Genomic DNA, 230,686 nt, shown 5'->3' with positions numbered 1-230,686 from the left:
TAAAAAAGGCTAAAGCAAAGCTTGAAAAAAGAGTAGCTGCCCAAAGAAAAAGGAAATTCGTATTTTTTAATAACGGTTTTCCGCTTCCTTCTAAAGCAGTTTTATTTTGTTGTAGTTCCTCCATATTACTTCCTTTCTATGTGACAAATTTAAACTAAAAAACCAGTAAACGCCCGATTGGTGAGGGCTAATACTCAATGGGAGATGCCCTCCGCTGAGTATAGTTTCACTTTATACAGTTTCTAATATTTCTATACTGCACTTTCTCATTGTAGACAATAATAATGGATTTGCCCAGTAGCTATTTAACGACAAAAAAAGATGCCGAATGGGCATCTTTTTTTAGGCTAACGCAATATAAATATCCAATTGTGCATGATTTGGGTCTAATGCTCTTTCGTCATAAAGCTCAAAGTCTGTTGTGAAGGCACGTTTATTTTCTTTCGACCATTGCCAAATATATTCCCAAGCTTCGCAAACGACTTCAGCAACTGGTCCCTTTCTCGTTGTAAATACAGCATATGTAGCAGCAGGTATTGTTAAAGTTGTCATATTTTCAGGAACGTCTTCTAATGAAGAAACGGGCATACCGATTGTAAATGTATATGTACCAGTTTCATCTGATTCGTAGTTGGAGTAGAAAGCGAATGTTTCTTTCGTTTGTTGATTTGGGATGTGATGCATCATTTGTTCTTGAAAGTATTTGTTCCAAAGCCCGGGGATTTTTCCTTCAGGAGATGCCTCTATTTCATTAGTTGTCGTAACCGAAACGCCGATTGCTTGGAAAGCTTCTTTTTTTACGATAATGGGTTCGTTTATCATTACAAATTCCTCCTTTAAAATAAGAACATACGTTCTTTAATAATGTAACATATTTTTACATGTAACGGTTATTGTTTTTTGAAAATTTTAATCATAAACAACAAACTGAAATAACTAAAAAATGGTAAAAATTCTATTGTATGTATGAATAGGTTAGGGAGTATGTTAAGATTTTTATGTATCCTTTAACTGTTATATAAGCCTATACAGTAGAACGTTTTTACTATATTAAAAATGGTAAAGGTTTGTATAAGTGTCCGATATATCTTCTATTTTTGATAAATTAAAATAGTAATATTCTATGAGATTTATATTGTTGATATTGGGATTTCAACGATATATTTTCATAGGTCGGATTGTTGCGAGTGGATATATATTGCTATGTAAGGCTACGAAATTAAGTAGACGGATAGCAAGTATATAGAAAGGAGAAAGGTAGAAAATATGAAACAAGTATTGAAGTGTTTTAATGTCGTAACGATGATCACACTTCTCCTATCCATCATATTGCCTTCACCCAGTGCTTTTGCTACAGAGATAAATAAAAAAAGCTGGGATGAGTTACAAGGAAATGATGTGAAAATTAAGGCAGAGCAAGTAAATGCTGAAATATATAAGGGAGAAGTAGCGGAGAGGGAGCACGTATTTCAATATACGATTGAAAATACGGGAGCTACACCAATTCAAGAATTGGTGCTTAAACAAAATAATGAAAATGAAATTACGTTCCCTTCGCAATCTGTGAAAGTAAACGGAGAGAAGTTACCCGAAAATAAGGTAGCGGATTTCTATGTAGAGGAAAAAGATAAGGGAGGAAAGGTTCTTTCTTCTAATCTTAAAATTAAAGATTTAAAATCACATGAAAAAATGACTGTGTTAATAAAAGCTCGTCGTGCACAACATTTTAATAAAGAGTATAAGCAAAAAATTAGTGTGCAAAAGGATCAACTACAAATAGGAAACATGTCTGTAGATGTTGAAGGGATTCCTTCTGAAGACAAGGTTGAAGCTAATACCGATGATGAGGCTGACAGTAGTAAGAAAGAAATCGGATCACCAGCTGATGCTAAATCAAAAGAAGTGGATGGAAAATTAAAAGTATCTGCAGGAGATAAAAATAAACCTACAGCGAACACGGAACTAGTGAAGCAGCCAGTAGATAAAGATGAGAAGAAACTAGAAAAAGAAGCGGAAAAGCAGAGCGATGCAAAAGTACAAGCTGCATCAGAGAATGCTTCGAAGGTTCAAATCCAAACAGGAGATAAACAAGGGTTTGGAGATCCACTGTATTCTACAATTGCTCCTGGTAATTTAGTACAGACTGGTAATGTGACGCTTGGTTTGACAACTGATCATTATGACAGACAAAGTATGGGTTATAAAACGAATAAAATGACTGTGGACGTTGATAACGATGATAGTACTTTTAATTCGTCAACAGGTGCATTTCCTAATATTCCTGCCGGAAGTAAAGTGAAAAAGGCATACTTATTCTGGACAGCAGCAATGGGGTTACCAGGAAATATTGCTGATAGAAAGGTTACCGAGGATCAAGTAAGGCAACCAGTCAAAATGAAAATGGGAAATAAAGAATATGCAGATGTAACTGCTGATAGCATACGAAAAGCGGATAGCTTACCTTTTATTTCTAATTACTCAGGTGCTGGTGCTGGTTATGTTGCATATGCGGATGTAACAAATGTAATTGCGCAGCAAGGGATTTCTCAAACGTTGACAGTTGCAAATGTGCCACAAATTAAAGATGTAACAGGTGGCGGCTATTACTGGGGCAACTGGAATCTTATATTAGTTTATGAAAACTATAAAGAAACAGTAAAAGACATGAAGATTTGGGAAGGGCTAGTCTCTCAAAAAAGTACAGCCTGGACAGATATTAGTGTTAATAAAATAAATACACCAAAAGAAGGTGCTTTTAAGGCGAAATTTAGTTATTTTTCATCGCAAGGTGATCCAGCTGAGAAAGATGGATATGCATATGATTATGGAGAATATGATTTTGGTGCTGGATATATAAAGATAAAAAATATTAACGGTAAAGATAATGATGCGAATGATTCGTCTATGACAGAAGTACAAGTAGACGGTACTAACGAGTTTGTTACGAAAAAATATCCAGGATATAATCCGGATTGGACGAATTCATTCAGTACTGACATTCATACGTATCATCTTGAAGGACCGAATCAAGTAAAAAATGATTTAAAAGAAGCAAAAATGCGTTTTAGAGCAAATAGTGGCTATGGTGATATTTACGTATTAAATAACGCTACATTTATTACAGAACATAATGCGCCAAATTTACAAGTTGATAAAAAGGCGTTAGATAGTGCTGGGAAAGAAATTAAGGACGTTAAAGCTGGTGAAGAGTTTACGTATCAAATTGAAGTGAAAAATGATACGAAAAATAACCAAGCCCCTGTATCTAATGTAAAAGGTTTTGATAAATTAGATGATCGTTTAGAGTATGTTCCGGGATCTATTCAATATGTGTCTGGAAGTAATAAAGGAAATAAAACAGATAATGCAAGCGATGATGAAGCAGAGTTTGTAAATAATCAAATTGATTTCCGTATTGGTGAAGGTGCAAATGCTAAAGACGGCGGTGTTTTAAAGCCTGGTGAAAGTGCTGTTATTACATTCAAAGTAAAAGTGAAAGCTTCTGTACAATCAGATACAACAGTAAAAAATATCGTTGTTGTAAAGGGACAAGATAGTAGCGAGGTAAATTATGAAACTGCAGATGATGCAGATATTACGGTTACGACTCCAAAAGAGATCCCTGGAGAAATAGAAGCTAAAAAAATAGCATCTAATAAAACACCGAAGCTAGGTGACGAGGTAGAGTATCGTATTACATTTAAAAATAAGACAAAAGATGGACGTCTAGATGTATTGACGATTGAAGATGAATTACCAAGCAATCTTGAATACGTGAAAGATAGTTTGAAAGCAGAAGGTGCAAAACCAGAGCCAGTAGAGCTGAAGTTTGAAAATGGAAAAGTAATTGCAAAGTATCCAGAAATTATGGATATGGAAGAAAGAAGTATCGTCTTTAAAACAAAAGTAAAAGAAACTGCAAAAATTGGTGAAGAAATTGTTAATAAAGCAACCGTTAGTGATAAAACAAATCCACCAAAGAATCTAGAAGAGAAGATTACACCACAGCATAAGGCCGGTAAAATTGCTGCAAAGAAAAAAGCAACAAATAAGAAGCCAAAGCTAGGAGAAGAATTTGAATATCAAATTAGCTTCCAAAATACGGTGGAAAACGGAAAACTAGATGCAGTTACAATAGAAGATGAAATTCCAGCTAACTTAGAATTTGTTCAAGGCAGTGAGAGAGCTGAAGGTGCTGAACCAAATCCAGTAGAGTTAAAAGTAGAAAATGGTAAGGTAATCGCAAAATATCCAGAGATTACGGATACAAAAGAGCGAAGCATTGCCTTTAAAGTGAAAGTAAAAGAAGAGGCAAAAGCCGGAGAAACGATTGTTAATAAAGCGGTTGTGAGTGAGCCGAATGGACAAACTGAGCATCCAGAAGAAAAGATTACGCCGGATTATAAATACGGTAAAGTGGATGTTGAAAAAAGCGTAACGAATCAAACACCAAAACTAGGAGAAGAAGTGGAATACCGAATTACATTTTATAATACGGTAGAAAACGGAAAACTAGAAAAGGTGCTAGTAGAAGATACACTACCTAAAGGTGTTGAATACGTGAAAGATAGTTTGAAAGCTGAAGGTATAAAACCAGAGCCAGTAGAACTAAAAGTGGAAGACGGCAAAGTAATGGCAAAGTATCCAGAAATTACGGATACAGAAAAAAGAAGTATTGTTTTTAAAGTGAAAGTAAAAGATTCGGCAAAAGTAGGGGAGGCAATCGTAAATAAAGCAATTGCAAAAGATCCGAAAAATGAGCCTGTTGAATCAAAGGTTGTTATTACACCGCAAAGTAAAAAAGGTGAAATTGCTGCTACAAAGGTAGTTAATAATAAGAAGCCAAAGTTAGGCGAAGAAATCGAGTACCGCATTAGTTTTCATAATACGGTTGAGAACGGAAAACTTGAAGAGGTGCGAGTGGAAGATACAATTCCAAAAGGTCTTGAATATGTAGAAAATAGTATCAAGGCCGAAGGAGAAGCACCTGGACCAGTAGAATTAGCTGTTGAAAATGGAATAGTCAAAGCTAAGTATATCGATATTATGGATATGAAAGAAAGAAGTATCGTCTTTAAAGTAAAGGTGAAGGAAGAAGCAAAAGTAGATAAAGAGATTGTCAATAAAGCAATTGTTGATGATACGAAAAATCCACCGATTGAGCCGGAAGAAAGAATTACTCCGCAATATAAGGATGGAATAATTGATTCGAAGAAGACAGTAGATAATCCATCACCAAAACTAGGAGAAGAAGTAGAATACCGAATTAGCTTTAAAAATACGGTAGAAAACGGAAAACTAGAAAAGGTAACGATAGAGGATACAATTCCTAACGGTTTAGAGTATGTAAAAGGCAGTGAAAAGGCTGAAGGTGATAAACCAGCTCCATTAAAGTTAAGTGTGAAAGATGGAAAAGTCATTGCTGAATACGAAAATATTACGGATATGAAAGAAAGAAGTATTGTCTTTAAGGTAAAGGTGAAGGAAGAAGCGGAAGTAGGTAAGGAAATCATTAATAAGGCAATTGTTGATGATATGAAGCATCCGAAAGAACCAGAAGCAAAAATCACACCATTACACAAAGATGGGAAAATTAAAGCGAAGAAAATCGTAAATAATGAAACACCGAAGTTAGGAGAAGAAGTAGAATACCGAATTAGTATGAAAAATACGGTTAAGTACGGAAAGCTAACAGACGTGATAATAGAGGATACTCTACCAGAAGGTTTAGAGTATGTAGAAAATAGTTTGAAAGCAGAAGGTGCCGGAACAGATTCAGTAGAGCTGAAATTTGAAAACGGTAAGGTAATGGCAAAATATCCAGAAATTATGGATACAGAAGAAAGAAGTATCGTTTTTAAAGTGAAAGTAAAAGAAGAAGTAACAGTTGGTAAAAAAATCATTAATAAAGCAACTATTGATGATTCACAAAACAAGCCAGTTAATCCGACAGCGGAAATTATTCCTCAGTATAAAGATGGAAAAATTGAAGCGAAAAAGATGGTAAATAATGAAACGCCGAAGTTAGGAGAAGAAGTGGAATACCGAATCAGCTTTAAAAATACGGTAGAACATGGAAAGCTAACAGAGGTAAAAATAGAAGATGATTTACCAAATGGATTAGAGTATGTGAAAGATAGTGTAAAAGCAGAAGGTTCTAAGCCAGATCCAGTGGAATTGAAATTTGAAAACGGTAAGGTAATGGCAAAGTATCCTGAGATTACAGATACAAAAGAGAGAAGTATTACCTTTAAAGTGAAAGTAAAAGGTAAAGTGAGCGATTCAATTGTTAATGAAGCGATTGTGAGCGATACGAAACATCCGCCAGAAACACCGACAGCAGAAATTATTTCGCAACATAAAGACGGAAAAGTGAAAGCGAAGAAGACGGTAAATAATGAAACGCCGAAGTTAGGAGAAGAAGTAGAATACCGAATTAGTTTTAAAAACACGGTAGAAGACGGAAAACTAGCAGAGGTGAAAATAGAAGATACTTTACCCGAAGGTTTAGAGTACGTAGAAAACAGTGTGAAAGCAGAAGGTGATAAGCCGGATCCAGTAGAATTGAAAGTGGAAAATGGTAAGGTAATGGCGAAGTATCCAGAGATTACGGATACAGAAGAAAGAAGTATCACTTTTAAAGTGAAAGTAAAAGATGAAGTGAAAGTCGGTAAAAAAATCGTCAATAAAGCAATTATTGATGATACGAAAAATGAGCCAGAAACACCGACGGCAGAAATTACTCCACAGCATAAAGACGGAAAAGTGGAAGCGAAGAAGACGGTAAATAATGAAACGCCGAAGTTAGGAGAAGAAGTGGAATACCGAATTAGCTTTAAAAATACGGTAGAAAACGGAAAGCTAGCAGAGTTAAAAATAGAAGACGATTTACCAAATGGATTAGAGTATGTGAAAGATAGTTTACGAGCAGAAGGTTCTAAGCCAAATCCGGTAGAACTGAAAGTGAAAGATGGAAAAGTAATCGCAAAATATCCAGAAATTACGGATCTAGAAGAAAGAAGTATCGTCTTTAAAGCGAAAGTAAAAGAAGAATTTAAGGTTGGTGAAGGCATTGTCAATAAAGTAGTTGTTGATGATACAAAAGATCCAACAACTTCAGAAGTAACAATTACGCCAGAATATAAAGACGGTAAGCTTAAAGCGGAGAAATTTGTAAACAATAAAAAACCGAAATTAGGAGAAGAAGTAGAATACCGAATTAGTTTTAAAAACACGGTAGAAAACGGAAAACTAGTAGAGGTTACAGTAGAAGATGAAATTCCAGCTGGATTAGAGTATGTAGAGAACAGTTTACAAGCAGAAGGATCTAAGCCTAGTCCAGTAGAATTGAAATTTGAAAACGGTAAGGTAATGGCAAAGTATCTAGAAATTACCGATACAAAAGAAAGAAGTATTATCTTTAAAGTGAAAGTAAAAGAAGAGGTAGAAATAGGTAAGGAGATTGTTAATAAAGCAATCGTAGTAGATACAAAAAATAAGCCAGAAGAGCCTCATGTGGAAATTACTCCGCAATATAAAGATGGTAAAATTGCTGCGCAGAAAGTGGCAAATAATCATAAACCGAAACTAGGAGAAGAAGTAGAATATCGAATTAGTTTTAAAAATACGATAGAAAACGGGAAACTAGCAGAGGTAAATATAAAGGATGCCTTACCAAATGGTTTAGAGTATGTAGAAGGCAGCATCACAGCAGAAGGTTCTAAACCGAAACCAGTAGAGCTACAGGTGAAAAATAATAAAGTAATGGCAAAGTATCCAGAAATTACAGATACAGAGGAAAGAAGTATTGTCTTTAAAGCGAAGGTAAAAGAAAGCGCAAAAGTGGGAGAAGAAATCGTAAATGAGGCAATTGTAGATGATACAAAGAATCTACCAGAAGAGCCTTATGTACCGATTACACCACAATATAAAGATGGAAAAATTGAGGCAAGAAAAGAAGTAAGTAATCGTGAACCGAAGTTAGGTGAGGAAATCGAATATCGAATTATTTTTAATAATACGGTGAAAGATGGAAAACTAGTAGAGGTAAAGATAGAAGATAAAATTCCAGCTGGATTAGAGTTTGTAGAAGGAAGCGAAAAGGCTGAAGGTGAAGAGCCAAAACCAGTGGAGTTGAAAGTAGAAAATGGTAAGGTAATGGCAAAGTATTCAGAGATTATGGATACGAAAGAAAGAAGTATCGTCTTTAAAGTGAAGGTGAAAGATTCGGTTACAATAGGTAAGGACATTACAAATAAAGCGATTATCCACGTTGATGATCCGAACCACCCTATAACTGAACCGACAGCGAAAATTACACCGCAATATAAAGACGGTAAAATTGCTGCTCATAAAAAGGTGAATAATCATAAACCGAAGCTAGGTGAGGAAATCGAATACCGAATTTCATTTAATAATACGGTGAAAGATGGACAGCTGGCAGAAGTGAAAATTGAGGATGAAATTCCGTCTGGTTTAGAGTATGTGAAAAATAGTCTAAAAGCAGAAGGTGATAAGCCAGCCCCAGTAGAGTTGAAAGAAGAAGCTGGTAAGGTTAGTGCGAAGTATGAAAATATCACTGACATGAAAGAAAGAAGTATTATCTTTAAAGTGAAGGTGAAAGATTCTGTTGAAGTGGACAAAGCAATTGTAAATAAAGCAATTGTTGATGATACAAAAAATCCACCAGAGCGACCGGAAGTAGATATTACACCGCAGCATAAAGCTGGTAAATTTAAAGCTGATAAAAAGGTAAGCAAAAAAGATCCAAAGCTAGGAGAAGAAGTAGAGTACCGAATTAGTTTTAAAAATACGGTAGAAAACGGAAAACTAGCAGAAGTGAAAATTGAGGATCAATTACCAACTGGCTTAGAGTATGTGAAGGATAGTTTAAAATCAGAAGGTAATGAGCCAGCGCCAGTAGAGTTAAAAGAAGAAGCTGGTAAGGTTAGTGCGAAGTATGAAAATATTACTGATACAGCTGAGCGTAGTATTCGCTTTAAGGTAAAAGTAACGGAAGCAGTAAAAGTCGGTAAGAAAATCGTGAATACGGCAATTGTGGATGATGATAATCCGAAGAATCCGCCGCAAAAACCAGAAGCGATTATTACGCCGGAGTATAAGGACGGAAAACTAAAAGCTGAGAAAACAGTAAATAATCCAGCTCCAAAATTAGGAGAAGAAGTAGAGTATCGAATTACTTTCCGTAACGTAGTAGAGCATGGAAAAGTAGCGAAGGTGAAGATTAAGGATGAATTACCAACTGGCTTAGAGTTTGTAGAAGGTAGTGAAAGAGCCGAGGGAGAGAATCCGAAACCGTTGTATGTGAAAGTGAAAAACGGCACAGTACTCGCAGAATATCCAGAAATTACGGACATGAAAGAAAGAAGCATCGTCTTTAAAGTAAAAGTGAAAGATAAAGCTAAAATTGGCGAAGCGATTGTGAATACGGCGGTTGTGGAAGATACAATAAACCCACCAGAGAAACCGAATGTCGCTATACAGCTTCAACATAAAGATGGTGCATTACAAGCAGAAAAAACAGTAAGTAATCATGAACCGAAGTTAGGAGAAGAAGTAGAATATCGAATTAGCTTTGAAAATACGGTAGAGAACGGAAAACTAACTGAGGTAAAGGTAGAAGATGAAATTCCAGCCGGTTTAGAATACGTACAGGATAGTATAAAGTCTGATGGGCCGGAACCAAATCCAGTAGAACTTAAAGTTGAGAATGGAAAAGTAACAGCAAAGTATCCAGAAATTACGGATACGAAAAAAAGAAGTATCATCTTTAAAGCGAAAGTACAAGAAACGGTACAAGTAGGAAAAGAAATTATAAACAAGGCGGCTGTGGATGATAATAATCCGACAAATCCACCGGTTGAGTCACTTGTACCAATTACACCGCAATATAAAGATGGGAAACTAGAGGCAAGGAAAGAAGTAAGTAATCATGAACCAAAGCTAGGGGAAGAAATCGAATATCGAATTACTTTTAACGGCATAGTAGATGGCGGGAAGTTAGTTGATGTAAAGATTGAAGATGAAATTCCGTCTGGTTTAGAGTATGTGAAAGATAGTCTGAAGGCTGTAGGTGATAAGCCTGTACCAACAGAACTTAAAGTTGAGAATGGAAAAGTAACAGTAAAGTATCCAGAAATTACGGATACGAAAGAAAGAAGTATCATCTTTAAAGTAAAGGTAAAAGAATCAGTAAAAGTTGGAGAGGAAATAACAAATAAAGCGATTATTCACGTAGATGATCCAAATCATCCAGTTATGGAACCGACAGCGACAATAAAGCCAGAATATAAAGATGGTAAGGTAAAAGCAACGAAGACAGTAAGTAATAAAGAACCGAAGCTAGGAGAAGAAATCGAATACCGAATTAGCTTTGAAAATACGGTAGAAAACGGAAAATTAGCTGAGGTAAAGATAGAAGATGAAATTCCAGCCGGTTTAGAGTACGTGCAAGATAGTATTCGATTTGAAGGGGCTGAACCAAATCCAGTAGAGTTAAAAATGGAGTTTGGAAAAGTAATAGCGAAGTATCTAGAAATTACAGATACGAAAGAACGTAGTATTATTTTTAAAGCGAAGGTAAAAGCAGCACCAAGTAAAGGGATAACAAATAGAGCGATAGTGGACGATAGAATAAATACACCACTTGAGCCTACAGTTACAATTTTACCGAAAACAAAAGAAGATTTTAAGATACCGGAAGATCCGAAAGAACCAGAAGTGAAACCGGAAGAGCCGAAAGAGCCGAAGGAGCCAGAAGTGAAACCGGAAGACCCGAAAGATCCGAAAGAACCAGAAGTGAAACCGGAAGAGCCGAAAGAGCCGAAGGAGCCAGAAGTGAAACCGGAAGACCCGAAAGAGCCGAAGGAGCCAGAAGTGAAACCGGAAGATCCGAAAGAACCGAAGGAGCCAGAAGTGAAACCGGAAGAGCCGAAAGAGCCGAAGGAGCCAGAAGTGAAACCGGAGGATCCGAAAGAACCGAAGGAGCCAGAAGTGAAACCGGAGGATCCGAAAGAACCAGAAGTGAAACCGGAAGATCCGAAAGAACCGAAGGAGCCAGAAGTGAAACCGGAAGACCCGAAAGAGCCGAAGGAGCCAGAAGTGAAACCGGAGGATCCGAAAGAACCGAAGGAGCCAGAAGTGAAACCGGAGGATCCGAAAGAACCGAAGGAGCCAGAAGTGAAACCGGAAGAGCCGAAAGAGCCGAAGGAGCCAGAAGTGAAACCGGAAGATCCGAAAGAACCGAAGGAGCCAGAAGTGAAACCGGAAGACCCGAAAGATCTGAAGAAACCGGAAGTAAGACTGGAAAAGTTAAATAAAGACTCGCAAGTAAAAGTAGAAAAAGAATTACCGAAAACAGGGGCAGCACATCCATGGATGATGTCAGTTGGTGCGGGAATTTCATTCTTAGTTGGCGGAGTATTATTCGTATTAGGTAGAAGAAGAAAACAATAATTTTTGTAGACGAAAAGCACACTGAGTTCGATAGTTTATAGAATTCAGTGTGCTTTCGTGGTATATAAAATAAAAGCTCCTTCCGCGTATGGAAGGAGCTTTTATTTTTACATATTAAAACATGCTTGAGCTATGCATTGGTTGAAGTTTTGCATTTGGATCGAAGTAAGCTTTTGCATTGTTTACTGCTGTCGGTGCTTCGCCAAATCCACAAGCGATAAGTTTTACTTTTCCTTCATATGTACAAATGTCACCAGCAGCGTAAATGCCAGGAATATTTGTTTCCATTTTTGAATTCACAAGGATGCTATTTTTTTGTATATCTAAGCCCCAGTTTTTAATTGGGCCAAGAGAGGAAACGAAGCCGTAGTTTACAATTACATCATCAACATCGATGATAACTTTTTCTTCAGTTTTTACGTGCTGAAGAACGACTTGTTCAATTTTGTCATCACCAATGAGTTCAACTGGAACATACGGTGTACTTACTTCTGCACGAGAATTCATTAAGTTTTCGACGCTATGTTCATGTGCGCGGAATTTATCACGGCGATGAACGATTGTAACTTTGTCAGCAATCGGTTCTAACATCATCGTCCAGTCTACTGCTGAGTCGCCACCGCCAAATACTACGACGCGCTTGCCAGCAAATTTATTCATATCATCAACGAAATAATGTAAGTTTTTCTTTTCGTATTTTGCTGTACCTTCTAATTCTAAGCGGCGTGGTTGGAAAGCACCATTGCCGGCAGTAATAATGACTGATTTAGAATAGTGAGTTTGTTTATTCGTAACAAGTTTAAATATACCATCAGCTTGTTTTTCAAGCGTATCAACAGCTTCTTCTAAGCAAATGGTTGGATCAAATTTCTTCATTTGCTCTCTTAAGTTATCAACTAATTCTTGTGCGCGCACTTTTGGAAATCCAGCTACATCATAAATGTATTTTTCAGGGTAGAGTGCGGATAATTGTCCTCCAAGTTGAGGTAAGCTTTCAATGATTTTTACACTTGCTTGTCTCATCCCGCCATAAAATGCTGTGAATAGTCCTGTTGGACCACCACCAATAATTGTTATGTCGTAAACTTTTTGATTTTCTGCCACTTTCATTCCCCCTATAGATGGAATTTTGATATTGATTTCATATATTGTTCATATGTACACGAAAATCCTGCAAATGATGACACTTTCAAATAAATGATAGCATATTTGAGTTCATAATACTTCTGAAAACGACTGAATTGTGTGTAAGTTTTCGCATAGATGCTTTTTGTATTGTATAAAATATACAGAAAGGAAAATACATGAAAAAAAGGCTGAAAAACCCTTGAAAACGCTATGTTATTTTAAAATATTGATAATTCTCCAGAAGCTTGAATTCTGGAATAAAACCGACTAATATAGGGAAGTATTATGTTAAATTTCTATGACAAAATTCGTACGATTTTTTGACTGCGTTTTGTTATGATATAGAATGTGATAAATTCCACATTCTTGACAAATAGAGTTTTTAGTACTTGGTATTATTTCTCATTACTATTATATAAAGAAAAGGGTTGTGATTTGGTGAAGACTCCAAAAATCGTAGTTTTAGGTGCAGGTTATGGCGGGATGATTACGACTGTTCGTCTGCAAAAAGCATTATCTGTAAATGAAGCTGAAATTACGTTAGTAAACAACAACAGCTATCACTACCAAGCGACTTGGTTACACGAGAGCGCAGCTGGTACATTACAAGATGAAAAAATCTGTCTAGATATTCAAGACGTTATTGATACAAATAAAGTGAACTTTGTACAAGACACAGTAGTAGAAATTAAAGCTGCTGAAAAACGTATTATCTTAAAAGACGGCGAGTTAGAGTATGACTACTTAGTAATCGGTCTTGGTTTCGAATCAGAAACATTCGGAATTACAGGATTAAAAGAGCATGCATTCTCAATCGCTAACATTAATGCAACTCGTGAAATTCGTGAGCATATGGAAGCTAGTTTCGCTAAATATGCAGCTGAAAAGCGCGATGAGTTAGTAACAATCGTTGTTGGTGGTGCTGGATTTACTGGTATCGAGTACGTAGGTGAGCTTGCAAACCGTGTTCCTGAACTTTGCAAACAGTACAATGTACCACGTGAAAAAGCACGTATCATCTGTGTAGAAGCTGCTCCAACAGCACTTCCAGGTTTCGATCCAGCATTAGTAGAATATGCTGTAAAACAACTTGAGAAAAAAGGCGTAGAATTCCGCATCGGTACAGCAATTAAAGAAGCAACTGAAGAAGGTATTATTGTTGCAAATGGTGATGATACTGAATTAATTAAGTCTGAAACAGTAGTTTGGGCTGCAGGTGTTCGTGGTAATGGTATTGTGGAAGAGTCTGGCTTTGAAGCAATGCGCGGACGTGTAAAAGTTGATGAGTACATGCACGCTCCAGGATACGAAGAGGTATTCATGGTTGGTGATGCAGCGTTAATCATTAACGAAGAAATTAACCGTCCTTACCCACCAACAGCACAAATTGCAATTCAACAAGGTTACAATATTGCACACAACTTAACTGTATTAGTTCGTGGCAAGGGCGAAATGAAAAAATTCGCATTCGATAATAAAGGATCTGTATGTTCTTTAGGTCATGACGATGCAATGGGCGTTGTTATGGGTAAAAAGTTAACAGGTTGGAAAGCTTCCTTCATGAAGAAAGTAATCGATAACCGCTACTTATTCTTATTAGGTGGACCTTTATTAGTTCTTAAAAAAGGTAAATTAAAGTTCTTTTAATATATAGTAGAAAAAGCAGAAACGGCTAAGCGCCGTTTCTGCTTTTTTTTTCATATAATACATGTTTTCGATATAACAATAGAAAGATGGGAGAAATGTTTTATTTGAACATTGCCTTATCATGAAATGGATGAATCCAATGTTTTATTTTCTTCATAATTACATTTCTGCATCTTGATATTTTTTTGTTAACAGTATATCGACAAAATGGGTTTTTTCACTTTTTGAAAAAAGGAAATTTCACAGCGAATTAAAAAGTATAGTATAATATATAGAAAAGAAAGAATATTCTGTCCGTTCGGATGGAGGAGGATGCATCATGGGGAAGCGCGGGAAAGTATGGTTAGCTGTTAGTGGCTTAGTAGCTACAAAAGATGGCAGGTGGCTATTCGTTAAGAAGAAATACAGTGGATTAAAAGGGAAATGGTCTTTACCGGCTGGTTTTGTAAATGAAGGTGAGACAGTTGATGAAGCTGTGAAACGCGAAGTGTTAGAAGAGACAGGCATTGTCGCTCATGTGAAGGGGATCATTGGTGTTCGATCGGGTGTTATTCGTGATGAAATTAGTGATAATATGATTATTTTCCTTTTGGAGCCTGAAGGAGAAAATATTATTGTACAGGAGAAAGAATTGTCTGAAGTGGCGTTCTTACATCCAGATAAGATTGCGGACGATCCGAATACGTCTGTACTTATTAAATATTTGTTAGAAGGAAGATCAGAACTACATCTTGAAGTGGACAAAACATTAAATCCAGGAGAACCATTTGGTTATACAGCCTATCACGTATTTACGGCACGTGCGAAGGAGAGGGAGAAAGAGTGAGTATACCGGTACTACTTATTTCAATGATGTTATTTTTTATTTTGTTCTTTGGAATTGGATTTTTACTCAACATGATTTTGCGAGCTACTTGGGTAATGGTTATTGTGTATCCGATTGTTTGTATGCTTATTATTAATAAAGCGAGTATGTGGGATTATTTTTCAAAACCGAAAGAAACATTTTCTTCATTTGGGACAAGTGTATCGCACTTAGGACAAGCAGACGTGTTTATTCTATCTACTGGATTAGTAGGGGCTGCTTTAGCAGGAGTCGTGATCAAGAAACTTCGGAAAAGCGGATATCAAATGTTTTAATCTCCAACTAAGTTGGAGATTATTTTTTGCATATTCCTTCATCGTATAGGGAATGATTAACGATGAAGGAGTGTGGAATATAAAAATGTTAAAACGATATTGTATTCGCATTATGATGACTTGTTTACTTGCATTTGCATTATGCGTAACATGGAAGGCTTTCACTGGAGTTTCTTTATTAGAGATTGTAAAGACATATGAAGGAATGAGTGCAAAAGAAGTACATGCAGCAGAAGTTAAGAGAAATGTTGCTCCGAGTAAAGAAGTGATAAATGCTTTAGAGCAGGCAAACGACTGGTCTAAATATCGTTCAATTGAAATGACTGCAACAGGTTATACATCGGGGATTGAGTCAACAGGTAAGAGGCCAGGGCATCCAGAGTATGGTATTACATATTCAGGTGTTAAAGTGAAAAGGGATTTATATTCCACAATTGCTGCGGACTTACGCGTATTCCCGATTGGAACGATTCTCTTCGTGCCAGGTTACGGGTATGGTGTAGTAGCTGATAAGGGCGGAGCAATAAAAGGAAACCGTCTTGATTTATATTATGATACGGTGAAAGATGTTTATAGCCAATGGGGTAAGAAAAAAGTAAATGTGTATGTAGTAAAAGTAGGAAAAGGTAAGTTTACAGAAGAAGAGTTAACGATGTTAAATCAAGACGAAACGATGCAAGTGTTTCGTGGTCAATATTTAAAGCAAAGATAGTCTAGTCGTAATTACGCTAGACTTTTTTTCTTGGCTTATTTCATAATAGAGGAGATTTTACACGTCATATAACTGTAGTTAGAATTGTCGCATTTTATCGAAAATAAAGTTATAATGGTGGTAGAGAAATTTAGGGGGTCTGAACATGTTTCAAGTACAAAAAGAATTAGCAGGTCACGAAGCAGTAATTGTCGCTTTATTTGAAGAAGAGAAAATGAGTAGTTTTGTACAAGAACTGGACAAAGCGTTTGAAGGACAATTACAAGTTTTACTAGAAGAGAAAGAATTATCTACGAAGAAAAAGGCCATTTCGAAAGTACATAGCTTAGGAAAAACAAATGTGAAACGTTATTACTTTGTTGGTTTAGGCAAGAAAGAGTCTTATACGACAGAAACGTTACGTGTGGCTCTTGGAAAAACGTTTAAAACACTACAAGCAGCAAAAGTACAAGATGCAGCAATCTTACTTGATTCTTTCGTAACAGAGAAATTAGACGCGATTGATGTCGCTCATATTGCAGCAGAGGTACAAGGCCTTGGTACATATGAATTACAAACGTATAAATCAGATAAAAAGGATCGTGTAGAGTTAGAGAAGTTCACGGCTATTACAGCGGAAGATGCACAAGAAATTGAAGCCGCATTAACAGTTGGCTACGTACATGGACGTGCAACAAATTCAGCTCGTACACTTGTAAATATGCCGCCAAACGTATTAACAGCGACAAAGCTTGCTGAGTATGCTGTTGAGTTAGCGGAGAAGTATGATATGGACTATAAAGTTCTTGAAAAAGAAGAGATGGAAGATCTTGGTATGGGTGCGTTACTTGCAGTAAACCAAGGTAGTACAGAGCCACCCAAAATGATTGCTCTTATTTATAAAGGAAAAGAAGAGTGGACAGATGTCATTGGATTCGTTGGAAAAGGTATTACATACGATACAGGTGGTTATTCTTTAAAACCACGTGAAGGCATGGTTGGTATGAAAGGTGATATGGGCGGTGCAGCTGCTGTATTAGGTGCGATGGAAATTATCGGAGAACTGCGCCCAGAACAAAATGTGATCGCTGTTATTCCTTCAACAGATAACGTTGTAAGTGGTACGGCATTTAAGCCAGACGATGTAATCACATCTATGAGTGGAAAAACAATTGAAGTATTAAATACGGATGCAGAAGGTCGTCTAGCTTTAGCTGATGGTATTACGTATGCGAAAAAACTTGGCGCAAACTACCTTGTTGATGTTGCAACATTAACAGGCGGTGTAATTGTTGCACTTGGAAACCATACGACAGGCGCAATGACAAATAATGAAGAGTTGTTTGAGCAAGTACTAGAGGCTTCTATGGAAACAGATGAACCAATTTGGCAACTACCGATTTTTGATCGTGATAAAGAACGTGTGAGAAACAGTAAGTTTGCTGATTTAAATAACTCACCAGGCCGTGAAGGACATGCGGTTATGGCAGGTACATTCCTAGGCGAATTCGCTGAAGATACACCGTGGGTACACTTAGATATCGCTGGAACATCAGAAACAAAAGGCGCGCACGACTTAGGTCCAGCTGGAGCAACTGGTGCAATGGTACGTACACTTGCAACACTTGTGGAGCGTTTCGGAGAAGAATAAGAGTATAAGTGAAGACTGTTCCAATATTTTGGAACAGTCTTCTTTTTTATAGGTTTGTTTATCCCGCTATTTGCCGGACAGTAAGAACCTAACCTCAAAATTCAGTGGAAGCAAAGAAGTGAGGTGGGGTTGCCCGTAAACGCTCAATTGGTGAGGGCTGATTAAAGTTTCACTTTATAAAGAAATTGTATACAAAATCCCATTTAAAGCAAAAGAAGTACGGCCCGTTTCTTCAGAGACAACTAATATAAGTGCATCACTCTTTTCTGATAAGCCTATTGCAGCTCTGTGACGCGTTCCTAGCTCAGAATCAACTTCTGTACTTTTCGTTAAAGGAAGAATATTAGCAGCTGAGACTATATGATTATTTTTTACGAGAACGGCACCGTCATGAAGAGGGTTACCTGGGTAAAATATTGATTCGAGTAATGGCGCAGTTAAATGAGCGTTTAATGTCGTTCCAGTTTGAATGAAAGCTTCAAGCGTTTCATTTCGTTCCACAACGATAAGAGCACCATGTTTTCTAGCGCTTAAATGTTGGATAGCTGTCGTAATAAAAGATGAACTTTCCGTATAAGGTGATAAATATGCCTGAATATAGTATGTAGCTGCCAATGTTTGTACATTTGCCAACATATGATGAATATCTTCCATCTTGCATAAAATACATTCATCTTCTTTATCGATTGCGTTTCTCATAATCGATAGTTCTCTTTCAGCAATTTCAATCATTTGCTTTGTTTGTATTTTGAGCTCTTCTGACAAGCCCCATTCTTGCATAATCCTCATTCCCTTTAGTGGAGTATTTAACAATAGTGTATACAAATATTCCTAGTAAAATCCTGCTAGATTTTATAAAATATTGAGATACAGCATATTTTTTTCATATAATAAAGATATGACAAGCGGGAGGAGAGAGAAGAATGAATTGGAAACAAGAATTTAGTCGCTGGCTTTCTTACGCACAATTAGATGCAGAATTAAAAGAACAGCTAGAAAATATGAAGCAAGATGAGAAGAAAATCGAGGATAGCTTTTATAAAAATCTAGAGTTTGGCACAGGTGGTATGCGTGGTGAACTTGGTGCTGGTACGAACCGTTTAAACGTATATACAGTTCGTAAAGCAACAAAAGGATTAGCAAGCTTTATTGAAAAGTTAGGTGAGGAAGCGAAAAAACGAGGTGTTGTTGTAGCCTATGATTCTCGACATAAATCACCTGAATTCGCAATGGAGGTCGCTGCAACACTTGGCGCACGCGGTATCACAACATATGTGTTTGAAAGCTTACGTCCAACGCCAGTGCTTTCTTTCGCAGTTCGTCATTTACATACAGTAAGTGGAATCGTCCTTACGGCAAGCCATAATCCGCCTGAATATAACGGATATAAAGTATACGGTGAAGATGGTGGACAGTTGCCTCCAAAAGAGGCAGATGAGTTAATTAGCTACGTAAACGCAGTAGAAGATGAATTAACAGTTGAAGTCGCTGATGTAGAGCAATTAAAAGCTGACGGTTTATTACATATTATTGGACAAGAAGTAGATGATGCATATGCTGCAGAATTGAACAATGTCATCATTAATAAAGAAATGGTACAAAAGGTTGGTAAAGACTTAAAAATCGTCTTTACACCATTACACGGAACATCAAATATTTCTGTACGCCGTGGTTTAAAAGAAGTTGGATTTACAGATGTAACAGTTGTAAAAGAGCAAGAGTTACCAGATCCAAACTTCTCTACAGTAAAATCACCGAACCCAGAAGAGCACGCAGCGTTTGAGTATGCAATTCGTGACGGTGAAAAGGTAGGCGCAGATGTATTAATCGCAACTGATCCTGACGCAGATCGCCTTGGTGTAGCAGTTCGTAATCATAATGGTGAGTTCCAAGTATTAACAGGTAACCAAACAGGTGCATTAATGCTTGATTACTTACTATCTCAAAAGAAAGAAAACGGAACGCTTCCAGAGAACGGTGTCGTATTAAAAACAATCGTAACGTCTGAAATTGGTCGTACAATTGCAAAAGCATACGGTTTAGATACAATTGATACGTTAACTGGATTTAAATTTATCGGTGAGAAAATTAGACAGTATGAAGAAAGCGGACAATACGAATTCCAATTCGGTTATGAGGAAAGCTATGGTTATTTAATCCGTCCATTCTGCCGTGATAAAGATGCAGTACAATCTGTCCTATTTGCATGTGAAGTAGCTGCATATTACAAATCACAAGGGAAAACGTTATATGATGGTCTATTAGAAGTATTTGAGAAATACGGATTCTTCCGTGAAGACCTTGTATCGTTAACGTTAAAAGGAAAAGATGGAGCGGAACAAATCCAAGAGATGATGGCGACGTTCCGTGAGAATCCTCCGAAAGAAGTAGCGGGCTTAACAGTCGTAGCAGTTGAAGACTATAAAGCAAGCATTGTTACATCTTTACAAGATGGACATAAAGAAGAGATTCACTTACCGAAATCAAATGTGTTAAAATATCAATTAGAGGATGGTTCATGGTTCTGCCTACGTCCATCTGGAACTGAACCGAAGATTAAGTTCTACTTTGGTGTAAAAGATAGTTCTTTACAAAATAGTGAACAAAAGTTACTTACTATTAAAGAAGATATTATGAATCGTTTATAATATAAAGTAATTTTAAGTAGTAGGGAACAAAAGGGAGCGAAATCTCCCTTTTGTTTTATGTAAGGAAATGATCGTTATTGATTCTGACAGAAGAGAGGGTATTTTGTGATGAAAAAAGTAAGAAAAGCCATAATCCCAGCAGCTGGATTGGGAACACGTTTTTTACCAGCAACAAAAGCAATGCCGAAAGAAATGTTGCCGATAGTAGATAAACCAACTATCCAATACATCGTAGAAGAAGCAATACAATCAGGAATCGAAGACATTATTATCGTTACTGGTAAAACAAAGCGCTCTATTGAAGATCATTTTGATAATGCATTTGAGTTAGAGCAAAACTTATTAGAAAAGAAAAAGTATGAGTTACTTGAAAAAGTACAGGCTTCTTCAAAAATGGTAGATATTCATTATATTCGTCAAAAAGAACCAAGAGGATTAGGACACGCTGTTTGGTGTGCACGTAAATTCATCGGTGATGAGCCATTTGCTGTTTTATTAGGCGATGATATCGTTCAAGCTGAAAAACCATGCTTACGTCAATTAATCGAAGAATATGATAAAACGCTTTCTTCTGTTATTGGTGTACAAACGGTTCCAGAAAATGAAACACACCGCTACGGAATTATTGATCCATTAGAACAAGAAGGTCGTCGTTACCAAGTTCGCAATTTCGTTGAGAAACCAGCACAAGGTACAGCACCTTCAAACTTAGCGATTATGGGCCGTTACATTTTAACGCCTGAAATCTTTATGTTCTTAGAGCAGCAACATGTCGGTGCTGGTGGTGAAATTCAGTTAACAGATGCAATCCAAAGCTTAAATGAAATCCAACGTGTATTTGCTTACGATTTCGAAGGAAAGCGCTACGACGTAGGTGAAAAGCTAGGATTTGTTCAAACGACAATCGAAATGGCCCTGCAACACCCAGAATTACGTGATGACATGGTTGTAATGATGAAGAAAATTTTAGAAGAACAAGTGAATCAAGAGTCTTAATATAAAAAAAGAGTTATTGCAGCAAGCTGCAATAACTCTTTTTTATTATGAAATCGTCGAATGAGAATGCTGATAAGCAGAACGACGCACAGCATAGTATATGCGAGGGGCGATAATAGCACCGATAATTGTAAATACAATATCTTTTACTGCAAACCACATCATAATCATCCAAGCAGCTTTATAGCTCATATTACCGCCCATAAAGAGATTGACTGCCCCGTACATGTAAGTAGTACCGATTATATAAGTTAAAATAATTCCTGTGAAAGAGGCAATCGCGAATGTAATGAATGTTGGTCTTTCTTTTTGTTCTACTAGTTTCCCCGATACGTAAGCAACGATAATAAATGCGATAATAAAACCACCAGTAGGATCTAAAAGTGCTCCAAATCCAGCCTTGAAGTTAGCGAAAATTGGTGCGCCGGCTACGCCAACGAGCATATAAACAGTCATGGATAAAGCACCAAGTCTACTTCCAAGAAGAAGACCTGCTAAAATTGCGAAAAATGGTTGCATAGATAATGGGATACCTGCTACTTGAAGGAATGGTGCCCAAGATACAATATTTGCACCGATGGCCATAAGAGCAACGAACATGGCAGCTAATGCTAAATCTAAAACATGTAATCTTCTCATAATGTTAACCTCCTTTTGTTTTTAGGTTAACATTATCGTAGCTAAAATATTTACTTGTTGTCAATCAAAATATTTTGATAAGAAGGCTTTAAATAGTCTCTTAGCAACGTATATGGAATACGAAATTGCGGAATTCCACTTGAATACGGAGCAATCTCATATAAAGGGAAATAAATGACGAGATTGTCTGGCTCTAAAAAGAAGTGAAACTTTTTCATACTCATTACCTTTTCAGTTGCATCAGGAAAATAAATACTTTCATTTTGTTTAATTTGTCTTACAATCTCTGCACGGATTACATCTTTATATTTATCTTTTTGTTGAAATAAATCGTCTAAGTGCAGTAGCTTTTTTTCTTTTAAATCAAATGTATTTGCCTTCCACGTATAAAGACCGTGTGCTCCGCCAGTATATTGATAGTAATTCACATATAGGCTAAGAAAAGGTGGTTTGTTTAAAGAGACTTTATAATCAACATTTGCTACGTACGGATGAAATGGTGTACTAGATCCTTCTGTCTCTTTATAGTATTTTTTTGCTTCTTTTTCTAATTTGTTTTTAAATTTGTCAGTGGACTTTTTGTAGTATAAATTGAGCTTATTTTGAAATGTAGAGTCAGAAAAGTTGTGAAAAGAAGGCCTATTTATTTGATATTCTATATAAGGTTTCTTACCTTTTTGCGTTACAGTATTAACATCGATTGTCAGGTTAGATGCTTTGGCTGTTATTGCACAATTTGGTACAATAGTCAGCAAGGAGAACATAAGCAGTAATATACAAAATTTCTGTTTCATTTAGGTGAAGCCTCCTTATATAAGTGTTATAAGTAGTTTGAAAATAAATAGGTAAAATTATACATTTAATTAAAGCAAGAGAAGGAGGAAGCGATATGGCAAAAACTTTAATGGATTCACTTGGAATTGAGTTGTTAGAGATGACAGAAGATAAGGTGGTTGCTACGATGCCTGTTGATGAGCGTACGCATCAGCCATTTGGATTTTTACATGGCGGTGCATCGGTTGCATTGGCAGAAACAGTGGCAAGTGTTGGTTCATACAATTTAATTGATCAAGAAAAATGTATTTGTTTCGGATTAGAAATTAATGCAAACCACATTCGCTCAAAGAAAGATGGAATTGTAACAGCGATCGGAACACCGATACATAGAGGACAATCGACAATGGTTTGGGATGTTCGTATTATTGATGAAAATGATGATTTACTATGTATATCAAGATGTACAGTAGCAATTAAAGAAAAACGTGAAAAGTAAAAAAGAGGCGCTCTTATGAGCAGCCTCTTTTTCTTATAATTAGAACTGGATTTTCTTCTCTAAGAAACCTTTTAGTTCGCTAATTGGCATACGAACTTGTTCCATTGTATCACGGTCACGTACTGTAACAGCTTTGTCTTCAACTGAGTCGAAGTCGTATGTGATACAGAATGGTGTACCGATTTCGTCTTGACGACGGTAACGTTTACCGATAGAACCAGTTTCATCAAAGTCTACCATGAAGTCTTTAGCTAATTCTGCGAATACTTCAGTAGCACCTTCAGATAGCTTTTTAGATAATGGTAAGATAGCTGCTTTGTATGGTGCTAAAGCAGGGTGGAAACGAAGAACTGTACGAGAATCGTTTTCTAATTGCTCTTCTTCATATGCATCACATAAGAATGCTAATGTTACACGGTCTGCGCCTAAAGATGGCTCGATGCAGTATGGTACGTAACGCTCATTCGTTTGTGGATCGATATAATTAAAGTCTTCGTTTGAGTGTTCCATGTGACGTTTTAAGTCGAAGTCTGTACGAGATGCAACGCCCCAAAGTTCGCCCCAACCGAATGGGAATTTGAATTCAATGTCAGTTGTTGCATTACTATAGTGAGATAACTCTTCTTCACCGTGGTCACGAAGACGCATGCTCTCTTCAGTCATACCAAGTGAAAGTAACCAGTTTTTACAAGTTTCACGCCAGAATGCGAACCACTCTAAATCTTCACCAGGCTTACAGAAGAATTCAAGTTCCATTTGTTCGAATTCACGTGTACGGAATGTGAAGTTACCAGGCGTGATTTCGTTACGGAAACTCTTACCGATTTGGCCAATACCAAATGGAAGCTTTTTACGCATAGAGCGTTGAACGTTTTTGAAGTTTACGAAAATACCTTGTGCTGTTTCAGGACGAAGGAAGATTTCGTTTGTGCTAGACTCTGTAACACCTTGGAATGTTTTGAACATTAAGTTGAACTGACGGATTTCAGTGAATTCTTCACTACCGCAATCAGGACATTTTACTTCATGTTCTTTCATTAAGTCAGCCATTTGGTCGAAAGTAAGACCATCAACAACCATTTCGATGCCTTTTGCATCTAAAGCATCCTCAATTAATTTGTCAGCACGGTGACGAGCTTTACATTTTTTACAGTCGATCATTGGATCGTTGAAGTTACCAACGTGACCAGAAGCGATCCAAGTTTTAGGGTTCATTAAAATAGCTGCGTCTAAACCAACGTTGTATGGAGATTCTTGAATGAATTTTTTCCACCAAGCTTTTTTAACGTTATTTTTTAATTCGATTCCAAGTGGACCGTAATCCCAAGTGTTTGCAAGACCACCGTAAATTTCAGAACCAGGGAAAACAAAACCGCGATGTTTCGCTAAGTTTACAACTTGTTCCATTGAATACATAAGAAAATCCTCCTTTTGAAAGTTAACGTATTGGCGATGACATACTCTGATACTTTGGAAACGAGCAGTATAGCTAAAAAGAACATAAAAAAACGCTCATCCCAAGGCTTATTTGCCTAGGGACGAGCGTTTGCCCGCGGTTCCACCCTAGTTGATACACAAAGGTGCATCCACTTTATCATGTATTGCTCGGGACTGCCGTTTCCTTGCGGCTTCAGGCTTTCACTATCCCTGAATCGCTTTTTATGCAAGTACTTATAAGTCCGTCATCGCTACTTATATTAGTAATAATGAACATATTCTAACACGTTCTTTTTTAAATCTCAATAGAGGAACGCGTCTATCTATGATAGAGTCTCGCCTATTTTTTCATTATTTATTCCGTAATTTTCTTTAATATGCTTAATTGCTTCACGCTTACTTAATGGAGCGAGCTCGTTGTTTTGCACGTATTCCCAAACTACATCCGGATTTGTTTTTGCATATTCACGAAGGACCCAGCCAATCGCTTTTTGAATGAAAAATTCTTTTGAAGAATGTAGTTGTCCAATAATCCAGAAAAGAAGTTCCTCATCCATCTTTTGTTTATATTTCAGTTGGAATAAAATAGCGGCGCGTTGTAACCATATGTTATCTGATGCAATCCATTTTGGAATATAAGCAGAAATCAATTCTGGGTGTTTTAAAAAGATAGTACCTAAGAATGTAGGGACGATGCTATCGACAGAGTCCCACCAAGATTTTGTGACAATAAGTTCTTCTAAGAAGGGGATATGAGTTTCGTTTATATGCTTTTTATATTTTTGCATAATATCAAGTGCGGCCGCTTGGAATTCACGTTCTGGTAAGTCCCAAAGCTCACGTACGATAATTTGGAAGTCTTTTTTATCTGGGAGAGTATGTATTTGAATGACGTCTTTTAATAATTGGCGTCTTTCCGGTGTTTGAATACCTAGAAATGGGAAGTGATTTTTCATATAACGAGCCATAGGTTCTGCTTTTTCAGGATTTTTATGAGCTGTGAAATGCTCTTGTAATGCTTTTACAAATGGATGCATAAGTGTTTCTCCTCTCTTATTCTCTATCTTCTCTTATTATACAAAGAGTTTGGATAAATTTTAAAACATAACTTGCAATGTAATGAAATATGTTGAAAGTAGAGAGGAGAGGATAAGATGGAGGATCAAGGCGTACTAGCAGGTTTCTTTGCTCTTAGTTTTGCGTTTATTCTTGTTATATTGATTTGGGCAATTATTTCATATTTGTTAACGGCTTTTGCACTTTATTCGATGGCGAAAAATGATGGTGCAACGGACGGGGTGCTTGCGTTTATTCCGTTTTTGAATAGTAAGACGTGGGGTGACTTAGCGAAAGATAAATTACCAGATTTTTTGAAAGAAGAAGCAGGGTGGAAAGTATTCGGTATATATGTTGCATGTTTCATTTTTAATTTCGTACCAATTATAAGTTTACTAGCAACAGCTGTATCGATTGTATTGTCTATTTATCTTATCTACGCTATTTTAGACAGATATGGAACGAACTCTATATTATTTACGATTATTCATGTAATCACATTTTCGGTGTTCTTACCGATTCATTTATTTATTATTCGAAATGAACCGGTGAGATATAAAGAGTAGATTTTTCGTTTTTGTTGATAAGTCGATATATTTTAGATATAAGTAAAAAAGCGCCCTGATTATCAGAGCGCTCTTTTTACTACATAAGGTAGCGTAAATAAATATAAATGTGAGAAATGATTAATGAAACGATCATAATTGGGAAACCGACTTTTAGGAATTCCATGTAACTAAATTTATGTCCTTCGCGGCTCGCAATACCTGCAACGATTACGTTAGCAGAAGCTCCGATTAATGTTCCGTTTCCACCGAGACAAGCACCTAGTGCTAATGCCCACCATAATACATCGATTTGTGCGTCAGATGGTGATAAGCCTAGCCCAACTGCCATATCGTTAATAAGTGGAATCATTGTTGCGACGAATGGGATGTTATCAATTGTTGCAGAGGCGATACCAGATACCCATAAAATAAGGATGGATGCGTAAGAAATATCTCCGCCTGTTATACCAATTACTTTTTGAGCTAACATTTTGATAAGACCGATATCGATAAGTCCTCCAACAAGTACGAATAGCCCTGCGAAGAAGAAGATTGTTACCCACTCTACGCTTGCAAATACTTCTTCAATTTCATGCTCTTTCACACCAATTAACATAAGTACAGTAGCACCAGTTAAGGCAATGATAGCCGCATCAATATGGAAAATAGAATGAGTCATGAAACCTACAATCGTAAGTCCAAGCACCGTTAAAGATTTTTTCATTAATACTGGATCTTTAATGTATTGTTTTTCATCTAAGCTCATTAATTTTTTAACCTGTACAGGATCGGCAATTAATTGTTTACGGTACATGAAGTAAAGTATTGTTGCTGTAACTCCAATAATAATAATTACGATTGGTGCTAGATTCAATAGGAAAGCATTGAAGTCTAAATGCTTATTGGCAGAACCAATCATAATGTTAGGTGGATCACCAATTAATGTTGCCGTTCCCCCAATGTTTGAAAAAATAATTTCAGAAAGTAAATATGGAACAGGATTTACTTGCAGTATGCGCGTAATAGATAAAGTAACTGGAACAACAAGAAGTACAGTTGTAACGTTATCTAAAAATGCGGAGCCAAGCGCGGTAAGTAGGGAAAGGGAAACTAAAATTTTAATTGGATTTCCTTGTGCCCCTTTTGCTGCTTTAATGGCAACGTATTGGAAAACACCTGATTTACTCGTAATGTTCACCAAAATCATCATACCGATGAGTAGCGTAATCGTTCCCCATTCAATATGTTTCGTAAAGGCGTTATGTAAATCGACGACCCCCACAATTACCATGAATGCTGCACCAAGAAGTGCGATGACAGCGCGATTAATTTTTTCAGAAATAATAATGGCATATGTAATTAAAAAGACTGCGATAGCAAAATAATACTGCCAGTTAGCGAGTTCTTGCGTTGTTTCGTGCAAAAATCTCAACTCCTTTCATTCATTTTTCTTAGTGTGTCAAATATTAACTAGATGAAACACACATAACGTCATTATAAAGTAGAAAAACTGCGGATGTAAATGCAAGGAGGGATTTTGTCATATTTTCTGCATAGGTCATTTTTTCTTATTTTTTAAAATATTTGTGGGCATTTGACATATATATAAGATACATCCAATCTGAATATTTAAAATGGAATTAGCATTCGAGCTTGTTCGTGTAGGAGTGTCAAATAGAAAGGAATGATAAAAATGATAAGGAAGGGATCGTATGGATGAACAACGATTTTTATTTTTAGACTTTGAGTTTACGATGCCCCAGCATAGAAAGAAACCGAAAGGGTTTTTTCCGGAAATTATTGAGGTAGGACTCGTTTCAGTTGCTGGCTGTAAGGTGGAAGATACGTATTCATCACATGTCAGGCCGAAAACATTTCCCTCTTTAACGGATCGATGTAAGAAGTTTTTAGGAATAAAACAAGAAGTCGTGGATAAAGGGATTTCATTTCCTGAACTCGTTAAGAAGCTTGCGGAATACGAAACGAAATGTAAACCGACAATTGTAACGTGGGGAAATATGGATATGAAAGTGCTGAAGCATAATTGTGAAATGGCAGGGATAGCTTTTCCATTCTTCGGACAGTGTCGTGATTTATCGCTTGAGTATAAGAAGTTTTTTGGAGAAAGAAATCAAACAGGATTATGGAAAGCAATTGAGGCGTACGGAAAAGTAGGGACAGGGAAGCATCATTGTGCGCTTGATGATGCGATGACGACGTACAATATTTTTAAACTAGTAGAAAAAGATAAAGAGTATTTAGTAAAACCAGCACCTCCAACATTAGGAGAACTCGTTGATTTTTCAAAAGTGTTAAAGAAAGTGAGCACACAGTAACGACCAAATTGCACATTATGTAATTTGGTCGTTTTGTTTTTTAAAGTTTGTAGTCTTTCTTTAACTGTTCTAATGTTTCTAGACTACGCTCTGCAAAAGGTGAATCATCTTCAGAAAATGAATTCATTTGGGTTTCTAATGCTAATTTTAGTGACTCGGTATAATCCGGAATTTCTCCTTCATATTTTTTCACCATTTGCTCTGGAATGTTCGTCTGTTCACGGAAAGCTAAAGCGCGTCTTTCATGGAAAAATGGTACGTCAGCTTGTTTTACGTTATGTAAGTCACCTTGCACCGGATGTTTTAAAACAGCTAATACTTTTACGACGTAACTGCCAGGGCGGCTATTTGTAACTTCGCCGATGTATTTGCCAGTTTTATAAATCCCAGTAACGATTTCACCAATTTCAAATGTTTCTCTCATATTTTTCACCTCAAGTTTATAGTAAGGAAAGTAGGAGAAGGAGTCAAAGAAATCATTCGCTTTCGGAACGCCCCCTTGAGAATATGGATAGGTTCCACTATAATTTAAAGTTATATAACAGAAAATTCTGGTGTTTTACAAATCCTATAATAAGGAGTGTTCTATATGATGCCTTTATATTTTCCGGAAGATAAAACAGAATATATTATTCCAGGGATTGTTTGCGTGCTATTTATCATTGGTGCCGTTGCTACGTGGCGTATGTTCATTCGTGTATCAAAACGCGAAGCAGAGCGATTACAGAAAGTTGAAGAAAAACTATTAGCTGAAAAGAAACAGTAACGCATTTTTGTATGTTTCCCTCTATGCTCGGACAATCTAAGGGCAGAATATATTTTGGAGGGAATGGAATGAAGAAACGGCTTTTTTTCAGTTGTTGTTTATTATTTCTGATGGCAGGTTGTGACCAAGGAAAGCCGAAAGAAATTGAAGTGAAATTACATAATGCTTCAGGAGATGAAGTAGGGACTGCGAAAGTAGTGCAGCAAACAAGTGGCGTGAAAATTACGATTAAAGGAGAAGGTTTTACGCCAGGACCACACGGACTACATGTACATGAAATAGGAGAGTGTAAGGCACCTCGTTTTGAATCATCCGGGAATCATTTTAATCCTGATGATAAAAAACATGGTCTTCTTAATCCGAAGGGTGCAGAAAACGGTGATTTACCGAACGTAGTTGCAGATGGTTCTGGGAAGATTAAAGCGGAAATCGATGCACCTCACATCACACTTGAAGAAGGAAAAACGACGATTCATAGAAAAGATGGAGCGTCTATTATTATTACAGAAAACCCTGATGATGGTATGACACAACCGACAGGTAAATCAGGCGATCGAATTGCTTGTGGTGTAATTGTAAAAAAAGCAGCGGATATGAAGAAAAAGTAAAAGCTACCGTGCTGGTAGCTTTTTTTTGTGTAGTATAAGTGAAAATATATCAGCGATTATTGGAATATATTGACCGTAACTTGAAATATATCAACTTACCGACAAAATATGACAAAGGAGTCTGTCCAAGAATGATTAGGGGACAGACTCCTCTATTATTATGAAAACGTATGACGCAGTCTGTTCAAAATTTCTTCTAAAACAGATCGTGGACAGCCGATGTTAATTCGAATATGTTCTTCGCCACCTAACCCGTATTTCTCACCAGGTTCAACGATGATTTTTCCTTTTTCCTCAAGTAATGCAGTACGCTCGTTTTGAGAAAGCTTTAGACGAGAACAATCAATCCATAATAAAAAGCTACCTTCTGGCTTCGTTACGGAAAGAGCAGGTATGTGAGTTTTAATATATTCACAAGCAAATTGAGCATTATCTTCTATATATAATCGAATTTCGTTTAACCAATCATTACATTCTGTATAGGCACTTTGCATCGCTGTGTAGGCAAAGATATTTAACCCGTGGAAGCCTTGTCTATATTGGATAGCTGTAAAGGCGTGACGGAGTTTTTCGTTTGGAATGATAATAATCGAAGCTTGTAATCCAGCGATATTAAATGTTTTACTTGGAGCCATACAAGTGATAGTGCGCTCTGCTAATTCTTCAGATAAGGAAGCGAACGGCGTATGTGTATGGTCTGCATAAATGATATCGGAATGAATTTCATCCGCGACAACGATAACGTCATATTTAGTACATAACAATCCGAGCTGCACAAGTTCCTCTTTCGTCCAAACGCGTCCGATTGGGTTATGAGGGCTACAAAGAAGCATGAGTTTGACACCTTGCTGAAACTGCTTTTCTAAATGCTCGAAGTCTATCACATATGTATCATTTTGTTTCTGTAATGGACTCACGCATAACTGCCTGTTGTTTGTTGTGACCATTTCGAAAAATGGAGGATAAATAGGTGGTTGTACGAGAACGGATTCGTTTTCTTTTGTGAAAGCCTGTATGCTCGTACTAAGAGCTGGAACGATCCCCGCGCTAAAAACAATCCATTCTTTTTGAATATCCCAGTTATATTGTTTTTTTGTCCAGTTACAAATAATATCTCCAATATTTTCGGGAGGAAGTGTATAGCCGAAAATAGGATGCTCAATACGTTTCTTTAAAGCAGTTTGAATTTGTGTTGGTACTTCAAAATCCATATCAGCAATCCAAGCATGGATAAGTTCTTCGTTTTTATATGTATCCCATTTTATACTATGCGTTCCACGTCGATTGATTGCTTTATGAAATAGTTGCATACGTTTGCCCCCTTCTTCTGTAAAACCAATAAGTTATGAAAGTTCTCTCTCTTCTTATAGAATAGCTGATGTGATAGGATAAAGAAAAGTATTAAAAAGTGAAAAGGCGGGAAGCGAATGGGTACATATGAAAAGATGATAGAGGTTGTGAAGAATTGGGATCCGTTTCAAATGGGACCGGAGTTTTATGAAACAGAAGCGAGCGATGTTGTGAACGTCATAAGTGTGTTTGATGATCCAAAATACATCGCAAAGAAGATTCAACATATATACTTTATGTCTTTTGAGGAAGTACCTGCGCTTGAAAAATGTGAGAAATTAGCTGTGGAATTACTTGTAATAAAAGAAGGCGGAAGCTGTTCATTATAGGCTGTCGGAATTTCCGACGGCCTTTTTTATATTATCCCGCTATTTGCCGGGCAGTAAGACCCCCACCTCAAAATTCAGCAGAAGCAAAGAAGTTAGGTGGGGGCTAATTAAAGTTTCACTTTATTGCGCAGAAAAAGCGATAATTTCTTCATAAACATGTTCAGGCTTTTCTTCAGGTAGTAAATGTCCTGTATTTTCGTAAGAAATAAATTTTGAATTCGGTAAATCTTTGTGTAGACGATGACCTACATGTACAGGGACGACGCGGTCTTTTTCACCCCAAATGAGTAGTGTAGGTGTTTCGATTTTTTGTAATTCAGTTGAAGATAAGTCACCTTCACGGTCTCGTATCATGCGAGTTAAAGCGGGAAATATACGGTCGTCATAAAAAGGAGCGGAGTAACCTTTTTTCATTTCATCGTCAATTAATGAGTGATCATGAACGACATTCATTAAGTTATGAACAATACCGCGTCTAATAATCCAGTTCTTTACGTATAAATGAAAGAACGGTAAATAAGAAGAGTATAGTAAAGGTAAGGTTGCGCGTGCTAAATAGCTAGAGCTGCATAGTAAAATCGTTTTTGAAATGAGTTCAGGACGTATACGGTTTACATAGAGAGAAATTTGCCCACCCATAGAGTGCCCAACTAATACAATGTTTGAGAGAGATAAATGTTCAATTAAATCAATAATAATCGTTGCTAAATTGTGATAAGAATACTTAAACAGATGAGACTTATCACTTTTTCCGAACGGTGGTAAATCAAGAGCAATCACTGTTCCTGCTTTCGATAGTAAGGGAATGAGACGACGGTAACTGAATGAGGAAGATAAAAAGCCGTGAACGAGTACGAAAGTAGGACGTTCTGTTTTGTTATCGTGTTCATACAATTCGTAATGAATAGTAGTGCCGCGAGTGGAAAAAGTGAAATAAGGACAAGTATATTCGTGATTCATTTTTTGTCACTCCATTGATTTTTGTTCATATCATCTCCAAGGAAGAAGAAAATATGTTAACAAAAAAAGGCAAGATGACGACGTCATCTTGCCTTTCGTTTATTCAGTATTACCCGCGAACAATATTAGGCGGTGTTTTTCCTTGTAATCCTGCAACTAAATTTTCAGCGGCGGTCATAGCCATTTGCTGCCTAGTTTTTAATGTTGCAGATCCGATGTGTGGTAAAGTCACAACATTTTGTAATGATAAGAGTGGATTATCTTTTTGAATCGGCTCTTGTGTAAATGTATCAATACCTGCTGCAAAGATTTTCTTTTCTGTTAAAGCATGGATTAACGCTTCTTCATCTACTGTTTTCCCGCGAGAAGCATTAATGAAGATTGCTGTTTCTTTCATTAATGAAAATTCCTTTTCTCCGATAAGGTGATATGTTTCATCTGTTAATGGAGTAAGAAGAACAATAAAGTCAGACTGCTTCAGTAGCGTCTGTAAATCACAATATGTAGCATCGAATTTTTGTTCAGCTTCTTCTTTACGACGGCGGTTATAGTAAAGAACATTCATATCAAATCCGAATTTTGCTCGTTTTGCAACGGCTTCTCCAATTCGGCCCATACCGATAATACCAATTGTGCTATGGTGTACATCTAGTCCGAAGTGTTCTTTTCCGATTTCAGCGTTCCATTCACCATTTTTCACGTAAGAATCGAGTTCGCAAACGCGGCGCCCAGCTGATAGCATAAGGGCGAAAACGAGATCAGCTACTGTATCATCTAATACGTATGGTGTATTCGTTCCGATAACATTTCGGCTTTTCATCGCTTGTAAATCAAAATTATCGTAACCGACAGAAATGTTGCTCACTACTTTTAAGTTAGGAGCCACTGTCAGTAATTCTTCATTAATAGCAGATCCGAAATTTAATAACCCATCTTTATCTTGTATTTTCTCTAATAGAACATCACGAGGTACTTTCTCATTTTGATCCCATTTTTCATAATCACAGTGTTCTGATAAATAGTTTTCTACAAATGTTGGAACTGGTTCAGCAATATAAACTTTTGGTTTCACGGTTCCATCCCCTTTCACTTTATTTTGACATAATTCAATAGAAAAATCTTCTTTTCAAACTGGAAAGGGTATTTGTATAATTTAAACACAAACGAAAAGGAAGGATGATTTATATGGTGACAGAAAAAGAATTAGAATTATTAGCTTGTCTTGAAAAGAGTAGTCGATTATCTGTAGATACATTAGCGAAGCTGTTAAATATAGAGGTAGAAGAAGTAAAGAAGATGGTTGCGAGGTTAGAAAATGAAAAGATTATTGTGGATTATGTAACACATATTGATTGGACGAAGGTGAAAGAACATACAGGTTTAACGGCAATGATCGATGTGAAAGTTACGCCAAAGCATGGCGTTGGGTTTGATGCGGTTGCTGAACAAATTTATCGTTATTCAGAAGTGAAATCCGTTTATTTAATGTCAGGGACATATGATCTTTCTATTACATTAGAAGGGAAAACGATGGGAGAAGTAGCGATGTTTGTTTCTGAGAAATTAGCAACAATTGAATCTGTTGTTTCTACAACTACTCATTTCATTTTGAAGAAGTATAAACATGAGGGCGTTATTTATGAAAAAGACGATGATGATAAGCGAATTGTGGTGACACCATGAAGCAATTTGAACTATCTAGATCAGCAGAATCTTTAAAACCATCTGGTATTCGAAAATTTTTTGATTTAGCAGCAAATATGAAAGGTGTTATTTCCCTCGGGGTAGGAGAGCCGGATTTTGTTACACCTTGGAATGTAAGGCAAGCATGTATTCGTTCTTTGGAACAAGGGTATACGTCATATACAGCAAATGCAGGATTATTGGAGCTCCGTCAAGAAATAGCAAAGTATCTAAAAAAACAATTTGCAGTATCTTATGATCCAAGTGATGAAATCATTGTTACAGTTGGAGCGAGCCAGGCGTTAGATGTAGCGATGCGCGCCATTATAAATCCTGATGATGAAGTGCTCATTATTGAACCGAGCTTCGTTTCTTATGCACCACTTGTGACATTAGCTGGAGGAGTTCCGGTTCCTGTGGCGACTACGTTAGAAAACGAGTTTAAAGTACAACCAGAACAAATTGAAGCAGCTATTACAGCGAAAACAAAGGCAATTTTGCTTTGTTCACCAAATAACCCGACAGGTGCAATGCTAAATAAATCCGAGCTTGATGAAATAGCAGTGATTGTTGAGAAGTACAATTTAATCGTATTATCTGATGAAATTTATGCAGAACTTGTATACGACGAAGTATATACAAGTTTCGCCAGTATTAAAAATATGCGTGAGCATACGATTTTAATTTCAGGATTTTCAAAAGGATTTGCGATGACAGGATGGCGCCTCGGTATGATTGCAGCTCCTGTTCAATTTTCAGAATTAATGCTCAAAATCCATCAGTATTCAATGATGTGTGCACCGACGATGTCTCAGTTTGCAGCACTTGAGGCGTTACGCGCAGGGAACGATGAAGTAATTCGAATGAGAGATAGCTATAAGAAGCGTCGTAACTTCATGACGACATCTTTCAATGAAATGGGCTTAACGTGTCATGTGCCGGGCGGAGCATTTTATGTTTTTCCTTCTATATCTTCAACCGGATTATCTTCAGCGGAATTTGCAGAACAGTTATTGTTGGAAGAAAAAGTGGCCGTTGTCCCTGGTAGCGTATTTGGCGAAAGTGGTGAAGGATTTATTCGTTGTTCATATGCGACGTCGCTTGAACAACTTATGGAAGCGATGAAGAGAATGGAACGATTTGTAGAAAATAAAAAAAGGACAAAACGTAATACGTTTTGTCCATAAAAGGGGGGGAATACTAGAAAGCCATGTGTTAGTAGTCTATCCCAATATTGGAGAATTATACTTCTTTAAGGGAAATTTTTCATGAATTTTGAATGAGTTCTGTCATAGTGGTATAATTTACTAATATAAGGTATACGCATTCTAGATATCATTATCTAGAATGCGTACTAACCAATCGGATATTTAAAATAAATATATCTGCTTTGCTCTCTATAATTGTAGAGAGAATGGTAAACGTATGGGAGTGTTTCATATGTCAGAACAATATACAACAGGAGTGGTTGTAACAGGGAAAGTGACTGGAATTCAAGATTACGGTGCATTTGTAGCGTTAGATGCAGAAACACAAGGACTTGTGCATATATCTGAAATTACAAATGGATATGTAAAGGATATTCATGACTTTTTAAAAGTCGGCGATACAGTAGAAGTAAAGGTACTTTCAATTGATGAAGAGCACAGAAAAATGAGTTTATCGTTAAAAGCGGCGAAAAGAAAACAAGGAAGGATTCTTATACCGAACCCATCTGAAAACGGATTTAATACGCTGCGAGAAAAGTTGGCAGAATGGATTGAAGAGTCCGAGTTAACAAAGTAAAAGAGGAACGCATATGAGCGTTCCTCTTTTACTTTATCTTATGATATATATTTGCAAATATGATTGCATGCAATCATATTCGTATGTCGGAGGTGAAAGGACATACTGATTATCGAATTTCGTTTGTTTCTGGGTGCGTACCAAGATTTTCAGATGGTTTAAACAGTAAACCAAGGTTGATAAGCCCAGATATACCAACGATGCCGTAAATAATACGTGCAAGAGCTGAATTTTGTCCGCCGAAAATGGCTGCTACTAAGTCAAACTGGAAAAATCCGATTAGTCCCCAGTTCACAGCGCCAATTACAGTAAAGACTAATGCGATACGTTGCAAAGTACTCATGAAAAAGCCCCCCTTAATTGTGAAGCATGAGCAAGCGATGAGTTAATTAACTCTTTTATAGAATGGGGTAGTTATGTTGTTTTTATACATAAAAAATGTTCGAAAGATGATGTATATACATCTATACCGAAAAATGCGAATTTTTATGCAAAAAATGAACTTTTTCTAAAAAATATATATTGGTTACGTTTACAATGGTTGAATCGCTTGATTTACAACTTCAGTTTCGCTAAAGTGAATACAGAAATACATATCCATAATTGGAGGGAAAAAGATGAGTACACATGTAACGTTCGACTATTCTAAAGCGTTATCCTTCATCGGTGAACATGAAATCACTTATTTACGTGATGCAGTGAAAGTAACACATCATGCAATCCACGAAAAAACTGGAGCTGGGAACGATTTCCTTGGGTGGGTAGACCTTCCGCTTCAATATGACAAAGAAGAATTCGCTCGCATTCAAAAATGCGCAGAAAAAATTAAAAACGACTCTGACATTTTACTTGTTGTAGGTATTGGTGGTTCTTACCTAGGAGCACGCGCAGCAATCGAAATGTTAAGCCATTCTTTCTACAACACGCTATCTAAAGAACAACGTAAAACTCCACAAGTGCTATTTGTTGGACAAAACATTAGCTCCACTTACATGAAAGATTTAATGGACGTATTAGAAGGTAAAGACTTCTCTATTAACGTTATTTCCAAATCAGGTACAACAACAGAGCCAGCACTAGCATTCCGTATTTTCCGTAAGTTATTAGAAGAGAAGTATGGAAAAGAAGAAGCTCGCAAACGTATTTATGCAACTACAGATAAAGCACGTGGTGCATTAAAAACATTAGCTGATAACGAAGGTTACGAAACATTCGTTATTCCAGATGATGTTGGAGGACGTTTCTCTGTATTAACGCCAGTTGGTTTATTACCAATCGCAGTAAGTGGCTTAAATATTGAAGAGATGATGAAAGGTGCAGCTGCTGGTCATGATGACTTCGGAACATCAGAACTAGAAGAAAACCCAGCTTACCAATACGCAGTAGTTCGTAACGCTTTATACAATAAAGGAAAAACAATTGAAATGCTTGTTAACTATGAGCCAGCACTTCAATACTTCGCTGAGTGGTGGAAACAGTTATTTGGTGAAAGTGAAGGAAAAGATCAAAAAGGTATTTTCCCATCTTCAGCAAACTTCTCAACTGACTTACACTCATTAGGTCAATACGTTCAAGAAGGTCGTCGTGACTTATTTGAAACAGTTCTTAAAGTAGGTAAATCTACACATGAACTAACAATCGAATTAGAAGACAACGATTTAGACGGATTAAACTACCTTGCTGGTGAAACTGTAGACTTCGTAAACACAAAAGCATACGAAGGTACATTACTTGCACATAGCGACGGGGGAGTACCAAATTTAATCGTAAATATTCCTGAATTAAATGAGTACACATTCGGTTACCTTGTATACTTCTTCGAAAAAGCATGTGCGATGAGCGGCTACTTATTAGGCGTAAATCCATTTGACCAACCTGGCGTAGAAGCATACAAGAAAAACATGTTTGCTTTACTTGGTAAACCAGGATTTGAAGAATTAAAAGCAGAATTAGAAGAGCGTTTAAAATAATAAAAAGCGACCGGATTCCGGTCGCTTTTTATTATTTTATCGAAAAGTCCATCAGTATATTCAAACTAGAGTGGGTATGCTAAAGGAAAAGTCTTGGAGGGATGGGCTTGATTCCGATTCAATCAAATTTAGAAGGACGTACATATGCGTTATATAAATTAGAAGAGGTTATGAAACCACTTGGATATAGTATTGGTGGTAATTGGGATTATGATAAAGGATGCTTCGATTACAAAATCGATGAAGAAGATGGGTATCAATTTTTACGAGTGCCGTTTACAGCAGTAGATGGTGAACTAGATGTACCTGGTGTAGTAGTCCGTCTTGAAACGCCGTATATTCTTTCGCACGTATATCAAGACGAACTAGATGATAATGTGAATACTTTAACCGCGGGAACGAGTGGGATGGATCAATTTGCTGAACCGAAAGATCCAGATGCAGAAGTGAAAAGAAAATATATCAATATTGGAAAAGTGCTCATGCGGGAACTAGAAAAACATTTTCTTAATGGTGAATAACAATGAGTACGTCGCTTTCGATAAGAATGAAGGTATGGACTGGGTTAATCATATATTGATCGTCGCGCTTTATACCTAGTAAGAGAATGTTTTGTTTTAAAAGGGTATAGCTACAATTTGCAAAGGTTTGTCCGGTGCAGGACGGAGAAAGCTCCATCAGTTGTAATTTATTATCAGAGATTTCATCGTAAAGTGAGAATAGTACACCTGAAATAGAAGGGAATAAAAGAGAAGCGGTAAATACATAACTCGTTAATTTATTTCCTTCTATAATTTCTGACGCGCCAGCTCTCGTTGCATTTTGAATTTGTTCAGTAGTAAGTAGTTCTGCGATGCAGTGAATGTTTGGATTGAGTCCTTTTGCAGTTAAAATATTTAAAATGGATTGTGTATCTGCTAAGCTTTCGTTCTTTTCTTTATCCGCTGTTATTAATATGGTGTGTGCCGTTTTAATATTAGCTTTTAATAAAGTTTGATCGTGGTGCGGACAACCTTTTATAAATTCTAAATGATGAAATGGTTTTGGGAGTAAAGAAAGTGTTTCATCAATTAAAACGATATCAAGGTTTGGTTGTAATACATGCATTTGCTTTACAACATGTTTTGCACGCTCATTCCAGCCAACGATAATCATATGACCGTTAGAGGTAGCGGCTTCTTCACCTTTAATTTTCATATATTGTTTACTGATCATCTCAGTAGCGAATAGAACCATATAATAAGAACAAAAGCCAGTTCCTAATAAAATAATACTTATACCTATTAGTTTTCCTATCGTTGTATGGGGAGCAAAGTCGCCATATCCAACTGTAAAAATGGTAACGATTGACCACCAAATTCCGTCAAACCATGTAGTGAAATGAGAGGGTTCTAATCTATGTATAAGAAAACCAGAAAAAGCAGTGAATACAATAATAAAACAAATTAAACGAAAAATAATGGAATCACGAAATGTATCTACTAAATTCGGACGGGATTTCAATAGTAAATTCCTCCTTGTTTTGCAGGACTACATTCATTGTTACCATTATAGAAAAAAGAAAAACTCTCTAATTAAAGAGAGTTTGTTTTATGCTACATACTTTCCACTTCAGTTTGTTGGACACTTTCAAGATGTTGAAGAGCATAGTAAACATCAGCAGTAGGTCTTTTTTGATCAATGGACAGTTTAAGATGTAAATAGTGAGAACCGTTTTCTAATGTTTTAAGCTTCATATTCTTAACTTTTATATCCATTTCCTTTATTTCTTCAATTACGATTGGGATATTGTCCATATTTCGTACAACAAGTTTCACAGCGATATCACGTTGACGAAATGACCTAGGGCCTACATATTTCATCGCGAGTGGTATAAGTTCGACACTAATCATAAGGAAACACATTCCGAAAATCGCCTCGATATAGAAACCAGCTCCAACGGCAATACCAATACCAGAAGCACCCCAGATCATAGCGGCGGTCGTGAGCCCTGCAATGCTATCGTTGCCTCTTCTTAAAATTACGCCAGCACCTAAAAAACCAATTCCTGATACAATTTGAGCGGCAAGTCGAAGTGGATCCATATTCATATGATCGGTATGTGGTAAGTTATAAGCTGCTTTAATAGAAACAATCGTTAGGAGGCAACTAATAATAGAAATAACTAAACACGTTTTTAAACCAAGTGGTTTCCGTTTTAATTCGCGTTCTAAACCAATGGCAAACCCTAAAATCGCCGAGAGACCTAGTTTGATTAATAAATCGGTATAGTCCATATATATTCCTCCTTGTATGATATGGTATATGAATAAAACGCTTAGTATAGAAAGAAACGTTTTTTGATAGAGTAACTTTATATAAAATATATGTAGGAATTACTCATACATGAAAGAGATATTTCGTTTAAGTATATGATATTAAAAAAGAAATGTGGGCAGTTTTAAAAAAAGTTTATAAAAGGTGTTGCATTTCATTTTTCACCATGATATATTAATAACCGTCGCTGATGCAGAAACGCAGAAAACGACAAAAAAGAAATTGAAAAACTTAGTTGACATCGAAAAACGAAGATGTTAACATAAGGAAGTCGCAAATGAGCGACCAAGTAGTTCTTTGAAAACTGAACGAAACAAACAACGTGAAACGTCAATTTTTATTTTTAGATGCTAGACAAACTAACTTTATTGGAGAGTTTGATCCTGGCTCAGGATGAACGCTGGCGGCGTGCCTAATACATGCAAGTCGAGCGAATGGATTGAGAGCTTGCTCTCAAGAAGTTAGCGGCGGACGGGTGAGTAACACGTGGGTAACCTGCCCATAAGACTGGGATAACTCCGGGAAACCGGGGCTAATACCGGATAACATTTTGAACTGCATGGTTCGAAATTGAAAGGCGGCTTCGGCTGTCACTTATGGATGGACCCGCGTCGCATTAGCTAGTTGGTGAGGTAACGGCTCACCAAGGCAACGATGCGTAGCCGACCTGAGAGGGTGATCGGCCACACTGGGACTGAGACACGGCCCAGACTCCTACGGGAGGCAGCAGTAGGGAATCTTCCGCAATGGACGAAAGTCTGACGGAGCAACGCCGCGTGAGTGATGAAGGCTTTCGGGTCGTAAAACTCTGTTGTTAGGGAAGAACAAGTGCTAGTTGAATAAGCTGGCACCTTGACGGTACCTAACCAGAAAGCCACGGCTAACTACGTGCCAGCAGCCGCGGTAATACGTAGGTGGCAAGCGTTATCCGGAATTATTGGGCGTAAAGCGCGCGCAGGTGGTTTCTTAAGTCTGATGTGAAAGCCCACGGCTCAACCGTGGAGGGTCATTGGAAACTGGGAGACTTGAGTGCAGAAGAGGAAAGTGGAATTCCATGTGTAGCGGTGAAATGCGTAGAGATATGGAGGAACACCAGTGGCGAAGGCGACTTTCTGGTCTGTAACTGACACTGAGGCGCGAAAGCGTGGGGAGCAAACAGGATTAGATACCCTGGTAGTCCACGCCGTAAACGATGAGTGCTAAGTGTTAGAGGGTTTCCGCCCTTTAGTGCTGAAGTTAACGCATTAAGCACTCCGCCTGGGGAGTACGGCCGCAAGGCTGAAACTCAAAGGAATTGACGGGGGCCCGCACAAGCGGTGGAGCATGTGGTTTAATTCGAAGCAACGCGAAGAACCTTACCAGGTCTTGACATCCTCTGAAAACCCTAGAGATAGGGCTTCTCCTTCGGGAGCAGAGTGACAGGTGGTGCATGGTTGTCGTCAGCTCGTGTCGTGAGATGTTGGGTTAAGTCCCGCAACGAGCGCAACCCTTGATCTTAGTTGCCATCATTAAGTTGGGCACTCTAAGGTGACTGCCGGTGACAAACCGGAGGAAGGTGGGGATGACGTCAAATCATCATGCCCCTTATGACCTGGGCTACACACGTGCTACAATGGACGGTACAAAGAGCTGCAAGACCGCGAGGTGGAGCTAATCTCATAAAACCGTTCTCAGTTCGGATTGTAGGCTGCAACTCGCCTACATGAAGCTGGAATCGCTAGTAATCGCGGATCAGCATGCCGCGGTGAATACGTTCCCGGGCCTTGTACACACCGCCCGTCACACCACGAGAGTTTGTAACACCCGAAGTCGGTGGGGTAACCTTTTTGGAGCCAGCCGCCTAAGGTGGGACAGATGATTGGGGTGAAGTCGTAACAAGGTAGCCGTATCGGAAGGTGCGGCTGGATCACCTCCTTTCTATGGAGAATTGATGAACGCTGTTCATCAATATAAGTTTCCGTGTTTCGTTTTGTTCAGTTTTGAGAGAACTATCTCTCATATATAAATGTATGTTCTTTGAAAACTAGATAACAGTGTAGCTCATATTTTTTAATTTTTAGTTTGGTTAAGTTAGAAAGGGCGCACGGTGGATGCCTTGACACTAGGAGTCGATGAAGGACGGGACTAACGCCGATATGCTTCGGGGAGCTGTAAGTAAGCTTTGATCCGAAGATTTCCGAATGGGGAAACCCACTATACGTAATGGTATGGTATCCTTACCTGAATACATAGGGTATGGAAGACAGACCCAGGGAACTGAAACATCTAAGTACCTGGAGGAAGAGAAAGCAAATGCGATTTCCTGAGTAGCGGCGAGCGAAACGGAACATAGCCCAAACCAAGAGGCTTGCCTCTTGGGGTTGTAGGACATTCTATACGGAGTTACAAAGGAACGAGGTAGACGAAGCGACCTGGAAAGGTCCGTCGTAGAGGGTAACAACCCCGTAGTCGAAACTTCGTTCTCTCTTGAATGTATCCTGAGTACGGCGGAACACGTGAAATTCCGTCGGAATCTGGGAGGACCATCTCCCAAGGCTAAATACTCCCTAGTGATCGATAGTGAACCAGTACCGTGAGGGAAAGGTGAAAAGCACCCCGGAAGGGGAGTGAAAGAGATCCTGAAACCGTGTGCCTACAAATAGTCAGAGCCCGTTAATGGGTGATGGCGTGCCTTTTGTAGAATGAACCGGCGAGTTACGATCCCGTGCAAGGTTAAGCTGAAGAGGCGGAGCCGCAGCGAAAGCGAGTCTGAATAGGGCGTTTAGTACGTGGTCGTAGACCCGAAACCAGGTGATCTACCCATGTCCAGGGTGAAGTTCAGGTAACACTGAATGGAGGCCCGAACCCACGCACGTTGAAAAGTGCGGGGATGAGGTGTGGGTAGCGGAGAAATTCCAATCGAACCTGGAGATAGCTGGTTCTCCCCGAAATAGCTTTAGGGCTAGCCTTAAGTGTAAGAGTCTTGGAGGTAGAGCACTGATTGAACTAGGGGTCCTCATCGGATTACCGAATTCAGTCAAACTCCGAATGCCAATGACTTATCCTTAGGAGTCAGACTGCGAGTGATAAGATCCGTAGTCAAGAGGGAAACAGCCCAGATCGCCAGCTAAGGTCCCAAAGTGTGTATTAAGTGGAAAAGGATGTGGAGTTGCTTAGACAACTAGGATGTTGGCTTAGAAGCAGCCACCATTTAAAGAGTGCGTAATAGCTCACTAGTCGAGTGACTCTGCGCCGAAAATGTACCGGGGCTAAATACACCACCGAAGCTGCGAATTGATACCAATGGTATCAGTGGTAGGGGAGCGTTCTAAGTGCAGTGAAGTCAGACCGGAAGGACTGGTGGAGCGCTTAGAAGTGAGAATGCCGGTATGAGTAGCGAAAGACGGGTGAGAATCCCGTCCACCGAATGCCTAAGGTTTCCTGAGGAAGGCTCGTCCGCTCAGGGTTAGTCAGGACCTAAGCCGAGGCCGACAGGCGTAGGCGATGGACAACAGGTTGATATTCCTGTACCACCTCTTTATCGTTTGAGCAATGGAGGGACGCAGAAGGATAGAAGAAGCGTGCGATTGGTTGTGCACGTCCAAGCAGTTAGGCTGATAAGTAGGCAAATCCGCTTATCGTGAAGGCTGAGCTGTGATGGGGAAGCTCCTTATGGAGCGAAGTCTTTGATTCCCCGCTGCCAAGAAAAGCTTCTAGCGAGATAAAAGGTGCCTGTACCGCAAACCGACACAGGTAGGCGAGGAGAGAATCCTAAGGTGTGCGAGAGAACTCTGGTTAAGGAACTCGGCAAAATGACCCCGTAACTTCGGGAGAAGGGGTGCTTTCTTAACGGAAAGCCGCAGTGAATAGGCCCAAGCGACTGTTTAGCAAAAACACAGCTCTCTGCGAAGCCGTAAGGCGAAGTATAGGGGGTGACACCTGCCCGGTGCTGGAAGGTTAAGGAGAGGGGTTAGCGTAAGCGAAGCTCTGAACTGAAGCCCCAGTAAACGGCGGCCGTAACTATAACGGTCCTAAGGTAGCGAAATTCCTTGTCGGGTAAGTTCCGACCCGCACGAAAGGTGTAACGATTTGGGCACTGTCTCAACCAGAGACTCGGTGAAATTATAGTACCTGTGAAGATGCAGGTTACCCGCGACAGGACGGAAAGACCCCGTGGAGCTTTACTGTAGCCTGATATTGAATTTTGGTACAGTTTGTACAGGATAGGCGGGAGCCATTGAAACCGGAGCGCTAGCTTCGGTGGAGGCGCTGGTGGGATACCGCCCTGACTGTATTGAAATTCTAACCTACGGGTCTTATCGACCCGGGAGACAGTGTCAGGTGGGCAGTTTGACTGGGGCGGTCGCCTCCTAAAGTGTAACGGAGGCGCCCAAAGGTTCCCTCAGAATGGTTGGAAATCATTCGTAGAGTGCAAAGGCATAAGGGAGCTTGACTGCGAGACCTACAAGTCGAGCAGGGACGAAAGTCGGGCTTAGTGATCCGGTGGTTCCGCATGGAAGGGCCATCGCTCAACGGATAAAAGCTACCCCGGGGATAACAGGCTTATCTCCCCCAAGAGTCCACATCGACGGGGAGGTTTGGCACCTCGATGTCGGCTCATCGCATCCTGGGGCTGTAGTCGGTCCCAAGGGTTGGGCTGTTCGCCCATTAAAGCGGTACGCGAGCTGGGTTCAGAACGTCGTGAGACAGTTCGGTCCCTATCCGTCGTGGGCGTAGGAAATTTGAGAGGAGCTGTCCTTAGTACGAGAGGACCGGGATGGACGCACCGCTGGTGTACCAGTTGTTCTGCCAAGGGCATAGCTGGGTAGCTATGTGCGGAAGGGATAAGTGCTGAAAGCATCTAAGCATGAAGCCCCCCTCAAGATGAGATTTCCCATAGCGTAAGCTAGTAAGATCCCTGAAAGATGATCAGGTTGATAGGTTCGAGGTGGAAGCATGGTGACATGTGGAGCTGACGAATACTAATAGATCGAGGACTTAACCATATAATATGAAGCAATGTTATCTAGTTTTGAAAGAATATAAAAAACTTGTTGACTTTAGAAGTTAAATGAGTTACAATAATTCTTGTCTTAAATGAATACAGTCTGGTAATGATGGCAGAGAGGTCACACCCGTTCCCATACCGAACACGGAAGTTAAGCTCTCTAGCGCCGATGGTATTTGGGACCTTGTCCCTGTGAGAGTAGGACGTTGCCAGGCAAATGGAGGATTAGCTCAGCTGGGAGAGCACCTGCCTTACAAGCAGGGGGTCGGCGGTTCGATCCCGTCATCCTCCACCATTTAGCCGACTTAGCTCAATTGGTAGAGCAACTGACTTGTAATCAGTAGGTTGGGGGTTCAAGTCCTCTAGTCGGCACCAGAAAATCATGGCGGTTGTGGCGAAGTGGTTAACGCACCGGATTGTGGCTCCGGCATTCGTGGGTTCGATTCCCATCAGTCGCCCCATTTTTTCTTAAAATATTAATATGCGGGTGTGGCGGAATTGGCAGACGCACTAGACTTAGGATCTAGCGCCTTTGGCGTGGGGGTTCGACTCCCTTCACCCGCACTTTTAATAAAATATCTCAAACATGTCTTGCGGAAGTAGTTCAGTGGTAGAATACAACCTTGCCAAGGTTGGGGTCGCGGGTTCGAATCCCGTCTTCCGCTCCAATTTTCAATATGACATGCCGGGGTGGCGGAACAGGCAGACGCACAGGACTTAAAATCCTGCGGTGGGTGACCACCGTGCGGGTTCGACCCCCGCCCTCGGCACCATATGCGCCCGTAGCTCAATTGGATAGAGCGTTTGACTACGGATCAAGAGGTTAGGGGTTCGACTCCTCTCGGGCGCGCTTTTATTAACGGGAAGTGGCTCAGCTTGGTAGAGCACCTGGTTTGGGACCAGGGGGTCGCAGGTTCAAATCCTGTCTTCCCGATATTCCCAAAAACATGGGGCCTTAGCTCAGCTGGGAGAGCGCCTGCCTTGCACGCAGGAGGTCAGCGGTTCGATCCCGCTAGGCTCCACTTATTTTAATATCATTTATGGCGGTGTAGCTCAGCTGGCTAGAGCGTACGGTTCATACCCGTGAGGTCGGGGGTTCGATCCCCTCCGCCGCTACCATAAAGGACCTTTAGCTCAGCTGGTTAGAGCAGACGGCTCATAACCGTCCGGTCGTAGGTTCGAGTCCTACAAGGTCCACCACTAAAGGTTTATATCTCGGAGGTATACCCAAGTTCGGCTGAAGGGATCGGTCTTGAAAACCGACAGGCGGCGAGAGTCGCGCGGGGGTTCGAATCCCTCTACCTCCTCCATTTTTTCTTAAATTACATATTATATCATCGCGGGGTGGAGCAGTACGGTAGCTCGTCGGGCTCATAACCCGAAGGTCGCAGGTTCAAATCCTGTCCCCGCAACCAAATGGTCCCGTGGTGTAGTGGTTAACATGCCTGCCTGTCACGCAGGAGATCGCCGGTTCGACCCCGGTCGGGACCGCCATTTTAATAAGGCTCGGTAGCTCAGTCGGTAGAGCAGAGGACTGAAAATCCTCGTGTCGGCGGTTCGATTCCGTCCCGAGCCACCATTTTGAAGTCGCAAGCCGGCTTAGCTCAATTGGTAGAGCAACTGACTTGTAATCAGTAGGTTGGGGGTTCAAGTCCTCTAGCCGGCACCACTTTCAAAATGAGCCATTAGCTCAGTTGGTAGAGCATCTGACTTTTAATCAGAGGGTCGAAGGTTCGAATCCTTCATGGCTCACCATTTTCAATTTAATGCGGGTGTAGTTTAGTGGTAAAACAAGAGCCTTCCAAGCTCTGGTCGAGAGTTCGATTCTCTTCACCCGCTTTTCAATTATGGGCCTATAGCTCAGCTGGTTAGAGCGCACGCCTGATAAGCGTGAGGTCGATGGTTCGAGTCCATTTAGGCCCACCATAATTGTTCCGCAGTAGCTCAGTGGTAGAGCTATCGGCTGTTAACCGATCGGTCGTAGGTTCGAGTCCTACCTGCGGAGCCATATTTATAGAGAAGTACCCAAGTGGCTCAAGGGGCTCCCCTGCTAAGGGAGTAGATCGCGAACGCGGTGCGAGGGTTCGAATCCCTTCTTCTCTGCCAGTAATTGGCCCGTTGGTCAAGTGGTTAAGACACCGCCCTTTCACGGCGGTAACACGGGTTCGAATCCCGTACGGGTCATACTAAAAGAGATAGCATAAACTGCTATCTCTTTTTTGTTGTGTATAGATATAGAAGAAGCTATGACAGATTATAAATAATAAGTTTAAAATAGGATTACCTTTTCTCATGCATAAGAAGAGATAATCCTATTTTTTGAACATGTTTTAACTCTCTATTGAATGTCCATCTTGTTTAATAACAGCATGATTATATGCGAAGTGAAGAGTTTTGTATCCTAAAAGTGCAATAGTGAAGGCAAGGCCTCCTGCTATAATAGCCACACTAAATCCTGCTCGAGCTCCAAAATTATCAATAACTAAACCAGCTATCGCTGATCCTAGGGAGACTCCAATTCCAAGTCCTGTAATTGCCCAAGTCATTCCTTCTGTTATTTTTGATTCAGGTACGATTCTTTCCACAAGCCCCATAGTAATAATCATAGTAGGAGCGACAGATAGTCCTGCAAAGAAGACAATAACTATTAGCCAAGCAATAGTATTTACGAAAAATAGTGGCAGCATTGTTATCATGGAAAGTGTGACTGCTATTAAAAATTGATTATAGGGTGGAGCATTGAGTTTAAGAGTACCGAAAATAAGGCCTGCCAGGCATGAACCGATTGCATAGACAGAAAGTACAAAGCTAGCAGTTACTGCGTTTCCTTGATGTTCAGCAAAAGCTACACTAACGACATCTATTGTGCCAAAGATAGTACCTATAGCAATGAGTGTGAATACTAGTACTCGCAAAGAACCAATTTTAAATACTGTTCCTTTGTTTGTAATGTCGCCAGGGTGTACAGGTGGTTCTGTGCTTTTTTGTAGGATGAATAGGCATACCCCAATTGTAAGAAAAACAGATGATAAAAGTGGCCCTGCTTCTGGGAAGAACATAACACTTAAACTGACAGATAATACAGGACCAATTATGAAGCAAATTTCGTCGACGACCGATTCAAAGGAAAATGCTGTATGCAATTTATGGGATCCACGGTATAGTTTAGTCCAACGTGCACGTACCATAGCTGACATATTTGGCATACAACCTGCACATAAGGCGGATAGAAATAGCGTCCAATAAGGAGCTTCATATTTCGTACATAGAAGTAAGAGGATCGTAAAGAAAACACTGATACCTGTAGTCGGAAGAAGTATGCGAGATTGCCCTAATTGATCGGCCATCCGAGAAATATGAGGAGCTAGTAAAGCAGATGATAATGTAAAGGTGGCTGCAACAGCTCCAGCAAGCCAATAGTCACCACGTAACTGAGATAACATTGTAACAATACCAATGCCCATCATTGATATGGGCATCCGAGCTATAAACCCTGCTAAAGAGAATCCTTTTGTACCAGGAGCACTGAAAATCTCACGGTAGGAATTAAACATAATAATCACCAAAGTATTTGACGTTTGCATATACATTCTTCATTCTTTTAAATCCTCCTTTGTTTCATTAATACCTTCTATAAAAAGGGACAGTGAGTCAATGTAGGATATAGGTAAGAAGTTATATTATCTTGTAAGCTAGAAATAATTTACATACGCACCGTATGTAAATATCATATTGACATACGGTGCGTATGTCAATTGAAATGTTTTATCTCTGGATAGAGAGCCGATGTTTAAAGGAGTTATTCTTTTATATAGAGAACGATACTATAGTGCAATTCATTTTGAATAAAGAGAATGAATAGAAGTAGGAGGAAAAGATGATTAAAAAAACGAGAGCAGAAATGATTACTGAAACACGTGCTAAATTGCTGAGTGCAGCAAGAGAGGCCTTTGGTACAGTTGGATATGTAAATACGTCTATGGATGATTTTACAGCATCTGTCGGTTTAACACGTGGTGCAATTTATCATCATTTTGGTGATAAAAAAGGATTGTTAGAAGCAGTTGTAAAAGAAATTGATATCGAAATGGATAATAAATTAGGGAAAGTATCAGATGAAGCGGAAGGAAAATGGGAAGGGTTTGTTGGACGTTGTCGTGCGTATTTAACGATGGCACTTAATCCAGAAATTCAGCGAATTGTACTTCGTGATGCACCAGCAGTATTAGGAAATAGTTATTATCAATCATCGCATTCGCAATGTTTAACGACGATGGCGGAGATGCTTCAGCAATTAATGAAAGACTGTATTATTGAAAAGACGGACTGCGAAGCTTTAGCAAGATTCATAAATGGTGGACTAGTGGACCTTGCTTGTTGGATTGCGAATTCTGAAGATGCAGAAGCACATTTGTCTAAAGCTTTGCATAGCCTATCACTTATATTGAATGGTTTATTATTAGAAAAGAATGCATGATTTTGAATAATATCTTTTTATTAATATACGGTAATAGTTAAAAGGGAGGTGGTAAAGTATATGCTAATTCATTTATGTCACCGTAGTCTATATAGGCCAACTGATGTCCAGCGTATAAGGAGATAATGTGTTAGTTTGATTATAGAAATTGAATTTAGCTATAGGGAATAATCAAATCACATTCTTTTTATTCACAATCTAAAGAAAACGCCTCCATTGAAATTGATTCCACACCTATTCTAATAACTTTACACTCTATGTGAAAAAGTTCACAAATAGGTCATAATTTGTGAAGTAATTCACAATAATACGTGCTACAATATGAATGTAAAGAAGTTAAACAACATTAAATTAGTATTTTAATTAATTACTTAAACAATCATAAAAAATAGATGTGAACAATAGAGAGGGGAAATTACCATGAAAAAAGGTATCAATCGTGTAGTATTAGTAGGAACAGGAGCTGTAGGTTGTAGTTACGCTTACTCAATGATCAACCAAGGTGTAGCTGAAGAGTTCGTATTAGTAGATGTTAATGAAGCAAAAGCAGAAGGGGAAGCAATGGACTTAAGCCATGCGGTACCATTCTCTCCATCACCAACAAAAGTTTGGAGCGGTAGCTATGCAGATTGTAAAGATGCAGATTTAGTAGTTATCACTGCTGGATTACCACAAAAGCCAGGTGAAACTCGTTTAGACTTAGTTGAGAAAAATACAAAGATCTTTAAACAAATCGTTCGCGGTATTATGGATAGTGGATTCGATGGAATCTTCTTAATCGCAACTAACCCAGTTGACATTTTAACTTACGTAACTTGGAAAGAATCTGGTTTACCAAAAGAGCGCGTAATCGGTTCTGGTACTACTTTAGACTCTGCTCGTTTCCGTTACATGTTAGGTGACTACTTAGATGTAGATCCACGTAACGTTCATGCTTACATCGTTGGTGAACACGGTGACACTGAACTTCCAGTATGGAGCCACGCTACTATCGGTGTACAAAAACTAGAAACAATCTTAGCTAACAACGAACAGTACAATCAAGAAGACTTAGATAAAATCTTCGAAAACGTACGTGATGCAGCTTACCATATTATCGAGCGTAAAGGTGCAACTTACTACGGAATCGGTATGTCACTACTTCGTGTAACTAAAGCAATCTTAAACAACGAGAACAGCGTATTAACTGTATCTGCATACCTTGAAGGTCAATACGGAGAGAAAGATGCTTACGTAGGTGTTCCAGCTGTAATTAACCGCGAAGGTGTACGTGAAATCGTAGAACTTGAGCTAAATGAAGATGAAAAAGCGAAATTCGCTCATTCTGTAAAAGTATTAAAAGAAACAATGGAACCAGTACTATAATAATTGCTAAATAATTCAGAGGTGGGAAACTGCTTCTTACCTCTGAACTTATATAATTTAATATAAATTCCTTTTCCGGTTTCCCTTGTATATCCCCAATATACCCCTTTTGCTGGATAAGGGTCGTTTATAGAAAAGAGCACTCTACTTTACGTAGAGTGCTCTTTATTATCCCGCATTAACGGGCAGTAAGATCCCCACCTCAAAATGCAGCGAAAGCAAAGAAGTTAGTTTGGTGATCAACTGCCCGTAAAAGCCCGATTGGTGAGGGCTGATAATCAGTGAGGGATGAACACCCCCCACTGATTAAAGTTTCACTTTATCATTTTTTAGGCGTTAATCCCAATTTCTTTAAAATATCTGTCAGTGTACCGCTTTTTGATTTTTCTACAGGTGTTTGTGATTTAGATGCATCTGGCCCTTTTTTCAAGAAGTTCTTTTCAACGAAGCGAATATCTTTTTCGTCGACAATCCCATCTTTATTAAGGTCTCCGTCTTTTACAGTTAGTCCTTTTTTACCATAGTTGCTAGCGATAATTTCAGCATCTTTAATATCGATTACTTTATCAGCATTTACATCGCCGGCAAGGTTTTCGTCAGGTCTTGCATAATAATATTGGCCAAGCAGCTTACCGTCTTTTTCAGTACCAAGTTTCGTTGTTAGGCGGCTTGTTAAATGTCCTGGCACTTCTACATATAGGTTATAGTCGCGTTTATTAACTGGAAGTCCATTTAGTTTGAAGTACCCATATTTATCTAGTGAACCTTCAAACTTATGACGGTAAGAATCAGTTGCGTATACTTTTACGCCAAGCTTTGCATAATCAAACTTTTCATCTAAATATCCACGTTCATTTAAGAATGCACCAGGTTTAATATTTCCTTCTACTAGTGAATTTAAGGACATAACTGAGAATGTTTGATCTTGAAGTACACGCATTCTATTTGGTTCTGATTCACCTTGTTTCCAGTAAACAAAAATTGGTGACTCTAATTGAGCGTTTGCTTCATAAAATTCATCATTTTCTACTTTGAAAGTTACATCAATGAACGGGAAATCACCATCTAATCCAGCAAAGTTTTTGTCATCGATAGTGCCGCCAACTGTAACCGAACCTGCCTCTAGTTTCGGTTCATTTACTTTTGCGGTTACTCCTTTTTCGGAAAGTAGCTTTTCAAAAGCAGGATTAAATTTTGCATTTGCAAATTTGAAGTTCTTCTCTAGGAAGTTTACATTAAATTGCCCAGCAACAAATTGTTTTACGTGTTTTGCGTTTAGTGTTACTGTGAACTCGTCATTTTTATATAATTCTTTTTTATCGTAACTAGCTTTCGCATATTGAGCACCTTGTGGGATAAACCAGTAGTTATTTACACCGCTTGGATAGTCAGCTCCTGCAGTTGCATAATCGAAAATATATACGCCTGTGTTCATTGGACCTTCCGTTCTGAAGGAGTCAGGTGTAATGCCAACTTTAAAGTCGCCATTTGCATTAATCGGTAAAAACTTATGCAAGTATGGAGAATAGTCATAGTACATAACGCCATTCGCTTCTTGCGTAATGTTTAATCCTTTTCCTTTTAAGTAGTCAACGTTTGAATCGTATACATTTCCTTTAATCCATAGTGCTTTTTTGCCATCTTCTACTGTATAATTTTCTTCATTTAACTCGTAAATACCAGGTTTTAATCCAGTTAGTTTCACTTCTGGTGGGGTATTATCAATTACAACATAATCACCTTTTACACGTGCTTTCCCAGCCTTATCATAACCGACAAACTCAATTGTGTAGTCTCCTTCTGGTAAGTTGATTTTCTCATCACCAATTGGTTTTGCAGGATCATTTGTAAAAGGATACACTTTTCCATTAAAGAATGAGTCTAAGTAGTAATACACATCAGTTTTTAGTCCACTTGTGTTTAATGTCCCAATGAAGCCCAGAGCTTTATCTGTTTTGGAATCTTTTACGATAAGATCTAACGTTTCAAGTTCGCTGTTTAATTGGAATGCCCCGTGAACATACGATTCACCGTATGGATTAAATTTAGATGTATCAGTTGAAATTGCTTTTCTTGATAGTATTGCATTTTCAATACCAGGCTCTGATACACGAATAGAGAATGGGATTTGATATGTTTCTTCTTTATTTTTCGTGTTCGTAATATGAATATATCCTTCATATCGGCCTTGTTTTACACCGGCTGGAACATTAATTTTTGCTTCAATTTCACCTGCTTTGCCAGCATCAAGAGTAATTGTTTCTGGAGCAGAGATTTTTACACCGTTTGCGACAGCATCGTTAATAGTAGACGAAGCTGGTGTATAAGAAATTTCTGTTTTAAATTCTTTTTTCTCTTGTTTATTATGATTAGTTACTTTTATATTTCGTTTTTGTTCAAGAGCTTCACCGTCTTTTTGATAAAACTTACCGAATGCAATAGATCCAGTTTCTTCGGGCACTTCAATTACTTCATCATTTACAACAGTTTGTGTCGTATCTAATACTTTAAAGCTTGTTTCTGTACGAACGGCGTTGTAAGCATCTACTCGCCCAGCTCCAACTTCATACACCGAATATTTTTCTTTTAAATCATCAGCTGTGTTCATAAGAGACGCTTTTACATCGAACGGAGAGTAGTCTGGGTGTTCTTGTAAAATTAGAGCAGCAACGCCAGCAATATGAGGGGAAGCCATAGATGTTCCTTGCATACGCTCATAGGAAACAGCGTAGTTTTCACCCTCTTGCGGGTCGTTAATATATTCAGGAACTGTTGAAAGGACAGCGACACCAGGCGCTGTAATATCAGGCTTAATATCATCATTTGCTGTAACAGGACCGCGTGAGCTAAAGTCTGCAAGATGATCGCCTTCTGTTTGAATGTAATTAATTTCATCGAAAGTTAAGGATGTGCTACCTTGTTCAATTTGAGTTTTTAGTTTTTCACCGTCTTCTTTCGTTAGGCGGAATGTTGGAATGTATTTTGTGCTTTCACCAACGTAGAAAGGAATTTCTCCATCCACGTTGTTATAAATAATAACGGCCTTTGCACCTGCTTGTTTTGCGTTAGCAATTTTTTCATCAAATGAGGTTGTACCACGTGCAACGAGAGCGATTTTTCCTTTCACATCTTTTTTACTAAACTCGTCAGGCGTACCGATTCCTACAGATTCAATAGGTAAAGTTTGTCCCTTGAAATCTTCTATTTTATCAGTGAAGTTTTTGCCGAACAAAATTAGGTTAGGGAATTGTAATTGTCCAGCATGACCTGATAGTTTCGGTAAGGAAATAGAGCTATCACTGGCTCCAACCGTAATAGCAAATGGCGAAGCACCTGGTGATCCGAGTGTTGATGGATTCGGTCCAGAGTTACCAGCAGCAACGACTGTAACAACGCCTGAAAGCATCGCGTTATTAACAGCGATAGATGTTGGATCAAGAGGATTGTTGCTATCATCACCTAACGATAAGTTAATAACGTTCATACCGTCAGAAATAGATTTATCAATTGCAGCGATAATACCTGAACTATCTCCACTTCCGTATGGACCGAGTACACGATAGTTATACAGTTCAATGTCAGGTGCAACACCTTTTACTGCTGAATCAGATTGGTTCTTCTTTTGAGCAGAAACGATACCTGCTACGTGAGTGCCGTGGGCTGTGTAGAAGGCAGAACCACGGTTATCAAATTCAGGAGCACCAGATTGTTGCCATTCTGAATAAGTAGTTTCCATTGGATCTGCATCATTATTAATAAAGTCCCAACCCTTTACTGAATTTGGATCTACTTTGCTAGAGTCCTCGCCAGGTTTTGCGCGATAGCCTTTATATACGTCTTTTAAGTCAGGATGATTGTAATCAATACCTGTATCTAATACGCCAACTTTAATTCCTTTTCCAGTAATGCCCTCACTATGTAACTTATCTACTCCAATTTGCGGGATGCTATCTGTTAGTTTTTGAGGTGCTTTTTGCTCAGCTTGTTTTGGTAAATTTAATTTCACTTCGTAATCTTTCCAAATGCGTTTTACAACACCAATTCGTAACAACTCTTCAACTGTATTTGCTGGTAATGTCATCGCAACACCATTTATCGCATGCTTATAAGAACGTTTAATTTGTACAGACTGGAAGTTTCCTGATTTTACTGATGGGCTGAATTGATAAAGACGTTTTAGTCCTTTTTCGAATTCTTCATGTTCTTGATCAATACGTGCTTTTATATTTTCTGGAGCAGCTTGTAATCCTTTTTCTTTTTGTTTTAATTCATTAATCTTTACTGGAGCAGTTTGAAATTCTACAATGATATTTACAGGCTCAGAACTACTCGTATTAATATCTGGTGAAATTGTAAAACCAGGGTTGGCATCTACCGTTTGTAATGCTAGGCGTTGTTCTTTAGAAAGCTTCGATAATATAGAATGAGCATTTGAAGATTCAATTTGGTTAATAGGACTTTCAGCAAGTACATTGAACGGAATGGCAGTTGAAAACAGAACGCCAGCCGTTACAATTCCAGTAACAAAACGGTTTTTCTTTTTCATTTATAGGCCTCCGGTAATATATATTTTTAAAAATTATTTCTCCACACCTGCTGTTTGCTCAGCATGGAATGTCCAGTTTAGCTGCAGGGAATCACCTTGAAATTTATTTTGATCTTGGTCGTTATCTTCAAATGAGAAGAGGACATGTAAGTAATCTGTTTCACCAGATTTAATACCATCTATTAAGTTATGACGTTCTAAAGACGTAGCGACATCTTCAGGTTTCATAGTTTTTAATTGTGATAGTTTTGTTTCCCACAAAATCTCATGATCATCGTTTGGATTAGATGGCTGTCCATCATTCACTAGAAACTTGACGATAATGTGATCACCTAAATCTTCACCGACATTATTTTGCGTTGCATCTGTAACTTCATATGATGTTTCAAGTGCTACTTTTGCGATATCCAATGTACCTTTATTTTCAAGCTTGAAGTTCCTTTCAATAAAATCACCTGGTTTTAAATCTTTCACATTAACGATTACACTTGGATTAATAGACAGATCTAGTGTTCCAGCTTGAAATGAATTACTCGATGTTTCTGAATCACTGAAATAGGCGAATACACCTCCGAATGTAAGGGATAAACCAAGTGAAGCGGTGACAACTCCCATTCCTACTTTTCGTTTTAAAGACATAAGAAAGCCCCCTAGTTAAATTTTTATAGCAATCGTTCGCAACAAGGATAAATAAGTAAACATAGTAGTCCGCTATGAATTATAGTTACGAAAGATCGTAGTTCTTTATTGAGAACAAGTATATGCTTATGAATTTCGCGTTTCAATAAAAATATGACAAAAAATGTTGAGAAACATTTTTTATGACAGATTATTTTATGGTTATTTTTAGTGGAAAATAGCATGAAAAATAGAATAAACCTAATAAAATAAAGGTTGAGAAAAAAATAATAGGCGTAAATATAGAAGTAGAATGAAGCGTTTACAATGAATATTCGTCAAAATTCGATATTTTACACAGAAATGTGAAGAAAAACTAACATTTTTAAGAAAAAAACGAATGTTTTTTATAAATTAACAAGGATATTGCAGTTTTTCGCAGAAATAGTTAAAGTATAAAAAATTCTGTCATCTAAGTGAGGTGAGCATATTGAGTGTAATAAATTGTGAAGAAGTGAAACGAGATGAGTTTCATACAGAAAAGTACTATGAAAGTTATAACATCTTTGGCGCGCATGTTGTGACGGAAGATGAGATTCAAGGGGTACGATTTACAGTGTGGGCTCCTCATGCGAAAGCAATGAGTGTTGTTGGGGATTTTAATGAGTGGGATTATGAGCAACATAAGATGCTACAAGTGACAGAAGAAGGCATTTGGTCCTTATTTATACCGCATATTGAAGAAGGAGAAATATATAAATATGCGATCGAAACGTTGGCTGGTGACGTCATTTTAAAGGCAGATCCGTATGCTGTATATGCAGAAGTAAGACCGAATACGGCATCTGTAGTTTTTGATATAAAAGGATATGAATGGAATGATAAAAACTGGAATCGTAAGAAAAAGAAAAAATCGATTTATAAAGAAGCGATGACAGTTTATGAATTACATTTTGGTTCTTGGAAAAAGAAAGAAGATGGAACGCTGTACTCTTACAGGGAAATGGTTGAAGAGCTCATCCCGTATGTGGTGGAACATCAATTTACACATATTGAAATTATGCCGCTTGTTGAGCATCCATATGATCGTTCTTGGGGATACCAAGGAACGGGATATTATGCAGCGACGAGTAGATTTGGTACGCCGCATGATTTAATGCATTTTGTCGACGAATGTCATAAATATGGAATCGGTGTCATTTTAGATTGGGTGCCGGGGCATTTTTGTAAAGATGCTCACGGTTTATATTTGTTTGATGGTACACCGACCTATGAATATAAAGATAAAGATGTACAAGAAAATCCAGTATGGGGAACTGTCAATTTTGATTTAGGAAAGAGAGAGGTACGTAATTTCTTAATTTCAAATGCGTTATTTTGGATGAGATATTTCCATATTGATGGTTTCAGAGTTGATGCAGTTGCGAACATGTTGTACTGGAATAAAGAAGGACAAGAGCAAAGTAATGAGCATGCTGTTTCATTTTTAAGAGAGTTAAATGAAGCAGTGTTTGCAGAGGATGAAGATTTTCTTATGACGGCAGAAGATTCAACAGCTTGGCCACTTGTAACAACTCCAACGTATGAAGGTGGGCTTGGATTCAATTACAAATGGAACATGGGCTGGATGAATGACGTGCTGAAATATATGGAGTGTGCGCCTGAATATAGGAAACACATTCATGAGAAAATGACGTTTTCTTTACTATATGCGTACTCTGAAAACTTCATATTACCGCTTTCTCATGATGAAGTCGTTCATGGGAAAAAGTCGTTATTAAATAAAATGCCAGGTGATTACTGGGATAAGTTTGCTCAACTTCGTTTATTATATGGATATTTCTTTACTCACCCAGGAAAGAAGTTACTTTTCATGGGAGGAGAATTCGGACAGTTTGATGAGTGGAAAGACCTTGAAGATTTAGATTGGAATTTACATGATTTTGAAATGCATCGTTATATGCATGATTACTTTAATGAGCTCATAGCATTGTATAAGCGCTCAAAACCACTTTGGCAGCTTGACCATTCACCTGAAGGTTTTCAGTGGATTGATGCTAATAATAATGAGCAAAGTATTTTCTCTTTTATCCGCCAAGGGGATAAACAAGAAGATGCGTTAGTTGTCGTATGTAATTTTACGAAAGCTACATATGAAAACTATAAAGTAGGTGTACCAGATTTCGAGTATTATAACGAGATTTTAAACAGTGATGCACAGCAATATGGCGGTTCGGGGCAAGTGAATAAGAAACGTCTTAAGACAATTCTAGAACCGTACCATAATCAAGCGGCACATGTAGAGATTACAATTCCACCATTCGGCGTATCCATATTACGACCAGTGAAGACGAGAAAGGGGAGCAAAAAACAAGATGGCTCAAAAACAAAAGTGCGTAGCAATGTTACTAGCAGGGGGAAAAGGTAGTCGTTTAAGTGCATTAACAAAAAATTTAGCCAAGCCAGCTGTTCCATTTGGTGGTAAATATCGCATTATTGATTTTACGCTAAGTAACTGTGCGAATTCTGGTATTGAAACGGTTGGGATTTTAACACAATATCAACCACTTGAACTTCATAATTATATCGGAATCGGAAATGCGTGGGATTTAGACCGAGTAAACGGTGGGGTCACAGTATTACCTCCTTATGCGGAGTCTTCAGGGGTTAAGTGGTATACAGGTACGGCAAGTGCCATTTATCAAAATTTAAACTATTTAAGTCAGTATGAACCGGAGTATGTTCTTATTTTATCAGGTGACCATATTTATAAAATGGATTACAGTAAGATGCTAGATTACCATATTGAGAAAGAATCGGACGTATCCATTTCTGTTATTGAAGTACCTTGGGATGAAGCGAGTCGCTTTGGCATTATGAATACAAATGAAGAGATGGAGATTGTTGAGTTTGAGGAGAAACCACAATTTCCAAGAAGTAATCTTGCATCGATGGGAATCTATATTTTTAATTGGTCAATTTTGAAAGAGTATTTAGAGATGGATGCGAGAAACCCTGAATCTAGTAACGATTTTGGAAAAGATGTACTTCCGCTTTTGTTGGATGAAGGGAAGAAGTTAATGGCGTATCCGTTTGAAGGATATTGGAAAGATGTTGGAACGGTGAAGAGCTTATGGGAAGCGAATATGGATTTGCTTCGCGATGAAACATCACTGAATTTAAACGATCGTAATTGGCGTATTTACTCTGTCAATCCAAACGAACCGCCTCAATATATTGCTGAAAAGGCGAAAGTAGAAGAATCGCTTATTAACGAAGGGTGCGTCATTGAAGGGGACGTGAAGCATTCTGTGTTATTCCAAGGAGTGACGGTGGAAGAAGGAAGTATGGTGATTGATTCTGTCGTTATGCCAGGGGCTAAGATTGGTAAAAATGTTGTGATTGAAAGAGCGATTGTTGGATCAGAAATGGTTATCGAAGATGGAACAATCATTCGTCCAGAAAAGAATGTTGACGATGTAGTATTAATTGCTGAAGGGAAATAGAAAAGGGGGATGAAATGAATGGGAGAAAAAATGTTAGGAATTATTAATGCAACGGGAAGTTTTCCTTCCTTAAAGAAAGTAACAGGGCATCGTTCACTAGCGGCGTTACCGTTTGGGGGCCGTTATCGACTCATTGATTTCATGCTTTCAAATATGGTGAATTCTAGTATTCATAGTGTAGCAGTTTTTACAAGCCATAAAAATCGTTCGTTAATGGACCATGTTGGTTCAGGAAAACAGTGGGATTTAGATAGAAAACGAGACGGACTATTTTTATTCCCGCCAAACTGCCAATGTGACCAAGATGAATTTGGGTCTTTTGCACACTTTAGAAGACATATTGATTATTTTCTAAGAAGCAGAGAAGAGTACGTTGTTATTACGAATAGCCATCTCGTAACAGCATTAAATTTTCAAGCGGTGTTAGAGCGACATATACATACGGCAGCTGATATTACAGAAGTTTGCCATGAAGGGGTTTCGCTTCAAACATACGTGTTAAAGAAACAATTATTGTTAGACTTATTTGAGTCATATAAAGATGTGGAGCAATACAGTTTATTTGATGTAGTGAGAGAAAAACGCGGGAAATCATTACACATTGCTACATATGAGCATACTGGATATGTAGCAATTATTGACTCGATCGAAAGTTACTATAAGCATAGCCTAGAAATTTTGCAACCTGCTATTTGGAAGCAATTATTTAAGAAAGAAGCGCCGATCTTTACGAAAGTAAAAGATGAGCCACCAACTCGTTATCTAAAGGGTGCAGTCGTGAAAAATACAATGATTGCAAATGGCAGTATTATTGAGGGGGAGGTAGAAAACAGTGTTATTTCCCGTTCAGTTAAAATTGGAAAAGGATCAATTATTCGTAACAGTATTATTATGCAAAAGAGCCAAATTGGAGATAACTGTATAATAGACGGTGTTATTATTGATAAAGACGTGAAAATTGGCGACGGTGTCGTATTAAAAGGAAACATCGATGAGCCGTATGTTGTAGAAAAAGGAAGCGTACAAAACAGTACGATTAATAGTTATTCCTAAAGAATCAGTGGGGGCTTTTTCCCCCACTGATTAAAGTTTTAATTTAAATGAAAACTCGAAGGGAGGAAGCTGCAAGAGGAGTAATAAAAACTTTTCGCGCAGTGGGACAACAAGTGAATATTTTATTTGCAGTATCAGAATGTGTACCGTTTGTGAAATCGGGAGGATTAGCTGATGTAGCGGGTGCGCTCCCAAAAGAGCTGAAAAAATTAGGAGTGGACGTTCGTATTATACTTCCAAATTATAGCCTCATTCCGAAAAAGTTAAGAGATGGGTGTACGTTACATAAAGTAATTAACGTCCCGCTCGGGTGGAGAAATCAATATTGTGGAATTTTAAAAGGTGAGCAAGACGGAATTACGTATTACTTAATAGATAATGAATATTATTTTAAGAGAGATTCTCTGTATGGTCATTATGATGACGGGGAGCGTTTTTCTTATTTCTCAAAAGCAGTGTTAGAGTGTATTCCGCACCTTGATTTTGAAGTGGATGTTCTTCATAGCCACGATTGGCATACGGCTATGGTTAATTTCTTACTTCGTGAAAAGTATCAAGATAACCCGTTATATGAGCGTATTAAAACGGTATATACGATTCATAACTTGCAGTTCCAAGGAGTATTTCCTCCTGAAGTGATGTACGACTTGTTAGAGCTTGGTGATGAATATTTTCATAGTGAGCAGCTAGAGTTTTATGGAAACATAAACTTTATGAAAGGCGGTATTATCGCTTCGGATCAAATTACAGCGGTGAGCCCGACGTATAAAGAAGAAATTCAATATGAATTTTTTGGTGAGAAGTTAGATGGATTACTGCGAAAATATAATGATAAGCTTAGCGGCATTGTAAATGGTATTGATACGAGCGTATATAATCCAGAAACGGATTCGTATATTAAGGCTCAGTATGATGCAGAGTCATTATATGAAAAGAGTGAAAATAAACGCGCTTTGCAGCGTTATTTTGGTTTGCCAGAAAAAGAGGATACACCAATTATTTCAATGGTAACGAGATTAACGAAGCAAAAAGGTCTTGATTTAGTACGCACTGTATTCCGCGAAATAATGGAAGAAGATGTACAATGTATTATTTTAGGTTCAGGAGATTCGGAATATGAGCAATTCTTTGAGTGGATGGCATATGAGTATCCGGAGAAGGTAAAAGTTTATATCGGATTTAATGAAGAATTAGCGCACCAAGTGTATGCGGGAAGCGATTTGTTTTTAATGCCATCGCTGTTTGAACCGTGTGGACTTGGACAACTTATCGCATTAGCGTACGGTACGATTCCAATTGTAAGAGAAACAGGTGGATTAAACGATACGGTACATTCTTATGATGAAGAAACAGGCGAAGGAAATGGTTTCAGTTTCACGAACTTTAATGCACATGACATGCTGCATACGGTTCACCGTGCAATTGAATTTTATCACGATAAACCAGTGTGGGAGCAGCTTGTAAAACAAGCGATGACTGAAGATTATAGCTGGGAGCAATCGGCTCTTGCTTATAAGGAATTGTATAAAAGTCTCATGGAATAACATGTAGGTGGTGAAAAAATGTTTACTCATGTTGAAAGTTTTAAATCAACTTTTCTAGAAAAGTTAGAGACGATGTATGGGAAAAGTTTCAAAGATTCTACAACTCGTGATCAATATAATACGCTCGGTCATATGGTACGTGAGTATATGAATAGTCAATGGATTGCAACGAATGAGAGTTATCGATCCGGAGAGCAAAAGCAAATGTATTACTTGTCTATTGAATTTTTGCTTGGACGTTTGCTTGGAAGTAACATCTTGAATTTAGGTATTAGAGATGTATGCGAGCAGGGGTTATCTGAACTAGGGATTTCTTTGCAAGAGTTAGAAGAGGTGGAAGCAGATGCAGGTCTTGGAAATGGTGGACTTGGACGTCTAGCAGCCTGTTTTCTCGATTCACTCGCATCTTTAAACTTACCAGGACACGGCTGTGGGATTCGTTACAAACATGGCTTGTTTGATCAGAAAATTGTTGATGGTTATCAAGTTGAGTTTCCAGAACAATGGCTTCTTCATGAAAATGTATGGGAAGTAAGAAGGCATGATCAAGCTGTAGAAGTAAGTTATTTCGGCAGTGTTGAACCGCTAGAAATTGACGGGCGTTTAGAGTTTAGGCATACAAATGCAGAAGTCATTATGGCAGTCCCATATGATGTGCCGGTAGTAGGCTATGAGACGAGTACTGTAAACACACTTAGACTTTGGAATGCTGAACCAGTTCCTTTCCCGCAAAACTGCAAAGATATTTTGAAATATAAGCGCGAAACAGAGGCTGTATCGGAGTTTTTATATCCAGATGATACGCATGATGAGGGGAAAATACTTCGTTTAAAACAACAGTATTTCCTCGTATCAGCAAGTTTACAAAATATCGTTCGAATGCATAGAGAAAGATATGGTGACCTTCGTCAACTACATGAAAAAATTGCGATTCACATTAACGATACACATCCGGTTTTAGCAATTCCAGAACTGATGCGTATTTTACTAGATGAAGAAAAGTTAACATGGGAAGAAGCTTGGCACATAACGACGCAGACGATTTCTTATACGAATCATACGACGTTATCAGAAGCACTCGAAAAGTGGCCAATTCACATTTTTAAACCATTATTACCGAGAATTTATATGATTATTGAAGAGATTAATGAACGTTTCTGTCATGAACTTTGGGAACGTTATCCTTATGAATGGCATCGCATTGAAGACATGGCAATTATTGCGCATGATCTTGTGAAAATGGCTCATTTAGCAATTGTCGGTAGCCATAGCGTAAACGGTGTAGCAAAAATTCATACGGAAATATTAAAGCAGCGGGAAATGCGATTGTTTTATGAATTTTATCCAGATAAGTTTAATAATAAGACGAATGGAATTGCTCATAGGCGCTGGCTTATGAAAGCAAATCCACAGTTAACAAATCTCATTTCAGAGGCGATTGGAACAGAGTGGAAGAAAGAACCGATTAAGCTTCAATCGTTGCAAACAGTTCAATACGATGCGAGTTTCCAAGAGAAATTTGCAGAAGTAAAACAAGAACGTAAAGAGATTTTAGCGGAGCGCATTCATAATACAATGGGGATTACGATTGATCCAAATTCTATTTTTGATGTGCAAGTGAAAAGATTACATGCTTACAAACGACAATTATTAAATGTTCTTCATATTTTATATTTGTATAATCGTTTGAAAGAGGATGCTAGTTTTACATTTTATCCGCGTACTTTTATTTTTGGAGCGAAAGCATCACCTGGATATTATTACGCGAAAAAAATTATTAAATTAATAAATGAACTCGCAAGAAAAGTAAATAATGACCCGTATGTCAGTCAATATATGAAAGTTATCTTTCTAGAAAACTATCGAGTTTCTTTAGCGGAAGATATATTCCCGGCAGCGGATGTAAGTGAACAAATTTCAACGGCGAGTAAAGAAGCATCGGGAACAGGTAATATGAAATTTATGATGAATGGTGCGATTACACTCGGAACGCTAGACGGAGCTAACATTGAAATAAAAGACCGGGTTGGTGATGATAACTGTTTCATTTTCGGCTTAACAGCGGAAGAGGTTCTTCATTACTATCAAAATGGTGGATATCGTGCAAGTGATTATTATCACCACAATAGGCACATTAAAAAAGTAGTTGATCAATTAACAAATGGTTTCTTTGCACAATCGGGAGCAGAATTTGAAGCGATTTATGATTCTCTCGTTATTCAAAATGATGAATATTTCGTTCTGCGAGATTTTGGCCCATATGCTGAAAAACAAGAAGCTGTCGGTAGAGCTTATGAGAACCGAACAAAGTGGCTAGAAATGTCGATTTTAAATATTGCACAGTCTGGTCATTTTGCGAGTGATCGAACGATTTTGCAGTACAGCAATGAAATTTGGGGTATTGGTAATGCAGTTAAACAGTTTTAAAGAAGTTGCTATATTGGGAGATATATTATCGATTTACCAATAAAAATGGATATTAATAAATAAAACGGGCTTAATAAAATTAAGCTCGTTTTATTTATTTTGCTTAAGAAAGAAATGGAACAGTGGTATATATGATACCTACCCCATCATACTCTCCTGTCGCAAAGTATGAAAATGTAAAGAAACCTGTGACCGTAAAAATTACAATAAGAAAAAGTGTGAAGATAAATTTTAACATGTAAGGTCCCCTCATCCAAAAATAACTTCATAGAGTATTATAGTATACGAATATTTTATTTCCAATTGTTTACTGGTTAAAAATGAGAAGTCAGACATGTTTTGTATGTTGTAATGGAATGATTATTTGTAATGGATTTTGTATTTTTTGTAAATGTCATATTGTGATGGACGTGTGCATACTCCCAATCATAATCATTAAAATTTATGTTTCGGGGAGGGAGAAGTGGAACGACATCGAACAAGTTGACGAAACGAAAGCTACTAGCTACTTGTAGTTTATAATAATTTCGAAAAGCGATATCTCCTACTTTTGGAGAAGCGAATGTATAAAGTCCATACTGTGCGAAGGCAGTATTTATACGTGCATCTAATATGTGTAATGTGGCAAGCGCACCACCTAGACTATGCCCAGTAGCTAGCAGTTTTTTATGTGCTGGCAATGATACGAGCATATCCATAATAGAATCACGACAAGACTCATAAATAGAGAGAAAGCCGTTATGGACATTTCCGCTATTTAAAGCATAAGGATAAGGTTTTTGATTGACGAGAGAGTCAATAATCCAATCAGGGTCTGTTTGAGTGCCCCTGAAGGCAACGATAATTGTATCCTCAGATTCTAATATAAACCCGAACCATTCTGTTGTTTGAATGGCTTTTCCTTGAAACCCTTGTACATATTGAAAACCATCTGGTATTTCGAAAATACCATTTTGTTTATATTGTTCATACGTTAACTCACAACAAGAAGCTAACAGTATGGCAGTGTCTTTATCAAAGGATAAAGGAGTACGCATTAAGGAAGCCCTCCTTAAGAAAAGGTATAGTTTAATATATGCGGTGAGGAACTTGATTCATGCTTTTGGAAAAAAGACTTGAACCTACAGTTACGTGAGGGAGTATGATTTTTGTAAACATATTGTTAGGAGGAGTGTAAGATGAGCAAAAGGGAAGGCTGTTCAATTGGTGAGTTTGCAAAGAGGACAGGCACATCAATACGGACACTACAATATTACGATGAAATTGGACTACTTAAACCTGGAAAGAATGTTAGCTCTGGTCACCGTGTGTACAAAGGAAAAGATATATTAGAACTACAGAAAATAGTGAGTCTTAAAGTATTAGGATATAGTTTAGAAGAAATACGCGTTATGCTGAAAATGCCAAGTTTGAATGTAAATTTAAAAGAAACGTTGGAACAACAAAGAAAAGCCTTTGAAGAAAAGAGAAGACACATTGAAGTTTCGATAAAGGCGCTTGAACGAACAATGGTATGTCTTGAGGAAGATGAAGAGTTGGATAGTGACATATTAATGAGTCTAATTAACAGCATTCAAAAAGAAAACGAACAACGTTTATGGCTTGAAGGATATGTATCAAAAGACTTGGCTGATGGATTATATAATAAGTCGGAAGAAGAGGACATAGCACTTGATAAAGAGTTTGTGCGTTTAGCAAAAGAAGTGAAAAGGTTATTTGGAAGACAAATTGAGGATTCAGAAGTGCAAAAATTGGTTGATGAACATATGAAGGCGACTCTTAAGTATGTTGGTGAAGAGACAATGTATTCTTTAGGTAAATTAGAGAATGTAGAAGAACAATATAATAATATGATGCCATCTCCTTACAAAGAAGAAGAAGAGGCATGGCTTAATGAAGCGATGGAGTATTATATGATTCGAAATGGTATGTATAGCCCTCCGCAGTAAAAATAAAGTGCCATAGTCATAAACTTTAGAGAAATGCCTCCGATGTTTTTTTACATTGGAGGCATTTTTTACTCTTTTCCATCTAAAAGGTGAACAAGGCCACCTAATATACTACTTTCACCAGTACTTTATAATGCTGGTCTTGTAAGAGGTTTGAAAAAATAGCCTGTATATATTTGAACGATGATTACCTATTTACTTGTGTTTGTTCGCACTATATACCGAAAATTTCGGGAAACGAAACATATTATTTATCTGTTTGTTTTTGCTTTTTTTTCAAATACTCCGCACGTAATTGTTCAAGTTTCTGCTTTTTATCAAATTTGGCAGGCTTCTGTTTTTCATGAAACTTTGCCACAGCTACCTGACTTTTGGAATCCAATTGATATTTTCCCACTTTGTTCACCTACTTTTCTTGTCTTGAAAGAGAATCTATTCAACAAATATAATATACCTTATTTTACTGAAGTAAACCTTATTACTTTATTTCATCTGCTTTTTCTCGTTTGTAGACGTAAATTAAAACACCCTTTCACTGCATTACTGCAAGCAAGGGTGTTTAATTTTAGTATTATATTAGTCGATGGACAAGCCTGCATAAGGGCCCTTTTTACTCTTTCCCATCCAATAAACGACCAAGGCCACCTAATACACTACCTTCGCCAGTACTTTGCGCTGCTGGGCTTGTAAGGCGTGCTGCTAATCGGCTAAGTGTTAAGGACTGAATCCAAACTGTTCCAGGACCTTCTAATGTTGCGAAGAATAAACCCTCGCCGCCAAATAGAGCTGTTTTTACTTTACCAACGAATTCGATATCATAGTTAATATCTTTTGTCATGGCAACGAGACAACCTGTATCAATGCGAAGTTTCTCACCAGGTTTTAATTCACGTTTATATACAGTTCCACCTGCGTGCATGAAAGCAAGGCCGTCACCTTCAAGTTTCTGCATGATAAACCCTTCACCACCGAAGAAACCAGTTCCTATTTTTTTCGTAAATTCAATTCCGATAGAAACACCTTTTGCGGCACAAAGAAAGGCATCTTTTTGACAAACTACTTTTCCTTGATATTCTGTTAAATCTACAGGAATAATTTTACCAGGATAAGGAGCAGCAAATGAGACGTGGCGTTTGCCGTGACCTGTATTTGTAAATACAGTCATAAACATACTTTCGCCTGTAACGAGACGTTTACCAGCGCCCATTAATTTGCCGAATAAACCGTTAGATGGGCCAGAACCGTCACCAAAGATTGTTTCCATTTCAATGTAATCTTCCATCATCATCATTGCGCCAGCTTCTGCGATAACGCTTTCTTTTGGATCTAATTCAATTTCAACAAACTGCATATCATCGCCATATAACTTATACTCGATTTCATGTGCTTGCATTTTTTCACCTCATAAATATGTAGTAATTATATTGTACAGAAGTTAAAAGAATTAGAGTACTGTATTTTTGTTAATTTTTGAATAAAAATAGAATAAAAATTTAAGGTTATACTAGGATTATAAAAAATGATGGAATGAAAGTGTTCTCATTTGACGTTTTCGATATAGCATGATATAGTGAAAGCACTATTGAGCTACATAATGTGGTACGGAAATAAAGCACGTTGTATTAAAGGCTGTAAGCTTGTTATACATTCATGTCCTTTATATCCACCTTTTCATGTGGATTCATAGTTTCATTTTTATTTAGGAGGTACATGACATGCAAACAGGTAAAGTTAAATGGTTTAACGGCGAAAAAGGTTTTGGCTTCATCGAAGTTGAAGGCGGAGAAGACGTATTCGTACATTTCTCAGCTATCCAAGGCGACGGCTTCAAAACTTTAGAAGAAGGTCAAGAAGTTTCTTTCGAAATCGTTGAAGGAAACCGCGGACCACAAGCAGCTAACGTTACAAAAAACTAATTAGCTAGCGATAAAAAGCATTCCGATTTTCGGAATGCTTTTTTTTATTCTTTGGAACTAGATTCATTTGAAGATAATTCGCCCTTAAAGGTACGCTCTTCAAAGTCATCAAGCATTTGTTCATATTCTTCATGCTCTTCTGTAGCGAAAACTTGTGGGTTTTTCCCGTACATATCCGTACCGATAAAGTTTTCAAAATCCTCCACGTAGCCTACGTTTTCTTCACTATTTACATACATGCCATTATAGTTTTTTGAATCTTGTCTTTCTAAATCAGACGGCGTTTCAGATGTTCCGTAATTTGCGACATCTTGCCACGCATCTTCCGCATCGTACTCAACAGAATGGTCCTCATCATGCTTGTGGAAAGAAGGAGACAGCACTTCTTCTTCAACTGGTCGTGTATTCATATTTAACTTATTTGTCGCGTGCTGTATGCATGTTGTAGCAGTCGGCATTGCTTCCAATCTTTCAAATGGAATTTCTTCGCCAGACACTTCGCAAATGCCGTACGTACCTGCTTCTATTTTTTGTAGGGCATGTTTCGTCTCCTCAAGCTGTTTATGCCAAAGTTCAATAAGCCCGAAGTCTTTTTCCCGTTCATATAGCTCTGTAGCCATATCACCTGGATGGTTGTCATAGCTAGACAGTTCTCCTACTGAATCGCGTTCAGAAGCACGATCTGTATTTTCATGAGTTTGTATCGTTTGTTCCAGTTCTTGTTTTTGTTTTTCTAAAATGGATTTAAATTGACCTACTTGTTGTGGAGTTAACATAGTCGTCCACCTTCCTACAATTCAGTTTCTTTACATAGTATGAGCGTTGAGAGTAGGAATTATGAGATGAATTTCAGATATGAAAAAGGAGCCGCATAAGCAGCTCCTTTTATAGAAAGTATCCAAGTAATAATCCGATTCCCATTAGGAAACCGAAGATTGTATTTGTTTTTGCTGTTGCAATCATCGCAGGTACCATTTCCATTGGAATGCTTTTGCCGATAAAGCCTTTCGTCGCTTTAAATGCTTTCGGTGCACTTAAAAATACGATAAGCATCCATGGTGATACGATGCCCACGATAATTAAAGCAATTGTCCAAATGTAGGAAACGATGAACATCGAAGCAAGTACACCAACAGCTCTTTCACGTCCAACGAGAATTGCTAACGTTTTACGACCGTTTTCTTTATCGCCATCCAAGTCACGAATATTATTAGCTAGTAAAATGGCACCAATTAAAATGGAACTTGGAATAGATAGTAAAATGACTTCTGATGTTACAGTGCCAGTTTGAATAAAGAATGAAATCCCAATAATAATGACACCCATAAATAATCCGGCTGTCAACTCTCCAAATGGTGTATATGCAATTGGAAGTGGGCCACCTGTATAAAGGTAAGCAACGGCCATACAAACAAGACCGATTGCAGCAAGCCACCAGCTAGAATTCATACAAATATAAACACCTAATAGTATTGCGATGCCGAAAAATCCAAATGCTAAGTTAAGCACTGTTTTTGGCTGAATGCCATCGCGAACGATAGCGCCGCCGATACCAACTGAACCTTCGTGATCAAGTCCTCTTTTATAATCAAAGTATTCATTAAACATGTTTGTTGCTGCTTGAATGAGAAGACAAGCAAGAAGCATCATAAGGAAAAGAGGAAGATGTATTTGATTTATACCTCCGACCTGCATCGAATATGCTGTTCCGATGAAAACAGGTACGAAAGCGGCTGTTAATGTATGGGGACGTAGTAAACTCCACCAGATGCGCCAGCCTGTTTGCTTACTTGGCTTTGGCGCCGTAGGAGAGGAATTCGTTTTGACGTTCATTTCCATGTTGAATCCTCCTTTGGTCACATATTGTACACAACTAAGTGTAGAAAAAGCATCATTTAGTGTCAACGTTTATTTTCTAGGAAGAGAAGGTGAATTTCTCAGAAATGCTAAACGTTGACAGGCCTTTCGTTTGAGGTGTATCTTAAAATCAAGCGTAATTATGACTATTTTTCGCCCATAGGGGGGAGACAATTGTGATTCAAACGAAACAAAAAGGCTTGCAAGAAGTTCTTATTGCAGCTATCAAGCGTGCAACTAACGAAAAAACATTGGTTAGTTTTGTAAAACAAATAGACTGGGTGGATCCGCTTCTGTTCTATGCAGCAGGAAAAAGGATTTCATTCGAAAATAGATGTTATTTTGCAGACCCGGCTCAGCATGTAATATTTGCAGGAATTGGCTCTGTTTTCACTATAGCAAATTCTTCTCATAAGCGCTTTCAAACCGCTCGTGACGAGTGGGAGAAAGTAAAAGAGAATGCATTTGTCCAAAGAGATGAATATGAATTTGGAACGGGTCCGCTTTTATTTGGTGGTTTTTCATTTGATCCAGAAAAAGAGAAAACGGACCTATGGAAAGAATTTAAAGATACGACATTTTCACTACCAGCATTTTTATTAACTGTAAAAAATGAAAAAGCATGGTTAACGATGAATACATTTGTTGCAGCAACAGATTGTGCAGAAACTCTTTATAATGAAATGATTTCTTTAGAAGAGAAAATTTTTGAGGAGAGTAAATGTGCGCTAAACGGATCGAAATTAACTGTTATTTCTAAAGTAGAAGTGGATCCGAAAGGCTGGATGAAAGCAATTGAAAAAGTACAAGATGAGATGAAGCAGGGTAACGTGCAGAAGGTTGTATTGGCGAGGGAACTAAAAGTAGAGATGAACCATTCGATTGATTCTGCTCTTGTTTTAGAAGCACTTCGCATTGGTCAACCGGATTGTTACGTATTTTCTTTTGATTATAAAGGAGCATGCTTCTTAGGAGCGACGCCTGAGAGATTAATTCGCAAAGAAGATGAGAAATTTACATCGATGTGTCTTGCTGGTTCAATCGGTCATGGTCATTCTATAGAAGAAAGTGAACGAAATAGTAATGCGCTTCTTCATGATGAAAAGAATTTAGCTGAACATGGTTATGTCGTTAACATGATCCGCTCGGTACTAAATGAACATTGCGAATACGTTAATATTCCGGAAAGCCCAGGTTTATTAACAACGAAAAACTTAATTCACTTATATACGCCTGTAGAAGCAAAAGGCGATGCGAGTCTTTTAACAATGGCAGAAGAATTACATCCAACACCAGCTCTTGGCGGGACACCTCGTTTGGAAGCGATGAAACTGATCCGTGATGTTGAATTGTTAGACAGAGGGTTGTATGGTGCACCGATTGGCTGGATAGATGATGAAGGAAATGGTGAATTTGCGGTTGCGCTGCGCTGCGGATTATTAAACGGCGAGAAAGCATCCTTATTTGCCGGTTGTGGTATTGTAATTGATTCAATCCCACAGCTTGAATATGAAGAAACAAGTTTGAAGTTTAGACCGATGCTTGGTGCTTTGGAGGAATTAATGAAATGAACAATCATATAGAAGCATTATCATATTATTTAGGCGCGTTCGTGGATGAACTGACGCGTCTAGATGTATGTGATGTTGTCATTAGTCCAGGCTCACGGTCAACGCCGATTGCTTTACTAATGGAACAACACGAAGGAATGAACACATATTTACATGTAGATGAAAGATCAGCTGGATTTTTCGCGCTCGGTATTGCGAAAGCGAAAAAACGCCCAGTAGCATTATTATGTACGTCAGGAACAGCAGCAGCTAATTACTATCCAGCTGTATGTGAAGCTTTTCATTCAAGGGTCCCGCTTATCGTCTTAACAGCGGATAGACCGCATGAATTAAGAGATGTGGGTGCACCACAAGCAATGAATCAATTTAATTTATACGGTACTTTTGTGAAACAATTTACAGAGATGGCACTGCCAGAAGCGAGTGAAGCGATGTATCATTACGCTCGTATGACGACGCAGCGCATAGTAGCAAATGCTTGTTTAGCGCCGCAGGGTCCTGTTCATCTTAATTTTCCAGTTCGCGAGCCACTTATCCCTGATTTCTCACTAGAAAGCTTATGGGATAAAGGACGTAGTGAATATACAAGAGTAGTTCAGCAAGGAAACGTGACGATGCCGAGTGAATATGTAGATTCTCTTGTAGGGCGCCTTTCACATATGGAAAAGGGGCTTATTATTTGTGGAGATGATAGTCATTCAGAAATTGCAATGTTTGCAACGCAACTAGCTGAAAAAACTGGCTATCCTATATTAGCAGACCCACTTTCTAATATTCGTAGCGGACACCACGATAAAACGATGGTAATTGACTGTTATGATACATTTTTACGAAATGAGCAGTTAAAAGAAAAATGGAAACCGGACGTGTTAATTCGCTTTGGTGGTATGCCTGTTTCTAAATCATTAACGCAGTTCATAAAAAAACAAACGAAAGCAGTTCATATCGTTGTCGATGAATCAGGACAATGGAGAGATCCAGCTCTTGTTGCGACAGAAGTTGTGCAAGCAAGTGACATTGAATTCTGCAAGGCAGTAATAGAAAAAATGCCAGTTATGAAGAAGAATGATTGGTTCGTAATGTGGCAACATATAAACGAAAAAACGAAGGAAACGCTTCGTGAAATGGAAACATATGAAACTGCATTTGAAGGAAAGGTTATTACAGATATTGTGCGCGTATTACCAGAAGACGCAACGTTATTTGCGAGCAATAGTATGCCAATTCGTGATACAGACTCATTCTTCTTCACATCGGATAAAAACATCCATGTGATGGCAAACCGTGGCGTAAATGGTATTGATGGAATCATTTCGACAGCTTTAGGAGCGAGCATTATTTGCGATCCACTTGTATTAGTGATTGGTGATTTATCATTTTATCACGATTTAAATGGGCTATTAGCAGCGAAATTACATGAATTAAACATAACAATTGTCGTTGTAAATAATGATGGCGGGGGTATTTTCTCATTCTTACCACAATATGAGAAAAAGGAACATTTTGAATCATTATTTGGAACACCAATTGGACTTGATTATGAGCACGTTGTCAAAATGTACGGTGGTTCATTTAGCCGTGTAAATGGTTGGGAGCAATTCCGTGAAGAAGTACAAAAGGGAGCAACGACAAAAGGTTTACACGTTGTGGAAATTTGTACGAACCGTGATGAAAACTTAACATTGCACCGTACGTTATGGGCAAAAACACAAGACGTAATTACTACATCGTTGCAAGGTGAATCAAAATGAACGTAACACTGCAAGGTGTATCGTATGAATATGAAGTAGTTGGAAGCGGGGAACCACTTCTACTTCTTCATGGTTTTACGGGAAGCATGGAAACGTGGCGTTCCTTCGTTCCTTCTTGGAGCGAGCAGTTTCAAGTCATTTTAGTAGATATTGTTGGGCACGGAAAAACGGAAAACCCTGAAGATGTGACGCATTATGACATCCGAAATGTGGCATTGCAAATGAAAGAACTATTAGATTACCTTCATATTGAAAAAGTACATATACTTGGCTATTCAATGGGCGGTAGATTAGCGATTACGATGGCATGTCTATATCCAGATTATGTACACTCTCTTTTATTAGAAAACTGTACAGCTGGGCTCGAAAAAGAAGAGGATAGAAAAGAACGTCGTGAAAAAGATGATCGACTTGCCGATAAAATTGAGCGAGAAGGCATAGAAAGTTTTGTATCCATATGGGAAGATATTCCACTTTTTGAAACGCAAAAACGTTTAGCAAAAAACGTACAAGAAGCGGTACAAAAAGAGAGGCTTGCTAACAACCCAAAAGGGCTCGCAAATAGCTTGCGCGGCATGGGAACTGGGGCTCAGCCTTCATGGTGGGATGAGCTGAAAAACTTAAAAATACCTGTTCTTTTAATGAACGGAGAATATGATGAAAAGTTCTTCCGCATATTAAAAAACATCGAAAAATGCGTGTCTGATGCGAAATTTGTCAAAATTCATGGCGCTGGCCATGCAATTCATGTGGAACAACCGGAAAAGTTTGATACAATAGTAAAGGGATTTCTAAAAACTATGCAGTGATACTTTTTTCAGCAAGAAGGAAGCCACACTTATAGGTGAAATCAGAAATATACAAGGAGGTAGTTGTAATGGCTATTGAATGGGTAAAAGAAGGCAATTATGAAGATATTATTTATTCAACATACAATGGTATCGCAAAGATTTCGATTAACCGTCCTGAAGTACATAACGCATTCCGTCCAAAAACGGTAATGGAGTTAATCGATGCTTTTGCACAAGCTCGTGATGATGCAAATGTTGGCGTTATCATTTTAACAGGTGAAGGTGGACGTGCATTCTGTTCTGGCGGCGACCAAAAAGTTCGCGGTCATGGTGGATATGTAGGTGACGACCAAATCCCTCGTTTAAACGTATTAGACTTACAACGTCTAATTCGCGCAATTCCTAAACCAGTTATCGCAATGGTAGCAGGTTATGCAATCGGTGGTGGACACGTACTTCATATCGTATGTGACTTAACAATCGCTGCAGACAACGCTGTATTCGGACAAACAGGTCCTAAAGTAGGAAGCTTTGACGGTGGATACGGAGCTGGTTACTTAGCTCGTATGGTAGGCCACAAGAAAGCTCGTGAAATTTGGTACCTATGCCGTCAATACAATGCACAAGAAGCGCTTGATATGGGCTTAGTAAACACAGTAGTACCATTAGAAGAGCTTGAAGCAGAAACAGTACAATGGGCACAAGAAATTTTAGCAAACAGCCCAATGGCACTTCGTTTCCTAAAAGCTGCATTCAACGCAGACACGGACGGTCTAGCTGGTATTCAACAACTAGCTGGAGATGCAACGTTATTGTACTACACAACTGACGAAGCAAAAGAAGGTCGCGACGCATTCAAAGAAAAACGCAGTCCGGACTTCGGTCAATTCCCTCGTTTCCCTTGATCAAAAGCGGAAGCGGCTCGCTTAGAACAAGAGGGCGTTGGAACTCCTGACGTAGAGGCGCTTTTTGCCTCGTAGGAAGGCGTGAAACGACCGACTGTTCTAGCCGCTGTAGCTGGATGAAACCAAAAGCGGAGCCGACTGTTTAGCCCCGTTGGCTAAGGTTCTTTCGCACAGAAAGTGTTTTTTACGTTCTCGTGCGGAAGGTTCTTAGACGGAAGGGGCTAGGAGGCGTAGCTAGATGAGATTAAACCGGAAACAAAACAACTAAGAGACTTGATATCATATCAAGTCTCTTTCTTTCATGAAAGGAGAATGAATGATGGAGACGATGCCAAATTGGTTAATGCAACGTGCATTTTTAACACCAGATCGCACTGCAATTGAAATAGAGGAAGAGAAAGTTACTTTTATGGAGCTGCATGAAAAAGTAGTATCTGTTTGTGAACACTTTACGCATGTTGGAGTGGAGCGAGGGCAAAAGGTGGCTGTTCTGATGAAAAATGGTATGGAGATGATTACAGTTATTCACGCCCTATCTTATGTAGGTGCAGTAGCTGTGCTTTTAAATACGCGTCTTTCAAGAGAAGAGCTACTTTGGCAAATGGATGATGCTGAAGTTATTTGTTTAGTGACGGATCAACAGTTTGATGCGAATAATGTTCCTGTCTATTCATTTGCTGAAGTGATGAATGGACCGAGGGCGGAAGCATTTATACAAGAGGAATTTTCTTTAGAAGAAGCGATGACAATTATTTATACGTCTGGGACGACAGGCAAACCGAAAGGCGTTATTTTAACGTACGGCAATCATTGGGCAAGCGCAGTCGGTTCGTCGCTTAATTTAGGACTTCGTGATGATGATTGTTGGTTAGCCTGCATGCCGATGTTCCATGTTGGCGGGCTATCTCTTTTAATGAAAAACATTATGTACGGCATGCGTATTTTACTTGTTCCGAAATATGATGCTGATTTTATTCATAAAGCACTTCAAAAAAGAGGAGTAACAATTATTTCTGTCGTTTCTAAAATGTTAACTGATTTATTAGAGCGACTTGGGGCAGAGACATATCCATCTTCTTTACGATGCATGTTACTTGGCGGAGGACCAGCGCCGAAACCGTTATTAGAAACATGTGTGGAAAAAGGAATCCCAGTGTATCAAACGTACGGTATGACAGAAACATCTTCGCAAATTTGTACGTTATCCGCAGATTACATGTTAACGAAAGTAGGATCAGCTGGAAAACCACTATTTCAGTGCCAACTTCGTATTGAAAAAGAGGGCGTAGTAGTGCCACCATTTGCGGAAGGTGAGATTGTAGTAAAAGGACCGAACGTAACAGGTGGTTACTTTAACCGTGAAGATGCGACGCGAGAGACTATTCAAAACGGATGGCTTCATACTGGCGACCTCGGTTATTTAGACGAAGAAGGGTTTTTATACGTATTAGATCGCCGCAGTGATTTAATTATTTCTGGCGGAGAGAATATATATCCAGCTCAAATTGAAGAAGTGTTGCTTTCTCATCCGGCAGTAGCGGAAGCTGGTGTTGTCGGCATGGCTGACGATAAATGGGGACAAGTACCAGCTGCTTTTGTTGTGAAAAGTGGGGCGGTAACAGAAGAAGAAATTCTTCATTTTTGCGAGGAGAAATTAGCGAAATATAAAGTGCCGAAGAAAGCATGTTTCTTAGAGGAATTACCACGTAACGCTTCGAAAAAATTGTTAAGACGAGAGTTAAGACAATTAGTGGAGGAGATGTAGGTGGAGATAAAAAAAGCGACACTTCATATAACGGAAATGCCACTCGTCATCCCGTTTGCTGCAAGCTACGGGACTTACGAAAAGCGTGAGAGTATCGTTATTGAATTAGAGGATACGGACGGGTACATCGGATTTGGGGAAGTCGTTGCATTCTCTGAACCGTGGTATACGGAAGAAACGGTGAAGACAGCGCTGCATGTACTGCAAGACTTTTTAATACCTGATTTATTAAAGGCTGAAATTTCTCATCCGAATGAGGTACCGGGTCTATTTCAACATATAAAAAGAAACCGAATGGCAAAAGCCGGAATAGAGGGGGCTGTTTGGGATTTATATGCGAAGCGTCAAAAAAAATCGCTAGCGACAGTACTTGGCGGAACTAGTCATGAAATTGAAGTCGGCGTTGTAATTGGGATCAATACAATTCCAGTTATGTTAAAACAAATCGAGAAGTACGCCGAAGAAGGATACGAGCGTTTTAAAGTGAAAATAAAGCCAGAACATGATTATGAGTTATTAAAAGAAATTCGAAAAGAGTTTCCGCATATCCCGTTAATGGCTGATGCAAATTCAGCATATACATTAGCGGATACGGAGAGGCTGAAACGACTAGATGAATTCCAATTAATGATGATTGAACAACCGTTAGCGGATTACGATTTTCTTGATCACGCGGAGTTGCAAAAGAAAATTGAAACGCCGATTTGTTTAGATGAAAGTATTCATGGTTTAGAAGACGCACGCATTGCGATTACGCTTGGTAGTTGCCGCATCGTTAACATTAAGCCAGGGCGAGTGGGCGGATTAACAGAGTCGGTTCAAATTCATAATTATTGTATGGAACATAACATACCCGTTTGGTGCGGTGGTATGGTGGAGATGGGGATTTCACGAGCGCAAAATGTTGCTCTTGCTTCATTGCCGAACTTTACGATTCCAGGCGATATATCCGCTTCTAGCAGACATTGGGAGAAGGATATTATTTCGCCGGAAGTGATGCTTGAGAGCGGGAAAGTGATTGTACCACAAAGCGTTGATACTGAGTATGAAGTAGACCGCGGAAGGCTGGCGGAAATCACGAAGCAGCGGATTGTTTTTGAACGGTAAATGGAAGTTGCATTAGGATGCCCGCAAATAGCGAGAGGATTTTATCGTTCATTGTCGGTAAGTCGATATATTTCAATAATCGCTGATATAATTTGAGTTACGGTCGATATAATTGGAAAATCGCTGATATAATTTTATTTACCAAGGTTACTTTAACGAGTAGCCTTTTCGTATTGTACAAATTGGATAGACTAGTTTACAATCTAGCGTATAAAAATGGAATGAAAAAGGGGGAGTAAAATGAAGCGCATTTCAATTTTAATAGCTGATGATGAGGCGGAAATTGCTGACTTAATTGAGATACATTTAGAAAAAGAAGGGTACCATGTTGTGAAAGCAGCGGATGGGGAAGAGGCGGTTCATGTTATTGAAACGCAGCCAATCGACTTGGTAGTTTTAGATATTATGATGCCGAAAATGGATGGTTATGAGGTGACGCGTCAAATTCGCGCGAAACATCATATGCCGATTATTTTTTTAAGCGCGAAAACTTCGGACTTTGATAAGGTGACAGGTCTTGTACTAGGTGCGGATGATTATATGACGAAGCCTTTCACACCAATAGAATTAGTTGCACGTGTAAATGCACAACTGCGTAGGTTTTTTACGTTAAATCACCCGAAAGTAGCGGAGAGTAAATCTGCTTTAGAAATAGGCGGAGTCGTAATTAATCCTGAGCGCAGGACGGTTGATGTGTATGGTGAGCAAATTGAATTAACGCCGAAAGAGTTCGATATTCTATATTTATTAGCAAGTCATCCGAAGAAAGTATACAATGTGGAAAATATTTTTCAGCACGTATGGGCAGATGATTATTATGAAGGTGGAAATACAGTAATGGTACATATTCGTACTTTGCGGAAGAAACTTGGAGAAGATAAAAGAAAGGATAAATTAATAAAAACAGTGTGGGGAGTAGGTTATACTTTCAATGGCTAATATGATGAAAAGCTTTCGATTTAAAATGATTGCCTTATTTGCGTTAAGTATGGTGCTTGCAGCAACTGTAACTTATATAATTTATAAAGGATTGCAGCTGTATTATAAAACAATGGTTCGCTACGAAGAGCCTTTAGCACAATTTAGGTCAATCGTAAGGGAATTTGGAGACATTAACTTCTTTTTAATTTTCTTTATTCCGTTATCTATAATCTTTTTCTTCTTTTTGACAAAACCGTATTTAAAATACTTTGATGAAATTTCTAATGGGATTCATCATCTTGCGAACGGTAACTTTACGAATAAAGTTCAAGTTTCATCAAATGATGAGTTTGGAAATATCGCGCGTGAAATAAATGTTGCAAGTGAAAAGTTAAAAGAAGCTGTTGAAAGAGGAGATTTTGCTGAAAGTAGTAAAGATCAGCTTGTTGTGAATTTAGCTCATGATTTAAGAACACCGTTAACATCCGTGTTAGGATATTTAGATTTAATTCTTAAAGATGAAAATTTAACAAAAGAACAAATTAAACATTTCTCCACAATTGCATATACAAAATCGCAAAGACTGGAAAGTTTAATTGATGAGCTATTTGAAATTACACGTATGAATTATGGCATGCTAAAGCTGGATAAAAAGCCGATTGATATAAGTGAGTTGCTTATACAGTTAGAGGAGGAATTGTATCCGTTATTAGAAAAACATCATTTAGAAGCTAGATTGAATGTCGATCCTCATTTACCGATGTACGGTGATGGAAAATTGTTAGCTAGAGTATTTGAAAACTTGTTAACAAATACCGTTCGTTACGGGTATGATGGGCAATTTGTTGATATGAATGGGTATGTTGATAATGGAGAAGTTGTCGTACAAATTATGAATTACGGAGATAGCATTCCAGAAGAAGATTTACCTTATCTTTTTGATATGTTTTATACAGGTGATAAAGCGAGAACAGAGAACCGTGGCGGGACAGGCCTTGGACTATTTATTGCGAAAAATATTGTCGAGCAACATAACGGTACGATTTCTGCTGAGAGTAATGTAGTTAGAACAATGTTTGAAGTGCGATTGCCAAAAGCCGAGAACGTAATAATTTAATAAAAATTTAAACTTTACCCCACTTTTTATTTTAATAGTTTTTTCTATTCTATACGTAAGTTACGTTAAGGAGGAACTAGAAATGAAAAAGTGGGTATTTATTTCTTTTTTTATAGCATGCACAGTATGTGTAGGCGTTTATATATCACCGTTATTTCAAAAGGAAATCGATGTTAAAATTGTCGGGAAAGATGAGCTAGTAAAGGCGGCAAACACCGAGAGGAAAGAGATTACGAAGGAACAAATTTATAAGGGTGATTTATTATTAGTTAATAGGGATTATCCAGTAAAAAAAGATAGTATTAGGTCTGATATTATAAATGTAAATCATAATAGTGAATTAGTGAGAGGCTATGTAATATTTGATAGAAATCTTCGTTTATCAAAGGATGTTGTGAAAAAGTTTTTGAACGTTGTCGATGCGGCTGGCAAAGAAAGTGTTAACCATTTTTTGATTAGTAGTGGTTATAGAGATTTCCAAGAGCAAAAACAGCTATATGAAAAAATGGGATCTGATTATGCACTTCCAGCAGGATACAGTGAACATAATTTAGGATTATCACTGGACATTGGGTCTACTCAAAAGAAAATGGAGAAAGCGCCTGAAGGAAAATGGATTGAAGAGAACGTATGGAAGCATGGCTTTGTATTACGTTATCCGAAAAATAAAAGTAACATTACTGGAATTCAATATGAGCCATGGCATATCCGTTATGTCGGCCTACCTCATAGCGCAATTATGCAAAAAAAGAATTTTACACTAGAGGAATATTTAGAGTTTTTAAAAGAGGAAAAAGAGGTTTCAACTGAAGTAGAAGGTAAGAAATATACTGTTTCTTATTATAAAGTTTCTGAGAATACGAAAGTGAACGTTCCAGCAAACAAGCAGTATGAAATTTCCGGGAACAATATGGATGGGGTTATTGTGACGGTTCAGGAATAGAGAAAAAGGCTGTGCCATTTGGGACAGCCTTTTCTTATATAAGAAAGGAAGTGACGTTTTTTGTCGGTAAATCGATATTCTTTGTCGAATCGTTAATATATTATAAGTTATGATAGATATAATTGAAAAATCGTTGATATATTGTAAGTTATGATAGATATATTCAAAAAATCGTTGATATAATTTCCTATACTATTAGCATTTTGGAGGAACATCTTTTTATGTATTTTTAAACATTATAACGTTATATTTACTTCTCCCTTTTTTTGTGTTACGCTAAACGTGTGAAAGAGATATAAAATGAAACTTTAATGTAAGCGTATTCTTATGGCTTCTTATAGAAAAGGGTGGAAATACAATGACAGAACGATTCGTACTACGTAATGTGAAACGTGTGAACGGGGAAGAGATTGACATTGTAATTGAAAATAACAAAATCGCACAGGTGACGAAAGCTGGTGCTGGCGAGGGTGGAAAGGTTCTTGATTACTCTGGTACTTACGTATCGAGTGGTTGGATTGATTTACACGTTCATGCTTTTCCAGAGTTTGATCCGTATGGCGATGAGGTGGATGAAATTGGCGTTAAGCAAGGGGTAACGACAATTGTTGATGCGGGTAGTTGCGGTGCTGATCGCATTGCAGATTTAGTAAAAAGTAGAGAGCAGGCAAAGACAAATTTATTTGCCTTTTTAAATATTTCTCGCATCGGTTTGAAACGAATTGATGAATTATCCAATATGGAATGGATAGATAAAGAGGAAGCGATAGAAGCAGTAGAAAAGTATAAAGATGTAATCGTTGGGTTAAAGGCGAGAATGAGTAAAAGTGTCGTTTGTGATAGTGGAATTGAACCGCTGCATGTAGCGCGCGCTTTATCCCATGAAACATCATTACCGATTATGGTACATATCGGTTCAGCGCCTCCTCGTATAGAGGAAGTTGTACCTCTTTTAGAAAAAGATGATGTCATTACACATTATTTAAACGGGAAAGAAAATAATTTATTTGATGAAGAAGGGAAACCGCTACCTGTGTTGTTAGATGCGGTGAATCGCGGCGTGCATTTAGATGTTGGTCACGGTAATGCTAGCTTTTCTTTTAAAGTAGCAGAAGCGGCGAAGCGTCACGATATTGCCTTTAATACAATTAGTACGGATATTTACCGGAAGAATCGTATACATGGTCCAGTGTATAGTATGGCTCACGTTCTTTCGAAATTCCTTTACTTAGGTTATCCGCTAGAAGAAGTGATTGATGCGGTTACGAAAAATGCGGCAGAGTGGCTTAAGAAACCAGAGCTTGGCCGTATTCAAGAAGGAGATATTGCAAACTTAACTTTATTTACGGTTAAAGATGAGAAGGTTACGTTAATTGATTCAGAAGGGGATCAGCGCATTGCTGAAAAAAGAATTGATACGAAAGGGGTTGTAATTAATGGGTCATTCATTGAATGCTAAGTACGGATTAAAAAGAGTAATTAATGCGAGCGGTAGAATGAGTATTTTAGGTGTATCTGCTCCTACAGATACGGTAATGGATGCGATGAAACATGGTGGACAAAATTATGTAGAAATTGCTGATTTAGTAGATAAAGCAGGAGACCATATTGCGAGAATTCTAGATTCAGAGGCAGCGGTCGTTGTGAATTCAGCATCGAGCGGAATTGCGCTTTCTATCGCTGGTATCGTTACAGAAGGAAATCGCCGTAAAAGTGAAAGACTTCATCAAGAAGTAATCGCGAAAAACGAAGTGATTATGTTAAAAGGCCATAACGTTCAATACGGTGCTCCTGTTGAAACGATGATTTACTTAGGTGGAGGAAAACTCGTTGAAGTTGGCTACGCAAATGAAGGGAAAGCAGAACATATTGAAGATGCGATTGGCGAAAATACAGCAGCAATTCTTTATGTGAAATCACATCATGCAGTGCAAAAAAATATGATTTCTGTTGAAGAAGCATGGGAAGTAGCGCAGCGAAATAACGTACCACTTATCGTTGATGCGGCAGCTGAAGAAGACATTCAAAAATATGTGAAGTATTCAGACCTTGCCATTTATAGCGGTTCAAAGGCAATTGAAGGACCTACTTCTGGTATTGTTGGCGGGAAACGAAAATATATCGAATGGCTGAAAGTGCAATTACATTGCATCGGAAGAAGTATGAAAGTCGGGAAAGAGACGACTTTTGGCTTACTTCAAGCGCTTGATGAGTATGGAGTAAAAGAAGATAAGAGCGAGCAAGAAAAAGAATTGCTACAAGTACTTATGCCGCTAAAAGAATTAAATGGTGTAAATATAACGATCGTTCAAGATGAAGCTGGAAGAGCAATCTTTAGAGCTCGTATTCATATTAACGAGAAAGAGTTAAACAAATCAGCAAAAGACGTTGTGACTGCATTACGCGAAGGGGAAATCGCAATTTATACACGTGATTATGGAGTAAGACAAGGATTCTTTGATATCGATCCACGTCCACTTCAAGGTGATGATATACATGTGATTGAAGAAAAAATGAGAGAAATTGTAGGGGGAAACTAAAATGACAAACATTCAAAAACGTTTTTATAAAGGACGCGTAGCATTAAATGTATTAGCGAACAATATCCAAAATGCGAAAGATATTTTTGAAGTAGCAGAAGGTTATGTAGTAGTGGGAGTGTTATCAAAAGACTACCCAACAGTAGAAGAAGCTGTTACAGCGATGAAAGCATGCGGAAAAGAAATTGATGACGCTGTATCAATCGGGCTAGGAGCAGGAGATAATCGTCAAGCAGCAGTTGTAGCTGAAATTGCGAAGCATTATCCTGGTAGCCATATTAACCAAGTGTTCACTTCAGTTGGAGCAACGCGTGCAAATCTCGGCGAAAAAGATAGCTGGATTAATAGTTTAGTATCACCAACAGGAAAAGTAGGTTACGTAAATATTTCTACTGGCCCAATTAGTGCGGCTGGAGAAGAAAAAGCAATCGTTCCAATTAAAACAGCGATCGCACTTGTACGTGATATGGGCGGAAATTCATTGAAATACTTCCCAATGAAAGGGCTAGCTCACGAAGAAGAATATCGCGCAGTTGCGAAAGCTTGTGCAGAAGAAGGATTCGCATTAGAGCCAACAGGTGGAATTGATAAAGAAAACTTTGAAACAATTGTACGTATTGCGCTTGAGGCAAATGTAGAGCAAGTTATCCCGCACGTATACTCTTCTATTATTGATAAAGAAACTGGTAATACGAAAGTAGAAGATGTTCGTGAATTATTAGCAGTCGTGAAAAAGCTAGTTGATCAATATGCGTAAGAAAATTGCAGCGTTCGGCGAAGTAATGATGCGCCTGCAAGTACCTGGATATGAATTGTTGTCGCAAGCTAACACGTTAAATTACTCATTTTCAGGTACAGGTGTGAATGTTGTAGCGGCACTTTCTCACTTAGGGCATGAAGGGCTTCTTATTTCAACTTTACCGGAAAATTCGGTTGGAGATGCAGCTGTATCTTACATTCAAAAGTTAGGGATTCAAACTTCTCTTGTTTCAAGAGGCGGTAAATATGTAGGTATGTATTTTTTAGAAAATGGATTCGGTGCACGTGCAAGCCGCGTTACATATTCGAATCGATTAGAAAGTAGCTTCAATACGGCATGTGAAGAAATGTATCAATTTGAAGAAATCGCAAAGGAAATTGATATCTTTCATTTTTGCGGTATTACACTTGCGATGAATGATACTGTACGTCATCATATGAAATCTTTAGCGAGAGCAGTTAAAGAAAACGGAGGAACCGTCGTTTTTGATTGTAATTATCGTCCCTCACTTTGGGGAGAAGACGGATATGAACAGGCAAAACCGCATTATGAAGAAATGCTAGGACTTGCTAATATCGTTATGATGAATGAAAAAGATGCGATGTTCGTTCTTGGGATGAAAACAGAAGAGACGGAGCGTGAGGCGCAGCTGCTGGATCTTATTCCAAAGGTAGCTGAAACGTATCATATCGCTACAATCGCTGGTACTCATCGCTCCATCAACAGTGATAATACACATTCGCTTCGCGGGTTTATATGTAAAGATGGATCGTTCACTTTTGCAAAAACACTTACGTTTTCTGTATATGATAGAATAGGTGCTGGAGATGCTTATACGAGCGGAATTATTCATGGCGAGATAAAAGAGTTTGCACCAGAGAAAGCTGTTTCATTTGCGTCAGCAGCTGGAATGCTAGCACATACAATCGTCGGTGATACGCCAATGTCATCAGAGAAAGATATACTTCGGGCGATGACGGCATCAGTAGGTGATGTAGAAAGGTAGTGGGTGTAACAGTGAACGTAACGAGGAAAAAAGGACCATTATATTTACAAATAAAAAATATTATTCGTGATCGAATATTGCATGGCGTATATGCGATTCATACGAATATTCCTTCAGAACCGCAATTAGAAGAAGAGTTCAAAGTTAGTAAGATTACAGTGCGTAATGCGATTAAAGAACTCGCTCAAGAAGGATATTTGGAAAAGAAGAGCGGCAAAGGAACGAAAGTGATTCGTAATACTTCTGCGACAAAACTGTCAAAGGGTAAGAAATTTACAGAAGTGTTAGTGGAAGAAGGATATAAAGTACAAAAGAAATTATTAAAAGCAGAAATCGTTCATAATGAGGAAGGAACAGTGCCGTTTCGATTATTCGGTAAAGAGAGTTTTCGTATCGAGCGCCTATATATGTTAAATGATACGCCGTACATTCATTATACGCACTATTTCTCAGCTCGAATGGCAAGTACAGATTTATCGGACTTTGATTTACAATCGCTTTATGATTTAGTTGAAGACCGAGGTATACATTTAGAAAACTTCAGAGATGAATTCGCGGTTGGGCTTGCACCTAATTTCGTTGCAGAAGCGCTAGGTGAAAAAGAGGAAACAGCGTTATTAAAACGTATGCGCTATTCTTATGATGAAGTTGGCGAAGTAATTGAATATAGCGAAGGCTACTACAATACAGAAATGCAGCATTATGTAGTGAATTATGACGTATAAAAAAGAGGGGATGTTCCCTCTTTTTTTATAAAGTAAAACTTTAATTAGTGGAGGAGGGCATCACCCACTAATTATTAGCCCACACCAATCGGGATAAAAGTAAGGAGAATGAGAGATGGATATATACTTATTAATCGTCACGTTACTTGCGATCACAATTGTTATTTTAGGGGTATCATGGTGGAAATGGCATGCATTTATTAGTTTAACAGTTGCGAGTTTGTTTTTAGCTATTATGTCTGGACTGAACTTAACGAAAATAGTGGCAGCCTATGAAACTGGTGTTGGTAGTGTACTAGGTCATTTAGTTGGTATTTTAGCTCTCGGAACAATTTTAGGGAAAATGATGTCCGATTCAGGGGCCGGCATGCAAGTGGCAGATTTCTTTATTCGATTTTTCGGTGTAAAGAAACTACCTTGGGCTATGTTATTTGCAGGATTTGTTATAGGGATTCCAGTGTTTTTTGAAGTGGGGATCGTCATTTTATTACCACTTGTTATTTCCATTCGAAAAACGACGAAGCAAAATATATTATTAATTGCGTTACCTGTCATTGCAGGATTATCTATTGTTCACGGGCTCGTGCCTCCGCATCCAGGGGCGATGACAGCAATCGGTATTTATAACGCGAACTTAGGAAAGGTACTTTTATATTCATTAATTATCGCGTTACCAACAGCCATTATCGCAGGACCGATATTTGCAAAGTGGGTACATAAAAGGGTGATACCTGAAAATGAACCGGAGCTTGTTCGAGTTACGACAGTATCAACTGATTTGCCAAGTCGTAAAGTTTCATTCTTTATTATTTTATTACCAGTTGTATTGATGATTTTATCAGTAGTTGCACCATATATTTCATTACCGAAAGAATTAACTGAATTTTTCGTGTTTATAGGAAGTCCAGTAATCGCCTTACTTATTTCATGTTTCGCAGCATTTTATTTACTTGGTATCAAACAAGGTATTAATAAAAAGATGATTAAAAAATTAACAGATGAAAGTTTATTGCCTGTCGGTTCTATTATTTTAATAATTGGTGCAGGCGGTGGATTTAAACAAATATTAATTGAAAGCGGCGTTGGAACAGCTATTGCACAAATGGCAGAACATATTTCGTTATCACCAATCGTATTAGCTTTCATGGTAGCTGGTTTAATTCGAATTGCAACAGGTTCAGCTACAGTAGCATTAACGACAGCAGCAGGGATTGTTTCACCAGTTATTCAGCACATGTCTGGTGTGAATTTAGAGCTTCTCGTTATTGCAACCGGTGCAGGTTCATTAATGTTTTCTCACGTAAATGATGCAGGGTTCTGGCTTGTAAAAGAGTATTTAGGTTTGACGGTGAAGGAAACGTTTAAAACGTGGACGGTGCTGGAGACATTGTTATCATTTATTGCATTTGGTTTTGCGCTTTTGTTGAATATGTTTCTTTAGGAGAGGAGATCAGATTTAAACGAATAAAACCTACAGAGGAAATGTAATTTCTCTGTAGGTTTTATTCGTTTTTTGTGCTTTCTATTACTTAATGGAACGGATATATTGATCTTCTCCATCGTCTTTGACAAAGACTCCTAGCTCATTCAAATCTTTGCGTAAATGCTTCTTTTTTTTCGAGTTTCCTTCTCGAAGGGCATTTCGTCTTTCATACAAAATAGTATTTATGCTTTTATTAAATCGCTCATCCTCTAATTTCCATAAGCTATACTCATGTTTATAAGGATCTTGTTCCACCCAGGGGAAGCCTTGCATTAAGAAAGTATCTTTAATTTTGCTTGGGTTAATGTCAGATGTTTCACGTAACCATTCTCGGTCTTCTTGATCAATGATAACCACTTGACGCTTATCTACAAAAACGGCTTTTACATTTGATCTGGTGATTTGTTTCTTTTGATCGTCCTTATTCACGTGAATGCTTTCCGAAGTAATGTTCATCTTTAAAGCGTCACTATAAATAATTAAAGAAAATAAAATTCCTGCAAAAACACCAATTAGCATGAGGATAATAGGAAGCCAGAAGGGGTTAATAAAATTTAAAAGTTCTATAATTTTTGAATCAGAAAAGAGAGGAATCCTTTTTATAATCTCTATTAATTTAGGTGAAAAATATCCAATAATGCCTAAAAGGATTGGGCTTACTATAGCAAGTAATTTTTCTAAAAAACCTAATCCAATGACAGATGCCTTTTTCATGTGTAGTTCATCCTTTCATATATATTTTTTTAATCAAGGCATATTTAAACAGTGAGTTTCTTCACCATTTTTATGAGCTCATCTGAGTAATTTTCTATGGATATAGATGAATTTGCCTTCAGCATTCTTTCTTCGATTGCTCCTAAAATAAATGAAGCTAATGTGTCGGTTTGGAAAGAATCGGAAAACAAGCCATTTTGTTGACCAGTCTTCAAAATATCTAATAACATCGTTCTAAGAGCATCCTCCTCTTCGTCGTCTTCGATTCTGTAATAAGGAACGTTCTCTTCATTTCTTGCATTAAAGATAATCTCAATTAAGGCAATATTATTTTTGTAATGAGTTTCTTGATAAGCCAAGTGTGCTTCAATAAAAGCCTCTAGTTTATTTATTTCAGATTGAGCTAATAGTACTCGATTACTAATAAATTCATGTTGTTTGGTAACTAAAAATTGTAATGTGCGATTCATAAGGTAAAGCTTATCGTTAAAATGATAAGAAATAAGTCCGGTGCTAATCTTAGCTTTTTTTGCTACCTTCGTTAAGCTTAAGTTGTTATATCCAACCTCTTCTAATGTATCAATACATGCAAGAATAATTTGTTCACGCCTAGCCTCTGCAATAAAAGAATCAGTCACGCTATTCAACTCCTAATTTATATGATTTAAATGTATAATCAAAAAATTGATTGGTCGTTCAATTAAATATTAGTAAGAAATTAAGAGCATGTCAAATGTTTTATGCTTACATCTGGATAAGGCTCATTCGCTTTTTAATAAAGCCCAATTCCTAAAACAAGCCCGTTTTTAGGTAAGCCAAGCTTCCTATTCGCCCTGAAAACATAATATAAATGGAATCCCCTCATTTAGAACAAGAGGAACTTGTTATGAATGATACTAAAGGAGGAATAGGGTAATGAGCGAAAAGTGTGAACACAGACATGATGATTGCGATCGTAGACGTGGATGCGGAGGCGGTTTTGCGCTTCTAATCGTATTGTTTATTTTATTAATTATCATCGGTGCTAGCTGCTTCGGCGGAGGCGGCGGTTGTGGCTATGGTGGTTACGGCGGTTACGCAGGCGGCTATGGTGGATATTGCTGCTAATTATTAAAAACTATTGAAAATGGCCTTGTGCGTATTGCACAAGGCCATTTTATTCATATTTTTATATGCTGTGATAATTTATTAATGTACAGAGAACGGATTAAGAAGAAGAAAATAATCTCGATAATCCCGAAAAAGGTGAGTACGATACATGTCTCTTTTAGTAAGGAGAAAGAAAACATACTTTGTAAAAACTTAACCGCAAATAATGTGTGAACACCAGCAACGATGTAAGGAACGAAAAATAAAATTCCTAATTGAATCGTTGCAGAGCGAAACATTTCTGATTCAGTTAAGCCAAGCTTTGTAATCGTAATATACTTTTGTCTTTCAGTTGTTAAGTCATTATACATACGGAAATATAAAACACTAGCTGCTCCGATAAAGAAAATAAAGCCGAGAAATGCCCAAATAAAGAATTGAGCGACTGCATTTCCTTTACTATGAACGAGTTCATCCGTAGCTGTATAAATATAAAATGGTTTAATGAAATCTTCTTCATTTTTATGTGCTTCATACAAGGTTTCTGCATCGTGATCTAAGCTTTTTAATATATTTTTTGTTGGGACAATTGCATTTTCCCAATTTTCCACGAAGTAGTTATAGACTGTAATTGTTTCAATATGAGGAATCATATTTTCAATTACTTCATCTTGCATCACAATTAAGTGAGGTAATGCAAAGGGAGGCTCAATTCCTCTATTAATAAAACCTTTAATTTGAAATTCCTTTTTATTAGAGCCAAGTGTAATTGTGTTCTGCTTCGCAAATGGGTTAGACACGAGATTTAATAACGCTGGTGAATAGCGAGAAATATTATAAACTTGTGAAGAATCGAGAGTGATTTTTGGTCTGTTTAATTGCTGTGCTATTGCGTTATAATCACTCATTTTCATAATGGCAATTGATTCTTTTAAAGCTGTATCTTTTAAAACGGTAAACTTATATTTGTCATATTGAAAATTGGCATTTGTAAGTTCAGTTTCAATCGTAGTAATATGCTTTTGTTCAAATGCATTAACACCTTCTGATGTATAGGTGAATGGTATTGGATATCGTTCTAGTATGGGTGCTTTCGTATTATTGTTTGCAGCAAATAACCCGATAATAATTGTAAATGCAAGTGCAGATAGCATAGAAACAATAAAGAGTACATTAATATTACTGCGTGTACGAGAAACTAAATCTGAAATCCATAACATATTTATTTGTTTTAAGTAAAACTTTCTTCGTTTCTTTAAAATATAGATAAAGAGAAGAAATGTTTGTGAAAAAAATAAATACGTCCCAATCACTACAAGCGGTAAAATAGATAGCATAATTAAGAATACAGATCCATTTTGTGCATTTTTTTCCGTTATGTAGCCTTGCGGATAACCGGCAATATAATAACATAGTCCTAAACAAGTTAAAGCAAATAGTGAAATGAGTATAGATGTTTTTTTTTCGCTCTTCTCTTTGTTAACGCCCTTAATAAGCTTCGTTGTTTTTCGAGTACGAATAAACATTGGTGTAAATGTAGAAACGATTAAAAATAAAATGATAAACGTTACGGTTGTAACGATAATCGCTTCTGTTGGCCAATATAAATAGAGACCTTTCGCACTTGTTAATTTCGAAGTGACTAATAAGAAAAAGTTAGAAAATACAAGTCCACCTTGAATGCCGATAAAGATAGATAATATCCCAATTATCATGTTTTCGGTAAATAACAATCTTTTTAATTGTCTCTGTGAGATACCAAGAATAGTGAGTATCCCGAATTGCTGCTTCCGAACATTTAAAAATGTTCCAATTGAATATAAGAGAAAGAAGAACGAGAACATAACGATCACAAGCTGTGCTGTACTAGCTAAGTTCATTAGAGGATCACGTTCTTGAAAGCTTTGTACACTCTGTAAGCGTGGATGATACGCGTATACAGTAAATGAAAAGAAAACCATGATAGAAAACGCACTACTTACAAAGTAGGCGAAATATGCTTTTGAATTACGTGAGACATTTTTAAATGCGAATTGCCAAAACGTCATCCACGTCTGCCTCCTAATAAGGCTAGAACATCTAATATTTCTTGATAAAACTTCTCGCGATATAATCCGCGGTGCAGTTCATTGTAAAGCTCTCCATCTTTAATGAAAATAACACGGTTACAATAACTTGCCGCAAACGGATCGTGCGTAACCATTAAAATCGTTGCATCTTCTTCTTTGTTTAATTTCGTAAATAACTCCATTACATCAATAGCGGCTTTTGAATCCAGGTTCCCTGTCGGTTCATCGGCTAGTAAGAGAGAAGGGTGATGAATAACAGCGCGTGCTACTGCAGTACGCTGTGCTTGTCCTCCAGAAACTTCAAAAATACGTTTGTCCAAAATATGATCAATTCCAAGCTTTTTTGAAATGTTATCAAGCTTTTCATCCATTTCTTTTAATGGAACATTATCTAATGTTAAAGGTAGTACGATATTTTCACCGATTGTTAGTGTATCTAGTAGGTTAAAGTTTTGGAAAACAAATCCTAACTCTTGGCGGCGGAAAATAGCTAACTTCTCTCTACGAAATGTGTGTGGTTTTTTTCCGTTAATAACGACGTCACCAGAAGTAGGAGAATCAATTGTAGAAATAACGTTTAAAAATGTAGATTTCCCGCTACCAGATGGACCCATAATGGCAACGAATTCCCCTTTATCTACGTGTAAATTTATATTTTTTAAAGCAGTATGAGGGACTTTTCCCTCATATACTTTTGAGACGTTTTTTATGTGTAATACTTCTTCCATAATAATCACCTTTCTACTTTTAAAACTTAATATGTTGTGATAATTTTTGCATATAAAAGGAACGAATTAAAAGGAAAAATAAAATTTCAACTGTTCCAAAAATCAACAGTACGACTGTAATCTCAGCGAAGAACGAGAGATGTAAAACTTCTTGTAGCATCTTTGTCGCAAACATCGTATGGATTGATGCCATAATGTAAGGCACGAAGAAAAGAATCGCAAGCTGAATTGTCGCTGAACGTTTCATTTCAGTTTCAGTTAAGCCAATTTTCGTAATCGTTATATATTTTTCTTGCTCATTTGTTAAATCTGTATACATTCGGAAGTAAAGAACACTACCAGCACCGATAAAGAAAATAACACCTAAGAAAGTACCAATTAAGAAGAATGAAGCGACATTTAGTTTTGTTGTGTATAGAGAATCGCTTGCTTCACTTGCATGGAAAGGTGGGTGTTCTGCTTGAATTGCTGCATTGTCGTTATTGATTTTTGTGATAAACGATGAACCGATATTATGTGCTTTTTCCCAATCTGTAACTTTGAAGTTATATACACTCATTTGTTTGGAAACGGTGGATAAGGCTTCTACATTTTCATCAGATAGTATGAGTAATTGGTATATTAAGCTGTTTGGGAATGGGCTATAACTTTTATATTCTTTCACTTGTAGTTGTAAATTGTTTTGAGTAAGTGTAAGAGTATTTTTCTTGTCTTCATTGTGAAGTGTTCCAATAACTTGATCATCTAAGTCTTTCATAAGAATATAAGATTCATTCTTATTCACCGTGAGTTTTTCCCAATTTAACGCCCTAGCAAGTACATTATAGTCACTTTGTTTAATTGCGTAATAGAGCTGCGTGTTATCTTCAGCCGAAGATACTTCATATATATCCGTTTTAAATTTCGTATAAGTAAAATGCTCTTCATTAAATTTCTGCTCTAACCAGTTTAAATGTTCATCAGCTAATGTATTTTCAGTATGTGATAAATACGTAAACGGGAAAGGGTTTTGTCTAATTGCATCAAACTTTGTAAATTTTCCAAAACCATATAAGAATGTAATCATTGTAAAAGCGAGTGTCGATAGCATCGCTACAATAAAAAGCATGTTAATGTTTGTCCGAATGCGCGCTGCTAAATCAGAAATCCAAAGCATATTAATTCGTTTCATATAAAACGTTCTTCGCATTTTTAAAATACGAATAAGTAAAAAACTAATTTGTGAAAAGAAAAAGTATGTTCCAGCTGCAATAAGCGATGGAATAACAAATATACTAGAGACGGCATATAAAAGCCCAATGATATCGCCTAACGACATAAAATATAATGGATTGGATTCTAATACATATCCAGTTATTAAACATGCCGCACCAAATAGAGAGATGAGCACGGATGCTTTTCTTTCTTTTTGTTGTGTTCCTTCTTTTAAAAGACGTACGGCTTTTCTCGTACGAATGAGCATCGGTGTAAAAGATGATACGAGAATGAAGAGCCCGAGAAAGATGATGATAGTTAAAACGATAGCACTTGTAGGCGGATATAAATATAAACCAGGTACGTGTGTAATTTTGGCGGTAACTAATAAAAAGAACTGTGAAAAGACAACTCCAAGTTGAATGCCAAAAAATATAGAAAGAGCACCAATTAACATATTTTCTATAAATATGAGTCGCTTTAATTGTTTTTGAGATATGCCAAGTACTGTTAAAATCCCGAACTGTTTTTTTCGTACTTTTAAAAACGTCCCGATTGAATACAGTAAAAAGAAAAATGAAAAGAACACAATGACAACTTCTGAAATTGTCATTAATATGTTCAGAGAATAATTCACGTCTGTCATATGCAATTTAGGATGAAATAAATAAACTGCAAATGAGAAAAAGATTGCAATGGAGAACGCACTGCTTACAAAATAGGCGAAATAAGCTCTGGCGTTCCGCGTCACGTTTTTAAATGCAAACTGCCAAAATGTCATTCACCTGAACCTCCTGATAGGGTGAAGATGAGAAGAGCATAGCATAGGAAATACTCTTTTCATCAAGTTTGTTTTAAATATTTTGTCCACTCGTGTATTGTGATAATTTTTGCATATAAAGTGAACGAATGAATACGAAAAATACGATTTCAACGAATCCAAAAATAATAAGAACGGCTGAAACCTCTTTGAACAGAGATAAACCAATTACATCTTGTAGCATTTTTGTTGCGAACATTGTATGAATGGATGCCATAATGTACGGAATGAAAAATAAAATACTAAGTTGAATGGTTGCAGATCGTTTCATCTCTGTATCTGTTACACCGATTTTAGAAATCGTTATATATTTCTCTTGTTCGTTCGTCAAATCCGTATACATTCTAAAGTAAAGAACGCTACCAGCTCCAATGAAGAAAATAACTCCTAAAAATGTCCCAATTAGGAAAAATGCAGCACTGCCTGATGTTATTTTGTATAACGATCCTGCTGATTCAAAGGAACGAATAAGAGGTCCTTCATACTGGAATTTATTTCGATCTTTTTGCACTTTTTCTATAAAATTATCAGCAATTTCATATGTCTGTTCCCAGTTTTGAATTTTGTAATTGTATGCTGATATATGCTTTACGGTGTTAGGTAAGTTATTTACGATAATATCAGGCAACACTATCGTTTGATATGAAAAGTCAGATGGGATTGCGTTTACATGCTCATAGCCTTTTACTCGTAATTTCGTATTTGTACTAGAGAGTGTAATGTAATCTCTTTTGTAGCTTTGCTCAAATTCGTTGAATATGGTGATATAAGATGTCCCTGTTAGCACATATGCTTCGTTATCATCCATAAATAGTTGTTTCATTCGTAAAGAATCTGCAAGTTTGTTATAGTCACTTTGCTTAATTGCGTATACGTCATTATAAATAGCTATATCTTTATCTTCTTTTAGTGGTGTTTCATATATATCAGCTTTTATTTTTTGATAAGGGAAATGCTCTTTTTGTAATTGTTGCTCAAGCCAATTTAAATGCTCTGTAACAAAAGGGTTCGCATCATAAGAAAAATAAGAAATTGGAAAAGGAGAAGCTCTATTCACCTCTAGCTTAATAAATTTCCCGAATCCATATAGAAACGTAATCATTGTGAAAGCAATTGTAGATAGCATCGCTACAATAAACAGCATATTAATATTCGTTCGAATACGGCTTACTAAATCCGAAATCCAAAGCATATTAATCCGTTTCATATAAAACTTCCTTCTTTTCTTTAAAATATAAATAAGTAAGAAACTAATTTGTGAAAAGAAGAAATATGTTCCAATTGTAACAAGCGTTGGGATAACGAAAATACTTGAAACCATATATATAACACCGATTTGCGGGCTTACTGATACGAAATATTTAGGATTTCCAGCTAACGCATAACCACCAAATAAACAAATCGCACCAAATAATGAAACAAGTATGGATGGTTTTCTTTCTTTTTGTTTTCCACCATTTGTTTTTAAAAGGTGTACTGCTTTTTTTGTACGAATAAGCATTGGTGTGAATGCAGATACAATGATAAAAAGACTAAGGAAAACAATGGTTGTTAAAATAAACGCGTTAGTAGGCCCGTATAAATATATTCCTGGAACATGGGTAAGTTTGGCTGTTACTAATAAGAAAAATTGAGAAAAAACAACCCCAAACTGCATGCCGAAAAAGATAGATAAAATCCCGATTAACATATTCTCCATAAAAATAAGACGATGTAATTGTTTTCTCGATATTCCTAAAATGGTCAAAATACCAAATTGTTTTTTTCTAACTTTTAAAAAAGTACCAATGGAATATAGTAAAAAGAAGAAAGAGAAAAATACAATTACTACTTCTGAAAATATCATTAATGCTGAAATTTCAGAGGTCATGTCAAAGTTTTGTAATTTTGGATGGAATAAGTAAACAGCAAACGAAAAGAACACAGCAATGGAAAAGGAACTACTTACAAAGTAAGCAAAATAAGCTCTCGAGTTGCGCGTGACGTTTTTAAATGCAAATTGCCAAAATGTCATAGATTATACCTCCGGCTAGAAGATATAGAAGTAGTTGTATTGCAAAAAATGTATGAGAGTGAGTTCTCATACATTTTGCTTGCATATGTTACGATCATACTTCGGTCACCTTCTCCGTATGTTCTGCTTGATTATTTGCAGCATTGTGGAAGATGATTTTAATGGTCGTTCCTTTACCAACTTCAGAATCTAGTTTGACAGAGTGACCTAAATAATCACAAATTTTACTTACAATATAAAGTCCCATACCAGTAGATTCTCCGAAGGCGCGACCGTTTTTCCCAGTGTAAAACGGTTCAAATACTCTTCGAATATCTTCTTGTGGAATACCAACACCTTCATCACGAACTTCTAAAATAATATCTTTTCCGTTTCGGTAAGCAGATAAGAAAACTTTCTTTCCGCGCTCACCGGAGTAACGAACAGCGTTTGTCATTAATTGATAGATGATAAATTTTAGCCATTTCGCATCAGAAGCAACTTTTAAATCAGAATGGACTTCTAAAACAGGGAAGACACCATTACGAATGAATAGTTCTTTTAATCCATTAATATTTTTTGTTACCGTATCTTTTAATGAAATCGTCTCGACATGGAAATCTTCATGGAAGTTATTTAACCTAGCCATGTATAAAGCCATATCAAGCCCTTGGTTTAGACGCTCTAATTCTTTTTTAAACTTTGGAATTAAATGCTCGTCTTCCATTTCTAGCACCATAAGCTGCATAACAGAAACAGGTGTCTTCATTTGATGTACCCAATGGTTAATGAATAGTTGATGTTCTTGTTGTTTTACTTCATACGATTGTAGTTCTTTTTGGAAGAGGCGGTACTGCGTACGCACGAGTTCATTGACACCGTGAGGCATCGGAGCAGTCGCTCTTTCAATAAACGCATCTTCCATTTTTTCTGGTTGCTCACTTAATCTATGGTACATTCTACGATTGCGAACGTAACGGTAAGCGAGGAAACAAATAAATAAATATAAACTTAAAACGACGAAGTAAAATTTATTGTTTTGAAATCCATCTACTGCATCATAAAGAACGAAAATGATACCGAAGTTTAAAACGTACAGTAGGAAAAATGCAAAATGATCACGTAAAAATAGCTTCATGCTTATTCACTCCAAGTTGCGTTAAAGCGATATCCAAGTCCACGTACTGTTTCAATAGAGTTCTCAATGCCAAGCTCATTAAACTTTTTACGAAGACGCGTAATGTTTACGTTTAATGTATTTTCTTCAACGAAGCTCTCGTCATCCCAAAGCGCAGCTAATAAATCTTCACGGCTCGCTGTACGAGGGAATTTAGATAATAACATTTCAGCTAAAATAGCTTCTTTCTTCGTTAAAAGAACTTGTTCAGATCCGAAGTGAATTTCAGGACGTTCTGGGAATAGTTTTAAACCTTCTACTTCAACGATACGTTCAGAAATATTTGGTGCATAATCACCGTAAATACGACGTAATTGTCCTTTAATTTTCGCCATTACAACATCGTAGTGGAACGGTTTTGTAATGTAATCATCCGCACCGCTTTCAATTGCCATAATTTGTTCCATCTCACCAGCACGAGCTGAAATGAAAATAATTGGACAAGTAGATTCATGACGAATTTGACGGCACCAGTAGAAACCATCGAATTTCGGTAAGTTTACATCAAGTAAAACAAGATGTGGTTTCACAGCGTTAAACGATTCCATAATATCATCGAAATTCTCCGCTACCACAGCCTCATAACCGTACTTCTGAATGTGAGATTGCAGTAATGATGAAATATTTGGATCGTCTTCAACGATTAAAATTTTATACATATGTATATTCCTCCTCAAAAAAAACAATTGTAGCTATAGTGTATCATGTGTTTCAAGTCTTTTCATTATGTTGAAAGATAAGCTAGTAAACAGTATAGGTTAAAAGTGAGAAAAGTAAAAAGGGCGCTGGATGAAATTGACAAATAATAGTAATAGGTTTAACATTTAGATAAATATCTAAATGTCTAATTATCGAAAGGAAGAAAGACATTGAATCAAGCATTCAAAGCATTAGCAGATCCAACAAGGCGAAAAATTTTAGACTTATTAAAAGAAGGTGATCTAACCGCTGGTGAGATTGCTGAACATTTCAATATGACAAAACCAAGTATTTCACACCACTTAAGCGCACTTAAAAATGCTGAACTTATTCAAGATGAAAAGAAAGGGCAATTCGTTGTGTACTCTTTAAACACAACGGTCTTTCAAGATTTGTTGACTTGGGTGTTTACATTTACGAATAAGGGGGAAGAGGGGAAATGAAAAAGCATCTTTTTGCAATCTTATTAATTGTTATAACTTGTTTAGCTTGGGCGTTTGCTTGGCCACATTTACCGGATACAATTGCAACGCATTGGAGCGGCGGTAAAGTAGATGGATATTCTTCTAAATTGTATGGAATGCTTTCTATGGTTGGAATTATGATTGTTTTATATATTTTTCTAAACGTGTTACCAAAGATTGATCCAAAGAAAGCGAACTACGAGAAGTTTTCTAAAGCTTTTATGATGATGAATAACGGGATATTACTGCTACTATTTGTAGGGAATATAGATATTATTACAAGTGGATTAGGATACAATTTATTCATTAATCGCGTGCCGGAATTATTAGTGGGTATTTTATTTATAGTCATCGGAAACTATTTACCACAATGTAAACCAAATTATTTTGTAGGTATAAAAACGCCGTGGACGTTAAGTAGCGAAGAAGTATGGAGAAAGACACACCGTTTTAGCGGAAAGGTGTTTGTTGCATTGGGGATCATTATGATTTTAAGTGTTTTTGCACCAGTAACGTGGAAATCTTTCGTAATGGTTGGAATTATTATTGGTGCAGTAGGATTAACGATGGGATATTCATATATTGCTTATAAAAAAGAAATAGGGGCCTAATAAAAAATTATGGGGGAGAGAGGATGAAAAGACGCGTATTACCATGGAGTTTAATTATTGGCATTGCAATTGGATGGTATATTGTATGGCCATATTTACCAGAACAAATTCCACGCCATTATAATGCAGCAGGAGTAGTAGATGGATATTTTTCTAAAATAGAAGCAAGTTCATTCTCGATAGGTAGTATGGTAGTGCTCTATATGATATGGCTAGTTTTTGGATTCATAAAAGATAAGTCTACACAGCAATCCAAAGTTCTTTCAGCGATTAATTATGCCATTCTCTTTATCGGATTTGGATGTAACATATTTGCACTATTAGCAGCGTCTAATTATATTGCATCGGGCTCAATTGCATTTAATTTTGGACTTGGAACATTGTTTCTTGTACTAGGTAATTACATGCAACAAACGAAGCCGAACGGGTTAGTAGGCATTCGAATGGACTGGACATTAGAAAATCCTGTAGTTTGGAGAAAAACACATAGATTTGCTTCGAGGGTATTTGTAATAGGTTCACTTTGTATATATGCCGGGGCTTTGCTTCCAGATCCATTTAATATTTTTATGGGGATTGGAATCATATTAATATGTATTATCGTATCAACAATAAAGTCATATAGTATTTATAAAGAAGAGTTGAAAATGTAAATAAAGCTGCTTTTCCTTTTAGGGAAGAGCAGCTTTGTTTTTTTTATCACTTCTTCAAAACCGGTATCCAAATTTCACTTTTAAAGTTTGGAGAAGATATGTCTTTCTGTTCATTCCACAATACTTCCGGTCCTTCCGCTAGTTCATAGTTCGAAGAAGGGAACCATTCAGAATAAATACGCCCCCATACATTTTGTAGTGCATCAGGAAATGGACCGACAGCTTCGAATATAGCCCATGTTGAAGCTGCGACTTCGAGTTGTTTAAACTGCTCTGGACAATCCTTTGTTGTGGCTACTCCAATATAGTGATCAAGTTCTCCTTTTTCTTCCATTCTTCCTTCAGAAAAATTAGTAGAGGCACTAATAATTCCAGTAGGTGCAATGTTTGAAAGGGACTTTAATGTTTGAATAGACTCTGGGTTTAAACTTTTCCACATAGAAGCAATTTCTTCATTTACACCGTTAAAAACGATTGGGACTCGTTTTGTAATACCTATAATTCGAAAGGGCTCTTTTTCTTCAATTCGATAGTTCATTTCATTTCCTCCTTGAATGGATAATTGGAAGGTCATTGGTGAATAAGCCTTCAAAGAATGGCTACTATTTCGGGCCTCTGAAGGTGTTATACCGTGCAAGTTTTGAAATGCACGAGCGAATGAATCTGGTGAGTTGTATCCATATTTTATAGCGATATCAATGACTTTTACATTGTTGTTTTTTAGTTCAAAGGCAGCGAGAGTAAGACGTCTACAGCGAATATATTCTGATAGTGATATGCCAGCTAAAAAAGAAAACATTCTCTTGAAATGATATTCGGAGCAGTAAGCTATTTTTGCGACTTCTTTAAAATCAATTTCATGTGTAAGGTTGTTTTCGATATACTGCATTGCAGCATTCATATTTTTAAGTGAATCCATATTATGACCTCCTCTGTACATAGAATAGCAGGAACGAAATAGCTCCATCCGACATTTCGTGCACAACTTTGTAGGTGCATTTTTTACCTTACAAAATTGTAATGTTCCTGTAAGGAGAATGAATGGATGGTATGATATCCCAATGTTATAGTAACAAAGTACTTTAATTCATTACGTTAACTTTTTGATTTCTTTACTTATGTGCCTTACATAACTGTCATGTTTGTGTAAGAAACATCGATAGTGGCAAGAGTAGAGAGTGTATATAGTTGAAAATAGAGAATAGAAGAAATGAGGGATGTCGAGATGAAAACAGTATTAGAAGCAAAAAATATTGAAAAAGTATATGACACGGGTGGTAATAAATTTGCAGCGTTAAAAGGTATTAACTTACAAGTAAAAGAAGGTGAGTTCGTTGGAATTATGGGACCTTCTGGTTCTGGTAAGACGACTTTACTAAATGTTCTTTCTACAATTGATAATGCGACGAACGGTGAAATTTTAATTGATGGAAAAGATATTGTGAAAATGAATGATGATAAGTTAGCATTATTCCGCCGCGATCATTTAGGCTTCATTTTCCAAGATTATAACTTATTAGATACGTTAACAGTGAAAGAGAATATCGCTTTACCACTTGCGTTATCAAAGGTGAAAGCGAGTGAGATTGATCGCCGCGTTCTTGAAATCTCAAAGAAATTTGGCATTGATCATATTTTAAGTCAGTTCCCATATCAAGTATCTGGTGGACAGAAGCAGCGCTGCGCAGCATCACGTGCAATCGTTACGAATCCAAGTATGATTTTCGGGGACGAGCCAACTGGAGCGCTTGATTCTAAATCTGCAACAGATTTACTTGAAAGTATGAAGTCATTAAATGAATATGATAACTCAACAATTTTAATGGTAACGCATGATGCATTTGCAGCAAGTTATTGTAAACGAGTTATTTTCATTAAAGATGGTGAACTATATAAAGAATTGCACCGTGGTGAATCAACGCGTAAACAGTTCTTCCAAAAAATTGTTGACGTAATGTCTTCTATTTCTGGAGGTATGGCTGATGACCTTATCTAGCATTGCCCTCCGCAACATACAGCGGAACTTTAAAGACTACTTTGTATATTTCGCATCTATGATTTTTAGTATTGTTATTTATTTTACATTTAAAGCACTGCAATATAATTCACAAATGGAAAAAGCAGCAGAAGCTTCAAAAAAAATTAGCGGAGCGTTCCAAGTTTCCAGTGTGATGCTTATCATTTTCGTAGCAGTGTTTATTATATATTCGAACGGATTCTTTACACGTAAACGTAAAAAAGAAGTTGGCTTATATTCGTTATTAGGTATCCGTAAAAGACAAATTGGTAAAATGCTCTTTTATGAAAATATGTTAATGGGATTAATGTCATTAGTAATTGGGATTGCGATCGGTAGTGTCCTTTCGAAATTATTCCTTGAGTTATTAGTAAATATGATGGGATTAAATTTAAACGTTCATTTTGAAGTACCGATGGCTGCCATTATTGATACAGCAATTATTTTCTTTGTGATTATTTTATATACATCACTTCAAGGATATCGTTTAATTTATCGCTTTAAGTTAATTGAACTTTTCCGTGCAGAACGTGAAGGAGAAGCAATGCCAAAAGGATCTGTCATCATGGCATTAATTTCAGTTTTCTTAATCGGTTCAGGTTATTTTTTAGCGCTAATGTACATGAAAGCAGTTATGTATGCAGACTTTATGGTCGTTGCATTATATATTTTATTAGCGACAGTAGCAGGGACTTATTTACTGTTCATGTTCTTCACAGTATTTGTATTGAAACGTGCAAGAAATAATAAGTCAGCATTTTATAATGGTATGAATATGGTAACGACATCGCAGTTACTATATCGTATTAAAGGAAATGCGAAATCATTGGCGACAATCGCTATTTTAAGTGCAGTTACATTAACAGCGGTTGGTACGTCAGTTACGATGTATTACAACACATTTACGCAATCAAAAGTTGCTGCGCCGTATAGTTATTCCTATGAGAAAAAAGATGCAGCATTAGATAAAAAAGTAAATGAAATACTTGCTGGAGAGAAGAATAATCACCCAGTCACATATGAATCAGAAGTTGAAATGATTCCTGTGAAAGGAACATTTAAAAGTGAAAGAGCTGATCAAGTTCTGAACACACACTATAATGTTACGAATCAGTACCAGCTTATTTCTCAATCAAGCTTTAATAAACATGTGAAACATTTAGATGTAGAACCTGTAAATTTAAGTGCGAATGAAGCTTTCGTATATGATAGCTTATATATTGAGAAACTTGATTTTGGTCCTCTTTATACAGGAAATACAGCTGTATTCCCTGTTGGAAATGAGTCAAAAGAATTAAAAATTAAAGGTGTAAATAATAGAAGCCTTACAAATTTAAATGAACTATTTGTAATCGTTCCTGATAAAACATATGAGCAAGTGAAACAAGTAAACGAAACGCGTACTGTAAAAAATATTGATGTAAAAGGTGAGCGAAATAGTAAAGAGTTAACAGCAAAATTAGCAAGCATTATGCCAGCTGGAGAATCAGAAGTTTTAAAACCATTTAACGATTTCTATACAGGATTCCAAATGGGGCTTGAAACGACAGGCTTAATGATGTTTATTGGGTTATTCTTAGGATTAGTATTCCTATTAGCAACAGGCTCAATCATTTACTTTAAACAATTAACAGAAGCAAGTGCTGACCGTGATCGTTACATTGTCCTTCATAAAGTTGGTGTAACGAAGCAGGAAATGAAGAAAGCTATCGCAAAACAAGTAAGCTTTATCTTCGCTATTCCGTTAGTAATCGGTATTTTACACAGCTTATTTGCACTAAAAGGTTTATCAAATATATTACCATTTGAAATTATGATTCCGCTTCTCATTAGTATTGGAGTATACGGTGTCATCTATATTGGATATTACTTCTTAACGGTTCGTTCTTATTATAAGATCGTGAGTGCGAAGTAATAAGGGGCAGCTATCGCTACACGCGATAGCTGTTTTTTTATTCTTCATAAAATCTTAAGAAACTTCCTCAATTTTTATTAAGAAACGATAGTTATACTTAGACACAAGTTAAAAACTATCGAACGAATGAGGAGAGGTTTACATGCAGCTCATTACATTTTTACATGAATTTATAAAGCATCCAAAACATACTGGTGCAATTGCGCCAAGTTCAAAAATATTAGCAAAGAAAATGGTCGATGTAATTGATTTTAATAAAGCGAAATGTATTGTAGAGTTAGGGCCTGGCACAGGGGTTTTTACGAAAGAGATTATGAAGAGAAAAAAGAAGGAAACAATATTTCTTCTTATTGAAATTAATGAAGTATTTTTCAAAGAATTAAAAAGAAAGTTTAAAGATGAGCAGAATGTCATTGTTGTACACGGTTCAGCTGAAAATATAAAGAAGTATATGGAGGAGCTCAATATAGAATGCATTGATTACGTTTTATCAGGGTTGCCTTTCACTTCTTTACCAGAAGAAGTTTCAAAGCGCATTTTAAATAATGCGATGGAAGCGATACATGAGAATGGTGAGTTCATTACATTTCAATATTCACTTGTGAAAAAAGGGTTTATACAGCATTTCTTCCCTGAAATTACACTAGAAAAAGTATGGCTCAATTTCCCGCCAGCCTACGTCTTTAGTTGCAAAAAAGAACTAAGGAGAGCGTATGCATAATGGAATTACATGAATTATTATCCTATATCGAGCAATACGGTTATTGGGCATTATTTTTCTGTTTATGGTTAGGTATTATCGGTATGCCAATTCCAGATGAAATGATTGTTATGAGTGGTGGTTTCGTATCTTCAGTAGGTATATTAAGTGTTGTTCCTTCATTTGTATTAACATATTTAGGTGTTGTATCAGGGCTTTCTTTAGGATATATATTAGGGAAGGTATTTGGCACGAAGGTACTCCATAAATTGATGAAAAAGAAAAAAGCAAAGTATTTAATAAAATCACAAGAAATGGTTGATAAATACGGACAGTACGCGTTAGTTACAAGCTATTTCATACCAGTTGTAAGACATATCGTGCCGTATTTAGTTGGAATGAATAACATGTCATTTAAGACGTATGGATTTTATTCTTATACGACAGGATTTGTTTGGACACTCGTTTACTTTGTGCTCGGTGCTTTATTTGGACAACATATTGAAAGTATTGTAGCGATCGCGATAGAATATGGCGTGTATTTTGGTGTGATTGTTTTTATAGTTACAGGTATTCTTTATTTATATAGACAAAAAAGAATCACACTGATGAGTAAATAGAAGTAAAGAAAGTTTCTTCCAGTATGAAGGACAAGATAGGATTATAAGTATAAAATTATCTTTATTTAATGGTAAAATATAGGTAAGTAGTTAAGGAAGAGCGTTGTGCTACTTATTTTTAGCCTTATCTTAATTGGAATTATGTGCAGTATGAAAATAGTATCCTTACACATGATAGAACGACAAAAGGTAGAGGAACGATATGTATATTGCCCAAAATGTGATGCGAAAATTAGAAAAGGGAATTCGACTCCTTTTTGTTCGAAATGTAATTTAATATTTTAAAAAGAAAAAGTCCGAAATCACTTTATATGGTTTCGGACTTTTTCTTTTTAAGTAAACATTAATCCACCTAGTTCTTTTTCGTTTGTTTATTAGCTAAAATGGAATATGAATAACAATAGTATGTAAACGAAAATAAATATAGATGTACATATGGAGTGTTATATTTGGAGATTTTAATCATAGTAGGATGCCTATTAATAGGAATTATTTTGATTAGTATAAGTAATTATCGATTTATAAAAGAATTAAAAGAAAAAAATTCAAAGAAAGAGAAATGGAAAGTAGTAGCTGGAAATTTGATAGAGTTATTTAGTGATCCATTGCATGGAGTGCCGTTCTATTTTTTAACTGGGGGTCTCTTTTTTGTAATCGGACTGTTGTTATTTCTTTCTATGGGAATGGGTTGGCTTGAAATTGATTAAGGCGTATTAACAAAGATATTTCATAGTTGTATTGCGAAGAGGAGAGAGCAAATGCCGGTTATAAGAGATATACAATTGAGTTTTCTAAAAGTAAAAGAGCATACCAGAAACATAGAGGCATTACAGTTAACATCTACAAGCAACTACGATGAAGACATCTCTTTTGGTAAAGAGACGAGCAGTATTACTTCTTTATATTGTCGACATATGCCAAAGTTAAGAATGGATTATGAGAAAGGGATTTTGATTCATTGTGTGGATGATATTTCATTACTCGATGAGTGGGAGAAGAAATATAGAATTTTCCCTGAATATATGAATGTTTTTGTGGAGTATGAGAGTGTGAAGGATTTTCCATATTTATCAGATAGAAGAAATAAAGAGCGGAAAAAAGTTTGAACAAGGGATTGAGTATACGAATATTATTGAAGGATATCCCATTATTATGAAGTCTTTCGTAGAGATGGATCGAGAAGTTTTGAGGGTTTTATTACCTGATGAAAGAGGGATTCTTCCTACGAGGCCAGAGTGTGATGAATGTTATAAGACTCAATTGGATGATATTGAGGAGAGTTGATAAAAAAGAGCTTGAAACTATTCAAGCTCTTTTTTTATCACTATTTATGTCCTAAAATATGCTCAATCTCATGCAAACTTAATTTACTTGCCTTAGCAATCGTTTCAAGTGGTATACCAAGATCATACATATTTTTAATCATTTGAATTTTTCCCTGCTGAACTCCTTCTTTTCGACCTTGTTCAATGCCTTTTTCAATGCCTTTTTTAATTCCTTGTTTCATCCCTTGTTCCATTCCTCTTTTTATTCCTTCTGTCTCTGCATGGGCGAATTTTGCTGCTTCATCCATTAAAACTTTCTCCCTTGCGTCATAGGCTTGCCGGAAAGAAGAATCTTGACTCATACGTTCCCATTTATTTATCGCTTTTTGTAAAATAGGATCTTCGTTCATAGCAATATCCTCCAATAGTTTAGTTAAGTGCTCATCCTCATTTGCTGAAAGCAATAAAAGCCAACGAACAAATGGATCTTTCCACGGATTTACTTTTGCTTCATGCCATTGTTCAGTTAACTTTGGAATTTCTATAATGTGGATTTCTATGTCTTCACTCAGGAGTTTTTGTTGTTGTGTATTCCATAATATGCTCGTTGTATGGAAGGTTGGGTGTTCCGAAAACATTACGAAGTTTAGTAAGTTTATGGTGATGGTTTTGTGAAGTGCACTGTAGGGCATCCCTTTTTGTAGTTGAGATGTGTATAGTCTTCCCCAATAATATAAACTGCGTTTAACCATATCGTGATTATTATTGAGTTGTATTTCTACATTAACTTTTGTTCCTGTGTCTAATGTCGCTGAAATGTCTAAAATAGATAACTTATCCTCTTCATATTCCCTGTGTAAATGTGGATCTTCTAGTTGTAGAGAAGCAATGGGCGACTCTAAAGACTCTTGTAACATAGCATTTAAAAATGCAATTAGAATATCTTCGCTACCATTCGTACCAAACAATTGTTTAAATGCAAAATCAATGCGTAAATTAACTAACTGTTGGTTGAACAAAGTTTGTCCTCTCCCTTATATGAAGGTGCTTCTTTCCTTCATTGTACATAAAAAGAACTAGAGTATGCAAACAAGCCATTCTTCTATTTTTTAGTAGTGTTATTAGAATGTCACAGTTAAGTATGGTTATGTTATACTCTAGTGAAATTAAAAAAATATTTTTGTTTATATCGAGGTGAAAATGCTACATATGCAAAAAGATATTTTAAAACTATTAGATAAAAAGCAAAGTAACTATGAATTTCCTGCATTTGATAATGAATATATGGATATTTCGCAAGTGAAATTCTCTCTTTTCTTTAACGATACTAAGGATTGGTTAATGGTGTTTCAACTTGTTGGTGTAGGTTCATTAGGTGTATGTAATGATATTCAAGTATATGGAGATAGAATTACTCATTCAATGGGTGATGATTGCATTTTACAATTAAATGATGGCAATTATGAGTTGTTTGATGATGAAGGTGAATTTATGCCGAATATTTATAACGGCAGTCTAAAAATTCGTGAGCATCATTTTGAATATGAATTTACAGAAGAGGATTATATAAATAATGGAATAGAAGTACAAACGACAGAGCATTATCCAACATACTTTATGCGTATGCTTGCTACTAATGAGGAAGCTCAAAAATTATTGTGGTGGGATAAAGGAGAAATTTTAGAAGAGTTCGGTTTAGAAGGCGACTGGGAAGTAGCGTATGAAACGGAAGAATGGAAACATGTTGAAGACGAAAAAGTAAGTGAAAATGAATTCTTCCAATCAGTAGCCTCTGCAATAGAGAAGAAAGATCCAAGTGTTATTGTGAATGAAAATGCTAATACGCATTGGAGAAATTGGGTAGAGTTTGATTGTGACTGAAAAGGATAGGAGAAAGAATAACAAATGAAAAGAAGAAGAAAATCCGGAGAAAAAGTACAAATGCATCGTTTTGCACTACCTCTATGCTACGGAAGTGAAGCACCATATTATTATTACGAGGTAGCGCCCCATGAAAGAGAGGGACGCTTCCATTTAACATCAGAACTTTGCGTAATGGACGATGAACATTACTTTATTAGAGGATGTTTAGAGATTCCTATCATTGACTACCACGAAAACTTCATATGGACTGTTTGGGTATCACTTAGTAAAGAAAGTTATGATGAAGTATTAGAAAAGTGGGATGAGAGAGGCCGAGAAAATAGTGATCCTTATTTTGGGTGGTTATCTGTAGAAATACCAGTTTATCCAGAAACATTAAATTTAAAAACAAATGTACATATAAGAGAAGTTGGAACGGCACCGTATGTTGAATTAGAGCCAACCGAGCATCCTTTAGCAATCGAACAAAGAAATGGAATTACTTTAGAGAGAGTTAAAGAAATACAAGAAATGATTCAACGACATAGCTAGATTAGAAGAGAAAAAACGAGTGCTAGCACTCGTTTTTTTCTTTACACAACCGCAGGATTATAAATCATCGTAAAGTGTCCTGGTAATAATTCAATGTGACAAGGTGTATGAAGCGAACTTTCTCCATCTGTATCTACTTCTTTTTCTTCTTTCGTTTCAATATGAATGGATTTTGCTTTTACGTGGAAGATGTCATTTTCATTTGAATCCTCGAATAGTTTCTTTCCGATGTAATCTTTAAATGCTTGAATACCTGTTGATTTGACTACGAAAATATCAAGTGTTCCGTCATCACATTTTACGTTCGGAATAAAGGATGGAATACCACCAAGATATTCACCATTTCCAACCATGACAAGGACAGCTTCGTCTTCATATACTTGTCCGTCATAAGTAATTTTTACTGGGAATGTTTCAGCATTTTTTACAGTTCGAATTGTGCTTAAATAGTAACCGATTTTACCAAGCTTTGCTTTTTCTTCTGCATCGATATTGTTTGATACTTCAGATACGAGACCAATCCCCCAGAAGTTTAAGAAATGTTGTCCATTTGCTTTTGCAACGTCAACTGGTTTTATATGTTCTTTTGTAATAAGTTTTGCCGCTTCTGCAATGTTTTGCGGAACACCAAGTGTGCGAGAGAAGTCGTTGCAAGTTCCACCTGGAATAATTGCAAGTGTAGGTCTAGTTTCGAGAGGTGCTAAGCCATTTGTGCATTCAAATACTGTTCCATCACCACCAAAGACGATAATTAAATCTACTTTACTAGCAAACTCTTGGCAATATTTTGTTGCATCACCTTGTTTTTTCGTATGAAGGATATGTAGATCAGGAAAAGCTGCGGCAAGAGGTGGTACGATTTTTGTTAAATTTGTATGTAAGTCACCTTGACCAGCTTTCGGATTTACGATGAGGAGTACTTTTTCAAATTTTGTCTTTGTCATTTTTATTCTCTCCCTTTGTCTTTTACGAATCGTGATAGAAAATAAACTTCCATCAGTAATTAATGGAAGCTTATTTTATTATATTACTCCGTTACAACTGAAGCGATAAATGGTAAGTTACGATATTTCTCAGCACAGTCGATACCGTATCCAACGATGAATTCGTCTGGAATTTGGAAGCCAACATATTCAGCTGTTAAGTCCACTTTACGGCGTTCTGGTTTATCAAGTAGCGTACAGAACTTAAGTGCCTTTGGTTTATGCATAAAGAAGTGGTCTTTTAAGAAATGAAGTGTTAAACCAGAATCGATAATATCTTCTACAACAATTACGTTTTTTCCAGTAATGTTTACGTCGATATCTTTTAGTAGTTTCACTTTTCCTGTCGTTTCTGTTTGATTTCCGTAACTAGATGCAGAAATGAAGTCAATTGTTACATCGTTTTTGATGTGACGAATTAAATCAGCAGCAAATACGAATGAACCTTTTAATACTGCGATAACTACGATTTCTTCTCCTTCAAAGTCACGTTCGATTTGAAGTGCTAATTCTTTAACTTTTGCTTGTAATTGTTCTTCAGAAATTAAAGTGTCTTTTATTTCAATATTCATTGTAATCCTCCTACAGTGTAAAACTTACGAACATTTCGACTGTAAAGGATAGAATAGAAAAAGTCAAAGGAGATAGTAATTTTTTACAAAGATAACGACAAAATCATCTGATGATATGATATACTAAGTATATTAAGAAAACGCTTCCATAAAGGGTGAATATGATGAAGAAGAAACAGTACACAAGTGTAACATTTATAAAAGCATTACTTTTAACAATTGTTCTTGGCCTGTTGGCTTACGTAATTGATGTACCTGCGATTCGTATTTCATTAATTGGAATGACTTTAGTGTTAGGAGCAATTTCGCACGGTATGATGTCGCAGCTAAAAGAAGCTGGACTTGATGATATGAGAGATCATATAGATAACAAGTAAGAAACCTTCATTATATAGAGTGAAGGTTTTTTTGTTTCTTACAAAAATGTAAGGTAGTTGTAAGGCAAATCGATAGTTGCATAATAGCATTTTGGATAAACTATGGGTGTAAGGTAAAAGGCAAGCATATTTTAGGTAAATTAAGTTTTAGGCACTCTATATGTGAAAAAGGAGTAGGAGGGCATGGAGAAACGTTGGACGACCTTTTCTTTTTTAGCGACTAGTAACACCGTAATGCTAGATGGAAAAATGGATTTTTTGCACTTGTTTGATCGTGAAGATGATCATTCTTCTTCTAAATTTACAATGAAATGGAATAAATGGAGCGAAAGTTGTAGGTTTGAAGAAGAGGCCCCTAACGAAGAGCAAAAGATTATTTTAACAAACCCTATTAAAGCGTGGGTTGTTCAACGTCGTAAGTGTAACGTCAAAAATCACTTCAAGAAAACTGAGCCGAGACAATTAGTTATCGCTCCGGCCCGTTCTACTTCCAAATCACGCGAAAGTAACATGTAAATATTGAGACACACACCCGAAAAAACATCGTACATATTACGATGTTTTTTTCTTTTTCTACAATGAAATCTTTAAATGAAATATATTTCATCTGCATCTTATATTTATATCTCTTGCTTATTCTAGTAATACATCCGGTGCGAGTTGATGTGAATAAAATATAAGGAGAGAATGAAGATGAAAAAGAGACTATTACCAATTTGTGCAATGGCACTTTTAACAGTAGGATATTCTTCAGTAGCGAGTGCGGATACTGGAACAGTAACAAAGGAAGAAGAAGCGCAAGTGCAACAAGATAAAGCTAAAAAAGAAGAAGCAATTAAGGAACAGCAAAAAAATGAAGTAGAGAAAAAACAAGCGGCCCAAGTACAAGAAAAAAATGATATGGCTAAAAAAGAGGAAGCAATAAAAGCTGAGAAAAAGAGTGAAGAAGAGAAAAAGAGAATAGCGCAAGAACAGTTAAAAAATGATATGGCAAAAAAAGAAGCAGCGATAAAAGTCGAGCAAAAGAATGAAGTAGCTAAAAAAGAAGTAGTAAAGCCAGTTGTACAAGGTGAAAAATTACCAAATACAGCATCAAATAATGTAGCAATGATGGGATTAAGTGCATGTCTTGTAGCGATAGGTACATTATTTGGTTTGAATCGTCGCAATAAGATTAAAGTGTAAATAAAATATTTTCCTATAAAGAATGGAATAATTTCATATATTAAAAATGGTAGGTTACTCCTACCATTTTTTGCATGGAGGGATGAAGAATGAAGTTACTCAATTATATCGGTATCATATTGATGGCTATTGGGCTATTCATGGGATCCTATTACGCTGTGGAATGGTATAAAGGAAAAAGCTCTGCTCAAGAATTAACGAAAGAAGAAATAAAGAGCCTTAAAAATATACAAGATACTCAACTTTCTCATGAAACACCTGTAACTTCTCAAGTGCCTTCTTCTCAAACAGAACATAAAGAAGGTGAAAAGGTAGCGATGTTAAACATACCGAAAATAAAGAAGAAGTTTTCTATATATTGGGGAGCGGATGATACGACTTTGAAAAAAGGAGTTGGTATGTTTGTTAGTGATTTAACGACAACCCCATCTGGAGGAGGACATACTGTACTGAGTGGACACCGAGATACTGTATTTACAGATTTAGGAGAGTTGAAAGAAAAGGATACTCTTGTTTTAGAGTATGATAATAAAACGTACACATATGAAATTCAAAAGACATGGATTACTCATGCGGATGATCGTACTGTTATTATAAAAAAAGAAGAACCGATATTAACACTGACAACTTGTTACCCATTTGATTATATAGGGGATGCACCAGATAGATATATTATCGAGGCGACGTTAACTGGCAGTTATTCAAAGTGAAATTATAGTTTCTGAAAACGGGAGGGGGATATATCAGTTATGTCAAAAAACATTTTAATTGTTGAAGATGAAGACATATTACGTGAAATATTAAAAGATTATTTTTTAAGTGAGCAATATGTAGTGTTTGAAGCGAGGGACGGGAAAGAGGCTTTAGTTGTATTTGAAGAAGAAGAGGTTGATTTAGTTATTTTAGATATTATGTTGCCAGAACTCGATGGATGGTCTGTTTGCCGAAGGATTCGAAAGACGTCCGAGGTGCCTATTATTATGCTAACGGCGCGCGTAGATGAAGACGATACGCTACTTGGTTTTGAACTTGGGGCAAATGACTATGTGACGAAGCCGTATAGTCCGCCAATTTTATTAGCAAGAGCGAAAAGGTTGTTAGAAAGCAGAAAAGTGACAAAGCAACTTTTAGAGAATGAAGATGATACATTATCAATCCACGATATTCACGTTCATTTTCCGTCACGCACTGTTACGGTAAATCGAACTGATATTAATTTAACGCATACAGAATTTGAAATATTAGCGTATTTCATGAAAAATCAAGGAATCGTTTTAACGCGAGAGCAACTCATTTCAAGAATTTGGGGATATGAATTTGCTGGTGATGATCGAACGGTTAATAGTCATATTCGTAATTTAAGAAATAAATTAGGAGAGAAAGCAAAGTACATTACAACTGTAGTACGCACAGGTTATAAATTTGAGGGCAATGTATGAGGAATGGAATTGTACTAAAATTATTTACTCTTACAACAGCATTGTGCATGTTGATTTTAGCGACGATATTTATTGGACAAACGATATTTTTCAAACAATATTATGCGAATCGAAAAGTGGAAGATATTAAAGTGAATTTAAATTCCTTTGGGAAGAACTATTTAAATCATGCAGGAAATGCAGAAGAAATTCAGAAACTAGAGCAAGACTTTTTAAGAGAAAATAATACGTGGATTACGACATTAGATAAGAACGGGAATTTAAAACATGCAGATGATTTTTATTTTGAAGTAACGATAGATCGTAGGCAACAAAAGAGCTTTGGACAACAAATATTCAAAATTCCCTTAGGTAATCTCGTCAATATAGAGGAGATTGATAATAAATTATCAGAGCATTTTTTAGGGCAAGAAATTTATTTTTCTGGAGTGAGAAAAGAAGATAGTTTTATTCCATTCTCTTTTTCTTTATCTAAACAGAATTTAAGCGGATCTAATAAACCGCTAGAAAAAGCATTTAATGAGAAAATGAGAAAATTATATGAGGAGAAAAAGAAAGCAACCGGGGAACAAGTTGTTAAGGAGAAGAGGCCAGCCGTTCAGGAGCAAGCTGCCCCAGAACCAGATGTTTACATAGGAGGGCGTGTTACGAAAGTACAGTTTCCAGATGTAAAAGGCCCCGTAAATCCAATTTATAAAAATACTTTATTTTTGGATAGTATAAAAGAATTTCAAACGGATGTATTACTAAAAGAGAGTAATCAAATAGAGTATTCAACAAAGACAATGGACTATGAAAAGAATGATATAAAATATAAATTATTAATGAAACCAATAAAAGAAAAAGATGGATCAGTAACATATATTTATGCGATGGCTTCTTTACAGCCCGTAGATGAAGCTGTACAAATGGTGCAAGATTATTACATCTATATCATTGCATTTGTAGTCGTTCTTATTTTTTTAGCTTCGTTTTATTATTCAAAACAAATTGCAAAACCATTATTAAAAATAAATGATACGACGAAGAAAATAGCACAATTAGATTTTACAGAAAAAATACCGATTACTTCAAAAGATGAAATTGGAGATTTATCGAAAAATATTAATGTGTTATCAAATAAACTCCATTCGCATATTGGGCAGTTAGAAGAAGATATTGAAAAGGAAAGAAAGTTAGAAAAGACGCGAAAAGAATTCATTTCTGGTGTTTCACATGAATTAAAAACACCGCTAAGTATTATGAAAAGCTGTATTTCTATTTTAAAAGACGGGGTAGCTGAGCATAAAAAGGATTATTATTTTCAGGCGATGGAGAGAGAAGTAGACAAAATGGATACGTTAATTTTGGATATGCTTGAGTTAGCTAAATTTGAATCTGGTACATATAAAATGAAAAAGGATTCGTTTTATATTGATACAGTAATTGAAGAAATATGTGAACATCTATCTGTGGAAATAGAGAAAAAAGAGCTTCGTGTTCATAAAAATATATGTTCATTTGAAGTGATTGCAAATCAAGGCCGGATTGAACAAGTCATCGTGAATTTCATTACGAATGCCATACGTTATACACCAAATAAAGAAGATATTATTATTTCTACAATAGATGAGAAGGATCGTATAAAAGTGTGCATTGAAAATAAAGGTACTCATATTGAAGAAGAACAATTAGATAAAATTTGGGATCGTTTTTATCGAGTGGATACAGCTCGTCAGCGTTCACAAGGTGGGACGGGGCTTGGGCTTGCCATTTCAAAGAATATTTTAGAACTACATGATACTGAATATGGGGCAGGAAATACAGAAGATGGTGTGTTATTTTATTTCTATTTACCGAAAAAAGCGTAGAAAATATGATCTGCGTTTTTTTAAATTATTTTCATATTATCTTTACCTAATCTTTATTTTTAATCAGTATAATTTGTTTAGAATATGAGGTTATGTAAGGAGTCGATGAACCGTGCATAGCAATTGGCTAAGTATAATGGTATTTATTTTCTTTTGCGCATTTATTGTATTTTTAATTAATATTACGATATGAAAAAAGAGCGCTCATTAAGCGCCCTTTTTTTGTGTATTCATTTGATAAGCACTGATGCTTTTGAATAAGCGTGGTGAAGTGATAAATAAAAATATAAGTAAAACGGTACATAGAATATAGGAACCAATCATTGTACTACCGTTAAATATTAAAGAATATAGGAAAGCCGATTGGCCTTTTGGTGCATATTGTCCCCAGAAAATGATACCAGCGATAAAGTGACAGAAGTAACGAGCTAGACTACCGATAAAAGTAGCGACGATAATGTATCCAATTACTTTCTTTCCTTGGTTTGGTTTTGATGAAGGTTTGTCTTTACGGCTACCTAAATTTGATTGTTCTTCGCTATTTTCATTTGACGCTAAAAGCGCCTTTTGAATTGGACGATAGAATAAACCAGCAAATCCAATGAATGCGAAAGCAACAAAGTATTCAATTAATACTTGAATTGGTGTGACGATAATGGCATCGCCTACGACAATTTGTAATAATCCCCAAATTAAGCCTCCTAAGAAAGCCATTTTGAAGCCCCAGCGGTATGCGATAATAAAAATAGGAATCATAGCAAATGAAATGGAACCGCCTGTTGCTGATATTTTGATTGAAAGTGGTAAAATGTCGATGACCAAGGCGAAGGCTGCAAGAATAGCAGATTCGATCATCGCTTGTAAATTGGTGTTACGCATGTTGTCTCCCCCTAAATCCAAGTTGTACAAAAAAGAATAGATATCATAGGAGGATACGAAATACGTAAATAAAAATGAGGTATGTATTTCGGACGTTTGCACAATCCCTGCGTTAGCATTAACTAACAGGTTCGAAGGGTCGGAACGAAGTGTTCCCTCTCAGCGGCATGGCTCCCCCAGTGATAACGAGATTCTTTATTTGCTATTGTTTATTGTAAGCGAAATGGATGAGAATGGCAAACAAATGCTGTATGACAATAATTGAAATAGAATTGTAGCGAAATGTTAATAAATATGAAGCAAAAGGGTATAGTACAAGAGAAATTGGGTGTGGTATAATTTTTTTGAAAATAATTATCATTCTCTTCTGAGGGGGAAGGTTATGAGCTTAGTAGATATTAAAATTGGAGAGAAAGTGTTAGTAAAAAGTATTCAGTCTTTAGATCAGCTATTAAAGCGTAGACTAGCTGCTTTCGGTCTTGCGGAAGGAAGCGAACTTCGCTTGAAACAGAAAGCGATGTTCAAAGGTCCTTGTACATTGGAGTGTCGTGGACAGTTAATTAGTATTCGTCATTGTGACGCGAAAATGATAAAGGTGGAATTAGCGTGAATAAGGTAGCTTTGCTAGGGAATCCGAATACAGGGAAGACATCATTATTTAATGCACTTACTGGTTCTTATGAATACGTAGGAAACTGGAGCGGTGTAACAGTAGAAAAAAAGGTTGGTAAATTAAAAGATAGACAAGGAACATTAATTGATTTACCAGGTGTGTATGATTTAAATCCAGTTTCACGTGATGAAGGTGTTGTAACAAACTTTCTATTAACAGAAGAATTTAATCATATGTTAAATATCGTAGATTCTTCGCAATTTGAGAGAAATATGCATTTAACGTTGCAATTACTTGAATTTGGTAAGCCGGTCTCAATTGGTTTAAATATGGTTGATGTGGCGAAGCAAAGAGGAATTGTCATTGATGTAAAACGATTATCAGAACTATTAGGTGTAACAGTCGTTCCTGTCGTTGCAAGAAGTGGAAAAGGTTGTGAAGAACTACTTGCGACTCTTAAAGAAAATGACAAAAAGGAGAAAAAGCCATTCCTTATTTCATATGGTGTACAAATGGATGAAGGAATTGGAGAAGTAATTGCTCTTTTAGAGACAGCGAATTATGAGCATCCGAGATGGTTAGCACTTCAATTTTTAAGCAATAACGAAGTAGTAGAAAAAGAAATGAAAGCATTACCAATTTATAAGGAACTCATAGCCATTCGATCTCGCTTAGAAGGAAAACTTGATTGTACGTTAGAAGAGCACATTTACAAAACTCGTGAAGCGTATATTGAAAAGTTAAAAACAAATGTTATGAAGCATGAGAAAGAAGGAAAAATTCCTTTTTCAGAAAAAATTGATAGATTAATTACACATAAAATTTTAGGACTTCCAATCTTTTTAGCAGTTATGTTTTTTATTTTTCAGGTTACGTTTACGTGGATTGGTACACCTTTATCGGATATGTTAGATGAGTTTTTTGGTGGTCAGCTTACGGATTGGGTGACGGCTGGACTTACAAGTATTGGAGCTTCTGATTTTATTCAAGCACTCGTTACAGAAGGTATTATTGCCGGTGTTGGTGCTGTATTAGTATTCGTACCACAAATCTTTGCACTATTCTTTTTCATTTCATTATTAGAAGACTCAGGATATATGGCGCGAATTGCAGTTGTTATGGATAGAATTATGGAGTTTTTCGGCTTAAACGGAAAAGCTTTTATTCCGATGATTATCGGTTTTGGATGTAACGTTCCAGGTATTATGGCTGCGAGAACGATTGAACAGGAAAAAGAACGTTTACTTACCATTTTAGTAACACCATTTATGTCTTGTTCAGCACGATTACCTGTATATGCATTATTTGCGGGCGTATTTTTCCCGAATAGTCAGGCGACTGTTGTATTTTCTTTATATGTTGCAGGGATTGTTCTTGCGTTATTAGTTACAAAAATTATGTCTCTTACGATTTTGAAAGCAGAAAAATCTATTTTCGTAATTGAATTACCGCCTTATCGTGTGCCACAAGCGAAAACGTTATGGCTGAGCACGTGGGAGAAAGGAAAGGGATTTGTTCGTAAAGCTGGTACATTCATCTTTGGTGGTTCGGTTGTTATTTGGTTATTAAACTATGCAGGTCCATCAGGATTTGGCGTTGATATGGGAGATAGCTACTTAGCGATGATTGGTGGATTTATCGCACCATTATTTGCACCGCTCGGCTTCGGAACGTGGCAAGCTGCGGCATCCCTTTTAACAGGATTTTTAGCGAAAGAAGTTGTCGTTTCTACAATGGCAATTATTTATGCGGTTAAAGAAGATGTGCTTGGAAATGTAATGGGAGCACATTATACAGCATTATCAGCTTATGCATTTATGTTCTTTATTTTATTATATGTTCCGTGTTTAGCGACCGTAGCTGTTATTAAACGTGAAACAGGATCAGCGAAATGGACGATTTTTTCAGTCGTTTATCCACTCGTAGTTGCTTATGTATTAACGCTCATTATATACCAAGTTGGATCCTTACTCGGATTCTAGAAGGAGATGTATTGTGATGATGGTCAATATTATAATTGGAGCTATCATTTTTGGTTATGCAGCATATACGTTAGTTAATTTTGTAAAGAGAAGTAAAAAAGGAAAATGCGCGGCATGTTCTTTAAATAAGTCATGTCAGTCGCAAACTTGTAGCCCGGATATGGAGCAAATTGCTCATAAATAGAAAAAAGCTTTTCGAATTTGAATTGAATCCAAAAAGTTAGACAAATATATTAAGCAGCTAATAAGGATTGAACTCTGTATTGCACAGGGGGCAATCCTTTTAGTTTTGTTTTAATTCTTTTGTGATTGTAGTAATCAATATAAATTTCTAGTTCTTCCTTAAATTGTTCCATTTACGGCTTGTATTTTATCTTTTGAAGAAAATTTAGCCCTAAAAAATGCACCTCCAATTGTTAATTATGTGTCTAACAATTGGAGTGCACTTCATTACAGGCAGTCTTTTTAATCTACTTCAATATCTCGGCCTTCTGTCATCACTTTATTTCTCCAAAGCAAAAGTAATCTCCTAAATTCTGAAGTTTCTAATTTACATTGATTATTTGGTGGGCTAATGTAATAATTAATCGCGCTTGTATATTTAGGTTCAATAAATACAGCAGCAGCATTGTATTCTAGTTCATAACTAGGGTACTTTCCCTCTACGACATGGTCTAAAACTTCTATGTATTCATCCGCTTCATCTTCATCTAGGTTTTCTATAAAGTCAGATACAATAGCAATTTCTTTTGGTAAACGAATTCTTAGTCCACCAAAGGGGTCACGCCAAAATTCATGTGAATAATTCATTAATACAACCTCACTATCTTCTCGTATATTTTGGATAAGCAGTGGTAATTTCTCCATTTTCAATAATCATCTCAACCTTAAATCCAGAAGAAGTTTGCCCTACGTATTTATTTGGAGCGATTTGAACACGATTGATATATGCTTCTTTAATAGAATCAACTACCTGGACTCTATTCCAATCCTTAGGGAAAAATGAAGATTTAGCTTGTTTTACAATACCATCAATCTTTACCTCTGCAACATATACTCCTGCAGGATTTGGTGGCCTAGTAACGCGAATTATCTCTCCCCCCATCATATTCTCGTGATGATAACCAACAGCTTTTAATCCCCACCATTTTTGTCTTACTTCACCATGAAAAACATGCTCCATAAGTGATGAGTCAAATTTATATGGCGTGTTCCCACTGGAAGCTCCTTCCCCCCTAGTAAACTGATGGGTCGATAGCTTTTCCTCAGTTGCTCTAAAATCAGGTGTATCAAATACAGAGCGTATATTATTTCCACCAGCTAAAGCAAACTCATTGCGATTACGATTGAATAAGGATGCAGCGTCTTGCAAGTTTTGATTAGCAGTTCGTGAAATCTCAGCTAATTTTGTGCCAGGATTCAACATTGCAATTTTATCCACGCCTTTTGTTCCTACGAATAGTTGTCCAACAGCCAATATAGTATGACCAGCCGCGCTTCCATACCATTCTGCACCACTATACGAGTCACCATTGGTAACATCACGATTCCAAGAATCAGAAATTGTTTGTTTTATCGTATTGAACGTCTCGACTGGATGAGAAACGGCTTCAATCGTGTTATTAAATGTGTCAATTGGATGGATAACTGCATCTGCAATTCCTAATAATTCATCACCTATAGCGTCGCTCATTCCTTTTTTAAGTGATAGGGACACCTAATCCAGATTTTTCAAAAGCAGATGCGATTTCATCATCTATAGTGTCTTTTATTTTATTCACATCTTTATACGCTGCATCGATACCATGTTTAAATTTATCATATAAAGACTCATCGGAATTTTTTACTTTACTAAAATCCTCATAAGTTTCCTTGAGACCATGCAAAACCTTGTCACGTAAAGATCCATCATTTTTCTCACTATTTAACTTACCACACATTGCTCCTTCTTCAAGATTTCCATCATATGAAGCATCTGCGGTACGGAATTTTTCGGCAATTCGTTTCAAATCCTCTTCCACTTTTATAATCGAATTGATAGATGTAAAAGCTTTTGGTCTTGCATCATTGAACATTTGAATGAACTGTTGGTTAGAGGCACCAATCCATTGAAAACATAAATGATCTATTTCATTACATAGATTATTATGTATAGATTCTAATACGATTCTGGTATTATTTGCACGATTAGCAACTTCTTCTAGCATTTCAGGTGTTACTTTGATTTGAACCATTTCTTTCCTCCCTTTCCCCAATTAAAATTATGAGATAAAAAGAAAAAAATGCAAATACAGAAACTTTAGATTAGTATAATAATATTGATGTGAAATGAAACCTGCTTAATTGTAAATAAAGCTTATGTGTATGTAAAGTAACAATTAGAGCCACGATTGTGAGCGTTTTTTTATTTTGCATCAATAATATCAATAAACTTCAAAGTCATATTATTATAAAATGCATCCGTACAAATTATAGATTTATTCAGCGGATCAATGTCAACGACAGTCATATAGTTAGTAAGTAAAAAACCACCTTCAGTACCTTCTAGATATCGTTTTACTGCTTGTATTTTATCTTTTGAAGAAAATTTAGCCATAAAAAATGCACCTCCAATTGTTAATTATGTGTCTAACAATTGGGGTGCACTTCAATTTCGCAAAGCTTTTTTGTTTTACTTTTTAATTTTTACAAGTTGAGAAGCTTCTACGCCTTTGTAACCAGGGAATTCTTTACTCGGGTCTTTATCAAATTTTAATACACCTACAGATTTTTCATCACCTTTTACATTGCTGTAAGTTGCGTCATCAACAATCGCATACATATCTGTATATGCACGGCCACTTCCGATAATTGTGTTGCCTTCATATTTTAATTTCGCTCCATCAAGTGTAGCATTTTCTACTTTCTCTTTTGCGAATAATACACCTTGTTCTGTTGTTACAGCTGGTAATTTATCAAGTGGTTTCGTGTTGTCTTTTTCATCAACTTTGCTAAGTAACTCTTTTTTCACTAGTTCTTCACCAGTTTTCTTATCCATTACAAGAACTTTTTTACCATCTAATGTTGTCATTTTCATTTTATAGAAGTCTTTTTCTTTCACTTCTTTTTTGTTTTTATCTGTAATTTGTTGAACTTGTTCTTCTGAGCCGTACAGTACAAAACCGTTCGCTTTCTCTCCTAATAAAGAACAACCTGATAATGCTCCAAATGAAATTGCTGCTGCTAATCCGATTCCTACTAATTTTTTCATGATGATTTCTCCTTTTATATGTTTTATAGTAAATACAATTTTTGTATTAGTGCTTACATGTGAAGAAGCTTGTTTGTTGCTTCTGGTATTAGTGTATAAGAAATATCGGAATGCAACTATCGAGTTAGCTTACAGTAACATTACACTTATGTAATTTAGTGAAATTGCACAAAAGTAAGTTAATTTCAAAGAGGGATAATGAGAATATATTAGAAATGCAATATTGTATATAGAATGTCATATTATAATGGATGTATTTTGGAAATAACATGTAAGGACATATTAGTTTTGTTATAATAAACACATAGGCTGTAAAAATGAATATTCTTTACTGTAAAGGGAGATTTTTCAGTTTTCCAAGTAGTGAATTTGAAATATGAGGTATATCATAGGAGGAATTTAGATGTCTGTATTTAAACGATTAAGAGATTTAACAATGTCGAATGTGTACTCGTTAATTGAAAAAGCGGAAGATCCAGTTAAGATGACGGATCAATATTTACGCGATATGCAAGCGGATGTACAAGAAGCTGAGAAAAGTGTAGCAGCTCAAATCGCACTTGAGAAGAAATTCAAAATATTATTTGAAGAGCAAGAAGCACTTGTGAAAAAACGTGAAGAGCAAGCTCATATGGCTGTTCAAGCTAATAACTTAGATCTTGCGCGTCGTGCATTAGAAGAAAAACAAAATGCAGAGCAAAAGATGAATGAGTATAAAGCAAGCTACGAGCAAAATAAAGCTGCTGCTGATAATCTTCGTCTTAAGTTAGAAGAAATGCGCAAGCAATTAACAGAGCTGAAAAATAAACGTGAAACACTTGTAGCACGTGTAAATGCAGCGAAAGCACAGAAGAATATTAATCAGGCGATGTCTGGATTTGATTCAAATTCAGCAAAGGCTGGTTTAAGCCGTATGGAGGAGAAAGCTCTTCAATTAGAGGCTGAAGCGGAAGCAAGCGGTGAAGTTTATAAGAAAGAAAAGTCATTAGATGATGAATTCGCAAGCTTAAACAAAAATTCTGCTGTTGACGATGAATTAGCTCGTATTATGAAGCAGTATGAGAAATAATATAGAATAGAGACAAATGAACCGACATGTCTAAACAAATTCATGTCGGTTTTCTATTATATTTTTGAGGAGGTTTTGCAATGACATGGATGAATGTAGTTGCCATGCTTGTATGGACTGGAGCGAGTGCAGTACTTTTATTTGCAATTATGTGGGTTGATTCGATTTTTACAAAATACAATGATTTAAAAGAAATCAAAAATGGAAATACAGCTGTAACAACTCGTTTTATTATGAAATTATTTGCACAAGGGTACATTTTATCTCAATCGATAACGAAAGCAAATGATTTATGGCAAGCACTTCTTGCATCAGCAGTTTCTTTCGTTATTTTATTAGTGGTAGAAATGTTTATCGAATTCGTATTAAAGAAAATGTCTGGTCTTGATTTAGAAGAAGGTACGAAAGAAGGTAGCGTTGCACATGCGATGTTAGCCGGATCATTACATATTGTTGGTGCACTTATTTTAGGTGCTTGTTTATAAAGAGAAAAGGAGGGGTAGATCATGAGTTTATTTAAACGAATTAAAAATATAATGAAAAGCCCAGAGCCACCGAAGCCGGAAAAGAGTCTTTTAACGTTAGCTCCTGGTGATATGATTGAAGTTTCATTAGTCATGTACGAATTAACTGGGAAAACGAGTATGCATTCTCGCAAGGAAATTGTTTTAACACTGCAAGACGGGAAAGACATTCGTTATTTAAAAATTGAAGATCGTGAAAATACGTATTACAAATTATATACACCAATTGATGGTCGCTTAGATTCAATTGAGGAAATTCCGACGACAATTGAAATGGATGATACAGAGTACCATATGGAAGAACAATATAACGGACGTGTTGTTGTGATGGGGAAAACACCATTCTCAGCTTCAGAGGAACAGTACGTCTGGGAATTCCAATCAGATAATCGAAAATTATTGCGTATTGAATGGCAAAATGGTCGTACAATGATGTATGAGGGAGAAGCAATCATTCCTGCTGATGTACAAATTATAAGAGCAACGTAAGGGGGCGTAATCATGTCAAACCGATTGTTTACCATGATTAAATCGTTTGTGATCCCTATACTTGCTATCGTTACATTACTTGTTGTTGCTGGTTATGCCTTATCAGGTTGTCAAGGCGGGCAGACAAAGTCGATTCAAGACCGTTATCCGCTTGAGTCTGTCGCAAAGGAAGGTAAACAAGAATCTTACGTGTATAGGGCCGCCAATCGGTCAGTTCCTGAAGTCGCGAAGGAACTTATAGCCGAAAGGAAACCGAAACAAGCATCTAAAGAAGACGAAAATCAAATGTTTCTCGTTTATTCGGATAAAATGTATAACCTTCAAAAGGATAAAGAGAAACCATCTGATACGTTAATTGAAGTAAGTAATGAAGAATTTGTCCGTCAAAACTACCAACCGTCCTTCTTGCAAGGATATATTATGGGGAGCATATTAAACGATATATTCGGTTCACGAAAATCATCATATGGTGATTATCGAGGATATAATGACAGACAAAATCATAAACCAGTTATTCCAGAGAGACCACCTACGAAAGAAGAAAAGAAAACCCCACCTCCAATTACGAAGGAAGGGAAAGGGTCTATCATTAAGCGAGGCGATAATGTAGATTCGAAACCATCAGTAGGTGATAAGGGAAGTATTACTGAAAAAGGAAGTAATACGACGCCCCCACCTTCTACTGGAAGCAAGGGTAAAATTACAAAAACACCAGGTGGTTCAAGTGGATCAGATGTGAAGCCGAAATCATCTATTAAAACGCCGCCAAGAAATACATCTCCTCCGAAAACGAGGGTCGGTGGTTCAGGGAAAATTACGAAGAGAAGATAGTAGAGAGACCGAAAAGTGTAAGTTGCTTTTTGGTCTTTTTTCTTGTTATAGGAACTAATTCCTTTCGGGTGGTGCAATTTAGGCGTAAGAGGGGAGAGTAAAAATATATCAGCGATTATTAGAATATATCGACCACAACTCAAAATATATCAGCGATTATTGAAATATATCGACTTACCGACAAAAACTGACAACGATAGCAACTTAATAATAAGAAGAGGGTGTGCCAAAATGTTAGCACACCCTCTTTTTTCATAATGATTAATGAATATCACGTTTCTTGAAATTACCGCCTTTTACTTCTGCTACATCATAAACGGTAATAAAGGCATTAGGATCGATTTCATTAATAAGTTCTTTCATTTTACTTTCTTCTAAACGGTTAATTACGCAAGAAATTTCTTTGAATTTCTCTCTTGAATAACCACCGTATACTTCGTTATATGTTGCACTTCGGCCTAAACGATCACGAATTGTTTCTACCATCAATTCAGGCTCTTTTGTAATGATTTTAAATGCTTTCGAACCACTTAAACCAACTTCAACGATATGAATCACTTTCGAAGCAATAAAGTAAGCAATTGCCGAAAGGATAGCTCCTTGAAGACCGAATACGGTTGATACGAAAATAAATACGAACATGTTTAAGAATAAAATAAGGTCACTCGTTCCAAATGGTAACTTACGAGAAAGCAATACAGCAAGCATATCGATTCCATCTAATGCTCCACCGTTACGCAATGCTAGTCCCATACCAAAACCGATGATAATACCACCAACAACTGTAACTAATAATGTATCGCCTTCAATAATAGCTGGTATTCCGTGCATGACAACGGTACCTACTGCTAATGAAGCAATTCCGATAATAGAATAAATCGCAAAGCTTTTACCGATTTGCTTATACCCTAACCAAACGAAAGGAATGTTAATAACTGCGATTAGAGCTCCTAATGGCAATCCAAATAATCTTGAACTAACGATACTTAAACCAGTTACACCACCGTCTGATACGTTATTTGGAATTAATACTGCTTCTAATCCGTACGCTGTGATAAATGCCCCAATAATAATCATCAAAGCTTTTGAAGCAATTCTTAGCTTATTGGGCTTGTTTTTGATAATTTTCTCCATGTAATTTCCTCGTTTCAAACTAGTTTCTTATTTGTTACGTAATTCACACCTAAATTTTATTTTAACATTTAATTTGAAAAAATTCTCCTTTAATGGATGTATGCAGGAAATATTATCACCATATTATCTTTAAAATATTTTTGAAATCAGTATAAGAAATCCCATCCTTTCAAAGGATGGGATGCTATTAAGAAAATATAAAACTAAGTACTGATACGAATAAAGCGAAACCTAAAATAGTTCCACATATTTTCATATGGCGCTTACGTCCCATTACGACAATCGCAACATATTCACGGATCATTGCGTTAGGCCAGTAATAAAATGCAGTTTTTGATCCAATACCTTGGCTATTAAGACCGGCTTGTCTTGCATATATACCAGCACGGAAAAGGTGGAAATTATTCGTTGTAAAAATACTTTTATATTTACCTTCTGGTTTTAAAGAATCCATAATTTCTTTAGAGAACAGCATATTTTGATATGTGTTTACAGAGCGATTTTCCTGGACTGTATGTTCAAGAGGAATTCCTTTTTCAACAGCGTAACTTTGCATCGCTTCCGCTTCTGGAAGACCTTCATCTGGACCTTGTCCACCAGAAAAAATAATTGTTGGTGGTGTATTAACAGCGGCTTGTTTCCAATAGAAGTCAATCGCTTTATTAATGCGGCTTGCAAGTAAAGGTGGTACTTTATCATTAATTAAGCCGCTACCAAGAACGATGATGAAATCTTGATTACGTCTTGGTCTGTTGAATTGGTATAAAAAATATGCACTTAAGAAGTTAGATAAGTGTATAAAGAAATATATGCTTATAAGAGAAATAGCTGCAAAAATAGGCTCTAAATGCGATGAAATCAAACTTGCTGGATTTATAATAGGGAGTAACATAAAGAATAACATCCCTAAAGCAGCAAGGAGTGTTAAACAGTTAGTGAACCGTCGTCCTTCTCGCTTCATTAAAATTCTAGCATTAAGAAATAGCCCAAACATTAAAGCAACGATACCGAAAGGAAGCATAATGAGAAGTGCTAAAAAAGGTAAAAATATAATGTAGCGTAGGACATCACTATCTGAGTTCAATGATACAATCACACAAAAAAGAAGGAAAAAACAGATAAAGGCATTAAATAAAAAGCCGTTTATTATTTTTCGCGGATCTTTTAAATAGGAAATAAGAAAAATAATAAATAGTATAAGAGGAATAATTCCGAAATACATCATAAATATAGTACACCTCAATTTGTATAAGAATTTGACATACCTTTTATATTACATGATTTTATAAGTAAAAATGAAAGAAAAAATGATTTTGAATTTTCTCAATAAAATATATAGATACGTATGTTACAATATATTCAAAGCGATATATTAAAAGTAAAATGGTTGAAAAGGCATTCAGTAGAGTGCTTTTTCTTTTTGTATGCAATTGTGCATATTATATTTTTTTTCAAATGAAGAGGATTACAATATAAGTTGTAGACAGACTTTATAAAGCAGAATTTAATACAAACATTTCCCTCTACTTTTTGTATCTAACAATCGTATAACAATAAATAATTCTGTTTTATAGTGTCTGTTTTTGAAAAGTGGCTTCTTTGAAGGCACCTTTTTTTTATTAGTATAGATAGTTTTCACTGTTAGCATAGTGTAAACTATCTATACTAAACATTAGCAATCTTCCGTATAAATATTATCAATTTACTATATATTCCAGTGGTGTTAACCTACATATGAAAGGCTTTCTTTTTCAAAATATTACCCCTAATAAAATTTTGAAGAAGTCAACTGTCTCCAAACTTGTCTTTATGCTTAAAGAAAAAGCACTCAATTTGAGTGCTTTTTCTTATTGAAACATGCTATTTTTCTAGGCGATTTTCATAAAATAAAAGTAAAGAAATGAAAGTGGGTGACAAAATGCCGGCAGTTGTGGAAGGTGTTATTATTGAAAACTGCAATGGAACAATTAATGTAGGTGACAAATATAACGTACAGCCGATTGAAAAGACGAAGGCTTATAATGGATCGGGATCATCAAATACAGGAATGAAAGTACAAACGTTTAGCGGGATTAGTACAGCTGATGTATGGGATAATGATGCGAATGATCAGGGGATACAGTTTACTTTATAGTACAGTATGTAAAATTGCATAAAATGATGAAGTTGCCATATGATACAATCTAGCTGTGAGCTGTTAATGATTCTTCTATAGTGTAGTTGTTAGATTAGAAATATAACATCTTATCGAAAATCATACGTACAAAAAAAGACACTTCAAACGAAGTGTCTTTTTTATTTTAGTGATATCCTTTAGCAGAGTCTTTATGAATTTTATTTTTAAAAATACTGTAGCTCCAAAGCTGATATCCAATAACGATTGGTACCATGACCATTGCTACGAAGAACATAATTTTTAAGTTTAATTGACTACCAGCTGCGTTGTATAACGTTGTACTGTATGCATCGTTAATACGGGATGGTAACATTCTTGGGAACATACCTGCAAAGCCAGTTGTCATAAACATTGCGATTGTTAGGCAAACGAATGTGAATGCAAGGCCAATTTTATGTTTGTACACCATAATAAGTGCGAGTACACTCATTAGCATTGCAAGTACTGGAAGAATGAATAGTACCGGATATTCCGTAAAGTTTTGGAATAAGTTTGTCCGATTAGCAGTTGCTACATAGAAGATAGCTAAAATAATAGCTGCTGCCATTGAAAATGGTCTTGCGATTTTATAAGCACGGTCGGATACTTCACCAGTCGTTTTAATCATGACCCAAAGGGCACCGGATACGACAAATATAGCAGTGAAGAACAACCCTCCTAAAATACCGTAATGGTTTAGTAAGCTAAGTAAATTTCCTTCATAACCATTTTTTCCGATTTGTAGTCCGTAATAAAGATTAGCGAACGTAACACCGAATAGGAAAGCAATTAAAAAACTGCCAATTGCAAATGCCCATTTACAAGTTTTTTGCCAAATCGGTGAATCATCTTTATGCATGAATTCCAGTCCAGCGGCACGCGCAAACAGTGCAAGTAATACTAAGAATAACGGTGTATATAGATAACTAAACATATTTGCATATGTGACTGGGAAGGCAGCAAATGTTGCGCCACCAGCTGTAATTAACCACACTTCATTACCGCCCCAGAATGGGCCAATTGCTTCTTGTAATTGATTTCGTTCTTGTCGATCTTTCGTAACGAAAGGAAAGATCATTCCGTTACCAAGTGCATACCCGTCAAGGATGAAGTAAACTGTCCAAATCACGCCCCATAAACCGAACCAGATGATTGCAAGCATATCATGAGACATGGGCCACACCTCCCTCAGTAGCAGGTTCTTCTAATGCTGCAGGTCCTTTTTTCGCGAACTTCAGCATTAAGTATACGTCTGCGATTAAAAGTAAAGTGTAGAACAAAATTAAACTAATTAATGAGAACCAAATTTGCGGGACAGATATAGGTGATACAGATTCTGCTGTACGCATTAGTTTATATACTGTCCAAGGTTGGCGACCTACTTCAGCGACAATCCATCCTGCGTTAATCGCGATATAAGGAAGTAAGACAGACCATATTGTAATTTTTAAATAACGTTTTGAGTTTTCTAGTTTTCCTTTTCGGTTTAAATAGAAGCCATACCAAGTTAATGCCATAAAGAACATACCAAGTGCAACCATTAAGCGGAAGCTATAATACACGAGGTTAACATTTGGACGTTCATCTTTTGGAATGTCTTTTAAGCCAACGATTTCGCCATCAAATGAGTTTGTATAGAAGAAGCTTCCTAGTTTTGGAATCGTAAGGAATTCAAAGTTTTTCTCATTTTTTACATCAGGAATTTGAACAATTGAGAAGCCTTGTCCTTTTCCAGTTTCCCAAACTGCTTCCATCGCAGCTCCTTTTGCTGGTTGATATTTAGCTGCTGATACACCAGATTGATGTCCCATAAACGGTGTAATTGTTGCGGAGAATAAGCCTAACATTAAACCAAACTTAAATGATTTTTTGAAGAATTCCACTTCATTTTTACGTAATAAGTGATAGGCACTAATTGCCATAACGAAGAAAGCACCTACGATATAACAACCAATGACAGTATGGAAGAACATATTCCAAGCGTATGGATTCGTAACGAGTGCCCAGAAATCATTTAATTCAGCGCGGCCATTACGTACTACGTAGCCAACAGGGTTTTGCATAAACCCGTTTGCTGTAATAATCCAAAGTGCGGAAATGTTTGTTCCAAGTGCAACCATCCACATACAGAAGGCACGGAACTTTGGTGAAATTTTGTCTTTACCGAATAACCATATTCCCATGAAAGTAGATTCTAAGAAGAAGGCAACGAGTGCTTCGATTGCGAGAGGGGATCCGAAAATGTCTCCCATATATTTGGAGTACTCAGACCAGTTCGTTCCAAATTGGAATTCCATCGTAATCCCAGTTATAATCCCCATTACGAAGTTAATTGTAAATAATTTACCCCAGAAATTTGCCATTTTACGGTATGTTGGATTCAATGTGCGGGCGTATTGAGTTTCCATACATGCTACTAAAATGACAAGTCCGATTGTCAAAGGTACAAATAAAAAGTGATAAAAAATAGTAATTGCAAATTGAAAACGACTCAGTAACAGAACGTCGGACATAATAAATATTCACTCCTTTTTTACATTATCTACAATCAGTTTATAGTGAAAATACGTTTAAAGTATGTGAGACTTGTTACAAAGCTGTGTGTATATTTTGAAAGAATTATGTCGATTATCTGAAAATATCTTATTTTTACTATAAAGCGATATCCTTTTTGAGTTTTTCATATTTTGGTACACTATATAAGTAATGTAAATGAGAGAAAAGAGGGTTTTTTACTATGAAGTCATTAGAAGAGATTTTACAATACAATGAAAAATTTGTTGAAGAGAAAAGATACGAAGAGTATGAAACGGGAAAATTCCCGAATAAAAAAATGGTAATTATCTCTTGTATGGATACTCGTCTTGTTGAATTATTACCAAAAGCAATGAATATGCGTAACGGTGATGTGAAAATTATTAAAGTAGCAGGAGCTGTTATCTCACATCCATTCGGAAGTATTATGCGTAGTATTTTAGTTGCTGTATATGAACTTGGTGCTGATGAAGTTTGTGTAGTTGGTCACCACGATTGCGGTATGGCAAAAATTCAAGCAAGCAGTACAATTGAGAAGATGAAAGAGCGGGGTATAACAAATGAGAAATTAGATACACTCCGTTATTCTGGAATCGATTTAGAAAGATTCCTACAAGGGTTCTCTAGTGTAGAAGAAAGTGTAGAACATAGCGTATCGATACTTCGCAACCATCCATTACTTCCAGAAGAAGTGCCTGTTCACGGTCTTGTTATAGATCCTGATACAGGAAAATTAGATTTAGTTGTGAATGGTTACGACAATTAAGAATTTACTTTGTCATCCTTTTTATCTGGGACAGGATCAAATCCTCCCGGGTGGAAAGGGTGACATTTTAATATACGCTTACAAGTAAGCCAAAAACCTTTGAGTGCACCATGTTTTTGAAACGCCTCTAATCCGTAATGAGAACAAGTCGGATAAAAGCGGCAAGTTGGTGGTGTCATCGGAGAAATGAACTTTTGATAAAAGCGTATAATCCCAATAAAAATCTGTTTCATAATGGTCTCCTTTTCAGCATAGTCTTAAAGTATTATAGCACGACGGTACATAATACTTTACTAATGCGCATTTCCGTTATATCATATTGGATATAACGGAATTAAATTGAAAGCGGGAGAGATGTTGTATGCCATCAGTAGAAAGCTTTGAATTAGATCATACGATTGTAAAGGCACCTTATGTAAGACATTGCGGAGTTCACAATGTAGGTAGTGACGGTATTGTAAATAAATTTGATATTCGTTTTTGCCAACCGAATAAACAAGCAATGAAACCAGATGTTATTCATACGTTAGAACATTTATTAGCATTTAATTTACGTAAATATATTGATCGTTATCCGCATTTTGATATTATCGATATTTCACCGATGGGCTGCCAAACAGGATATTATCTTGTAGTAAGCGGAACACCGACAGTACGAGAAATCATTGATTTATTAGAATTAACATTAAAAGATGCGGTTCAAATTACAGAAATTCCAGCTGCAAATGAAACACAATGTGGTCAAGCGAAGCTTCACGACTTAGAAGGAGCACAACGCTTAATGAACTTCTGGTTAAGCCAAGATAAAGATGAACTTGAGAAAGTGTTTGGATAAGAAGAAAAACTGCCTGTGAAAGGGCAGTTTTTTATTTTATTAAGAGCGAACATGTTCTTTTTTTATGAAAGTATACTAGACACTCCAACATATAAAACAAAGGCAGAACAGAGAAAATAAACAAATGCTTTCGTTTTTTGCTGCTTCTTTATTTCATCGATTCCAAAAAGGATACACATAATACTTAAAAGGATAAACACGTAAGGTAAAAGAATAGTGAAGTTTGCAAAGAAGCTAAATAGGGCGAGAGAAAGAGCGATAGTGGCGATTATAATTTGAATGTTTTTTAACATGGAATCCCCCTTAAGTAGAAAGAAATAGTTACTGAGAGAAAATAATTATAAATGCTAAATTGGTCAAAATTTCATTCTACATATAACGAAAGTAGTTTGATATTAAAAAGAAGAATATGAGACTGGAAACGAAAAAATACGGGATACTCATTGATTTTCGTCCGGATTTCAATTCATTAATTCCTAGAAGAATAAAGAAACAAATGAGAATAAATTGTACGTATGGGAGAAGTGAAAAATTATCGGTAACATGGATATAAGTGCTTAGAATGAGTAAGAGAAGCATGAGAAATGCTAAAAAACTCCGTAATATAGTTAGAGTTAGCATTGTATAGCCTCCTTTAGACCATTTATCGGAATATTTCTGTGAAACCAATAAATAAAGCAGCGGCTCCTGCTAGTAGAGCGAGCACACTACCTCCTGTTTGCTGTTTTAATATTTCCTCTAAACTTATGGTGAGGGCCATAACTCCTAAAGAGATAAACATATACGGTATTATTTCTCTATTACTAGTAAAAAATCCATAGATTGCTATAGATAAAGCAATAAGTGATAAAGTAATCCGTACTCCTTTTAGCATGCATGTACCTCCTTTTATTTGATATAACTAATGATGAGAACAATCCAAATGAAAGCACCGGCAATAATACAAATAAATCCAGTTGCTGATTCCTTTTTCTTTATTTGTTCAAATGCGATGAGAAACATTAAAGCCCCTAATAGAAATTGTGAAAGAGGTAAAAAATTATTTTGACCTGTATATAATCCAATTGCCGACATAACGATCACAGTGAGTGCTACTATGATGCGAAGTATACGAAGCATATTAGGAATTCTCCTTATTCTTTTTTGTATAAGGATTGTCTTCTAGTTTATCGACGGAATGTTTATAAGCATAGCCTTTATTAATTGTCATGATGGAGAGTACGAGGATGATTAGGACGATGATAATACCGATAATTAATATTTTGAACATAAAATCCCTCCTGTTCTTTATTTTACATAATTTTGTAATTGATGAAAACAATAGAAAATAAAAGGATGAAAGAAGGGTGTTACATGGAGACGAAAAAAACATATTATATATCAATAGGAAATGGTCAAATTTCACAAGTGAAGACGGCGGATACGTATAATTTTGAGATTTCCGCAAATGATGAGGAAATTACGGAATTAAGAGAGCACTTTGATCAAGCATATGTAGAAGATTTAGGGTCATTTGTACGCTCCCACGTTCCATTTGTTGAGTATCATCACGATTCAAATAATGACCGATATGATGAACAACTACAAAAAGCATATAAAATGATTTACGATTTAGGAAATCATGAGACGAAAGAATTAGTCGCGCAAATGGGAATAATCAATGGATTGTAATTGGATAATATTATGCAGAAAAGCGAGAATATGCTACAATTTGTGGTAGGAAAAACTTGTAACCATCAATAGGGGAGTAATGGCATGTACAAATTTAAAGATTATTACCACAACACTGTACAATTATCGTTTGAACGTTATCCATTTTCTCCTGAGCCAAAGCATGTTTGGGTTGTATGCCGGTACGGGGATCAATGGTTATTAACACATCATTTACGTCGCGGTCTTGAATTTCCAGGTGGTAAAGTAGAAATAGGGGAAACACCGGAAGAAGCGGCAGTTCGAGAGGTTCATGAAGAAACCGGCGGCATAGTTTCTGATTTAACTTACTTAGGACAATACAAAGTATCTGGAAAAGACAAAATAATCATTAAAAACATTTATTTTGCAACAATTAGTGCGGTAGAAGAACATACGCATTACGAAGAAACGAAAGGGTCTGTTTTATTAAAAGACATTCCTGACAACATTAAAACGAATAGAAAATTTAGCTTTATAATGCGCGATGACGTATTAGCGCGTACGATGAAACATATAGAAGAAATCGGCTGTTTTACGAAGTAAAGTGGCCGGTTTCTTTTTTTTGTATGTAAGAATAAATGTAAATATATCTTTACATTATTTTGGGTATATTATACAATTTTGTAAAGATATATTTACGTTTTAGGAGGGGGAAGATGGATAAAAGAAAAGGAACGACTGTTGCTGTGTCTATGGTTAAATTAAATGTCTATGCATTTCTTATAATATTTGTTTTGGCATTTGGAATTAGTTTTTTACATGCACTTCTTTCAGGCGGGGTTCAAGTTGAAATTACGTTACCAACTGTGTTTCTTTTTATTATCGCAATGATTGTTCTCGTTTGTATTCATGAAGCGATACATTTAATTGGCTTTCACTATATCGGAGGTGTTCCGTGGAGTGAACTAAAATGGGGCGTTAATTGGAAATTAGGTGTTGCATATGCTCATTCTAAACAGGCGGTTACAGTAAAGCAAATGAAGAAAGTGTTAATGCTTCCGTTTTTACCAACTGGAATTTTGCCAATTGTATTGGGATTAGCTATGAATCTGGAGCCACTCTCATTTTTAGGAATTCTACTAACAGCAGGTTGTATCGGCGACATTGCCTTATATCAAAAAGTTTCAAAATTTCCAGATGATGCGCAAGTGATAGATCATCCGAGTAAACCGCAGTTTACAGTATATGAATAATAAAGGAAGAGGAGGCGTTTTTGAACAACTGCCTCCTCTTATTATTTTTTGTCGGTGAATCAAGATATCGTGAAAATTGTTGATATAATTTAATTACTATTATTGTGTTTTTATCTCCACCTCTAAAAACAAAAGCACCTCCAACAAATCATCTACGATACGTGAATGCTTAAAATCACCCCAAAACGAATCTTTTTTCCAAACACCAAGAATTCCTACTTGTTCAGAACCAAGCACATCGTTTTCTGGATGATCTCCAACATAAAGACATTCTTCTGCCTTAACATCTAGTCTTTGCAAAGCACGTTCGAAAATTTCAGGGTGAGGTTTTTTAATTCCTTCAGCTTCTGAAACGAGAATGGTGTTTGTATACGTATGTATATGTAGTGCTCGAAGGTTGCTCATCTGAAATTCAGTAAAACCATTTGTGATAATACCAATTTTAATGTTTCGCTGTTTTAACTGTTGAAGTAGTTCATGCGTGTTTTTGAAAGGAATACAATGATGTTGGAAGTTTGTAATATAGTCGTGTAGCAGTTGCTCTTGCGTTAAAGTAGTAATGTTGTATTCGGAAAGGAGAGTAGCATATACTTTATCCTTCCACGTATAACCATTATTATCGAGTTCAAGAAATCGAGAACAATACTCTGATTTCTCTATACTCATCAAATGTGAGGAGAAGCGATTATATTGCTCACAAATAAATTGTTCTAAAGATTGGCGCCGATCTAATAGTGTTCCATCTAAGTCGAATAAGATTGCACGAATCATGAGAAGCCTCCTTGCAGTTTTTATAATTAATTATCGCATATTCGTTAAAAAATGATTATTATATTTTTGTAGAATGTATTGATGGAGGACTGTATGAAGAGACTGTATGGCAAGTTAGTAGGGGTTATCGTTGCAATCGGCTTACTAGCAGGATGCGAAAGTTCTATGAAGAGTGTGAAAGAAAAAGAAGTGTGTAAAACAGACGAAGAATGTGTGGAAATAGGAGATAAGAAACTTCAAAAAGTATATGAAAAAATAGATGGATTATCTGAGCTTGAAGCAGTAGAAGATTATGAAATAGAAGAGCATGAAAGTGCGGATATGAAAGAGGCAGAGCAGAAAAAAGATGATGAGGATGATGATGAAAGTTATTTCTTTTTAGCTTCTTATTATATCGATGGTGATGAAATTGTAGATCCTTATTTTGAAAAAATAGAACGGAAACGTTTAAATAAAGTATTCGCTGAAGATAAAGAAGCGAAAGAAGAGGTGCTACAACAACGTCAAGATAGAGGGTATCATGAAGACTTATGGGATATGTATCGTACACTCATTCCAGCTAAATATCGTGGGAATATAACAGAATTTGATTTAATAACAGATGGTTATGACGGTGTTGTTGCCCATGTTATGCCGAGTATGGAGAATCCGAAAGACTGGACTCTTAGCCTAGATACGCTTGATTCTGCGGTAAATATCGATGAAGTGATGAAAACATTAATTCATGAGACGGCTCACGTGTTGACGCTCGGGCATAAGCAAATACCAGTAGATGAAAACTATGTAAAGGCTTTTGAAGAAGATAAAGATATTTCAACGTACCGAAATAAATGTGGAAATCTTTTCTTACAAGAGGGATGTGCGAAGGGAAAATCTTATATTAATCAATTTTATAACTCTTTCTGGAAGCCTATTGAGCAAGAGTGGACAGAAAAGAAAGTAGAAGAAAGTGAAGAAACTCAAATTGAGTTTTTTAAAGAAAAGCAAGATGAGTTTGTCTCACAGTATGGAACGACAAATGTAGCAGAAGATATCGCAGATACATTTACAGCGTTCATTTTACAAGATTCAAAAAAAGTGAAAGAAGGAACAGAGTTAAAATATAAGAAAATTGCTTTCTTCTATCAGTTCCCTGAGCTTGTAAAAATGAGAGCGGAAGTGCTGTCAGGATTATATGATGTTTCGAAAACGATAGAACAACAAAGTGGAGACTAATGTAAGTTATGTGTTCGATATAGTTTCGTTAAAGTAAAGCGTGAAGAATTTTTAATTCTTTGCGTTTTTTTATGTTGATAAAATTGAAAATTCTGTATTTTTCTTTAAAAGAAGAAGGAACTGGAGGTATAAAATAGAATTAGTATAAAAATGTCACAATTTAGACACAATTATAATGCGCGTGTTGTAGGGACTATAAGTTTACTCTCGAGGAGGTAATGAAACGTATGAAAACGATTCTTGCTGTTGCTGGTCTCATTTGGGTAATGTCTCACGGTTTTCCGATTTTTGAAGGGGAGCAAATTCGTAGTGCTTTGAATGAAAAGTTTAATGATTATCATGTGATAGATCGAAAAGATAATGTCGTTACAGTACGTGTGAAAGACTGTTTCCATACAGTTACGGTTGCGGATGGAAACATTACAAATGAAACGAAAATGTGTGATAAAAGGTAAAAGAAAGAAGCTGACTATAGCGTACTGTTTTGAGTCAGCTTCTTTTTCTTTTTCCAATTAGAATTTTTTCAAATGCCTCAACAAATACATACATAAGAGTTGCAAGAACACATGTGAGTAGTACGCTAAGTAAGACGAGTGTGAAGTTAAAGACTTGGAATCCGTAGCTAATTAAGTAGCCAAGTCCTTGTTTGGAAACGAGAAGTTCTCCGAAAATAACACCGACCCATGATAAACCAACGTTTACTTTTAACGTTGAGATAATTGCTGGAAAGGATGCAGGGAGAACGACTTGCTTATAACATTGCCATTTATTTGCACCAAATGTGTCCATCACTTTTATATAGTTAGAATCGACTTCTTGAAATGCACTGTAAATAACGAGAATGGTAATGATGATGGAAATGATTACTCCCATTGCGATAGAAGATGAAATGTTTGGACCGAAAATAACGATGATGATTGGACCGAGTGCAACTTTTGGCATTGCATTTAGGACGACGAGATAAGGATCAAGTACGCGGGCTAGAAGTGGCATCCACCAAAGGAACGTGGCAATAATAGCACCAAGTACTGTTCCGAGAATGAAGCCTACTCCTGTTTCCAGTAATGTCGTCCATATGTGGACCCAAAGTGAACCGTCGATCCATTTCGTTAAGAAGAGATCCCAAATACTCGAAGGAGAGCTAAAGAGTAAAGGATCAATCCATTCTTTTTTACTAGCTATTTCCCATAGTGCAAAGAAAAGAATAAGTAGTAAAACTTGTAGCGAGCGAGCAATCCAAGCGCGTCTGCGTTCGTTCTTTCGAAATTGTTCATGTAGTTGTTTTATATTATCCAAGTCGTTCCAGCTCCTTCCATATATCTTGAAAGAGGGCTGGGAAATCGTAGTGATGGCGTGCTTCTAACGGTGATAAAGAACGGATACTTTCCGGGACGATAAAGGTTTTTGCGATTTTTCCGGGATTCGCTTGCAGTAAATAAATACGATCACTCATCGCGATCGCTTCTTCAATATCATGAGTAACAAGTAGTGATGTTTTCTTATATTTATTTAGTAAGTTGAAAACGAGTTCTTCTAGTTTTAATTTCGTTTGATAATCGAGTGCGGAGAATGGTTCATCTAGTAATAAAATTTTCGGATCAGTCGCTAATGTTCGAACGAGAGCGGCACGTTGACGCATACCGCCGGATAGTTCACGAGGATATTGTTCTTCTACACCATGAAGACCGACTTGTTTTAAAAGATTTAAAGTATGTTCTTTCATCTGCTCATCATAAATCTTTCGAATATGAAGTCCAAGCATAATATTTTCTTCAATCGTTTTCCAAGGGAATAAGTAATCTTGTTGCAACATATATCCCATAGATGATGTTTTCGTTGTAATCGGTTCACCATCTAAAAAGACGATACCGTCAATTGGATCAAGTAATCCAGCAATGATTGAGAGGAGCGTTGTTTTACCGCAACCACTTGGACCGAGTATAGAAATAAATTCGCCTTCTTCCACTTGTAAGCTCATATCTTCGAGAATAAGTTTGGCATTCTCTTTTGCAAAAAAACAGTGAGAAACGTTACGTATTTGCAAAAAACTCATACACTTCGCCTCTATTTCTTAATAACGCTTTCGGCAATTTTTGTATTGACGAGCGCTTCATGTGGGACTTCTTTTTGTAATTCGCCAGCGTCTTTCATAATAGTTTGGAGCTGTTTCCATTCTTCCGCATCTAATAGTGGATTTGTCGCATAAGAATGTTGCTTTTTGTACCGTTCAATTACTTTTACTGTTATGTCTTTTGAAGTGTCTTTAAATAGCGGGGAAACAGTATCAGCAATCTCTTCTGGACTATGTGTATCAACCCATTGCTGTGCTTTATAGAGAGCACGTGTGAACTTTTCAGCTGCAGCTTTATCTTTCTTTAAGAAACTTTCTTTTGCCATGAACGTTGTATAAGGAACAGTACCAGATTCATTTCCGAATGAAGCGACGATATAACCTTTACCTTCTTTCTCAAGTATACTTGCAGTCGGTTCAAAGAGCTGTACAAACTCTCCAGTACCAGATGCGAAGGCATTTGCAATATTAGCAAACTCGATATTTTGAATTAAGTTTGTATCTTTATGAGGGTCAATGCCATTTTTCTTTAAAACGTATTCTCCAACCATTTGCGGCATGCCGCCTTTACGCTGTCCTAAAAATGTAACACCTTTTACGTCATTCCAATTAAAAGAGTCTAGTTTTTTACGTGAAACTAAAAATGTCCCATCTGTTTGTGTAAGCTGTGCAAAGTTAATGACAGGGTCTTTCGCTCCTTGTTGATGAACGTAAATAGACGTTTCAGAACCGACGAGAGCAATATCAATTCCGCCAGATAATAGGGCGGTCATCGTTTTATCGCCACCAGCTGTTGTTTGTAGGTCAATATTTAGTCCTTCATCTTTAAAAAATCCTTTTTCAATCCCAACATATAATGGGGCATAGAAGAGAGAATGGGTAACTTCGCCGACGCGAATGTTTTGAGTTTGTTCTTTCGTACCTTCTTTTTTACTACTACAAGCAGCAAAAGTAAAAACAGCTAGTAACATGATGCAAAAAATCGCGATTAATTTTTTCACTATATAACACCTCCTAGAAGTCACTCTACAAGCATGGTATGTAGGTAATCGCCCATATGTGAGTGTAGATAGCAGGAATTTTTTTGGTGGTAAAGAAGTACAAATATAAGGGGTGATAAAATGGAGTACGAATACGATGATAGCGTACATTTACATCTTGATTATTTCGGGACAGAATGTGATATGGAATCGATTGCTTATAAGAGAAAGAATGAAGACGTATGGGATGTGTATTTTAATTTTGGAGTATACGGTATTCAGAAAGACGATGTAGAGTTAGGGAGATTTATGGACGAATATGCTGGTCATTACGTTTTTTCTGTACATGCTCGCGATCTTAGCTGGGAATTTGGAAGTGCCCAGTTTGAAGAGTGGGTGTTGAAAAATCGGATAGTAGAAAAAACGCTACAAAAATAGGAGGAATTTTGTGATTGGATTTCTCATCTTATTATTTATTTTTGTGGCCGGATTTTTAATCATGCAAATGCTTATTTACCGATTTGCAAAGAAAAACATCCATAAATATACAAAAATAAAGTGGTTTCATATGTGGCTACATATGAATATGAAAAAAGGTCCGAGATTAGATTTTTTTGATTTTGTAATTATAGTACTCGTATGTATCGTATGGAAAATATGGCTGCTTCCCTTTATATAATACACATACTAATCATTTTCTCTTTTATCATAAAATAACGAAAAGAACCTGTCTTGTGGCAGGTTCTTTTCGTTATAGTAATAGTTGTTAAAAACGTGCAACGCCTTTTTATTAATTCTTTCGTATTTTCATGTTAAATCTTTAATAGCAGGACTTCTAAAAAATAGTTATTGTATCATAAAGTGGAATACTGAAATTAAGTTTTTCAAGAATGAGTAATTTGTATGCCACAATTTAACTGTTGATTAAGGGAATATTAAGACAATACATTTATGATAGAAACAAGTATGCAGACGAAATATGTAATATATGTTATTTTAATAGAAATAGTTCTTTCGATGCGAGGGAAATTAAGACATAGAAACGAGGGAATGAATTGAAGTATGGTTCTACACTTTTTCATCTTCCAAAAAGAAATATATTAATTTCTAGCATTATAAGTAGTATGGTGACTTTATTAGTAATAACTATGCTGTTTATGATTTTAAAGGTTTTTAATTTAGATATGATGAAAGATCATTTAAATCAAAAGCTTGTTTTAAGTGTTATGATGATTTTCATATGGGGCATAACGTTTTATATTACGCATTTCAATAAAAAAGAGATGTCTATACTTAGAGCATCCCTGCGAGTGCATTTTATATTACTTTTACTAGCTCATACAGTAGCGTTATTTTATATTGTCATGCAAGTTAATATGATTTTCATAGAGGCAATGAATTGGATTTACTTTTATAATATGCAGTTTATATTAAGTTTTGTAGTAATTTATGCAATATATATTCTTGTATATAATTTAATAGGTAAGGTTTTTCTAAGTATGGTTTTAACGAGCTGTACGTTAGTCATTTTAGGTATTGTGAATTATTTAAAGCTTATTTTCAGAGGCGATCCGTTATATCCTTCTGATTTCACACAAATTACGCATATGCAATCTGTTATACCGATGGTGATGGACTATTTTAGCTGGAGCTATATTTTTGTCATTATCTTAAGTATCGTAGCTTGTATTGTAGCAGGGATATATATGAGAAGATATATTCAAAATGTAAAGATTCATCTAGGAATAAGAACCTTATTAGTAGTAGGATCTATTTTTGTTCTATATGCGTACGGTAATTTTGCGAATACATTTATGAATAAAGTATTTCAAAAATCAGGTGTAGATTTTGTTTTGTGGAATCAAAATGAGAACTATGCTTCAAATGGTTTTGTACTAGGGTTTATTAGCAATTTAGATACAACAGTTATGGAAAAACCAAAAAATTATTCTAAAGAAAATATGCTTCAAATAGCAAACGATATAAAAAAACAATATAGTGGAAATATAGGGAATGAAAAGAAAAAAGAGAAACCGAATATTATTTTTGTAATGAGTGAATCGTTTTGGGATCCGACGAAAGTAACTAACCTTTCTTTTAGTGAAGATCCTGTACCAAATTTACATCATTATATAGAAAACTTTCCTGGTGGACAAACTATTTCTCCTACATTTGGGGGAAATACGGCGAACGTTGAATTTGAGGCATTAACGAGTTATTCGATGAGTTTGTTAAAGCCAGGTTCTATACCATATCAGCAGGTCATTACAAATAAGAAAGAAATTCCATCAATCCCTACGGCGTTGAAGAAAGAAGGTTATTACACAAGTGCAATTCATTCATTTGGTCGCACATTCTTTAAACGTGACGATGTATATAAGGTGTTAGGGTTTGATAAGTTTAATGCAGATGACACGATGAAAAATGTGGATATTGATGGAGATTATATTAGTGATTTAGCGATGAGTAAAGAGATAATTGCTGAGTTAGAGGAACAAAAACAGCCAACATTTATTCATGCAGTTACGATGCAAAATCATTTTCCATTTACAGAGGGCCGATTTGGTGAAAACCTAATAGAAATTACCGGTCTAGAAAATGAAGAATCAAAGGGAGAATTAGAGACGTATACAGAGGGATTAAGACGTTCAGATGAGGCTCTTCAATATTTAATAGAGCAACTAGATAATTTAGATAGACCTACATTATTAGTATTCTTTGGAGATCATCTTCCATCATTAGGAACAAATAAATCTTTTTATAAAGAAAATGGGTATATAACGAATGAAAAAACACCGAGCGAACGTTTAGCGATGGCGCAAACTCCGTTATTAATGTATGCAAACTTTGATATGCCAAATGATAATTTAGGTTTAGTAAGCCCAATTCATTTTTCTAATCTTATTTTTGATTATGCAGGATTAAATAAATCCTTATTTTATCAATTTTTATCGGAACTTTACAAGGAAATACCAGTGCTTAGAGATGAATTAAAAGTTGATAAAAATGGAGAAGTAATCAATGATTTAACAAAGAAACAAAAAGAAATGTTAGAGCAATATAAAATGCTTCAATATGATTTACTCGTTGGAAATCAATATAGTAAAGATATTCTCTTTAAATAAAAGAAACAAAAAGAACTTGTATAACGATACAAGTTCTTTTTTCATAGTATTTAACGGGGTAACCAGACAAGCTGGGTTTAGGGAGTATTACTTGTACATTTAGTATATATGAAAATATAATCGTTTTATTTGTGTATTTGTGAGAAATGTGTGAATTTTATGTTTTATAAAAACGATTATATTAACTTTCGTTCTTGTATTGCAGTTGTTATGTCTGTAAAAATTTTATCAGTTCTTTATTTAATTCATCCGCTTGATCGATTGGTGAACCATGACCACTATTTGTAAGAGCATGTAACTGAGAATTTTTAATTCGTTGTTGCGTAAGTTCAGCACTTTTGTAAGGAATTAGTTGGTCGTGAACGCCGTGGAAGATTTTTGTTGGGACGTTAATTTTATTTAAATCTTTCGTTACATCTTCATTTGCAGCTGCTTGTAAAATTTTGATAAGGGCATAAGAAGCGGACTGCATACCGAGATAAGAAAACCATTCAAGGGTTGCAGCTCCTAAGTTTCTATTGAAAAAGGATAAAGATACATCATTTAAAAATTTTGGTAAATTAGCATACATTTGATTAATGAGAGCATCTGCTTGTTCTTTCGGTACACCGTAAGGGGACTCTTGATTTTTAACGAAAGAGGGAGAGACAGCGTCAATTAATGCGAGCTTAGAAATGCGGCGCCCATTATAGCGAGACATATATCGAATAGAAAGAGCACCACCAACTGAGAAACCGACTAATGTAGCGTTCTCTACTTGGAGTGCTTCTAGAACAATTGCGATATCATCGGCTAATCGATCATACGTGTAACCAGTCCATGGCTTATCAGATTGTCCATTCCCTCGTATATCCATGGCGATACAGCGAAAGCCATGCTCTGGTAAAACATTGAGTTGATATTGATACATTTGATGATTTAAAGGCCATCCGTGAACGAAGAAAACAGTCTTACTACCTGGACCAGGATTAACGTCTTGCACAAAAATATGCACATCTTTCTCGACAGTAACAAACATAAATTTCCCCCTATTTTATGAATATGCTCTATCCCAAAAGCGTTGTTTTGTCATAGCTTTAATAAATTCATTTGCTAGTCGCGTAGGGTCTTGTTCTATTAAAACACCAGGCTTTCCTTCGATATTTAAAGATTGAATAATAGAAGAGCTGTTTTGGAAGGAGCCAATCGGCTTAAAGTGATTATATGATTCTACGACAAATGAACTTGCTTTGTTAAGAAAATGATCATCCATCTTTCCGCCAATAAGAAGTAATCCATCATAAAGGAGTGGTGAGCCTGTTAAGAAAGTATCATTTACTTCCCACTGTCCATTTGGCGTTCCCTGCACTATGCCTAATCGTTCGGAAACGATCACTGGTTGAAGACCTACTTGTTTGAACTGATTTATTATATATTGTGCGCTTGGTCCATCATATCCATTTGCAACAATGACACCTACTCGTAATGTATTAGGACTAAAGGTTGTATTTGCCATACTTAGTGCTGGAGATGATTTTGTAACGTTGGATTCTTGCACATTTGGGACTTTTGCTCCGAGAGCTTCTGCAACTAAAGTAGCCAATTCTGTACTAATATGTCCAATCATATCCACGACTTGTTGGCGGACAGATTTACTTTTGACTTTTCCTAATTCAAAGGAGAAAGCCTGCATAATATGGATTTTTTCGACGTGACTCATACTATTCCAAAATAAACGAGCTTGAGAGAAGTGGTCTTTGAAGCTAGCAGCAGTTTCCCTTGTTTTATGACCAGATACAGTAGAAGGATATGTAACGAATCCCCCCTTTGTTCCAGGTACAGTATAAGGAGAATTATTTGCTAAGGAATTGTTATGGTAGGCAACTTTTCCTTTGTCGATTATATATTTAGACGCACCATCTCTTTGGTTGTTATGAAATGGGCATATTGGACGGTTAATCGGTAGTTCTTGATAATTTGTACCAACGCGTGCTAATTGTGTGTCTGTATAAGAAAAGAGTCTACCTTGTAAGAGAGGGTCATTGGTAAAGTCAATACCACGGACGATACTTCCAGGGTGTAGTGCCACTTGTTCAGTTTCAGCAAATACATTATCTACATTGCGATTTAAGGTCATTTTCCCAATGATTTTAACGGGAAAATCTTCTTCAGGCCAAATTTTCGTTGCATCTAATATATCGAAGTCGTATTTAAATTCGTCCTCTTCTTCTAAAATTTGAATGCCAAGTTCGTACTCAGGATAGTTTCCAGCATTAATATTTTCCCACAAATCACGGCGATGGTAATCTGGGTCAGCACCACCTAGTTTTTGTGCTTCATCCCAAATTAACGAATGAACGCCAAGCTTTGGCTTCCAGTGGAATTTCACGAATCGTGACTTTCCATTTTTATTAACTAGACGAAATGTATGAACGCCAAATCCTTGCATCATTCGAAAGCTTCTTGGAATTGCACGATCGGACATAATCCACATCATCATTGCAGCTGATTCTTGATTGTTGGCGATGAAGTCCCAAAAAGTATCATGTGCTGTTTGACCCTGTGGAATTTCATTATGTGGCTCTGGTTTAAGGGCGTGAATAAGATCAGGAAATTTAATGCCATCTTGAATAAAGAAAATGGGAATATTATTTCCTACTAAATCAAAATTTCCTTCTTCTGTATAAAATTTAACGGCGAATCCTCTTACATCTCGATTCGTTTCATTTGCTCCTTTTGATCCAGCTACTTCAGAGAAACGAATAAAAAGCGGTGTTTTTTTTGAAGGGTCTTGTAGAAAGTGGGCCATTGTTAGCTCTTCTAAAGATTCATATAACTCAAAAATGCCATGTGCTCCGTATCCTCGTGCGTGAACGACTCGTTCTGGAATTCGTTCACGGTCAAAGTGAGAAAGTTTTTCTCGCATAAGGAAATCTTCTAGAAGGGTAGGGCCACGATCACTGGCAGTTAAAGAGTTTTCATCATTTGAAATTTTAACACCTGTATTTGTTGTCATCTCCTTTCCTTCATTTTCACGCGCGAAAGATTGGAGTTGTTCTGTCTTTTTATTTTTTTTGCCGTCCATAAAAAACACCTCCCATAATATACGTATTATTGTTTATGTTTTTTATGCTTGTATATAGCATGAAGATGTTGCGTCGTTGGGATGATTTTCCTCAAATGTTCGATTTATCTTTGTTTGTCTGTGAAAATCATTTATTATAATAAATGGTATTCTTCGAGATATTATTTTGAAGGGGTGTTGAAGTGAAAGAAAGTTTTCTATCATATAAAGAAGAAGAAAAGAATGCAAAAATCCTTTTATGGGTGTTATATGTCATTGTTATTGTATATCAAATTTTCTATGCAATCGTATTAGACGATAAATCAATAATGGATAAGGGATACAACATAGTATGGCAAGTTATTTGCGGAGTAGCAATACTGTGCGTGAATATATATTTAATGAAAAAAGAGAAGGCAAACCTTGTTAAATATGCATGGATATTTGCATACATAGGGATAGAAATCGCTAATATACTTTCATATATTTTTTATAATAAGGCGGCGTTTGATGCGACAAATATAATAGAAATTATTCTCATTTTCTTTGTACCCATATTTTTAAATAAAAAATTTTATGTGATTTTACTTTCTTCTATTGTAGGAAAATATTTAATTTATTTATTTGTATTAGAGGAAGTAAAAGCATTTATGTATCTTATTATGTATACACTTATGCTAATTGCGGCGTATATCATTTTAAACCGATTTTTACAATATCTTTCAGCTGTAAAGGAAAGTATTGCGATTGCTAGCGAATCACAGAAATTAGCAGTAATCGGAAAAATGGCAGCGACGGTTGGACATGAAATTAAAAATCCACTCGCTTCATTAAAAGGATTTACGCAATTACAACGAGAGAAGCATGAAGAGGATCCTATTTATAAACGTATGATTTTTGAAATAGAAAATATGAATAATATGATAAGTGAGTTAATGGAAGTTGCTACATGCAAACCTTCTATTTATAAGAAACATGATGTAGGAAAAATTGTATTACAAGTAATAACAAGTCTTCGCGAAAAAATGAATGAATTAAACGTACAGTTTATTTCTAATGTGGAAGAAAAAATAATAGAAGTTGAATGTGATGAACGAAAAATAAGAGGAGTCTTTTTATATACGATAAAAAATGCTTTAGAGGCAATGGAACAAGATGGCATATTACATGTAAGATTAGAAAATAAAGGGAAAGAGTATGTAATGATCAGCGTGATTGATAATGGTCATGGTATTAAGCAAGAAAACTTAATTCGTGTTACAGAGGCCTTTTATACAACGAAACAAGATAAAATTGGTCTGGGACTTACGGTAGCGAATCGAATTGTCGCCGAGCACCTTGGTGAGCTGCATATTTCAAGTGAAAGAGATACTGGAACGAGAATAGACATCATTCTCCCAAAGAAGTGTGGAAATACTGAAATCCAAGTGGAAGAAAAGCTAGGAGTTACCATATGAATAAAGGCTATATATTTAAAAACGAAGAAATAAAGGCGCTGAAAGCATTTTTAAGTTTATTTTTCATTATATTTTTTGTATATGATCTTGCTTATGAATTTATCGTACCGTTAATCGGTGGAGAGCAAGAAGGTGTAGGTGAGTTTGAAGATGGTTTAGGTTTATGGCTTTACTTTTTGATGGTGGTATTGTTTTGCGTTGGGATATACTTTATGAAATGGAAGAATGCTTTTGCGGTAAAGTATATTATTCTAATTGGCTATAATGTATTAGATTTTATCCATAACATTATGATTTATTATGGTAGCGATGCAGAATTTGACGGTGGAAATATAGTAGAAGGATTTTTTATTTTGTTTGCACCAATCTTTGTGAATAAAAGATATTTCTGGTTAATTCCAGCGATACTTGTCGGAAAGTATGCTCTTACAGGAATCATTATTCAATCTTCTCTCGTTTTAATCCCAATGGCATTATATAGCGTATTTACTATCATATGTTGGATTATATTTTTGAGGGTTCAGTCTTATGTTCGTACGCTTGAGATGATGGACAAAGAAATAAAACAGACAGAAAAACTAGCAGCTGTTGGAAAGATGGCAACGGTTATTGGTTATAAGATTAGAAGACCTTTAGCAAACTTAAAAAAACTTGTGAATAAACAAGCAGACAAGCATCCAGAGGATAAAATTTATAGTGATATTATGAAACAAGAAGTAGATCGGATTCATATAATTGCTACAGAACTTAGTGGATTTGAGAAATCTAAATCACTAGAATCAGAAACTCATAACATACAAGAAATTATCTCTTATGTTATTCGAGTTATGGAAAAGCCTGCTTTAAAACAAGGAGTCTACATACAAGGTATTTACAGTAAAGACTTACCATCAATTACATGTGATGAAAAACGATTAAAACAGGTCTTTTTTAATTTAATTAAAAATGCAATTGAAGCAATGTCAGTTGGCGGAACAATTACGATTAAAGTTACTGTAAAAGATGGAATCATCATTCAAGTGAAAGATGAGGGATGCGGCATTCCGAAAGATAAAATTCCAAAGTTAAATGAAGCCTTTTATACAACGAAAGAAACAGGAACTGGTCTAGGTTTAGTAGTTACAGAAAAAATTATTAAAGACCACAACGGTAAAATGAGTTTTGAAAGTGAAGTTGGGGTTGGAACGACGGTTGAGGTTATGTTACCACTGCATTAAATAGAAAAAACATCACTTCCAAATAAGTGATGTTTTTCTATTTTATCTTGCTATTTGTGGATAGTAAAAATCTCATTTTATCGATAAAGAATGTATGATGTATTTCTAAGATCAAAATGTTTTTTTTAGTTTTTATTATGGATTTTCCAGCAAAAAATTTAGACTATAAAAATTAATTGTTTTTTTCTAAAAAAACTATTTTCTTTTTTGGGTTTTAATGGTATATTCAAAACACGATAAATAAATACCTATTTTTGGCACACTATTCGAAAGGATAGGTCGCAAAGCTAAGAGTCTAAAGTAATGAAAATTACTATGATAGTCTGGTTGCAGTTTGGATTTTCACACATAGTTGTATGTATGAAAATCGAAGAGGCAACCGGATTTTTTATTGTCCTAAAAAGAAAAAAAATGGGCACACTATTCGAAAGGATAGGTCGCAAAGCTAAGAGTCTAAGGTAATGAAAATTACTATGATAGTCTGGTTGCAGTTTGGATTTTTACACATAGTTGTATGTATGAAAATCGAAGAGGCAACCAGATTTTTTATTGTCTCAAAAAGAAAAAATAAATGGGCACACTGTTCGAAAGGATAGGTCGCAAAGCTAAGAGTCTAAGGTAATGAAAATTACTATGATAGTCTGGTTGCAGTTTGGATTTTCACACATGTTGTGATGTATGAAAATCGAAAAGGCAACCAGGCTTTTTATTTTCTAGGAATACACATTATGATTGTAAATTTAGCTGAATAATAAATTTAATGTTCGAAATATTCAGTTCATAAGAAGTGAGGGAGGGAAGTACATTGCAAAATCAAATAGGTAAATTTGGGCGTATACTTCTCGCTGGAGGAATATTATTTACGCAAGTTGGTGTGCTAGATTACTCTGCAACGAAAGTTTATGCGGTTACAAACGACGAGCAAGGACGTTTTATCGTTCATATGGATAAAGAAGAAATAAAAGTTGATGAAAATGTAGTATTAAAGATTACAAATACAAATAAACAAGATGCTAATATCGAGCTGAAATTATCTAATGAACAGCTGTTCAATGAAGCAGAAACGAAAAAAATGAACGAAAACAATAAAGCGATTCAAAACATTTCAGTAACAGAAGATCACATTGTAAAAATTGAAAAGAATGAACAAAGTAATTTTATCGGTGACGTATATGTAGTCATTCAAATGAAAAAAGCTGGAGAGTACAAATTTGAACCGATAGTGAAGTTTGAAGGGAATGAAAAGAAAATTGAATCTCCTTCTCTACATGTTGTAGAGAAAAAAGAGGCTTTAAATGTAGCCATTTCTGATGAAAATCCAAAGGCTTCAGAGGAAGTTATGAGAAAAGAAATAAGTGAAAAAGTGAAAGTATCGGAAGAAAATAAAAAACAAGAAATAAATTCTACTAATGCTGAAGTTCCAAAAGAAACGAAGACTTTAGCGAAAGAAAAGGTTAATGAAGAACTCGTACCAAAGGAAAATGAATTAAAAGAGAGCAATAGGATAAACGAAAATAATCAGGAATTACCTGCTATTCAAGCTGAGAAGGTATTAAAGAGCCAATCTCTACTAGCTGCTAGTCCTGTTACAAGTATTCTTAAATATCCAAATGTAAAGGTAATAAATAATAGAACAGGTGAAGGGCCTTCGATCTCGGGTAAATATGCTTTTAGATTTGTTTGGAGCCCACAAGTAACATATGAGGTAAAGGGTAGTAGCAATGACAGAACTGGTCAAAGTCAATATACATTTAGAAATTCAAATAGAGAACAGTACGTATTAGTAAAAAAAGCTGGTGAATATCAAGGGAAATGGATTGATGTCCGTATTAATATTCACTCTATGACAGCTTCATCTGTAGATGTTAAAACACCAATAACTAAAGGTGATGCAAAAAACTTTTTACAATTATATGGGAACGGAAGGTCAGGACAAACTTATAATGCTTCCTTTGAATTTTATGAACACGGAACAAGTAAAAAAGTACCATTAACGGCAATGTGGAATTTCAAAAGGATAAATAGTTATAAAAATGTAACGTTACGTAATGATGGTAGTCATTTAACGAATTTATACGTGTATGATACGAGTTCAATTAGGTATCAAGACAAAGGGAATAATAAAATCGAGTTTTCTGGCACAGCAGGTCCAGTAGCTACTCCAGAAGCAGATATGACAATTACATTTGATAATTTAACAGAATTACCGCTAGAAGTTAGATTAAATGCTTCAGGTGTTAATGTATCATACGACCAATTAGCGATTGCACAAATTGAAATTCCAGCTCCAAGTGTAATAGGAGATATTGTGGAAGATAATTCCCGTCAACTTTCTTATAAGGTATATCAAAATATGCCTGCTCAATCGAAAGAGATTCACTATGCGAAATCTTTTGTATTAGAAAGTGAAGTGAATAAGGATTTTACTGTGAATGATGTTTCCATTCAAGATGTGGAGAGTGGAGATGATGTAAGTAGCTTCTTTGATATTAGCAGGACAAACAATAAAGTCACTGCGGTTGCGAAAGTAAATGCGCTAAAAACAGAAGAATTCAACGGGAAAATTTATGAAATGACAATTACAGGTTCTCCTGTAAAAGGTGCTAATGTAATGAAATATTACAAAGATGGTTATCTTGAAATACCGGTGTCAGCTAAAAATTATTTAGATGGCGATAAGAATGGACAAGATAGTAATCGAGATGGAATCGCAAAAATAAGGTATAAAGGTATTCCAACTGGGAAACCAGTCCCACAAAAAGTAGTGCAAGGAACAGATTTAACAAAAATGGATATTTCTAAATTTGTGACAGATTTATCTGTAGATACAAATTTGGATGTAGATAAACCAATATCAGTAGTGAAGTTAATCAATATTCCAGATACCAAAACAATAGGGAATCATACTGTAACGGTTGTAATTGAAACGAAGCAAGGTGTACAAGCGGAGATTCAAGTGCCGGTTACTGTCGTTGATGGGACTTTAAAGTTAGTAGACGTACCAAAAGAAATTACATTTGGAGATTTAACAATTCCATCGAAAACAACGACATACGCACCGAAGACGATTTCAAATCCTTTAAAGGTAACCGATGATCGTGTTAAAAAGCAAAAATGGAGTGTATATGTAAAGGAAATCACACCATTAACTTCAGCACAAAATGACACATTGACAGGAGCATTGATTTACAAACGAAATGGAAAGGATACACCTTTAAGTACTTCTAGTATAGAAGCATTCTCGTATACTTCTAAAAACGACGAGGAGGTTTCACTAAATTGGAAGGAAAACGAAGGAATTCATTTACAAGTAAAACCAGGGCCGAATGTCAAAGCAAATACTAAATATGCTGGACAGCTAGAATGGACATTAACCGATGCTCCTCTCTAAAAATATATGAAATATATAAATTTTAGAAAGGAGAGAGTAATGAAAAAAATAGTTGGTATTATCGTTTCCACAGTTATATGTGTGCCGTTTCTTATGGCAAATGTAGTAACGGCTACAAGTACGAATTCAAAAGCGGGTATTACATTTTCGAATAGCTATACACCAAATACATCAACTGATCCGACAAAGATAAATATAAAAAAAGAGACAGTTGATAAAAATAAAAATGGAGATAAATATTTACCGAAAACAGGAGGCCAGACACGGGACTTCAAACAATATATAGGATTGTTTTCGATTGTTTTATCTCTATATGTATTCAAAAGAATTAGGGGGAAGCAAGTGTATTCAAAATAAAAAATAGATGAAAACAGAGAAAAGGGGAAGGTACATATGAAACTAGCAAAATTAGCATTAATCGGTGCAGTATCATTAACATCAGTTGCAGCAGTAGGAACTTCAGCATTTGCGGAAGAGAAAGCAAATATGAAATCAAAAACAGATGTAACGTTTATTGAAGATACAAGCACAACAGATCCAAACAATCCAGAAAATCCAAATGAAAAAGTTACACCAGAGAACCCTGGTGACCATGAAATAGGAACAAAAGGTCCATTAAGTATTAACTACGTTTCTAACTTACACTTCGGCGAGCAAGTTATCTCTGGTAATGATCAAACGTACTTTGCAAAATTGGATAAAGTGAAACAAGGGAGCAAAACAGTTGAAGTACCTAACTTCGTATCTGTAACAGATAACCGTGGTACAAATGCAGGATGGAAATTGAAAGTAAAGCAAAATGCACAATTTAAAAGTGGTAATAGTGAGTTAACAAATGCAGCTTTAAGCTTAAGTAACCCAGCTGTAAATTCTGTAACTGATGCACAATATGCACCTACAACATTTAAAAATAAAGTAACGCTAGCTCCAGGTGGAGATGCGGTGGAAATTACTACTGCCGCAAAGAATAAAGGTATGGGTGATTGGACGACTGCATTCGGTAAAGGAACAGAACAAGGTAAAAAGAGTGTGAGCTTATTCGTACCAGGTACGACAGCGAAAGAAAAAGGTGCGAAATATTCAGCTGAGTTAACTTGGACTTTAGAAGATACACCAAACTAAGCTTATACAAGATTGAAAATTAAGAATGACTGAATTTTAAAAATGATCATAAAGGGGTATAAAACTATGAAATTAGCAAAAATAGCATTAATTGGAGCGGTAACATTATCATCAGTATCAGTAGGAACGTCTGCATTTGCAGCTGAGAAAGATGGCGGGAAATTAGACTCAAAAGCATTCATTAAATTCGAGAAAAATACAGATAAAATTGATGTTGTTAATCCAGAGAATCCAGATGAAACTGTAGATCCAGTTGATCCGGATAAAAAAGGTACAGATGGTCCACTAAGTATTGATTATGTATCTAACTTCAACTTTAAAACACAAAAAGCATCAGGGAATAACGAAATCTACTTTGCAGAATTAGATAAAGTAAAGAAAAAAGTAGACGGTTCTGTAATTGACGTGCCGAACTACGTTCAAGTAACAGATAATCGTGGTACAAATGCTGGATGGCATTTAACAGTAAAACAAAATGGTCAATTCAAAACTGCAGATGATAAAGCGTTGGATGGCGCGGCATTAACATTAAAAAATTCAGCTTTGAAATCAAATGCAGGTAGCGACGCACCAACAGCAGAACAATCTATCACATTAAATCCAAGTGGTGCAGCATCTGATTTAATCGATGCAAAAGAAAACCAAGGTATGGGTACATGGGTAAATACGTTTGGTAAAGATGCAACAGAAGCGAAACAAAGCGTAGAGTTATCTGTACCAGGTAAAACGAAAAAAGAACAAACACAATACACAACTTCACTAACTTGGGAACTAACAGACGCTCCTATGTAAGTAAGAGGAATTTTAAGATAAAAGAGGAAAATGAGAAGAGATAAGGGAATGGCTTTAACCTTGTCTCTTTCTTGTCTATAAAATGGATATGAAGGGGATTACATAAGAGATGGTAAAAAAACTATTTACTAGCTTACTATTAATTACATTCTTCATGGTAAACGCTTTTTCAGTATATGCAGCTGAAATGAAATTCGCTGTGACAGCAGTTATACCAGAAAATCAAATTGATAAAAATCAAACGTATTTTGATTTGAAAATGCAACCTGGACAAAAGCAAACAATTCAAGTCCAAATGAAAAATGATACGAATAAAGAAGTTGTGGTAGAATCGTTTGCTAATACAGCAATTACGAATAGCAATGGTATTACAGATTATAGTACAGTAGAACCAAAAACGGATTCTACTTTGAAATATCCGTTTTCTAAAATTGCTAAAATGCCAAAAGAAACGAAAGTCCCAGCTAACAGCATAGTGACAGTTGATATAAACCTAGAAATGCCAAATGAGTCGTTTGATGGTGTTATTTTAGGTGGTTTATACTTTAAAGAAAAAGAAGATGAGAATGCAAAGAAAAAAGATGAAGGTGTGCAAATTGAAAATAAATATGCATACGCAATTGGTGTTGTTTTAAAAGAAACAGATGCTGAAGTAAAACCAGACATGAAATTAAACGAAGTAAAGCCAACACAAATTAACGGGCGTAACGTTGTTACTACAAATTTACAAAACGTAAAGCCAGCAATGTTAAAAAATTTAAGTGTTGATGCAAAGGTATATAAAGAAAAAGGTACAGACATTTTATTTGAAGCGAAAAAAGAAAAGTTAAGAATGGCGCCAAACTCAAACTTTGATTACGCTATTAGCTGGGAAAACAAAGCATTTGATCCAGGAACGTACCGAGTAGAAGTGAAAGCCACTGATGGCGATCAAAAATGGGAATGGACGAAGAAATTTACAATTGAAGGAAAGACAGCTGATAAGTTAAATGATACAGCAGTAGAAGCGAAAAAAGACTACACACTATATTACATTATCGGCGGAGTACTACTGTTAATTATATTATTAGTTCTTGTATTCTTCTTAGGTAGACGTTCTAAAAAAGAGGACGATAACGAAAAATAATATATTGATAGTGTAAAAAGAAATTAATGGATGTTTTACTACGAAAAATATATAATGGCTTTGTCTGTTATTTGTTGTAGTTCATTTATATTTCTATTTGTTGACCCGAATCTCGGGTCTTTTTTTATGAAATGAATTGCTATATGTTAGTAATTAGAAAAACAGAATATACAGCACTTGCAGTATGAATATAAAGAGCGGTTGTATCCTCTCACAAAAATAGGTTTCCAGCTGTAATACTGGTAGCACCAGTAAAGTCGGTGCTACCAGTAGGTTCATTTTTCGGCACAACGAAAGCATTTACGTAGGTACATGTGCTTTCTCATTTATCTATTTTTTTGTGGTCGGTTGTATTGTGTATATAAATTAAAAAAATGATAGTGTTAGAGCCACCATTTCTCCTGCGGAAGCAAAATAACATCCACATCAAAATTCTCTTTAAACCAATCATACATCAATGTCTCTTTCACTAAATATTCAGAGGCAGAGTGTGATACCCCAATTAGAGACATATTCGTTTCTTTTACATAATCCATAATGAGAGAGTATTTATGTCGGCCGTAATCATTGTCGATATGGCAATGGATTTCTCCTGTAATATATGCTTCAGCACCTTTTTCTTCTGCTTCCTTCATTAAAGATACAACATCGCCACATCCAGCGATAATTGCGATTTTTTTGATGGAATCATGTCGTTTACCTTCGAAGTCTGTGTAAGGAATCTGGAAGAGTTGTTTTAGATGTTTTTGGAGTGCTTCTGTTGATGTTTCATCTATTTCACAAATAAGGCCAATTGGTTCTTGTTCTGGACCTCCATATGCAAAGTCGTCCACTACAGTAGCGTTTAATGCTTTTGCAATTGAAATACTCGTTCCATGTGTTTGATGAAAATCCATTGGTACGTGACATGTATATATAGAAAGTTGTTTTTCTTTTATTCCTTGCAAATATTTTTCAGGAATTGGTATGAAACCGCGGCCTGATCTTCCAATTGGATCACCGCACTCCATTACAAGGGGATGGTGCATAAAGAGTAAATCACCGGGTGTGGATTGTGAAATGAATGTTTCAAGAACGTCATCTGTAGGGAATACAGCTAAAAATACTTTGTTTACATTTTCAGATCCGTGCATCATAAGGCCGTTAAATAAATCTACAAAATTTGCTTCGAAAAATTGTTGCCAAGGAAATTTGATAGGATCATATACGGCTGGGATAAATCGACTAAAGGCGCTATCTTTTCCGTATTTTTCAATTTGAAATAAGTGATCGAGTGATTGCTCTATTTTTTTTAAGGCTGGCATGTTTAAAAATCCTCCTTAAGATGATTCTTGCTTTATGAGTTGTTTATATTCTTCGTAGCAAAATAAGAAGCGGATAGGAAACAAATAAAACCTAGAATCCAGCTAATAGAAGGAGAATAGGGAAGTACATGCTGTAATAGCATTCCGCTAGAAATGAAGAAAATACTAAATAGACCTAATAACATAGGATAGCGTTGTAGTTTGAACACAGATAGTAAACATCCTTTCTCCTGCATGAACTACTCATAAAAGCTCGATTGCTGAAACTTTATCACATATATTGTATATTAGTCTTAATTTTCTGTATATAACTTTTAAGAAAAATGGTGATACAATATATGAATGATAAGAGAAGAGAGGATGAAGATTAACATATGTACGTTACTGTAACAGAAGCAGCATATAAAAAGATTATGGATACGATTCCAAGTGAAGCGAAATATATAAAGTTATTTTACGATAATGAGGGTTGCGGTTGTGTTATGAGCGGAATCATCGATTTAGTAGCTGTAGCAGAGAAAGATGAGCGCGATGTGGATATTGAATCAAGCACAATGAATTTTATCGCTGATCGTACAAAGCTTGTATTTATGGACGATAAGTTAACGGTTGATTGGCATGAAGGTGGAGGAACTTTTCAGTTGAAGAGCCCAAGCCAGTTTTATAATCCAAATATGAAATTACACGTTCGAGTATAGTAAAGGAAATGTGAGTCCAAAATGTATTTTGGACTCACATTTTTTTATTTTATAAGTCGCTATTATTGTCGATATATTGAAAAAATCGCTGATATAAATGGAGTTGCGCCGATATATTCAGAAAATCGCCGATATAATTTCATTTACCAAAACGTCCCAATAGTAAAAAGGTTTTTTCACATAATGAAATGTACATGTGATTGAATTTTCTGTATAATCTTATTTGCGGAGGGGATACGCATGAGAAGATGGGGAATTGAGTTATTAATTTTAAGTGTTGTTATTATTTGGGGGATTAACTATACGATTGCAAAGTATGGATTTTTAGAATTTACAGCAATTGAATTTACTGCACTTCGTATGATGGCGGCGGCACCGCTCCTGTTACTTCTTACCTTTTTTATTGAAAAGTCGGTTTATATGAAGCGAAAGGATATACCTAGATTAATCATTGTTAGCGTTGTAGGTATTGTACTGTATCAAACGTTATTTATGGAAACTGTCAAATATACATCCGCTACAAATGCCTCTTTACTCATTTCTATTTCACCTATTTTTACAACTGTATTTGCGATTTTTCTGAAACAAGAAAATTTTTCTTCTCGAAAGTTAATCGGTTCTATGATTGCTTTTGTTGGTGCAGCATTAGTTTTAGTAGCAGGACATTCACTTACTAGTTCTTTTTATGGCAATGGAATTGGACTTATTACATCAATATGCTGGGGGCTTTATCCTGTTTTAGCAGGACCATTAATTAAAAAATATTCAGCATTACGTGTTACAGCATGGTCTGCATTAGTGGGTGCGATTCCGCTATTATTGTTAAGTGGTCCGCATGTGTTTGTCATGCCATTTCACATTACTCACGGAATGACACAATTTGCTTTACTATATTCTATTTTCTTTGTCACAGTATTTGGTCTAGTAATGTGGTATGTTGGTGTTCAAAAAATTGGGGCGTCACATACGATGGTATATATGTATATAACGCCGCTTGTAGCTGTTTTATTTGCAGCTGTCTGGGCAAATGAATATGTATCGTTTCAACAGATCATCGGTGGAATTATCATTTTTGTCGGTCTATGGTTTGTGAAATCGGAGAAAGTAAAAGTTCATTCTATTGCAGGGGAACCTATATCAAAATAGGAAAACAGATCACCTATGATCTGCTTTCCTATTTTTTTATTTTTGGTAAGAAGATGAGAAATAAGATAGCAGTAATAAGTGGGATTAAGTTTAAAAATGGAATACGGAAGAGTGTAATAAGAATAATACCTGGAAGAAGAACACCGAGGACAGCGTAAAAAATGCTATGGTTTTTCGTGTACCAATACAATGAAAGTCCGATAAGTGCAGGGATAATGAGGTGAATGAGAGCCATTAAAAAATAAATCATTAGACGCCCCCTTTATTTGTGTGCTTATTACATCATATCCGTATGTTCATAGATTGATATCATTTTTTTCATAAATGGACGAAAAAAGTTTGAAAAACCGTCACAAAATATGAGAATATAATGTTTGAAATCTTGTATAATATTATTTTCTAAAAACATTTAAACAACATAAACATACTGTTTATGTTGTTTTTAATTTGAGTGAAATGGATGTAAAGAATATGAATTTGAAAGAAATTTTTTGTCGGATAGATAAGAACGAATGAAGAGAGGTACAGCATGATTAGTATGTCACTAAGATCATTTAAAATCCAATCGTATTATATACTAGGTATTTTGTTACTAGGTTGGATGTTAACACCGTTTTCAGCACACTTTTTAGGCGCTGGAATTGGGCTTATTGTAAGTATGTATTGCGTTTGGCTTTTAGGGAGAAGAATTGAGAAGCTTGGAGATAGTATTGTAAAGAAGACGAAAGCACCGACACTCGGTATGTTTAACCGTTTTGCAGCTGCCATTTTGGGTGCTATTATTATGTACGAAATTGAGCACCACATGGTTATGTGGGCATTTGCAGTAGGGATTATGGGTGGTTATTTCTTAATCGTTGTGAATTTAGGATACTATAGCATGAAAGATGAGAAAGAACTAACAAAGAGCTAAAAGAGATAAAAAGATAAAAGACTTCTTTTTAGATGGAATAGATGATCCAGCCACGAATAGAAGCGGTCAGGGCCTTTTTTAACCCCATACGATGTGAAACCCGAGAGATGTAGCGAGTAGGGATATAATGTATATATTCGAAGCTGTAATTTTATAATCTAGGTCACAGATGAAGAGATTAGCATTTCACTTTATATAAGATATAGAAAGAAGCTTACGTTTTCACGTAAGCTTCTTTTTTATGTAAGTGTGTGTAACCGTTAAGCCGCATTGGGTTTTGTCGGTGAGTACGCGAAACTTTACGGTTACACGACACTTATTCATATGAGTAAAGGGTTATTCCAACAGAAAGTTTTAATTTAAGCGATTGGACCGCCTAAGTTAATAATATCTTCAGAAACGCTTTCGAACTTTTTGAAGTTCTCTTTGAATTCATTTGCAAGCTCGATTGCTTTTGCTTTGTAAGCAGCTTTATCAGCCCAAGTTTGTTCAGGCATTAACACTTCGTCAGGTACACCTGGTACGTGAAGTGGAACTTCAAGACCGAAGATGTCATGTTTAGCTGTTTCAGTTTTTGCAAGTTCGCCGCTTAATGCTGCTTGAATCATTGCACGAGTATAACCCAAGTTCATACGTTTACCAACTCCGTACTCGCCGCCAGTCCAGCCAGTGTTTACTAGGAATACTTTCGCATCGTGTTTCTCGATTTTTTCACCAAGCATTTCAGCGTAGCGAGATGCATCAAGTGGTAAGAATGGTGAACCGAAGCAAGTTGAGAATGTAGCTTGCGGAGATGTAACGCCGCGCTCTGTTCCTGCTAGTTTACTAGTGTAACCACTTAAGAAATGATACATAGCTTGCTCTTTTGATAACTTACTGATTGGAGGCAATACGCCAGATGCATCAGCAGTTAAGAAAATAATTGTATTTGGGTGTCCAGCAACACTTGGCAGTACGATATTGTCGATCGCATGCATAGGGTATGCAGCACGAGTATTTTCTGTTAAAGTAGTATCGTTGTAGTCGGCGATACGCGTTTGGTCATTAATGATAACGTTTTCTAAAACAGATCCAAATTTGATTGCATCGAAAATTTGTGGTTCTTTCTCGTGAGAAAGGTTTACACATTTTGCATAGCAACCGCCTTCAATATTGAATACACCGTTATCAGACCAACCGTGCTCATCATCACCGATTAATTTACGGTTTGGATCAGCAGATAATGTTGTTTTACCTGTTCCAGATAAACCGAAGAATAGTGCTACGTCGCCTTCTTCACCTACGTTTGCAGAGCAATGCATAGAAAGGATATCTTGTTCAGGTAATAAGAAGTTCATAATAGAGAAGATTGATTTTTTCATTTCTCCAGCGTATTCTGTACCACCAATTAGTACGATACGTTTTTCGAATGAAACCATAATGAATGCCTCAGAGTTTGTACCGTCAACAGCTGGATCAGCTTTGAAATTCGGTGCAGAAACAATTGTGAACTCTGATTCATGAGTTGTTAATTCTTCTTCAGTTGGACGAATGAATAATTGATGTACAAATAAATTGTGCCATGCATATTCGTTAATAACTTGAATTGGTAGGCGGTAATTGCGGTCAGCGCCTGCAAATCCTTTGAAGACGAATAACTCTTCTTTTTCTTTTAAGTATTCTAAAACTTTAGTATATAATTTATTAAAATGTTCTTCAGAAATCGGTTGGTTCACAGCTCCCCAAGCAATTTTGTCAGCAACCGATGCTTCTTTCACAATAAATTTATCTTTAGGAGAACGTCCTGTATATTTTCCAGTTGAAGCAGAAACGGCACCAGTCGAAGTTAATTTCCCTTCATTTCGCATTAATACTTTTTCCACTAATTGCGGAACACTTAGTTGAATCTGTGCATTGCTTCCGTTCAATAATTCGTGTAAACCAATTTGGACATTCACAGTACTCATATTTATATACCATCCTTTTCATTTAATGAAATATTTCTCGTAATCCCCAACAAGAGTATAACACAATTATATAAATAATGTATACTATTTATTTCTTTTTGTTTGTGTGAATGCATTATTTCCCTATTAATATTTCATTTCAGGCGTATTGAGAAAAACTTTCAGGAAAATGTGAATATTAATTGACAAATGAATATCATTTCTTTAGTATAGGTTGGGACGGATACTCTCTTATCCCGAGCTGGCGGAGGGACAGGCCCGATGAAGCCCAGCAACCTCACTTGTATTGATAAATGCAGGTGAATAGGTGCTAAAACCTGTGCGAGGCTACAGGTCTCGAACGATAAGAGCGAAGGGCAAAAAGCAGTATGCAAGTAGCAAATTAAACCTTTCCTCTATGTAAAGTAGGAAAGGTTTTTCTGTATGCTTGTGTGGGAGAATAAATGTATGTCGCAGTTTGTGGCAAATTAAGGATGAGTTCCGTACAATATATACAATTACTGTAGGGAGGTTTACCACATGACAAAAAAACGTCATCTGTTCACATCTGAGTCTGTAACTGAAGGACATCCAGATAAAATTTGTGACCAAATTTCTGATTCAATTTTAGATGCGATCTTATCAAAAGACGCAAATGCACGTGTAGCTTGTGAAACAACTGTAACAACTGGTTTAGTATTGGTAGCGGGGGAAATTACGACTTCTACTTACGTAGATATTCCAAAAATCGTTCGTGAAACAATTCAAGGCATTGGTTACACACGCGCAAAATACGGATTCGATGCAGAAACTTGTGCTGTTTTAACATCTATCGATGAGCAGTCTGCTGACATCGCTATGGGTGTTGACCAAGCGCTAGAAGCACGCGAAGGTCAAATGACTGACGCTGAGATTGAGGCAATTGGTGCAGGAGACCAAGGTTTAATGTTTGGTTTCGCATGTAATGAAACACAAGAGTTAATGCCACTTCCAATCTCGCTTGCTCACAAATTAGCTCGCCGTTTAACTGAAGTACGTAAAGATGATACATTATCATACTTACGTCCAGATGGAAAAACGCAAGTTACAGTTGAGTATGATGAAAATGGTAAACCAGTACGTGTTGATACTATCGTAATTTCTACACAACATCACCCAGATGTTACATGGGAAGAAATCGATCGCGACTTAAAAGAGCACGTAATTAAAGCTGTAGTACCAGCAGAATTAATGGATGGAGAAACGAAATTCTTCATTAATCCAACTGGCCGCTTCGTAATTGGTGGACCACAAGGTGATGCTGGTTTAACAGGACGTAAAATCATCGTTGATACTTACGGTGGATACGCTCGCCACGGTGGCGGTGCATTCTCTGGTAAAGATGCAACAAAAGTTGACCGTTCTGCAGCATATGCAGCTCGTTATGTTGCGAAAAACATCGTAGCAGCTGGTCTTGCTGACAAAGCAGAAGTACAACTTGCATACGCAATCGGTGTAGCACAACCAGTATCAATTTCAGTTGATACATTCGGCACAGGTAAAGTATCTGAAGACGTACTAGTAGAACTAGTTCGTAACAACTTCGATCTTCGCCCAGCTGGTATTATTAAAATGCTAGACTTACGTCGCCCAATTTACAAACAAACAGCAGCTTACGGCCACTTCGGACGTACTGATGTAGATCTTTCATGGGAACGTACAGACAAAGCTGCAGCTTTAAAAGAGCAAGCTGGTCTATAATATATGAAAAAAAGCTTTGCGCGGTGAGCGCAAAGCTTTTTTTATTTCGTTTTACTTACAATTTGAATGCATGATTTGCAATATACTTCGCCTTCTAGCTCAATATACTTTTTCGTATTAGTCATGCCTTTTCATACGTTTGTATTTCCTTTTTACATGATTTACAAAGGGTGGGTTTCTTCTGGAACATATGCAATCAACCTTTCATTTGACGTGCTTTACCTGCGCAAAAGGCACTGCTTAGTAAAAATAGTGTCGCGAATATAATGCTTACTAATGTAGCGTATGGAATTGCACCTTTTAAGGAAAAGCCGACAGTGATTGAAGCGATGAATAAGAGGATGAATGTTGTTGTTAATTTTTTATAAAGTTCCATACTATGTAGACCTCCAATTTATTTTTTAGTACAAGTTTTAAAATTGAATTCTATTATGTAGAAAATATAAAGAGTAGCTAAAGATGTGTAGTCTAGGAGTATAAGAAAGTGCACTTTCCTTTTTGTGGGTTAGTATACTTATATTGTATCATGGCGCATGATTGGCTTCATACATAATTGTGTAAAGATATGTATGATAAAATGAAGAAAAGTCTTTAAGAAAGGAAAGATAAAAAATGAGTGTAACTGAACATAAAAAACAAGCTCCAAAAGAAGTGCGTTGCAAGATTGTTACGATTTCCGATACACGTACGGAAGAAACGGATAAGAGCGGACAACTATTACATGAATTGTTAAAAGAAGCGGGCCATACAGTAACCTCTTATGAAATTGTAAAAGATGATAAAGAAAGTATTCAGCAAGCAGTGTTAGCTGGTTATCATAGGGAAGATGTAGATGTTGTATTAACAAATGGTGGTACTGGTATTACGAAGCGTGATGTAACAATCGAAGCAGTGTCAGCTCTATTAGATAAAGAGATTGTCGGGTTTGGTGAGCTGTTCCGCATGATTAGTTATTTAGAAGATATCGGAAGCAGCGCAATGTTAAGTAGAGCAATTGGCGGTACAATTGGACGCAAAGTAGTTTTCTCGATGCCAGGGTCGAGCGGAGCGGTTCGTCTTGCGATGAATAAATTAATTTTACCGGAATTAGGCCATATTACATTTGAGCTGCATCGCCAATGAGTAAGTGGGCTGGAATTGTATTAGCGGGCGGTATGTCGAGTAGATTTGGTGAGCCAAAAGCGTTAGCGAGCTGGCAAGATAGTACTTTTATTGAGCATATTTTGAAAGAGATGACGAGTGTGCTCCAAGAAGTTGTAGTCATCAGTCATTCTGATATAAAAGAGCGAGTAGAGCAATTCGTACAAGTTCCTGTTATAGAAGATATTCCGCACTATAAAGGAAATGGGCCGCTTGCCGGCATTGTATCAGGAATGGAATACATAGAAGCAGATTGGTATGCTATTATGCCTTGCGATGCGCCAAATGTTTCGCATGAATGGTTTACCATTTTACTGGAGCAAACGAGCAATGAATATGATGCGGTTGTACCTATTATTAATGGAAGAAAACAGCCGCTACTTGCAGCGTATCATAACCGCGTGAAAGAAAAGATTTATGCTTTACTTCAGGAAGCAAAAAGAAGTATGGGGCAGCTTTTATCACAATGTAATGTGAAGTATGTTTCTGGAGAAGATGTACAAGTGAATGCGGGTTGGTTTATAAATGTAAATACGAAAGAAGAATATGTGCAGGCTCAAAAAGACCTTTCAAATGAATGAAAGGTTTTTTTGATATACAGAATTGGGGAACAATTGCTGTATAAAGGTATGTGAGTAAGTTGATTTTAAGGGGAATTCTTAAAATCATTATACAGCAAAAACACTGTATAACCATATATTAATTTTTATGGGTTTTTATTACAAGTCTGTTTAGTTATGTTTATTTTTGCTATAATGAATATGGAAATAAATGATATTTCACCTTATGTATCATTCATTCAACTAAAATTTACAAGTGTGTAATAAACTCCCTTCGTTTTTTGAAGGGAGTTTTTCTGTTCAAGCAAGTAACTCTGATGCGGTATGCTGAATGACTTCTTCATACTGGTTAAGTAAGCCGCGAAAGATCTCATCCCAGCTTTTTGATTTCGCAAAAGATGAAGCTGCTATTCCCATTTGCTCAAGTTTTTCTTCATTTTGCAATAAAGAATAAATGGATGATAGAAATGCATCCACATTTTTAGGGGGACAAAGAATTCCCGTTTTTCCATCTGTAATAATATTTTTAACCCCGCCACTATTTGCACCAATAACAGGTGTACCGCATGCGAGTGATTCAAGTACGACATTTCCGAATGTTTCAGTAGCTGATGGAAATACCATTATGTTAGAACAAGCATATGCTTCAGCTAAATCCCCGCCTTGTAAATAGCCAGTAAAAGTGACATTTGTTTGCGGAACAGCTTCACGCAAATTTGTTGCTAGAGGGCCGTCTCCTGCGATGAGCCAATGAATGTCGTTTCGAGTATGCGATGTTTTAACGATAAGGTTTTGCAACGTATCAATATCTTTTTCAGGAGCAATTCGTCCTACATAGGAAAGAACATACTTCGCTGTAATATTATATTTTTTTCGGAATAGGTCTGTATTGTAAGCTGGATGAAAGAGTGTGCAATCTACACCACGTCCCCAAATGGAGAGGGCCTGAAAGCCTTTATTTTTTAATTGATGTAATGTTTCAGGGGAGGGAACGAAATTTTTTTGCATATGACTATGAAACCATTTTAAATAGTTCCAAAGCATATTGGAGAGAAATTCAATTTTGTAATAGCGTAAATACGCATCGAAATCAGTATGATAAGAACCGACAACTGGGATGTTTAATTTTTTTGCGTAATACAGTCCACAAAGTCCCATGTTGAAAGGTGTGGCAATGTGAATAATGTCAGGTTTAAAGGAATGAAGTTCCCGTTTAATACGCGGAGTAGGAAAAGAAAAGCGACATTCTGGATATAATATTGTTAACGGGATACTTCTCATCTTGTTCACATTAGCCACGAAATTATCTTCAGCTGTATGTTGAGGGGCGAAAACAGAATAGGCGATCTGTTCTTTCTGAAAGTAACTTGTTAATCGTTCTAACGTTTTCGTAACCCCGTTAACTTGTGGCGTAAAAGTATCGGTAAAAATGGCGACTCTCATCATATCACTCCTTTATGTGAAAAGTGGGATGAATTGATAAAAAGAGATGATGCCAGAGCAAGTGCCAAGGCACATGCCGACGAATACATCTGACGGATAGTGAAGCCCTAAATAAATACGAGAAATACCGACGCATAATGCTAACGGTAATAGGAAAGCAAGTAAGCTTGGATTATAGCAAATAAATGGAATGAAGACAGAGAAAACGGCTGTTGTATGACCAGACGGGAAAGAGTGGTCTTTTAATGGATGGACTGGATATTTCGCATCCTGAATTGTTAAATACGGACGTTTTCGTGGATACCACCTTTTTAATATTTGTACAGGAATATGGCTAATTGCTAAAGAAATAGCAGCAGCGATTGCCGCTTGGTGTAAAGTCCCTTTTGCAAAAATTAAAAAGAAAAGTGTAAGTGCAATGGAGAAAGTAGCACCACCGATATGGGTAATATTGCTGAAAAAGATATTTAATGTTTTTTGATCAAAGTAGCGATTAATTCCTTTAAAAATGTAACATTCTATTTTATATAATCCACTGACCTTCATGAAAATTCTCCTCCCTCGTTTACATATATATGGAGATATTAGCTTTTATTTTAATAAGATTTTGTTGAGGGAGTAATAATGTTTTGTAAAGAAAAAGTTAGTTTTTATATAAAAAAAGCTGCCAGTATTATGGCAGCAGTAAAATCATTTTTGTAGTGATTTATAATATTGACCTTTTTCAACATACTGCGTACGAATACGCTCCATATCTTTACGGTCTTCTTCTGTTAATTCACGAATGACTTTTGCGGGGCGACCGAAAGCTAACGTGTTTGGTGGAATTTTCTTTCCTTGTGAAACGAGGCTTCCAGCGCCGATAAAAGCTCCTTCGCCAATTTCAGCACCATCTAATATAATGGATCCCATTCCAATTAAAGCATCCTTTTTAATATGACAGCTATGTAAAATAACTTGATGTCCAACTGTAACATCATCTTCTAAAATAAGAGGATACTGAGGGCTTTGGTGGAGGGTACATTGGTCTTGTACATTTACTCGGTCTCCAATGATTGTTGGTGACACATCACCACGGATTACCGTATTAAACCAAATACTTGATTCCTCTCCAACGGAAACATCGCCTGTAATCGTAACATAGTCAGCGATAAAAGCACTACTCGCAATTTTCGGATTTTTTTCTTTGTAAGGATATATCATGTAAAGTCTTCCTTTCCTAGAGACTAGTTTTAGTGTATCAAATTATGAGAAAGAGTGAAATGGAGGAGGTCCGTATGTGGAATTATGAAGCAGAGGAAGCGAAAGCTGTCATTGTTATTGTGCACGGCGCAATGGAATATCACGGACGTTACGAAGCCGTTGCGGAAATGTGGAATCATATCGGCTACCACGTCGTGATGGGGGACCTTCCGTCACATGGAACGACTTCAAGAAATAGAGGACATATTGATTCATTTGATGAATACATAGAGGAAGTTAAATTATGGGTGAAAGAAGCAAGAAAGTATAGATTACCTATTTTTCTATTCGGTCATAGTATGGGTGGTCTTATTGTCATTCGTATGATGCAAGAAACGAAGAGAGAAGATGTCGAGGGTATTATTTTGAGTTCGCCTTGTTTAGGGGTAGTGACTGGACCCTCTGCTCCGCTTCAATTTGCTTCAAAAATATTAAATGTTGTGGCTCCAAAATTGCAATTTGCAACGAATCTTACGGTGGAAATGTCAACACGTAACCATGAAGTGAGAGATGCAATGGAGAATGATTCTTTGTTCTTGCGCAAAGTATCAGTACGTTGGTATAGTGAATTGATTAAGTCTATCGAAATTGCTCATAAAAAAATAGATGATTTTCCAGATGTTCCGCTCTTGCTAATGCAAGCTTGTGAGGATAAACTTGTAGATAAAACACGTGTCCGCACTTGGTTTGATAATGTTAAAATAAGTGATAAGGCTTTTAAAGAATGGCCGAATTGTTATCACGAGTTATTAAATGAGTATGAGCGTGATGAAATTTTGAGTTATATTCAGTCATTTACTGAAATGCATGTCAATAATATAGTAAAAACAAACAAATAAATCATTATTTGTACATTTAATAGAGGAGATGAAGGAAGAAGTGAACGTACCGAGTAATCCCATAACGCTCATGGCGAAAGTATACCGTGATGTGTTTCCGGTTGTACACCATGAGCTAGCGATGTGGAAAGAGCGTGCCTACCATATTCCGAATGATGAGCTTCATAGTCAGGCAATCGCAAGTATTGAGCATAAAACGTTTCATTGTGAGGGTGGTGGCATTTTATCGCTGCTAGCAAATGAACACCGAGAGGAATGTATTCGTTTTATCGTAGCGTATCAAACAATCAGTGACTATTTAGATAATTTATGTGATCGCAGTACATCACTTGATCCGAATGATTTTGCCGCGCTACATGAATCAATGTTAATGGCACTATCACCTGAAGTGGAAGGTGGCGGTAATTATTATCGTTACCGTGATGATCAAGATGATGGTGGTTATTTAGATGAACTTGTTGAAACGTGCCAAGATGTTTTAAAGAAAACGAAGCACTATGACAAAATTGCTCCTGTTCTTCATGAACTTGCTTGTTATTATTGTGATTTACAAATTCATAAACACGTGAAGTTAGAAGAAAGAGAACCGCGCCTGAAAAATTGGTTTGAAGCACATAAAGAAAACTTACCTGAGATGAGCTGGTTTGAATTTTCAGCATGTGCCGGTTCTACACTTGGAATCTTCTGCCTTGTAGCATATGCATTTCATGATGAGTTACATGATGAAGATATTGCGAAAATTAGACAAGGATACTTTCCTTACGTACAAGGACTTCATATCTTACTTGATTATTTCATTGATCAAGAAGAAGACCGTATAGGCGGGGATTTGAATTTCTGTAGTTATTATGAAAACGAGCAAGCTATATTAGATCGTATGAAACACTTTGTAGAAGAAGCAGAGAAGAGCATTGGTGATTTGCCTCATGCGAAGTTTCATCGCCTTATAAGCCGAGGGTTACTTGGTATTTATTTATCAGATCAAAAAGTATCAGCACAAAAGAATATGCACAAAATGGCACGGCGCATTGTAAAGTACGGAGGCCTCACTTCACGATTCTTCTATTGGAACGGGAAGATGTACCGAAAGAAAATGGCGCAGTGATGAAGAAAACCACTCATGTAGAGTGGTTTTCTTTGTTATAATATGGTAAAGGTGGTGGTGGAAATGAAGCCATTGTTTCAAAAGCTATATGACAATATTGAAGTAACATTACTTGTGCTACTTTCCATTTCATTTGTAACTGGAATGTATATGATGATGAATAGACCAAGTGGTCCTACTGTGATGGATTACGTGCCACAAGTAATAATTGGCGCAATTATTATAGTAGATATTGTCTTTTTAATAAGTGGTAGAAAAAAAAGAAAATAGTAAATAAAAAAGCATTTGTACACGAGAGTACAAATGCTTTTTATTATGATCGTATTTTTGAAAATACATATATAAGAAGTTCAATTGCAAAAATAACTAAAACAGATAGTCCGAATAAAGGCATGACAGCGCCTAATATAACCATCATGATAAAGAAAACGAATATACTTTTCTTATCTCTTTGCTTTGGAGGTGCTGCTAATTTTCCTTTTGGCTTTCTTGCTAACCACATTTTTACTCCGTAATAAATAAGAAGTAATAGAGATAATGTCGTTAGTAAGCATAATATTTTATTTGGCCATCCGAATAAATGTCCTTCATGAAGCGGGATACCGTAAGTGAACCATTGTGCAAGTAATCCATAATCACGATAGTCCGTTTTTGAAATGAGTTCCCCGCTATATTGATCAAAGTAAGCTGTTATCTCTTCACTTGGTGCAACATGCATCCCTGTAATACCAGAACCGCTCGATTTCGAAATAGTAAATACACCTTTCGGATCAGCTGGTAGTGAAATAACATATGGCTTCTTTATTTCAATTCCTTTTTGTAATTCATCGACAGAAATTGCTTTCGGTTCATTTGAATTCGATTCGGGAGGAGCTTCTTTTCTTGTTGCCCACGGCAATTCTTTTACCTTTGATTCAGGCGGTGCCATGTACAATTTTGGATATCCGAGTGATTCATTAGAAGATGCAATTTTATAAATTTGGTTCCCCATAAATCCTGACCATGGCAATCCAGATGCGATTAGCAGAAAGAGAGGAATTGTAAATATAATACCGATAATAGAATGACGTCTTTTTGCTTTTTCTCGCTTATTGGATGATGGTGTGTTTTTGAATTGGCGTATACTCATGTACAATCCGGTTACGATTAAAAAGATTGTCCAGCATGCTGCAAGTTCTACAGTATAGTTGACGACAGTGCCACCAACTAAAAGAGAACTATGTAATTCTCTCATTATATTGGCAAACGTTTCACTTGCGTTTTGATCCCCAACAATTTGATTATTACTATCTAAATACACATATTTTTGTTGCCCAGTATACTCATTTGCAATTGTAAGTCTCGTATTATAATCCCCATTAAACTCACTAATTTTCGCCACGCTATAATGTGGATATTTTTTCTCTGTTAAGGAAATAGAATCAGACATCGAAATAGATTCTGTTTGAGCACTCTTCCCAAAATATAAATCTTTATAGATGAAATCTTCAACTTCCTCCCGAAATAAATACCCAATTCCGCTCAGTGACAATGTAATAAGAAGCGGCGTAATAAAAAGTCCAGCATAAAAATGCCAACGCCAAAAAATGTAATGAAGCGAACGATTTTGTTTCATACTTTCAGTTCCCCTAACCTTCCCTATATGAATAACTACTTATTTAATATAGCGAGATTAAGTGTGATTACTTTGAAAGAATTGTGAAGAAAGTTAAAAGTTTTTAGGGTTTTCAACGTTTATAAATGTTTCTACTTATTTGATAAATACATTTCAACAACCGCTTCAGCAAGACATTGAGAGGAATCAACAAAATCCTCATTTGCCACTACATTCAAATCGGTACATGCGATAATTGCAGTATCTACTTCATCTTCCAACTGTAAAACGAGCGCATTCCACAATTCGCGAGCTTCTTCACTCTCTCCAGATTTAATCCAAGTAATAATTTGATTAATCATTTCCTGCCATTTTTCATGATGAATGTACTCTATATTACGTTTTGCAATCCCATCTTGGTAAATCCCAGCTTGAACAGTTGCTTCTGTTGCGAGAAGAGCAACTCTTTTTGTATTTTCAGGAATTGTTTTTAACGTCTCATCAACTATATTCAAAATAGGAATAGAAAGAGATCGCTGTAATTCTTCAAAATAAAGATGCGCCGTATTGCACGGCATAGCGATAAAGCTTGCGCCAGTACTTTCAAGTTTTTGTGCTCCTTCAATAATCGCTTTTTTCATCGCTTCGTGATCAATAGGGCGATCCATGTAAAACGGTGTTGGGCACGAGTAAATCATCATATGAGGAAAGTCCATATCATGCTTTGCTCCATATATTGTTTGGCACTTTGCTACAACTATATCGACGAATGGTCCAGTTGATTTTGGTCCCATTCCTGCTAGTATTCCGATCATTGTTTCGTCTCCTTTAAGAATGTTTACATCCATTATATAGGAGAATAACAAAAAGACGTGCAATGAGTGCACGTCTTTTTTTGTTATGTTTTGTCGAACAATCGATATATCCGAGAAATCGTTGATATATTGTAAGTTATGATAGATATATCGAAAAAATCGTTGATATATCCCGAGTTACGATAGAAATAATTGAAAAATCGTTGATATATTACCCCGCATTAACGGGCAGTAAAACTCCCACCTTAAAATTCGCCTGGAGCAAAGAGGTTAGGTGGGAGATAAACTGCCCATAAATGCCCGATTGGTTCAACTAATAATCAGTGGGGATGCCCCACTGATTAAAGTTTCACTTTATCGCTTCTCAATCGCCACAATAAATGGCGGGTTATTTTGCTGGTTAATGAAGCCGTATCGCAGTACGTGTGCTTGTTTTTGGTCTAGTTCTTCAGCAAATGTAAGCACAGCGTCGCGTTCTACTTGTCCTTCTGGATGTCCGTGGTAAATAACAAGGACGATGATACCTTCAGGTGCCATTACTTCTAATAATTGTTCGATTGCTGAGATTGTTGAGTTCGGTTTTGTAACGATATGCTTGTCTCCGCCTGGAAGGTAACCTAAGTTGAAAATTGCGCCTGTTACTTTTCCTTTTGCATCTTCTGGTAATACGGATAGAAGTGTATCGTGACTATCGTGAACTAAAACAGTACGTTCGAAAAGTTCTTTTTCTTTTAGACGAGTTGTTGAGCTTTCAATTGCCTCTTTTTGAATATCAAATCCAAATACTTTTCCGTTATCTCCAACGATTTCAGCTAGGAAGCAAGTGTCATGGCCGTTTCCTAAAGTTGCATCTACAGCGTAATCGCCTTCTTTTACTGCTGTTTGCAAGAGAGTGCGAGCAAACGGTAATACACGTTCTAATTTCATTTTTGTTTCTCCTCATTTGCATATTTTCCTTGCCAGCTTCCGCGGCGTACAAATTCTGCATCGATGGAATTTAATACTTCCCATTTATTTAAGCTCCACATTGGGCCAATCATTAAATCAGGTGGACCGTCACCTGTGATGCGGTGCACAATTACGTCTTCTGGAATAATTTCAAGTTGGTCAACAACGAGACTTACGTAATCCTCAAGAGAAAGGAACTCGAGTTGTCCTTTTTCATATTGCTTCACCATTGGCGTTCCTTTTAATAAGTGAAGTAAGTGGATTTTAATTCCTTGTACGTCAAGCTTCGCTACTTCACGAGCTGTTTCCATCATCATGTCGTAATCTTCAAGTGGAAGGCCGTTAATAATATGAGAACAAACTCGAATGCCGTGCTTACGTAATTTATTTACACCTTCCACATAAGACGGATAATCGTGAGCGCGATTAATAAGATTTGCAGTACGTTCATGAACAGTCTGTAGTCCGAGTTCAACCCAAAGGTAAGTGCGTTTATTTAAGTCCGCTAAATATTCAACAACATCGTCTGGTAAACAATCTGGACGAGTTGCGATAGAAAGACCGACAACGTCTTTTTCTGCTAGAAGCGGTTCGAATTTTTCTTTTAACACTTCAAGTGGTGCATGTGTATTTGTGTAAGCCTGGAAATAAGCGATACATTTTCCATCTTTCCACTTTGAGCGCATTTTTTCTTTCATTTCATGATATTGCGTTATAACATCATCGCGGCGATCGCCAGCGAAGTCACCAGATCCAGCAGCACTGCAAAATGTACAACCGCCATAAGCAACTGTACCGTCACGGTTCGGGCAATCGAAGCCAGCATCTAATGAAACTTTAAAGATTTTTTCACCAAATTCATTTCGTAAATGATAATTCCATGTATGATAACGTTTATTGTCGTTTGTATATGGAAAAGGGTTTTGAACCTTCATTACTTTCCCTCCTAAGCCGAGTCAAAATAACACAAAATCCATTATAACATACTCATAAGGTTCATAAGGAAGGGACACACTAAAGGGGAATTGAAGCAAGGAGGGACAATTATGGCAGAGCGTCAATCACTTGAATCGTATATTACACAAGCGGAACAAGCGGTGGAATATGCGAAAGAACAATTAGACCAAGGTATGAGACAAGAGCATTATAATACGATGGAGTATTCGGATGCGCAGTTGCAATTAGAACAAGCATATAACGATTTACAAACGATGCAACAACATGCGAATGATGAGCAACGTGAGCAATTAAATAGAGCACGTATGGCAATTCGCCAATTGCAACATCAAATGATTATTACACCGCACTAATAAGGAGTGAATGTAATGGCGAAACGTTCAGATCAAAATAACCCAGAGCAAAAAACGCAAAATGGACATAACGCTGAGTTTTCGAATGAGCTTGATCCGATTGTTCAAGTGAAACAGCGTAATAGTAAAAAAGGACAACCTCAAAAATCGAAACAATCAGAGTAAACCAGGTCGAAATATGACCTGGTTTTATTTTGTTATATGACAATAATGTAAGATTTATGTAAGGTTTGTCGATAGTTGTGAACAGCTTTCTCCAGTAGAGTAAGGAAGGATTAAATTTTATACAAGGAGTTGCTTTATGGGGAACAATATTACAAACAAGCGAATTGATGAGTTAGATTACATTCGTGGCTTTGCATTACTGGGGATTATTTTAGTAAATATTCTTGCACTACTTCATATTAAAATCCCAGATCCTAATACAGTGGATGCGAGCTATCAAAGGTTTCTATACTTATTTGTAGAAGGTCGTTTCTTCTCAATCTTCTCATTCTTATTTGGAGTAGGATTTTATATCTTTATTTCAAGAGCGATTGCGAAAGGGAAAAATGGCTATGTTTTATTTTTACGTCGCTTAGTTGCATTATTTATTTTTGGTTTAATTCATCAAATGTTTCAGCCTGGAGAAGCACTAGCGTTATACGCAATTTGCGGGTTAATCGTTTTACCGTTTTATAAAGCGAAAAAAGAAGTGAACCTAGTACTAGGACTTATTTTGACAATTGCCTTCAGTGTAATGGGAGTTAAAGAACTATTACCACTTGGCTTAATTTTATTAGGGCTTGCTGTAGGACAATATCGTGTATTTGAAAATCTCGCGCAAAATATAAAGAAAATCGCTATTTTTACAGGTATTATGTTTGTTTTAAGTGTCATAGCTGTATGGTATCAATATGGGCACGTTCCTGCTGAACCATTTATAAATATGATACTTGAGAATGAGGATGGAACAATGAATGCTGCAAGCCAATTTTTAAAAATTGGTGTTACAGTTGGACCGATTATTTCAGCTTTCTATGTTGGAGCATTAATTTTATTACTTCAATTAAAACCAGTTCAAACATTGTTAGCACCACTGAAATATTATGGCCGCATGGCTTTAACGAATTATATTGGACAAACTGCAATGATTTTAATCGCAGGAAGTGTATTTAACTTTGCAGAAAACTTAACGTACATGCAGACTTTATATGTGTGTATTGCAATTTATGCAATTCAAATTGTGTTTAGTGTGATTTGGATGAAAATCTTTAAAATGGGTCCATTAGAATGGATTTGGCGAGTTGTTACGTATTGGACGGTAACACCTTTAAAGAAATAAAGAGAGAAGTGGGCTGTCCCTTTTGTGGAACAGCCCATTTTTATTGTCATCTTTTTCGGTAAGTCGATATTCGTTCGCGAATCGCCGATATATTTGAGAAATCGCTAATAAAATTTCATTTATCAACGAACCTTACACACTCATCTTTTTATATTACAAAAGTGTAAGGTAAATGTAATGTTAACAAATAGCAGTTCTCCTTTAAAAAGCGCAAAATAGGTAATGGAAAAACAAGCGTAGGAGGATATATATGACGAAACCAGTTGTAGACGTGAAAAACGTTCAAAAAGTGTACGGTAAAAAAGGTGAGAACCAATCACATGCATTAAAAGGTGTTTCATTCTCAATTCAAGAGGGTGAGTTTGTAGGGATTATGGGACCATCTGGTTCTGGTAAAACGACATTATTAAATGTAATTTCAACGCTTGATAAAGCAACGGGCGGCGTTGTTGAAATTGCGGGTACGGATATTACGAAAATGAAGCAAGGTGAGCTTTCTGATTTCCGTTCACAAAAATTAGGATTCATCTTCCAAGACTTTAACTTATTAGAGAACTTATCTATTTATGAAAACATCGCACTTCCATTATCTCTTCAAGGTGTCGCGTCACGTAATATTGGACCGAAAGTAGAAAAAGTAGCGGATATGTTAGGGATTACAGAAATACTTCAAAAGTATCCATCTGAAGTATCTGGTGGACAGAAACAACGTTCAGCAGCAGCACGTGCGTTAGTGCATGAACCTGCAATTATTTTAGGGGACGAGCCAACAGGAGCGCTTGATTCTAAAAATGCAACGAGTTTACTTGATGCGATGACAAACTTAAATAAAGATCAAGGCGTATCTATTATGATGGTTACACATGATCCGTATAGTGCAAGTTACTGTCAGCGTATTTTATTCATTCAAGATGGTGAGCTATATAAAGAAATTCATCGGGACGGTACACGTGAAGAGTTTTATAAAGAAATTTTAGATGTGCTTGCGGACTTAGGTACACAAAAAGCGTAAGAAAGGAGGTTCTAGAGCATGTTATTCAAACTTTCCATGTCAGGGCTAAAAAGTAAGCTGAAAGATTATATCGTCTTACTTGTCGGTCTTGTCATGTCTATCTCAATTTTTTATATGTTTCAAACGTTAGCGCTGAATAAAGCGTTTATTGAATCCAACTCAGTTATTCAATCAATTGGATTCGTATTCCAAGCAGGTTCATTTTTATTAGCAATCATAACGTTCTTCTATATTTTATATGCGAACTCTTTCTTATTATCTCTTCGTCAAAAAGAGTTTGGTATGTATATGATGTTAGGAGCGAAAAAACATAAAGTTACATTACTTATGTTTATTGAGACGATTGTATTAGGGGCTGCTTCTCTTGCAATTGGACTTGTGGTTGGGATAGGACTTGCAGAAGGTATCGGACAGTTATTAATGAAACAATTAGAATTTGCTGGTGAAGGCTATAAAGCATTCTACCTGCCATCTATGACTGTTACTTGCATCTTCTTCTTTGCGCTATTTATATTATCAGCAGTTATGAACAGTATTAAATTATCACGTATTTCTGTACTGCAACTTGTACATGCAGATGCGCAAACAGAGCGTGTTGCAGTAAAAGGAAAAATGACAGGTTTAGTTGCATTCCTAGCGGTTATTTTATTAGGAATTGGCTATGCATCAATGATTTACATGGAAAAACTAAGAGAAATGGGAATCCTTATTGCATTAATTACAACAACAGCAGGTACTTACATGCTATTTGGATCACTCCTTCCAGTCATTATTAAAAAGTTAAAGAGTAATAAAAAGCGTAGTGAAAAAGGACTTAATGCTTTTACATTTGCACAATTAAATTTCCGTATTAATAGCTTAACGAAAGTGCTTGCTACGGTAGCGATGTTAGTTGCTCTTGGAGCTGGTGCAATTTCAGGTGGTATGGCGTTTAAAAATAACGTTATAAAAACGGTTGATGGATTTGAAATTTATGATTCAGTTATTCATAATCCTACAGCTGAAGAGAAGAAAATTTTAGAGGGCATATCATTTAAAAGTAAAGCTGAGTATCGTTATAAGGTAGACGACAAATATATTTATTATGTAAAAGAAGATTTAGAGAAACATAAGCCATTTATTCGAAATGGTGTAGGTAAAGAGAATTTCGGTAAATATAAAGAAATTTCAGGAGAGGCTCCAGTAGGTACAGTAGCAGGAGTGAGCTCAGAACAAACTCAAAATGAAAAAGCAATGCCTGAAGAATGGGATGAGGCATTTAGAACAATCCAACCATATTATATATACCAAGATCGTGCCATTAAAATTGTAGATCAAAAAATGTACGATACTGTAAATGGTAAAGAAGGAATCGTATTTACTGGAAAAACAGGCGATTTCGTAGCACACACAAAAGAATGGAAAAAACTTGACGAGTTGCAGCTAGCTAAATATAAAAATATAAAAGCTGAGCAAATGAGTAGTAAATATCAAGTATATGACATGTTCTACGGTCTTGCGAGCGGAACAGTGTTTATGGGCTTCTTCCTTGGAATTGCTTTCTTAGCAATGATGGCAAGCTGTCTTATGTTCAAAATTCTTTCTGGTGCATCAAAAGATATTACGCGTTATCAAATGCTTCGTAAAATCGGTGTACGCCGTGAATTATTAACGAAATCAATTTATAAAGAGTTATTCTTAGTATTCTTATTCCCAGCAATTGTGGGTATCGCTCACGTATTAGTTGGTATGAATATTTTCGGATTTATTTTAGTCGATCCGTACTTCCGTATTTGGGTACCAATCGTAATTTTCGTAGTTATTTACACGATTTATTACCTTATTACAGTTCAATTGTATAAAGGAATTGTTCTTCCGAAAGAAGATTAATAAAAAACCGAGCGAAATCGCTCGGTTTTTATTATTTTCAGAAAAAACACTTTAATGTTACTGAAATGTATAATATAATATAAATAAGTAACGTAATATGAAAGTAGAAGCAGCTGGATAAGGAAAGGAGGAATCCAATCTATAGAAAGAAGCTGAACTTTTATCCCCTATTTCTTTTCTAACCACAACGTATTTGTACAATTGTAAATTTCCAAATTGAAAATTGCTTGAATCACAAAAGTATATTGTGAAAATAATGGATAATACATGGAAATCTCATAGCATGATAAGGTAAAATGGACAACATGATGAGAAAATTACCGTTCATAAGATGAGGAGAATACATGTATGGAAGTTGTAGAGGCATTAAAAGATATAAGCCAAATTGAGGCTATGAAAAAATATTTAAAAGAGCACTCCCAGCGAGATTATCTTTTATTTGTTATTGGAATTAACACAGGATTAAAAATTACAGAACTACTTAGTATGAAATTTGAAGATGTATTAAATGAAGACGGGACTGTTAAAGAGTTTTATACTCTTCCTGTGAAAGATGAAAAATTTAAACAAGATATTTATTTAAATACAAAAGTAAAAGAAGCGCTTTTAGATTACGTACAATCTATTGGCGTTAAAAGAGAAAATTACGTATTTCAATCTAATAAAACGCCAAATTCAATTACGCGCCAACAAGCGTATCGTGTAATTCATAATGCTGCAGAAGCAGTTGGAGTTGTTGGTAAGATCGGAACAAATTCAATGCGAAAAACGTTTGGATTTCATGCGTACAAAAGAGGGATAGCGATTGCGTTATTGCAAAAACATTTCCATCACGCGACTCCATCAGAGACGCTAAAGTATTTAGGCATCTCAAAGGATGAGACCTTTAAAACGGAGATTGATGTCGATTTATAAAAGCCGTAACTAAAAAAATTAGGAGGCGGAAAATATGAATATTAGAGAGAGTGAACTGCCGGGTATTGGATGTAAGTTTGAAGTGATTACAAAAGGTAATGAAAAGATGGTTATCGTTATTCATGATGATGGCCGAAGAGAAATGTACCATTTTGATGCTGATCATGAGGAGAGTATTTCAAGCGTCTCTCTTCGTGATTCCGAAGCGAGACAAATTGCAGCTATATTGGGCGGAATGGTATATAGGCCACAAGCTTTAGATACGATTGAAATGGCCTTTGAAGGATTATCAATTGAGTGGTTTAAGGTGGAAAATAATGCACCAGTCGTACAAAAAACAATTGGTAGTTTACATGTCCGAAACACATATAATGTAACGATCATTGCCATTTTGAAAAAGAATATGAAGAAGTTCTTTAATCCAGGTCCAGATTCTATCATTGAAGCTGGCGATATGCTTGTATTATCAGGCGAAAGACATGAAGTAAAAAGAATTATTAATGAGTTGCTTTCAGTAGGAGGGGATTCATAATCGATGGATACTTTAATCTTTGAAGTTGGGACTGCGTTAGTATTAGTCGCTTTTGCAGCTATTCTCGCTGCAAAGTTAAAGTTCTCGATTATTCCGTTTCTCATTATACTCGGTATGCTAGTGGGGCCACATGCGCCAGATTTAGGGCTTATCGATTTAAGATTTATTGAAAGCGGAGAAGTTATTTCCTTCCTCGGCCGTGTTGGCGTTATATTCCTCTTATTCTATTTAGGCTTAGAATTCTCAATTAAAAAATTAATTAAATCAGGAAAATCAATTGCTTTTGGGGGAACTGTTCATATATCGCTTAATTTTATATTAGGTTTACTTTACGGATATATAATGGGTTTCCCCTTATTAGAAACATTAATTATTGCTGGGATCATAACAATTTCATCGAGTGCAATTGTTGCGAAAGTAATTGTTGATTTAAGAAGATCTGGTAATAAAGAGACGGAGCTAATTTTAGGAATCATTATGTTTGATGATATCTTTTTAGCAGTATATTTATCAGTCGTTTCAGGATTAGTACTCGGAGGGGCAACGTCATTTGTAGGTGCTCTTACATCTATTTTAATCGCAGTAGGGTATATGCTACTATTCTTTGTAGTTGCTAGAAAAGCTACACGATTCTTAAATAAAATGTTAGATATTTCGTCCAATGAAATTTTCATTATCGTAATATTCGCTATTTTATTCTTTGTAGCAGGATTTTCAGAAACGATTCATGTCGCGGAGGCAATTGGAGCATTATTATTGGGGCTCGTCTTTTCTGAAACAGAGCATAGTGATCGAATTGAACAGCTCGTTGTTCCATTTCGTGATTTCTTTGGAGCTATATTCTTTTTCAGCTTCGGTTTAAGTATAGACCCATTTTCGCTTGGGGGAGCAGTGTGGTTGGCATTAGGAGCAGTTTTCATTACTCTTATCGGTAATTTTACTGCTGGAATGGTAGCGGGGCGTAAAGCTGGGTTATCGCATAAGGCTTCTACGAATATCGGTTTAACACTTGTATCACGCGGAGAATTTTCCATTATCGTCGCGAATATTGGAATTGCGGGCGGCTTAATGGCAACGATTAAACCATTCTCAGCTTTGTATGTTTTAATATTAGCATCGTTAGGACCTTTGTTAACGAAAGAATCTGGGAGAATATATTCCTTATTAGATAAAATATTTAAATGGAGCGCTAAAGAAAGTGCGAAGCGAGAAAAAGAAGTTGGATAGTATAAATAAGGGTAGACTGCATGAAAATTTCATGCAGTCTACCCTTTTATATATTGTTACTGTTGTCGTTTTTTGTCGGTAAGTTGATATATTTTAATAATCGCTGATATATTTCAAGTTGTGGTCGATATAATTGAAAAATCGCTGATCTATTTTGAGTTGCGGTCGATATATTTCCAAAATCGCTGATATATTTTCAAGCAGGGATAAATATAATTTCATTTACCGTCGAACCATTATCTGAATTTCATCAACTATTAATCAGTTGCCTTCCTATTTAAAAACGACTACAATTTTACTGTTATATATATGAACGAAAAAAATAGAATAGGAGGGGAAACTATGCCAAGGAAAGTATGGCTATTAGTAGCTGGGATGATTATTAATGTCACGGGTGCTTCTTTTTTATGGCCTTTTAATACAATTTATTTGCATGATCACCTAGGCAAATCTTTATCTGTGGCCGGAATGGTATTAATGATCAACTCGCTTACTGGTGTAATCGGAAACTTGCTCGGCGGTGTTTTATTTGATAAATGGGGCGGTTATAAATCAATTTTAGTAGGGATTGTCATTACACTTGTATCGATTTTAGGTCTTGTGTTCTTCCACGGTTGGCCGTTATATGTTGTGTGGCTAGCGTTAATCGGCTTCGGTTCTGGGATGGTCTTCCCATCGATGTACGCGATGGTTGGTACGGTTTGGCCAGAGGGCGGAAGACGAGCGTTTAATGCGATGTATGTTGGACAAAACGTCGGTATTGCGATTGGAACAGCGTGCGGTGGTTTAGTTGCTTCATATCGTTTTGATTATATTTTCTTAGCGAACTTTATTTTATACTTTGTTTTCTTCTTAATTGCTTTTATCGGATTCCGTGGTATGGAAGACAAGAAAGAGCCAGGAGTGCAAAAAGAAGTCGAAACGAAAAAAGGGTGGTCACTTACACCTGGATTTAAAGCACTTCTTATCGTGTGTGTAGCATATGCTTTATGCTGGGTTACATACGTACAGTGGCAAGGAGCGATTGCAACACATATGCAAGAATTGAATATTAGCCTTCGTCACTATAGTTTATTATGGACGATAAACGGAGCGATGATTGTTTGTGCGCAGCCACTTGTTAGTATGCTAATTCGTTGGATGAAGCGTTCTTTAAAACAGCAAATTATGATTGGAATCTTCATTTTTGCGGCGTCATTCATTGTGTTAAGTCAAGCGCAGCAATTTACGATGTTCCTCGTTGCGATGGTAACATTAACAATTGGTGAGTTATTTGTATGGCCTGCGGTTCCAACGATTGCAAATATACTTGCACCAAAAGATAAATTAGGGTTTTATCAAGGGGTCGTAAATAGTGCGGCGACTGTAGGGAAAATGTTCGGGCCGGTCGTTGGCGGAGCAATTGTGGATTTATACAATATGGAAGTATTGTTTATAGCAATCATGGTAATGCTTGTAGTAGCGCTTATAGCAACGAGTATTTATGATAAACGAGTAAAAGTAGAAGAAACAGTTGAAGAAAAAATTGCAGTTTAGTTTGACGGAACATGTTCACATGTTTTAGAATATATTTAAATAAAACAACCTTTAGAACAAGGGAGATAGCTCGGCTGTCTTAAGATGAATTCGTTAGTTATTAAGAGTAACGATTAACCGAGAAGTCCTCGCTTTAAGTAAGCCCTTAAGAGATACTAGGTGAAGGATAGTTCACTTAACTTATATGTGTAATAACAGTGAGAAGGAGTAGTAGTAATAGAAGCTGGTTTAGAGAGTTGACGGTCGGTGCAAGTCAATCCACGTTTCGTTATGAACTCGCCTTTGAGTTGCAGTTGTGAAACTAATAGTAGCAATTGCCGTTAATCCACGTTACGGATCTAAGCGAATGTATATTTTTACATTAATTTAGGGTGGTACCGCGGGAATCTATAACCTCTCGTCCCTTTCTAGGGATGAGAGGTTTTTTGTATTTTGGGCGGTGAAAATAAATAGAATTTCAAGGAGGGTATCTCATGAGCTTTAATCATCAAGACATTGAGAAGAAGTGGCAAGGGTACTGGGAAGAGAATAAAACATTCCGTACGCCAGATGAGACAGAAAAACCAAAATTTTATGCACTAGATATGTTCCCATATCCATCAGGTGCAGGCTTACACGTAGGACATCCAGAAGGTTATACAGCGACAGATATTTTATCTCGTATGAAGCGTATGCAAGGGTATAACGTTCTTCATCCAATGGGATGGGATGCATTTGGTCTTCCAGCAGAGCAATATGCACTTGATACTGGAAACAGCCCAGCAGAATTTACAGAGCATAATATTAATACGTTCCGTAACCAAATTAAATCATTAGGTTTCTCTTACGATTGGGACCGTGAAGTAAATACAACAGATCCAAACTACTATAAGTGGACACAATGGATCTTCCTGAAATTATTTGAAAAAGGTTTAGCTTACGTTGATGAAGTACCTGTAAACTGGTGCCCAGCACTTGGTACAGTACTTGCAAACGAAGAAATCATTGACGGTAAGAGTGAGCGTGGTGGACATCCAGTTGAGCGTCGTCCGATGAGACAGTGGATGTTAAAAATTACAGCTTACGGAGATCGTCTATTAGAAGATCTAGATGAGCTTGATTGGCCTGAAAGCTTAAAAGATATGCAACGTAACTGGATCGGTCGTTCTGAAGGAGCAGAAGTACACTTCAACATCGACGGTACAGACGAGAAGTTCACGGTGTTCACAACGCGCCCTGATACACTATTTGGTGCAACATACTGTGTACTTGCTCCGGAACATGCACTTGTTGCAGAAATTACAACAGCAGAACAAAAAGAAGCGGTAGAAGCTTACATTAACGCTGTAAAAATGAAGAGTGACCTAGAGCGTACAGAACTTGCGAAAGAGAAAACTGGTGTATTCACTGGTGCTTACGCAGTTAACCCAGTAAACGGTGAGAAATTACCAATCTGGATTGCTGACTATGTTCTTGCAACTTACGGAACAGGTGCTGTAATGGCAGTTCCAGCTCACGATGAGCGTGACTATGAATTCGCATCAGTATTTAATCTTCCAATGAAGGAAGTTGTAAAAGGCGGAGATATTACGAAAGAAGTGTACACAGGTGATGGTGCACACGTAAACTCAGCATTCCTTGATGGATTAAATAAAGAAGAAGCAATCGCAAAAATGATTGAATGGCTTGAAGCAACGAGCGCAGGAAATCAAAAAGTCACGTACCGTCTACGTGACTGGTTATTCAGCCGTCAACGTTACTGGGGTGAACCAATTCCAGTAATTCACTGGGAAGATGGTACAATGACAGCTGTGAAAGAAGAGGAATTACCATTAGTTCTTCCGAAAACAGAAAACATCCGTCCTTCAGGTACAGGTGAATCACCACTTGCTAACATTGACGAGTGGGTAAATGTTGTTGATCCTGAGACTGGTAAAAAAGGTCGTCGTGAAACGAACACAATGCCGCAATGGGCTGGTAGCTGCTGGTACTACCTACGTTACATCGATCCAAACAATAGCGAAGCACTTGTAGATCCTGAAAAAGTAAAACAATGGCTTCCAGTTGATATTTATATCGGTGGTGCAGAACATGCTGTACTTCACTTACTATATGCTCGTTTCTGGCATAAAGTATTATACGATATCGGTGTAGTTCCAACAAAAGAGCCATTCCAACAATTATTCAACCAAGGTATGATTCTAGGTGAAAACAACGAGAAAATGAGTAAATCAAAAGGTAACGTTGTAAACCCTGATGATATCGTAGCAAGCCACGGTGCAGATACACTTCGTCTATACGAAATGTTCATGGGCCCATTAGATGCTTCAATCGCTTGGTCTGAAAATGGTCTTGACGGAGCTCGTCGTTTCTTAGACCGCGTATGGCGTCTATTCGTTCAAGATAACGGTGAATTAAGTGAGAAAATTACTGACGCACCAAATAAAGAGCTTGAAAAAGCTTACCACCAAACAGTGAAGAAAGTAACAGAAGACTATGCAGAGCTTCGCTTCAACACAGCGATTTCTCAAATGATGGTATTCATCAACGATGCATACAAAGCTGAAACACTTCCAAAAGAATATGTAGAAGGTTTCGTAAAAATGATTGCACCAGTTGCACCTCATATCGGGGAAGAACTGTGGAGCAAACTTGGATACAATGAAACAATCACATATGCAAGCTGGCCAACATTTGATGAGTCTAAACTTGTAGAAGATGAAGTTGAAATCGTTGTTCAAGTTATGGGCAAAGTTCGCGCAAAACTAACAATGAGTAAAGACGCATCAAAAGAAGAAATGGAACAACTTGCACTTGAAGCAATTCAAGACCAAATTGAAGGGAAAACAGTTCGTAAAGTAATTGTTGTTCCTGGAAAACTTGTTAACGTTGTTGCAAACTAAATCATTTAAAAAAGCTCAGAGCGTTTATGCTCTGAGCTTTTTTGTGTAGAAAATAATCTCAGGGTCACCTTCATCTAAATTTTCAATTATTCCACTACGTACAAATAAAAGAGCGGAATTCCAATACAGACAAACACCTATTTTTCTATAGGAAATATGATAAAAAAGGTAGGCTAAATTGAGTAGAAGAGGTGAAAGGAATGAAAGGGATGGACAATAATGCACCACATGGTTTCTTCGGGAGTGGGTCGGATAGTTATGAACAAATGATGTTAATGGGAGGAGGACAACAAGGATACGGTGGAATTCCGAGCTGGATGGGCGGAACACCTGGAGGGTTTTCTACATCAGTAGCGGGTGTACAAACTGGAATTCCAACATTAACAGGAGGATTTCCATCATCGGTAGCCGGAGTGCAAACTGGAATCCCGACATTTGTTGGCGGAGCAGCGGGAGGAGTACCAGTAGGCGTACCAACTGCATTTCCATCTTTCGTTGGAGGAGTACAGACAGGATTTCCTGTACCAGGAGTAGGTGTTATAGCAGGAGGAGTAGGTGGATATCCGCAAGTAGTTCACGGTTACCATGGTCATCATCACCATCATCAAGGTCAACATGGCCATCATGGTCATCACCATCATCAAGGTCAACACGGCCATCATGGTCATCACCACCATCAAGGTCAACACGGCCATCATGGTCATCACCACCATCAAGGTCAACACGGCCACCAAGGTCATCACCACCATCAAGGTCAACACGGCCACCAAGGTCATCACCATCATCAAGGTCAACATGGTCATCAGGGGCAACAAGTACATCACCAAGGCCACCACCACATTCATCCGCAAGCTGTTCTTTATCAAACTCATCAAGTCCAACACGGTCACCATGGACAGCACCACCAAGGCCAACATCATGGACACCATCACCAAGGCCATCAAGTCCAACACGGTCACCAAGGTCATCAAGGTCACCAAGGCCACCACGGTCAACAGCACCAACAGCACCAACAGCACCAACAGCACCAACAGCACCAACAATATCAGCAATATCAACAACAGCAACAATCTTCTCCTTGGACAGGTGGAATTGGAGCAGGGGCAGCAGGGGCAGCGGCAGGAGCAGCTAGTATTAGTGGAGCAGCAGGACACGCGGGGCACGCGGGTCATTAATGAGTTGCAGAAAAAAAGACATAGTAAAAAACTGCTAGGAAATCCTAGCAGTTTTTTTCAGCTTCTTGGCGCTGACGTTCGATTTCAGCACGAAGTTGTGGCTCTGGTGCTTGCCAGCCTTCTGGCTTTAGAATCTTACCGTCGCCTTCACGGAATCGAGGCTTCCCATCAGGGAATAGTTTTGCCATGTTGGCATTGTTTACAATTTCGAATCCTTTATCTGGACGTACACCCATTTCTGTAAACGTTCCGAATGCAAAGTAAATAAGGTCAATCAGTGCATCGTATTGATCTTCAACAGTTGTTGCTTCTAGAAATTCTTCTAGCTCTTCTTGCATAAAACTCGCACGAATTTTTGCGCGCTCTTCTGTTAATTTTGTTGGAGTATTTGTCACAGGATGTCCGAATACTTCATGCATTTTCGCAACAAGTTCGTATCCTTTATCTAAACCTTTTTCGTTTGTCATGTTGTTTCAATCCTTTCTCGTTTTCTGCCGAATTTCATTGTAACATAAGGTGATTATGAAATGAAAAGAACATCTTATCGAAATAAGATGTTCGCTCGTTATTCTTCTTTTTTTATTAAAAGGGATGAAATAAGATCGATGCCAAAAATACCGACCAGTAACATTGGTATAACGACAAGCAAGTAACGTGTGAAGGAAACATTTTTTAAGTATGTATGAGCAAATAAAAAGACGCCGAGAAATAAAATACCATTTAAAATAGGCTTTACTAATTTTTTAGACATAAGCTCCCCCATAAATATCTTCTCTCTCTATTTAATAATAAAAAACTCCTCTCTCCGTTGTATCATGCTGGAGAGAGGAGTTCAATCATTTCTCATTCAATGACACCAGAATTTGTAATATTTACGGTGTATTTTATATGAACTGGAACATCTTTATACATTTGTCTCCATTCTTCTAATTTGAATGGGCGATAATGTTGCTTATACTTTGCACCTAGCCCGAGAGGATCGACGTTTAAAGATTTAAACTGCTTAATTAATTTGGCAGCCTGTATGTCCAATTGTTTTTGGACATTTTTTTCAATCTTTTTTGTGTTCTTGTTATTTTCTAAGTTAATTTGTTTCGATAGTTCTTGAATACGTGCATCAAGATGAACGTGAATGAAAAAGGAAGGCTTCCCGTTTTTAATTTTTATATCGTAAGTTGGAACAGAACGAATATTATTAATCATTACGTACGCAGAATCTGTTTTAAATTCATGTGAATCTAATTTATGTTTCTCTAATAGTCCTTTAAATATGAACATATCTTTTTCCGCAATTTTACCGATATATTTATCCTTTTTAAAAAGGCCAATTCCGGTAATTTTTATTTTATCACCATGCTTCTTTAGAATGGGAATATAGTAGTCTTTTCCTTCTTGGTAATAGCGAAATGCTCCTATATGTAGATTATCCGCTGGTAAAGGTCCGGTCTCCATGTTATGTTCTAGCAATTTTTTTATATAAATTGCAACGTTGTATGAAGTCGAATATTTGCCTTTTAAAAGTTCAGTACCATTCCCATCTAATAAAGCAGCATATAAAGCGTTCCCTATATTCACATCTCGAAGTAATGTATCGAATGAAGTAGACATTCCTGTTTTGGCAAGTCTTATTGTATATAGAGCGACACGCATTTGTCCGCTAGCAAATGGTTGAGAAGACTCTAAAGATGTGTCTGCTTTTACTTGTTTTACCGCATTTGCACTGCCTTCAAAAACTTGAACTTTATTTCCTTTTTTCTGAATGGGACAAACGAATGTCACTTTTACTTTATTATCTTTTGCGACATCAAAAACGCTTCCTTGAATAAGTTGTACATCATCGATAATATTTTTTTGTAAACATCCAGTTAGACTGAAGAATGTTATACAAGAAATAAGTATTAATTTACTTGTGCTTTTGATTTTTTCCATTTTCTTTTCACCCACACAATAATAAATAGGATTGGGATGTATACGTAAATGAGCCAAAAACTAACTTTTGATACATTACTAATAAAGTTATTAATATCGTGTCTGTTTGTTAAAAGTTGCGAAACAATGAGAGTGATAAAGATAAAAGCAATTAAAACACCCCTTTGTTTTACACGGAATATTTCATGAGTTCCTCTCATTGACGCCCATAAAGGGAGGATAAAACTTGAAATAATAACGAGTGCATAGCCTGAAATTGCAATATATTCGAGTCTTTCTATAAATGGTAATTGAATGACTTGGGTCATAGAAAGTTGTGCCCATATTGTTTTTAACAATTGCTTCTCACTAAAAAATGCAAAGGCTAAAAGGGTACTAAATAGATATAGAAGATTTGAAAATAGTGCTCCAAGCTGAGCGTATTTATGAGATTGCATAGGCTTTTTCACAAATGGATACACCATGAGGTAAATCTCAAAACCGGTCATACTGTAGATTGACAGTTGAGCGGATTTTAAAATGTCTGAAAAAGAATGTGTGAATATAGGTAGTAAATTATCCCAATGTGAATATTTCAAAACGAATAAGCTTAGAAATAAATATCCTAATGTACCACCAACAGAGATGACGCAAATACCGGTAATGACACGAAATCCAGAAGAGATAATGTAATAGCTAACTAAGCATAAAAAGAGTGTTAACATAAAGGTGGAAGCGGTAGGAAACATCCATACTTGAATAATTTCAACATATGTTCGGATGACTGAAATACTAACGATTAAAAAATAAGCCATAAAGATGATGCTAATGCCATTTCCTAGCCATTTTCCAAATGTTTGCCGATGTAAATCAACTAAATTCCCATTTGTTTCTTTTAATAAGACATACATCATCCATATAATAATATGGATGAAAATTCCTGTGATTATAACTCCCATCCAGCCGTCGTATCCAGCGGCTTTTGCGATAATTCGAGCGAATCCGAGAACTCCAGCTCCGAACTGTGCACCGTGAATTAAGAAGAAAACAAAGACAGGAGATATTTGATATTTTTCTTGAACTTTACTCATCGAATGCACCTCATTTCTTAATCATCAAAGTCTGATCTATGTTTTGTTGAAATTCCTTTCGCTGCTTTTTTTACATGTTGTGGCCTTGCTTGTACATCTCTTGTATCAATCATTGTTAAAGGAAAACGAATCCAAGAATCTTTAACAGATTGTTGTCTTGTTGGATAAAACAAAGCGTACGGCTTGCGTAAAGAAGTAAGCCTGAATAGATGAGTAAATAAGAAGATAAATCCAAGAGAAATCCCGAACAATCCGCCTATTTCTGCAAACATAAGAAAAGGAAAGCGTAGTAATCGAACAGCGTTACCCATTTTATAAATAGGTGTAATAAAGGAAGCAAGTGCTGATAAGGCAACGATAATTAATAAAATATTGCTCGTTAAACCAGCTTGTACAGATGCTTGCCCGATTACGATACCGCCTACAATACCGAGCGTTTGACCAACTTTCATTGGTAACCTTGCGCCGGCTTCTCTTAATAAATCAATTGCAAGTTCTAAAAAGAGCGCTTCAATTAAAGGTGGGAATGGTACTTGTGCCCTTGATAAAATCAAAGTTTCAAGTAAATCACTTGGAATAAGTTCATAATGATAATTTAAAACTGCAACGTATAACGGTGTAGCGCAAATTGAAAATAGAACGGCAATTAATCTTAAAATCCTTGAAAATGTAGCGTACATCCAGGAGACGTTATAGTCTTCTGGTGAAATGAAAAAATCGAAATAGGATACAGGTGTTAGTAAAACACTTGGAGAACCATCAACGAAAATAGCGATTTTTCCATCAATTAGTGCTTTTGTAACTCTATCAGTGCGTTCTGTATTGATATAGAGAGGGAAGATTGATTTTTCACCCATCAATTCTTGTATATAAGCACTATCATTAATTTGATCATACTCAAGAGCGCGTAATGATTCTTCTAGAAAATCTACATTATCTTTTTCAGCGAGGTTGTCTAAATACATCATGACAACTTTTGTTTTGGAAAACTCGCCGATAATCATTTCTTTTGTTTGTAAATCCAAAACAGGAAGACGTTTTCGAACTAAATTAATGTTTGTATCAATATCCTCTACGAAACCTTCTTGCGGACCAATAACAGTTGATTCGTTTAAAGGAGGGGTTGGCGCACGATAATTATCAATTGCAATGTTTGCAAGCATACATTTTTGATCTTGCTGATTTAATTGAATGATCGCATGCCCCTTTAAAACCATATCCTCAATTTTTTGTAAATCGTTCGTAATTGTAATGCCGCTCATCGGAATATGTTCTTTTAGTTGTTCTAGAGAAGCACAAGGTTTCTCTAAAAGAGTAGGCATTAAATATTTCTGTAATTTCTCTCCATCAAGTGAAGGGCGATAGTAAGAAATCCAATAAGGCATCGTTTCATCGTCAGATGTATGGTAATTAATAAAATCACTAGACTTTTTAAGTTTCTCTATTAAATCTTGTAGGGAATGAATACGGTCTTTTTCTGGTTTTGTAAAGTCATAAATACTATTACCTCCAGAGCTTTGTTGCTTACTTTGAGAAGGTTCATCTTGCTTAGTATTTTGTTTTTTATCTTGAGAAGAATCACCTTGCTTAGCGCTTTGCTGCTTATCCTGAGAGGAATCACCTTGCTTAGCGCTTTGTTGCTTATCCTGAGAGGAATTCTCTTGCTTAGCGCTTTGTTGCTTATCCTGAGAGGGATCCTCTTGTTTAGCACTTTGTTGCTTATCTTGAGAAGAATCACCTTGCTTAGCGCTTTGTTGCTTATCCTGAGAGGAATCCTCTTGTTTAGCACTTTGTTGCTTATCCTGAGAAGAATCCTCTTGTTTATCGTTTTGTTGCTTATCTTGAGAGGAATCCTCTTGTTTAGCGCTTTGTTGCTTATCCTGAGAGGAATCCTCTTGTTTAGAGCTTTGTTGTTTATTCTGAGAGGGATCCTCTTGTTTATCGTTTTGTTGCTTACCTTGAGAGGAATCCTCTTGTTTAGCGCTTTGTTGTTTATCTTGAGACGAGTCCTCCTGTTTAGCACTTTGTTGCGTATCCTGAGAAGAATCTTTTTGCTCGTTATTTTTACCTTTATTATGTTTCATACTTCTAGTCTGTTCTTCGTTATCATCTTCTTGATTGTTAGAATGCTGCTCCCAGTTATCTGTTTCGTTTGCTTCTGGTGTATTTGATTTTTTTTTCTTACGTAACCAATTCCAAATCATATGTACGCCCTCTTTAATCTTGTAATATAGTGCTATTTTGTGGCTAATTTTGTATATTATTCATTTATTTATGAAAAGAAGAAGGAGATTAGTTTACATAGAAAAAAATCTTTAGTAAGCAGTTCATACTATAACAGGGAGAGGGAGAGTCTGTGCAAATTGTAAAAAAGGAGAAGTTCGTTTTAAAAGAGTTTATGTTTGAAAATGGCAGAGAAATTCCTGTTCAAATGGGATACGAGACATATGGTACGTTGAATAGAGAAAGGTCAAATGTGATTTTGGTTTGTCATTATTTTAGTGCAACAAGTCATGCGGCAGGAAAATATACAGTGCATGATGAGGAGTCTGGTTGGTGGGATGGGCTCATTGGACCTGGGAAAGCAATTGATACAAATAAGTATTTTGTTATATGTACGGATAATCTTTGTAATGTGCAGGCGAGGAATCCATATGTGATTACAACAGGACCGAAATCGATTAATCCAGAAACTGGAGAAGAATATGCTATGGATTTTCCGGTTTTTACATTTCTTGATGTAGCTCGTATGCAATATGAGTTAATAAAAGGTATGGGAATTTCAAGGTTACACGCTGTAATCGGACCGTCGGCGGGGGGAATGATTGCACAACAATGGGCGGTTCACTATCCACATATGGTAGAGCGGATGATTGGCGTTATTACGAACCCACAAAATCCAATTATTACGTCAGTAAACGTAGCACAAAATGCGATTGAGGCAATTCAACTGGATCCAAGTTGGAAAGATGGAAAATATGGAGAAGAGCAGCCTATAAAGGGGCTTCATTTAGCGAGTAGAATGATGTTTATGAATGCGTTTGATGAGCATTTTTATGAAATGGCATTTCCTCGTAATAGTATCGAGATAGAACCTTATGAAAAGTTTTCTACATTAACATCATTTGAAAAAGAGATAAATACAGCGACATATAGAAGTATAGAGTTAGTAGATGCAAATTCATGGATGTATACTGCGAAGGCAGTTTTATTGCATGATATTGCACATGGGTTTTCTTCACTAGAAGAATCTCTTTCTAACATAGAAGCGAATGTACTTATGATTCCGTGTAAACAAGATTTACTTCAGCCGTCTCGTTATAATTATAAAATGGTAGATATTTTGCAAAAACAAGGAAAATATGCGGAAGTGTATGAGATTGAAAGTATAAATGGGCATATGGCAGGAGCATTTGATATTCATTTATTTGAAAAAAAGGTTTATGAATTTTTGAATCGGAAAGTATCTAGTTTTGTGTAAAAGACAAATGATGGGGAAAAGGTGCAATGTTTGTAGTAGGCACCTTTTTTTACATAATTTGTAGACGGAAAATATATGTAGCGATTGCTATACCGAAAAACGCTATGCTGAGCAATAGAAATAAGAATGACATTTCTTGTGGGGAGTTTATTTTTCTATTATTTTTCATACTAAGAGCAATAATTGCAGCGAGTAAGAACACAATGCCCATAATGAAAAGAAAAAGCGTCATTTTAATCGACTCCTTTCATAAAACAAGTATATTGAGGATACAATGTGCTAGTTATGTTTGTAAAGAATAAATTTTTAGAGAAAATTGAGAAATAGTTTTTCGATTCTTTGCGTTCTTTCTTTTGCGTGCTAAAATTGGTAGAGAATGTTTGTGAAAAAGAAACTAAAGGTTTTATTGTATATAAGGAGGAACTACATATGACAGAAGTTAATACAATTACTACAGAAGAGGTACAAGAGCGTTTAGAAAATGGAGAAACGTTATTTCTAGTAGACGTAAGAGAAGATGAAGAAGTAGCGGCAGGAAAGATTCCAGAAGCTGTACATATTAAAATGGGCGATATCCCACATAAAGTAGATTTCTTTAATAAAGAGAATGAATATATCTTTATTTGTCGTTCGGGAATGCGCAGTGAAAATGTATGTCATTATTTAAATGAGCAAGGGTTTAAAACAGTGAACATGGTTGGCGGTATGCTTCAATATGAAGGTGAAACGAAATAGTTAATAGTTAAAAACTTGAAGCGAGTCTGTTTCAAGTTTTTTTCTTTTGCATACAGTATAAAAAAGGAGGAGGGGGAAATGGGAATTAATTTGCGTAAAGTGAAAATTATTAATAATACAGGCGCTGTTAATGTCGGTGACTGTTATGATATCTCGCCTTTAGCTGTGGCGAAAGTATATGCAGGTGCTGGAGGATCGAGTGCGGCTATTTTTTTAAATGGAAAAAGGCAGCCAGAAGCGGTGATTAGAACATCGGTATTTCTTCCGCCTTTGGCAACAAGTACACGTACGTTAGGTTCATAAAGGAAAGGTAGAGTGTAATTATGCCTGCGCATATAAAAGAATTTGTTATTGTTAATAATACTGGGAATATATTTACAGGTGATAATTTGAGTGATACTTCATTTACTGCTTCGAAATCATATAGTGGTTCAATGGGGTGCACTTGGATTGATGTTGTTACAGTAATAGGGACGGAGACGAAGCTTTGTTTACAGCCGGGTGATTCGGTGACGACAACATATACAAGAGGCACTCCTGCTGGTACTGTAACAGGAACAAATATGGGGCAAAGTGTAAATGCATCGGGTATAGCGCAAGCTGTCCCTAATACAGATAATATGGATTCAATTGCAGGACTCCCTTAAGGAATTAAGGGAGTTTTTATTTATTTGAAATAAAAATAGTCTTGGAGATTATTTTTGTAAATAGATTAAGAAGAGGTTTATTTATTATGAAAAAGACGGTTTGTAGGTGGTGAAAGTGTGAAGAATCGTGATAATAATCGGAAGCAAAATTCGTTAAGCTCTAATTTTAGAATTCCACCCGAACTTATTGGACCTACTTTCCCCCCTGTTCCAACTGGATTTACAGGTATAGGGATTACTGGTCCAACAGGTCCACAAGGTCCGACTGGACCGCAAGGACCGAGAGGATTTCAAGGTCCAATGGGGGAGATGGGTCCGACTGGACCTCAAGGTGTGCAAGGGATTCAAGGGCCAGTTGGACCAATAGGCGCAACGGGACCAGAAGGGCAGCAGGGGCCACAAGGATTGAGAGGACCACAAGGAGAAACTGGAGCGACAGGACCTCAAGGGGTGCAAGGGTTACAAGGTCCGATTGGTCCAACGGGAGCGACTGGGGCACAAGGTATACAAGGAATACAGGGATTACAGGGGCCAATTGGAGCGACGGGACCTGAGGGACCTCAAGGAATTCAAGGCGTCCAAGGGTTACCGGGTGCAACTGGTCCACAAGGAATACAAGGAGCACAAGGGATACAAGGAACACAAGGACCGAGTGGAAATACAGGTGCAACCGGAGCAACGGGTCAGGGGCTAACAGGTCCGACTGGAATAACAGGCCCAACAGGGATAACTGGACCATCTGGAGGACCTCCTGGTCCAACGGGGCCAACTGGTGCGACAGGTCCGGGTGGTGGACCGAGTGGAAGTACAGGTGCGACTGGAGCAACGGGAAGTACTGGGGCTACAGGAAGTACAGGGGTAACAGGAGCAATGGGAACTATAGGTCCGACTGGAAGTACGGGAGCACAGGGCTTGCAAGGAATACAAGGAATTCAAGGGCCAATTGGCCCAACAGGTCCAGAAGGACCGCAGGGGATTCAAGGTATTCCTGGTCCGACAGGAATAACTGGTGAACAAGGAATCCAAGGAGTTCAGGGTATTCAAGGGGGAACGGGAGCAACAGGAGATCAAGGTCCACAAGGTATACAGGGGGCTATAGGTCCTCAAGGGGCCACAGGAGCAACAGGAGATCAAGGTCCACAAGGAATACAAGGAGTACCAGGGCCATCAGGAGCAACAGGACCACAAGGAGTTCAAGGGATACAAGGTCCAATGGGCGATATAGGACCAACAGGTCCAGAAGGTCCAGAGGGACTTCAGGGCCCGCAAGGAATACAAGGAGTACCGGGGCCAGCTGGAGCAACGGGTCCAGAGGGGCCACAGGGGATACAAGGCATTCAAGGACCGGTAGGAGCAACAGGCTCACAAGGTCCCCAAGGAATTCAGGGAATTCAAGGTGCGCAAGGGATAACGGGAGCAACAGGAGTACAAGGAGCAACTGGAATTCAAGGTATACAAGGAGAAATAGGAGCAACGGGCCCAGAGGGTCCCCAAGGAGTGCAAGGTGCTCAAGGGGCGATTGGTCCAACAGGTCCAATGGGCGCACAAGGAGTGCAAGGAATACAAGGGATTCAAGGCCCAACAGGTGCACAAGGAGTGCAAGGTGCTCAAGGAATACAAGGAATTCAAGGTCCGACGGGTGCAACAGGAGATACGGGAGCAACTGGGGCGACAGGGGAAGGCACTACAGGCCCAACAGGAGTAACTGGTCCGACAGGGGTAACAGGCCCATCTGGAGGACCAGCAGGACCGACCGGCCCAACGGGGCCATCAGGTCCGGCGGGAGTGACTGGTCCATCGGGTGGACCACCTGGCCCGACAGGAGCAACAGGTGCGACAGGAGTAACAGGGGATACCGGGGCGACGGGCTCAACTGGAGTGACAGGAGCGACAGGAGAAACGGGAGCAACCGGAGTGACGGGTTTACAAGGTCCGCAAGGAATCCAAGGTGTTCAGGGAGAGATAGGTCCGACGGGTCCCCAAGGTGTTCAAGGTCCCCAAGGAATTCAAGGAGTAACGGGGGCCACTGGAGATCAAGGTCCGCAAGGGATTCAAGGCCCACAAGGCGACATAGGTCCAACAGGCCCACAAGGAATTCAAGGCCCACAAGGTTCTCAAGGAATCCAAGGAGCGACAGGGGGAACAGGAGCACAAGGCCCACAGGGAATCCAAGGTCCGCAAGGTGACATAGGTCCGACTGGGCCACAAGGTCCAACTGGAATCCAAGGGATACAAGGAGAGATAGGTCCAACAGGTCCAGAAGGCCCAGAGGGACTTCAGGGCCCGCAAGGAATCCAAGGTGTGCCAGGGCCAGTTGGAGCAACGGGTCCAGAGGGTCCTCAAGGGATACAAGGCATTCAAGGACCGGTAGGAGCAACAGGCCCACAAGGTCCACAAGGAATACAGGGAATTCAAGGTGTGCAAGGGATAACGGGAGTAACTGGAGCACAAGGAGCAACTGGAATTCAAGGTATACAAGGGGAAATAGGAGCAACAGGTCCAGAGGGGCCCCAAGGAGTGCAAGGTATACAAGGGGCGATTGGTCCAACAGGTCCGATGGGCGCACAAGGAGTGCAAGGTATACAAGGGATTCAAGGAGCAACAGGAGCACAAGGAGTGCAAGGACCACAAGGAATTCAAGGAGTGCAAGGTCCGACGGGAGCAACAGGAGAAACGGGAGCAACCGGAGCGACGGGAGAAGGAACTACCGGTCCAACAGGAGTAACCGGTCCAACAGGGGTGACTGGCCCGTCAGGAGGGCCTGCAGGACCGACCGGCCCAACGGGGCCATCAGGTCCGGCGGGAGTGACAGGTCCATCAGGTGGACCACCTGGCCCGACAGGAGCAACAGGTGCGACAGGAGTAACAGGAGATACCGGGGCGACAGGCTCAACTGGAGTGACAGGAGCGACAGGGGCAACGGGAGCAACCGGAGTGACGGGTTTACAGGGGCCGCAAGGAATCCAAGGTGTTCAAGGAGAGATAGGTCCAACCGGTCCACAGGGTATTCAAGGTCCGCAAGGAATCCAAGGAGTAACGGGGGCAACCGGAGCACAAGGTCCCCAAGGAATTCAAGGCCCACAAGGCGATATAGGTCCAACCGGCCCACAAGGAATTCAAGGTCCACAAGGTCCACAAGGAATCCAAGGAGCGACGGGGGCAACCGGAGCACAAGGCCCGCAGGGAATCCAAGGTCCGCAAGGTGACATAGGTCCGACCGGCCCACAAGGCCCACAAGGAATTCAAGGCCCACAAGGAATTCAAGGCCCGCAAGGAATTCAAGGTCCAACGGGAGCAACAGGAGCGACCGGTGCGACCGGTCCCCAAGGAATTCAAGGCCCGCAAGGAATTCAAGGTCCAATGGGAGCAACAGGAGCAACAGGAGCGACCGGTCCCCAAGGAATTCAAGGCCCGCAAGGAATCCAAGGTCCAACGGGGGCTACAGGAGCAACCGGTTCACAAGGTCCAACTGGAGATACAGGTCCAACCGGAGCTGGAGCAACAGGAGCGACCGGGGCGACTGGAGTTAGTACAACTGCAACGTATGCGTTTGCGAATAATACATCAGGAACCGCTATTTCCGTTTTATTAGGTGGTACTAACGTACCATTACCGAACAATCAAAATATTGGCCCAGGAATAACCGTTAGTGGTGGAAATACTGTATTTACAGTTGCGAATGCAGGAAACTATTATATAGCCTATACAATTAATTTAACGGCAGGTTTACTTGTAAGTTCTCGTATAACTGTAAATGGCAGTCCGCTTGCGGGAACGATAAATGCCCCGACAGTCGCTACTGGTTCATTTAGTGCAACAATAATCGCTAACTTGCCTGCTGGAGCTGCTGTTAGCTTACAGTTATTTGGAGTAGTTGCAGTAGCTACATTATCTACGGCAACGCCAGGGGCTACTCTAACTATTATTAGATTAAGTTAATAAGCAGAAAACCTTGAAACTTTTATGTTTCAAGGTTTTTTATCCTTGTATTTGTAAGTAAACTCGTTAACCAGGGGGAGTGGATACCCTCTAATTATTTAAAGTTTCACTTTATTCACTTGAGCAAAAACATCGCAGTTCGAAAATATATTATAATAGAATGAAAAGAAAGAAATTTGGCAGAAAGGGAGGGTGGCGATGCAGGAGATGGTTAAAGATTTTTTTGGACGCCCACTTCAAGATTTACGTATATCTGTCATTGATCGTTGCAATTTTAGATGTACATATTGTATGCCGGCGGAAATATTTGGGCCAGATTATGCTTTTTTGAAAGATGAGTTTTTACTAACTTTTGATGAAATTGAGCGTTTGGCAAAATTATTTGTTAACATCGGTGTACGAAAAATTAGAATTACTGGCGGTGAGCCACTACTTCGTAAAGATTTAGCAAAACTTATTGCACGTCTTGTGAAAATTGATGGGCTAATAGATATAGGGTTAACTACAAATGCTATCCATTTAACGAAACAAGCGAAGGCATTAAAAGAAGCTGGATTACATAGAGTGAATGTTAGTTTAGATGCGATAGATGACGACATATTTAAGAATATTAATGGTCGAAATATTAATACGAAACCGGTGATTAAGGGAATTATAGCAGCTAAAGAGGCGGGGCTGGAAGTAAAGGTAAATATGGTTGTGAAAAAAGGGATGAACGATCATCAAGTACTTCCGATGGCTGCGTATTTTAAAGAGCAAGGAATCACGCTTAGGTTTATTGAGTTTATGGATGTTGGTAGTACAAATGGGTGGAATTTTGATCAAGTGGTTACAAAGCGAGAATTGATTGAGATGATTCATAAGGTGTATCCGCTTGAGCCAGCTGAAGCCCACTACTTTGGTGAAGTTGCGAAGCGATATCGGTATGTTGGAACAAATGTTGAAGTTGGTTTTATTACATCTGTTTCTGAGTCATTTTGTGCCTCTTGTACGAGGGCGAGAATTTCGGCAGATGGAAAGTTTTATACGTGCTTATTTGCGACAGAGGGTTTGAATGTAAGAGAACTTCTTAGAGGGAATCTGTCGGATGAGGAGTTATTAAGTGTTATACAAGATGTATGGATGAATAGAAAAGATAGGTATTCGGATGAACGGACAGAAGAAAGTGCAAAAAATCGTCCGAAAATCGAAATGTCTTATATAGGAGGATAAGAAAGGGGGCTATCGCATGCAGGAGCGATATTCAAGACAAATATTATTTTCTGGTGTTGGAGAAGAAGGACAGAGAAAAATAAGAGAGAAGCATGTGCTTATTATAGGTGCTGGTGCTCTCGGTGCGGCCAATGCAGAAGCGATTGTTAGAGCAGGGGTTGGAAAAGTAACGATTGCTGATCGGGATTATGTAGAATGGAGTAATTTACAAAGACAACAACTATATACGGAAGAAGATGCAAAGCAGTATAAACCGAAGGCGATAGCGGCTGCAGAACATTTACAAGCAATTAATTCTGAGGTGGAAATAAATCCGGTTGTGACGGATGTAACGGTGCAAGAAATGGAAGAGTTAGTGCGTGATGTAGATTTAATATTAGATGCGACAGATAATTTTGAAACGCGTCTTCTCATTAATGATATTTCACAAAAGTATAATATTCCATGGATATATGGTGGTTGCGTCGGGAGTTACGGAGTAACGTATACAATTTTACCAGGGAAAACACCGTGTTTTCGCTGTTTAATGGAGCATCCGGCGAGCGGAGCAACATGTGACACAGCTGGTATTATACAACCGGCAGTACAATTAGTAGTTGCGCATCAAATTACGGAAGCGCTGAAAATATTAGTAGAAGACTTTGGGGCGCTTCGTGAAACGATGTTATCGTTTGATCTTTGGAATAATCAACAGATGGCATTTAAAGTGAATAGGCAGAAAAAAGATACTTGTTTATCTTGCGGAAGGTTACGTACATATCCGAGCTTAACATTTGAAGCACAAACAAAAACAGAAGTGTTATGTGGGCGAAATACAGTACAAATTCGCCCGGGTGTGCGGAAGAATTTTAATTTAGAAGAAATTAAAAAGCGCTTACAAAGAAGCGTAGAGATAAAGGCGACACCTTATTTATTATCATTTCCGGTAGAAGAATATCGTTTTGTTTTATTTACAGATGGCAGGGCGTTTATTCATGGGACGAATGATATGAATGTAGCGAAAAGTTTATATGCAAGGTATATAGGTTGAACCTAAAGGAAACCCTTTAGGTTCAACGGAGAGAGGATTATGAATTTCTCGTATAATCTCCACTTTTTCCACCTGTTTTTTCAAGTAAGTACGTTTCGCCGATAATCATACCTTTATCGACAGCTTTACACATATCATACACAGTAAGAGCGGTAGCGGAAGCAGCTGTTAAAGCTTCCATTTCAACACCGGTGCTACCTTCTGTTTTAACTTTTACTTCAATGAGTAAACGATATTGTTCTTCTGATTGTTTCCAATCGAAAGAAACGTCAACACCTTTTAATAATAAAGGATGGCACATTGGGATAATATCAGAAGTTCGTTTCGCAGCCATAATGCCTGCGATTTGCGCAACTGCTAATACGTCACCTTTCCCAATTTCATTGTGAGAGATTTTATCGTAAATTTCTTTCGTAACGACAATGCTAGAGCACGCAATTGCTGTTCGAACGGTTGTTTTTTTATCGCTTATATCAACCATTTTTGCGCGTCCTTGGTCATTAAAATGTGTAAATGAAGACATGGAATTCCTCCTTGAAGTAATTTCTATTGAATACATAAAGTTTAATCGAGATAAAAAAAATTGCAAATATGAGGTGAGAAACGATGGTAGAAAAACGAATTCCAATTCAAGTTGCTGAGGCAATAGAACGGGTAATGAAATATGCGAAGTATGGTGAAGTAGAAGAAATTTCTATTACGGAAAGTTACGGGAGAATTCTCGGGGAAGATGTTGTCTCTGATCATGACGTTCCTCATTTTGATCGTTCCCCTTACGACGGTTTCGCCATTCGAGCAGAAGATACGAAAGGAGCAACCCAAGAAAATCCAATTGAATTTGAAGTAATAGGAGAAATCGGGGCGGGGTCTGTTTTTTTAGAAGAAGTAGGAGCTTTTAAAGCGATTCGCATTATGACAGGAGCAGCTATTCCAGAAGAATGTAATGCAGTCGTAATGCTCGAGCTGACAGAAGGGTTTGAGAAGAACGGGAAAACATATATGAAGTTAAAACGCCCTTTTAATAACGGTGACAATGTGTCGTTTAAAGGAGAAGATATAAAACAAAATCAAGTTCTCGTTAAGAAAGGTGTTGCAATTAATCCAGGTGTTGCGGCCTTACTAGCAACGTTTGGATATAGCACTGTGAAAGTTGTAAAACAGCCTGTTGTCGGTATTGTAACAACAGGAAGTGAATTACTAGAAGTACATGAGCCGTTACAGCCGGGGAAAATTAGAAATAGTAACTCGTATATGATCGCAGCTCAAATTATGAAAGCTGGCGGGAAAGTTCGTTATTATGGTCAACTCGCCGATGAGCTAGATGCATGTTTTACAGCTGTTCAATTAGCGATGGATGAGGTCGATATTTTAATTACAACAGGCGGTGTATCAGTAGGAGATTATGACTACTTACCAGCTATTTATGAAAGGTTACAGGCGAATGTACTCTTTAATAAAATAGCGATGAGACCGGGAAGTGTAACGACAGTAGCTGAAGTTGATGGGAAGTTACTTTTCGGTTTATCAGGAAATCCGTCTGCTTGTTATGTAGGCTTTGAATTATTTGTGCATCCAATTATAAAAACGTATTTGTATGCGAAGGAACCTCACGTATATAGAGCGGATGCTATTTTACAAAAAGATTTTTCAAAGCCAAATCCATTTACTCGTTTCGTAAGAGCAAACGTAACGATTGTGGACGGGGCGTTACAAGCGATGCCGGTTGGTTTAGATAAATCGAGTGCGGTATCTTCACTTGCAGATGCGAATGCTTTTATCGTGTTACCTGGAGGAACGAGAGGATTTGAGACTGGGATGAAAGTATCCGTATTATTGTTAGAGCACTCTGAGGGATGTGATTGGCCATGGGCAAAGCCCCTTCAATCTTACAAATAGTAGGATATCAAAATAGCGGAAAAACGACACTTGTAGAGAAAATTGTGCATGTGTTAGCTGAAAGTGAAATAAAAGTTGCTACAATTAAACATCACGGGCACGGAGGTTTTCCAGAAGTAGCGCAAAAAGATAGCGAAAGACACCGTAAAGCTGGTGCTGTCGTAAGTAGTGTAGAAGGTGCTGGATTGCTTTCACTTTCTTCACTAAGAAAGAAATGGTCCTTGCAAGAAATTATTCGCTTATATGAGTTTTTTGAAGTGGATACAATTTTAATAGAGGGCTATAAAAAAGAGAACTACCCGAAAGTAGTGTTACTTCGTTCTGCGGAAGACGTTGAACTTTTACATAAAGTAGAAAATATAGTGGCGATTATTACGTGGTATGATGTCCCGGCAAATATACGAGAAGAATATAAAGTATTTCATATAACAGAAGAAGAGTTGTACATAGACTGGTTTTTACAAACGGTTAGGAGTGCGAAATGACAAATACATATTATGAAGTAATTGATACAGAAATCTCGATTGAAGAGGTAACGAAGAAAGTGATTCGACGTGAATGCGGTGCTGTTACAACATTTATTGGAACGGTTAGAGAGTTTACGAAAGGGCGTCGTACATTATACTTAGAGTATGTTGCTTATAAGACGATGGCAGAAAAGATGCTAGAGAAAATTGGTCTGGAAGTGAAAGAGAAATGGCCGGGTACATATGTTGCGATTACACATCGCATCGGTACGTTGCAAATTTCTGATATAGCGGTTGTTGTTGCTGTTTCAACACCACACCGTAAAGCGGCTTATGAAGCAAACGAATATATTATGGAACGCATAAAACAAATTGTTCCGATTTGGAAAAAGGAGTTTTGGGAAGATGGTGACTCATGGATTGGTGATCAATTAGAAAAAACACCATATCCGGCGGGAGAGCCTGGGAAGGAGCTATAAGTATGATTCGAGTATTGTTATTTGCGCACTTGCAAGAAGAGGCAGGAACAAGTGAATTACAAATAGAGAAAGAAAATATTACGGTTGCAGAGTTAAAAGATGTTGTTGCGAAAGAATATAATGTACCAGTTTCAGAGCCAATTATGGTTGCGATTAATGAAGAATACGCAAATGAAGATGACAGGGTCCAAGATGGTGATGTGGTTGCACTTATACCACCAGTGAGTGGTGGTTAATATTGGATTCATTAAAACGACTTTCCTAAGTAGGGGAAGTCGTTTTTTTATGGCGTTTTTGAGAACACTAACTTATAGGATAAGGAGGACGTTATGAAAAAAATATGTGTAATTATTACAGCGATATGTTCTATCTTTTTCTCTTCTCCAAGCGATTCTTTCGCGAAAGAATCAAGAGAACAGCTTTTAGAGAGTGCGTTATTGAATAGGTATTATTCGGTTATTAGACAAGTGACAGAAGATCAATATGAATGTGATGCAGTTATAAATATAAAGCGTCTCGGCAGGAAAGATGAATTTGTTCCTAGATTTGAAGTGACGCTACAATTTCTTACATTTCAAGGGGCGCATAATCCGCCAAATGACAAAGTTACACTTACTTTGGAGGATTATTTAGATCATATAAAGGTAAAAAATGTGGAGCGAGAAAAAAATGTTTCTAATGATGTTGTAGAAAAGATTTGTGCTCGCAAAAAAGAAAAAATGAAAGCTCATTCTAATGATTGAGAGCGGTAACTTATTCCGCTATTTGCGGGATGATTAAAGTTTCAATTTATGACATTTTACAGAGAAAGGTAATGGGCGATGGATATATTTTTAGCAATTTTACCAGCTATATTTTGGGGGAGTATTGTGTTATTTAACGTAAAACTGGGCGGGGGACCGTATAGTCAAACGCTTGGAACAACGTTTGGAGCACTTATTTTCTCAATTGTTGTTTATATTTTTATGAAGCCAGTATTAACACCTACTGTGATTGGGGTTGGAGTTGTGTCAGGTTTATTTTGGGCGCTTGGTCAGGCGAATCAATTGAAAAGTATTGATTTAATGGGCGTTTCGAGGACGATGCCAATTTCAACAGGACTTCAATTAGTTGCGACGACTTTATTTGGCGTTATCGTATTTCATGAATGGTCCACGACAATATCGGTCGTCCTTGGGATTTTAGCGCTCGTTTGTATTATTGTCGGTGTTATTTTAACATCACTTCAAAGTGAAGAAGAAAAGAATGCAGAGCAAGCAGCAAATTTTAAAAGAGGTATCATAATTTTATTAATTTCAACAGTCGGTTATTTAGTTTACGTAGTAGTGATTAGACTATTTAACGTAGATGGTTGGTCAGCTTTATTACCACAAGCAGTTGGTATGGTATTAGGAGGGATTTTGCTTACCTTTAAACATCATCCATTCAATAAATATGCAATCCGAAATATTATTCCAGGATTAATTTGGGCAGCTGGAAATATGTTTTTATTCATTTCGCAGCCGCGTGTTGGAGTCGCAACAAGTTTCTCGCTATCGCAAATGGGGATTATTATTTCCACGCTTGGTGGGATCCTTATATTAGGTGAAAAGAAAACGAAACGCCAATTAACGGGTATCGTTGTCGGTATCGTTTTTATTATTGCAGCCGGAATTATGTTAGGTATAGCAAAAAGTTAAAGGAGGTATTGAAATGTATAGTGATTTAGAAGGAAAAGTGGTCGTTATTACAGGATCAGCAACTGGTCTTGGTAGGGCGATGGGAGTAAGGTTTGCTAAGGAAAAAGCGAAAGTGGTTATTAATTATCGCTCACGAGAATCAGAAGCAAATGATGTGTTAGAAGAAATTAAAAAGGTAGGCGGAGAAGCGATTGCTGTAAAAGGTGATGTCACGGTCGAATCAGATGTTGTGAATCTCATTCAATCTGCTGTGAAAGAATTTGGTACGCTTGACGTTATGATTAATAATGCAGGGATAGAAAACGCGGTACCGTCGCATGAAATGCCACTTGAAGATTGGAATAAGGTAATTAATACAAATTTAACAGGTGCTTTTTTAGGAAGTCGTGAAGCGATTAAATATTTTGTAGAACATGATATTAAAGGGTCTGTCATTAATATGTCTAGTGTTCATGAGAAAATTCCGTGGCCACTATTCGTGCACTATGCAGCGAGTAAGGGTGGTATTAAACTGATGACAGAAACGTTAGCGCTAGAATATGCGCCAAAAGGTATTCGAGTAAATAATATTGGACCAGGTGCAATTAATACGCCGATTAATGCAGAAAAGTTTGCTGATCCTAAAAAACGTGCTGACGTAGAAAGTATGATACCGATGGGCTATATTGGAAACCCTGAAGAAATTGCAGCAGTAGCAACTTGGCTCGCTTCTTCAGAGGCGAGTTATGTAACGGGCATTACGCTATTTGCAGATGGTGGAATGACGTTATATCCATCGTTTCAAGCTGGGCGTGGGTAATATAAAAGGACGAAGAGATAAAACTCTTCGTCCTTTTTTTACAAAAAAAATAGCGGCCAGCTATTTTAAATTTAGTGATTAATTGTATCTTGAAGAAATTCTGTTGCTTGATGTTCAGTAACATTTTGTACGAGCGCGACTTCGCTAATCATCATTTTTCGTGCATTATCTAGCATTTGTTTTTCGCTCGCATTTAATGCTCTCTCTTTATTGCGGCGAAGTAAATCCCGAACAACTTCTGCGCTATCTTGTAAATTGCCATTTTTCATTTTTTCCATATTCATTGTATATCTTTGTTTCCATGAGAGTGATGGGTCTGACTCCCCGTTTTGAAATTCAAGAAGTATATCATCTAACGTACCTCGATCAACGATATAACGAATACCCGATTTTTTTAATTGATCCATCGGAAGCATTACTTGCATATCTTTACTAATGATGCGTATCACACAATATTGACGTGAAGTACCTAATATTTCTTTCTCTTCAATTGCTTCAATGATTCCTGCACCGTGCATTGGATAAACGATTTTATCACCAATTTGAAACAAATCATCCACCTCCATATGTGGTAACCACTTTTAATGATAGCATACGTATGTAAAAATGTCAAATTTTATATAATAACATAATATTTATATTCGAGTCAATAAGATAAAGTGCTTTTTTATGTTTTTTTTGGGGACCTTATTTATCGTGATTTTTTTAGAAAAATAGTACAGGTGAAGAAAGAAGGCATATCCACTTATTTTTAAGCATAAAATGTAAAAGCGCTAATACAATATACCTAAATCCGTTCTTTGCAAAGGAGGGAGAGAAGGTGGGGCGCACAATAAAAATTGATATTACAAATAAAGTTGTAGCTAAATTTAGACAAAATTATTTGGAATTATATACGAGTAAATTTATGATAGGTAAGTTTTATGTCTATACTGAAGATAAAGAATATGTGTTAGAAGACGGATATATATATGAGAATGGAAAGTTTTATCGCATCATAGATACGCACCGTGGCAATAATCAAGCGGCGGAGGGCTGCGATCTAGGACGGTGTTAACATGATTCGTGTGAAAGTATTTGATGAAAGTCACGAAAAAGACTTAGAAGATGCTGTAAATGTTTTTTTGAAAAAGATTGATGATAGCAACTTTGTAGATATTAAGTATCAAGTTGGTGTTTCCATTAACGACGATGAAAACCAAATTTATTGTTTTTCAGCAATGATCGTTTATAAAGCATAAAAAAGAGCTGGCTCACCCAGCTCTTTTTTATGCTTTATGTTGGGACAACATGTGTCGGTAATACATTCATAATAGATTGGGGTGCGCCTAATTTCTTTGTCGTTAAAAGAGGCTCCCCTGTTTCATGATTTTGGGCATCTTTACACATACCAAGGTGATAACGATCACCTAAAAATGGATCAATATAAAAACCGTTTTTAAATACTTTATCATTCGGATGTTTTTCATGGTGAATATCAGAGCAGTTAATGCAATAGAACATAGCGTTCAACCCCTTTTTATTTTGTTTGAAAAGAGTGAGTCGGTAGTCATTTCGCTCCTAAGGAAATGTTGAGGAGAAGAGAAATAACTACCTACTCAAATGGTGGGCATATTCCTTCTGATTTGTCATATCTCGCGTATTGTCCCTGAGGGAAGGAGGAGAGACGAAGTACGCATGATATAAGTAAGGCGTTTCTTTCAATATGAATGATGGAGTTTCATGTTGAGAGAAGTTTTTATTTTGTATTGCCTTTGTGAGTATATTATGAGGAAATGCTAAGAGGGTGTTTGTCCTGTTGAAAAAATGTTGAGAATTTCTCAACAGTAAAAGAATTAGCGTTGACATGAAACTAAAAGGTGTTATATTATCGAAGTGAAACCAAAAGGTGTTATGTTATAACGCCGAGTAAAGGAGAATGAACATGGAACAACAAAATACATTAAATGATATTAAACAAACAATTATTTTTAACGCGTCTATTCAAAAGGTATGGAGTGTAGTATCAACTGCAGAAGGGATTGCGTCATGGTTTATGCCAAATGATTTTGTATTAGAGGTAGGGCATGAATTTCATGTGCAATCGCCATTTGGGCCATCACCATGTAAAGTGTTAGAAATTGATGAGCCAAACCATTTATCTTTCTCATGGGATACAGATGGCTGGGTTGTTTCATTTAATTTGAAAGACTTAGGAGATAACAAAACAGAATTTACGTTAATTCACGGCGGCTGGAAACATCCTGATGAAATTCTTCCGAAAGCGAAAGCGAAGAGCTCTATTATTCGCGATAGAATGAGCGGTGGTTGGGTAGCGATTGTAAATGAAAAACTGAAAAAGGTTGTCGAAGGCTAAGTGTCCTCGTCAGCAGCGAAATATGATGTATTTCAAGCAATTGCTGATCCAACCCGCCGAGAAGTAATACGGTTATTAAGTGACAAAGAGTTACCGATTTCCAAAATAACGGATCATTTTCCGATGAGTCGTACTGCGGTTGTAAAGCACCTTCATATTCTTTCGGAAGCGAATTTAGTAAGTGGAAGAAAAAGCGGAAGAGAGAAGATATATCGTTTGCATCCAGAACCATTAGAAGAATTACAACAGTGGCTCTCGTATTATGAACGTTTTTGGGATAATAAATTATCCATGCTGAAACATATTGTGGAGAATGAAGAATAAAAAAAGGGTGACCAAAATGGTCATCCTTTTTATTGTTGCTCACTTGTTTGTGTAGCTGGCTTTAATAAAAGCCAAGCAATAATTAATGTAAATACTGCTAATACGAAAGTGCTCATATAAATGACATGTACGCTTGATGCTAATGCGGATTGTGATTCGGTTACTACGTTTGCTGTAGTACCGCCATGTCCACCAGATACAAGATCAAGATTTTTAATACCACGTGCGTGAATCATCGTATTAAAGATTGTACCGAATATTGCAGCACCTAACGTTTGACTAAATGTATTAATAAATGTATTTAAACCAACAGCTGTCCCGCGTGTATGAGCTGGCACGGCTGCTTGAATTGTTACCATGTAAATCGGTGTCACAAGCCCCATTCCTAAGCCGAATAATCCGACTGCTACATAAATAAGGAACGATGGTGAATTTGTTGATAGTGTAAATAATAAGAACGTAGCAACTGATAAGATGCTAGCTCCAAGTAAAATAATTTGTTTCGTTTTTAACTTGCCAACTAAGTTACCCGAGAACATAGCCCCAAATGTCCACATAACAGGAATTGGCATTAAAATGAGTCCAGCTTCTGTTGCATTTTTTCCTAAAACACCCTGGCTCCAAATTGGAAGATACACAGTAATACTAATAATCATTGCGCCAGCAATAAGAGTTAATATATTTATCGTAGATAATGTACGGTTAGAGAAAAGTGCTAGCGGAATTAATGGTTCCGGAGATTTTTTCTCGATGAATAAGAAAATAATAAATGAAACGACGGCGAAGATTAATAGGCCGATAATTGTTATGTCTCCCCAGTTTTGCTTACTGCTACCTGTTAATAATGCATATAGTAGGGCGATTGTACTTAATGAAAAAACTGTTGCACCAAGATAATCGATATGATGTTTAGCAGGTTTAATAGATTCTTTGTAGTAAATTACAATCATTAAGCAAGCGATAATTCCGAATGGGACGTTTAAGAAGAAAATATAACGCCAAGAAAGAGAATCAACTAAAAATCCACCTACTAACGGTCCGATAACACCGGATACACCCCAAACGGCACTCATCCAACCTTGTGCTTTCGCGCGGTCTTTCGCTTCGCTATATAAGTCTCCAATAATCGTCATTGTGATTGGCATAACAGCACCAGCACCGATACCTTGAAGCGCGCGGAAGAAAATTAATTGTTCCATCGATGTAACGACTCCGCAAAGTGCAGAACCGACTAAAAAGATTGTAGCCCCGATCAGTAAAACCTTTTTACGACCGAATAAATCAGCGAGCTTTCCGTATATTGGAGTCGAAACAGCTGTTGCAAGCATATAAATTGCATATACCCAACTAACAAGTTCGACGCCTGACAAATCACTCGTTATACGAGGGATTGCTGTACTAACAATCGTTCCTTCTACCGCAGAAAGAAACGTCATTAACATTAAAGACATCATGACTTTTTTTCTCATTTGTTTTCCCCTTACCCTTTTTAAATATTCAACAATATAAAATATAAAGGTACTAAGGTATATAAAGCAACAAAAAAGCAATGGAAAGTTACATGGAGCAGATGTTTGTCGCTTCTTGTCGGTAAGTCGATATATTTGAGAAATCGCCGATATAAGTTGTAGAATCGCTGATAAATTTGGAAAATCGCCGATATAATTACAGAATCGCTGATATATCTGTGGAATCACCGATAATAATTTCATGTACCTATAAAAAAAGAAACAGGAATCCCTGTTTCTTTTTTTAATATTGCATTTTCGCGTTTTCTCCAGCTGTCGTTCCAGCAATTCTACCAGTAACAAGGGCTGATGTAATATTATAGCCACCAGTATAACCGTGGATATCAAGAACTTCTCCGCAGAAATATAAGCCGTTCGTAAATTTAGAAGACATTTCTTTTGGATTAATTTCTTTCACGGATACACCTCCGCCAGTAACGAATGCTTTTTCAATTGACTGCGTACCATTTACATTCACAGTAAATTCTTTAAAGTCTTTCACAAGTGCACGAATCTTTTCGTGAGAAACTTGTCCAGCTTGTTCACTACCGTCAATTTCGTTTTTTTCTAATAAGAATAGGAAGTAACGTTCAGGGACATAACCTTTTAAAACGTTTTTAATTCCTTTTTTCGGATCTTCTTTCATTTGTTTCAGCATGCGCTGAAATAATTGCTCACTATTTTCCTCTGGCAATGCATCAATACTCATTTGTATTGTGTTCGTTTTAAACTTTTTCAGTGCTTTCACGACGAATTGACTACAGCGAAGAGCAGCAGGACCAGATAGGCCAAAATGAGTGAAGAGCATGTCCATTTTGTGAGAAATGATAGCTTTTCCTTTCGGGTTTAATACGCTTAAGTTTATATCACGTAAAGCAAGACCTTGTAATGAGCGATCACGTATAAACGGCTCGTTTGACAGGATAGGTACTTCTGTTGGGAATAATTCTGTAATTGTATGACCTGCTTTTTCAGCCCAAGCGTATCCGTCTCCAGTAGATCCAGTTTGAGGAACTGATTTTCCACCAACAGCGATAACGACGTGATTTGTTTCTAACACTTCGCCTGTTTGCAGTATAACTGCTTTTGTTTGACCATTTTCATATTCAATCGTTTCAACAGGTGTATTTGTACGAATTTTTACACCTAAGTCTTTTAATCGTGTTAAAAGTGCGTCTACAACAGATTGTGCTTTGTTTGACACAGGGAACATGCGACCGTGGTCTTCTTCTTTCAATTTAACACCGAGATTTTCGAAGAATGTAATAATATCTTCATTATTAAAAATAGAAAAAGCGCTGTATAAGAAGCGACCGTTTCCTGGTATATGTTTAACAATTTCATCAAGTGGTAGACGGTTCGTTACGTTACAGCGTCCGCCACCAGAAATTGCAAGTTTACGCCCAAGTTTATTTCCTTTATCAAGAAGTAAGACATTTGCGCCTTCTTCTGCAGCACCAATTGCAGCCATTAGCCCAGAAGGACCGCCGCCGATGACAATAACATCATAATGCATAATATATCGACCTCATTTTCTACATTTCCTGCCTAAAAGAATAGCATGTTTTCCCTTAAAAGAAAAATAGAGTGAAGTACTGCTTAATGAGAGAATTGTGGTACAATACAAAAGTTAGAGTTCAGCACTATCCTGCTATTTGTAGGCGATAAGACTAAAACCTCAAGATTTAGGAGAAGTAAATAGGGAGTCTGTTAGCCTGTAAATGCTCGAATGGTTCAACTAATAAGGAGTAGGAGAGAAGTCTCCAACTAATTATAGTTTCACTTTATGTAGATGTAGGAGGATTTTTGTATGTCCGATTCGAAATTTCTGCGCGGAACGCTTATTGTTACGCTAGGGACATTTTTAGTAAAGTTCTTAGGCATGATTTACGTCTTTCCGTTTCATGCATTAGTAGGCACAGAAGGCGGAACGCTCTATACATATGGATACATTCCATATACGATCTTTTTAAGTATCGCAACGGCAGGTGTGCCGCTTGCTGTTTCAAAATTTGTTTCCAAATATAATGCGCTTGGCGATTATAAAACGAGCCGGAGAATGTTCCGCTCGGGAATGGTTATGATGATAGTAACAGGAGTTCTTTCGTTCCTAGTACTGTACATGACGGCGCCATTGTTTGCAGAAGCGATGCTTGGTAAACAAAGTATACACAATAATGTAGGAGAAGTTACGACGATCATTCGTCTTGTAAGTTTCGCACTTATTGTTGTACCAGCAGCGAGTTTAATTCGTGGTTATTTCCAAGGTCACCAGTCTATGGGACCAACTACCGTTTCACAAATTATTGAACAAATTATTCGTATCGTCTTTTTATTAGCTGGTAGTTTTATCGTTATTAAAGTACTTGGCGGTACAGTTGCAACAGCAGTTGGAGTAGCGACGTTTGCTGCGTTCGTTTCAGCGGTTGGAGCACTCGGTGTGTTAATTTGGTACTGGTTAAAACGTAAAAAATATTTGGATCAATATTTAATTGAACAAACTGTACCAGAATCAACAGTAAGTACCGTTCAATTGTTTAAAGAGTTATTCGCATATGCGATTCCTTACGTTGTAATTGGGTTAACAATTCCTTTATATCAACAAATTGATACATTGACATTTAACTCAATTATGCAGGCGATTGGTCAAGGTGATATCGCAGAGCGAGCGCTTGGTATTTTCACAATGTGGACGCATAAGTTAATTATGATTCCTGTATCACTTGCAACAGCGTTTAGTTTAACGCTTGTACCAGCAATTACAAAATCATTTACTGAAAAACAATACCGCTATTTGAAATTACAAATTACACAAACATTCCAAGCAAATATGTTTTTAACATTGCCAGCAGTTATCGGTATTTCAACACTTGCATATCCAATTTACACTGCTTTCTATGACTCAGATCCATTAGGTGGACAAGTATTAATGTGGTATGCACCAGTTGCATTGTTATTTGCTTTATTTACAGTAACAGCGGCAATTCTTCAAGGGATTAATCAGCAAAAGCATGCGATTGTCGCGCTTATTATGGGTGTTATTTTGAAATTTGTATGTAACGTAATCTTTATTCGTTATTTCGGTACAGTAGGAGCAATTCTAGCGACCGCAGTTGGTTTCTTAGCTTCTGTTTGGTATACAAATCGACAAATTAAAAAATACGCACACTATTCATTCGGTGTTGTATATAAAAGAACATTCCAAATTGCAGTACTGACACTTATAATGGTCGTTGCTGTAAAACTATCACAATGGCTTCTATCCTTCATGATTTCGCCTGATGGCCGTATTGGTGCTCTTATAACAGTTGCGATTTGTGCAGGTATTGGTGGTCTTGTTTACGGATTGTTAGCAATTCGCACAGGAGTACTTGAAAGAGTATTTGGCGGAGAAGCATTAGATAAAATTCAACGTAAACTTGGTAGTAGATTTAAAATAAAGTTGAAATCAAGAGGGGCGTAATTACGTCCCCTTTTCTATGATAAATAAAGAAGGTGAAAAACGTGAGATTAGATAAATTATTAGCGAATATGGGATATGGAAGTAGAAAAGAAGTAAAGAAATTATTGAAAGATGGCGTTGTGAAAATTGATGGAACGCCAGTAAAAGATGCGAAAGTTCATGTAAATGTAGAAGAGCAAGAAGTTATGATTCACGGTGAAGTTGTGGAATACAAAGAGTTTGTTTACTTAATGATGCATAAACCACAAGGTGTTATTTCAGCGACGGAAGATGATAATCATGAAACAGTAATAGATTTATTAGAATTAGAAGATGCAATCTTTGATCCGTTCCCAGTTGGACGACTTGATATCGATACGGAAGGTTTCTTATTGATAACAAATGATGGGAAGTTATCACATCAATTATTATCTCCTAAAAAGCATGTGCCGAAAAAATATTATGCACACGTTGCAGGAGTAGTAACAGAAGAGGATGTAAAAGAGTTTGCTAAAGGTGTTATTTTAGACGATGGCTATGAAACAAAGCCCGGTGCGCTTACAATATTGAAAAGCGATGATATTTCTGAAATTGAGCTTGTGATTACGGAAGGGAAATTCCATCAAGTGAAGCGTATGTTTGAAGCGGTAGGGAAAAAAGTAGTCTACCTAAAAAGAACAGAGATGGGTCCGTTAGTATTAGATGAAGAACTAGAACTTGGACAATACCGAGAGCTAACAGATGAAGAAGTAGAAATGTTAAGAACATATCAAGTAGATACTGAAAAGTAGTACCTTTATAGGTGCAGAAAAAACCCCTTTCTAATAGTTAGAAAGGGGTATGTATTTATTTACATACAATTATTTTTCGTTATGAGGTCATTCTCACTTTCTTTCCTGTTGTTGTCCACTTACCGCGGCAAGGGCTATACACGAGTTCATTAAACTGCAACACATTTAGATCACGTTGTATCGTTCGCGGTGTGATCCCGAACTCATCTACAAGGTCTTTCGTCGTTACCGTTCCGTTTTCATTGATGTACATATAAATTGATTTAATGCGTGTTAGCATACGAGTAGTTGTAGGTTTCAAGAGAAAACCACTCCTCTACTAGTTTTTTTGACCCCATTCAGGAAAGAAGGTCGTTACTACCATTGTACTCTACATGATAAAATTCATGCTTTAATCTACTTAAATTTTACAAAAGTTTAACAAATATTTATATAGAAAAATATTGGTAGTTGACATTGTATATATGGTCAGTCAACTAACACATAAAATTCTACGTAAAACGCCAAATTCCTGCAAATTTTTTTGAAAAAATAAAAGAAAAACTAATAAGAAATGTCTGAAATATTACAATTGTTCGGTATTTAGTTTTCGTGTATGGCATAAGGGATTTCGGTTTGCTATGATGAAAGAGATAATATAGTGAAGGATGGATGCGTGATGTCAGCGATTAATTGGACTGAAGAAGTTGCAAAACGAAAAGATGATTTAATTCGTGATACACAACAATTTTTACAAATTAAAAGTGTATGGGAAGAAGAATCGGCGAAAGAAGGCGCACCATTCGGTGAAGGTGTAGAAAAAGCGCTATCTTTCATGTTACATAAAGGAGAAGCTGAAGGTTTTGCTTCTAAAAATTTAGAAGGATATGCAGGTCATCTTGAAATGGGACAAGGAGAAGAGTTAGTAGGTATTCTTTGTCACGTTGATGTTGTACCAGAAGGAGATGGCTGGACGACTCCTGCGTATAGTGCGGATATTCGCGACGGAAAGATTTTTGCACGTGGTGCAATTGACGATAAAGGCCCAACGATGGCAGCATATTATGCGATGAAAATTGTGAAAGAATTAGGCTTACCTCTTTCAAAACGTGTGCGTATGATTATAGGAACAGATGAGGAAAGCAATTGGAAATGTGTAGATCACTACTTTAAAAACGAAGAAATGCCAACAATCGGTTTTGCACCAGATGCAGACTTTCCAATTATTAATGCAGAAAAAGGAATTTCTGATATACAAGTTGTGCAAAATGGTAGTGAAGAGAAAAAAGGTACATATGAACTTGTTTCATTTGATTCAGGGCGTCGTTTAAATATGGTTCCTGATTTTGCAGAAGCAGTTATTACAGGAGAAGATGTAAATGCACTTACAGTAGCATATGAAGAGTATTTACAAACTGCTAAAAAAATAGGGAAATCGACTATAGAAGGCAATACAGTGACGTTGCAAATAGAAGGAATTTCAGCGCACGGATCTACTCCTGAAAAAGGAGAAAATGCAGGTTTATTATTAGCAAACTTCTTAACTACAGTTTCACTTGATGGAAAAGCAACTGCATTTGCGACATTTGCAACAGAAACATTTACTGGTGATATTTTTGGTGAAAAAGCTACTATTGCTTATAAAGATGAAATTAGCGGTCCATTAACAGTGAATGTTGGTCGCCTTTCTTATACGAAAGAGAATGGTGGTAATTTAGGATTAAACGTACGTTACCCAGTTACGACTAACTTTGAAGAAATGATTGCAAAGTTAAAAGAATATGTAGGTACGTATGGATTTGCAGTAGCAGACTATTCTAACTCTCGTCCGCATCACGTTGATAAAGATCACGAATTAATTCGTACGTTGCAACGTGTATATGAGGAACAAACAGGTGAAAAAGCTGAATTGTTAGCAATCGGCGGAGGTACTTATGCTCGCTCATTAAAAGCTGGTGTGGCATTTGGACCGCTATTCCCTGGAAAAGAAGAACTTGCGCATCAAAAAGATGAGTACATTGAAATTGAAGACTTATTAAAAGCAACAGCAATTTATGCGCAAGCAATTCATGAACTAGCGAAGTAAAGTGAAACTTTAATCGCCGATATATGAATAATGACCGCTCTCTACTTTAGAGGGCGGCTTCTTTTTAATTGAATGAGATAAGAAAGAAAAGAAACAATAGAAAGAAGGAGACGGTGTACATGGATAGGCATTATTTTGTCGCAATTACGTTACCAAATCATATAAAAGAAGTGCTGTCTAACTATAAAGAGGATACGAATGAGGAATTACCATTTCGCTCGTGGGTACATAAGGAAGATTATCATATTACCCTTTCCTTTTTAGGAGGTGCGACAGAAGAACAGTTAAAAGGGATAAAGAATGGATTACAAACACTTACAAAAACAAAAGAACTATCGTTCACGTTACAAGGTTTTTCAACGTTTGGTAGAGAAGATCAGCCCCGTATTTTTTGGGCGAAGGTAAGTGAGAATCACGGTTTGTTTCAGTTGCAAAAGCAAGTACATGTCATTTGTGAAGAAAATGGATTTTCTCTAGAAACACGCCCGTATCATCCGCATATTACTGTTGCTCGTAAATGGATAGGAGAAGAAAAGTTTCATTTAGAAAGTATAAAAGAAGTACCTGAAATATCATTTCAAGCAGATACAATTACTTTATACGAATCCCACGTGAAAGAAACCCCGAAGTATAAATCGATTGCTGAAATAAAATTACAAAAATAGAATGGTGAAAACGTTTTTTATGCAGGTGAATATAATATAGAGAAGAATGGAGTTACTGTATAGAGTCTTGTTGATAAGAAAAGCCTTATCATTTGCAGCTCATTTTATCTCGCTCATTAAAGTTTCACTTTATTTTAACTTTGAGAATGATGGTGATTTTTTTATGTTGAAAGTAAAACGTCCATTTGATGCCTATTTAGATGAAATGAATAAAATTACAATTTTGCTCCCACATGCGTATGGAACAAGTCGGACATTTCGTTTGCAAGAAGGAAGTAATGTGAAAGATTTACCGATTGCTCATACGATTGCGCTTCCAGATGCAACGAAGTATGAGTGCTTTATAGAAGAGCCGCTAGATGTGGGAAAGTATTATACAGTACGAGATGAACGGAATGAAGAAACGGATTTACAAATAGGTGCTGTTATTCGAACAACAATTTTCGATGAAAAGTATTATTACGAAGGTACAGATCTAGGTGCTGTGTATCAAAAAGAAGAAACGACATTTAAAGTATGGGCCCCAACTGCAAGGCTTGCAAAAGTAAGAATTTATAAGAGCGATAAAGAATATGCCGATCATGAAATGTACAGGGGAGAAAACGGAGTTTGGATTCAAACATTACAAGGTGATTTAGACGGAGCACGCTATACATTTCTCGTTTGTATTAATTTAATATGGAACGAAGCTGTAGATCCTTATGCAAAGTCGGTGACGGTAAACGGAAAACACGGTGTTGTTATCGATTTAGAAAAAACGAATGTAACAAGAAGAGAAGGATTACCACCATTACAATCAATGACAGATGCCATATTGTATGAACTGCATATTCGTGATGCGACTATACATCAAAATAGTGGAGTGATTCAAAAGGGAACATATAAAGGATTGATGGAAGAGGGAATAACAGGACGGAATGGGACTTTAACAGGGTTGTCTCATATAAAAGATTTAGGTGTTACACATGTTGAACTATTACCGTTATATTGTTTCGGTGGTGTAGATGAGGCGAATCCTTCGTCTGCCTATAATTGGGGGTATAATCCATTATATTACAATGCACCAACAGGATTTTATGCTACAAATCCCTCTGATCCGTATAACAGGATAGTAGAGTGTAAACAGTTGATCGAGACATTTCATGAACATGGCATTAGGGTAATTATAGATGTTGTATATAATCATGTTTATGAAAGAGAGCTATCATCATTTGAAAAGCTTGTTCCAGGATACTATTTTCGTCATGGTGAAGATGGTATGCCTTCTAATGGGACGGGAGTCGGAAATGATATAGCATCTGAACGGAAAATGATGAGGAAATTCATTGTAGAGTCTATTTTATATTGGCTTACTGAATATAATGTCGATGGATTCCGATTCGACTTAATGGGAATTTTAGATGTTGATACAATGAATATGATAGAAAAAGAAGTGCGAAACATAAAACGAGATGCTTTGTTATTAGGAGAAGGATGGGATTTACAAACACCGCTTCCTCGTGAGGAAAAAGCAACGTTAAATAATGCGAAGAAAATGCCACATATGGCACAGTTTAATGATCAATTTCGTGATGGGATAAAAGGGAGTACATTTCATATAAATAAGCGTGGTTTTGCATTTGGTGGGCATGTAGACTGTAATCATTTGCAGTATATTGCAGCAGGAAGTCTTTTAAGTATGAAAGAAACAGGGCTGTTTCTAGAGCCGGCGCAAAGCATTAACTATGTAGAATGTCATGATAATATGACGATGTGGGATAAACTAGTGCGCAGTAATGAAGAATCAGAAGCGATTTTGAAAAAACGTCACCTGCTAGCGAGCGCAATGGTTATTCTTTCACAAGGTATTCCTTTCTTACATGCAGGACAAGAGTTTTATCGTACGAAGAAAGGAAATGAAAATAGCTATAATGCAAGTGATGAGATCAATCAATTAGATTGGGATCAAAAAGAGAAAGAAATAGAGACCGTTAACTATATAAAAGGTTTAATTGCGATTCGTAAAGAGCATGGGGCATTCCGATTACAAAACGCAGACCTTATAAAAAAACATATGACTTTTTTACAAACATCTACAGAAGTACTTGCATATCACCTAGAGCATGCAGAATCGTTTGGGCCGTGGAAAGAGATTGTCGTTTTATTTAATAGCGGTTTAGAAGCTAAAACTGTGCAACTTCCGAAAGAAGAAACGTGGCATGTGATAGTAGACGAAAAGCAAGCGAAAATAGAGCCAATTTCTTCATTTAGAGGAAAGGAACTTAGGCTCGCTCCAATTAGCACGTATATATTGACGATAATGTGACAAATCGCTACTTGACGATGAGAATGTAATAAATGTAGAATTGACAAAGGTGACGATTTTGATAAGTTGTCATTCTATGACAGGTTTTGTAAAATAAAATAGAGAATTTTTGGCTGAGGCTAATTTTTCTTTTCATTTACAGTAAAATATATGAATCCACAACATGTGTAGAAATGTTGCGGTTTTTCTTTTCATAACTATAAAAGATAAGGATTTGTTAACGGGTAATGAATATGGAATGGTTGGAACAATTATTAGGAAAAGAGTGGAGTCTTGTACCGGCTGGTGGAGTAACGGGCGATGCATATATTGCGCAAAACGGACAACAGAAGTTATTTTTAAAGCGGAATACATCGCCCTTTTTAGCGGTATTGTCAGCAGAAGGAATTGTTCCAAAATTACTTTGGACAAGAAGGGTAACGAACGGTGATGTAATTTCTGCTCAAAAATGGCTTCCGGGACAGAAGTTAGAGCCAGAGGATATGAAACTAGAACGTGTTGCGAAACTTTTGAAGAAAATTCACTCCTCTAAAGCGCTTGTACAGATGATTCAAAGACTTGGGAAGCAACCGCTTCACGCACAAGAGTTATTACAACAACTGCAACTCGTTTTAAGAGGAGATATAAGGGATGATGAAACAATTCAGCAAGGCCTTCAATATTTAATGGATTCATTAAAAGCTATTGAATACAATGAATTCGTTGTATGCCATTGTGATGTAAACCATAACAACTGGATATTGTCGGATGAAGATGAGTTGTTTTTAATTGATTGGGATGGAGCTGTAATTGCTGACCCAGCTCTAGACCTTGGTATGTTATTATATTGGTACATTCCGCGCCAGGAGTGGAGTGAGTGGCTCGGTTTTTATGATATTGAAATGGATGAATCGCTGCTTAGGCGCATGAGATGGTATGTGATAGCACAAACGATTTTGTCTATTCAATGGCATACAACAAAAAAACAGCAAGCAGAAGCTGAATATTGGCATCAATATTTACAGCAACTACTTGCTTCAGAATAATACTTAAGAAAAATTGTCCATTCCAGCAATCCACTGAGTAAGTTGTTCTTGATTATTGGAAATATGGTTGTCCAAATTAGAGGAAGATTTACCCGATTGACTATAAGAATATACATCGTTTAGCATTGTTTTAGCGTCACTACTTATATTATCGTTTGCGAGTAACGATTGAATGAGGCGCTCTAATTGCTCGCATTCTGAAACTGTCCCGCAGCAATCACTTTGGTGGTTGACTAAAATATCTTTCAGCACTTCTAATTGATGTTGTTGATTAATTGGCATGAACGGATCATCCTTTCGATTGTTTTTCTCTTCAAATGTAAGAGAAAAAGCTGTTTCGTCATGGAATGTTTAATGCTGTATGTAGTTTTTATCAAAATGGTACATCTTATACTTGAAAGAAACGGACCGAGTGCTCGTACGTACTTGGTTTTTTGTTTGGTAGATTGATTAAAAAACAGAAAGAAGGAATTATTCCTTTAAAATAGTTTTGTAAAGAGAGGGAGACATCTATGCGTTTAAGACATAAACCATATGCAATGGATCGAATTAATGAGTATTCACATATCGTAATCGGAAACCCAGAGGAGCGCGCTGGTAACTGGAAAGAAGTATTTGGAAATGAACAACCAATTCATATTGAAGTAGGTACAGGTCGTGGCCGCTTTATGTATGATATGGCAAAAGCGAATCCACATATTAATTATATTGGAATTGAAAAATTCACAAGTGTTGTTGTAGATGCACTTGATAAATTAATTGAAGAAGAAGTGCCGAACTTAAAGTTAATTAATAAAGATGCTGAAGATTTAACAGTTTTCTTTGCAAAAGGTGAGATTGATCGCGTTTATTTAAACTTCTCAGATCCATGGCCGAAGAAACGTCATACGAAGCGTCGTTTAACGTATAAAACGTTTTTACGCAATTATGAAGAAGTGTTAGTAGAAGGCGGAGAAATTCATTTCAAAACAGATAACCAAGGTTTATTTGAATATTCTCTTATGAGTATGGCTGAGTATGGTATGTTACTAACTTACTTAAGCTTAGATCTTCATAACAGCGACTTTGAAGGTAACATCATGACTGAATACGAAGAGAAATTCTCTAGTAAAGGTCATCGTATTTACCGAGTTGAAGCAAAATATCGTACAGAGCCTATGCAGTAATGCATAGGTTTTTTTATATCTAAAATAATCAGAATTTTATGTTAAGATTAATTGAAAGGGGGATGTGTAATGGAACAGTTACAAATTGGAGATATAAAAGTAACGTGGTTAAAAGGCGGAAATACACATTTAGATGGAGGGGCAATGTTTGGTGTTGTGCCGAAAGTACTTTGGTCACGTAAATATAAACATAATGACACAAATCATATTTACTTACGAACAGATCCGTTACTTTTACAAACGAAAGATGGAAATATGCTCATTGATTCAGGAATAGGAAACGGTAAGTTGGATGAGAAGATGAAACGAAATCAAGGTGTAACAGAAGAATCATCGATTTATGAATCGTTAGAAAAACAGGGATTAAAGCCTGAAGATATTCAATATGTTTTAATGACACACCTTCATTTTGATCATGCATCTGGTCTAACAAAATGGGAAGATGATCACCTTGTGCCGGCATTTCCAAATGCGAAAGTTTACGTAAGTGAAACAGAGTGGAATGAAATGAGGAACCCAAATATTAGATCCCGTAATACATATTGGAAGGAAAATTGGGAACCGATTGTAGATCAAGTTGTTACGTTCCAGCAAGAAATAGAAATTACAGATGAAATCAAGATGGCACATACGGGTGGGCATAGTGATGGACATGCAGTCATCATTTTGGAGAGTCAAGGGGAAACGATGCTACATTTAGCAGATCTCTTGCCGACGCACGCGCATCAAAATGTATTATGGGTAATGGCATACGATGATTATCCGATGACCTCGATTGAAAATAAACAAAAATGGATGAAGTATGGTGCTGAAAAAGAGGCATGGTTTACGTTTTACCATGACGCATATTATCGCGCTGTGAAGTGGAATGAGGAAGGTCATATCGTAGAAAAAATAGAACGGAAAACGAGTATAGAAGCATAAAAATAGGAGGTTGCTCCATCATATTTATTGGAGCAGCTTCTTTTTCATTGTCGGGTTTTGTCGGTAAGTCGATATATTTAAAAACTCGCCGATATAATTTGAGTTGCGCTGATATATTCGAAAAATCGCTGATATAATTTTAATCAATACCCGCAATTTCAAAAAAATAAGAGGTTCACCTAATGGGAACCCTCCGTTTTATGCTGCTATAACCTCTAAAACAGTACCTGTTTTAGCATCAACTAAAAATTCAAATCGTTCTTGTATATCATCTAACATTGTTGTAAGACCGCCGCGATAAACTTCATATGCGACATCATATTTTTCAAATGTCTCTGGAACCATATGTACCCAAGAGCCAGTAATTTCACCTTTATGACTTAATGCTTGTTTCACCATTTTCAATGCTTTTTCTGAAGAAATATGGGATTGTTCTTGTACTTTGTTTGCAACGAGATAACCAGCTGCGAACCCAACGCCAAGACCTGCTACTAAACCTTTCCAGCTCATATATTCACCTCAATTCTATAAAATAAAAATAGTGTACCAATAATAATTATAAAGCAAATACAGCTAAAAAAGAAGAAACTAGAAACATTTCGAAAATTTCGTTACAATAAAAGAGGTATTCTACTAAGGTTTGAAAGAAGGGGACTTCGTGAATAAAGAGACATTGCAATTATTTCGTACGTTAACAGAATTACAAGGTGCATCAGGTTTTGAACATGATGTACGCCGTTTTATGAAACAAGAATTAAGCAAATATGCGGATGAAATTGTACAAGACGGTTTAGGTAGCGTATTTGGTCTGAAAAAAGGGGACGAAACTGGCCCGCGTGTTCTTGTAGCAGGTCATATGGATGAAGTAGGTTTCATGGTTACGCAAATTACGAAAAACGGAATGCTTCGTTTTCAAACGTTAGGCGGCTGGTGGAGCCAAGTTTTATTAGCGCAGCGTGTACAAGTTATGACGAAGAATGGTCCTGTTATTGGGGTTGTTGGTTCTATTCCTCCTCATTTATTAAGTGACGCGCAACGTGCAAAACCGATGGATATAAAAAATATGTTAATTGATATAGGTGCAGATAGTTATGAAGATGCGATTGAAATTGGTGTAAAACCAGGACAACAAATCGTGCCGATTTGCCCATTCACACCGATGGCAAATGAGAAGAAAATTATGGCGAAAGCTTGGGACAACCGTTACGGATGTGGTCTTGCAATCGAATTGTTAAAAGAATTAAAAGATGAAACATTACCAAATACATTATATTCTGGTGCTACTGTACAAGAAGAAGTAGGTCTTCGCGGAGCGCAAACCGCTGCAAATATGATTCAACCAGACATTTTCTATGCGCTTGATGCAAGTCCAGCAAACGATGCATCTGGTGACAAAACGCAGTTCGGTCAATTAGGAAAAGGTGCCCTTCTTCGTATTTACGATCGCACGATGGTAACACATAGAGGAATGCGCGAATTCATTTTAGATACAGCAGAAACAAACAACATTCCGTACCAATACTTTATTTCACAAGGTGGTACAGATGCGGGCCGTGTACATACAAGTAACTCTGGTATCCCATCAGCAGTAATTGGTGTTTGTGCACGCTACATTCATACACATGCTTCAATTTTACATGTTGATGATTATGCAGCGGCGAAAGAATTAATTACGAAGCTTGTAAGAACAACAGATAAAACGACGTTAGAGACAATTAAGAATAACGCGTAGAGAAGAAGGGCGAAAAACCCTTCTTTTTTTAGGTTGAAGAGATGACCCATCCATGAGTGGGAGCGGTCAGTGCTTAATTGGTGTTCGAATGATGTATGAAGACTCCAAGTAGGAAGTGAGAGGAAGGCTGTTTTTGTTTTCGCAGACGATAATGTTGTTAGAAAAAACCTTCTTTTTTTAGATTGAAGAGATGACCCGTCCATGAGTGGGAGCGGTCAGTGCTTAATTGGTGTTCGAATGATGTATGAAGACTCCAAGTAGGAAGTGAGAGGAAGGCTGTTTTTGTTTTCGAAGACGGTAATGTTGCTAGAAAAAACCTTCTTTTTTAGGCTGAATAGATGACTTGGTGATATGTGGTAGTGGTTGATGCTTAGTTCGTATCTGATGCGGATATTAGAATAGAATGATGAATTTTTATAGAGGTGAACGAAATGAAGGTAGTAGTTGGATCGAAGAATAAAACGAAGGTTGGCGCTGTGGAGAAGGTTTGGAAAGATGCTGAAATTACATCTCTTTCTGTTCCTTCAGGAGTAGCAAATCAGCCGTTTTCAGATGAAGAGACGATGCAAGGAGCGATTAATAGAGCGAAGCGAGCGCTAGAGGAAGGAGGAGCTCAAATTGGTATTGGGCTAGAAGGCGGCGTAATGAAAACGGAGTACGGTTTATTTATGTGTAATTGGGGAGCGCTAGCAACAAGTGATGGTAAAATATTTGTTGCCGGCGGGGCACGTATTACGTTACCGGATGATTTTTTAGCACCTCTTGAAGAGGGCAAGGAGTTAAGTGAAGTGATGGAAGAGTTTGTACATAGAAAAGATATTCGTAGTCACGAAGGTGCAATCGGTATTTTTACAGATGATTATGTTGATCGCACGGAATTATTTGTACACGTTGTTAAGTTACTTGTTGGGCAATATAAGTATGACAAAAAACAAGCATAAACCTTGCACCATGCGTGATGTATGGTAGTATAAAAGAAAGATTATAACATGAAAACATGCACTCGTTAGAGGAGGAAATATAGATGAAGTCATTAGAAAGCATGGAGCAATTCCAACAATTAAAAAATGAAGAGAATGTAGTCTTTATGTTCTCAGCAGAATGGTGCCCAGACTGCCGTTTTGTAGACCCATTTATGCCAGAAGTAGAAGAGAAATATAGTGATTTCTCATTTTACTATGTAGATCGTGATGAGTTTATTGATCTATGTGTAAAATTAGACGTATTTGGCATTCCGAGCTTTGTAGCGTACAATAAGGGTGAAGAAACTGGTCGCTATGTAAACAAAGATCGTAAAACACAAGAACAAATCGAAGAGTTTATTGAAGGTTTAAAATAAGGCAATTTGCCAATTGAATTGTAAAACAACCTCTACCTTCGCGGGGGAGGTTATTTTTTTGGAAGGGAGGAAAAAGAGATGAAGATGACAAGTAAAAAGATGAAAGACGAGTTAATGAAGAAATTATCTCGCTCAGAATGGGACTTTCAGTATGATAGCGAGAAAGAAGTTCTACGTATAGAACAGAAAGACTCGAAAAAAGGTATTAACGTATCGCTTCCAGGAGTTGTGGCGAAATGGGAAGTGAACAAAGAAAAGGCAATTGAAGAGGTTGCTTATTACGTACAAGAAGCGCTAATTGCGATGCATAAAGAAGAAAATAGCGGAGCGAAAATTTTACCTGTTATTCGCTCTACTTCTTTCCCGAAACAAGCAGAAGAAGGAAATCCGTTTATTATGACGGATCATACGGCGGAAACACGTATTTACTACGCGTTAGATTCTAATAAAACGTATCGACTAATTGATGAGCGTTTATTACAAAAGTTAGAGCTTACAGAACAACAAGTACGTGAAATGGCATTATTCAATGCTCGCTCATTAGGTTATGAATTTAAACAAGACACAGTAGCGGGTAATACATTCTACTTTTTAAACACAAATGATGGATATGACGCGACGCGTATTTTAAACGAATCGTTACTACAATCGATGCGTGAAAAGATTTCTGGTGACATGGTTGTTGCTGTTCCTCACCAAGATGTATTAATTATTGCTGATATCGTTAACGAAATCGGTTATGATATTATTGCACAAATGACAATGAAATTTTTTGCCGAAGGGCATGTTCCGATTACATCACTTTCATTCGTATATGAAGATGGAGAGTTTGAACCAATCTTTATTTTAGCGAAAAATCGGAAGAAGACAGATGGAAAAGAGAAAGGATGAACGAAGTGAACGTTTTTTACAACCTTGAAGGAATTGGTGACACTTTAATTGTTGCCTTACAAGATATTACTTTAGAGAACCGTACTTTTGATCGCAAAGGAGATGTTGCTCGCGTTTATGATCGTGAAAGCAACGTAACGGGAGGATTCAACATCTTTAATGCATCTTCTTATTTAGAAGTAACAGAAACAGGTAACCTTACATTAACGAAAGAGCTTGTTGAGAAAATCAACGAAATTTTAGCGAAGAACGGCTTTGAAGAAACAGTAGAAGCAGATCTTTCTCCGAAATTTGTTGTAGGTTATGTAGCTGAAAAAGAAAAGCATCCAAATGCTGATAAGTTAAACATCTGTAAAGTAGAAATCGGTACAGAAACATTACAAATCGTATGTGGCGCACCAAACGTTGATGCAGGACAAAAAGTTGTCGTTGCAAAAATCGGTGCTGTAATGCCGAGCGGTATGTTAATCAAGCCAGCTGAGCTTCGCGGTGTTCCTTCTTCTGGAATGATCTGCTCTGCACGTGAATTAGAGCTTCCAGACGCTCCACAAGAAAAAGGTATTCTTGTATTAGAAGATAGTTTTGAAGTTGGACAAGAATTTAAATTTTAATTGATATAAGAAAAGAGAGGTTGTCCTTTTGGGCAGCCTCTCTTTTTTGTCATTTTTGTTGGTAAGTCGAAATTTCGTGTTGAATTGTTGATATATTGAGAGTTGTGATAGATACACTCAAAAAATCGTAAATATGGTCAGGGTGTCACCTTTTGTCTTAAAATCTATATTGTATTTTATAAACAAACTAGTTAAAATTTAGAAAAATAGAAGGGGATAGACGTATGAAACAACAACCAAAAATCGCAGAACTTCTAAAACGAATTGAAACTTCAAAACAGCAAGATGTTGAACTAGGTACTTATGAAATATATGTGTTTAGTGAAAGTGAATTAGAAAAAGGACAAATCGGTTACCGATATGATAAACATAAAAAGTCATTAATAAGTGAAGAAAACGGAAAGTGGCAAGAAGGATGGATTGCAATTGGATATGAAACGGATATGGGCGATCCAGTTTTCGTAAATATAGATGATGACGCTTATCCAGTTTATACTGCAGAACGTGGTACAGAAACATGGCAGCCAGTTTATATTGGAAATATGGATGAGATTATAGGGCAATTATAAGAAAAACTTTGAATCCGGTGCAAAGTGATGGGAGAGAAGTATGAAGTATATAAAAATAATGAGCATGATTGCATTCATTGGAATATATATGGCCGGTTGTTCACAAGAGCAGCCGAAAAAAGAAACTACATCTTCTATACAAGAGAAAAACAAAGATACCAAAGAAGACGCACCGGTAGAAAAGCAGCAAGAACAAGAAAAGAACGAAGAATCGCAAGTAGAACAGAGGCAAGAGGAAGTGTCAGCCGAGGAAAAGAAAGAAGAAACTACAACGGTGCAGCCAATTGAGCAACCAGTGCAAAATAATGAACAAAAAGTAGAGAGTAATGAAAAGCAAGGAAAGTTTCTCGTCGTTATTGATCCAGGGCATCAACAAAAAGCGAATTTAAATTTAGAGCCGATTGGACCAGGGGCAACAACGCAAAAATATAAAGTGACAGACGGTACAACAGGTGTTGTGACGAAAAAGAGAGAGGCTGTACTTGTATTAGAAATGGCTTTTTTATTAAAAGAAAAGCTTGAAGCAAAAGGGATACAAGTGTTAATGACGAGAATATCACAAGACGTTGATATAAGTAATAAAGAACGGGCGACATTCGCAAATAATCATAAGGCTAATTTATTTTTACGTCTTCATGCAGATGGTTCTGAAAATCCAAACCAAAGTGGATTTGCTGTATTGACGCCGGCAGGAGGAAGTCCGTATACGAAAGAGATTTATGCGGAAAGTCTTCAAATCTCTCAAACGATAGTAAATAAAATGAGAGAAAATCAGCAAGTGAAAGTAAATGGAATTAAATTTAGGGATGACCTTTCTGGATTCAATTGGTCCAAAGTACCTGGCGTACTATTAGAACTTGGGTTTATGTCAAACCATGAAGAAGATAAAAAATTATCTGACCCGCAGTATGTAAATTCTTTATTGCAAAGTGTAACGGATAGTGTAGATGCATATCGGAAGAGTAAAGCTTAAGCGCAGTCTTACATGAAAGGCTGCGTTTTTCCATATGAAAACACTCGTAAATTAGAATATTGTGGATAAATATGACATGCTTAATTTTACCTGCACTTTTTGCCGAATGCTGATACAATAAAGGATGTTACTATTTAGTAGAAAGAGTGGTAAGCATGTTAGATTGGATGAAAAAGCTGTTTAACAAAGAGGAAGAACAAACAGCGATGAATAAAGAAGTACCAAAGCAAATTGAAAGTCAGCCGAAAATTCCTCGTGTAAACCACTACACTGAAGCAAGAGAAGCACAAATGGCAAGTAGGAATGCAGGTAAATGCCGTTTTCCTTTAGTACCGGATAATGGGTTCGATGAAGAGGATGAAAGCGAAGTAAATCGCTTTGAAGAACAACCTGTTCAAGGAGTAGCATATGAAGAACCGACTGCCCAAAGAGGAATAAAGGTGGAAAGAAGCAGACGACCGTATGTGGAAAAGGTAGTTTCTACATATGAAGAGCCGGAAGTGCAATATGAACCGGTGCGGGAGTCTGTCGTTAAAAAGGCATCTGCACCTTCGCAAGAGAGTAACCGTAGACCATTTCGTCCAACAGAAATGATTTCGCCAATTTATGGATATAATCGTCCTTCAGTAGAGAAAAAGGTTGAAAAGCAGGAGGAAGTAAAAGAAAGAGAAGATCTTGAAATATCTGTAGAGGGAAAAGCAGTTGTTGATGCATGGTTAGAGAAAAAAGGATATAAATTATCTGATTTCTCAGAAGGGCAAGCAACGTCTTCTGCTCCAGGTGAAGTAGTTGAACAGAAAGGCCAACAGGGCAAAAAAGAAGAAAAATCAGTTGTTGATCAATGGCTAGAGAAAAACGGTTATGAAATTGAACGCCAAGTGCCTTTAGTAGAAGAAAAAGAAGTGATTAAAGAAATGAGTACACCGCAGGAAGTTTCAGCGGATGAATTACTTCATAAAACAGTAGCTGAGCAGATGGAAAGTGCTAAGCTAGAAAAAGATGTAGTGGTGTTAAACGAAAACAATCTACAAGAAGAATTAGTAGCTTCTAAAGTAGAGCATGAGGATACAATATTATCAGAAGAAATTAAACGTAATACAGAAATAAAACAACCTACTATTGAAGTAGAAAAGCAAGCTCCAGAAGAATCAGTGATTGTCAAAGCAGAAGAAAAACTTGAAGAAACAATCATTGTGGAAATACCAGAAGAGCTAGAAGAAGTGGAAGTAATTGCAGAAACAGAAGAGCTAGAAGAAGTAGAAGTAATCGCAGAAGCAGAAGAGTCAGAAGAAGTGGAAGTAATTGCGGAAACAGAAGAGCTAGAAGAAGTAGAAGTGATTGCAGAAACGGAAGAGTCAGAAGAAGTAGAAGTGATTGCAGAAACAGAAGAGCTAGAAGAAGTAGAAGTAATTGCAGAAACAGAAGAATCAGAAGAAGTGGAAGTAATCGCAGAAACAGAAGAAGTAGAAGTGATTGCAGAAACAGAAGAATCAGAAGAAGTGGAAGTAATCGCAGAAACGGAAGAATCAGAAGAAGTAGAAGTGATTGCAGAAACAGAAGAATCAGAAGAAGTGG

The 230,686-nt window shown here is 36.9% G+C and carries 220 protein-coding genes, 22 tRNA genes, 3 rRNA genes, 6 pseudogenes, 5 riboswitches and 1 other annotated feature (2 of these 257 only partly in view); of the genes and pseudogenes, 167 read left to right on the top strand and 84 right to left on the bottom strand.

Annotated features, from left to right (window positions below; all coding sequences use genetic code 11):
- A protein-coding gene (locus tag AC3EMB_RS24345; RefSeq protein ID WP_000391931.1) for an MFS transporter crosses the window boundary here: on the bottom strand, positions 1-124 show its beginning. 1,124 nt of this gene lie to the left of the window's left edge; only the first 124 of its 1,248 coding nucleotides appear in the window; the start codon lies at positions 122-124; its stop codon lies beyond the left edge, outside the window.
- Between the two features lie 218 nt (positions 125-342).
- The gene (locus AC3EMB_RS24340; protein WP_088346159.1) at positions 343-822 is read right to left on the bottom strand and encodes a GyrI-like domain-containing protein; all 480 of its coding nucleotides are present in this window, start codon (positions 820-822) and stop codon (positions 343-345) included.
- Between the two features lie 444 nt (positions 823-1,266).
- On the opposite strand from AC3EMB_RS24340, the gene AC3EMB_RS24335 reads away from it, so the two are divergent.
- Positions 1,267-11,475, top strand: a complete 10,209-nt coding sequence (locus AC3EMB_RS24335; protein WP_488517316.1) for an isopeptide-forming domain-containing fimbrial protein — start codon at positions 1,267-1,269, stop codon at positions 11,473-11,475.
- Positions 11,476-11,589: 114 nt separating this feature from the next.
- Here AC3EMB_RS24335 and AC3EMB_RS24330 read toward each other — a convergent pair whose 3' ends face one another.
- Positions 11,590-12,579 (bottom strand): NAD(P)/FAD-dependent oxidoreductase, encoded by a 990-nt coding sequence (locus AC3EMB_RS24330; protein ID WP_340720273.1) that lies wholly within the window; start codon positions 12,577-12,579, stop codon positions 11,590-11,592.
- A 462-nt stretch (positions 12,580-13,041) separates the two neighbouring features.
- Between AC3EMB_RS24330 and AC3EMB_RS24325 the strand changes: the two genes are divergently transcribed.
- The 5 genes from AC3EMB_RS24325 (at position 13,042) to pepA (ending at position 17,732) form a co-directional block, all read left to right on the top strand.
- Entirely contained in the window at positions 13,042-14,250 is a 1,209-nt protein-coding gene (locus tag AC3EMB_RS24325) for an NAD(P)/FAD-dependent oxidoreductase (RefSeq protein WP_139213308.1), read from the top strand.
- Positions 14,251-14,569: 319 nt separating this feature from the next.
- A complete protein-coding gene (locus tag AC3EMB_RS24320; RefSeq protein WP_000517993.1) occupies positions 14,570-15,076 on the top strand; it encodes an NUDIX hydrolase in 507 nt (168 codons plus the stop codon).
- A complete protein-coding gene (locus tag AC3EMB_RS24315; protein ID WP_000027016.1) occupies positions 15,073-15,390 on the top strand; it encodes a YuiB family protein in 318 nt (105 codons plus the stop codon). Before AC3EMB_RS24320 ends, AC3EMB_RS24315 begins: the two co-directional genes overlap by 4 nt.
- 85 nt (positions 15,391-15,475) lie before the next feature.
- The gene (locus tag AC3EMB_RS24310; RefSeq protein WP_002094181.1) at positions 15,476-16,102 is read left to right on the top strand and encodes a 3D domain-containing protein; all 627 of its coding nucleotides are present in this window, start codon (positions 15,476-15,478) and stop codon (positions 16,100-16,102) included.
- Positions 16,103-16,247: 145 nt separating this feature from the next.
- Positions 16,248-17,732 (top strand): cytosol aminopeptidase, encoded by a 1,485-nt coding sequence (gene pepA, locus AC3EMB_RS24305; RefSeq protein ID WP_000487953.1) that lies wholly within the window; start codon positions 16,248-16,250, stop codon positions 17,730-17,732.
- Between the two features lie 174 nt (positions 17,733-17,906).
- Here pepA and cdaS read toward each other — a convergent pair whose 3' ends face one another.
- Positions 17,907-18,512 carry a sporulation-specific diadenylate cyclase CdaS gene (gene cdaS / locus AC3EMB_RS24300; RefSeq protein WP_001158743.1) on the bottom strand — a complete coding sequence of 202 codons (606 nt, stop codon included), beginning with the start codon at positions 18,510-18,512 and terminating at the stop codon, positions 17,907-17,909.
- A gap of 143 nt (positions 18,513-18,655) precedes the next feature.
- Here cdaS and AC3EMB_RS24295 point away from each other — a divergent pair, with 143 nt between their 5' ends.
- Together AC3EMB_RS24295 and galU are read left to right on the top strand one after the other, a co-directional pair.
- Positions 18,656-20,380 (top strand): phospho-sugar mutase, encoded by a 1,725-nt coding sequence (locus tag AC3EMB_RS24295; RefSeq protein ID WP_001104220.1) that lies wholly within the window; start codon positions 18,656-18,658, stop codon positions 20,378-20,380.
- A gap of 108 nt (positions 20,381-20,488) precedes the next feature.
- Positions 20,489-21,376 (top strand): UTP--glucose-1-phosphate uridylyltransferase GalU, encoded by an 888-nt coding sequence (gene galU, locus AC3EMB_RS24290; protein WP_000757815.1) that lies wholly within the window; start codon positions 20,489-20,491, stop codon positions 21,374-21,376.
- A gap of 45 nt (positions 21,377-21,421) precedes the next feature.
- Here the strand turns inward: galU and AC3EMB_RS24285 are convergent, their stop codons facing one another.
- Both AC3EMB_RS24285 and AC3EMB_RS24280 read right to left on the bottom strand, forming a co-directional pair.
- Positions 21,422-22,015 (bottom strand): biotin transporter BioY, encoded by a 594-nt coding sequence (locus AC3EMB_RS24285; protein WP_001253381.1) that lies wholly within the window; start codon positions 22,013-22,015, stop codon positions 21,422-21,424.
- Between the two features lie 50 nt (positions 22,016-22,065).
- The gene (locus tag AC3EMB_RS24280; RefSeq protein ID WP_254489450.1) at positions 22,066-22,809 is read right to left on the bottom strand and encodes a DUF3298 and DUF4163 domain-containing protein; all 744 of its coding nucleotides are present in this window, start codon (positions 22,807-22,809) and stop codon (positions 22,066-22,068) included.
- Positions 22,810-22,904: 95 nt separating this feature from the next.
- On the opposite strand from AC3EMB_RS24280, the gene AC3EMB_RS24275 reads away from it, so the two are divergent.
- Positions 22,905-23,288: a hotdog fold thioesterase gene (locus AC3EMB_RS24275; RefSeq protein ID WP_001140612.1), complete on the top strand. Its 384-nt coding sequence runs from the start codon at positions 22,905-22,907 to the stop codon at positions 23,286-23,288.
- A 39-nt stretch (positions 23,289-23,327) separates the two neighbouring features.
- Here the strand turns inward: AC3EMB_RS24275 and AC3EMB_RS24270 are convergent, their stop codons facing one another.
- Together AC3EMB_RS24270 and AC3EMB_RS24265 are read right to left on the bottom strand one after the other, a co-directional pair.
- Positions 23,328-24,704, bottom strand: coding sequence for a glycine--tRNA ligase (locus AC3EMB_RS24270; RefSeq protein ID WP_000287154.1), 1,377 nt, complete (start codon positions 24,702-24,704; stop codon positions 23,328-23,330).
- A gap of 344 nt (positions 24,705-25,048) precedes the next feature.
- A complete protein-coding gene (locus AC3EMB_RS24265; protein ID WP_023523268.1) occupies positions 25,049-25,762 on the bottom strand; it encodes a DNA alkylation repair protein in 714 nt (237 codons plus the stop codon).
- Positions 25,763-25,879: 117 nt separating this feature from the next.
- On the opposite strand from AC3EMB_RS24265, the gene AC3EMB_RS24260 reads away from it, so the two are divergent.
- Positions 25,880-26,347 carry a hypothetical protein gene (locus AC3EMB_RS24260; protein WP_000390061.1) on the top strand — a complete coding sequence of 156 codons (468 nt, stop codon included), beginning with the start codon at positions 25,880-25,882 and terminating at the stop codon, positions 26,345-26,347.
- 79 nt (positions 26,348-26,426) lie between these two features.
- Here AC3EMB_RS24260 and AC3EMB_RS24255 read toward each other — a convergent pair whose 3' ends face one another.
- Complete coding sequence (locus AC3EMB_RS24255) at positions 26,427-27,752, bottom strand: ArsB/NhaD family transporter (RefSeq protein ID WP_486895023.1); 1,326 nt, start codon at positions 27,750-27,752, stop codon at positions 26,427-26,429.
- Positions 27,753-28,041: 289 nt separating this feature from the next.
- Here AC3EMB_RS24255 and kapD point away from each other — a divergent pair, with 289 nt between their 5' ends.
- Positions 28,042-28,665: a 3'-5' exonuclease KapD gene (gene kapD / locus AC3EMB_RS24250; RefSeq protein WP_000344356.1), complete on the top strand. Its 624-nt coding sequence runs from the start codon at positions 28,042-28,044 to the stop codon at positions 28,663-28,665.
- A 40-nt stretch (positions 28,666-28,705) separates the two neighbouring features.
- Here kapD and kapB read toward each other — a convergent pair whose 3' ends face one another.
- The gene (gene kapB, locus AC3EMB_RS24245) at positions 28,706-29,089 is read right to left on the bottom strand and encodes a kinase-associated lipoprotein KapB (RefSeq protein WP_001209343.1); all 384 of its coding nucleotides are present in this window, start codon (positions 29,087-29,089) and stop codon (positions 28,706-28,708) included.
- A gap of 165 nt (positions 29,090-29,254) precedes the next feature.
- Between kapB and AC3EMB_RS24240 the strand changes: the two genes are divergently transcribed.
- Together AC3EMB_RS24240 and sodC are read left to right on the top strand one after the other, a co-directional pair.
- Complete coding sequence (locus AC3EMB_RS24240) at positions 29,255-29,431, top strand: hypothetical protein (RefSeq protein WP_000982763.1); 177 nt, start codon at positions 29,255-29,257, stop codon at positions 29,429-29,431.
- Positions 29,432-29,499: 68 nt separating this feature from the next.
- Entirely contained in the window at positions 29,500-30,039 is a 540-nt protein-coding gene (sodC, locus tag AC3EMB_RS24235) for a superoxide dismutase [Cu-Zn] (RefSeq protein ID WP_023523265.1), read from the top strand.
- Between the two features lie 158 nt (positions 30,040-30,197).
- Here the strand turns inward: sodC and AC3EMB_RS24230 are convergent, their stop codons facing one another.
- Complete coding sequence (locus AC3EMB_RS24230) at positions 30,198-31,349, bottom strand: MalY/PatB family protein (RefSeq protein ID WP_001175830.1); 1,152 nt, start codon at positions 31,347-31,349, stop codon at positions 30,198-30,200.
- Positions 31,350-31,466: 117 nt separating this feature from the next.
- Here AC3EMB_RS24230 and AC3EMB_RS24225 point away from each other — a divergent pair, with 117 nt between their 5' ends.
- Positions 31,467-31,718 (top strand): YugE family protein, encoded by a 252-nt coding sequence (locus AC3EMB_RS24225; protein WP_000537641.1) that lies wholly within the window; start codon positions 31,467-31,469, stop codon positions 31,716-31,718.
- A gap of 120 nt (positions 31,719-31,838) precedes the next feature.
- Here the strand turns inward: AC3EMB_RS24225 and AC3EMB_RS24220 are convergent, their stop codons facing one another.
- Both AC3EMB_RS24220 and AC3EMB_RS24215 read right to left on the bottom strand, forming a co-directional pair.
- Positions 31,839-32,678 (bottom strand): alpha/beta fold hydrolase, encoded by an 840-nt coding sequence (locus AC3EMB_RS24220; protein ID WP_001015204.1) that lies wholly within the window; start codon positions 32,676-32,678, stop codon positions 31,839-31,841.
- Positions 32,679-32,787: 109 nt separating this feature from the next.
- Positions 32,788-33,768, bottom strand: coding sequence for a 2-hydroxyacid dehydrogenase (locus AC3EMB_RS24215; protein WP_488517315.1), 981 nt, complete (start codon positions 33,766-33,768; stop codon positions 32,788-32,790).
- Between the two features lie 95 nt (positions 33,769-33,863).
- On the opposite strand from AC3EMB_RS24215, the gene AC3EMB_RS24210 reads away from it, so the two are divergent.
- The 3 genes from AC3EMB_RS24210 to yugI all read left to right on the top strand — a co-directional run bounded on the left by AC3EMB_RS24210 (position 33,864) and on the right by yugI (position 36,146).
- Positions 33,864-34,361 (top strand): Lrp/AsnC family transcriptional regulator, encoded by a 498-nt coding sequence (locus tag AC3EMB_RS24210; RefSeq protein WP_000255696.1) that lies wholly within the window; start codon positions 33,864-33,866, stop codon positions 34,359-34,361.
- Entirely contained in the window at positions 34,358-35,548 is a 1,191-nt protein-coding gene (locus tag AC3EMB_RS24205) for an aminotransferase (protein WP_000808528.1), read from the top strand. Before AC3EMB_RS24210 ends, AC3EMB_RS24205 begins: the two co-directional genes overlap by 4 nt.
- Positions 35,549-35,801: 253 nt before the next feature.
- Positions 35,802-36,146, top strand: a complete 345-nt coding sequence (gene yugI / locus AC3EMB_RS24200) for a S1 domain-containing post-transcriptional regulator GSP13 (RefSeq protein ID WP_000003764.1) — start codon at positions 35,802-35,804, stop codon at positions 36,144-36,146.
- Positions 36,147-36,255: 109 nt separating this feature from the next.
- Here yugI and AC3EMB_RS24195 read toward each other — a convergent pair whose 3' ends face one another.
- On the bottom strand, positions 36,256-36,489 hold the full coding sequence (locus AC3EMB_RS24195) for a DUF378 domain-containing protein (protein WP_000105788.1): 234 nt from the start codon (positions 36,487-36,489) through the stop codon (positions 36,256-36,258).
- Between the two features lie 274 nt (positions 36,490-36,763).
- Between AC3EMB_RS24195 and AC3EMB_RS24190 the strand changes: the two genes are divergently transcribed.
- Both AC3EMB_RS24190 and AC3EMB_RS24185 read left to right on the top strand, forming a co-directional pair.
- Positions 36,764-38,116 (top strand): glucose-6-phosphate isomerase, encoded by a 1,353-nt coding sequence (locus AC3EMB_RS24190; RefSeq protein ID WP_000103664.1) that lies wholly within the window; start codon positions 36,764-36,766, stop codon positions 38,114-38,116.
- Between the two features lie 107 nt (positions 38,117-38,223).
- Complete coding sequence (locus AC3EMB_RS24185) at positions 38,224-38,637, top strand: YugN-like family protein (protein WP_000612347.1); 414 nt, start codon at positions 38,224-38,226, stop codon at positions 38,635-38,637.
- On the opposite strand, the gene AC3EMB_RS24180 is transcribed toward AC3EMB_RS24185, so the two are convergent.
- A complete protein-coding gene (locus AC3EMB_RS24180) occupies positions 38,624-39,619 on the bottom strand; it encodes a potassium channel family protein (RefSeq protein WP_000842316.1) in 996 nt (331 codons plus the stop codon). The genes AC3EMB_RS24185 and AC3EMB_RS24180 overlap by 14 nt on opposite strands.
- 92 nt (positions 39,620-39,711) lie before the next feature.
- On the bottom strand, positions 39,712-40,392 hold the full coding sequence (locus AC3EMB_RS24175) for an MgtC/SapB family protein (RefSeq protein ID WP_000386677.1): 681 nt from the start codon (positions 40,390-40,392) through the stop codon (positions 39,712-39,714).
- A 405-nt stretch (positions 40,393-40,797) separates the two neighbouring features.
- Between AC3EMB_RS24175 and AC3EMB_RS24170 the strand changes: the two genes are divergently transcribed.
- The 25 genes from AC3EMB_RS24170 (at position 40,798) to AC3EMB_RS24050 (ending at position 47,603) form a co-directional block, all read left to right on the top strand.
- A 16S ribosomal RNA gene (locus tag AC3EMB_RS24170) occupies positions 40,798-42,349 on the top strand.
- Between the two features lie 146 nt (positions 42,350-42,495).
- Positions 42,496-45,417: ribosomal RNA gene (locus AC3EMB_RS24165) — 23S ribosomal RNA — on the top strand.
- A 101-nt stretch (positions 45,418-45,518) separates the two neighbouring features.
- Positions 45,519-45,634, top strand: a 5S ribosomal RNA gene (gene rrf, locus AC3EMB_RS24160).
- The 16S, 23S and 5S rRNA genes sit together here with 22 tRNA genes alongside, the layout of an rRNA operon.
- A 4-nt stretch (positions 45,635-45,638) precedes the next feature.
- Positions 45,639-45,714: transfer RNA gene (locus tag AC3EMB_RS24155), tRNA-Val, on the top strand.
- Between the two features lie 4 nt (positions 45,715-45,718).
- Positions 45,719-45,794 (top strand) — tRNA-Thr (locus AC3EMB_RS24150).
- A 10-nt stretch (positions 45,795-45,804) separates the two neighbouring features.
- Positions 45,805-45,880, top strand: a tRNA-His gene (locus AC3EMB_RS24145).
- Between the two features lie 22 nt (positions 45,881-45,902).
- A tRNA-Leu gene (locus tag AC3EMB_RS24140) sits at positions 45,903-45,983 on the top strand.
- Between the two features lie 29 nt (positions 45,984-46,012).
- Positions 46,013-46,087: transfer RNA gene (locus tag AC3EMB_RS24135), tRNA-Gly, on the top strand.
- A 16-nt stretch (positions 46,088-46,103) separates the two neighbouring features.
- Positions 46,104-46,192, top strand: a tRNA-Leu gene (locus AC3EMB_RS24130).
- 3 nt (positions 46,193-46,195) lie between these two features.
- A tRNA-Arg gene (locus AC3EMB_RS24125) sits at positions 46,196-46,269 on the top strand.
- Between the two features lie 10 nt (positions 46,270-46,279).
- Positions 46,280-46,353, top strand: a tRNA-Pro gene (locus AC3EMB_RS24120).
- Between the two features lie 15 nt (positions 46,354-46,368).
- Positions 46,369-46,441, top strand: a tRNA-Ala gene (locus AC3EMB_RS24115).
- A 20-nt stretch (positions 46,442-46,461) separates the two neighbouring features.
- Positions 46,462-46,538: transfer RNA gene (locus tag AC3EMB_RS24110), tRNA-Met, on the top strand.
- Between the two features lie 4 nt (positions 46,539-46,542).
- Positions 46,543-46,619, top strand: a tRNA-Ile gene (locus AC3EMB_RS24105).
- Between the two features lie 17 nt (positions 46,620-46,636).
- Positions 46,637-46,729: transfer RNA gene (locus tag AC3EMB_RS24100), tRNA-Ser, on the top strand.
- Positions 46,730-46,757: 28 nt separating this feature from the next.
- Positions 46,758-46,834: transfer RNA gene (locus AC3EMB_RS24095), tRNA-Met, on the top strand.
- Positions 46,835-46,837: 3 nt separating this feature from the next.
- Positions 46,838-46,913 (top strand) — tRNA-Asp (locus AC3EMB_RS24090).
- 9 nt (positions 46,914-46,922) lie between these two features.
- Positions 46,923-46,998 (top strand) — tRNA-Phe (locus tag AC3EMB_RS24085).
- A gap of 14 nt (positions 46,999-47,012) precedes the next feature.
- Positions 47,013-47,088, top strand: a tRNA-Thr gene (locus AC3EMB_RS24080).
- Between the two features lie 10 nt (positions 47,089-47,098).
- Positions 47,099-47,174: transfer RNA gene (locus AC3EMB_RS24075), tRNA-Lys, on the top strand.
- A gap of 13 nt (positions 47,175-47,187) precedes the next feature.
- Positions 47,188-47,258: transfer RNA gene (locus tag AC3EMB_RS24070), tRNA-Gly, on the top strand.
- A gap of 10 nt (positions 47,259-47,268) precedes the next feature.
- A tRNA-Ile gene (locus AC3EMB_RS24065) sits at positions 47,269-47,345 on the top strand.
- A 7-nt stretch (positions 47,346-47,352) separates the two neighbouring features.
- Positions 47,353-47,427 (top strand) — tRNA-Asn (locus tag AC3EMB_RS24060).
- A 7-nt stretch (positions 47,428-47,434) separates the two neighbouring features.
- Positions 47,435-47,525, top strand: a tRNA-Ser gene (locus AC3EMB_RS24055).
- Between the two features lie 6 nt (positions 47,526-47,531).
- Positions 47,532-47,603 (top strand) — tRNA-Glu (locus AC3EMB_RS24050).
- Between the two features lie 146 nt (positions 47,604-47,749).
- Here the strand turns inward: AC3EMB_RS24050 and AC3EMB_RS24045 are convergent.
- Positions 47,750-48,973, bottom strand: coding sequence for an MFS transporter (locus AC3EMB_RS24045; protein ID WP_098127165.1), 1,224 nt, complete (start codon positions 48,971-48,973; stop codon positions 47,750-47,752).
- Between the two features lie 323 nt (positions 48,974-49,296).
- Here AC3EMB_RS24045 and AC3EMB_RS24040 point away from each other — a divergent pair, with 323 nt between their 5' ends.
- Both AC3EMB_RS24040 and AC3EMB_RS24035 read left to right on the top strand, forming a co-directional pair.
- A complete protein-coding gene (locus AC3EMB_RS24040; RefSeq protein ID WP_088025484.1) occupies positions 49,297-49,896 on the top strand; it encodes a TetR/AcrR family transcriptional regulator in 600 nt (199 codons plus the stop codon).
- Positions 49,897-50,316: 420 nt separating this feature from the next.
- Positions 50,317-51,261 (top strand): L-lactate dehydrogenase, encoded by a 945-nt coding sequence (locus AC3EMB_RS24035; RefSeq protein ID WP_488517314.1) that lies wholly within the window; start codon positions 50,317-50,319, stop codon positions 51,259-51,261.
- Between the two features lie 322 nt (positions 51,262-51,583).
- Here AC3EMB_RS24035 and AC3EMB_RS24030 read toward each other — a convergent pair whose 3' ends face one another.
- Together AC3EMB_RS24030 and AC3EMB_RS24025 are read right to left on the bottom strand one after the other, a co-directional pair.
- On the bottom strand, positions 51,584-55,807 hold the full coding sequence (locus AC3EMB_RS24030) for a S8 family serine peptidase (RefSeq protein WP_488517313.1): 4,224 nt from the start codon (positions 55,805-55,807) through the stop codon (positions 51,584-51,586).
- 33 nt (positions 55,808-55,840) lie between these two features.
- Positions 55,841-56,446, bottom strand: a complete 606-nt coding sequence (locus AC3EMB_RS24025) for a TasA family protein (protein WP_377900811.1) — start codon at positions 56,444-56,446, stop codon at positions 55,841-55,843.
- A 469-nt stretch (positions 56,447-56,915) separates the two neighbouring features.
- On the opposite strand from AC3EMB_RS24025, the gene glgB reads away from it, so the two are divergent.
- The 5 genes from glgB (at position 56,916) to glgP (ending at position 64,955) form a co-directional block, all read left to right on the top strand.
- Positions 56,916-58,853 (top strand): 1,4-alpha-glucan branching protein GlgB, encoded by a 1,938-nt coding sequence (gene glgB / locus AC3EMB_RS24020; protein ID WP_075717046.1) that lies wholly within the window; start codon positions 56,916-56,918, stop codon positions 58,851-58,853.
- Complete coding sequence (gene glgC, locus AC3EMB_RS24015; protein ID WP_000057604.1) at positions 58,801-59,931, top strand: glucose-1-phosphate adenylyltransferase; 1,131 nt, start codon at positions 58,801-58,803, stop codon at positions 59,929-59,931. Before glgB ends, glgC begins: the two co-directional genes overlap by 53 nt.
- Positions 59,932-59,949: 18 nt before the next feature.
- Complete coding sequence (gene glgD / locus AC3EMB_RS24010; protein WP_000504162.1) at positions 59,950-60,984, top strand: glucose-1-phosphate adenylyltransferase subunit GlgD; 1,035 nt, start codon at positions 59,950-59,952, stop codon at positions 60,982-60,984.
- Between the two features lie 113 nt (positions 60,985-61,097).
- Positions 61,098-62,528, top strand: a complete 1,431-nt coding sequence (gene glgA, locus AC3EMB_RS24005) for a glycogen synthase GlgA (RefSeq protein WP_043315821.1) — start codon at positions 61,098-61,100, stop codon at positions 62,526-62,528.
- A gap of 18 nt (positions 62,529-62,546) precedes the next feature.
- Entirely contained in the window at positions 62,547-64,955 is a 2,409-nt protein-coding gene (gene glgP, locus AC3EMB_RS24000; RefSeq protein ID WP_053563458.1) for a glycogen phosphorylase, read from the top strand.
- Between the two features lie 103 nt (positions 64,956-65,058).
- On the opposite strand, the gene AC3EMB_RS23995 is transcribed toward glgP, so the two are convergent.
- Positions 65,059-65,193, bottom strand: coding sequence for a hypothetical protein (locus AC3EMB_RS23995; RefSeq protein WP_488517312.1), 135 nt, complete (start codon positions 65,191-65,193; stop codon positions 65,059-65,061).
- A gap of 76 nt (positions 65,194-65,269) precedes the next feature.
- A complete protein-coding gene (locus AC3EMB_RS23990) occupies positions 65,270-65,992 on the bottom strand; it encodes a lipase family protein (RefSeq protein WP_488517311.1) in 723 nt (240 codons plus the stop codon).
- A 141-nt stretch (positions 65,993-66,133) separates the two neighbouring features.
- Here AC3EMB_RS23990 and AC3EMB_RS23985 point away from each other — a divergent pair, with 141 nt between their 5' ends.
- Positions 66,134-66,904, top strand: coding sequence for a MerR family transcriptional regulator (locus AC3EMB_RS23985; protein ID WP_488517310.1), 771 nt, complete (start codon positions 66,134-66,136; stop codon positions 66,902-66,904).
- A gap of 247 nt (positions 66,905-67,151) precedes the next feature.
- On the opposite strand, the gene AC3EMB_RS23980 is transcribed toward AC3EMB_RS23985, so the two are convergent.
- Positions 67,152-67,301, bottom strand: coding sequence for a hypothetical protein (locus AC3EMB_RS23980; RefSeq protein ID WP_000521637.1), 150 nt, complete (start codon positions 67,299-67,301; stop codon positions 67,152-67,154).
- A gap of 213 nt (positions 67,302-67,514) precedes the next feature.
- A complete protein-coding gene (locus AC3EMB_RS23975; RefSeq protein WP_001147841.1) occupies positions 67,515-68,297 on the bottom strand; it encodes a TIGR00266 family protein in 783 nt (260 codons plus the stop codon).
- A gap of 322 nt (positions 68,298-68,619) precedes the next feature.
- Here AC3EMB_RS23975 and cspD point away from each other — a divergent pair, with 322 nt between their 5' ends.
- Positions 68,620-68,820 (top strand): cold-shock protein CspD, encoded by a 201-nt coding sequence (cspD, locus tag AC3EMB_RS23970; protein ID WP_001193052.1) that lies wholly within the window; start codon positions 68,620-68,622, stop codon positions 68,818-68,820.
- 44 nt (positions 68,821-68,864) lie between these two features.
- Here cspD and AC3EMB_RS23965 read toward each other — a convergent pair whose 3' ends face one another.
- Together AC3EMB_RS23965 and AC3EMB_RS23960 are read right to left on the bottom strand one after the other, a co-directional pair.
- Positions 68,865-69,596 carry a yteA family sporulation protein gene (locus tag AC3EMB_RS23965; protein WP_000957398.1) on the bottom strand — a complete coding sequence of 244 codons (732 nt, stop codon included), beginning with the start codon at positions 69,594-69,596 and terminating at the stop codon, positions 68,865-68,867.
- 109 nt (positions 69,597-69,705) lie between these two features.
- Positions 69,706-70,659: a 1,4-dihydroxy-2-naphthoate polyprenyltransferase gene (locus AC3EMB_RS23960; RefSeq protein ID WP_000425770.1), complete on the bottom strand. Its 954-nt coding sequence runs from the start codon at positions 70,657-70,659 to the stop codon at positions 69,706-69,708.
- 194 nt (positions 70,660-70,853) lie between these two features.
- On the opposite strand from AC3EMB_RS23960, the gene AC3EMB_RS23955 reads away from it, so the two are divergent.
- The 15 genes from AC3EMB_RS23955 to gntP all read left to right on the top strand — a co-directional run bounded on the left by AC3EMB_RS23955 (position 70,854) and on the right by gntP (position 88,020).
- Positions 70,854-72,248, top strand: coding sequence for an isochorismate synthase (locus tag AC3EMB_RS23955; RefSeq protein ID WP_197235669.1), 1,395 nt, complete (start codon positions 70,854-70,856; stop codon positions 72,246-72,248).
- Positions 72,245-73,999, top strand: coding sequence for a 2-succinyl-5-enolpyruvyl-6-hydroxy-3-cyclohexene-1-carboxylic-acid synthase (gene menD / locus AC3EMB_RS23950; RefSeq protein ID WP_069356386.1), 1,755 nt, complete (start codon positions 72,245-72,247; stop codon positions 73,997-73,999). The genes AC3EMB_RS23955 and menD overlap by 4 nt, the downstream gene beginning before the upstream one ends.
- The gene (gene menH, locus AC3EMB_RS23945; RefSeq protein ID WP_488517309.1) at positions 73,996-74,808 is read left to right on the top strand and encodes a 2-succinyl-6-hydroxy-2,4-cyclohexadiene-1-carboxylate synthase; all 813 of its coding nucleotides are present in this window, start codon (positions 73,996-73,998) and stop codon (positions 74,806-74,808) included. Before menD ends, menH begins: the two co-directional genes overlap by 4 nt.
- A gap of 68 nt (positions 74,809-74,876) precedes the next feature.
- Complete coding sequence (gene menB / locus AC3EMB_RS23940) at positions 74,877-75,695, top strand: 1,4-dihydroxy-2-naphthoyl-CoA synthase (RefSeq protein ID WP_000963881.1); 819 nt, start codon at positions 74,877-74,879, stop codon at positions 75,693-75,695.
- Positions 75,696-76,014: 319 nt separating this feature from the next.
- Positions 76,015-77,460 (top strand): o-succinylbenzoate--CoA ligase, encoded by a 1,446-nt coding sequence (locus AC3EMB_RS23935; protein WP_488517308.1) that lies wholly within the window; start codon positions 76,015-76,017, stop codon positions 77,458-77,460.
- Entirely contained in the window at positions 77,461-78,567 is a 1,107-nt protein-coding gene (gene menC, locus AC3EMB_RS23930) for an o-succinylbenzoate synthase (RefSeq protein WP_406653696.1), read from the top strand.
- A 240-nt stretch (positions 78,568-78,807) separates the two neighbouring features.
- A complete protein-coding gene (locus AC3EMB_RS23925) occupies positions 78,808-79,506 on the top strand; it encodes a response regulator transcription factor (protein WP_089171899.1) in 699 nt (232 codons plus the stop codon).
- Positions 79,499-80,605 (top strand): sensor histidine kinase, encoded by a 1,107-nt coding sequence (locus AC3EMB_RS23920; RefSeq protein ID WP_488517307.1) that lies wholly within the window; start codon positions 79,499-79,501, stop codon positions 80,603-80,605. The genes AC3EMB_RS23925 and AC3EMB_RS23920 overlap by 8 nt, the downstream gene beginning before the upstream one ends.
- 82 nt (positions 80,606-80,687) lie before the next feature.
- Positions 80,688-81,548: a M15 family metallopeptidase gene (locus tag AC3EMB_RS23915; protein ID WP_065229485.1), complete on the top strand. Its 861-nt coding sequence runs from the start codon at positions 80,688-80,690 to the stop codon at positions 81,546-81,548.
- A gap of 358 nt (positions 81,549-81,906) precedes the next feature.
- Positions 81,907-83,007, top strand: coding sequence for an amidohydrolase/deacetylase family metallohydrolase (locus tag AC3EMB_RS23910; protein WP_095690077.1), 1,101 nt, complete (start codon positions 81,907-81,909; stop codon positions 83,005-83,007).
- Positions 82,985-84,088, top strand: a complete 1,104-nt coding sequence (locus AC3EMB_RS23905; protein WP_095690078.1) for a DgaE family pyridoxal phosphate-dependent ammonia lyase — start codon at positions 82,985-82,987, stop codon at positions 84,086-84,088. Before AC3EMB_RS23910 ends, AC3EMB_RS23905 begins: the two co-directional genes overlap by 23 nt.
- 1 nt (position 84,089) lies before the next feature.
- Entirely contained in the window at positions 84,090-84,845 is a 756-nt protein-coding gene (dagF, locus tag AC3EMB_RS23900; protein ID WP_095690079.1) for a 2-dehydro-3-deoxy-phosphogluconate aldolase, read from the top strand.
- Positions 84,838-85,854 carry a sugar kinase gene (locus AC3EMB_RS23895; RefSeq protein WP_488517306.1) on the top strand — a complete coding sequence of 339 codons (1,017 nt, stop codon included), beginning with the start codon at positions 84,838-84,840 and terminating at the stop codon, positions 85,852-85,854. The genes dagF and AC3EMB_RS23895 overlap by 8 nt, the downstream gene beginning before the upstream one ends.
- Entirely contained in the window at positions 85,854-86,579 is a 726-nt protein-coding gene (locus AC3EMB_RS23890) for a GntR family transcriptional regulator (protein WP_095690080.1), read from the top strand. Before AC3EMB_RS23895 ends, AC3EMB_RS23890 begins: the two co-directional genes overlap by 1 nt.
- A gap of 115 nt (positions 86,580-86,694) precedes the next feature.
- Complete coding sequence (gene gntP, locus AC3EMB_RS23885; protein WP_095690081.1) at positions 86,695-88,020, top strand: gluconate permease GntP; 1,326 nt, start codon at positions 86,695-86,697, stop codon at positions 88,018-88,020.
- A gap of 84 nt (positions 88,021-88,104) precedes the next feature.
- Here the strand turns inward: gntP and AC3EMB_RS23880 are convergent, their stop codons facing one another.
- Positions 88,105-88,776, bottom strand: coding sequence for a YqeB family protein (locus tag AC3EMB_RS23880; protein ID WP_095690082.1), 672 nt, complete (start codon positions 88,774-88,776; stop codon positions 88,105-88,107).
- 44 nt (positions 88,777-88,820) lie between these two features.
- Positions 88,821-89,414, bottom strand: coding sequence for a TetR/AcrR family transcriptional regulator (locus tag AC3EMB_RS23875; RefSeq protein WP_488517305.1), 594 nt, complete (start codon positions 89,412-89,414; stop codon positions 88,821-88,823).
- Between the two features lie 277 nt (positions 89,415-89,691).
- Between AC3EMB_RS23875 and AC3EMB_RS23870 the strand changes: the two genes are divergently transcribed.
- Complete coding sequence (locus AC3EMB_RS23870) at positions 89,692-89,883, top strand: YjcZ family sporulation protein (protein WP_001290386.1); 192 nt, start codon at positions 89,692-89,694, stop codon at positions 89,881-89,883.
- A 53-nt stretch (positions 89,884-89,936) separates the two neighbouring features.
- Here the strand turns inward: AC3EMB_RS23870 and AC3EMB_RS23865 are convergent, their stop codons facing one another.
- The 6 genes from AC3EMB_RS23865 to AC3EMB_RS23840 all read right to left on the bottom strand — a co-directional run bounded on the left by AC3EMB_RS23865 (position 89,937) and on the right by AC3EMB_RS23840 (position 98,505).
- Complete coding sequence (locus tag AC3EMB_RS23865; protein ID WP_095690084.1) at positions 89,937-91,913, bottom strand: FtsX-like permease family protein; 1,977 nt, start codon at positions 91,911-91,913, stop codon at positions 89,937-89,939.
- Entirely contained in the window at positions 91,910-92,662 is a 753-nt protein-coding gene (locus AC3EMB_RS23860) for an ABC transporter ATP-binding protein (RefSeq protein ID WP_000393250.1), read from the bottom strand. The genes AC3EMB_RS23865 and AC3EMB_RS23860 overlap by 4 nt, the downstream gene beginning before the upstream one ends.
- 19 nt (positions 92,663-92,681) lie before the next feature.
- Positions 92,682-94,637 (bottom strand): ABC transporter permease, encoded by a 1,956-nt coding sequence (locus tag AC3EMB_RS23855; RefSeq protein WP_088115245.1) that lies wholly within the window; start codon positions 94,635-94,637, stop codon positions 92,682-92,684.
- A gap of 73 nt (positions 94,638-94,710) precedes the next feature.
- Positions 94,711-96,690: an FtsX-like permease family protein gene (locus tag AC3EMB_RS23850; RefSeq protein WP_078401131.1), complete on the bottom strand. Its 1,980-nt coding sequence runs from the start codon at positions 96,688-96,690 to the stop codon at positions 94,711-94,713.
- A gap of 94 nt (positions 96,691-96,784) precedes the next feature.
- Positions 96,785-97,807: a sensor histidine kinase gene (locus tag AC3EMB_RS23845; protein ID WP_000765342.1), complete on the bottom strand. Its 1,023-nt coding sequence runs from the start codon at positions 97,805-97,807 to the stop codon at positions 96,785-96,787.
- A gap of 2 nt (positions 97,808-97,809) precedes the next feature.
- Complete coding sequence (locus AC3EMB_RS23840; protein WP_000276738.1) at positions 97,810-98,505, bottom strand: response regulator transcription factor; 696 nt, start codon at positions 98,503-98,505, stop codon at positions 97,810-97,812.
- A 210-nt stretch (positions 98,506-98,715) separates the two neighbouring features.
- Here AC3EMB_RS23840 and AC3EMB_RS23835 point away from each other — a divergent pair, with 210 nt between their 5' ends.
- From AC3EMB_RS23835 to AC3EMB_RS23825, 3 genes are read left to right on the top strand one after another with little or no spacing between them, the layout of a single operon-like run.
- Complete coding sequence (locus AC3EMB_RS23835) at positions 98,716-98,988, top strand: autorepressor SdpR family transcription factor (protein WP_001070531.1); 273 nt, start codon at positions 98,716-98,718, stop codon at positions 98,986-98,988.
- Positions 98,985-99,620 (top strand): SdpI family protein, encoded by a 636-nt coding sequence (locus AC3EMB_RS23830; protein WP_000716359.1) that lies wholly within the window; start codon positions 98,985-98,987, stop codon positions 99,618-99,620. The genes AC3EMB_RS23835 and AC3EMB_RS23830 overlap by 4 nt, the downstream gene beginning before the upstream one ends.
- A 23-nt stretch (positions 99,621-99,643) precedes the next feature.
- Positions 99,644-100,273, top strand: coding sequence for an SdpI family protein (locus AC3EMB_RS23825; RefSeq protein WP_488517304.1), 630 nt, complete (start codon positions 99,644-99,646; stop codon positions 100,271-100,273).
- A gap of 46 nt (positions 100,274-100,319) precedes the next feature.
- Here AC3EMB_RS23825 and AC3EMB_RS23820 read toward each other — a convergent pair whose 3' ends face one another.
- The gene (locus AC3EMB_RS23820; protein WP_098851932.1) at positions 100,320-101,192 is read right to left on the bottom strand and encodes an AraC family transcriptional regulator; all 873 of its coding nucleotides are present in this window, start codon (positions 101,190-101,192) and stop codon (positions 100,320-100,322) included.
- Between the two features lie 306 nt (positions 101,193-101,498).
- Here AC3EMB_RS23820 and AC3EMB_RS23815 point away from each other — a divergent pair, with 306 nt between their 5' ends.
- The 8 genes and pseudogenes from AC3EMB_RS23815 to AC3EMB_RS23780 all read left to right on the top strand — a co-directional run.
- Complete coding sequence (locus AC3EMB_RS23815) at positions 101,499-102,269, top strand: ABC transporter ATP-binding protein (protein ID WP_000859655.1); 771 nt, start codon at positions 101,499-101,501, stop codon at positions 102,267-102,269.
- A complete protein-coding gene (locus tag AC3EMB_RS23810) occupies positions 102,256-104,205 on the top strand; it encodes an ABC transporter permease (RefSeq protein ID WP_488517303.1) in 1,950 nt (649 codons plus the stop codon). The genes AC3EMB_RS23815 and AC3EMB_RS23810 overlap by 14 nt, the downstream gene beginning before the upstream one ends.
- A 142-nt stretch (positions 104,206-104,347) precedes the next feature.
- Positions 104,348-104,926, top strand: coding sequence for a class I SAM-dependent methyltransferase (locus AC3EMB_RS23805; protein ID WP_001176064.1), 579 nt, complete (start codon positions 104,348-104,350; stop codon positions 104,924-104,926).
- A complete protein-coding gene (locus AC3EMB_RS23800; protein WP_098851934.1) occupies positions 104,926-105,525 on the top strand; it encodes a DedA family protein in 600 nt (199 codons plus the stop codon). Before AC3EMB_RS23805 ends, AC3EMB_RS23800 begins: the two co-directional genes overlap by 1 nt.
- 105 nt (positions 105,526-105,630) lie before the next feature.
- On the top strand, positions 105,631-105,810 hold the full coding sequence (locus AC3EMB_RS23795) for a hypothetical protein (RefSeq protein ID WP_098851935.1): 180 nt from the start codon (positions 105,631-105,633) through the stop codon (positions 105,808-105,810).
- Between the two features lie 164 nt (positions 105,811-105,974).
- Positions 105,975-106,232, top strand: coding sequence for a hypothetical protein (locus AC3EMB_RS23790; RefSeq protein ID WP_000404320.1), 258 nt, complete (start codon positions 105,975-105,977; stop codon positions 106,230-106,232).
- 51 nt (positions 106,233-106,283) lie between these two features.
- Positions 106,284-106,616 (top strand): annotated as a pseudogene (locus AC3EMB_RS23785) (hypothetical protein); the annotation flags it as partial.
- Positions 106,600-106,809, top strand: a pseudogene (locus tag AC3EMB_RS23780) (DUF4262 domain-containing protein); the annotation flags it as partial. The pseudogenes AC3EMB_RS23785 and AC3EMB_RS23780, both read left to right, overlap by 17 nt.
- A 40-nt stretch (positions 106,810-106,849) precedes the next feature.
- Here the strand turns inward: AC3EMB_RS23780 and AC3EMB_RS23775 are convergent.
- Positions 106,850-107,809 (bottom strand): Rpn family recombination-promoting nuclease/putative transposase, encoded by a 960-nt coding sequence (locus AC3EMB_RS23775; protein ID WP_488517302.1) that lies wholly within the window; start codon positions 107,807-107,809, stop codon positions 106,850-106,852.
- A gap of 190 nt (positions 107,810-107,999) precedes the next feature.
- Between AC3EMB_RS23775 and AC3EMB_RS23770 the strand changes: the two genes are divergently transcribed.
- Both AC3EMB_RS23770 and AC3EMB_RS23765 read left to right on the top strand, forming a co-directional pair.
- Positions 108,000-108,671, top strand: a complete 672-nt coding sequence (locus AC3EMB_RS23770; protein WP_078401145.1) for a DUF7003 family protein — start codon at positions 108,000-108,002, stop codon at positions 108,669-108,671.
- A gap of 24 nt (positions 108,672-108,695) precedes the next feature.
- Entirely contained in the window at positions 108,696-109,205 is a 510-nt protein-coding gene (locus AC3EMB_RS23765) for a DUF2199 domain-containing protein (RefSeq protein WP_098127433.1), read from the top strand.
- A gap of 41 nt (positions 109,206-109,246) precedes the next feature.
- Here the strand turns inward: AC3EMB_RS23765 and AC3EMB_RS23760 are convergent, their stop codons facing one another.
- Positions 109,247-110,149, bottom strand: coding sequence for a diacylglycerol/lipid kinase family protein (locus AC3EMB_RS23760; RefSeq protein WP_000167901.1), 903 nt, complete (start codon positions 110,147-110,149; stop codon positions 109,247-109,249).
- Positions 110,150-110,232: 83 nt separating this feature from the next.
- On the bottom strand, positions 110,233-110,760 hold the full coding sequence (gene hpt, locus AC3EMB_RS23755; protein ID WP_001019295.1) for a hypoxanthine phosphoribosyltransferase: 528 nt from the start codon (positions 110,758-110,760) through the stop codon (positions 110,233-110,235).
- A gap of 161 nt (positions 110,761-110,921) precedes the next feature.
- Here hpt and AC3EMB_RS23750 point away from each other — a divergent pair, with 161 nt between their 5' ends.
- The 6 genes from AC3EMB_RS23750 (at position 110,922) to AC3EMB_RS23725 (ending at position 115,611) form a co-directional block, all read left to right on the top strand.
- A complete protein-coding gene (locus tag AC3EMB_RS23750) occupies positions 110,922-111,137 on the top strand; it encodes a hypothetical protein (RefSeq protein ID WP_002041936.1) in 216 nt (71 codons plus the stop codon).
- A gap of 183 nt (positions 111,138-111,320) precedes the next feature.
- Complete coding sequence (locus AC3EMB_RS23745; protein ID WP_000415613.1) at positions 111,321-111,653, top strand: hypothetical protein; 333 nt, start codon at positions 111,321-111,323, stop codon at positions 111,651-111,653.
- Positions 111,654-111,830: 177 nt separating this feature from the next.
- Complete coding sequence (locus tag AC3EMB_RS23740) at positions 111,831-112,322, top strand: LPXTG cell wall anchor domain-containing protein (RefSeq protein ID WP_069356357.1); 492 nt, start codon at positions 111,831-111,833, stop codon at positions 112,320-112,322.
- 89 nt (positions 112,323-112,411) lie between these two features.
- On the top strand, positions 112,412-113,032 hold the full coding sequence (locus AC3EMB_RS23735; protein ID WP_053563488.1) for a class D sortase: 621 nt from the start codon (positions 112,412-112,414) through the stop codon (positions 113,030-113,032).
- A gap of 39 nt (positions 113,033-113,071) precedes the next feature.
- Positions 113,072-113,761: a response regulator transcription factor gene (locus tag AC3EMB_RS23730; RefSeq protein WP_016079950.1), complete on the top strand. Its 690-nt coding sequence runs from the start codon at positions 113,072-113,074 to the stop codon at positions 113,759-113,761.
- Positions 113,758-115,611, top strand: a complete 1,854-nt coding sequence (locus tag AC3EMB_RS23725) for a sensor histidine kinase (RefSeq protein WP_488517301.1) — start codon at positions 113,758-113,760, stop codon at positions 115,609-115,611. The genes AC3EMB_RS23730 and AC3EMB_RS23725 overlap by 4 nt, the downstream gene beginning before the upstream one ends.
- A gap of 207 nt (positions 115,612-115,818) precedes the next feature.
- Here AC3EMB_RS23725 and AC3EMB_RS23720 read toward each other — a convergent pair whose 3' ends face one another.
- Positions 115,819-116,490 (bottom strand): energy-coupled thiamine transporter ThiT, encoded by a 672-nt coding sequence (locus AC3EMB_RS23720; protein WP_001246567.1) that lies wholly within the window; start codon positions 116,488-116,490, stop codon positions 115,819-115,821.
- A gap of 86 nt (positions 116,491-116,576) precedes the next feature.
- A riboswitch (TPP riboswitch) is annotated at positions 116,577-116,678 on the bottom strand.
- Between the two features lie 194 nt (positions 116,679-116,872).
- On the opposite strand from AC3EMB_RS23720, the gene AC3EMB_RS23715 reads away from it, so the two are divergent.
- The 3 genes from AC3EMB_RS23715 to AC3EMB_RS23705 are packed head-to-tail and all read left to right on the top strand — an operon-like array spanning position 116,873 to position 119,269.
- A complete protein-coding gene (locus tag AC3EMB_RS23715; protein WP_000060512.1) occupies positions 116,873-117,100 on the top strand; it encodes a FeoA family protein in 228 nt (75 codons plus the stop codon).
- Positions 117,097-119,085, top strand: coding sequence for a ferrous iron transport protein B (gene feoB / locus AC3EMB_RS23710; RefSeq protein WP_053563489.1), 1,989 nt, complete (start codon positions 117,097-117,099; stop codon positions 119,083-119,085). The genes AC3EMB_RS23715 and feoB overlap by 4 nt, the downstream gene beginning before the upstream one ends.
- 16 nt (positions 119,086-119,101) lie before the next feature.
- Complete coding sequence (locus AC3EMB_RS23705) at positions 119,102-119,269, top strand: FeoB-associated Cys-rich membrane protein (protein ID WP_000989597.1); 168 nt, start codon at positions 119,102-119,104, stop codon at positions 119,267-119,269.
- Positions 119,270-119,318: 49 nt separating this feature from the next.
- Here the strand turns inward: AC3EMB_RS23705 and AC3EMB_RS23700 are convergent.
- The 5 genes and pseudogenes from AC3EMB_RS23700 to AC3EMB_RS23680 all read right to left on the bottom strand — a co-directional run.
- Positions 119,319-119,441: pseudogene (locus AC3EMB_RS23700) on the bottom strand (IS3 family transposase); the annotation flags it as partial.
- 109 nt (positions 119,442-119,550) lie between these two features.
- Positions 119,551-119,952, bottom strand: a complete 402-nt coding sequence (locus AC3EMB_RS23695; protein WP_000413492.1) for a hypothetical protein — start codon at positions 119,950-119,952, stop codon at positions 119,551-119,553.
- Positions 119,909-121,319 (bottom strand): annotated as a pseudogene (locus AC3EMB_RS23690) (WXG100 family type VII secretion target). The gene AC3EMB_RS23695 and the pseudogene AC3EMB_RS23690 overlap by 44 nt, the downstream one beginning before the upstream one ends.
- A gap of 170 nt (positions 121,320-121,489) precedes the next feature.
- Positions 121,490-121,681: a YolD-like family protein gene (locus AC3EMB_RS23685; RefSeq protein ID WP_053563491.1), complete on the bottom strand. Its 192-nt coding sequence runs from the start codon at positions 121,679-121,681 to the stop codon at positions 121,490-121,492.
- Between the two features lie 75 nt (positions 121,682-121,756).
- On the bottom strand, positions 121,757-122,335 hold the full coding sequence (locus tag AC3EMB_RS23680; RefSeq protein ID WP_048565089.1) for a lipoprotein BA_5634 family protein: 579 nt from the start codon (positions 122,333-122,335) through the stop codon (positions 121,757-121,759).
- A 403-nt stretch (positions 122,336-122,738) separates the two neighbouring features.
- Here AC3EMB_RS23680 and AC3EMB_RS23675 point away from each other — a divergent pair, with 403 nt between their 5' ends.
- The 4 genes from AC3EMB_RS23675 to AC3EMB_RS23660 all read left to right on the top strand — a co-directional run bounded on the left by AC3EMB_RS23675 (position 122,739) and on the right by AC3EMB_RS23660 (position 125,248).
- Positions 122,739-123,404: a PspA/IM30 family protein gene (locus AC3EMB_RS23675; protein ID WP_000110281.1), complete on the top strand. Its 666-nt coding sequence runs from the start codon at positions 122,739-122,741 to the stop codon at positions 123,402-123,404.
- 80 nt (positions 123,405-123,484) lie between these two features.
- Positions 123,485-123,889, top strand: coding sequence for a DUF350 domain-containing protein (locus AC3EMB_RS23670; protein ID WP_000220087.1), 405 nt, complete (start codon positions 123,485-123,487; stop codon positions 123,887-123,889).
- A gap of 21 nt (positions 123,890-123,910) precedes the next feature.
- The gene (locus AC3EMB_RS23665; protein WP_000051755.1) at positions 123,911-124,417 is read left to right on the top strand and encodes a DUF4178 domain-containing protein; all 507 of its coding nucleotides are present in this window, start codon (positions 123,911-123,913) and stop codon (positions 124,415-124,417) included.
- Positions 124,418-124,429: 12 nt separating this feature from the next.
- Complete coding sequence (locus tag AC3EMB_RS23660; RefSeq protein WP_065229475.1) at positions 124,430-125,248, top strand: DUF4247 domain-containing protein; 819 nt, start codon at positions 124,430-124,432, stop codon at positions 125,246-125,248.
- 261 nt (positions 125,249-125,509) lie between these two features.
- Here the strand turns inward: AC3EMB_RS23660 and AC3EMB_RS23655 are convergent, their stop codons facing one another.
- Together AC3EMB_RS23655 and AC3EMB_RS23650 are read right to left on the bottom strand one after the other, a co-directional pair.
- A complete protein-coding gene (locus AC3EMB_RS23655) occupies positions 125,510-126,382 on the bottom strand; it encodes a YitT family protein (protein WP_071731800.1) in 873 nt (290 codons plus the stop codon).
- A 187-nt stretch (positions 126,383-126,569) separates the two neighbouring features.
- Positions 126,570-127,607, bottom strand: coding sequence for a YdcF family protein (locus tag AC3EMB_RS23650; protein WP_366987893.1), 1,038 nt, complete (start codon positions 127,605-127,607; stop codon positions 126,570-126,572).
- Between the two features lie 675 nt (positions 127,608-128,282).
- Here AC3EMB_RS23650 and AC3EMB_RS23645 point away from each other — a divergent pair.
- The gene (locus tag AC3EMB_RS23645; protein WP_002001299.1) at positions 128,283-128,516 is read left to right on the top strand and encodes a spore germination protein; all 234 of its coding nucleotides are present in this window, start codon (positions 128,283-128,285) and stop codon (positions 128,514-128,516) included.
- Positions 128,517-128,682: 166 nt separating this feature from the next.
- Here AC3EMB_RS23645 and cydB read toward each other — a convergent pair whose 3' ends face one another.
- Together cydB and cydA are read right to left on the bottom strand one after the other, a co-directional pair.
- Positions 128,683-129,711: a cytochrome d ubiquinol oxidase subunit II gene (gene cydB / locus AC3EMB_RS23640; protein ID WP_000017662.1), complete on the bottom strand. Its 1,029-nt coding sequence runs from the start codon at positions 129,709-129,711 to the stop codon at positions 128,683-128,685.
- Positions 129,701-131,050 carry a cytochrome ubiquinol oxidase subunit I gene (gene cydA, locus AC3EMB_RS23635; protein ID WP_488517300.1) on the bottom strand — a complete coding sequence of 450 codons (1,350 nt, stop codon included), beginning with the start codon at positions 131,048-131,050 and terminating at the stop codon, positions 129,701-129,703. The genes cydB and cydA overlap by 11 nt, the downstream gene beginning before the upstream one ends.
- Positions 131,051-131,274: 224 nt before the next feature.
- Here cydA and AC3EMB_RS23630 point away from each other — a divergent pair, with 224 nt between their 5' ends.
- A complete protein-coding gene (locus tag AC3EMB_RS23630; RefSeq protein ID WP_000838173.1) occupies positions 131,275-131,838 on the top strand; it encodes a beta-class carbonic anhydrase in 564 nt (187 codons plus the stop codon).
- Here the strand turns inward: AC3EMB_RS23630 and yidD are convergent.
- Positions 131,835-132,071: a membrane protein insertion efficiency factor YidD gene (gene yidD, locus AC3EMB_RS23625; protein ID WP_000809334.1), complete on the bottom strand. Its 237-nt coding sequence runs from the start codon at positions 132,069-132,071 to the stop codon at positions 131,835-131,837. The genes AC3EMB_RS23630 and yidD overlap by 4 nt on opposite strands.
- 128 nt (positions 132,072-132,199) lie before the next feature.
- Here yidD and luxS point away from each other — a divergent pair, with 128 nt between their 5' ends.
- The gene (gene luxS, locus AC3EMB_RS23620) at positions 132,200-132,673 is read left to right on the top strand and encodes an S-ribosylhomocysteine lyase LuxS (protein WP_001141371.1); all 474 of its coding nucleotides are present in this window, start codon (positions 132,200-132,202) and stop codon (positions 132,671-132,673) included.
- Positions 132,674-132,735: 62 nt separating this feature from the next.
- Here the strand turns inward: luxS and AC3EMB_RS23615 are convergent, their stop codons facing one another.
- The 4 genes from AC3EMB_RS23615 to ytzI form a co-directional block, all read right to left on the bottom strand.
- The gene (locus AC3EMB_RS23615) at positions 132,736-132,966 is read right to left on the bottom strand and encodes a YczI family protein (RefSeq protein ID WP_048565086.1); all 231 of its coding nucleotides are present in this window, start codon (positions 132,964-132,966) and stop codon (positions 132,736-132,738) included.
- A gap of 350 nt (positions 132,967-133,316) precedes the next feature.
- On the bottom strand, positions 133,317-133,547 hold the full coding sequence (locus AC3EMB_RS23610) for a DUF3953 domain-containing protein (protein WP_488517299.1): 231 nt from the start codon (positions 133,545-133,547) through the stop codon (positions 133,317-133,319).
- 14 nt (positions 133,548-133,561) lie between these two features.
- Positions 133,562-133,792, bottom strand: a complete 231-nt coding sequence (locus AC3EMB_RS23605; RefSeq protein ID WP_071740508.1) for a DUF3953 domain-containing protein — start codon at positions 133,790-133,792, stop codon at positions 133,562-133,564.
- Between the two features lies 1 nt (position 133,793).
- The gene (ytzI, locus tag AC3EMB_RS23600) at positions 133,794-133,943 is read right to left on the bottom strand and encodes a YtzI protein (protein ID WP_000472791.1); all 150 of its coding nucleotides are present in this window, start codon (positions 133,941-133,943) and stop codon (positions 133,794-133,796) included.
- Positions 133,944-134,026: 83 nt separating this feature from the next.
- Here ytzI and AC3EMB_RS23595 point away from each other — a divergent pair, with 83 nt between their 5' ends.
- The 3 genes from AC3EMB_RS23595 (at position 134,027) to AC3EMB_RS23585 (ending at position 135,558) form a co-directional block, all read left to right on the top strand.
- Positions 134,027-134,344, top strand: a complete 318-nt coding sequence (locus AC3EMB_RS23595) for a hypothetical protein (RefSeq protein WP_000448409.1) — start codon at positions 134,027-134,029, stop codon at positions 134,342-134,344.
- An 84-nt stretch (positions 134,345-134,428) separates the two neighbouring features.
- Positions 134,429-134,908 carry an antimutator 8-oxo-(dGTP/GTP)ase gene (mutTA, locus tag AC3EMB_RS23590; protein ID WP_000276382.1) on the top strand — a complete coding sequence of 160 codons (480 nt, stop codon included), beginning with the start codon at positions 134,429-134,431 and terminating at the stop codon, positions 134,906-134,908.
- A 113-nt stretch (positions 134,909-135,021) separates the two neighbouring features.
- Positions 135,022-135,558 carry a DUF3267 domain-containing protein gene (locus tag AC3EMB_RS23585; protein ID WP_366988605.1) on the top strand — a complete coding sequence of 179 codons (537 nt, stop codon included), beginning with the start codon at positions 135,022-135,024 and terminating at the stop codon, positions 135,556-135,558.
- A 99-nt stretch (positions 135,559-135,657) separates the two neighbouring features.
- Here AC3EMB_RS23585 and AC3EMB_RS23580 read toward each other — a convergent pair whose 3' ends face one another.
- Positions 135,658-136,329 (bottom strand): HAD family hydrolase, encoded by a 672-nt coding sequence (locus AC3EMB_RS23580; protein WP_000617258.1) that lies wholly within the window; start codon positions 136,327-136,329, stop codon positions 135,658-135,660.
- A 93-nt stretch (positions 136,330-136,422) separates the two neighbouring features.
- On the opposite strand from AC3EMB_RS23580, the gene AC3EMB_RS23575 reads away from it, so the two are divergent.
- On the top strand, positions 136,423-137,544 hold the full coding sequence (locus AC3EMB_RS23575; RefSeq protein ID WP_063548865.1) for a hypothetical protein: 1,122 nt from the start codon (positions 136,423-136,425) through the stop codon (positions 137,542-137,544).
- Positions 137,545-137,771: 227 nt separating this feature from the next.
- Complete coding sequence (locus AC3EMB_RS23570; RefSeq protein ID WP_000849112.1) at positions 137,772-137,999, top strand: hypothetical protein; 228 nt, start codon at positions 137,772-137,774, stop codon at positions 137,997-137,999.
- 34 nt (positions 138,000-138,033) lie between these two features.
- Here AC3EMB_RS23570 and AC3EMB_RS23565 read toward each other — a convergent pair whose 3' ends face one another.
- Genes AC3EMB_RS23565 through AC3EMB_RS23555 form a run of 3 tightly spaced genes read right to left on the bottom strand, consistent with a single transcriptional unit; the run spans position 138,034 to position 140,616 of the window.
- Positions 138,034-138,840: an ABC transporter permease gene (locus AC3EMB_RS23565; protein WP_098851943.1), complete on the bottom strand. Its 807-nt coding sequence runs from the start codon at positions 138,838-138,840 to the stop codon at positions 138,034-138,036.
- A complete protein-coding gene (locus AC3EMB_RS23560) occupies positions 138,833-139,597 on the bottom strand; it encodes an ABC transporter ATP-binding protein (RefSeq protein ID WP_000009022.1) in 765 nt (254 codons plus the stop codon). The genes AC3EMB_RS23565 and AC3EMB_RS23560 overlap by 8 nt, the downstream gene beginning before the upstream one ends.
- Positions 139,598-139,608: 11 nt before the next feature.
- A complete protein-coding gene (locus tag AC3EMB_RS23555) occupies positions 139,609-140,616 on the bottom strand; it encodes an ABC transporter substrate-binding protein (protein ID WP_053563500.1) in 1,008 nt (335 codons plus the stop codon).
- Between the two features lie 120 nt (positions 140,617-140,736).
- On the opposite strand from AC3EMB_RS23555, the gene AC3EMB_RS23550 reads away from it, so the two are divergent.
- The 3 genes from AC3EMB_RS23550 to AC3EMB_RS23540 all read left to right on the top strand — a co-directional run bounded on the left by AC3EMB_RS23550 (position 140,737) and on the right by AC3EMB_RS23540 (position 143,720).
- The gene (locus AC3EMB_RS23550) at positions 140,737-141,033 is read left to right on the top strand and encodes a DUF3986 family protein (RefSeq protein WP_000455579.1); all 297 of its coding nucleotides are present in this window, start codon (positions 140,737-140,739) and stop codon (positions 141,031-141,033) included.
- Positions 141,034-141,043: 10 nt separating this feature from the next.
- On the top strand, positions 141,044-141,274 hold the full coding sequence (locus AC3EMB_RS23545; RefSeq protein ID WP_000578986.1) for a hypothetical protein: 231 nt from the start codon (positions 141,044-141,046) through the stop codon (positions 141,272-141,274).
- 376 nt (positions 141,275-141,650) lie between these two features.
- On the top strand, positions 141,651-143,720 hold the full coding sequence (locus AC3EMB_RS23540) for an LTA synthase family protein (RefSeq protein WP_488517298.1): 2,070 nt from the start codon (positions 141,651-141,653) through the stop codon (positions 143,718-143,720).
- A 208-nt stretch (positions 143,721-143,928) separates the two neighbouring features.
- On the opposite strand, the gene AC3EMB_RS23535 is transcribed toward AC3EMB_RS23540, so the two are convergent.
- Together AC3EMB_RS23535 and AC3EMB_RS23530 are read right to left on the bottom strand one after the other, a co-directional pair.
- Positions 143,929-144,738: an alpha/beta fold hydrolase gene (locus AC3EMB_RS23535; RefSeq protein WP_000498279.1), complete on the bottom strand. Its 810-nt coding sequence runs from the start codon at positions 144,736-144,738 to the stop codon at positions 143,929-143,931.
- 15 nt (positions 144,739-144,753) lie between these two features.
- The gene (locus tag AC3EMB_RS23530) at positions 144,754-146,784 is read right to left on the bottom strand and encodes a catalase (protein WP_488517297.1); all 2,031 of its coding nucleotides are present in this window, start codon (positions 146,782-146,784) and stop codon (positions 144,754-144,756) included.
- Between the two features lie 182 nt (positions 146,785-146,966).
- On the opposite strand from AC3EMB_RS23530, the gene AC3EMB_RS23525 reads away from it, so the two are divergent.
- From AC3EMB_RS23525 to AC3EMB_RS23495, 7 genes are all read left to right on the top strand, one after another.
- Entirely contained in the window at positions 146,967-148,220 is a 1,254-nt protein-coding gene (locus tag AC3EMB_RS23525; protein WP_053563504.1) for an ATP-binding protein, read from the top strand.
- Entirely contained in the window at positions 148,217-149,437 is a 1,221-nt protein-coding gene (locus tag AC3EMB_RS23520; protein WP_053563505.1) for an ATP-binding protein, read from the top strand. Before AC3EMB_RS23525 ends, AC3EMB_RS23520 begins: the two co-directional genes overlap by 4 nt.
- 246 nt (positions 149,438-149,683) lie before the next feature.
- A riboswitch (cyclic di-GMP riboswitch) is annotated at positions 149,684-149,772 on the top strand.
- Between the two features lie 69 nt (positions 149,773-149,841).
- Positions 149,842-149,930, top strand: a riboswitch (cyclic di-GMP riboswitch).
- Between the two features lie 71 nt (positions 149,931-150,001).
- Positions 150,002-150,090, top strand: a riboswitch (cyclic di-GMP riboswitch).
- 152 nt (positions 150,091-150,242) lie between these two features.
- The gene (locus tag AC3EMB_RS23515) at positions 150,243-152,828 is read left to right on the top strand and encodes a WxL domain-containing protein (RefSeq protein WP_488517296.1); all 2,586 of its coding nucleotides are present in this window, start codon (positions 150,243-150,245) and stop codon (positions 152,826-152,828) included.
- 39 nt (positions 152,829-152,867) lie between these two features.
- The gene (locus AC3EMB_RS23510; RefSeq protein ID WP_366988034.1) at positions 152,868-153,185 is read left to right on the top strand and encodes an EF2685/EF0750 family sortase-dependent surface protein; all 318 of its coding nucleotides are present in this window, start codon (positions 152,868-152,870) and stop codon (positions 153,183-153,185) included.
- Positions 153,186-153,221: 36 nt separating this feature from the next.
- Complete coding sequence (locus tag AC3EMB_RS23505; RefSeq protein WP_000761531.1) at positions 153,222-153,950, top strand: WxL domain-containing protein; 729 nt, start codon at positions 153,222-153,224, stop codon at positions 153,948-153,950.
- Positions 153,951-154,016: 66 nt separating this feature from the next.
- Positions 154,017-154,742 carry a WxL domain-containing protein gene (locus AC3EMB_RS23500; RefSeq protein ID WP_000761506.1) on the top strand — a complete coding sequence of 242 codons (726 nt, stop codon included), beginning with the start codon at positions 154,017-154,019 and terminating at the stop codon, positions 154,740-154,742.
- A gap of 109 nt (positions 154,743-154,851) precedes the next feature.
- Positions 154,852-155,868 (top strand): WxLIP family cell surface protein, encoded by a 1,017-nt coding sequence (locus tag AC3EMB_RS23495; RefSeq protein ID WP_446025855.1) that lies wholly within the window; start codon positions 154,852-154,854, stop codon positions 155,866-155,868.
- A 383-nt stretch (positions 155,869-156,251) separates the two neighbouring features.
- Here the strand turns inward: AC3EMB_RS23495 and AC3EMB_RS23490 are convergent, their stop codons facing one another.
- Positions 156,252-157,172 (bottom strand): Nif3-like dinuclear metal center hexameric protein, encoded by a 921-nt coding sequence (locus AC3EMB_RS23490; protein ID WP_095690110.1) that lies wholly within the window; start codon positions 157,170-157,172, stop codon positions 156,252-156,254.
- A 374-nt stretch (positions 157,173-157,546) separates the two neighbouring features.
- On the opposite strand from AC3EMB_RS23490, the gene AC3EMB_RS23485 reads away from it, so the two are divergent.
- Together AC3EMB_RS23485 and AC3EMB_RS23480 are read left to right on the top strand one after the other, a co-directional pair.
- A complete protein-coding gene (locus AC3EMB_RS23485; protein ID WP_000289570.1) occupies positions 157,547-157,870 on the top strand; it encodes an iron-sulfur cluster biosynthesis family protein in 324 nt (107 codons plus the stop codon).
- Between the two features lie 240 nt (positions 157,871-158,110).
- On the top strand, positions 158,111-159,016 hold the full coding sequence (locus AC3EMB_RS23480; RefSeq protein WP_095690111.1) for a DMT family transporter: 906 nt from the start codon (positions 158,111-158,113) through the stop codon (positions 159,014-159,016).
- A gap of 28 nt (positions 159,017-159,044) precedes the next feature.
- On the opposite strand, the gene AC3EMB_RS23475 is transcribed toward AC3EMB_RS23480, so the two are convergent.
- On the bottom strand, positions 159,045-159,266 hold the full coding sequence (locus AC3EMB_RS23475) for a hypothetical protein (RefSeq protein WP_000639042.1): 222 nt from the start codon (positions 159,264-159,266) through the stop codon (positions 159,045-159,047).
- Between the two features lie 279 nt (positions 159,267-159,545).
- Between AC3EMB_RS23475 and AC3EMB_RS23470 the strand changes: the two genes are divergently transcribed.
- Positions 159,546-159,929 (top strand): ATP synthase subunit I, encoded by a 384-nt coding sequence (locus tag AC3EMB_RS23470; protein ID WP_000624926.1) that lies wholly within the window; start codon positions 159,546-159,548, stop codon positions 159,927-159,929.
- Between the two features lie 359 nt (positions 159,930-160,288).
- Here the strand turns inward: AC3EMB_RS23470 and pckA are convergent, their stop codons facing one another.
- Positions 160,289-161,875 (bottom strand): phosphoenolpyruvate carboxykinase (ATP), encoded by a 1,587-nt coding sequence (pckA, locus tag AC3EMB_RS23465; RefSeq protein WP_053563510.1) that lies wholly within the window; start codon positions 161,873-161,875, stop codon positions 160,289-160,291.
- Between the two features lie 228 nt (positions 161,876-162,103).
- Positions 162,104-162,225, top strand: a riboswitch (SAM riboswitch).
- Between the two features lie 169 nt (positions 162,226-162,394).
- Between pckA and metK the strand changes: the two genes are divergently transcribed.
- Entirely contained in the window at positions 162,395-163,594 is a 1,200-nt protein-coding gene (gene metK, locus AC3EMB_RS23460; RefSeq protein ID WP_000163117.1) for a methionine adenosyltransferase, read from the top strand.
- 196 nt (positions 163,595-163,790) lie between these two features.
- On the opposite strand, the gene AC3EMB_RS23455 is transcribed toward metK, so the two are convergent.
- A complete protein-coding gene (locus AC3EMB_RS23455; protein ID WP_000424797.1) occupies positions 163,791-163,970 on the bottom strand; it encodes a hypothetical protein in 180 nt (59 codons plus the stop codon).
- Between the two features lie 236 nt (positions 163,971-164,206).
- Between AC3EMB_RS23455 and AC3EMB_RS23450 the strand changes: the two genes are divergently transcribed.
- Together AC3EMB_RS23450 and AC3EMB_RS23445 are read left to right on the top strand one after the other, a co-directional pair.
- Complete coding sequence (locus AC3EMB_RS23450; protein WP_000117133.1) at positions 164,207-164,716, top strand: MogA/MoaB family molybdenum cofactor biosynthesis protein; 510 nt, start codon at positions 164,207-164,209, stop codon at positions 164,714-164,716.
- Positions 164,713-165,315, top strand: coding sequence for a molybdenum cofactor guanylyltransferase (locus AC3EMB_RS23445; RefSeq protein ID WP_366987889.1), 603 nt, complete (start codon positions 164,713-164,715; stop codon positions 165,313-165,315). The genes AC3EMB_RS23450 and AC3EMB_RS23445 overlap by 4 nt, the downstream gene beginning before the upstream one ends.
- A gap of 279 nt (positions 165,316-165,594) precedes the next feature.
- On the opposite strand, the gene AC3EMB_RS23440 is transcribed toward AC3EMB_RS23445, so the two are convergent.
- The 3 genes from AC3EMB_RS23440 to AC3EMB_RS23430 all read right to left on the bottom strand — a co-directional run bounded on the left by AC3EMB_RS23440 (position 165,595) and on the right by AC3EMB_RS23430 (position 167,940).
- Positions 165,595-166,737, bottom strand: coding sequence for a glycosyltransferase family 4 protein (locus AC3EMB_RS23440; protein ID WP_095690114.1), 1,143 nt, complete (start codon positions 166,735-166,737; stop codon positions 165,595-165,597).
- Between the two features lie 12 nt (positions 166,738-166,749).
- Positions 166,750-167,283: a phosphatase PAP2 family protein gene (locus AC3EMB_RS23435; protein WP_000868578.1), complete on the bottom strand. Its 534-nt coding sequence runs from the start codon at positions 167,281-167,283 to the stop codon at positions 166,750-166,752.
- A 144-nt stretch (positions 167,284-167,427) separates the two neighbouring features.
- Positions 167,428-167,940, bottom strand: a complete 513-nt coding sequence (locus AC3EMB_RS23430) for a gamma carbonic anhydrase (RefSeq protein WP_000640208.1) — start codon at positions 167,938-167,940, stop codon at positions 167,428-167,430.
- A gap of 74 nt (positions 167,941-168,014) precedes the next feature.
- Between AC3EMB_RS23430 and AC3EMB_RS23425 the strand changes: the two genes are divergently transcribed.
- The 3 genes and pseudogenes from AC3EMB_RS23425 to AC3EMB_RS23415 all read left to right on the top strand — a co-directional run bounded on the left by AC3EMB_RS23425 (position 168,015) and on the right by AC3EMB_RS23415 (position 170,200).
- Positions 168,015-168,818 carry an alpha/beta hydrolase gene (locus tag AC3EMB_RS23425; RefSeq protein WP_000267421.1) on the top strand — a complete coding sequence of 268 codons (804 nt, stop codon included), beginning with the start codon at positions 168,015-168,017 and terminating at the stop codon, positions 168,816-168,818.
- A gap of 40 nt (positions 168,819-168,858) precedes the next feature.
- Positions 168,859-169,923 carry a tetraprenyl-beta-curcumene synthase family protein gene (locus AC3EMB_RS23420; RefSeq protein ID WP_053563513.1) on the top strand — a complete coding sequence of 355 codons (1,065 nt, stop codon included), beginning with the start codon at positions 168,859-168,861 and terminating at the stop codon, positions 169,921-169,923.
- Positions 169,924-169,986: 63 nt separating this feature from the next.
- Positions 169,987-170,200 (top strand): annotated as a pseudogene (locus tag AC3EMB_RS23415) (hypothetical protein).
- Positions 170,201-170,236: 36 nt separating this feature from the next.
- Here the strand turns inward: AC3EMB_RS23415 and AC3EMB_RS23410 are convergent.
- From AC3EMB_RS23410 to mnmL, 4 genes are all read right to left on the bottom strand, one after another.
- Entirely contained in the window at positions 170,237-171,538 is a 1,302-nt protein-coding gene (locus AC3EMB_RS23410; protein WP_095690116.1) for a PepSY-associated TM helix domain-containing protein, read from the bottom strand.
- Between the two features lie 131 nt (positions 171,539-171,669).
- Positions 171,670-172,332: an aspartate/glutamate racemase family protein gene (locus AC3EMB_RS23405; RefSeq protein ID WP_095690117.1), complete on the bottom strand. Its 663-nt coding sequence runs from the start codon at positions 172,330-172,332 to the stop codon at positions 171,670-171,672.
- Between the two features lie 354 nt (positions 172,333-172,686).
- Positions 172,687-173,259: a tRNA 5-(aminomethyl)-2-thiouridylate-methyltransferase MnmM gene (gene mnmM, locus AC3EMB_RS23400; protein WP_000764492.1), complete on the bottom strand. Its 573-nt coding sequence runs from the start codon at positions 173,257-173,259 to the stop codon at positions 172,687-172,689.
- Positions 173,256-174,215 carry a tRNA modification radical SAM protein MnmL/YtqA gene (gene mnmL / locus AC3EMB_RS23395; protein WP_000868033.1) on the bottom strand — a complete coding sequence of 320 codons (960 nt, stop codon included), beginning with the start codon at positions 174,213-174,215 and terminating at the stop codon, positions 173,256-173,258. Before mnmL ends, mnmM begins: the two co-directional genes overlap by 4 nt.
- Positions 174,216-174,326: 111 nt before the next feature.
- Here mnmL and AC3EMB_RS23390 point away from each other — a divergent pair, with 111 nt between their 5' ends.
- The 10 genes from AC3EMB_RS23390 (at position 174,327) to leuS (ending at position 185,887) form a co-directional block, all read left to right on the top strand.
- Complete coding sequence (locus AC3EMB_RS23390; protein ID WP_000840869.1) at positions 174,327-174,590, top strand: YtzC family protein; 264 nt, start codon at positions 174,327-174,329, stop codon at positions 174,588-174,590.
- Between the two features lie 15 nt (positions 174,591-174,605).
- A complete protein-coding gene (locus AC3EMB_RS23385) occupies positions 174,606-174,755 on the top strand; it encodes a hypothetical protein (protein WP_001129340.1) in 150 nt (49 codons plus the stop codon).
- A 136-nt stretch (positions 174,756-174,891) separates the two neighbouring features.
- Positions 174,892-175,914, top strand: a complete 1,023-nt coding sequence (locus AC3EMB_RS23380) for a DUF418 domain-containing protein (protein ID WP_095690118.1) — start codon at positions 174,892-174,894, stop codon at positions 175,912-175,914.
- Between the two features lie 250 nt (positions 175,915-176,164).
- Positions 176,165-176,926 (top strand): ABC transporter ATP-binding protein, encoded by a 762-nt coding sequence (locus tag AC3EMB_RS23375; RefSeq protein ID WP_000165835.1) that lies wholly within the window; start codon positions 176,165-176,167, stop codon positions 176,924-176,926.
- 18 nt (positions 176,927-176,944) lie between these two features.
- Complete coding sequence (locus AC3EMB_RS23370; RefSeq protein WP_088024867.1) at positions 176,945-178,795, top strand: FtsX-like permease family protein; 1,851 nt, start codon at positions 176,945-176,947, stop codon at positions 178,793-178,795.
- Between the two features lie 348 nt (positions 178,796-179,143).
- Positions 179,144-179,710: a tyrosine-type recombinase/integrase gene (locus tag AC3EMB_RS23365; protein WP_000454210.1), complete on the top strand. Its 567-nt coding sequence runs from the start codon at positions 179,144-179,146 to the stop codon at positions 179,708-179,710.
- A gap of 34 nt (positions 179,711-179,744) precedes the next feature.
- Positions 179,745-180,242: a cation:proton antiporter regulatory subunit gene (locus AC3EMB_RS23360; protein ID WP_001026053.1), complete on the top strand. Its 498-nt coding sequence runs from the start codon at positions 179,745-179,747 to the stop codon at positions 180,240-180,242.
- 3 nt (positions 180,243-180,245) lie between these two features.
- On the top strand, positions 180,246-181,469 hold the full coding sequence (locus AC3EMB_RS23355; RefSeq protein WP_000380176.1) for a cation:proton antiporter: 1,224 nt from the start codon (positions 180,246-180,248) through the stop codon (positions 181,467-181,469).
- A 342-nt stretch (positions 181,470-181,811) separates the two neighbouring features.
- Complete coding sequence (locus tag AC3EMB_RS23350) at positions 181,812-183,005, top strand: MDR family MFS transporter (RefSeq protein ID WP_001137538.1); 1,194 nt, start codon at positions 181,812-181,814, stop codon at positions 183,003-183,005.
- A 188-nt stretch (positions 183,006-183,193) separates the two neighbouring features.
- Positions 183,194-183,413 (top strand) — a binding site (T-box leader).
- A 65-nt stretch (positions 183,414-183,478) separates the two neighbouring features.
- A complete protein-coding gene (gene leuS, locus AC3EMB_RS23345; protein ID WP_063548820.1) occupies positions 183,479-185,887 on the top strand; it encodes a leucine--tRNA ligase in 2,409 nt (802 codons plus the stop codon).
- 24 nt (positions 185,888-185,911) lie between these two features.
- Here the strand turns inward: leuS and AC3EMB_RS23340 are convergent.
- Positions 185,912-185,992: pseudogene (locus tag AC3EMB_RS23340) on the bottom strand (GNAT family N-acetyltransferase); the annotation flags it as partial.
- 95 nt (positions 185,993-186,087) lie between these two features.
- Here AC3EMB_RS23340 and AC3EMB_RS23335 point away from each other — a divergent pair.
- Complete coding sequence (locus AC3EMB_RS23335; protein WP_488517295.1) at positions 186,088-187,062, top strand: hypothetical protein; 975 nt, start codon at positions 186,088-186,090, stop codon at positions 187,060-187,062.
- A 44-nt stretch (positions 187,063-187,106) separates the two neighbouring features.
- Here AC3EMB_RS23335 and AC3EMB_RS23330 read toward each other — a convergent pair whose 3' ends face one another.
- The 5 genes from AC3EMB_RS23330 to AC3EMB_RS23310 form a co-directional block, all read right to left on the bottom strand.
- Entirely contained in the window at positions 187,107-187,529 is a 423-nt protein-coding gene (locus tag AC3EMB_RS23330) for a pyrophosphohydrolase domain-containing protein (protein ID WP_043935254.1), read from the bottom strand.
- Positions 187,530-187,627: 98 nt separating this feature from the next.
- Positions 187,628-187,813 carry a hypothetical protein gene (locus AC3EMB_RS23325; protein ID WP_000038781.1) on the bottom strand — a complete coding sequence of 62 codons (186 nt, stop codon included), beginning with the start codon at positions 187,811-187,813 and terminating at the stop codon, positions 187,628-187,630.
- A gap of 92 nt (positions 187,814-187,905) precedes the next feature.
- Positions 187,906-188,991, bottom strand: a complete 1,086-nt coding sequence (gene gerHC, locus AC3EMB_RS23320) for a spore germination protein GerHC (protein ID WP_069356328.1) — start codon at positions 188,989-188,991, stop codon at positions 187,906-187,908.
- The gene (locus tag AC3EMB_RS23315; RefSeq protein ID WP_000049082.1) at positions 188,961-190,061 is read right to left on the bottom strand and encodes a spore germination protein; all 1,101 of its coding nucleotides are present in this window, start codon (positions 190,059-190,061) and stop codon (positions 188,961-188,963) included. The genes gerHC and AC3EMB_RS23315 overlap by 31 nt, the downstream gene beginning before the upstream one ends.
- A gap of 17 nt (positions 190,062-190,078) precedes the next feature.
- Positions 190,079-192,265, bottom strand: coding sequence for a spore germination protein (locus AC3EMB_RS23310; RefSeq protein WP_488517294.1), 2,187 nt, complete (start codon positions 192,263-192,265; stop codon positions 190,079-190,081).
- Between the two features lie 152 nt (positions 192,266-192,417).
- Here AC3EMB_RS23310 and AC3EMB_RS23305 point away from each other — a divergent pair, with 152 nt between their 5' ends.
- Positions 192,418-193,542 (top strand): homoserine O-acetyltransferase family protein, encoded by a 1,125-nt coding sequence (locus AC3EMB_RS23305; RefSeq protein ID WP_053563521.1) that lies wholly within the window; start codon positions 192,418-192,420, stop codon positions 193,540-193,542.
- A gap of 49 nt (positions 193,543-193,591) precedes the next feature.
- On the opposite strand, the gene AC3EMB_RS23300 is transcribed toward AC3EMB_RS23305, so the two are convergent.
- The gene (locus tag AC3EMB_RS23300; RefSeq protein ID WP_000171889.1) at positions 193,592-193,774 is read right to left on the bottom strand and encodes a hypothetical protein; all 183 of its coding nucleotides are present in this window, start codon (positions 193,772-193,774) and stop codon (positions 193,592-193,594) included.
- Between the two features lie 197 nt (positions 193,775-193,971).
- On the opposite strand from AC3EMB_RS23300, the gene AC3EMB_RS23295 reads away from it, so the two are divergent.
- From AC3EMB_RS23295 to AC3EMB_RS23270, 6 genes are all read left to right on the top strand, one after another.
- Positions 193,972-194,277 (top strand): rhodanese-like domain-containing protein, encoded by a 306-nt coding sequence (locus AC3EMB_RS23295; RefSeq protein ID WP_000141254.1) that lies wholly within the window; start codon positions 193,972-193,974, stop codon positions 194,275-194,277.
- 78 nt (positions 194,278-194,355) lie between these two features.
- Positions 194,356-194,580 carry a spore germination protein gene (locus AC3EMB_RS23290; protein WP_000512463.1) on the top strand — a complete coding sequence of 75 codons (225 nt, stop codon included), beginning with the start codon at positions 194,356-194,358 and terminating at the stop codon, positions 194,578-194,580.
- A gap of 20 nt (positions 194,581-194,600) precedes the next feature.
- Positions 194,601-194,924 (top strand): hypothetical protein, encoded by a 324-nt coding sequence (locus tag AC3EMB_RS23285; protein WP_001110852.1) that lies wholly within the window; start codon positions 194,601-194,603, stop codon positions 194,922-194,924.
- 117 nt (positions 194,925-195,041) lie between these two features.
- Positions 195,042-198,863, top strand: a complete 3,822-nt coding sequence (locus AC3EMB_RS23280; RefSeq protein WP_488517293.1) for a BclA-related collagen-like exosporium protein — start codon at positions 195,042-195,044, stop codon at positions 198,861-198,863.
- Positions 198,864-199,061: 198 nt separating this feature from the next.
- Positions 199,062-200,075, top strand: a complete 1,014-nt coding sequence (gene moaA, locus AC3EMB_RS23275) for a GTP 3',8-cyclase MoaA (protein WP_088023171.1) — start codon at positions 199,062-199,064, stop codon at positions 200,073-200,075.
- Positions 200,076-200,091: 16 nt separating this feature from the next.
- Positions 200,092-201,105: a molybdopterin-synthase adenylyltransferase MoeB gene (locus AC3EMB_RS23270; protein WP_016080015.1), complete on the top strand. Its 1,014-nt coding sequence runs from the start codon at positions 200,092-200,094 to the stop codon at positions 201,103-201,105.
- A gap of 37 nt (positions 201,106-201,142) precedes the next feature.
- On the opposite strand, the gene moaC is transcribed toward AC3EMB_RS23270, so the two are convergent.
- Positions 201,143-201,628 (bottom strand): cyclic pyranopterin monophosphate synthase MoaC, encoded by a 486-nt coding sequence (gene moaC, locus AC3EMB_RS23265; protein ID WP_000094153.1) that lies wholly within the window; start codon positions 201,626-201,628, stop codon positions 201,143-201,145.
- Between the two features lie 83 nt (positions 201,629-201,711).
- Between moaC and AC3EMB_RS23260 the strand changes: the two genes are divergently transcribed.
- The 7 genes from AC3EMB_RS23260 (at position 201,712) to AC3EMB_RS23230 (ending at position 206,425) form a co-directional block, all read left to right on the top strand.
- On the top strand, positions 201,712-203,001 hold the full coding sequence (locus tag AC3EMB_RS23260) for a molybdopterin molybdotransferase MoeA (RefSeq protein ID WP_095690122.1): 1,290 nt from the start codon (positions 201,712-201,714) through the stop codon (positions 202,999-203,001).
- The gene (gene mobB, locus AC3EMB_RS23255) at positions 202,971-203,486 is read left to right on the top strand and encodes a molybdopterin-guanine dinucleotide biosynthesis protein B (protein WP_071713777.1); all 516 of its coding nucleotides are present in this window, start codon (positions 202,971-202,973) and stop codon (positions 203,484-203,486) included. Before AC3EMB_RS23260 ends, mobB begins: the two co-directional genes overlap by 31 nt.
- Positions 203,483-203,947, top strand: coding sequence for a molybdopterin synthase catalytic subunit MoaE (gene moaE / locus AC3EMB_RS23250; RefSeq protein WP_000185943.1), 465 nt, complete (start codon positions 203,483-203,485; stop codon positions 203,945-203,947). Before mobB ends, moaE begins: the two co-directional genes overlap by 4 nt.
- Before the next feature lie 2 nt (positions 203,948-203,949).
- Positions 203,950-204,183: a molybdopterin converting factor subunit 1 gene (gene moaD, locus AC3EMB_RS23245; RefSeq protein ID WP_000621772.1), complete on the top strand. Its 234-nt coding sequence runs from the start codon at positions 203,950-203,952 to the stop codon at positions 204,181-204,183.
- A 93-nt stretch (positions 204,184-204,276) separates the two neighbouring features.
- Positions 204,277-204,690, top strand: coding sequence for a DUF3888 domain-containing protein (locus AC3EMB_RS23240; RefSeq protein ID WP_000717656.1), 414 nt, complete (start codon positions 204,277-204,279; stop codon positions 204,688-204,690).
- 78 nt (positions 204,691-204,768) lie between these two features.
- Positions 204,769-205,626: a glucose uptake protein GlcU gene (glcU, locus tag AC3EMB_RS23235; protein ID WP_000350865.1), complete on the top strand. Its 858-nt coding sequence runs from the start codon at positions 204,769-204,771 to the stop codon at positions 205,624-205,626.
- 13 nt (positions 205,627-205,639) lie between these two features.
- The gene (locus tag AC3EMB_RS23230; protein ID WP_053563527.1) at positions 205,640-206,425 is read left to right on the top strand and encodes a glucose 1-dehydrogenase; all 786 of its coding nucleotides are present in this window, start codon (positions 205,640-205,642) and stop codon (positions 206,423-206,425) included.
- Between the two features lie 71 nt (positions 206,426-206,496).
- Here AC3EMB_RS23230 and AC3EMB_RS23225 read toward each other — a convergent pair whose 3' ends face one another.
- Complete coding sequence (locus AC3EMB_RS23225) at positions 206,497-206,991, bottom strand: CarD family transcriptional regulator (RefSeq protein WP_000451442.1); 495 nt, start codon at positions 206,989-206,991, stop codon at positions 206,497-206,499.
- Positions 206,992-207,245: 254 nt separating this feature from the next.
- On the opposite strand from AC3EMB_RS23225, the gene AC3EMB_RS23220 reads away from it, so the two are divergent.
- Both AC3EMB_RS23220 and AC3EMB_RS23215 read left to right on the top strand, forming a co-directional pair.
- Positions 207,246-207,482 (top strand): DUF2553 family protein, encoded by a 237-nt coding sequence (locus tag AC3EMB_RS23220; protein WP_000533806.1) that lies wholly within the window; start codon positions 207,246-207,248, stop codon positions 207,480-207,482.
- Between the two features lies 1 nt (position 207,483).
- Positions 207,484-207,666, top strand: coding sequence for a sporulation protein Cse60 (locus AC3EMB_RS23215; RefSeq protein WP_000621751.1), 183 nt, complete (start codon positions 207,484-207,486; stop codon positions 207,664-207,666).
- Between the two features lie 34 nt (positions 207,667-207,700).
- Here the strand turns inward: AC3EMB_RS23215 and AC3EMB_RS23210 are convergent, their stop codons facing one another.
- The gene (locus tag AC3EMB_RS23210) at positions 207,701-207,928 is read right to left on the bottom strand and encodes a DUF3973 domain-containing protein (protein WP_016080023.1); all 228 of its coding nucleotides are present in this window, start codon (positions 207,926-207,928) and stop codon (positions 207,701-207,703) included.
- 421 nt (positions 207,929-208,349) lie between these two features.
- Between AC3EMB_RS23210 and AC3EMB_RS23205 the strand changes: the two genes are divergently transcribed.
- Entirely contained in the window at positions 208,350-208,781 is a 432-nt protein-coding gene (locus AC3EMB_RS23205) for an SRPBCC family protein (protein ID WP_488517292.1), read from the top strand.
- Positions 208,782-209,105, top strand: a complete 324-nt coding sequence (locus AC3EMB_RS23200; RefSeq protein ID WP_000098837.1) for an ArsR/SmtB family transcription factor — start codon at positions 208,782-208,784, stop codon at positions 209,103-209,105.
- A gap of 29 nt (positions 209,106-209,134) precedes the next feature.
- Here AC3EMB_RS23200 and AC3EMB_RS23195 read toward each other — a convergent pair whose 3' ends face one another.
- Together AC3EMB_RS23195 and AC3EMB_RS23190 are read right to left on the bottom strand one after the other, a co-directional pair.
- The gene (locus AC3EMB_RS23195) at positions 209,135-210,574 is read right to left on the bottom strand and encodes an MDR family MFS transporter (protein ID WP_001228030.1); all 1,440 of its coding nucleotides are present in this window, start codon (positions 210,572-210,574) and stop codon (positions 209,135-209,137) included.
- A gap of 283 nt (positions 210,575-210,857) precedes the next feature.
- Positions 210,858-212,129 carry a BaiN/RdsA family NAD(P)/FAD-dependent oxidoreductase gene (locus AC3EMB_RS23190; RefSeq protein WP_000558859.1) on the bottom strand — a complete coding sequence of 424 codons (1,272 nt, stop codon included), beginning with the start codon at positions 212,127-212,129 and terminating at the stop codon, positions 210,858-210,860.
- A 294-nt stretch (positions 212,130-212,423) separates the two neighbouring features.
- On the opposite strand from AC3EMB_RS23190, the gene AC3EMB_RS23185 reads away from it, so the two are divergent.
- Positions 212,424-214,076, top strand: coding sequence for a putative polysaccharide biosynthesis protein (locus tag AC3EMB_RS23185; RefSeq protein WP_001284026.1), 1,653 nt, complete (start codon positions 212,424-212,426; stop codon positions 214,074-214,076).
- A 41-nt stretch (positions 214,077-214,117) separates the two neighbouring features.
- On the top strand, positions 214,118-214,846 hold the full coding sequence (locus AC3EMB_RS23180; RefSeq protein WP_001234948.1) for a pseudouridine synthase: 729 nt from the start codon (positions 214,118-214,120) through the stop codon (positions 214,844-214,846).
- Between the two features lie 79 nt (positions 214,847-214,925).
- On the opposite strand, the gene AC3EMB_RS23175 is transcribed toward AC3EMB_RS23180, so the two are convergent.
- Complete coding sequence (locus AC3EMB_RS23175; RefSeq protein WP_000805512.1) at positions 214,926-215,147, bottom strand: DeoR family transcriptional regulator; 222 nt, start codon at positions 215,145-215,147, stop codon at positions 214,926-214,928.
- 357 nt (positions 215,148-215,504) lie between these two features.
- On the opposite strand from AC3EMB_RS23175, the gene pepV reads away from it, so the two are divergent.
- The 4 genes from pepV to AC3EMB_RS23155 all read left to right on the top strand — a co-directional run bounded on the left by pepV (position 215,505) and on the right by AC3EMB_RS23155 (position 220,906).
- Positions 215,505-216,911 (top strand): dipeptidase PepV, encoded by a 1,407-nt coding sequence (gene pepV / locus AC3EMB_RS23170; protein WP_001274237.1) that lies wholly within the window; start codon positions 215,505-215,507, stop codon positions 216,909-216,911.
- 119 nt (positions 216,912-217,030) lie between these two features.
- The gene (thpR, locus tag AC3EMB_RS23165; RefSeq protein ID WP_053563531.1) at positions 217,031-217,576 is read left to right on the top strand and encodes an RNA 2',3'-cyclic phosphodiesterase; all 546 of its coding nucleotides are present in this window, start codon (positions 217,031-217,033) and stop codon (positions 217,574-217,576) included.
- Between the two features lie 163 nt (positions 217,577-217,739).
- Positions 217,740-219,881: a type I pullulanase gene (gene pulA, locus AC3EMB_RS23160; protein WP_488517291.1), complete on the top strand. Its 2,142-nt coding sequence runs from the start codon at positions 217,740-217,742 to the stop codon at positions 219,879-219,881.
- Between the two features lie 227 nt (positions 219,882-220,108).
- Positions 220,109-220,906, top strand: a complete 798-nt coding sequence (locus tag AC3EMB_RS23155; protein WP_002094168.1) for a phosphotransferase family protein — start codon at positions 220,109-220,111, stop codon at positions 220,904-220,906.
- A 3-nt stretch (positions 220,907-220,909) separates the two neighbouring features.
- On the opposite strand, the gene AC3EMB_RS23150 is transcribed toward AC3EMB_RS23155, so the two are convergent.
- Positions 220,910-221,188, bottom strand: coding sequence for a YtzH-like family protein (locus AC3EMB_RS23150; RefSeq protein WP_001122235.1), 279 nt, complete (start codon positions 221,186-221,188; stop codon positions 220,910-220,912).
- Between the two features lie 230 nt (positions 221,189-221,418).
- Between AC3EMB_RS23150 and trmB the strand changes: the two genes are divergently transcribed.
- Both trmB and AC3EMB_RS23140 read left to right on the top strand, forming a co-directional pair.
- On the top strand, positions 221,419-222,072 hold the full coding sequence (trmB, locus tag AC3EMB_RS23145) for a tRNA (guanosine(46)-N7)-methyltransferase TrmB (RefSeq protein ID WP_001239383.1): 654 nt from the start codon (positions 221,419-221,421) through the stop codon (positions 222,070-222,072).
- A gap of 69 nt (positions 222,073-222,141) precedes the next feature.
- On the top strand, positions 222,142-222,996 hold the full coding sequence (locus AC3EMB_RS23140) for a YtnP family quorum-quenching lactonase (protein ID WP_488517290.1): 855 nt from the start codon (positions 222,142-222,144) through the stop codon (positions 222,994-222,996).
- 198 nt (positions 222,997-223,194) lie between these two features.
- Here AC3EMB_RS23140 and AC3EMB_RS23135 read toward each other — a convergent pair whose 3' ends face one another.
- Positions 223,195-223,506, bottom strand: a complete 312-nt coding sequence (locus AC3EMB_RS23135; protein WP_000118541.1) for a PepSY domain-containing protein — start codon at positions 223,504-223,506, stop codon at positions 223,195-223,197.
- A gap of 148 nt (positions 223,507-223,654) precedes the next feature.
- Between AC3EMB_RS23135 and AC3EMB_RS23130 the strand changes: the two genes are divergently transcribed.
- The 8 genes from AC3EMB_RS23130 to AC3EMB_RS23095 form a co-directional block, all read left to right on the top strand.
- The gene (locus tag AC3EMB_RS23130; protein WP_001031517.1) at positions 223,655-224,728 is read left to right on the top strand and encodes a M42 family metallopeptidase; all 1,074 of its coding nucleotides are present in this window, start codon (positions 223,655-223,657) and stop codon (positions 224,726-224,728) included.
- Between the two features lie 431 nt (positions 224,729-225,159).
- A complete protein-coding gene (locus tag AC3EMB_RS23125; RefSeq protein ID WP_069356316.1) occupies positions 225,160-225,669 on the top strand; it encodes a DUF84 family protein in 510 nt (169 codons plus the stop codon).
- Between the two features lie 83 nt (positions 225,670-225,752).
- The gene (locus AC3EMB_RS23120; RefSeq protein ID WP_000838193.1) at positions 225,753-226,067 is read left to right on the top strand and encodes a thioredoxin family protein; all 315 of its coding nucleotides are present in this window, start codon (positions 225,753-225,755) and stop codon (positions 226,065-226,067) included.
- Positions 226,068-226,145: 78 nt separating this feature from the next.
- Complete coding sequence (locus AC3EMB_RS23115) at positions 226,146-226,958, top strand: DUF1444 domain-containing protein (protein WP_029443439.1); 813 nt, start codon at positions 226,146-226,148, stop codon at positions 226,956-226,958.
- Positions 226,955-227,569 (top strand): YtpR family tRNA-binding protein, encoded by a 615-nt coding sequence (ytpR, locus tag AC3EMB_RS23110; protein WP_001006777.1) that lies wholly within the window; start codon positions 226,955-226,957, stop codon positions 227,567-227,569. The genes AC3EMB_RS23115 and ytpR overlap by 4 nt, the downstream gene beginning before the upstream one ends.
- A gap of 224 nt (positions 227,570-227,793) precedes the next feature.
- Positions 227,794-228,138, top strand: a complete 345-nt coding sequence (locus AC3EMB_RS23105) for a hypothetical protein (protein ID WP_000813348.1) — start codon at positions 227,794-227,796, stop codon at positions 228,136-228,138.
- Between the two features lie 40 nt (positions 228,139-228,178).
- A complete protein-coding gene (locus AC3EMB_RS23100) occupies positions 228,179-229,111 on the top strand; it encodes an N-acetylmuramoyl-L-alanine amidase (protein WP_488517289.1) in 933 nt (310 codons plus the stop codon).
- A 155-nt stretch (positions 229,112-229,266) separates the two neighbouring features.
- Positions 229,267-230,686: the 5' end (the start) of a DNA translocase FtsK gene (locus AC3EMB_RS23095; protein ID WP_488517288.1), read on the top strand. It continues 2,576 nt past the right edge of the window; only the first 1,420 of its 3,996 coding nucleotides appear in the window; its start codon is at positions 229,267-229,269; the stop codon falls past the right edge of the window.

The organism is Bacillus sp. LQ16 (assembly GCF_057784645.1).
The sequence above is the reverse complement of the archived record's forward strand: the minus strand, read 5'-3'. Positions and strand labels throughout refer to the sequence as shown.

Coding starts and splice junctions, on each gene's coding strand:
- AC3EMB_RS24340 (WP_088346159.1), bottom strand. CDS start 822: ATGATAAACGAACCCATTATCGTAAAAAAAGAAGCTTTCCAAGCAATC.
- AC3EMB_RS24335 (WP_488517316.1), top strand. CDS start 1,267: ATGAAACAAGTATTGAAGTGTTTTAATGTCGTAACGATGATCACACTT.
- AC3EMB_RS24320 (WP_000517993.1), top strand. CDS start 14,570: ATGGGGAAGCGCGGGAAAGTATGGTTAGCTGTTAGTGGCTTAGTAGCT.
- AC3EMB_RS24310 (WP_002094181.1), top strand. CDS start 15,476: ATGTTAAAACGATATTGTATTCGCATTATGATGACTTGTTTACTTGCA.
- pepA (WP_000487953.1), top strand. CDS start 16,248: ATGTTTCAAGTACAAAAAGAATTAGCAGGTCACGAAGCAGTAATTGTC.
- cdaS (WP_001158743.1), bottom strand. CDS start 18,512: ATGCAAGAATGGGGCTTGTCAGAAGAGCTCAAAATACAAACAAAGCAA.
- AC3EMB_RS24295 (WP_001104220.1), top strand. CDS start 18,656: ATGAATTGGAAACAAGAATTTAGTCGCTGGCTTTCTTACGCACAATTA.
- galU (WP_000757815.1), top strand. CDS start 20,489: ATGAAAAAAGTAAGAAAAGCCATAATCCCAGCAGCTGGATTGGGAACA.
- AC3EMB_RS24285 (WP_001253381.1), bottom strand. CDS start 22,015: ATGAGAAGATTACATGTTTTAGATTTAGCATTAGCTGCCATGTTCGTT.
- AC3EMB_RS24280 (WP_254489450.1), bottom strand. CDS start 22,809: ATGAAACAGAAATTTTGTATATTACTGCTTATGTTCTCCTTGCTGACT.
- AC3EMB_RS24275 (WP_001140612.1), top strand. CDS start 22,905: ATGGCAAAAACTTTAATGGATTCACTTGGAATTGAGTTGTTAGAGATG.
- AC3EMB_RS24270 (WP_000287154.1), bottom strand. CDS start 24,704: ATGTATTCAATGGAACAAGTTGTAAACTTAGCGAAACATCGCGGTTTT.
- AC3EMB_RS24265 (WP_023523268.1), bottom strand. CDS start 25,762: ATGCATCCATTTGTAAAAGCATTACAAGAGCATTTCACAGCTCATAAA.
- AC3EMB_RS24260 (WP_000390061.1), top strand. CDS start 25,880: ATGGAGGATCAAGGCGTACTAGCAGGTTTCTTTGCTCTTAGTTTTGCG.
- kapD (WP_000344356.1), top strand. CDS start 28,042: ATGGATGAACAACGATTTTTATTTTTAGACTTTGAGTTTACGATGCCC.
- kapB (WP_001209343.1), bottom strand. CDS start 29,089: ATGAGAGAAACATTTGAAATTGGTGAAATCGTTACTGGGATTTATAAA.
- AC3EMB_RS24240 (WP_000982763.1), top strand. CDS start 29,255: ATGATGCCTTTATATTTTCCGGAAGATAAAACAGAATATATTATTCCA.
- sodC (WP_023523265.1), top strand. CDS start 29,500: ATGAAGAAACGGCTTTTTTTCAGTTGTTGTTTATTATTTCTGATGGCA.
- AC3EMB_RS24230 (WP_001175830.1), bottom strand. CDS start 31,349: ATGCAACTATTTCATAAAGCAATCAATCGACGTGGAACGCATAGTATA.
- AC3EMB_RS24225 (WP_000537641.1), top strand. CDS start 31,467: ATGGGTACATATGAAAAGATGATAGAGGTTGTGAAGAATTGGGATCCG.
- AC3EMB_RS24220 (WP_001015204.1), bottom strand. CDS start 32,678: ATGAATCACGAATATACTTGTCCTTATTTCACTTTTTCCACTCGCGGC.
- AC3EMB_RS24210 (WP_000255696.1), top strand. CDS start 33,864: ATGGTGACAGAAAAAGAATTAGAATTATTAGCTTGTCTTGAAAAGAGT.
- AC3EMB_RS24205 (WP_000808528.1), top strand. CDS start 34,358: ATGAAGCAATTTGAACTATCTAGATCAGCAGAATCTTTAAAACCATCT.
- yugI (WP_000003764.1), top strand. CDS start 35,802: ATGTCAGAACAATATACAACAGGAGTGGTTGTAACAGGGAAAGTGACT.
- AC3EMB_RS24195 (WP_000105788.1), bottom strand. CDS start 36,489: ATGAGTACTTTGCAACGTATCGCATTAGTCTTTACTGTAATTGGCGCT.
- AC3EMB_RS24190 (WP_000103664.1), top strand. CDS start 36,764: ATGAGTACACATGTAACGTTCGACTATTCTAAAGCGTTATCCTTCATC.
- AC3EMB_RS24175 (WP_000386677.1), bottom strand. CDS start 40,392: ATGGACTATACCGATTTATTAATCAAACTAGGTCTCTCGGCGATTTTA.
- AC3EMB_RS24045 (WP_098127165.1), bottom strand. CDS start 48,973: ATGTTTAATTCCTACCGTGAGATTTTCAGTGCTCCTGGTACAAAAGGA.
- AC3EMB_RS24040 (WP_088025484.1), top strand. CDS start 49,297: ATGATTAAAAAAACGAGAGCAGAAATGATTACTGAAACACGTGCTAAA.
- AC3EMB_RS24035 (WP_488517314.1), top strand. CDS start 50,317: ATGAAAAAAGGTATCAATCGTGTAGTATTAGTAGGAACAGGAGCTGTA.
- AC3EMB_RS24030 (WP_488517313.1), bottom strand. CDS start 55,807: ATGAAAAAGAAAAACCGTTTTGTTACTGGAATTGTAACGGCTGGCGTT.
- AC3EMB_RS24025 (WP_377900811.1), bottom strand. CDS start 56,446: ATGTCTTTAAAACGAAAAGTAGGAATGGGAGTTGTCACCGCTTCACTT.
- glgC (WP_000057604.1), top strand. CDS start 58,801: ATGGCTCAAAAACAAAAGTGCGTAGCAATGTTACTAGCAGGGGGAAAA.
- glgD (WP_000504162.1), top strand. CDS start 59,950: ATGGGAGAAAAAATGTTAGGAATTATTAATGCAACGGGAAGTTTTCCT.
- glgP (WP_053563458.1), top strand. CDS start 62,547: ATGTTTACTCATGTTGAAAGTTTTAAATCAACTTTTCTAGAAAAGTTA.
- AC3EMB_RS23995 (WP_488517312.1), bottom strand. CDS start 65,193: ATGTTAAAATTTATCTTCACACTTTTTCTTATTGTAATTTTTACGGTC.
- AC3EMB_RS23990 (WP_488517311.1), bottom strand. CDS start 65,992: ATGCGTACTCCTTTATCCTTTGATAAAGACACTGCCATACTGTTAGCT.
- AC3EMB_RS23985 (WP_488517310.1), top strand. CDS start 66,134: ATGAGCAAAAGGGAAGGCTGTTCAATTGGTGAGTTTGCAAAGAGGACA.
- AC3EMB_RS23975 (WP_001147841.1), bottom strand. CDS start 68,297: ATGCAAGCACATGAAATCGAGTATAAGTTATATGGCGATGATATGCAG.
- cspD (WP_001193052.1), top strand. CDS start 68,620: ATGCAAACAGGTAAAGTTAAATGGTTTAACGGCGAAAAAGGTTTTGGC.
- AC3EMB_RS23965 (WP_000957398.1), bottom strand. CDS start 69,596: ATGTTAACTCCACAACAAGTAGGTCAATTTAAATCCATTTTAGAAAAA.
- AC3EMB_RS23960 (WP_000425770.1), bottom strand. CDS start 70,659: ATGGAAATGAACGTCAAAACGAATTCCTCTCCTACGGCGCCAAAGCCA.
- menD (WP_069356386.1), top strand. CDS start 72,245: ATGAACAATCATATAGAAGCATTATCATATTATTTAGGCGCGTTCGTG.
- menH (WP_488517309.1), top strand. CDS start 73,996: ATGAACGTAACACTGCAAGGTGTATCGTATGAATATGAAGTAGTTGGA.
- menB (WP_000963881.1), top strand. CDS start 74,877: ATGGCTATTGAATGGGTAAAAGAAGGCAATTATGAAGATATTATTTAT.
- AC3EMB_RS23935 (WP_488517308.1), top strand. CDS start 76,015: ATGGAGACGATGCCAAATTGGTTAATGCAACGTGCATTTTTAACACCA.
- AC3EMB_RS23925 (WP_089171899.1), top strand. CDS start 78,808: ATGAAGCGCATTTCAATTTTAATAGCTGATGATGAGGCGGAAATTGCT.
- AC3EMB_RS23920 (WP_488517307.1), top strand. CDS start 79,499: ATGGCTAATATGATGAAAAGCTTTCGATTTAAAATGATTGCCTTATTT.
- AC3EMB_RS23915 (WP_065229485.1), top strand. CDS start 80,688: ATGAAAAAGTGGGTATTTATTTCTTTTTTTATAGCATGCACAGTATGT.
- AC3EMB_RS23910 (WP_095690077.1), top strand. CDS start 81,907: ATGACAGAACGATTCGTACTACGTAATGTGAAACGTGTGAACGGGGAA.
- AC3EMB_RS23905 (WP_095690078.1), top strand. CDS start 82,985: ATGGGTCATTCATTGAATGCTAAGTACGGATTAAAAAGAGTAATTAAT.
- dagF (WP_095690079.1), top strand. CDS start 84,090: ATGACAAACATTCAAAAACGTTTTTATAAAGGACGCGTAGCATTAAAT.
- AC3EMB_RS23895 (WP_488517306.1), top strand. CDS start 84,838: ATGCGTAAGAAAATTGCAGCGTTCGGCGAAGTAATGATGCGCCTGCAA.
- gntP (WP_095690081.1), top strand. CDS start 86,695: ATGGATATATACTTATTAATCGTCACGTTACTTGCGATCACAATTGTT.
- AC3EMB_RS23880 (WP_095690082.1), bottom strand. CDS start 88,776: ATGAAAAAGGCATCTGTCATTGGATTAGGTTTTTTAGAAAAATTACTT.
- AC3EMB_RS23870 (WP_001290386.1), top strand. CDS start 89,692: ATGAGCGAAAAGTGTGAACACAGACATGATGATTGCGATCGTAGACGT.
- AC3EMB_RS23865 (WP_095690084.1), bottom strand. CDS start 91,913: ATGACGTTTTGGCAATTCGCATTTAAAAATGTCTCACGTAATTCAAAA.
- AC3EMB_RS23860 (WP_000393250.1), bottom strand. CDS start 92,662: ATGGAAGAAGTATTACACATAAAAAACGTCTCAAAAGTATATGAGGGA.
- AC3EMB_RS23855 (WP_088115245.1), bottom strand. CDS start 94,637: ATGACATTTTGGCAGTTTGCATTTAAAAACGTGACGCGGAACGCCAGA.
- AC3EMB_RS23850 (WP_078401131.1), bottom strand. CDS start 96,690: ATGACATTTTGGCAATTTGCATTTAAAAACGTCACGCGCAACTCGAGA.
- AC3EMB_RS23845 (WP_000765342.1), bottom strand. CDS start 97,807: ATGAAGCTATTTTTACGTGATCATTTTGCATTTTTCCTACTGTACGTT.
- AC3EMB_RS23840 (WP_000276738.1), bottom strand. CDS start 98,505: ATGTATAAAATTTTAATCGTTGAAGACGATCCAAATATTTCATCATTA.
- AC3EMB_RS23830 (WP_000716359.1), top strand. CDS start 98,985: ATGAAAAAGCATCTTTTTGCAATCTTATTAATTGTTATAACTTGTTTA.
- AC3EMB_RS23825 (WP_488517304.1), top strand. CDS start 99,644: ATGAAAAGACGCGTATTACCATGGAGTTTAATTATTGGCATTGCAATT.
- AC3EMB_RS23820 (WP_098851932.1), bottom strand. CDS start 101,192: ATGGATTCACTTAAAAATATGAATGCTGCAATGCAGTATATCGAAAAC.
- AC3EMB_RS23815 (WP_000859655.1), top strand. CDS start 101,499: ATGAAAACAGTATTAGAAGCAAAAAATATTGAAAAAGTATATGACACG.
- AC3EMB_RS23810 (WP_488517303.1), top strand. CDS start 102,256: ATGACCTTATCTAGCATTGCCCTCCGCAACATACAGCGGAACTTTAAA.
- AC3EMB_RS23805 (WP_001176064.1), top strand. CDS start 104,348: ATGCAGCTCATTACATTTTTACATGAATTTATAAAGCATCCAAAACAT.
- AC3EMB_RS23800 (WP_098851934.1), top strand. CDS start 104,926: ATGGAATTACATGAATTATTATCCTATATCGAGCAATACGGTTATTGG.
- AC3EMB_RS23770 (WP_078401145.1), top strand. CDS start 108,000: ATGCAAAAAGATATTTTAAAACTATTAGATAAAAAGCAAAGTAACTAT.
- AC3EMB_RS23765 (WP_098127433.1), top strand. CDS start 108,696: ATGAAAAGAAGAAGAAAATCCGGAGAAAAAGTACAAATGCATCGTTTT.
- AC3EMB_RS23760 (WP_000167901.1), bottom strand. CDS start 110,149: ATGACAAAGACAAAATTTGAAAAAGTACTCCTCATCGTAAATCCGAAA.
- hpt (WP_001019295.1), bottom strand. CDS start 110,760: ATGAATATTGAAATAAAAGACACTTTAATTTCTGAAGAACAATTACAA.
- AC3EMB_RS23750 (WP_002041936.1), top strand. CDS start 110,922: ATGATGAAGAAGAAACAGTACACAAGTGTAACATTTATAAAAGCATTA.
- AC3EMB_RS23745 (WP_000415613.1), top strand. CDS start 111,321: ATGGAGAAACGTTGGACGACCTTTTCTTTTTTAGCGACTAGTAACACC.
- AC3EMB_RS23740 (WP_069356357.1), top strand. CDS start 111,831: ATGAAAAAGAGACTATTACCAATTTGTGCAATGGCACTTTTAACAGTA.
- AC3EMB_RS23735 (WP_053563488.1), top strand. CDS start 112,412: ATGAAGTTACTCAATTATATCGGTATCATATTGATGGCTATTGGGCTA.
- AC3EMB_RS23730 (WP_016079950.1), top strand. CDS start 113,072: ATGTCAAAAAACATTTTAATTGTTGAAGATGAAGACATATTACGTGAA.
- AC3EMB_RS23725 (WP_488517301.1), top strand. CDS start 113,758: ATGAGGAATGGAATTGTACTAAAATTATTTACTCTTACAACAGCATTG.
- AC3EMB_RS23720 (WP_001246567.1), bottom strand. CDS start 116,490: ATGCGTAACACCAATTTACAAGCGATGATCGAATCTGCTATTCTTGCA.
- AC3EMB_RS23715 (WP_000060512.1), top strand. CDS start 116,873: ATGAGCTTAGTAGATATTAAAATTGGAGAGAAAGTGTTAGTAAAAAGT.
- AC3EMB_RS23705 (WP_000989597.1), top strand. CDS start 119,102: ATGATGGTCAATATTATAATTGGAGCTATCATTTTTGGTTATGCAGCA.
- AC3EMB_RS23695 (WP_000413492.1), bottom strand. CDS start 119,952: ATGGAGAAATTACCACTGCTTATCCAAAATATACGAGAAGATAGTGAG.
- AC3EMB_RS23685 (WP_053563491.1), bottom strand. CDS start 121,681: ATGGCTAAATTTTCTTCAAAAGATAAAATACAAGCAGTAAAACGATAT.
- AC3EMB_RS23680 (WP_048565089.1), bottom strand. CDS start 122,335: ATGAAAAAATTAGTAGGAATCGGATTAGCAGCAGCAATTTCATTTGGA.
- AC3EMB_RS23675 (WP_000110281.1), top strand. CDS start 122,739: ATGTCTGTATTTAAACGATTAAGAGATTTAACAATGTCGAATGTGTAC.
- AC3EMB_RS23670 (WP_000220087.1), top strand. CDS start 123,485: ATGACATGGATGAATGTAGTTGCCATGCTTGTATGGACTGGAGCGAGT.
- AC3EMB_RS23665 (WP_000051755.1), top strand. CDS start 123,911: ATGAGTTTATTTAAACGAATTAAAAATATAATGAAAAGCCCAGAGCCA.
- AC3EMB_RS23660 (WP_065229475.1), top strand. CDS start 124,430: ATGTCAAACCGATTGTTTACCATGATTAAATCGTTTGTGATCCCTATA.
- AC3EMB_RS23655 (WP_071731800.1), bottom strand. CDS start 126,382: ATGGAGAAAATTATCAAAAACAAGCCCAATAAGCTAAGAATTGCTTCA.
- AC3EMB_RS23650 (WP_366987893.1), bottom strand. CDS start 127,607: ATGATGTATTTCGGAATTATTCCTCTTATACTATTTATTATTTTTCTT.
- AC3EMB_RS23645 (WP_002001299.1), top strand. CDS start 128,283: ATGAAAGTGGGTGACAAAATGCCGGCAGTTGTGGAAGGTGTTATTATT.
- cydB (WP_000017662.1), bottom strand. CDS start 129,711: ATGTCTCATGATATGCTTGCAATCATCTGGTTCGGTTTATGGGGCGTG.
- cydA (WP_488517300.1), bottom strand. CDS start 131,050: ATGTCCGACGTTCTGTTACTGAGTCGTTTTCAATTTGCAATTACTATT.
- AC3EMB_RS23630 (WP_000838173.1), top strand. CDS start 131,275: ATGAAGTCATTAGAAGAGATTTTACAATACAATGAAAAATTTGTTGAA.
- yidD (WP_000809334.1), bottom strand. CDS start 132,071: ATGAAACAGATTTTTATTGGGATTATACGCTTTTATCAAAAGTTCATT.
- luxS (WP_001141371.1), top strand. CDS start 132,200: ATGCCATCAGTAGAAAGCTTTGAATTAGATCATACGATTGTAAAGGCA.
- AC3EMB_RS23615 (WP_048565086.1), bottom strand. CDS start 132,966: ATGTTAAAAAACATTCAAATTATAATCGCCACTATCGCTCTTTCTCTC.
- AC3EMB_RS23610 (WP_488517299.1), bottom strand. CDS start 133,547: ATGCTAAAAGGAGTACGGATTACTTTATCACTTATTGCTTTATCTATA.
- AC3EMB_RS23605 (WP_071740508.1), bottom strand. CDS start 133,792: ATGCTTCGTATACTTCGCATCATAGTAGCACTCACTGTGATCGTTATG.
- ytzI (WP_000472791.1), bottom strand. CDS start 133,943: ATGTTCAAAATATTAATTATCGGTATTATCATCGTCCTAATCATCCTC.
- AC3EMB_RS23595 (WP_000448409.1), top strand. CDS start 134,027: ATGGAGACGAAAAAAACATATTATATATCAATAGGAAATGGTCAAATT.
- mutTA (WP_000276382.1), top strand. CDS start 134,429: ATGTACAAATTTAAAGATTATTACCACAACACTGTACAATTATCGTTT.
- AC3EMB_RS23585 (WP_366988605.1), top strand. CDS start 135,022: ATGGATAAAAGAAAAGGAACGACTGTTGCTGTGTCTATGGTTAAATTA.
- AC3EMB_RS23580 (WP_000617258.1), bottom strand. CDS start 136,329: ATGATTCGTGCAATCTTATTCGACTTAGATGGAACACTATTAGATCGG.
- AC3EMB_RS23575 (WP_063548865.1), top strand. CDS start 136,423: ATGAAGAGACTGTATGGCAAGTTAGTAGGGGTTATCGTTGCAATCGGC.
- AC3EMB_RS23570 (WP_000849112.1), top strand. CDS start 137,772: ATGAAAACGATTCTTGCTGTTGCTGGTCTCATTTGGGTAATGTCTCAC.
- AC3EMB_RS23560 (WP_000009022.1), bottom strand. CDS start 139,597: ATGAGTTTTTTGCAAATACGTAACGTTTCTCACTGTTTTTTTGCAAAA.
- AC3EMB_RS23550 (WP_000455579.1), top strand. CDS start 140,737: ATGGAGTACGAATACGATGATAGCGTACATTTACATCTTGATTATTTC.
- AC3EMB_RS23535 (WP_000498279.1), bottom strand. CDS start 144,738: ATGTTTGTTACTGTCGAGAAAGATGTGCATATTTTTGTGCAAGACGTT.
- AC3EMB_RS23530 (WP_488517297.1), bottom strand. CDS start 146,784: ATGGACGGCAAAAAAAATAAAAAGACAGAACAACTCCAATCTTTCGCG.
- AC3EMB_RS23520 (WP_053563505.1), top strand. CDS start 148,217: ATGAATAAAGGCTATATATTTAAAAACGAAGAAATAAAGGCGCTGAAA.
- AC3EMB_RS23510 (WP_366988034.1), top strand. CDS start 152,868: ATGAAAAAAATAGTTGGTATTATCGTTTCCACAGTTATATGTGTGCCG.
- AC3EMB_RS23505 (WP_000761531.1), top strand. CDS start 153,222: ATGAAACTAGCAAAATTAGCATTAATCGGTGCAGTATCATTAACATCA.
- AC3EMB_RS23500 (WP_000761506.1), top strand. CDS start 154,017: ATGAAATTAGCAAAAATAGCATTAATTGGAGCGGTAACATTATCATCA.
- AC3EMB_RS23495 (WP_446025855.1), top strand. CDS start 154,852: ATGGTAAAAAAACTATTTACTAGCTTACTATTAATTACATTCTTCATG.
- AC3EMB_RS23490 (WP_095690110.1), bottom strand. CDS start 157,172: ATGCCAGCCTTAAAAAAAATAGAGCAATCACTCGATCACTTATTTCAA.
- AC3EMB_RS23485 (WP_000289570.1), top strand. CDS start 157,547: ATGTACGTTACTGTAACAGAAGCAGCATATAAAAAGATTATGGATACG.
- AC3EMB_RS23480 (WP_095690111.1), top strand. CDS start 158,111: ATGAGAAGATGGGGAATTGAGTTATTAATTTTAAGTGTTGTTATTATT.
- AC3EMB_RS23475 (WP_000639042.1), bottom strand. CDS start 159,266: ATGATTTATTTTTTAATGGCTCTCATTCACCTCATTATCCCTGCACTT.
- AC3EMB_RS23470 (WP_000624926.1), top strand. CDS start 159,546: ATGATTAGTATGTCACTAAGATCATTTAAAATCCAATCGTATTATATA.
- pckA (WP_053563510.1), bottom strand. CDS start 161,875: ATGAGTACTGTGAATGTCCAAATTGGTTTACACGAATTATTGAACGGA.
- metK (WP_000163117.1), top strand. CDS start 162,395: ATGACAAAAAAACGTCATCTGTTCACATCTGAGTCTGTAACTGAAGGA.
- AC3EMB_RS23455 (WP_000424797.1), bottom strand. CDS start 163,970: ATGGAACTTTATAAAAAATTAACAACAACATTCATCCTCTTATTCATC.
- AC3EMB_RS23450 (WP_000117133.1), top strand. CDS start 164,207: ATGAGTGTAACTGAACATAAAAAACAAGCTCCAAAAGAAGTGCGTTGC.
- AC3EMB_RS23445 (WP_366987889.1), top strand. CDS start 164,713: ATGAGTAAGTGGGCTGGAATTGTATTAGCGGGCGGTATGTCGAGTAGA.
- AC3EMB_RS23440 (WP_095690114.1), bottom strand. CDS start 166,737: ATGAGAGTCGCCATTTTTACCGATACTTTTACGCCACAAGTTAACGGG.
- AC3EMB_RS23435 (WP_000868578.1), bottom strand. CDS start 167,283: ATGAAGGTCAGTGGATTATATAAAATAGAATGTTACATTTTTAAAGGA.
- AC3EMB_RS23430 (WP_000640208.1), bottom strand. CDS start 167,940: ATGATATATCCTTACAAAGAAAAAAATCCGAAAATTGCGAGTAGTGCT.
- AC3EMB_RS23425 (WP_000267421.1), top strand. CDS start 168,015: ATGTGGAATTATGAAGCAGAGGAAGCGAAAGCTGTCATTGTTATTGTG.
- AC3EMB_RS23410 (WP_095690116.1), bottom strand. CDS start 171,538: ATGAAACAAAATCGTTCGCTTCATTACATTTTTTGGCGTTGGCATTTT.
- AC3EMB_RS23405 (WP_095690117.1), bottom strand. CDS start 172,332: ATGATCGGAATACTAGCAGGAATGGGACCAAAATCAACTGGACCATTC.
- mnmM (WP_000764492.1), bottom strand. CDS start 173,259: ATGAAATTAGAACGTGTATTACCGTTTGCTCGCACTCTCTTGCAAACA.
- mnmL (WP_000868033.1), bottom strand. CDS start 174,215: ATGAAGGTTCAAAACCCTTTTCCATATACAAACGACAATAAACGTTAT.
- AC3EMB_RS23390 (WP_000840869.1), top strand. CDS start 174,327: ATGGCAGAGCGTCAATCACTTGAATCGTATATTACACAAGCGGAACAA.
- AC3EMB_RS23385 (WP_001129340.1), top strand. CDS start 174,606: ATGGCGAAACGTTCAGATCAAAATAACCCAGAGCAAAAAACGCAAAAT.
- AC3EMB_RS23380 (WP_095690118.1), top strand. CDS start 174,892: ATGGGGAACAATATTACAAACAAGCGAATTGATGAGTTAGATTACATT.
- AC3EMB_RS23375 (WP_000165835.1), top strand. CDS start 176,165: ATGACGAAACCAGTTGTAGACGTGAAAAACGTTCAAAAAGTGTACGGT.
- AC3EMB_RS23370 (WP_088024867.1), top strand. CDS start 176,945: ATGTTATTCAAACTTTCCATGTCAGGGCTAAAAAGTAAGCTGAAAGAT.
- AC3EMB_RS23365 (WP_000454210.1), top strand. CDS start 179,144: ATGGAAGTTGTAGAGGCATTAAAAGATATAAGCCAAATTGAGGCTATG.
- AC3EMB_RS23360 (WP_001026053.1), top strand. CDS start 179,745: ATGAATATTAGAGAGAGTGAACTGCCGGGTATTGGATGTAAGTTTGAA.
- AC3EMB_RS23355 (WP_000380176.1), top strand. CDS start 180,246: ATGGATACTTTAATCTTTGAAGTTGGGACTGCGTTAGTATTAGTCGCT.
- AC3EMB_RS23350 (WP_001137538.1), top strand. CDS start 181,812: ATGCCAAGGAAAGTATGGCTATTAGTAGCTGGGATGATTATTAATGTC.
- leuS (WP_063548820.1), top strand. CDS start 183,479: ATGAGCTTTAATCATCAAGACATTGAGAAGAAGTGGCAAGGGTACTGG.
- AC3EMB_RS23335 (WP_488517295.1), top strand. CDS start 186,088: ATGAAAGGGATGGACAATAATGCACCACATGGTTTCTTCGGGAGTGGG.
- AC3EMB_RS23330 (WP_043935254.1), bottom strand. CDS start 187,529: ATGACAAACGAAAAAGGTTTAGATAAAGGATACGAACTTGTTGCGAAA.
- AC3EMB_RS23325 (WP_000038781.1), bottom strand. CDS start 187,813: ATGTCTAAAAAATTAGTAAAGCCTATTTTAAATGGTATTTTATTTCTC.
- gerHC (WP_069356328.1), bottom strand. CDS start 188,991: ATGGAAAAAATCAAAAGCACAAGTAAATTAATACTTATTTCTTGTATA.
- AC3EMB_RS23315 (WP_000049082.1), bottom strand. CDS start 190,061: ATGAGTAAAGTTCAAGAAAAATATCAAATATCTCCTGTCTTTGTTTTC.
- AC3EMB_RS23310 (WP_488517294.1), bottom strand. CDS start 192,265: ATGATTTGGAATTGGTTACGTAAGAAAAAAAAATCAAATACACCAGAA.
- AC3EMB_RS23300 (WP_000171889.1), bottom strand. CDS start 193,774: ATGACGCTTTTTCTTTTCATTATGGGCATTGTGTTCTTACTCGCTGCA.
- AC3EMB_RS23295 (WP_000141254.1), top strand. CDS start 193,972: ATGACAGAAGTTAATACAATTACTACAGAAGAGGTACAAGAGCGTTTA.
- AC3EMB_RS23290 (WP_000512463.1), top strand. CDS start 194,356: ATGGGAATTAATTTGCGTAAAGTGAAAATTATTAATAATACAGGCGCT.
- AC3EMB_RS23285 (WP_001110852.1), top strand. CDS start 194,601: ATGCCTGCGCATATAAAAGAATTTGTTATTGTTAATAATACTGGGAAT.
- moaA (WP_088023171.1), top strand. CDS start 199,062: ATGCAGGAGATGGTTAAAGATTTTTTTGGACGCCCACTTCAAGATTTA.
- AC3EMB_RS23270 (WP_016080015.1), top strand. CDS start 200,092: ATGCAGGAGCGATATTCAAGACAAATATTATTTTCTGGTGTTGGAGAA.
- moaC (WP_000094153.1), bottom strand. CDS start 201,628: ATGTCTTCATTTACACATTTTAATGACCAAGGACGCGCAAAAATGGTT.
- AC3EMB_RS23260 (WP_095690122.1), top strand. CDS start 201,712: ATGGTAGAAAAACGAATTCCAATTCAAGTTGCTGAGGCAATAGAACGG.
- mobB (WP_071713777.1), top strand. CDS start 202,971: ATGGGCAAAGCCCCTTCAATCTTACAAATAGTAGGATATCAAAATAGC.
- moaE (WP_000185943.1), top strand. CDS start 203,483: ATGACAAATACATATTATGAAGTAATTGATACAGAAATCTCGATTGAA.
- moaD (WP_000621772.1), top strand. CDS start 203,950: ATGATTCGAGTATTGTTATTTGCGCACTTGCAAGAAGAGGCAGGAACA.
- AC3EMB_RS23240 (WP_000717656.1), top strand. CDS start 204,277: ATGAAAAAAATATGTGTAATTATTACAGCGATATGTTCTATCTTTTTC.
- glcU (WP_000350865.1), top strand. CDS start 204,769: ATGGATATATTTTTAGCAATTTTACCAGCTATATTTTGGGGGAGTATT.
- AC3EMB_RS23230 (WP_053563527.1), top strand. CDS start 205,640: ATGTATAGTGATTTAGAAGGAAAAGTGGTCGTTATTACAGGATCAGCA.
- AC3EMB_RS23225 (WP_000451442.1), bottom strand. CDS start 206,991: ATGGAGGTGGATGATTTGTTTCAAATTGGTGATAAAATCGTTTATCCA.
- AC3EMB_RS23215 (WP_000621751.1), top strand. CDS start 207,484: ATGATTCGTGTGAAAGTATTTGATGAAAGTCACGAAAAAGACTTAGAA.
- AC3EMB_RS23210 (WP_016080023.1), bottom strand. CDS start 207,928: ATGTTCTATTGCATTAACTGCTCTGATATTCACCATGAAAAACATCCG.
- AC3EMB_RS23205 (WP_488517292.1), top strand. CDS start 208,350: ATGGAACAACAAAATACATTAAATGATATTAAACAAACAATTATTTTT.
- AC3EMB_RS23195 (WP_001228030.1), bottom strand. CDS start 210,574: ATGAGAAAAAAAGTCATGATGTCTTTAATGTTAATGACGTTTCTTTCT.
- AC3EMB_RS23190 (WP_000558859.1), bottom strand. CDS start 212,129: ATGCATTATGATGTTATTGTCATCGGCGGCGGTCCTTCTGGGCTAATG.
- AC3EMB_RS23185 (WP_001284026.1), top strand. CDS start 212,424: ATGTCCGATTCGAAATTTCTGCGCGGAACGCTTATTGTTACGCTAGGG.
- pepV (WP_001274237.1), top strand. CDS start 215,505: ATGTCAGCGATTAATTGGACTGAAGAAGTTGCAAAACGAAAAGATGAT.
- thpR (WP_053563531.1), top strand. CDS start 217,031: ATGGATAGGCATTATTTTGTCGCAATTACGTTACCAAATCATATAAAA.
- pulA (WP_488517291.1), top strand. CDS start 217,740: ATGTTGAAAGTAAAACGTCCATTTGATGCCTATTTAGATGAAATGAAT.
- AC3EMB_RS23155 (WP_002094168.1), top strand. CDS start 220,109: ATGAATATGGAATGGTTGGAACAATTATTAGGAAAAGAGTGGAGTCTT.
- AC3EMB_RS23150 (WP_001122235.1), bottom strand. CDS start 221,188: ATGCCAATTAATCAACAACATCAATTAGAAGTGCTGAAAGATATTTTA.
- trmB (WP_001239383.1), top strand. CDS start 221,419: ATGCGTTTAAGACATAAACCATATGCAATGGATCGAATTAATGAGTAT.
- AC3EMB_RS23140 (WP_488517290.1), top strand. CDS start 222,142: ATGGAACAGTTACAAATTGGAGATATAAAAGTAACGTGGTTAAAAGGC.
- AC3EMB_RS23135 (WP_000118541.1), bottom strand. CDS start 223,506: ATGAGCTGGAAAGGTTTAGTAGCAGGTCTTGGCGTTGGGTTCGCAGCT.
- AC3EMB_RS23125 (WP_069356316.1), top strand. CDS start 225,160: ATGAAGGTAGTAGTTGGATCGAAGAATAAAACGAAGGTTGGCGCTGTG.
- AC3EMB_RS23120 (WP_000838193.1), top strand. CDS start 225,753: ATGAAGTCATTAGAAAGCATGGAGCAATTCCAACAATTAAAAAATGAA.
- AC3EMB_RS23115 (WP_029443439.1), top strand. CDS start 226,146: ATGAAGATGACAAGTAAAAAGATGAAAGACGAGTTAATGAAGAAATTA.
- ytpR (WP_001006777.1), top strand. CDS start 226,955: ATGAACGAAGTGAACGTTTTTTACAACCTTGAAGGAATTGGTGACACT.
- AC3EMB_RS23105 (WP_000813348.1), top strand. CDS start 227,794: ATGAAACAACAACCAAAAATCGCAGAACTTCTAAAACGAATTGAAACT.
- AC3EMB_RS23100 (WP_488517289.1), top strand. CDS start 228,179: ATGAAGTATATAAAAATAATGAGCATGATTGCATTCATTGGAATATAT.